We start from the raw sequence: 230,686 nt of genomic DNA on the forward strand, positions 1-230,686 counted from the left end.
GCTGAATGTACCCATTATAAGGTCAACATCACTGGTTAGGTTGAAGTGCGACGCAGTACCGGCACCATTATGGCCAATAACGCCAAGGCTGTGTGCGTCATCAATCATGATGTTGGCACCAAACTGGTCGGCAAGTTTAACTATCTGAGGTAGTTTAACAATATCGCCTTCCATGCTGAATATACCGTCAACAGCAATGATCTTTACCGCTTCTTCTGGCAATATGCTCAGTTTACGCTGCAGATCGTCCATGTCATTGTGGGCATATTTAATAACTTTCGAAAACGAAAGCCTGCTGCCATCAATGATACACGCATGATCATATTCATCTAATATAATATAATCATTACGACCGGTGATGCATGAAAGCACGCCCAGATTAACCTGGTATCCGGTGCTGAACAGAACGGTAGCTTCTTTGCCAACATAGCTGGCCAACCGGTTCTCTAACTCGATATGAATATCAAGCGTACCATTTAAAAAGCGTGAGCCGGCACAACCTGTGCCGTATTTGTCAATAGCTTTCTTCGAAGCTTCTTTAATTTTAGGATGATTTGTTAGTCCCAGATAAGAATTGGAACCAAACATCAAAACCCTTTTGTTATCAATTAGTACTTCAGTGTCCTGAGCAGACTCAATAGGCCTGAAATAAGGATACAATCCTCGGTCCCTAAGCGTATTTGCGACTTGGAATTGAGCGATCTTCCCATGTAGTTTTTTAACCATGTATTAACCCTGCTTAAATTTTGTGTAAAAATACCATGAATAAGCATATAACCTATATGGTAAATGTAATTTTTTTATAAAATGCTTATTGTGTGCTTAAATTAATAAGAACCCATTAATATTCTCACATGGCAAATTAATTAATTTTTTTATTTATTTCGCACCACATTTTTTCATTTTTTTGTAAAAAGCCCAAAAACATGGCTTTTTAGCCCTTTTCCATAAATTTTACGTAAAATTTTTGTTGTTGATTTTAATTTAGTAATATTAATCACATATTCGCACTTCCCTTGCGAATTTCAACAAAAACTATAAGGTTATTTTTTTGTAATTTTTGCTGAAAAAACATATATCTATAGCCAATCTATGAAAAAAATTAAGTATCTGGCATTTTTCACGACAATCTATTTAACATTAATTTTACATATACCTCTTTTTGCACAAACCGGCCTTGATACCGTAGGCGGGCCCGTATCGCTGAAACAATGTGTTGAGTTTGCGCTGCGTAATCAACCCATCGTTCGCCAGGCCTCCATTGATGAGCAGATCAATGAAAAGGACATCAGAATAGGACTTTCCGGCTGGCTACCACAACTCACATCATCGGGTTTGTATAATTATTATTTTAAAGGCAGCCCGCAGGCCGGCGCCTCCGGCGCTAACATTCCGGCTGGTACAGGAGTACGCAACCTTTCAACAGTGGGCTTGCAGGCCAGCCAGGCATTATATAATAATGATGTAATGCTTGCGTCTAAAACCGCCAAATACTCGCGCCAATATTATAAGCAAAATACATTAAGCAGCCAGATTAGTGTAGTGTCTGATGTGAGCAAAGCGTTTTTTGATGTATTGCTTTCGCAAAAGCAACTTGATATTACCAATGAGGATATTGCCAGGCTGCAAAGGAGCTTAAAAGATGCGCGCAGCAGGTATGATGCAGGTGTGTCTGACAAAACCGACTATAAACAGGCTACGATATCATTAAATAACTCCCTGGCAACGCGCAAACAAACCGAAGAAGCAATAAAGAGCAAAACCGCCTATTTAAAGCAGGTTATGGGTGTTGATGGTACCAAACAATTATCGCTGGCCTTTGATTCATCACGGTATGAGCAAGCGGCTTTTATTGATACCAATCAAAAACTTGATGTAAATAACCGGATTGAATACCGTTTGTTGCAAACCACCAAATCGCTGCAAAATATTAATGTTAATTATTACAAATATGGCTTTCTGCCTTCTATATCGGCAGTTGGGAGTTATAATCTGGCCTACTTTAGTCATGATTTTTCTGATCTGTACAACAGGTCATTTCCTACAGGATACGCGGGTATTACGCTTAATCTGCCTATTTTTCAGGGAACCAAACGCCTGCAGAACTTAAGCAAGGCCAAATTACAGGTTGAGCGGGCCGACCTTGATATTTTAAACGCCCAAAATGCCATCAACACCGAATATGTGCAGGCGCTTGCCGGGTATAAAAGCAATTATGCCAGTTACCAGCTCATCAGGCAAAATGTTGATTTGGCTAAGGATGTATATAAAATAGTGAGCTTACAATACCGCGAGGGTGTTAAAACCTACCTTGATGTAATTGTAGCCCAATCTGACCTGCGCACAGCCGAACTAAGTTATTATAATGCGCTGTTCCAGCTGTTATCAAGCAAAATTGACCTGCAGCGGTCGTTAGGAACGCTTGCTGTTGAATAATATAATTAAAATTGGTTTTGCACTCAAATTAGCACAAAAGAACAAATCACTGCAATGAAAAACATATATATATACTGGTTAACCCCTATGGCATTATTGGCCCTGGTTTCATGTAAAGGTAAAAATGCCAAACAAGATGCCGCGCCGCCGCCTACCCCTGTAAATGTTATTGAGGCCAAAAAGGCCGAAGCTGTTTACTATGATCAATACCAGGGTACAGTTGTTTCAATAAACACCACCGAGCTCAGGAGCCAGGTACCCGGTTTTGTAACGGGTATATTCTTTAAAGAAGGCGATGTTGTGGCTAAAGGCAAGGTGCTTTATGAAATTGATAAACGTAAATACGTTGCTGCTTTTCAACAGGCACAGGCAAATGTGATAAGCGCCCAGGCCAATTTGATCAAAGCCCAAAAAGATATTGACAGGTACAACATGCTGTTGAAGAATGACGCTATCGCCCGCCAAACGGTTGATCAGGCTACCGCCGCTTTTGAAACCAATAAAAGCCAGGTAGCAGTTGCCAAAGCCGCATTGGAATCGGCCCGTACAGATCTGTCCTTCGCTACCATAACTGCGCCGTTTACAGGGCGCATAGGCATATCACAGGTAAGGTTGGGTACGCAGGTTTCGGCAGGTACCACGCTGATGAACACGATATCGGCCGAGCACCCGATAGGTGTTGATGTGGTAATAAACGAACAGGATATTGATCGCTTCTATAAACTACAGAAATCAAGCACCGATTCAACCTTTAGGCTGCAATTATCAGACGGGCAAACCACTTATAATAAGCCGGGTAAGGTTTTGGCTATTGACAGGGGAGTAAATAACCAAACAGGTACCATTAAAGTAAGAGTGCAGTTCCCTAATGAGGAAGGGGTATTAAAGGATGGTATGAGCTGCGTTTTAAAAGTGTTGAACAACCAGTCGGGCAACCGTGTTCAAATTCCATATAAAGCCATAACCGAGCAAATGGGTGAGTTTTTCGTATTTGTTAGCAGGGATACAACGATCACCGATACCACAACAAAAGATAATACCAAAAGCCAGGCGCTTATCGCCAAACAACATAAAGTGATTTTAGGTCCGCGTGTAGGTTCGGATGTAGTAATCATGAGCGGTGTTGAAGCCGGTGATAAGGTGGTGACCGAAGGTTTTCAGCGTTTACGCGACGGAGGTAAAATTGTTTTAGGTGATCCGGCAGCACAGGGAGCGCCGGGACAGGAAAAACCAAAAGGGAAGTAACCGGGGCTTTTATAAAAATATTAGAGAATGATAGCAGATACCTTTATACGAAGACCAGTTACGGCCATAGTTATATCATTGGTAATAATTATTGTTGGTATCCTGGCCATAAGTACTTTGGCAATAGGGCAATATCCTGAAATTACGCCGCCAACAGTAAATATAACCGGTACCTATACTGGTGCCGATGCGTTAACTGTTGAGCAAACCGTGGCTACACCTGTTGAAGTACAGGTAAATGGCACGCCCGGCATGACCTATTTGCAAAGTAACAGCACCAGCAATGGCGCCATGAGCATGACGGTTAACTTTGAAATTGGCACCGATATTAATATAGCCGCTCTTGATGTTCAAAACCGCGTAGGCATTGCTACGCCTACTCTGCCGCAGGAAGTGCAACGGCTTGGTTTAACGGTGCGAAAACGTAATCCTAGCATTTTAATGCTGGTTGCCATGTATTCGCCCAAAGGCACACATAACGTAACCTTTGTTGACAATTACACCAACGTTTTTGTACGCGACGCGCTTTTACGTGCCAAAGGTGTGGGCGACGTATTTACCCGTGCCGATGATTTTAGTATGCGTATCTGGCTAAAGCCTGATAAGCTTGCCGCGCTGGGCATGACCGCGGGTGATGTAACCGCAGCCCTTACAGAACAAAACGCCCAGGTGGCGGCTGGTTCGGTGGGTGCAACCCCGCAGGAAAAGGGTCAGCCATTTGAGTACACCGTTTTAGTTAAGGGACGTTTAACAAGCAAGGCCGAGTTTGAAAATATTGTTGTGCGTACCCAGCCTGCAAACGGTGCCATTGTGCATTTAAAAGATGTGGCCCGCGTTGAACTTGGTAAATTTAATTACTCGGGCAATTCATTTGTTGATGGTAAGCGTGCGTCTTACCTGCTGGTTTACCAGGCGCCAAACAGTAACGCGCTTGAAACCGCCGACAATGTTTACGCCATAATGGAGCAACTTAAGAAATCCTTTCCGGCCGATATTGAGTATGTGGTTCCGTTTGAATCGGTAACTGTTGTAAAGGTGTCTGTTCATGAGGTTATTGAAACACTGGTTATAGCGCTTTTCCTGGTTATTGTGGTGGTGTTCCTGTTTTTACAAAGCTGGCGTACTACGCTTATACCGGTATTGGCCATTCCGGTGTCTATTATCGGTACGTTCATCTTTTTTATACCGCTGCATTTTACCATCAATACGCTTACGTTATTCGGTTTTGTACTGGCCATTGGTATAGTGGTTGATGATGCTATTGTGGTGGTTGAAGCCGTGCAGCATTATATGGATGAAGAGGGTATGTCGCCCAAGGAAGCAACGATCCATGCCATGCGTGATATATCGGCGCCGGTTATCGCGATAGCGCTCATATTGGCCGCGGTGTTTGTGCCGGTAGGTTTTATACCCGGCATTGTGGGCCGCCTTTACCAGCAGTTTGCTATTACGATAGCCATATCGGTATTAATTTCGGCGTTTGTGGCACTGTCTTTAACACCGGCATTATGTACATTGATACTGCGTCCGCACAAGCTCGATCAGAAGTCGAAGGGCCTCGATAAATTTTTCTTTAAGTTTAATACGTGGTTTGAGCGGCTTACCGGAAGATACAGGAACGGGGTTGATAAAAGTATCAAGAATTCCAAGTTCATCGTTATCATACTGGTTTGTATAATCATTGGAACTATCCTGTTATTTCAGCATAAGCCAAGCGGATTTATTCCAACAGAAGACGAAGGTCGTATTTACATAACCTATGATCTGCCTGAGGCGTCATCAACAGAAAGAACGGTGAGCACCTTGCGCCAGATGATGAAATCACTTGACAGCATCCCCGAAATAGGGCACTATGCCGCGCTGGGAGGATTAAACGTAATTACCTTTGCTACCAAGTCAAACAGTGCTACCATATTTGTGCAGCTTAAGCCCTGGGATGAACGGGAGAAAGATTCGGGCGAATTGGTTGGCGTGATACAGAAAAAACTGGCCAAATATAAAGGAGCGGGTACTCTTGTTATCCGGCCGCCTGCTATACCTGGTTTGGGTAACTCTGCAGGTTTCTCCTTTATATTAGAAGAAAAACAGGCTGGCGGGGACATCAAAAATTTTGAAAAGGTACTTCAAAACTTTACCGCGGAAGTTAACAAACGACCTGAAATAGCCAGCGCCTATTCGTTTTTTACTGCCCGTACACCGGCCTATCAATTGGTTATTGACAGGGAAAAAACAAAAAGACTGGGTGTGCAGCTATCTGACGTAAATGCGGCTTTGCAAACTTATATGGGAAGCTCATATATCAACGACCTGACACTTTACGGCCGTACGTTTCGGGTAGTTGCCCAGGCCGATACAAATTATCGTACCAATATTCAAAATATAGGGCAGTATTTTGTTCGTAACCAGGCTGGCACCATGGTGCCTTTAAGCACGCTTACAACTTATAAGATAATTGAGAACGCGCCATTAATATCGCACTATAACCTGTTCAGATCTGCCGAAATAGATGGTACTGCCAAACCAGGATATAGCAGTGGCGACGCCTTAAATGCCTTAGAAGAGGTGGCGGCGAAATCACTACCGCAGGGCTTCGGTTATGAATTTTCTGGCCTTAGCCGTGAGGAAAAAATATCCGGATCAAAAACTATTTACATATTTATGTTATCAATAGGGTTTGTGTTCCTGTTCCTTGCCGCGTTGTATGAAAGCTGGTCTGTTCCCTTCTCTGTACTGCTTGCAGTGCCACTGGGTGCATTCGGCGCTATCCTGTTCCTGTCATTTCATGATAAGCTTGATAACAACGTTTATGCGCAAATTGGTTTGATAACGCTCATAGGTTTGGCGGCCAAGAATGCCATTTTGATAGTGGAATTTGCCAAAGAGCGTGTTGACCGCGGGGTGGAGCTTGAAAAAGCTACGTTAGATGCCGTAAGACTCAGGTTAAGACCGATCATTATGACCTCGCTGGCATTTATATTGGGTGTATTGCCCTTATTATTTGCATCGGGAGCGGGTGCTATTGCACGTCAGACCATTGGCTGGACAGTATTTGGCGGTATGCTTGCAGCTACATCGCTGGCTATTTTCATAGTGCCGGTATTGTTCTTTTTAATTACCCGATTTGCTTACGGCAAGGAGAAACTTGCGGAGCTTCAGAAAAACTACAAACCGGATCCCACGCATGATCCGCATGCCTGATGATATGATGTTCATTAACAAAAAAAGAGAGGTTATCCTCTCTTTTTTTGTTACCGGCAATTGTAAACAGAACAAAAAATAGTTGTTAACCTACACAAACCGTACAACGCCTCACAGATTTTTTTGATTGTTATTTAATCTTTATTTTGAATTTATCATCGACAGTATGGGTGAAAATTTCTGTTAAAAATGTGTTGATAATCAACAGTTAAAAGCGGTAATTGTCACCGACGACCACGCATATATTATAAAAAGATATTTATCATATGAGTGTTATAAACTCATTTATTTATGATAATGGCAAAGTATTTGTTAACGTGTTGTTAATACAATACAAATTGTGGAATAAATCTAAAATTACAACAATGAAAAAATCAACAAACTTTATAGCCGCTGCTTTAACCGCGGCAGCTATATTTTTAGGAAGTACAGTTAAAGCTCAAATCGTGCCTAAAGACGCATTACGCTTTGGTATAGGTGTTGAAGGATTGTTACCTACCGGTAACCTTCACGATATCTCTAACGTTGGTATAGGCGGTACTGCACGCTTGCAGTATGGTATAGCCGATAACCTGGCGTTAACACTTACCTCAGGGTATTACAACTTTTTTGGTAAAAAGATTGGTAACACAGATATTAAATATCCATCTTTTGGAATGGTACCTGTTAAAGCTGGTATAAAAGCCTTCTTCACCAATAATTTATATTTTGGTGCAGAAGCAGGTGCCGGCTTTGAAACCAAAGATTTTTATGCAGACGCAGAGGGGAAAAAGAATACAAAGCTTATTCTTGCCCCAGGCATAGGGTATGCGTCTAAATCATGGGATGTAGGGGTACGTTATGAAAACTACTCTGGTCAGGATAATAATTATGGTACTGTAGGCTTACGTATAGCTTACGGATTTGGGTTGTAAGTTTAAAAAAGCCCTTAATAACAAAGCCCCCGTCAAAAAAGATGGGGGCTTTATAGTTTATAATAATTGTTTGAACCGTGACTAAAAACGATTTGTTTTACCGCTGGTTCATCTGAGCACCTATGCCAGTTTACCCAGTGCTTCTTTGATCCTTCTCATGGCCTCTATCAGCTTATCCTCGGCTGCGGCGTATGATATACGGATAGAAGTAGTGTCGCCAAATGAATCGCCGCCTACGGTGGCTACATGAGCTTCTTCTAATAAGTAAATGCTCAGTTCATCAGCATCTTTAATGGTTTTGCCATTATAACTTTTCCCAAAAAATGAAGTTACGTTAGGGAAAAAGTAAAAAGCGCCATCGGGCAGGTTAACTTTTATACCTTCAATATCACTTAATAATTTGTAAACAATATCACGGCGTTTTTTGAAAGCCGCGCGCATTTCAAGCACGCTCTCTAAACCGCCTTCATAAGCTGCAACACCAGCACGCTGGGTAATTGAGCAGGTACCTGATGTTACCTGTCCCTGCATTTTATCAAAGGCAGATGCAAGCTCTTTTGTACTGGCAGTGTAACCAATTCGCCAGCCGGTCATAGCAAAGGCTTTTGACCATCCGTTAATGATCACTACGCGGTCTTTTATATAATCAAATTGAGCTATCGACTCATGCTTGTCAATAAAATTAATGTGCTCATATATCTCATCACTCAGGATATATACATGGGGGTGTTTTTCAAATACTTTAGCCAGTCCCTCCAGTTCATCCTTGCTGTAAACGCTGCCGGTAGGGTTACAAGGCGACGAGAACATGAACAACTTGGTTTTTGGCGTAATAGCGGCTTCAAGCTGTTTGGGCGTTATTTTAAAATTTTGCTCAACCGTGGTATTTATAAAAACACTCACACCTTCGGCAAGTTTAACTACTTCTGAATATGAAACCCAATAAGGAGTTGGTATAATTACCTCTTCGCCCGGATTAACCAGGCATAATACGGCGTTAGCAATAGCTTGCTTGGCACCTGTAGATACCACGATCTCGCTAAAATCATAATCAAGGCCGTTCTCGTTCTTTAACTTGGCAACTACCGCTTTTCTAAGCTCGGGGTAACCCGCTACAGGTGTATAGTAGGTATAGTTTTGGTCCATCGCCTTCTTGGCAGCCTCCTTAATGTGTTCAGGGGTATGAAAATCAGGTTCGCCAAAGCTAAGGCTGATCACGTCGACCCCTTTTGCGGCAAGTTCACGGCCCATTTTGGCCATTTTAATTGTTTGAGATTCGGACAGATTGTTGATCCGGGTACTTAATGCGCTCATATAAATTATGTTATCGCGGCAAATATAGAAAATAAGTTTACTGCTACTTACGCTTGTTATTTATAAATTTGCCCACGCAATTCAGATTGGCTTGAAAGAACAAAAAAGGATCATATTAATTTCGCTGATTACAGGCATTATTTTAATGCTGGCCAAGTTTGGAGCGTATTTTTTAACAGCATCTAATTTTGTGCTGACCGATGCCGCCGAGAGCATCGTGAACGTAATTGCAAGCGCTTTTGCTTTTTTCAGTATCTACCTTTCGGCACAACCCCGGGATGAAAATCATCCTTATGGTCATGGTAAGGTTGAGTTTTTCTCTGTTTTTATTGAAGGCTCGCTCATTGGCATAGCTGGGGTTATCATTATTGTAAAATCAATTTATAGTTTATTTTATCCGGGCAATATTCATGACCTGCTTACAGGCGCGGCTATTATAGGCGCAACAGGTATTGTAAACGGCTCGTTGGGCTATTATATGATACGAAGGGGAAAGGCGCTGAATTCTATCACCCTTGACGCCGATGGCCGCCATTTGATTGCAGATATGATAACCAGCGTTGGTTTGGTTGCAGGCTTAATGCTTATCAGGTTCACCAACATTTTATGGCTCGATAGCGCATTATCCATACTGGTAGCTTTATATATCTTATACAGTAGTTACAAGCTGATCCGTAAATCTGTTGCCGGTTTAATGGATGAGGCTGACTTTCAGGTGGTAACGGATATTATTAATGTGCTGAGCGAAAAACGCCGCGATGCCTGGATAGATGTACATAACCTGCGCGCGCAAAAGTATGGGAACGAACTGCACATTGACTGCCATATGACGTTGCCCAATTATTTTGACCTTAATCATGTGCATGCAGAAATATCATTGGTTGATAAAATGATTAACCAGGAGGTGGGCATAAAAACAGAACTGTTTATCCACTCAGACCCTTGTGTGCCCGATTGCTGCCATTACTGTAGCATGCCGAACTGCCCCATACGGTTTGAAGCGCAAACAGAGACCATAGCCTGGACAATGGATAAGGTGGTACGAAATAAAAAACACTTTGAATAATGGAGTATTTTAACGTACGTGTTTATGGTTTGCTTATAAATGAGCGAAACGAAGTGCTGATAAGTGACGAAGAAGAATACGGCCAGCGATTTATAAAATTCCCTGGTGGCGGCCTGGAAATAGGCGAGGGCCTGATAGATGGCCTGAAACGTGAGTTTATAGAAGAATGCGAAGCCGAAATTGAGGTGATTAGTCATTTTTATACCACCGACTTTTTTGTACGGTCGGCATTTAATGATTCGCAGATCATCAGCGTATATTATAAAGTAAAAAATATTACTCCATTAAAATTCCCCATAAAAACCATTGCTTATGATTTTGACGGGAAAGGTGATGTGCTGCAGGCTTTCAGGTGGATCAACTTAGCCGACCTGACTACCGGCGATGTTACCTTCCCCACTGATAAACGTGTTGTTGAACTACTAAAAGCTGAACTATGAATTTGACCGAGCGCGATCTTAAAGTAATATGGCACCCGTATACGCAAATGAAAACTGCCGCCCCCGCAATTGGTATTGTACGTGGCGAGGGAGCCGGTTTGTTTGATGAGCGCGGCAAAAAATACATTGACGCGGTATCATCATGGTGGGTAAATATACACGGGCACGCCCATCCTTACATCGCTCAAAAAGTATCAGAACAACTGCATAAACTTGAGCATGTGATATTCGCTGGTTTTACCCACCAGGGCGCAATTGAACTGGCCGAAAGGCTTTTGGCGATCTTGCCGGATAATCAGCAAAAGGCCTTTTATTCTGATAATGGTTCAACGGCTATTGAAGTAGCCATAAAAATGTGCCTGCAATACTGGCTTAATAAGGGCCATCAGCGCACTAAAATAATCGCTTTTAACAATGCTTATCATGGCGATACTTTTGGGGCTATGGCCGTGAGCGGTCGCAGTGCTTTTACAAAAGCATTTGATAGCCTGCTGTTTGAGGTGGAGTTTATTGATACGCCAAATGCTGACAACATAAGTGACCTCAAATCTCAGATCTCTAATCTCAAATCAAGCACAGCCTGTTTTATTTTTGAGCCATTGGTGCAGGGATCAGGAGGAATGCTGATGTATGAGGCGCAGTATTTAGATCAATTGATGGCCCACTGCCGGCAGGAAAATGTGCTGATGATAGCTGATGAAGTATTTACCGGGTTTGGGCGTACGGGCAAGCTATTTGCGTGCGATCACCTACAGGTGCAGCCCGATATTATGTGCTTTTCAAAAGGATTGACCGGTGGCACCATGGCCTTGGGCCTCACAACCTGCACCCAGCATATTTACGATGCCTTTTTATCAGATGACCGGCTGAAAACCTTGTTTCACGGACATTCGTTTACTGCCAATCCCGTAGCCTGTGCAGCTGCTTTAGCCAGTCTTGATCTCTTTTTGGAACCGGCAACAGCAGTCAATATACAGCGTATTGAAGCACTGCACCGGCAATTTGCTGATAAGATAAAACATCACCCTAAAATAAAAGCGATAAGGCAAACGGGTACCATCGTAGCTATGGAATGGGAAACCGGTAACGATACCTCTTATTTTAATTCGCTGCGCGACAAATTATACCATTACTTTTTAGCCGAAGGCATTATATTGCGACCACTGGGCAATATCATATATATTTTACCTCCATATTGCATTACTAATGCCGAACTCAATTATGTTTACAACAAAATTGAGCAGGCGCTTGAAGAAATATAATTATGCTAAAAATATTATTACCTCAAATAATTGCTGATAACCAATTGCACTCACGCTGGTTAAATACACTGTCGCTGATGGAAAACACCGGTGCACGTAAAATATCTGCGAGTGAGGATCCGCATACGGTTACTTATATCATATTAAAGCATGCTGCCGAAGAGCATCGCCACGCTTTTTACCTAAAAAAACAACTGGAAAAAACCGGAATTGAGCTGCCTACCTACGCAGCTGAATATTTGCTGGCGCCGGGTTCAAGCAAATATTATTTGAACCAGTTGGATGTTGATGTTTGCCGCTATCTTAAAAAAGAGTTAGGGCTTAACGGGAGCGAACTGCGCTTTGCGGCTTACTTGCTGGTTACCTATGCCATTGAAGTACGTGCCGATGAGCTTTATCCTATTTACCAGGACGCGCTTGACGCTGCCGGCAGCAAAGTGAACGTAAAATCGATCATCTTAGAAGAGGAGGGCCACCTGGAAGAGATGTTGAACCAGCTGCACAAATTCTCGCCAGATTGGGAAAAACATGCAAACAAAGCAGTTGAATTTGAAACCAGGTTGTTTAATCAGTGGGTGGGACAGCTTGGTAAATCATTGAGGTAAGTCAAAACTATTTATCAGGCTATCTATTTAACCCTGGTTCCGGCAAATTAATACTCCATATATTCCGTATAAACCTGTTGCAAAAAGGCTTTGCCGTGTTGCAGCACTTTATCCGTTGTTGCCTGGTCGGCTTTTTTATTGCCGATGTAAACAATTCTGCGGCCCGAATTATCGTATGATACTGTTTGCTGAGGCAGCATAAAGCCAAATCCATTATCCCAGTCAAAAAAAGCAAAGTCGGCTGATTGCGGATTAAGCAGGTCTTTTGACCATTTAAACTGGTCATGTGGTAAACCAAGCTGCGACAGGAGCGTAGCGGCAATATCCGTTTGCCCCCCTAATTTATTGATCTTTTTGCCCCGGTATGCTGGTTTTATTACCTCACCAAAAAATAAAAGCGGAATATGATATTTAGCCGGGTCATAAGCCTCGGATATATTGCGCGGCAAGCGATGTCCATGATCGGCAACCAAAATAAACAGCGTGTTTTTATACCACGCTTGTTTTTTTGCCTGCTCAAAATAAGCGTTAAGGCATGAATCGGTAAAATATGCGGTGCTCCTGAACTTGTTGCCCGCATCCCCATCCTCATCGTCAGGAAAATGTGCTTTTACGGGCAGTATAAAAGGCTCGTGATTGGTTGATGTTTGCAAGTAGGAGAAGAAAGGTTGTTTTTGCCGCTCATTATATTGCAAATGTTTATTTAAAAGCACATCGTCATATACTCCCCATTCGGTTTTTACCTGGCTTTTGTTAAAGCTATACTCATCAATGATGTGATCAACGCCATGGCTTTTCATAAAGACGTTAAAATCCATGTAGCTGCTTTTTCCACCATAGAAATAAGTGGTTTGATAACCCCTGTTTTTAAATACGGCAGATAATGCCGGGAGCTTTTTTTGCTTGTTGGTGTCGGCCACAATGGTGCGTATAGCCTGCGATGGAAAGCCGCTCATGATAGATATGATACCTTTGTCGGTACGATCGGCAGAGGAGTAAATATTGGTAAACAGGATACCATTATTGATGAATTTTTCAAAGTTGGGGGCTACACCTTTATCACCGCCCAATGATTCAATTATACTTGCTGTATAACTTTCCAGCTGAATGATGACCACGTTTGGGTGATCAGTTGTAAGTGCCTTAATAGTGGAGTCGGTCTTAACACTATAGGCATCTTTAACCAGTTGTGCAGCAACATTGGGCTTCATAAACAGGTAAGGGTTATAAGGCCTGCGGAAGTTTTCAAAAATATTATTGAACAGGTTCCACTCCGTATTGAGTGCAGATTGGTTTAATATCTCCTTGTCAGAAAAATAGGCGGCATTCTGATTAACAGGCTCGGCTTGTAAACCACCCCGCATTAAAACAAAATTGGCGAAGAGCAGTAAACAAATTAAAACGGCTTTAACCCATGGTTTCGCAACCGGTTTTTTAAACCGGTAATTGATAATATAATGAGATAGTAATATGCCGGTACCAAGCAGCAAAAGGCCAATTACAATACATCGGCCAACGGGGGAAGAGCCCGTGGATGCCAATGCCTCTGACGGGGCATGGTACAATGAGCTGAATACCCTAAATGTAACTTTTGTACCCCATTCGCGAAAAATATTAAAATTTAATACTGTATTTAACGATATGCAAAAAAGGCAAAACCATACATAAGCTTTAGTCCACGCAGGTTTAACGGTAAAACGGGGGATACACCAAGAAATAATAAATACCAGTAAAGGTATCGCGCAGATATAGGCAGTGGCCGAAGCATCAAGGCGCAGGCCATAAAAATACGTTTGCAGTATTTCGCTAAAACGGGCGCCTTTAAGTTTATCAGAAAAATAGCATTCAAATGTGATCCTGGTAATTGCAAAAAACAATAACCAAAAAACAAAAAATCTGAATATACTGAAAAGGTTTCTTAACATACGGGGGTACAAAAATAGTACTTTAACCGCAATGTTAAGAAACCTTTAATGAATTGTTAGTGAAGTGGCTTATCTGCCGCCGCTCATCGCTTTTAGATCGTCCATTGAAATTTTTTCAAAATCAGCAGGGATACCGAAAGTTCCTGCAGGGGCTTTTTCATCACTTACGCTTTTTACAGTTACCTCTGTGCTTTGGCCCTGGCTAAATGAAGTGTATTGTACCGGGAAGCCGCCAATTTCTCTATAATATTTTGCAATGCCGGTAACTGGTACGCTTATGTCATTGGTTATCCAAATATCATAGGTCTTTTTTGTTTTTGTATCTGTAGCCACAACTTTTTTGCAGTTAAAGCCTGATATCTGCTTGGTTTCAGTACCTGGCGCAAAAGTAAAAGCTGGCAATTCAGCTAAGGCCTGGTCAACTTCATCAGGTGTAGCTATAGCTGCCTTTTTAAGGTTGGCAACAGGTACATCAACTAAAACGGCCATTGATTTGCCGCCCGCATCAGTTAAAATTTTTATGCTTGCCGGTCCGGCGCTAAAGGCAAAGGCGCTTGAATCAGTCCTGAAATAACCTTTTGCATCCACCTGCTGGCCCCGCATATTGGTAGTCAGGTTAACCACACCTTCAGTGTATTTTTTTTGCGCGCTGGCGCTCATTGCTGTTGCAGTAAGAGCAAGGCCCAGGGCAACATGGAGAAATTTAATATTCATAGTTTTTGTTTGATTGATACCAATTTAGTTCTTTTTACTTAAAGGACGAAATTATTAGTAAAGGGTTTAAATTTCTTAGTTAGATAGTGCGATTAATGAAATGTTACGCTTTAATATGCTATAATTTACCCGCATTTCCTTTGCTTCGGTTTCCAGTTGGTTAATGAGCTTTTGAGTATTGCTTCCATCAATTATAAGTGTTTGATAATCATAACTCCTGCTTATTTGCTGCAGCGTTGTATTGGGGTTTCCGGTAATATAAAGATAGTCAGTTTTTAATTTGGTGGACAGTTGCAAGTTAGACATGCCGGTATCAAATATCAGTAACCTTTTGTTGTAAAACTGGATGAGGTTGCCTTGTTTTTTTAAATAACGCAGACTGATATTATCTTCAAGACCACACACCTTTGAGCTGTTTATTTTACTGCTGTCAAGATAAGGCTGTACCGAATAGCGGTAAACTTTAGCGGTATCGGCCAGATTGCTTAGTATAACTGCGTTGTTTCCGCTTTTAAATACGATACCGGTTTTTTTTCGCAGACTTAAAAATGCTATGGATTTGGTATTGTTTGAGCGGTATACTTTAAAGCTGATGCTTATACACAGCAAAAGCAGGCAAGCCATACTGAGTTTGAGCAGCCAGGGCTTTTTATCATACAAAAAATAAAACAGACTGATGATGAAAGCGTAAATAAGCAGGTGCTCAATAGGGGTGATCCATATTTTGCCAATGCTTGCAAAGGGGGCATGTTCAATTACAGCCAGTGCTTTGTTCATGAACAGAATACTGTTTTCGAGCGTCCAGGCCAGTATGGTTGACAGCCAGGGCACCCGGAAGAAAAGCAGGTAACCCATGCCCGTACACATAATGATCATGGTGGGTATAATAATAAGCAGGTTACTCAGCAGAAAATAAACCGGGAACTGGTGGAAATAAAAAGCGCTTAACGGAAAAGTGACCACCTGGGCAGCTATTGATACCGAGCACAATGCCCATAGCTTATCTGCCCATTTGTTTTTAAAAGTAACCCATTTGTATACCACCGGCTGAAGGACTATAAGCCCGGCAACGGCGAGGTAGGAAAGCTGGAAACCTACATCGGCTATAAAAAACGGATCATATAACAACAGCAAAAAGGCAGATGTGGCCAAAATGTTGAGCATGTTGATGTATCTGGTAAAGGTATTGCCAATAATGACCATACTGATCATGACAGCTGCCCGGCAAACCGCCGGTGAAAGTCCGGTTAACATGGCATAGTACCATATCAGCAGGATAGTGAGCACCATTTTTACAACTTTACCATACTTATATCTGTTTAAAAAACCCAGCAGCCATTGCAGTAAAAAATAGATGATAGCGACGTGAGCACCCGATACCGATAATACATGTATGGTTCCTGTTTTTGAGTAAGCCTGTAAAACGTCATTGCTCAGGTCGGCTTTGTAGCCCAGTATCAGCGTTGATGCCACGGCTATCACATCAGGATGGTGCAATTGCAGCTTAAAGGAAGTCACCATTTGCTGCCTTAATTTAAGTGCATAAGCAATAACAGGATTTCCTCTGTTGTGCTGTAACAGGTGGTACTGCCCGGGATACAAAAATACCTGGTAATGTATGTTCTGGTAAAACAGGTATTTTTTGTAGTTAAACTCTGCCGGATTAAGAGGCGGGTCGATTGGAGTGCAGGTTGCCGGGATCAGCAATTCATCGCCGTATTGAAGGCCCATCGCTGCATTATCTTTTACTGCAAGGAGCAGCGTTCCGGAGGTTGCGGTTGTTTGTTTAAAGCTGATATTTTGATATACTGATGCGGTAAACCGGGTTAGCCCTGCCTTGAACTGTGGCTCACTATTAATGCGGACGGCAAGATATTGCGCCGCTGATCTCGAAAAATGATTACGATTATTTAGTTCATAATAATTAACCGTGCTTATCCACCCGGCGGTAAGCAATATCAGGTTTATGAGCAAACCGCCAAGCCAGCGAAATTTATAAACGGCAAACCGCTGATAATTTAAGTTGAGTAAAATAAATACAGTGCCTAACCCAATAAAAACGCCGGATAAAACCGGCAGATAAGCGGCCTGGATAAAACTAAGGCCCAGCGTTATACCAAATAACCAGGGTAAAAGAAGTATAATAACCGGGATTTCGCCTTTATGGTTCGCGAGCATTTATATCAATAAAAAATAAAGATATGTTTTAGACAGGTATCTACAATTGGTCGCGCACTTCCAGGAGGAATTTTTTTATATTTTCGAGCGAATCAACAACACGCTGATGCTCTTTGGTATCGGTCATGTTATGTTTTAAATGCTCTTTGGCACCATTAAGGGTGTAACCTTTATCACGTATCAGGTGAAAAATGATCTTGAAATTTTCTATATCCTCAGGAGTAAAATAACGGTTGCCTTTTTTGTTCTTTTTAGGCTGAAGTACCTCGAATTCTTTTTCGTAAAAGCGGATAAGTGATTGATTCACATCAAACATGGCCGATACCTCGCCCATGGTATAGTACATTTTGCTTATCTCGCGTTCTTTATAAGGCATGTGCAAATGTATTTATTTGATTCCGGAATCAGGAAATCCGATTTGGGGAATTTTTTGTTCACAATTAAAATGTATTTTTTTGATATGCTATTTGCCCTCGCTCCAGGGAAGTGATGTTGCCCGGCCGCTCAAAAAATCAGCCTTACGCTGATCGAATTCCTTTATCTGTTCGTTGGTCATAACGTCGCCCTTTTCAATTTTGTATTCATAATTCAAGCTGTCTAAAAAAGCTAAGATCACTTTTTTTTCCTGCTCATTTTGAATATCAATCCTTAAAGTTTCCATAAAACCAATTTAGTCCTTTATTTATTTTTAATTGAAGAAGTGCTCCGTACAATTGATAACGTTATAATTATCAAAAGGTTGCCGTTAAAGTGAATTTTAATGTTTTTTTTAATCTAAAAACGACGGTTGGGTCAAATGGCTTAAAAAGCAATTGATTTTTGTATGAAATTGAGTATTAGTACGTAAAAATTCACATTTTTGCACTCATAACCGGTTTTGATAAAAAAGTACTCATAAATGACAGCTACCGAAATACGACAGGCTTTTCTTGATTTTTTCGTTTCCAAGGGACATACTATTGTTCCTTCTGCTCCAATTGTTATAAAAAACGATCCGACCCTGATGTTCACCAACGCGGGAATGAATCAGTTTAAAGATATATTTTTAGGAGAGGCCCCCGCGAAAGCGCCGCGTGTGGCTGATACCCAGCGCTGTTTACGGGTAAGCGGTAAGCATAACGACCTGGAAGAAGTTGGTATTGATACTTACCACCATACCATGTTTGAGATGCTGGGTAACTGGAGCTTTGGCGACTATTTTAAAAAAGAAGCTATTGCCTGGGGCTGGGAACTGCTTACCGAAGTTTACAAACTTCCCAAAGACCGCCTGTACATAACCTATTTTGAAGGCGACGAAAAAGAGGGCCTGGAAAAAGATACGGAAACACATGATCTGTGGAAAGCCCTGGTTGCCGAGGATCATATTTTGCGCGGTAACAAAAAGGATAATTTTTGGGAAATGGGCGAAACCGGTCCCTGCGGTCCCTGTTCAGAGATCCATTATGACAGCCGCCCGGATAGCGAACGTGCGGAGGTAAACGGTGCAACTTTAGTAAATGCCGACCATGACCAGGTTATCGAGGTTTGGAATATTGTATTCATGCAGTTTAATCGTTTAAAGGGGGGGACGCTGCAGCCATTGCCTAATAAACATGTGGATACTGGTATGGGCTTTGAACGGCTGGTTAGGGTACTGCAAGGCAAAACATCCAACTATGATACGGATGTTTTTCAGCCGATGATCCAGTTTATAGCGGAGAAAAGCGGTAAACAATATAACAGTGCTGCCAAACCCGGTGATGCTGACTGGAACGAAGCGGTGGCCATGCGCGTTTTAGCCGATCATATCCGTGCGATAAGTTTCGCTATTGCTGACGGGCAATTGCCATCAAATAATAAAGCAGGCTATGTGATCCGCAGGATATTACGTCGGGCTGTTCGTTACTCATACCAATATTTAGGCTTTAAAGAGCCGTTTTTAAATCAACTGGTGCCGTTGTTAGCCAATCAGTTTAAAGGGGTTTTTGATAACCTGTATAGTCAAAAGGATTTTGTGCAGAAGGTTGTATTGGAAGAAGAAATTAGTTTTTTAAGGACACTGTCATCGGGAATTAGAAGATTTAATGAAATAATATCGGTTTATGATCAAGGGACATTTATAAAAGGGGGTAGTGAAATTGTAGATCATATCCCTGGTGTAAATACAATTTCTGGACAAGCAGCATTTGAATTATCTGATACGTATGGTTTCCCTATTGATCTTACAGAGTTAATGGCACGTGAAAAGGGGAGGACTGTTGATATACAAGGCTTTGAAAAGGCCCTTCAAGAGCAAAAATCCCGTTCCCGCGCTGCCACCGCTATTGATACCGGCGATTGGGTAGTTTTAAAAGACGATGAGGGTGTTGAATTTACCGGCTATGATGAAACCGAAACCATTGCCCACATTGTAAAATATCGCAAGGTTACGGCAAAAGGCAAAGAGCAGTTTCAGATTGTATTAGATAAAACCCCATTCTACGCCGAAAGTGGCGGCCAGGTGGGTGACAAAGGCGAACTGGTGTTTCCGGATGGTGAGATCGTTAAAGTAACTGATACTAAAAAAGAGAACGGCCTTATTGTACATTATGTAGACCAGTTGCCTGATGATATTGAGGATGCCCTTACCGCTATTGTCGACCCTGCTCTGCGCAGCCAAACCAACAGCAATCACTCGGCCACGCACCTGCTGCACGCTGCTATGAAACAGGTTTTGGGCAGCCACGTAAACCAAAAAGGTTCATTGGTAAATGCCGATTACCTGCGGTTTGATTTTTCGCACTTTGCCAAAGTAACCGACGAAGAGCTGGCGCAGATAGAAGCTATTGTAAATCAAAAGGTACGCCAGAACATCCCGTTAAAAGAAGAACGAAGCGTTTTGTATGCCGAAGCTGTAAGCAGTGGCGTAACCGCGCTGTTTGGCGAAAAGTATGGCGAGTATGTGCGCGTAATTACTTTTGATGACGAGTTTAGCAAGGAACTTTGCGGCGGTACGCATGTAAAGGCCACCGGGCAAATAGGTTTCTTTAAAATTATTGCGGAAAGTGCGGTAGCGGCCGGGGTACGCCGTATTGAAGCCATTACCGGCGTAGCCGCCGAGGTTTATATCACCAATCAGAGTAAATTGGTTGAGCAGCTGAAAGAACTGCTTAAAAATCCAAAGGACCTGAGCAAAAGTGTGGAGAGCCTGCTTGATGAGAATTCAAGGTTGAAAAAGGAAATTGAAAAAAGCATCCTCGAAAAATCATCGGGGTTAAAAAATGACTTGGCGCAAAAAGTCGAAACTATAGGCGATATTAATTTTATCGCCCAAAAGGTAGCCCTTCCCAACGCCGAAGCGGTTAAAAATCTGGCTTACCAGTTAAAAGATATTGTATCCAACTTGTTCCTGGTATTAGCCGCCGATTTCGACGGTAAGCCAAGCCTTACTGTAATGATAGCGGAAAACCTGGTGAAAGAAAAAGGGTTGAATGCAGGCAGTATTGTGCGCGAACTGGCCAAGGAAATTAAAGGCGGCGGCGGCGGTCAGCCGTTTTTTGCTACCGCGGGCGGCAGCGATGCGAGCGGACTGGATACTGCGCTGGCAAAAGCAAAAAGTTTTATTGGATAAATCCCTGCCCACCGACCACTATCTAAAAGCGAGGGTTTTAAAACAAGATTTCTCATAACAAAAAAAGACCGCCCAATCGGCGGTCCTTTTTATTGTTAATCTATTTTGGGTGTAATTAATTAGTGTTTGTGCTGTCCTTTGTGTTTACCATTGTCATGATGACCATGCTCTGGTTTGTCCACATATTTTGTGCGGTTAACCACCTTTGTACGGTTAACAACACGGGTGTGGTAGTGGTCGCGGATGATCACCTGCTTGTCATGTGTGCCTTTGTACCTGGCATAACGGCCGCGGTCTTCGGCAAAATAAGTATAAGCACGCGGGCGGTTTACAGCAACTTTATACCCTGTTTGTATATTGTAAGTACGATAACGTGGCGGTAAAGTTTTTCTGAACACCCATGTGCCGCCATCTAAATAAACGTATTGATGGGTTGGTACATAATAATAACTTTCTACGTCGGGCAGGTAATAATAGTTCACTCCTGAATATTCTGCCGGTGGGTTCCATAAACCCAGGTTAACGTTTACCTGTACTTGAGCCTTTGTTTCTGTAACCGAAGCTGCAAGCATAAAACATCCTGCAAGCATTCCTAAAATTATCTTTTTCATATTGTAGTTTTCAGTGATACGGCCCATGGTTAATTATCGGGCTGTTTAAATTGTAGACATAAAGATACTATAAAGGTTTAATGTATGGCGAAATTTAAAGGTCGCCTGTAGCAAAGAGGTTTTCGGTGCTGCCATTTTTTTTTAGTAATACAAAATGCGAACGGATAGCTTCATGAAGCGGGTAAGAGCGGTAGCTTAAGTTGTGCTTTTGAGCATGCCTGCGTATAATTGGAGTGATATACGGGTAATAGGTATGGGCAACAGCCGGGAACAAATGATGGGCCACATGATGATTAAACCCGCCAAATAAAAAGTTTGCAACCGGGCTTTCTGTGCTGAAATCTTTTGTTTTACTGATCTGGTAAGCAGCCCAGGTGGTATCTATTATACCATCTTCCGGCGGCATAGGGAAATCTGCATCCTCATCCGCATGGGTTGATAACAGGGCCGTTACCCCAAATGCGCTGGCAACAAAATGCATCACCAAAAAGGGCGATATAATATTGATAACAGGCTGCTCCAATGCCATAGCGGGCACAACTATCATCATTAATAAATAAAAGAGCTTTGCAGCAAACAGTTTCACGTACTCTGCTTTGGGAATGTTAACCACCCGCTTTACATAATTATCTTTGATGCCAAAAAAATCTTTAAAATCGCGGATCAGCAGCCAGTTCAATGTGTAAAAAAAATACAGGAACCACATGTAAATATGCTGATACCGATGAAATTGAAACCATTTGCTATCCGGAAATATCCTTACTATGTCGCTTTGTTTTACATCAATATCCCAAAATTGCATGTTTGGATAAGGATGGTGCAGCAGCAGGTGCCTTTTTTTCCAGATAAAACTGTTGCTGCCAAAAAGCTCCAGTATACAGGTGAGCTTTTCATTGTTTTTCCGTGCCTTAAAAACCGCGCCATGCACCGCGTCATGAAAGGTATTAAAGAACACCAGTATCATGGTTATTCCGGTTAAAATATAAAACAGATAAAGTAATTGCAATCTGTTCCCAAATAGCAATATGCAGATGTAAAAGATAAAGTACAGCACTATAAAAAATATAGATTTATAAATAATACGGAGCTGTATGTTTTTATTGATCAAAACGATTTCCTGAACTTCTTGATGCAGCTCTTTAAAAAAATCGTCGTTTCCGGATTTTTTAAATACTGGTTTTGTAAGATTCGCTTCTTGCATATCAATTGAACTTCATTATATCGGCATATAGCTACACACAAAACATTACCCCAATTTGGTTGGTTTAAACTTTTTTTATTTTAAACTTTTTAATGACAATTACGCCCGGTGATCAGCCGAAGTTAAAATTCGGAGGATGTCCTTCAATTATATAATACTGTAAGCTTAGCAGCTTAACGGCCTGGAAACAAAAATCATCAATTTATATGACGGCAATTAAATGTTCTGCGCTGTTTGGTGTTAGAAGCTTTTCGTCTATATGATGCTTGCAACGTAAAATTTTCTGCCTGTTTAATAGTGAAATGGTGTTTATACTGTATTAACTTTTATATATTTGACCTCGCAATCAGTATAATTATAGCTGAATTTTTATTTTTATGACAGTTCTGACAAACGGGATAAGTGAAAAGTACGAAGTGGTTGTAGGCCTCGAAGTACATGCCCAGTTATCCACTTTAAGTAAGGCGTTCTCGGCAGATTCAGCAGCCTTTGGCGCCGAACCGAACCACCACATAAGCGCTGTATCGCTGGGACATCCGGGCACTTTGCCTTTCCTTAACAAAAGGGCGGTTGAGTATGCGGTGAAAATGGGCCTTGCTTGTAATTGCACCATCAATCTTAACAATAGCTTTGCCCGTAAAAATTATTTTTACGCGGATTTGCCTAAAGGGTACCAGATCACGCAAGATCAGGCCCCGATTTGTTTGGGTGGATATGTTCCTGTAAGATTAGCAGACGGAACAGAAAAAAGTATTGCCATTCACCATATCCACATGGAGGAAGACGCGGGCAAAAGTATGCACGATCAGCACCATGCCGATTCGCTGATTGATTTGAACAGGGCAGGGGTGCCATTGGTTGAAATAGTGTCGCAACCAGATATGCGAAGTGCCGAAGAGGCTGGTCAGTTTTTGACCGAAACACGCAAAATACTACGCTATCTTGATATTTGTGATGGCAACATGGAAGAGGGGAGTATGCGCTGCGATGCCAATATTTCGGTAAGGCTTAAGGGCGAAACCGCATTTGGGAACCGCTGTGAGGTAAAAAACCTTAATTCTATACGTAACGTTCAGCGCGCTATTGAGCATGAATTTGCAAGGCAGGTTGATATTATTGAAAATGGCGGCCATATAGATCAAAACACGCTGAATTTCAATGCAGATACCGGCGAAACTTCGGTTTTGCGCTCCAAAGAAATGGCTAATGATTACCGCTATTTCCCTGAGCCCGACCTGCCGCCATTGAAGCTAAGCACGCAGTATGTTGATGAGATACGCAAAAAACTGCCGCAGCTGCCAAACCAGCTTTATCATAAGTATACCGAACAACTGGGCCTTTCGCCCTATGACGCCTCGGTATTAACGGCCGAGCGCGACCTCGCTTTTTATTTTGAAGAGCTAATTAAGCACACTAAGCTTTATAAACCCGCGGCCAACCTGCTCATGGGGGCGGTAAAATCATACCTGAATGATCATGATGTGGCTATAGGTAACTTTGCCGTTACACCACAGCATCTGGCGGGTTTAATAGAACTTGTTGACAGTGGCGTGATAAACAATTCTGTAGCTTCGCACAAGTTATTCCCGGCAATGGTTAAAGAACCGGGTAAAAATGCCGAACAGCTGGCTAAAGAACTAAATCTGCTGATCAGTTCAGATAATGACGATGTAAGCCGCTTTATACGCGATGCCATAGCTAAATATCCTGACAAGGTTATAGAGTACCGGAAAGGTAAAAAAGGTGTTTTAGGATTGTTTATGGGCGAGATCATGAAAAGCTCGAAAGGGAAGATCGATCCGCAGAAAACAAACCAACTGCTGATAAAAGAATTAGAATCAAAATAAGAATGAAGAACCGCATCATCCTATCAGGTATATTTTTATTGACTGCATTCCTTTTTTCATGTAAGGATAAGTCGGCGTTTACCATTTCGGGTACCATAAAAAACCCGGCCAGCTTAAAATTGGTTTACCTGCTTGAGGCTGACAGCACCCAGGTAAAAGTTGTTGACTCTACCAGCCTGAGCGAAAAAGGCAAATTTCAGTTTAAACAGGCAGCGCTTTATCCCAATTTATATAAGCTGCGTATTGGCGAAAGCATATATGACCTGATAGCTAAAAACGGCGACGATATTGAATTTAGCACCGATCTTAAAGATAATACCCACACCTATACCATAACTGGGTCTGATGATTCGGATAAGATAAAGGAGTTTAACAAGATCAGTAACTTTTACGGCGAAAAAAATAACAAGGTAGTTGCTGAGTACCAGGAAAAATCACAGGCGCTGGGCAAGCAGTCAGACTCGCTGCTGAAGATATATATGCCTGTATTTCAAAAGAACATGGCTGATTATAGTGCTGCTGTATTGAAATTTGTTAATGATAACAAGAAATCGCTGGCTGGTTTTTACGCCGCCACATCATTAGATGTTTATAAATACGAACCACAGCTGGTGGCCTATGCTGATGAAATAAAAGGCAGCTTTCAGGATAACCCCGGGGTACAACAGTTTATTAAACAGATGGAAAAGGCCAAACCGGTTTCTGTTGGTCATAAAGCTCCCGATTTTACAACGGGCGGTATTGATGATAAACCGGTAAAATTATCAGACTTTAAAGGCAAGTATGTAATGGTTGATTTTTGGGCTTCATGGTGCCAGCCCTGCCGCCAGGAAAACCCTAATGTGGTAAAACAATACAATGCCTTTAAATCAAAAGGGTTTAACATTTTGGGTATATCGCTTGATAAAGAGAAAAAAGACTGGCAAAAAGCCATCAATGACGATAAATTAACCTGGGCGCACGGATCAGACCTAAAGGGCTTTGAAGGGCCTACAGAACTGCTTTATCATATTGAGGCCATACCGTCAAATTTTATCATTGACCCTCAGGGAAATATAGTTGCAAAGAATATTACAGGTGCTGATCTTGAAGCTTTTTTAAACAAAACATTTAGTAAGCCTCAATAAATCGTTAATATAAGGTAACCTTTAACAATTTGTTAATATTGTCTTAACTTTTAGCTTTTGTAAAGCGTATACTTTTATACAAAAAAATTAACGTGCCATGAGCAACTCTTCCAAACAGAAAATACTTATTGTTGACGACGAACCTGATATTTTAGAATTAATTGAATACAATCTGAAAAAAGAAGGTTACCAGGTGTTTTTGGCCCGTAACGGACAGGAAGCCGTTGCTGAAGCCAAAAAATCACTACCTGACCTGATAGTGCTGGACATCATGATGCCTAAAATGGATGGCATAGAGGCATGCCGTATTATGCGTACCATGCCAGAGTTTAAAAACACCTTTATGGTATTTTTAACTGCCCGCAGCGAAGAGTACTCTGAAATTGCCGGTTTTAATGTAGGTGCCGATGATTATATTGCCAAACCTATTAAACCACGCGCCCTGGTAAGCCGTATAAACGCTATTTTACGGCGCAACGCCCCTGCCGAAGATACCCCTGATAATAAACTTGAAATTGGCGATCTGGTTATTGACCGCGAAGCCTACCTGGTTTATAAAAATGGTGTTAAGGTGGTACTGGCAAAAAAAGAATTTGAATTGTTATACCTGCTGGCCTCAAAACCAGGCAAGGTATATACCCGCGAAGTGATCCTTAAAAATATTTGGGAAGACTCGGTTGTGGTTACAAACCGTACTATTGACGTGCATATACGCAAGCTTCGTGAAAAACTGGGCGATGATTGCGTGGCCACTGTAAAAGGAGTAGGCTACAAATTTGAAGCATAACTAATAATTAAAATTTTATAAGGCCCTCGTTTTATTTATATAAACGAGGGCCTTTTTTTTAAAAAAAGTTTTGCTAAGTATTAAAAATATATGCGTTTTTAGTGATTGAGATTGGGCTTTTTACCTGTTTTGTGTCCAATTGATAAACATATATAATAGTTTATTGAATATAATAAAAGAAGAAAAATATCTTTGCAGATATCATAGATTTATTATTATATTTAATCAAACGTTAAACCATGAAAAAAAGCTTACTTTATTTTATCTTATTTACTTTATGCCTTACTGCATGTAAAAAGGATAAAAAGAATAATCCGCCACCATCAGGTAAAACCTATGAAGTTACCTTTAATGTATCAGGTTCGGGCCAGGCAATTAGCTCGGATGGTAAACAGAAAATCAATAGTTTAAAAACAAATGCAATTGGGCCGGCGGCCAGCCTTGCAAAATTATTGTTTTACCTGGTTTATGATTCAAACGGAGCCTTGTTTCATCAAATTAAGCAAGACTCAACCATGGATAATTTTGGAAGGATAACTGATAATTTACCTGCAGGTACCTATACTGTTTACATAGTTGCCGGTGAGAAAGGGCTTAGTACAAGCGGAGAACCCAGTCAATTTGGATATCCCAATACGGAAGGACCCGGAGCAATCTGGAAAGATCTATTTTATAAAAAACTTACAATAACGGTTACTAATACTGCAATAAATCAGGACGTTACCCTTGCAAGAGTAGTTGGGCAACTGCAAATTAATGTGGAAGATGCCATACCCGCAAACGCAGCCAAATTTGTAGTTAAAATAACCGACGAAAACATATATTTTGATTTTAAAAACGGAGTAATGGGCGGGGCTTATGGGGGCCAGATCAATAATACCATACCCGCCGCCGCAATAGGCACAACCAATTACAAGATCACCAGAATTATTGGAAATACGTCAACACCAATGACGGTGCAAATAATCTGTTATGATTCAGCCAACACTATTATAGCTGATAAGACAATAAACAATGTGAATTGTGACATTAATGTTAAAACCATTTTGTCAGGTAAATTATTTGCTGTAAGTAACGGCTTTGTAGTTGGCTTAAACAATACCTGGGATCCAACACCATACACAACTGTTGGGTATTAATTTAATTATTTCTTATACGTTATTTTAATTCGATGAAACATACTATAAAATTACCTGTAATGAAAAGAATTATACCCGTTATAATGTTGTTTTCATTAATTTACAGTTCATGTAAAAAGGACCATTCAAAAGAAACAAAGCCAGATGGCAAGCAGTATGCTTTAACTTTTCATGTTAAGGGTTTTTCTCAAACTGATACCATTTTTGAAACCAGTAAACAAACAACAAATAGTGTTAAAGCATCGGATGTAGCGGTATCACCATCTTTAATTGATGTGCTTTACTGTAAAGTTTATGATGCCACTGGTAAAGTTGTTGTTCTTACCCAGCAAGTTTCTACACAGCCTAATTTTGGAACAATAACCAATAATTTGGCCCCTGGTAACTATACTGTAGTTCTTGCCGGTGGAAAAAATGGTCTTTATATTTTAAAAGACGCGTCAGCCACCGTGAGTTCATTGTCAACAGATATACTTGCTTTTAACGCTGTAAACATCTCCGGAGGAGAAAGGGATAATACTATAAAAGATACTTTTTATAAAAAGATATCTGTAACAGTTGGTGCAGGCGACGTTTTTCAGGACGTAACTTTAGATAGGGTAGTAGCACAACTGGCAATAACCATACAAGATAAACTACCTGCTACTGTAAAGTATATAACCTTGGTTATAGAGCCATGGGTTAACGCATTGCCCGTAAATGGCAATAATGCCTATTATAACAAAGGTGTTAGCTACCTGCCGGGGCTTACAACAACAATACCTGCCGATAAATTGGGTACAAGTAATTTTACAGTTTACGCCTTAGTGTTCAAAAGGGCGGCTCCTTTTAAGGTAACCTTGCTTGCCCAGCAAACAGCCACCAGTGTTCATTTTGGGAATACGGGATTTACAGAACCGTGGAGTGATGTTTGGGCTAAGACAATTGCCGGTCGCGTAATACCCAATGTAACAGTAAGCGCAAATAAAACAACGGTGATTACCGGTAAGCTTTTTGGTGGTTCGGGTATTGCAGACACCACAGGCTTCCACATATCAATTGATCCCGACTGGAACCCAACTCCTGTTACTATTCCATTTTAAATACCTAAACCTTTATATTACTTTAAAAACGAAGTGGCAGAGGTAAAATCTCTGCCACTTTTTTGCTTTTTGTATTACAAGGCAACTTGGCCCTAATGACTGTTTAAATTATAAACCGTATTTTTGCCGGCTATATTTAAAGTATGAAGTTTCCAAAATTTGCCGACCTGATATTGTTTGAAAATGATGACGTGATTGTTGTGAACAAACCCCCGTTTTTAAGTTCGCTTGATGAACGCGAGGGAGGAGAGGTTAATTTGCTTCGGCTGGCCAAAAACTATTGGGACGATGCCCAGATCTGTCACCGGTTGGATAAGGAAACTTCAGGCGCGCTGATCATTGCCAAAAATCCGGAGGCTTACCGTATGGTATCTATGCAATTTGAAAAGCGCCAGGTAAAAAAGGTTTATCACGCGGTGATTGATGGTACCCACACATTTGAAAACCTGCTGATAGATCTGCCTATTTTAAACGTGGGCAAAGGAAACGTTACCATTAGCAGGCAGGAGGGTAAACGGGCCGAAACGTGGTTCCAGTCGTTGAGGTACTTCAAGCATTACACTTTGGTGGAGTGTCGCCCGGTAACGGGTCGTATGCACCAGATCCGTATACACCTGGCTACTCAGAGAGCGTCTATTGCCGGTGATGAGATGTATAAAGGCGAGCCGGTTTATCTTTCAAAAATAAAACGCAAGTACCACCTGGGTAAAGATCAGGAAGAACTGCCTGTTATGAAACGTTTTGCCCTGCATGCCTACGAGGTTACTTTCAAGATAAACCCCGACACAGAGATCACTGTACATGCCCCGTATCCAAAGGATTTTGAAACATTATTAAAATTACTTGAAAAGTTTGATAGTTAATTTAAATAATGATGGTGTATTAATTTGGTTTTGTCATAAGCAGGCGTAAATTTATAGCGTGTATTAAAGCGTGATTGCATGTTTAAACGGCTATCCTTAACCTTGTTATTTGTACTCAATTGTTGCTTTAATGCTGCCTTTTCTCAACAGGCTGTAAAAAGGGATAGTCTTTTGGATTATATGCAGCTGAAAAACCAGCGCCTGCGTGAGCAAAAAGTAGTAAATTACATTAAAGCAAATATTCAGGATACTCCGCTGGAAGGGCTTGATCAGGAAAAAGACCTTATAATCAGGTCAATTTCGGGGCACAGCTTAGAAAACAAAAAGGCCTTAATACTTTTTACCCAGGCCATTTACCAGAAACGGCTCCTGCAATTTGAAGCGGGCAAAAAAAGCCTATTAGCAGCAATTGAACAGGTACAAAAAAGTTCAGACCATTTTTTACTGTATAATTTTTTTTCCTTCATGGCATTTATACAAACCGATGAGGGTAATCCTATTGATGCGGTGTACAGTTATGGGATGGCAAAAAACGAGGTTAAAAAACTACAGAACCCTTTCCTGGAAACTATCCTTAATGTTAACATCTCCGACATATATTATAGGACCGGGTTATACAGCCAGTCGTTATTTTATTTAGACAAGGCGCAGAATTTATATGTTGGATATAATTTAAAGGAGGAAAATGTTTTAAGGTTAATAAATTACAACAAGGCCGAAAATTATTTCAGAACAGGTAATTATGATTCCCTAAATGTATATCATCAAAAGTTAAGCAAGCTTGCCAACTATACCAATAAATTATTCACCTCAGAAAAACGTGTCGGTTATTACTTGTTATTATTAAAGCGTAATTATAAAGCCGCCATACCCATTATTAAGGCACTGGTAAAAGACAGCATGTTTGTAAAAGTTGATATTGATGAGCAATATCTGGCCAGCGCCTATTTTAATAACGGTCAAATAGATTCTGCCAGGTATGTTATCAACGGCCTGCTGGCCCGTCCATCGTTGGTAAATCACCCCGAAATAAAATTTCATTTGTATGAGACGCTGGGCGAAATAGCCCAGCTTAAAAATGATAACAAAATGGCAGCAGATTACTTTAAACTGGCGCTGCAGCAATCAAAGCAAAATGTAAATAATCTTACCCAGGTAGGCAACATATCATCGCAAATGAAAATTAACGATGTGCAGAACCTGTACTACGAAAATATGCTCGCCTATAAAAAGGAGCAGCTGAGGCTCCGGTTTATTGTAGCGCTCGCATTTTTAATAGTAGTGGTAATTACCTTATTTTATCGCAACAACCGGCAAAAACGGCATTACGAAAAGCTGCTGTATGCAGCGCAAAAACATGAGCTGGCTACCATTAATTCACACGAGGTGCGCAACCATCTGTCGAATATATTGGGCTTGCTCGATTTAATGAATGATGATGACAAAGAGGACAGCGAACTTTTAAAAACAAAAGACTACCTCCAATATTCTGCCGAACAACTGGATAAAGCCCTGCGAAACGTATCCAAAAAGTTAAGTGATTAATATAAGTGTATTAATCAACCGTTTTTATTTATACTGCTATATCGTTTTTGTTTTTTTAATCTGTTGAGCTTTTTTTAAATCCAAAATATCGCTTTAAACTTGCTTTTTTTTGATATTTTGCGTTTTTAATAAAAAATGGATGTTTTTTATAAGTGAAAATGTAAAAATGTTAAACGAAGCTTTTGTTAACACTGTTTTTACGTATTTGAGCTCAAAAAGTAACGATTGTTGAAAAAAATTATAAAAATTTCACAATTTTATAATGATTTTTATAAAAATAGTTTAAATTCGCCCTAATAATTGAGCTGATTAACACTAAAACATTCAATAGAACTACAATTTTACAAATTAATTTAAAAAATGGCAACTAAACTCGAGTACATTTGGCTTGACGGGTATAAACCAACACAAAGCCTGCGCAGCAAAACTAAAATTGTTAAAAGCTTTAGCGGTAAAGTAGAAGATCTGGAAAACTGGAGCTTTGATGGTTCATCAACTGAACAGGCACCGGGTGGCTCTTCAGATTGTATCCTGAAACCAGTTTTTACTGTTCCTGATCCACAAAGAAAAGATGCTTACCTTGTAATGTGCGAAGTGTTGGATTCAACCGGAACACCTCATGAGTCAAACGGCCGTGCACTTATCCAGGATGATGACAATGATTTCTGGTTTGGTTTTGAACAAGAATACTTCCTTTGGGATCCTAAAACCGACAAACCTCTTGGTTTCCCGGCTGGTGGTTATCCAGGACCACAAGGCCCTTACTATTGCTCCGTAGGCGCAAACAACGCTTTCGGTCGCGAGATTGTTGAAGAACACTTAGACGCTTGTTTAGAAGCAGGTTTGAACGTTGAAGGTATCAACGCCGAGGTTGCTGCTGGTCAGTGGGAGTTTCAGATATTTGCTAAAGGTGCTAAAGAAGCAGGTGACCAGATCTGGGTTGCCCGTTATTTATTAGAAAGAATTGGCGAAAGCTATGGTGTTTCTATCAACTGGCATTGCAAACCATTAGGTACTTTAGACTGGAATGGTTCTGGTATGCACGCTAACTTCTCAAACACTACTTTACGTACTGCAAACAGCAAAGAAACTTTCACTGCTATTTGCGAGGCTTTCCGTCCTGCTGTTGCTGAGTGTGTTGCCGTATACGGTGCCGATAACGATAAACGTTTAACCGGTAAACACGAAACTGCTTCTATCAATGACTTTAGCTATGGTGTATCTGACCGTGGTGCTTCTATCCGTATCCCATTATATACAGTTGATCACAACTGGAGCGGTTACCTGGAAGATCGTCGCCCTAACTCAGCTGCCGATCCATATAAAGTAGCTGCAGTTATCATCAAAACTGTAAAATCAGCAAAAGTTTAAGCCCCTTTAAATACTTTTTAATTATTACCTCCCCCGGTTCAAAAAAGCCGGGGGATTTTTTTTGTCGTGTAATTTAGTTTTATTGATGTTTTTTATATTCCCGGTAGTTACCACCGGGTATCAGGTACAAACCGTGAACGGGTAAATTGTAAACATATATCCAGCATTTAACCGGGCCGTTGCTGGTTTCAACAATAGTTTGTGCTCTGATAAACAGGTTAGGTTGCGCCTGGTTATCGCCAAAGCCTTCATAATCGTCAATAATTTCCAGAATCTTTTTAGGCTCGTCCATTAAATAAATACTGCCGTGAACATACTGTTCGCTATGAGCATCGGCAATGGCGCCCGGGAAATCGCCAATATCATAAAGCCATCCTTTAAACTTGCCGGGCCGCAGTAGGGTACAATGTTGCTGTAAGTAAGCGCCATAGCTATTGCGGCTATCAAGCAGGGTGCCATAAACAAATAAATGCCGGTTGGTTTGTTTCATAATTAGCCGGTGTTGTAAACGGTAAGGGCAAATTCGTATTTATATCTTTAAACACCAAAGGCAATTTTTTATGTTTACATCATAATGGTTATCTTGCTAAAACATAACCTGCCTTATATATTATATCATGAACCAGGAACAGATTAAAGCACATATAGAAGAAAATAATATACAAAAAATAAAATTTGCCTTTGCCGATATTGATGGCATTTTGCGCGGCAAGGTAATCCACCGTAAAAAATTTATGGAAGGCCTGCAAAGTGGTTATGGCTTTTGCGATGTGGTATTTGGCTGGGACAGCAATGATGTTTGTTATGATAATGTACAGCTTACCGGTTGGCATACCGGCTACCCGGATAAACTTTGCCGCATTGACCTGTCAACTTTACGCAATATCCCCTGGCAGGATAATATCCCTTTCTTTCTGGCCGATTACAGTAACCCAAATGGAAATGATCTGCCGGCCTGCCCGCGCAGTTTGCTTAAACACATTACCAAACAATGTGTGGATATGGGTTATCATGCCGAGTTTGCCCAGGAGTTTGAATGGTTTAATTTCAGGGAAACACCGCAATCCATTAATGATAAAAACTTTACCAATATAAATACCCTTACTCCGGGCATGTTTGGTTACTCTATACTGCGCACATCAGAAAATAGCGATTTTTATTATGACCTGTTTAACCTGCTTACCCAGTTCAATGTCCCCATTGAGGGCCTGCATACCGAAACCGGACCGGGCGTATACGAGGCTGCTATTGCTCATAGCGAGGTTTTAAGTGCTGCCGACAAAGCCGTATTGTTTAAAACCGCCGTAAAGGAAATTGCCTATAAGCACGGCATCATGGCATCGTTTATGGCTAAATGGACCGAAACGCTGCCCGGCTGCAGCGGACATATACACCAAAGCCTGTGGAGTGCCGATAGGGCAAACAATCTTTTCTACGATGCGGCTGATGAACACAAAATGAGCGACCTGCACAAGCATTATCTTGCCGGGCAGCTGCATTGCTTACCGCACATATTGCCCATGTATGCCCCAACCATAAACAGCTTTAAACGCCTGGTTGAAGGTGCCTGGGCGCCTACTACTATTACCTGGGGAGTGGAGAACCGGACTACCGCCCTGCGGGTGATTAATACCACACCTGCCTATACCCGCCTTGAAACCCGCATACCAGGGGCTGATACTAATCCGTACCTGGCTATGGCTGCTGCATTGGCCTCGGGCTTGTACGGTATAAAAAATAAATTACCACTAAACATTCCGCAAAGCGTTGGCAATGGTTATCAGGATAAAAAGAACGGTGTATTGGCCACCAACCTGTATGATGCTGCTATAACCATGCAAACCTCGCCTATAGCAAAAGAGCTTTTTGGCGAAGGCTTTGTTGATCACTTTACCCAAACCCGCCTCTGGGAGCATCGCCAGTATGCCAAACATGTTACCGACTGGGAGTTGAAACGCTATTTTGAGATCATTTAGGTTGTCTGAACCGTGATTAAACAGATTTTTCGGATTAACGGATTTTGAATTGCATATTAAAAAACAATCACAGTAATCGCTTAATCCGATAAATCCCGATTCAGACAAATAATCCCAGTTCAGGTAAAAGAAAACCTAATAAATAACAGATGGATCAATTAAAGCACGAGGAAATTACACGCAAAGTAATTGGCTGCGCTATGCGTGTACATACTGCCTTGGGTAATGGTTTTCAGGAAGTAATTTATCAAAGAGCGCTTGAAATAGAAATGGCTCTGGATGGCTTAGTCTTTGAGAGTGAAAAAGAATTGCCAATTTACTATAGGGGAGTAGATATCGGAACCCGCCGGGTCGATTTTTTTGTTTCGGGACTGATCATGGTAGAGCTTAAGGCCATTATTGAGCTGGAAGATGTCCATCTGGCACAGTCTATCAATTATCTTGAAGCATTTAATATGCAGATAGGCTTGCTACTTAATTTTGGCAGCAAATCGCTGTTGTTTAAACGTTTGTTAAATAAAAAGTTCAAACCATAAATCCGCCTTAACAATATAAAAAAAGAAAAAAAAACATATAAACTCCAAAGGGAGAGTCTTGGTAATCCCTTAATCTGCTTAATCCAGGTTCAGACAAAATTGATCCCATTTCAAACAAAAGACGTTTATACAAAAATTCGTTATTCCATAATATTATTTAATCTTTGTAGCCTAAATTATGTAAATGGACTATTCGGTCATTGTTAAAAAAGCATGGGAAGGGTATGATGCTTCAAAAACTATCAGGAATATTGAAGACATCAGCGCCATGGTATCAACTAACCATGTTTATCGCATCACCTTTGATGACGACGATATTATAATTGCCAAGCTATCGTACTTTGGCAAGTTTGAACACTTTAAAGAGGATCACCGCATTATTCAAACATTGGCAAATAACCTGCTTTATCCGTTTGAGAACCTGCTGGCGCGTTCCTTGCTAAAAAACAACCGGGTTTATATTTATCATTACAAACATGGTAAAACAGATGCCTGGGTTGTTTTTTACAATCCTACACGAATACTGCAGCGTTTACCGCGCAGGCTTGATGAAAACCATATCAAAAAGCTTGGGCAACAGGTGGGTAAATTTCATAAGGCCTGCTCAAGGGTTAAAAATGTGCTGCCTAAATCGTCAAAAACCCTGCGCACAGATATTGCCTCCTTACTCACCCAGCTTAATGCTAACGAGAAACAGTTTGGAACCGCTATGCAGGCCGACTTTTTAAAATACCATTGTGAAACTTTTCTTAAGAACCGCTCAAAGTACAACATGAGTTCGTTTGAGATCATCCCGGTATTTATTGACTGGAATATCGGCAATTTTTCAGTCACCCCAAGTCTTGAGCTGTATTCCCGCTGGGATTATGACTGGTTTAGGATGAGTTACCGCGTACTTGATTTTTACTTTTTTAGCCGCGTGGTATCTGATATTGGCGACCGTACGGTGTTTAGCTATGTGATCAATACCATGATGGAAGATCGTTTTATCATTTTCCTGAAAGAATATCATAAAGTAAACCCGTTAACTGCCGATGAGATCAGATTTATGAAGGAAGCATACCGGTTTTTTATATTAAATTATGTGATAAAGGATGGTAAGCACTTTTTTAGTGAGCAATACGCCGAAAAATTGCAGGCAGAAGCATTTAACGTTTACCTTCCATCTGTTGACCGCGACTTTGATGCAGAAAAAATCATCGAAGCATTAAAATTAAAGTAGGCAATGGTATAATATTTAAGCATATTGCAGCAACATTATATCAAAACTAAAAGTATGACGCGAATTGATAACTTTAAATCCATTATTGACAGATACAAGGTTGTTTTTTTTGATGCTTTTGGTGTATTAAAAACCTATACCGGCCTGTTGCCCGGTATAGAGCGCACGTTTGCTTATCTGGAACAGCAAAACAAGGATTATTATATTGTTACCAATGATGCGTCGCGCAGTCCGGCGCAGTTAGCCGAATCATACCACAGGAACGGTTTAAGCGCGATTTCGGCTGATAAGATCGTATCATCCGGAATGCTGGCCAAAGAGTACCTCGACCTTAAAGTGAACGATGGCATTGTAGCTTATCTGGGTACGGCAGATTCGGCACATTATATTGAACGTTCGGGCCTGCATACGCTGCATATTAATCAGGTTGACAGCAGCAATATTGAAAAGGTGAACGCCCTGGTTTTTCTTGATGATGAAGGTTTCAACTGGTGCGATGATCTTAATAAAGCCGTAAACCTGCTGCGTAAACGCACCATACCCGCCATTGTAGCCAATACAGATCATGCTTACCCTAAATCCCTTCATGATGTGTCTATAGCCATTGGTGGCATAGCGCATATGGTTGAGAAAATTGTAGGGAAGGAGTTTATCCGTTTTGGAAAGCCTGATTCGCAGATGTTCATGTTTGCGTATGATCTGCTGCGCGAACGCGGTCCAATCAGTAAACAGGATATTGTAATGGTTGGCGATACCCTGCAAACCGATATTTGGGGTGGAAATAAATTTGGCCTGGATACTGTACTGGTATTGTCAGGGAATACACAGGCTAAAGATGCCGAAACCCGCATAACCACTACCGGTATTGTGCCCACCTACATCTGCGGATCTGCAGTGGTAGAATATGACGAGTTCGGGTTTTAGTAATCATTCTTCTCAAGAAACACTGCATTCGCGCGGTCTCGTTTACAACAATGCCATCTGTTTTTATTTTTTAAACAGCTTTTTTAAGCTCAGCGTTAAGTATTCCCATTATCGCCTAAAGGTATCTCGCAGAGGACATTAAGGTATGCACTCTGCAACTGTATTCCCAGATTTTTATTTCATTAAAAATAAAAAATGTCTTTCTGACAAATATTTTTTATTTTAACTGTTGGTTTTACATTTGTTTTTTTACATTTGAACCGATAAGGCATTGAACCCATGCCTGGCGCATACCCGCCAAACCTGAATTAATTAAACGAGATGAACAACGAAAATTTTGATCTGAAAGAGCATCCGCATAGCCGTTTGAATATTTTAACGGGCGATTGGATATTGGTATCCCCGCACCGTACCAAACGTCCATGGCAAGGCAAAGTAGAAGCTGCCCAGGCCGATGAAAGGCCTGAATATGACCCTAACTGTTATTTGTGCCCGGGCAACAAAAGAGCCGATGGGAGCGAAAATCCGGAATATAAAGCCAGTTATGTTTTTACCAATGATTATTCATCGTTGCTTTTAAATACACCTGATGGCGGATTGAATGATGATGAACTATTAGTTGCTAACAGCCAGCGCGGCATCTGCAGGGTGATCAGTTTTTCTCCCCGCCATGATCTTACGTTGCCACAAATGAAAACGGAAGATATCCGGAAAGTGGTTGACGTGTGGCAAACAGAATATCAGGACCTGGCCACCTATCCCTGGATAAAACACATCCAGATATTTGAAAATAAAGGGGACATTATGGGCTGCAGCAATCCGCACCCTCACGGGCAAATATGGGCGCAAAACAGTATCCCGGTTGAGGTTGCTAAAGAAACCCAGCAGCAAAAAGAATATTTTGAACAAAAAGGGCGCAGCCTGTTGGGCGATTATTTACAACTGGAATTAAAACGCGGCGAACGTATTATTTTTGAGAACGAGCATTTTGTTGTGTTAGTTCCTTTTTGGGCGGTTTGGCCATACGAAACCATGATTGTAAGTAAAAGGCATATCACCAGTCTGCTTTATTTTACTGATGACGAAAAAACTGCCCTTGCCGATGCTATTAAACGGCTTACGGTAAGGTATGACAATATGTTCGAAACTTCGTTCCCTTATTCGTCGGGCATGCACCAAGCACCGGTAAACATGGGCGACCATCCATACTGGCACTGGCATATGCACTTTTATCCGCCTTTACTGCGGTCGGCTACGGTTAAAAAATTTATGGTGGGTTATGAAATGCTTGCCAATCCTCAACGCGATATTACTGCTGAATTTGCCGCCGAAAAGCTAAGAAATTTAAGCGAAGTGCATTATAAGAGCGCGAGATAGGTAAAAAATACTAATTTAGACCAACATTATAAACCAGCCATTATGAACCTATGAAAAAGTTATTTAAAAACCTTACATTAATTATTTTGCCGGCATGTGTATCTTTAGCGGCCTGTAATCAATCATCTGACAAGAAAAAAACAACTATGACGGATAGTACTCAAACTTCAGCCTCTGCATTTGAAAAAACAATCGATGGAAAACAAACACATTTGTATACCCTTAAAAACAAAAACGGCATGGTTGCTACCTTCACCAATTATGGTGGCCGTATAGTGAGCCTGCTGGTTCCTGATAAAAACGGCAAGCTAACAGATGTGGTTTTAGGTTTTGAAAGTGTAGACGGCTTTATAAATTCAACAGAGCATTATTACGGCGCAACCATAGGCCGTTATGGAAACCGCATAGCCAAAGGCAAATTTAAGCTCGATGGTAAGGAATACCAGTCGTCAATAAATAATACTCCTAATATGCTGCATGGCGGTACAAATGGTTATCAGAGTGTGGTATGGGATGGTAAGCAAATTGATTCGACAACGCTGGAACTTACTTACTTATCAAAAGACATGGAAGAAGGTTTCCCTGGCAACCTGAATGTGAAAGTTACTTACAGCTTAACCGATGATAACGAGTTTAAAGCGGTTTATGAAGCCACCACCGATAAAAACACCGTGGTTAACTTAACCAACCATGCCTTTTTTAACCTGAATGGCGAAGGCAGCGGTAGTATTTTAGGTCACCTGGTACAAATTGATGCCGACAATTACATCCCGGTTGATTCAACCCTGATACCGTTAGGTAAAATTGAAAAGGTAGCAGGTACACCGTTTGATTTTACTAAACCAACTACCATTGGCCAAAGAATAAATGACGACAACATACAGTTAAAAAATGGCAAAGGTTATGACCATAATTTTGTACTTAACAAACATGACATTAAAACGCCGATAGCTACAGTAATTGGAGATAAGAGCGGTATAAAAATGGAAGTATTTACCGAGGAGCCTGGCCTCCAGTTTTACAGCGGTAACTTTATGCAGGCAAAAAACGCTATGAAGCGTGGTATTAAAGATGAGTTCCGTACTTCATTTGCCATGGAAACACAGCATTACCCTGATTCGCCAAACCAGCCGCAGTTCCCTTCAACAGAGCTTAAGCCAGGTCAAACTTATAAAACACAGTCATTATACAAATTTTCTGTAGTTAAATAAGTTCATTAAATATTTATTAAAAATCGCAACAAAAAAGGTGCTGCCGGCTGGCAGCACCTTTTTTGTTATCAGTCAAACCGAAACTCAGAAGTGGGGCGAGCCTAACTCCCGGTAGTCATCAATAGTGTCAATATCAATAGCGCCCAGCGGGAAGGCGACTGCCGCAACATCATTGGGAAAAGTTTTGATCAGTTTTTTGGCGCCTTCTTTACCCTGCAGCATTAATAGCTGCGGAAAATAGGAAGCATCAAATAAAACAGGTACACCCAGGGTATTCCGATAGGCAGAGGCAATGATGCCTTTGTTGCTATTAGCTTTTTTTTCGGTTAACTGGTGTATCAGTAAAGGGTCAACAAAGGGCTGGTCGCACAGCATAATAATGGCCGCAGTAATACCGGGCTCAATTCTTAATAATTCGGTAATGCCCAGCCGGATAGACGATGCGATGCCCTCCTGCCAAAAGGGGTTATAGGTAATGTATATTAACTCATCGGAGATACTCGGGCGGATCATGCCCTCATTGGCTCCCAGTACTACCACTGTTTTTTCGCAGCATGCCGAAGTTACAGCCGTATGTATGGCCCGCTGCAGCAGCGTTTGACCCTGGTAAATAAGGTTTTGCTTAGGCGTGCCCAACCGGCTCGATGAGCCCGCCGCAAGTATGATCATCCCGGTCATTACAGATTAATTCATGGTCTGGGTAATGATCTGCTCTGGCACACGGTTATGGATCACGCTTTTATAGCGTAATGAAGTGCCCGTTCTGTTCTTTAACACCGCCTGCATTTCGGCAAGGATAGACAGCGCAATTTCATCAGCGTTTTCTGATCCTATATCCAGCCCTGCCGGACCGTAAACACTTGCCAGTTGTTCCGCGGTAATTTCCATCTCTTCATCTTTAAGTTCGTCAAGCATACGTTGTAATCGCTTTTTAGGGCCCAGCGCGCCTACATAGGGAAGTTGGAGCGGCAGTAACTGTTTTAATACCGACAGATCATAATTATAATTGTGTGTCATAAGTATAATTACGGTACGCTCATCTATCACTATTTGAGCAAGCGCGCTCTCCGGTTTAGCCATAATGATCTTTTGAACCGTTGGAAACCGCTCTGGTATGGCATAGTTGGAACGGCCGTCAACAATATGAACATGCCAGCCCAACACCCCGGCCAGCTGGGCCAGCGGAATGGCATCGTTGCCTGCCCCAAATATCACCAGCGAAACTGTTGGTTGCAGCAGTTCAATAAAGCAGGTAAACTTATCGCCATATATGTAGGTTTTGGTTACTGAGTTCCCGTTAACTAAAACATCCTTAGCATCGGCCAGTAACATGTCCTTTATCGCATCATCCGGAAACATCCCTTTTATATCCTCGTTTTGCGTCAGCAGCAAACAAGTGCCGGGTTGTGGGGCCTGTTTGTTGTTTAAGGTGAACAGGGTGATGAGCACAACCCGCTCGCGCTTGCTTAAAAATAATTTAAAAAGCTGTATAGGGTTATCAGGTTTCAAGGCTGATATGGGCTCTATCAGGATATGTATAATGCCATTGCAGCCAAGGCCAACGCCAAGTTTGGCGTCGTCATCGTCGGTAGTGTCATAAGTAACCAGCATGGGCTTATTCTGGGCCATAACCAGGCGGGCTTTGCGCAGGGCGTCGCCTTCCAGGCAACCGCCGCTAATGGCCCCGGTGAGCTGTCCGTCGTCGGTGATCAGCATACGCGCGCCTGCGCGGCGGTATGATGAGCCTTCCACGTGCACAACCGTAGCCAGTGCTGTTTGCTTTCCGTTTTTGTCGGCGATGTCAAAGGCCTTAACAATATCCCGTAGTTCTTTCACAAATAGATTATTAAATTGCAGATACGTAAATATAAATGAAAACTATCAATAATAATAAATACTCCATACTATCAATTTTGTTATACAAAAAGTACATTTAAAAAACACAGTAGCCGTTTGTAATATTTACTTTTACAATACGCAACTTTTAACACGTAAAGGTTGTTTAAAGAATAATTAACTAAAGTATTTTGCCTTGTTAACAGATAACCACGGCCGGAAGATCAATTACCTGCGTTTGGCAGTAACAGACAGGTGTAACCTGCGCTGCTTTTATTGCATGCCCGAGGATGGCCTTAACTGGCTGTCGCGCGCTGAGCTGATGAGCTACGAGGAAATGCTGCGCAGCTGTAGCCTGCTGGTTAAAATGGGTATCGAAAAGATCAGGATAACCGGGGGCGAACCTTTTGTACGCAAGGATATTATGCAGCTGCTTACATCCATATCCCGGCTCAACGGCTTAAAAGATCTAAGCTTAACTACCAACGGGGTTTTAACCGCGCAATATGTACCCGAGCTAAAAAAAATAGGTGTACGATCTGTAAACCTGAGCCTGGATACGCTTGATGCCAATCGTTTTTTTACCATAACGCGCCGCGATGAATTTGGCCATGTAATGGCTGCTTTAGATGCCCTGCTTAAACACAACATTGAAGTTAAAATAAATGCTGTGGTAATGGAGGGAAAAAATACGCAGGATATTATTCCGCTGGTTGAAATGACCAAGGACCTGCCCGTAAGCGTCAGGTTTATTGAAGAAATGCCTTTTAACGGCGACGGGCACGTGTATACCGGTTTGCAATGGGATTATGTACGCATATTGGATGAAATAAAAAGCAAATATCCGCAGATACAAAAAATAAAAGATCCTGCATATTCAACAGCTTACAACTATCAAATACCCGGGCATAAAGGCAGCATAGGTATTATAGCGGCATATTCGCGTACCTTTTGCGGCACCTGCAACCGCATCAGGATAACCCCGCCGGGCGAGCTGAAAACCTGTTTGTATGATGATGGCGGGCTTAATATAAAAGATATGATGCGAAACGGGGCAACCGACGATGAATTGCAGATCGCCTTACTAAAAGCCTTTGGCAGCCGTGCCAAAGACGGCTGGGAGGCCGAACGCCTGCGGGTAGTGCACCCCGGCATTCATGAGTCAATGGCTACCATAGGCGGGTGAGTGTATGATTAGTAGGGAGTAGCGATTATCAGGATGTTACATTTATTAAACTTTAAAGATCCCGTTACTTGATACCCGCCGCCTGATGCTATATAACTTCAAAATATATATATGACTACTGTTGAAGAGGCCGGCAAGCTGATACTGGCACAGTTAAAAGATTATGGTACCGAAAGCCTTCCGTTTGAACAGGCGCTGGGAAGGGTGCTGGCCGAAGCTATAAAAGCCGACCGCGACCTGCCGCCCTTTAACCGGGTTACCATGGATGGCATAGCCATTAATTACCAGGCTGTTGAAAACGGTATACTTACCTTTAAAATTAAAGCTACCCAGGCCGCGGGCGACGAGCCTGTTGCCATTGATGAGCTTGATGAGTGTATTGAGATCATGACAGGGGCGGTAATACCTGCATCTGTTAATACCGTTATCCGTTATGAGGATGTAGCCATACGCGCCGGCCTGGCCAGTATTCACGTTCGTGATATAAAACACGGGCAAAACCTGCACCTGCAGGGAACCGATAAAAAACAGGGTGCCGTATTGGCCGAACCAGGCCTTTTGATTACTCCGGCTATTATCAGCCTGGCAGCATCAGTTGGTAAAACACACTTGCTGGTTAAAAAACTTCCCCGGGTGGTTATTATATCATCGGGTGATGAACTGGTTGATGTACACGAAACGCCATCGCCTTACCAGATCAGGAAATCAAACAGCTATACCGTAAAGGCGGTTTTGCAGCAACATTCCCTGCAGCCCGACATTATTCACATTCCCGACGACCCCGCGATCACCAAAACACAGATACAGCAGTGTTTGCAAAATTACGATGTACTGCTGCTAAGCGGCGGTATATCCATGGGTAAATTTGATTACATACCCCAGGCGCTGGAAGATTTGCAGGTTGAAAAGGTTTTTCACAAAGTGGCGCAGCGCCCCGGCAAGCCGTTTTGGTTTGGCAGGTATCAAAGCGGGGCTGTTGTCTTTGCTTTTCCGGGTAACCCGGTGGCCACATTCATGTGCCTGCACCGCTATTTTTTAACCTGGCTAAGGGCCACTTTGGGCTTGCCCGAACAATTGCCCGTATATGCAGTTTTAAACAGGGATTTTCAGTTTCAGCCCCCTATACAATATTTTTTACAGGTAAAACTGCAAAGTAACCCGCAGGGGCAGTTAATGGCATCGCCAATTGAAGGCAATGGTTCAGGTGATTTTGCTAACTTAGCAGATACAGACGCCTTTTTAGAGCTGCCGGCTGAAAAAAGTGATTTTAAAAAAGGAGAGGTGTTTAAAGTATTGAGGTTCGATTAGATTTGTTTTGTCTGAACCGGGATTTATGGGATTAAGGGATCGCCGCGATTTTTCTAATACTGCCGAGCAAAATCCTTTAATCCGATGAATCTGTTTAATCCTGGTTCAGACCAAAACACTTCAAACAAAAACTAAAGAAAACAAACCGATGTTAACCCACATAGATAAGCAAGGCAATCCATCAATGGTTGATGTAACTGAAAAACAGGTTACCCGGCGTACGGCTACTGCCCGCAGCGTGGTTGTTTTGCCCGATGAAGTATTGCAGCACCTGGTTAATGGCGATTTGATGAGCAAGAAAGGTCCGGTGTTTCAAACGGCTGTTATCGCGGGCATTATGGCCGCTAAAAAAACCGGCGAGCTGATACCGCTTTGTCACCCTTTGGGCATGGATAACTGCAGTATAACCATACAGGTTAACCAACAGCAGGAGATAGTGATTGATTGTACGGCAAGCATTACTGCTAAAACCGGAATTGAGATGGAAGCATTGGTAGGCGCATCAATAGCCGCGCTTACCATTTATGATATGTGCAAGGCCATGAGCCATGATATTTTGATCAAAGAAACCAAACTGATGGAAAAAACAGGAGGTAAGCATGACTTTAAACGAGCATAAAAAACACGCGAAACTGGCAAAGGCTGCATCGGGCAACTTTGGCCGTAATGAGTGGGCCATTGTGGGCGGCCCGTGTACGGTTATTAAATTGCTGGCCCATGATGTTATAGGCGCTTTATCGCCGGTTTACAAATGCGCCTATGCCGATACATCGCATAATGATGATATTACGCTGGTACCCGGCAGGCTCACCAACGGAGCCATACTTGATTATACCGACCAGATAAACTATCAGCAGTATAACTTTCAAAACCCGGTGAAGCCCTATCAGCTGAAGCAGGCTTTTGCCAATGCCGACCTGATTTTGGTAAACGGGAACCACCAGCAGGCTAAGGCTCAGGTGGTGATTATTGATCTCAATAAAAAGGCGTCGTTATTAAAAAGGGTTGAACAACTAACCAATGTGGAGTTGTTTTTACTGGCCGATAACAGCGACGAGCTTTTTGACTTTGTACAGGAAGCCATCCCTCACTGGCAGCAGATACCTGTTTTCAGGCTATCAGACAGGGAAAGGATCATTGCTTTTTTTGAAACCAAACTAAAACTGGCCCGGCCCGTACTGAACGGTTTGGTGCTGGCCGGTGGTAAAAGCCAGCGTATGGGTTTTGATAAAGGAAATGTTAACTGGCATGGTAAACCCCAACGGTTTTATATGGCCGATTTGCTGCGACCCTTTTGCAACGAGGTATTTATATCGCGCCGCCCCGGTCAGCATAGCGAAATTGACCCGGAATACCCTGTTTTGGAAGATACCTTTACAGGACTGGGGCCGTTCGGGGCTATCTTGTCGGCCTTTCGCGAAAAGCCTGATAATGCCTGGCTTGTTATAGCCTGCGACCTGCCTTTACTGGACGAGGCCGCGCTGCGCAACCTGGTAGCCTGGCGTAATAGCTCGGCAATAGCCACGGCTTATCATAGCGTTGTAACCGGTTTCCCTGAGCCATTAATAGCTATATGGGAACCTAAAAGTTATCCGGTAATGCTGTCGTTTTTGGCGCAGGGGTATTCGTGCCCGCGCAAGGTGCTCATCAATTCAGACATAAACCTGCTGAACGCGCCCGATCCTGAAGCGCTGACCAATGTGAACACGCCTGAGGAACTGGAAAAAGTAAAAAGAGTTATTCATCAAAAAACAGCCGCTAACTGATGACAACAGATATTTTAAGATATAGCTGCCAGATGGCCCTGCCCGGCTTTAGCGAAGAAACACAACAGCTTTTGCAGCAGGCCCGGGTATTAATAGTTGGTGCAGGTGGCTTGGGTTGCCCGGCCGGGCAGTATTTAACATCAAGCGGTGTTGGCACTTTAGGCATAGCCGATTATGATGTGGTATCGGTAAGTAATTTGCACCGTCAGATCCTGTATTCGCCGGCCGATGTGGGCCAAAGCAAGGTTGCTGTTGCCTGCCGCCGTTTGCAGGCGCAAAATCCCGATATAAAGCTTGTTCCGCATACAGAAAAGATCACCTCAGACAATGTATTGAACATCATACACCAGTATGATATTGTTATTGATGGTACCGATAATTTTGAAACCCGGTACTTATTGAACGATGCCTGTGTAATGACGGGAAAACCACTGGTTTATGGAGCCATATACCAGTTTGAGGGCCAGGTTGCCGTTTGGAATATAGTGTATAATGAGGATGCCAGATCGCCCAATTACCGTGACCTTTTTCCGAAGGTTGACCCCACACAGATACCCAACTGTACCGAGGGCGGGGTAATACCCTCGCTGGCTGGCATTATTGGCTGTATGCAGGCCAATGAGGTGATAAAATACATTACCCGGACCGGTGAGCTGCTGGCTGGCAAAATACTGATATTTGACGCGCAGAGTATGCAAAGCCGCATCATCAAAATCGGTGCTACATCAAAAACACCGGTCAGGGGTTTGTCGGCAACGGTAAATATTCCCGGCATATCCGTAACTGAGCTAAAAGAGCGTATTGTTGCCGACACCGTTGAACTGGTTGACGTGCGTACCGAGCAGGAGCGCGATGCTTTTGACATTGGCGGTATCCATATCCCTATAGATGAACTGGAAGGCTACCTGGCATATTTTACCGACCCTAAACCCAAAGTGCTTTACTGCTCCACAGGAAAAAGGAGCGAAGAAGCCGTAAAGCTTATCCTCAAAAAAATCCCAGATGCCAACGTGTTTTCATTAAATGGCGGCTTGAAAGCTTATTTAGAAGAGTAAGTTCTTCAGGGATATCCCCACTGTTGTCATTTCGAACGACAGTGAGAAATCTTATACGACGACCAGTATTGCTCAGGACGTACCTCAGGGTCCTCTACGAGAGACCCCGAGGGGACAAAGGTCTTAAATATTTGATACCCCAATTGTCATTTCGAAACGGCAGTGAGAAATCTTATACGACGACCAGTATTGCTCAGGACGTACCTCAGGGTCCTCTACGAGAGACCCCGAGGGGACAAAGGTCTTAAATATTTGATACCCCAATTGTCATTTCGAAACGGCAGTGAGAAATCTTATACGCCATGCAGCGCCGTCAAGCCCGCCCAAAAATCCGAAATCGAAAATCCAAAATCCGAAATCTCAGGGATGTGCCGCCACCCAAACTTCACCATCCTCAAAAGCTTCTTTTTTCCAGATGGGGACAGTCTGTTTCAGCGTATCAATAATATAACGGCAGGCATCAAAAGCAGCATCACGATGAGCTGCGGATACGGCTATAACAACCGGCACTTCGCCAACCTGCAGGGCGCCGGTACGGTGGTGGATCAATACTTTTTGCACCGGCCATTTGGCAAAAGCCTGCTGGGCTATTTTTTCCATTTCGCTGAGCGCCATGGGTTCATAAGCCTCAAAATCAAGTTTCAGAACAGCTTTGCCTTTAGTAGCATTGCGTACAGTGCCAATAAATACATCTATCCCCCCTGATTCGGGCGACATGATCCAATCTATGCAGGAGGATATGTTCAGGCTTTCGGCCGAAAGAAGTATTTGAATGTTATTCATGGTGATATGTTGATTTTGGATGTACGGATCAAGGACTTCTGTTTATTTTTAAAAATGCTCCAATAGTCCCTGCCTTTCCAATTATCCTCCGCTAACCGGCGGAATAATGGCAATTTCATCGCGTTCATGTATCGTATCGCCGGGTAGGGCATATTCGTTATTCACAGCTATCATATACGACGCCAGCTGTTTTAACCGCGGATATTGCTGTTCAAGCAAATATTTTAAATTGTAAATAGTGGCATCGTTTGTTAATTCAAGGCTAACCTGCGAACTCTCAAATATCTCCTTTGCCACACCAAATGCCAGCACATTAATCTTCATAACTCAAAATTAGGGCAAATAGCTTATAAAACAAATGTCGTTTATATTTAATAAAATGAAATTGGTTTTTTATTCATTGTGAGTTTAGTTGGTGATTTTTTTGTATATTTATGTACCAACAGCCCGGTCTTCTGATAAAAAAGAGGAGCGGGCTGTTTAGTTAAACGTACAAGCGTACTAAAAGTAAATGACCCTGTTTTAATGTATTATTTATCAAAACATTAAAACTTCTTAAATTTTCAAAAAACGACTAAAAAAGTGTTAAAATTGATTGCTTTTTGACGTTGCCGGATATTTTTTGATCTAGTTTTACTCAATCTGGGGTTGTTTTTAGGCTCTTTTATGTTAAAATGAAACGTTAAAAAGTTTTTATAGTTAGCACCATTAAACAAGCACACCTAAACAAACCCGCACCCTAAATTGTATATTTACACATGGCAATTAACTCCACACATAGTGTACAGATCATCAGAATAAATGCCGCTGAAAGCGCCGCAGCTACTGATACCCTTGCCATTGAGGAACCCCTGGAAATCAGGCTGGAACATGGACCTGAAGGGCAGCGGCAGGTACAAAATATCTCGGTTACTATGCGTACCCCCGGTCATGACACGGAGCTTGCAGCCGGTTTTTTATTTACTGAGGGGATCATCAAAAATCCCGAGGATATCGCATCGGCCCAGCATTGCTTGATAGCCTGTTCCGAAAACAAGGAAAATGTGGTACAGGTAAGTTTAAACCCCGATATTATCCCGCATTTACAAAACGCGGAACGTAATTTTTATACCACTTCCAGCTGTGGGGTTTGCGGTAAGGGCTCTATTAACGCTATTCGCACCGTAAGTGATTTTACCGAACGTGCAGACGATCAGGATAAGATACAAGCAGATATTTTGTATCAGTTGCCCATTATATTACGCCGGCACCAAAGGGTATTTGATGATACCGGTGGCCTGCACGCGTCAGCGCTGTTCACCGCAACGGGCGAACTATTACTCCTGCGCGAGGATGTTGGCAGGCATAACGCGCTTGACAAGTTAATAGGCGCAGCACTTAACTATAACTGGCTGCCCCTGCATCAAACGGTGTTGTTATTAAGCGGCAGGGCGAGCTTTGAACTGGTGCAAAAAGCAGCTATGGCGGGTATCAATATCATTACGGCAGTGGGTGCCCCCTCAAGTTTGGCTGTACAGCTGGCCGAAGAATTTAACATTACGCTCATAGGTTTTTTACGCGATGAACGTTTTAATATATATACCGCTGCACACCGCGTTATATCAACAAGTTATGAACCTGCTGTAAGTAACCATTAAATTTAAAAAAATCGTTTGTGATAGCTTCATCGTTGTTACAAAAAGATCATATCAATGAAAATTCGAATTAAAGGTAATTCACTAAGATACAGGCTTACCCGCAGCGATACATCGATGCTCGCACAAGAAGGGTATGTGCAAGAGGAGGTTGATTTTGGCAGCCAGCGGCTTTTTTATGCCTTGAGGGTGACAGACGAAGAGCAACTGTCGGCCACTTATAAAAATGACACCATCACCATGTATCTGCCCAAAAAACTGATGCTGGAGTTTGCCAATACCGATAAAGTAGGTTTCGAGGGTACACATGGCAGCCTTCATTTACTGGTTGAAAAAGATTTTACCTGTTTGGATAACGTGGCCGAAGATCAAAGTGATAATTACCCCAATCCGTTAGCGCCTAAAAAGAAATGAGCAAGGAAATAAAAGAACAGCCGGACGCCGAGAATCCCGAAGAATTGCTTGGTCTCAAATTAACAGCGCCTGAAAAATGGGCAGCTGGTATACCGGCGGTAACGGCGGCCATGGCTGATATAGTACAGGAAGCAGGTTTTGTACGCGGAATGAAGGGTTTGTTTAAAATGAACAAGAAAGATGGCTTTGATTGTTCAGGCTGCGCCTGGCCCGACCCTGATGATGATCGTTCGCCGATTGCGGAATATTGCGAGAACGGTGCCAAGGCGCTGGCTGAGGAAGCGACCACAAAAAAGCTGACCGCTGATTTCTTTGCCCAAAATTCTGTAGCAGACCTGGCTAAGTTAAATGATTATGAAATAGGAAAAAAGGGGCGTATTGCCCAGCCAGTTTACCTGCCTAAAGGTGGTACGCACTACGAGCCCATCAGTTGGGATGAAGCTTTTAAGAAGATAGCTGCAAAGCTGAACAGCCTGGCATCGCCAAACGAGGCTGCATTTTATACTTCGGGGCGCACCAGCAATGAAGCCTCTTTTACTTATCAGTTATTTATACGGGAATTTGGTACCAATAACATGCCCGATTGCTCCAATATGTGTCATGAATCAACCAGTTTTGGATTGGCTGAGGCTATTGGCATAGGCAAAGGAACGGTTATATTAAATGATTTTTATGATACCGATGCCATCGTGGTAATAGGGCAAAATCCCGGAACTAACCACCCGCGGATGCTTACCGCACTGCAAAAGGCAAAGGAAAACGGAGCACAGATCATTGCTGTAAACCCCTTGCATGAGGCAGGCCTCATGGGTTTTAAAAATCCCCAAACTGTTAGGGGTGTGTTAGGCATTAACACCCATTTGGCCGATCTGTACCTGCAGGTAAAAATTAACGGGGATATGGCCCTGTTGAAAGCTATTGAAAAACTGCTTTATAAAGCCGAACTGGAAAATCCGGGTAAAGTGTTTGATCAGGAGTTTATTGCGAGCAATACGGTAGGTTACGAGGCATTCCTCAACCATTTGAATCAGTTTAACCTCGACCATCTGGCACAGGAATGTGGAGTTCCATTAACGCAAATTGAACAGGCGGCAGATATGCTCAAAGATAAAAGCCGTATCATAATTTGCTGGGCCATGGGTGTTACGCAACACAAAAATGGCGTGGCTACGGTAAAGGAAATAGTTAACCTGGCCATCCTTAAAGGTGCTATTGGTAAACCAGGCTCCGGATTATGCCCGGTGCGCGGGCATAGTAACGTACAAGGTAACCGTACCATGATGATATTTGATAAACCTAAGCCTCAGCAGTTAGATAAGCTGAAGGAGGTTTTTGGGTTTGAGCCACCGCGCGAGCATGGGTATGACGTAGTAGAATCGATACAGGCCATGCATGAGGGTAAGTTGAAGGTGTTTTTTGCAATGGGTGGCAACTTCCTTTCGGCCACGCCGGATACCACTTACACTGCCGAAGCAATGCGAAAGCTCGAAATGTCGGTTCATGTATCTACAAAGCTTAACCGCGGTCACCTGGTGCACGGCGATGAGGCATTGATATTACCAACCTTATCACGCAGTGACAAAGATATAATTGACGGCAAAGCACAATTTATTAGCTGTGAAAATTCTATGGGGGTGGTCCAGATGTCAAAGGGAATGCTGGAGCCAATTTCTAAAGATCTGATGAATGAAAATCAGATCATTTGCAAGCTGGCCAAGGCCACTTTAGGTAGCCGCTCGGTTATCAGCTGGGACAAATATGAAAAGAGTTATGACGCGGTGCGGGATGATATAGCCAAAGTAATACCCGGCTTTGATGATTATAATAGCAAAGTTCGCATCCCTGGTGGCTTTTATTTGCCTAACGGACCGCGGCAAGGTAAGTTTAACAGTAAAGATTATGGCGACAGGATAGGATTTAACATAGCTGATTTGCCAGAACACCATATGGCCGCGGATGAATACCGGATGACCACCATACGGAGCCATGACCAGTTTAATACTACCATTTATGGCCTTGATGATCGCTACCGGGGCATCCACAATGAGCGCCGCGTTATATTCATGAATGAGGAGGACATACAAAAATCAGGTTTTAAATCAGGAGAGCAGGTTGATCTGTATAATTACCATGGAGGTATTGAACGTGTAGCCCGTTTGTTTGTGGTAGTACCCTATGGCATCCCAAAAGGAAATACTGCTACGTATTACCCCGAAGCTAATGTTTTAATACCGATAGACAGTGTAGCCGAAAATAGTAATACACCAACATCAAAACTGGTATTTATCAAGGTGAAAAAGCATCAGGAACCTCTGATTACCGCAGTTTGGTCAAGCTGAACGGTTAGGCAGCATTGGGCTTAAGCCAGTTTTAAACGCCATGAGGCCCGTATTCGCCCGTTACGGCCCAAACCCTCCAATTGCTCTTTGGATGCATTCGCTATAAGGTATTTTAGCGAACCTGACTTTTGATGTTCGGCTTCCGCTTCTTTGTCTATTAAAAAGCCTTCACTTTTAAAGAAAGCTTCGGCTTGTTCAAAACTGTCAAATTTATTTTCTTCTATCCGGTGTTCTTTTAAAAATTGTTGCAGTTTGTCATCAGGAAGGAAATTAGAAAATCTTCTTTCCGATTTAATGTAAATGTCCGCGGTGATCCAGCAACCTCCGGTTTTTTCCAATAAGCTACGGATATTATGACACAGCTTTTTCTTTTCATCTGTATTCAGGTAAACCAGCAGACCTTCGTTTACAATAACAATTTCGCCCTTTTTAAAATGGGCTGCGGTAGCTTCAAACGCCGCTTCATCAAGCGCGTTAAGGGGAAGTGTTTCAAGTTTGCCTTTCGGTATCATGTCACGTTGTAAAGAAGCCAAAAGGGGTAATTTAGTGCTAATAACATCGGGCAGGTCAGTATCTATGTAATGAGCATCCTCGCCGAGAACCTTATCGAGCCCGCGGAATGAAAAACCAGAAGATAGTTCTAAAATGTTTTTAACCTGCAACGGCGAAAGTAATTGATCAATACTTTTGTACCTTGATTCAAAATGTAAAAGCCTTGCCCAAAAAGCAAAATCGCTTATATTAAAATCCGGTTCATAATTTTCGGGCCTGGTGATCAGTTCTGCGGCTTTCCGGGCAAAAGGTATATCAGTAAAGCCTTTCAATAGTAATAAAGCCTGTGCCGAAGGGCTGATGGAACTGTAATCCCGGTTTGCCAGATGAGCTTGTTCTTGTTTCATAGGTTTGTAACTATATCCAAACAAAAATAAGATAACATGTTTATAAATAAGTATGAACAATATGGCCAATGATAAGATAGAGGTAATACAGGGAGATATCACCAGGATAAAAGTTGATGCCGTTGTAAATGCTGCCAATACTTCTTTATTAGGCGGCGGTGGTGTTGACGGAGCTATACACCGCGCCGGCGGTAAAGCCATACTGGACGAGTGCATACAGATACGTAACCGCGAGGGCGGCTGTAAAACCGGCGAAGCAGTGATAACCACTGGCGGCAACTTGCCGGCCCGGTACGTGATCCATGCGGTTGGTCCGGTTTATAGCGGTAGCAATAAAGGCGAGGATGAACTATTGGCTTCTGCCTACCTGAACAGTTTGAAACTGGCCGCTGAAAACCAGGTACAAAGCATTGCTTTCCCTAATATCAGTACCGGTATCTACCGTTTTCCCAAAGAAAAAGCAGCCGCTATAGCTATTAAAACTGTAAAAGGTTTTATAATGGCTAACAATACCATACAAAAGGTAATATTTGTTTGCTTTGACGATGAGAATTATCAGATATATAACAGGGCATTAAATGTTAATAAGCATATTTTGTAATATATAGGTAATTCAACAGCTATTTGACAGCTAATAAATAATGTTTATGTTTAGCATATGCACCCGGCGCTAAAAAAACAATTTGAAGGGAAGATCCACCTCTCTGCAGAACATGAGCAACTTATTGGCCAATGCTTTAAGCCAAGATCAAGCGGGCGGAATGAGATCCTGATTGAAAAAGGAAGCATTGTGAAGCATATTTTTTTTGTGATAAAAGGGTGCTTAAGAGTGTTTTTAATTGATGATAAGGGTAATGAATCTACCCGGTTCCTGATATTTGAAGATCATTTTGGGACGGCCTTTCCCAGTTTTATACGGCAGCAACCCTCACTGGCATCAATACAAAGCCTTGAACCATCCGAACTCCTGGTTTTAAGCTATGCTGACCGCCAAAAATTAATGAACGAAATACCCGGTTGGGAAACCATGTACCGTTTAGGCCTGGAACAGGATTACATAGCTGCTATTGAGCGTATTGAGAGTTTGATCACCATGGACTCAAAAGAGCGCTACCAGATATTAATGAAAACCCAGCCCGGTATAATTCAAAGGCTGCCTGGCAAGATCGTAGCCGATTACCTTGGTATTTCACAGGAAACACTGAGCCGTCTCAAATCAAAGAAATGATTTATTGACTATTGTCAATCTTTTTAAGTTAAGTATTGGCTTGCTTTGTATGATAAACCCTTCAACATTATGCATAAGTCAATATACATTACCATTATCATAGCGCTTTTACACCATACTATTTGCGCGCAAACCCAAATAGGCCAGCGTACCCTCCGTTTTAAAGACGAAAAACGTAACCGGCCTTTAACTACTGAAATTTGGTACCCTACAACCGATACATTAAAAAAAAGCGACAAAGCTTTTTCGCCATTTATTCGCGTAAATACGGTGCACGATGGTAGACTACCATTAGCAAGATTGCCATTGATCATTCTTTCGCACGGTACAGGGGGTAGCCGTCTTAGCCTGGAGTGGCTGGCCGATACCCTGGTAAAAAGCGGATTTATTGTTGCCGCCGTTGATCATTGGGGTAATACCTTTGATAATAAAATAGGAATTGAATTTGTAAAACCCTGGGAACGCCCGCAGGACATCAGCTTCGTGTTGACAAGCCTGTTAAACGACGCTGACTTTAAACCGGTCATCAATCCCGAAAAAATAGGTGCGGCTGGTTTTTCATTCGGCGGATTTACCGTTATAGCGCTGGCAGGTGGTAAATTTGACTTTATGACCCTCCGTAATTATTATAAAACAATAGGCCATAAAGAACTGGAGATACCGGAATACCCAAATCTGGCAAAATTTCTTGATGACAGCACACTCCTGGCAGGAGCAAAAAATTATCCCCCGTTACAGGATAAGCGTATTAAAGCATTTTTCTCCATATCGCCTGCTTTAGGTCCAGGCTTTGTGGCTGGTAAGCAGGTTAAGAACATAATCAAGCCGGTGTACATTGTTGGTTCGCAAAGTGATAGCATAGCCCCTGTAAAAACAAACGCGAAGCATTATCATGAACTTATTAAAAGCTCACAGTACTATGAAAATCCCGGCAAAACCGGGCACTACGTAATGCTGCCAGAAGCTATTGATGAAGTTAAAAAAGAAGCTCCCATATATTTTACAGATGATCCATCAGTGAACAGGCATCAGGTACATTTAAAGGTTAATGATTTGGCCGCAGATTTTTTTATAAGGAATTTGAAGTAGTATCTGAGCACTGTAATTTCACTGACTGATTTTAAAGCCTGTTAAAAAATAGTTAAGAAGCGTTTAAACTTTGCAGATTTCGCCGGTTGCAGAGTAATAACAACCAGTTGGCAGGAGAAGGAACTAAAGTAAATCAGCAAATGGAAACATCTGCCTATACAAGCTATAACACAATAGATGGGGTGGTTTTTCCGGCAACTGAGATACAAACAAACGGAGTGCAAAAATCAAACATTAGTTACACCAGCTATACCATAAATCCTGATTTTACAGATAATGACTGGGATATTCCTGCACTATAAAACGCGCTTGGTAACCAACAGCTTTACCTGTTGTGAAATAGAGAGCGAAAAGTGGCGGAGGTGATTCTCGCAATCGTTTTCGTAATTTCTCTAATACACTCTATTGCTAACGCCGCGAAACGTAGTACTTAAAACATATATTTGAAATTACTAACCGCAATTTCATCTGCATGAGAAAAAAGTATTACCAGCTACGTATCAGCTTGGCGTCCGGACTTATTGCCGGGCTCGCGCTAACAACTTCAGCGCAACAAAAAAATATTTACCATAAAGGCTGGATTGATTTTAATAAAAATGGCAAAATGGATGTGTTTGAAGATCCATCGCAGTCCGTTGAAAAACGAGTTGCCGATTTGCTGAGCCAAATGACCGTTGAAGAAAAAACTTGCCAGATGGCCACCCTGTATGGCTATAAAAGAGTTTTAAAAGATGAGATGCCCGTACCCAACTGGAAAAACGAAGTTTGGAAAGATGGCATTGCCAACATTGATGAAGAGCTTAATAACCTTACTTCAACAACTGATAAAGCATATACGGAATATTCATTTCCATACAGTAAACACGCGTCAGCTATCAACACTGTTCAAAAATGGTTTGTAGAGGAAACCCGCATGGGTATTCCGGTTGATTTTACCAATGAGGGCATACACGGCCTTAACCATGACCGCGCTACACCATTGCCGGCGCCTATATCTATAGGCAGCACTTTTGATAAGCAATTGGTACGGCAGGCTGGCCAAACCGTTGGCCGCGAGGCAAAGGCCCTGGGCTATACCAATGTTTACGCCCCCATACTTGATCCCGCGCGAGACCAGCGCTGGGGACGTGTGGTAGAATGTTATGGTGAAAATCCGTTTCATATTGCAGAACTTGGCAAGCAAATGGTTTTAGGCATACAGGAAGAAGGTGTTGCATCAACCCTGAAGCATTTTGCTGTATATAGCGTGCCTAAGGGTGGCCGCGACGGCAGTGCGCGTACCGATCCGCATGTGGCGCCGCGCGAAATGTACCAGATCTATTTATACCCATTTCGCAGGGTGATACAGGAAGCTCATCCTATGGGCGTAATGAGCAGCTATAACGATTGGGACGGCGTGCCTATAACCGGCAGCTATTATTTTTTAACCGAGCTGCTGCGTCAAAAATTTGGTTTTAATGGTTATGTGGTATCAGACAGTGAGGCGGTGGAATACCTTTATTCCAAACATCATGTAGCGGCCGATTACAAAGAAGCTGTAAGGCAAGTGGTTGAGGCGGGCTTAAATGTGCGTACAAATTTTACCATGCCGCAAACCTTTATTATGCCCTTGCGCGAGCTGATTAAGGAGAATAAACTATCCATGAAAATTATTGATTCAAGGGTAGGGGATGTGCTGCGCGTTAAATTCCGTTTGGGTTTATTTGATGATCCATATGTAAAAGATCCAAAATCATCTAACAAAAAGGTGCATACCGCTGCCGACGATGCCATGTCGCTTAAAATGAACCGCGAATCGATGGTATTACTCAAAAACGAGGGCGATCTGCTACCGCTGGACAAAAGCAAGCTGAAAAATATCCTGGTTACTGGTCCGTTGGCTGCTGAGGAGAATTATGCCACCAGCCGTTATGGCCCGTCGCACAACCCGGTTACCAGTGTGCTTAATGGTATTAAAAACTATGTAGGTAAAGGTATAAACGTTAATTATATGAAAGGTTGTGATGTAGTTGACCCTACCTGGCCGGAAAGCGAGATCATTGAGACCCCTTTAACCACCCAGGAGCAAGCCGGTATTGATTCGGCAGTAGCACAGGCCAGGAAAAGTGATGTAGTGATAGCCGTTGTGGGTGAGGATGTGAAGCGTGTAGGCGAAAGCCTTTCGCGTACAGGGCTTGATTTGCCGGGACGCCAGCTCAAGCTGATCCAGGCTTTGCAAGCAACCGGCAAACCCGTGGTGATGGTAATGATAAACGGCCAGCCGCTTACCATTAACTGGGAAAACAAGTATGTACCCGCCATTTTGGAAGCCTGGTTCCCTGGTCCGCAAAGCGGACAGGTGGTTGCCGAAACTTTATTTGGCGATAATAACCCTGGCGGCAGGCTGCCAATAACTTTTCCAAAAACCACCGGGCAAATTGAGTTTAACTTTCCGTTTAAACCAGCCTCGCAAGCTGGCCAGGGGGGAGACAATAGCTGGGGTAAAACCAGCGTAAACGGCGCGCTTTATCCTTATGGATTTGGCTTGAGCTATACTAAATTTGAATACAGCAATCTGCAGGTATCGCCCGAAAAAGAAAACTCACAGGGGGACGTACAGGTAAGTTTTGATATAACAAATGCCGGCAGCCGCAAAGGTGATGAAGTAGTGCAGTTATACCTCAAAGATGAGGTAAGCAGCGTAACTACCTATGAGTACGACCTGCGCGGTTTTGAACGTATTAACCTTGCTCCCGGCGAAAAGAAAACGGTACAATTTACACTGCATCCGGACGATCTTGCCCTGCTGGATAAGAATATGAACTGGACAGTTGAACCCGGTAAATTTATGGTAATGATAGGTAGTTCTTCAGTGGATATAAAGCTCAGGAAGGAGTTTGAAGTACAGTAGGGGTTAGCACAATGCTAAAAAACTAAAACGAGAGTAAAATAAAAAGGCTCCGGATTTTATATAATCCGGAGCCTTTTTGGGGCTTGATACAGTTATAACGAAATACAGCTGCAAAGCATTAAAAGCCCACATTAATATCAGGATTATAAACTGAATTATAAGTAACCGTAAAACCATTGGTATCACCCGTAAATACGTTTCCGGTTAAAATGGTGAGCGTGTTGCGTTGCAACGTGATATTGCTTATTGTTTTCCGTGTCGCTTCTACATTCTCGGCACCATAGGATATTACCTCCACTGTTACCGTAGAGTTTGTATTTAACAAATTAGGCAAAGTTTTGAGCGTATAGTTTGTAGTGCCGATCTTATCACTTGGAATAAGAGTAAGGATGGTTATAGAAGATTCGTCAGATGATGTATCTCCTAAGTAAGAATACGATAGATTTTGTCCCGTGATATTTAATCTGATGGAACGAATATAGGAAGGAATAGCATCCTTCATAATAATTTGTATCTGAGAATTTAAACGTTCCAGAACAACATTCTGCTGCAAATGCTGGCTGCCTACTGCAAAACTTATTTTTTTGTAAAAAGTTTCCGAAGGATCTGCTTTTCTGGGAGTACCTGTACTGTTATCAATATAGTAAAACTTGCTGCCGTCGTCCGCAAAACTGGTTACATTCACCACACCTACAAAAACGGCTGTATAATTACCTGTTGCAAGGCTGTCTTTAAATGTTCCAAATCCGGGACCTCCTTTGTTTACAACTATCGTTCTTTTTAATGTATTACTGGAGTCGTATACTTTGTAAATCAGCCTTTTAACCGTGCTTGAGTCAGGAGTTACAGTGGCATTTATCTTAGTTTTGCTTTTCTGGTTTATTGGTTCATTCTGTTGGGTAAAATTGCTTATGGTAAAAGTAACCGGGTACAATTTAGTTTGAGGCTCTGTTGTTTTGTTATGATTGTCTTTTTTGCACGATAACAGTACTATACTGATCAATATGAAGCAAATTAACGCGTTTTTCATGTGAGTAGTTTTAAAAGTTAACTGTTACCGGTGTATTCCAATCCTGATTTATGGCAATTGTAAACTCGCTGTTTGTAGGCGTAAATAAATCACCCGAAAGTATAGTTCTGGTATTTGTTTTGCATACCACGTTCCTGATAACTTTTGTGTCAAGCGGTCCGTTAGGGTTTATACCATAGTAGCTTATAGATACGTCAAAAGGTTTTATATTGTTTAAATTGTACATGGTGATAGTGTAATTGGTTTTGCCAATATCTGCAGCGTTTATGGTCTTGCTGGTAAAATTGGTACCTGGATAAAACTTTAAGCCGCTTTTAGCGTCTACCAGAGAGGTATCACTAAAGGTCACCGTTATTCTTGATGTGCCTGCAGGTATGGCATCTTTAATAATCAAATCTAATCTTGAAGTAAACCTATCAATCGCTACACCCTGGTTTATGCCGCTTGATGTAACTGTGATAGGCACTCTTTTATAAAAAGTATCATCCCATTGATTTGATGGATAGTGGAAATAAAACGGAGTGTATTCACCCTTGCCTTCGTCGTCTTCCACTATTAATCTATCAGATCCTCCTATAAATGTAGCTATATAGTTTCCGGGGGGCACATTATCTGTAATAGTGCCGAAACCGGCATCTCCTTTGGTAAATCTTTTTAAAGTAGTGGCATGTGCGTCGCCTGTCGAAAAAAGTATGTAAACTAACTTTTGCACCGGAATACTATCGGTGGCTTGTGTGGCAAGTGCCGCCGTCTTTGTTTTACCCACACCGCCTATAGGTACCTGTGTTTGTGAAAAACCTGTTACCTTAAAGCTTATGGGATATGTTTGTGCATTGGTTGGCTTTTTTTCTTTCTTACAGGAAAAAAAGAGGAATACACAAATACTGCAGAGTAGAATTTTATGTTTCATCGGCTTAGTTTAATATATAGTTAAAATATTATATAAATATACTGGTCTTCAATAAAATAACAAAGATGGGGCACAAAATAATTATATGATTTAAGTGATGAACTGATCTAACAACGTAATGAAGCCAGATGTTTTAAGTTTTATGTGTTTTTTATGAGGAGATTTTGCAATTGCCTTATTGTAAAAAGTGAGCGTTGTAAACACGGACAAGAAGTATTTAATATATTTATACCAGATATGAAATTACAAACCATCACCACATATACCGAAAGTTAATATATGAGGTTTGTGCAAAGGGTGGGGATTTAAATAAACTAATATGGCTGTACTTGGTCATTTCCTGTTCGAGATTTTGAAAATAGTCCTGTTAGGGCTTATTTATACTGCATTAATTTTTTTGGTGTGGGTAATTATCAGCAAGCTGAGGAAGAAAAATTTTGATTTTAAGTGGTATAAATTCCTGGTGGTTTACAAAGTTTTGGCAGCAGTATTATTTATATTTTCCTTTACCTATTATGGTAACCACGGGCTTGGCGATGATTCTTATGTCCCGCTGGGACATGGCGAAACCATGAGCCAGGGCGATAGTTTTGCCTATTTTGTGCCCGACGGCAAGTCAAACCAGATACATATAGACACTTATTTGGTTAAAGAAGATCACCTGTGCGCCTCGGTGGACTCTGGTTATATGGTATATAACTTGAAAAACAAACGATTAAATAATTTTAATACCGAATTACTTTACAACACTTATGCTTCGGCCCATAACTTGCCGGCGGCTAATCAGTTTCGTGAATTTGAGCCCCAGTATGCTGATTATTGGGGTGGCTGGCGGTTCTGGATGTTACCTTAAGACGAAACCTCAACAATATCTTTTTTTACTTCTTGTAGGCAATTGTTTCATTAATTTTGTCAATTAACCAAACACTAACTTAAGTGTAATATTTACAGTTGTAGTTAAATACTTTATTTATATTTTTATACAATTCAAAACACTAAGGTATTGCCTGTTATAAACCCAATTATTAATTATTGAATGGAACTTGAGAATAAAGGTGTAAAGGGCAGTCAGCTAAAAAATATGATCATCAAAAAGCTTTATTTTAATAAAGCGATGTCATGTGCAGGGCTGAGCGAGCTGTTTGATAAAAGCATCCCGTCAATAGCCAAGGCCGTAAATGAACTGATGCATGAAGGCTTTGTGGTTGAGGACGGATACGCTCCATCAAGCGGTGGGCGCAGACCGCTGATGTACTCGGTAAAATCAAATGCTATGTATATACTTGCTATAGCATTAGATCAGCTTACCGCGCGCATACAGCTTTTTGACCTGCTGAATAACGCGGTGGCAGATATGCTTACTTTTGAGCTTAAACTGCTCAATAATCCTGATGCTTTGGCTAAGCTGACCGAGCAGATCAATAGCTACATTAAAAATTCAAGTGTCCCCAAGGAGAAGATTGCTGGCATAGGCATAGGAATGCCCGGTTTTATAAACGTTACAGAAGGTATCAATTACACCTATCTTGATGCCAACGGACAAAGCTTAACCGCTTATCTCACAGCAAAAACGGGAATTACTACCTATATCGATAACGATTCAAGTTTGATAGCTCTTGCCGAACAAAAATTTGGTATAGCCAAATCGCAAAACGAAGTGATGGTTATTAACCTGGGCTGGGGTATAGGTTTGGGAATGATTGTGAATGGCAAGCTTTTCAGAGGGCATAATGGTTTCGCAGGTGAACTGAGCCATATCCCATTGTCTGAAGACGGCGCCCTTTGCGAATGCGGTAAACGCGGTTGCCTGGAAGCCGAAGCCTCCATGCTGGTGGTAGCTCAAAAAGCCATTGCGGGTATTAAGCAGGGGCGTGTAACCAGCTTAAAATATAATAGTAATGATCATTCCAAGCTAATGGGCGATGCATTGCTGGAAGCCGCTAATAACGGCGACCAGTTTGCTATTGAACTATTGTCAGATGCAGGCTATAAAATAGGTAAGGCGCTTGCTATCCTTATTCATATTATGAACCCGGCCATTATAGTATTAAGTGGCAGGGGGGCAAAAGTTGCCAAGATATTGATGGCACCCATACAGCAAGCCCTGCATAAATATTGCATACCAAGGCTTGCCGGCGGTACCGAGTTATTGGTGTCTGAACTCGGCTTTGATGCCGAGCTGGTAGGTGCAGCGGTGCTGGTTATGGAAAATTTTGATAAAACGGTTAAAGCTAAAGTAAGTAAAGCGGCGAAAGCTGTGGTTTAACCAAACACTTTTCCTGAATAATCCATGGCATCCTGAAATTTGCCTAAATTAAGCTCCTGGGGCTCGTTTTGGGTTTGAAGGTATCTTATCAGGTTTTCGGTGGCGATATTGCCTGTTAAGTTATCTGAAGCCATTGGGCAGCCGCCATAACCTTTTAATGCTACGTCAAATCGTTTGCATCCGCTTTTATAAGCGGCTTCTATCTTGGGTTCCCAGGTGCTGGGGGTACTGTGCAGGTGAATGCCAAATTCTGTTTTAGGGAATTTACGGCAAAGATTTGGATAAATGCTGCTGATTTGTTCGGCGCTTGCAATGCCAATGGTATCAGCAAGGGCAATATAATTTATATTTTCATTTACCAGTTTATCCGTCCATTGTTCAATAATGTCGGTGTTCCATTCATCACCATAAGGGTTACCAAAGCCCATGGAAAGGTAAACCAGCAATTGTTTATTACTGGTTACACATAACTCATTTATCCGTTTTACATTATCAAATGCCTGCAATATGGTGGTGTTAGTGTTACGAAGCTGAAAGGTTTCAGATACAGAGAACGGGTATCCCAGAAAGGCTATTTCTTCATGTTTTACCGCATCTTCGGCACCGCGGTAGTTGGCAATAATGGCCAATAGCTTTGAGCTTGTACTGCTTAGATCAAGTTTTTTCAAAACCTCGGCGGTATCCTGTAATTGAGGTATAGCCTTTGCAGATACAAAACTGCCAAAATCGATAGTATCAAATCCTACCTGTAACAACAGGTTAATATAAGCCGCTTTCACCTCTGTTGGCACAAAATCATGCAGGCCCTGCATCGCATCGCGCGGACATTCCGTTATTTTTATGTTCATTGATTATAAGTGGTATGTTTGGCGTGATGAGTTTTGGATTCAAACTTCAAATCTATCCGTTATATCAAAGTTCGCCATATTTCAATATAACTCAAACTTTCACTTTAAACAAATAAAACTTAATCAACTGATTTTGGCAGGTGTACATCTTCAGTAAGCCCCTCGCGTTCAAACTTACGGATGATAAGTCTTGTGCCCCCGTTATAAGTAATATAACTGGAAACCCAGTTAATAAATACGATCACTTTATTACGGCCTCCCAAAAGCGAGATCAGGTGTACAAACATCCATACCAGCCAGGCAAAAAATCCCTGAAATTTTATTTTACCCAAATCGGCAACCGCTTTATTACGGCCTATGGTGGCTAATGATCCTTTGTCAAAATATTTAAAGGGAGCGGTTGGCTCATGGTTAATGAGCTGGACTATTGATTGGGCTACATGCTGTCCCATTTGAATAGCCACCTGGGCAACACCTGGATGACCCTTTGGGGTTTCGTCTGTTATCATAGCCGCTACGTCACCAATTGCAAATATGTTATCAGAGCCTATTACCCGGCAAATACTATCGGTCCTGATCCTGTTGCCGCGTTCAATTATATCTTTATCAAAACCTTCGGGAATAACGCCCATCACCCCGGCACTCCAGATCACGTTTTTAGTACGGATGGTTTTGCCGCCCTCAAATTTTATTTCGTCACCATCATAACTATCTACCTTCATGCCCAAAAGCACCTCAACACCCATCCCGGTTAAAAAATCTTTTGCCGCTGCGGAAGCCTCATCAGAAAAAGGCCCCAGCACCTTTGGCAAAAAGTCGACCAGGTAAACTTTCATATCCTCTTTTTTGAGTTCCGGATAATCCTTGGCCAGTATGTGGTTGCGTAGCTCGGCCAATGAGCCTGACAGCTCAACGCCGGTTGGTCCGGCACCCACCAGCACAAAGGTGAGGTAAGGCTCCCGTTCTTCCTTGCTGGGCTTCAGCAAAGCCTCTTCTATATTTTGCAAAACAGAATACCGCAGGTTAAGGGCTTCAGGGATTGATTTCATAGGCATTGAAAAATGCTCAATATCCTTATTGCCAAAAAAGTTGGTGGTTGATCCCGTGGCTATCACCAGGTAATCATAGGCAATTTCGCCAATGGTGGTGTCAATTGTGTTTTTTTCGGCATTTACCCTGTTTACTTCTGCTATCCTGAACCGGAAATTCTTTTGACTTGCGAAATTTTTACGTAAAGAAAAAGCTATTGATTCCGACTCAAGACTGCCCATGGCAACCTGGTACAACAGTGGTTGAAAGGTGTGGTAGTTGTGCTTGTCAAGCATCAAAACATCAACAGGCTTATCTTTTAATTTTTTGGCTACCTGGAGCCCGCCAAAGCCTCCGCCTACAATAACTACCAACGGAAATTTTGAGTTGTCTGTTAAGTTCATATGCAGATTATTTTAACCCCGCTAAATCTCCCCAAGAAGAGGAGCTTTTGTGTTTTTAAAGCTCTCCCTTCCGTTGATGGTTGCGAGGGGAGCTGTTTGTATAACAAAAAAGGCTCCAAAAGTTCTTTGGAGCCTTATAAATAAATTGAATTTAATTATCTCAGATCTTTTTTTCCAAAATCGACGATCACTGGTGTTGCTACGCAAATAGACGAGTATGTTCCAAAGATTACACCAATTAACAGGGCAAATGAGAACCCTTTAATTACATCGCCACCAAACAGGAACAATACGATCAATACGAATATCACTGTTAAAGCGGTAATAATAGTACGGCTCAATGTGCTGTTGATAGCCTGGTTAATAACTTCTTCGGGGTTATCGGTTTTTGCGTGATGCAGTTCAAGGAATTCGCGGATCCTATCAAACACAACCACAGTATCGTTAATAGAGTAACCTATAACCGTTAATATAGCAGCAATGAAGGCCTGGTCAATATCCAGTGAGAACGGAAGATAGCCCCTGAACAATGAAAAGAATGATAATACCAGCAAAGCATCGTGCGCTGTAGCTATCATGGCACCCAAACTGAATTGCCATTTACGGAACCGGATGAGTATATAAGCCGAAATAACAAATATGGCAAACAGTACCGTATATATAGCTGATGTTTTTAGCTCATCGGCAACGGTTGCGCTCACTTTTGATAACCCTAATATGTCTTTATCGGATATGCGGGTAGCTTCTTTGGTGTTTAAGGCCTGGATCAGGGTGTTCCTTACTTTGGCATCAGCTGTTGAATTGTTATCCCTGATCAAATAGTTTGTAGTAATACTGATCTTATCAGCACCAAACGTTTTAACCTCTGTGCTACGACCCAATGTTGCATCAACGGCATCATGAATAGCTTCGGTAGTAACATTTTTGTTGGGGAAGTTGATGATATAGTTGCGACCGCCTTCAAAATCAACACCATAGCTAAACCCGCGGGTAAATATAGATATTAAACCAGCTGTGATAAATAAACCGGAGAATATGTAAAATTTAACACGGTTTTTTACAAACTTAAAGTTTGCGTTTTTGAATGTATGAGAGCTCCATGGATTTGAGAATTTAATATCCCAGCCTTTATCAAGCATCCACTCAAAAATAACCCTTGAAATTAATAACGAGCAGAATAATGAAGTAATGATACCGATCATTAATGTGGTAGCAAAGCCCTGTATTGGACCAGAACCGAAGATAAACAGGATCAAACCGGTTAAGAAAGTACTGATCTGCGAATCGAGGATGGAAGGTAAAGCATGTTTAAAACCATCGGCCACTGCTATCCTCAATGATTTGCCTAAACCAAGTTCTTCACGCACGCGCTCATAAACCAGTACGTTTGCATCAACCGCTATACCCAGGGTAAGCACTATACCCGCAATACCTGGCAGCGTTAATACCGCGCCCAGACTGGTTAATACCCCCATCAGGAAGAAAATGTTGATGATAACGGCAACCACAGCTACAGTACCTGCGCGGTTGTAATAGGCTATCATGAATACCAATACCACAACCAAACCTAATATACTTGAAGTAATACCGGCGCTGATGGCTTCCTGACCCAATGACGGACCTACTATGGCTTCTGATATGATATGAGCCGGAGCTGGTAAACGACCTGCTTTTAATACGTTGGCCAAATCACGGGTATCCTCAATGGTAAAGTTTCCTGATATAGATGATACACCGCCTGAAATTTCGTTTTGAACAGTAGGAGCAGAGTACACATTGTCGTCAAGTACAATAGCAATTGCTTTTTTGTTGGTACCTGATGACGCTTCAGCAGTAATGGTACGCCATTTTTCAGCTCCCTGCGAGTTCATTACCATTCTTACTTCAGGGCTGCCTTTAGGATCAACGTCCTGTCCGGCATCATTTATAACGTCTCCTGACAATACAGGACCGTTTTGAGCGCCACTTAGTTTAATAGCGTATAACGCAAATACTTTTTCTTTAGCATCCTTTATGGGTTTTACTTCCCAAAGGAATTTCAGGTTACGCGGTATTACTGCCTTTACATCGGCACTCTGCAAATATGAATTAACTTTTGCGGTATCTTTTAGCGGAGCATAACCAACAACCGGACCCTGGCCTAATTGCTGACCGTTTGGACCCTGATTGATATTTAGCTGCATAACTGAAAACAGCGGATGCAATGATGCTTGTTGTGCCCTGTTGGCTAAAGCCGATGTATCTTTAGCAGCGTTTTTTTGAACTTTGCTTAACAATGAACCTGCTTTTGCGGCAGTATCGGTTTTAGTAGAAGTAGCAGCCGTCTTTGATGAGTCAGTTTTAGCTGTTTTGTTTTTTGCTGCCAGCAGGTTATCAATGTTGATCAGATACTGGTAAGCTTCGGTATTGTCAAAGGTCTCATAAAATTCCAGCTTGGCCGAACCTTGTAAAAGCTTGCGTACACGCTCAGGTTCTTTTACACCAGGCAGCTCTATCAGTATACGGTTTGAGCTTTGCTCTAACTGAATGTTAGGCTGGGTAACGCCAAACTGATTGATACGGGTATTTAAAACGGTGTATGATTGTTTTACCGCGGTGTTGGCCTGATCTTTCAGATATGCTTCTACCTCGCTGTTTGAAGCGTTGAACTTAAGGTGATCCTGATTATCTTTTGTTGAAAAGATAGCAGCCAGTTTACCGGTTGGATTTAATTTTTCATACTCGCTAACAAATAACGAAATGAAATTTTTCTGAGTAGTTTTAGCATCTGCCTGTAACTTATCCGCATTTACCAAAGCCTGGTTAAAAGTTACATCAGGATTGTTGTTTGCAATTTTCCTAACCAGTTCGTCAAGTGAAATTTGCATGGTAACGTTCATACCACCTTTAAGGTCGAGGCCTAATGCAAGTTCTCTTTGCAATACGTATTGATAATTGTGTTTAAACAACGGATATACCGGTTGTGTAGACATAGAATCCAGATAGGCTGTTTCTTTCTCAGGGTCACCCTTCGAATATACTTTGGCATCACTTTGAACTTTATTTGCCACCCACGTGAATGAAAGCTGGTATAAACATACCACAGCTAACAGAATGGCGAAAAATTTAATAACCCCTTTACCTTGCATCGAATTTTAATATGTAATTAATTAGTTTATAAGCAATTTTTAAATAAGACGGCAAATCTAATAAAATTTCGCAAGCATGAAATTTTAAATTAAAACAATTTAATGACAGAAAATGTTACCTCCGCTCCAGCGTAATAAAGGAGTACCTGAACTTATTTTTTTCGTCTGGTTCAAAATTTTCGCGGTCTTTTACCTTCCATTCAATTGAATTTAATTCCGGAAAAAAAGTATCGCCGTCAAAATCCTGATCAATAACGGTTAAATAGATGCGGTCAGTAAGCGGAATAGCCTGCCTGTAAATTTCGGCCCCGCCTACAATAAACACCTCGGCCTCGTTTGCGCAAAGAGCCAGTGCTGCATCAAGGGAATTTACTACTTCGCACCCTTCAATACTGATGGCTTGCCGCGTAATAACAATATTACGGCGATTAGGCAAAGGCTTGCCAACAGAATCATAAGTTTTGCGACCCATGATAACGGTATGTCCAGTAGTAACTTCCTTAAAATGTTTCAGATCGTTGGGTAAATACCAGAGCAATTTATTGTCTTTACCTATAGCATTATTTTTGGCTATGGCAACTATAATGGATGTGATCATTTATTCATTGGTTATGGGTGTTAGTCTGGATTAAGCCCATACTCCACCTAATGACGGTACTGCTTTAATTTTTGTAAGGATAATGAAATTCTGTTAATTGTTAAAAAGACGATTAACTCTACACCGCCACAGCAGCTTTAATATGTGGCCAGGGATCATAATTTTCCAACGTAAAATCTTCAAACTTAAATTTAAAAATATCCTTTACCTCTGGATTTATTTTCATGGTTGGCAGCGGGCGGGGTTCGCGGCTCAATTGCAGGCGGGCCTGGTCCATATGGTTATTGTATAAGTGGGCATCGCCAAAAGTGTGGATAAAATCGCCATAATCAAGCTCGCATACCTGGGTCATCATCATAGTAAGCAATGCATATGAAGCTATATTGAATGGTACGCCCAAAAATATATCGGCACTGCGCTGATAAAGCTGACATGATAGCTTACCTCTTGATTCGCCCTTTTCTTTATTGGGCGGTTCAACGTAAAACTGAAAAAGACTGTGACAGGGGGGGAGCGCCATCTGGTTCACATCGGCAACGTTCCATGCAGACACGATCATGCGGCGAGAATCGGGATTATTCCTGATCTGGTTTACCACCTGAGTTATCTGGTCAATGTGCCCGCCATCGGGTTTTGGCCATGAGCGCCACTGGTAGCCATACACAGGACCCAGGTTGCCTTCTGCATCGGCCCATTCATCCCATATGCGTACACCATTTTCTTTCAGATAGCTGATGTTGGTATCGCCACTCAAAAACCATATCAGCTCATGGATAATGGATTTAAGGTGTAATTTTTTGGTGGTCACCATCGGGAAACCATCTTTCAGATTGAAACGCATCTGGTAGCCAAACACACTTACCGTGCCGGTGCCGGTTCTGTCATGTTTTTGAGCGCCGGTTTCCATCACGTGCTTCATCAGGTCGAGATACTGTTTCATTTTTTGTTGATTAACTGAATTTTGATAATATCCTTAAGTAAGTAATGACTCAACGACTAATATTTCGGAACAAAGAAAAATAATCTACTTTTGGTATCCTACGGTTGTTTAAAAATAGATGCCGTGTTAATTACGCTTATGATCCTGTTCCCGAACGCAAAAATAAACATTGGTCTTAACATTACCGAACGCCGGTCCGACGGCTATCATAATCTGGAAACCATTTTTTATCCGATAAATATCAAAGATGCTCTTGAGGTTGTAGTGAGCGATGAGTTAAGTTTTAATTCATCGGGTCTTGATATTCCCGGCGCGATGGAGGATAACTTGTGTATAAAGGGTTATCATCTGCTTAAAAAAAATCATGACCTGCCGCCGGTAAGCATCCACCTTCATAAAAATATCCCGATAGGTGCCGGGTTGGGCGGAGGCTCGGCCGATGCAGCTTTTTTTATAAGGTTGATGAACCAGCAGTTTAAGCTTGGTTTGTCCATTGATCAGATGACTGATCATGCCCGTAAGCTGGGTGCCGATTGTGCTTTCTTTATTGAAAACAAACCGGTATTCGCATTTGAGAGAGGGGATGAATTTGAACCCATCAAACTTGATCTGTCAAATTATAAAATTGTTTTGGTAATGCCTGATGTGCACATATCAACCGCAGAGGCTTTTCGCGGTATTAAGCCCGCTATGGTGAAGGATTCACTGCTGGAGTTGATTGCTGAACCGATAGCCGAATGGAAAAAATATATAAAAAATGATTTTGAGGTATCAATATTTAAAAATCATGCTGAAATACGTGGCGTTAAAGCTGCTTTATATGAATCTGGTGCGCTCTACGCCGGTATGAGCGGCAGTGGGGCGTCTGTGTTTGGTATATTTGAGCAAATGCCGGATCTGCAGCACCTGGAAGTAGAGAATCAAGTTTTTTATGATGTGTGACATTTGCTGCCCGTTATGGTAAGCATGGTAAATCCAGATAAGCAAGGCAGTAAAGGCTCATCCCAACATCGCAGCGTTCGTTGTCCCTCCGTTCAGCATTGCTCTCCAATGGCACTTAAAAGTCAAATCTGAAATCGAACATCCAAAATTCCAAATCAAATTACACTCCTGCATCCTCACTAACACCCCTGCTTATGCCTTCAATCCAATCCGTATCTCCGCGGCCTTTTGCAACGGCGGTTAATAAGCGGCTGTGTAACGCATTTACAAGCGGCATGGGTGTCTCACTTGCCTGCGATAGTTTAAATGCAAGACGTGCGTCCTTATAGCCTAATTTAGACTTGAAGCCAACCGGCTCATATTGTTTGCCTGCTATGAGCTTGCCATAGTTTTGAAAAATGGGCGCATTGAAAAGCGTCGATCCGAAGAAACCGGCTACCTGTGCGCGGTCTAATCCATTCTTTTCGGCAAGGGTAAAAGCTTCGGCCATCATCTCCATCGAAGCCATGATCATAAAATTACCGGCAATTTTTATCACGTTGGCCCCGCCTGTAGCTTCCCCAAAATCAATAATACCCTGGCCCAAGCAATCAAGAACAGGTTTGGCAGTATCCTTAGCATGCTGGTCACCTGACACGCATATCCACAGCTTGCGCGCCTCAGCCGCTTCGGGCCGGCCAAACACAGGGGCGGCCAAATAGTGGCTGCCTGCTTCATTATGAAGAGCCGCAAGCTGTTCAGCTGTTTCAGGCGAGACGGTGCTCATGGAGATATGCAGGGCGTGTTCAGGTAGGCCTTCCAATATACCCTGATCGCCCAATGTTATTTCTTTCAGCACTTCATCGTCAGTCAGCATGGTAATAACTATGTGTACACCGCTGGCGGCATCAGCCGGGGTTTTGCACGGAGTAGTGTACGCCGGGTCAAGCTCATTGGCTTTTGAAAGTGTGCGATTATAAACCTGTAGATGATAGCCTGCGTTTATCAGGTTTTTGGCTATGTTGATGCCCATATTGCCCAGGCCTATAAATCCGATTCTCTTTTCCATAGTGTTGTTTGGTATTAGCTGATATAATCTTTGTCTTCGTCGCTTAGTGTATTGGGATCATCCTTTTTGTGGATATTGTCATGATAGCCTTCAATGTCAAATTTTGCTTTTTTGGGGCGGCCAACCAGTAACCCTAAAATAAACGCCACCACTGCCACGGTCATCATCATCGTTAGTTTTGAAACATAAAAGTTAGCGAATAAAAATGCGAACGGAACCTTATCAGTGTTTTGCGCAAATGCCGCGGTAAGCAAAACGGTGATGACTACAATGATTATTGTTTTAATGCTCATGGTGATTTGATTTAACAGTTAATACAATATGCAGTTTTTAAATGTTTATTAAAAATGGTTTTTAGCCACCCTGTCTGAAATTACAAAACAAAAGAGGGCAGAGGTGAAAATTACTTTTTAGAAAGTTGGATTTTGATCGCCATCCTGCCATGGCGCGATTTTATGATTTTGTTAAAAACGATGGCGACCATAAAAGCCGCCGCTCCTGAAATAATGAAATTTTGAACTGGTACTATCAGTCAAAAAATGCCAGTAAAGATCTTGCTGAGAAAAGCGGATCTTTTTGGGCTCCCCTAATTGTGATACTATTGTTTTGTTGCTTGAAAACGGGTCGGGATGCTGCCCTGAGAATCCGATATTTTTGCACGGTTTAACTTTTTTGTATACAACACAGGCTGCTGAGTGGTTTTAATTTCATTCCTCGCTTTTACCTTTCACAACACTATGTTCTACTCACTTTGTTTACTATAGTATCTGTAGTGAAACCTTATATGAAACTTTGTATATATCTGATTAATAAATGAATAAATCTTATATTTAAGCATGATATTTATAATTGCTAATTATTTTAGTTTTTAGTAATTCGAGTTGTCTTCTTTAAGCTTAATTTTTACTTCTAATAATCATTATAAATATTTGATTATAAATCACATAAAAATTTAATTTAAAGTGTGTTTTGATTTTTAAAATGGAATTTTGAATTTAAAATATACTGTAAAACCGCAGAATACTAATTTTTATGTTTTAAAATTAAGTACACTAAGTGAAAATTGAATTTTGGCCCTGTTGAACGCTGAATTGTTTAAACGATGTTGAACGTGGGAAAATATCAGCGTGTCTTGTAGGGCTTAAAAATAGCCCGTACTGGAGCGAGCAATACTCCCTCCTACCGCGGGCAGCGGAGGAAAATAGCGCTGTATTTTACGTTGATTTTGCCAGCTTCAGGATAGCCTTTTCGTGTGTTAAAAGCGACGGAATGTAAGAGCAAAAAAAAGGACTGATCAGGATTGCGATCTGTTTTTCCGTTTTACAATTTGTTTCTGAGCAACCGGATACAGAAAGATTGTTGATAGAATAATGATGGCTCCCACCCAAAAACCTGTAGTCATTTTGTTCATGTCACCAAAGAAAATAAATGACATCAGGATGCCGTAAACAGGCTCAAGATTGGTAATTAGTGCAACCTTAAAAGCCGAAAGTTCGCGCATAACTGATACCCCGGCAACGTAAGCGAGCGAGGTGCAGATGGTGCCAAGCAACAGTAGATAACCAATATCACTGTTCTTTAAAATGAGCGAACTGGTAAAACCTCCGGTTAATAAAAGGTATAAAGAGATCCAGAAAACTGCTCCCGCCAGCTCATAAAATGCGATGGTAGGGGCCTCCATTTTCTTTACAAACCTGGAATTAATGATGGAGAAAAGGCTCGCGCAAAGCGCGCATGTAAGGCCTGCAATAATACCCTTAGTGTATTTAGTTTCAAATTTGAAAATTAAAACTATGCCGGTTATAATTAAAAGTCCGGCCAGTATTTCGAGTTTTGAAATCTTTGATTTATTGACCAATGGCTCCAGTACAGCAGTAAATAAAGTAATGCTGGAAGTGCAAACCAGGGCCACAGGAACGGTTGATAATTTGATGGAAGCGAAGAAAAGTACCCAGTGCGCACCCACTAAACCGCCTGTAAAAACCAGTTGAAAAAGCGTTTTTTTAACAATTTTTACGTCAGTTTTATTGAATTTAAAGTATAAAAACAGCGAAATGAATGCAATAATTACACGATACCATACCAATTGTACAGCCGATATAGAAATAAGCTGGCCCAGGATGCCGGTAAAGCCCCATATAAAAACAGTAAAATGAAGGATGATCAGGTTCTTATTAGGGCCGGTAAGGGTATTTTCTTTAGCCACTATTTTGGTGCTTTTAATAGTAAATAATAACCGAATATGCCAAACAGCGCGTTAGGGATCATGACAGTAAAAATAGGAGGTACGCCTCCTTTTATGGAGAATACGATGGCAAATTTTTCTAAAATGATGTAGGCAAAACAGAGTAAAATACCTATCCCCAGCGGTAGGCCAACACCACCGCGCACCTTACGCGAAGACAAGGCCACACCCAGTATCGTTAAAACATAAGCCGATAACGGGTATACAAAACGATGGAATTTTTCGAAATATAGGTTGTTTAAAACCTCGGGACGGCGTAGTTTTTCTTTCTCAATATTCTTGTTCAGTTCATTTAAGGACATAGCCGTGTATACGTTATCATACACAATAAAGTCTGTTGGGTGCATGTCTAATACCGTATCTTTCTGCATAACATTCTCCACCATTTTCTCTTTTAAGCCATTTATATACTTAACAGAATAGTTTTTTAACGACCAAACTCTTTTTACGGAGTCGTAAGATACCTGGTTGGCAATAAGTTTTTCGCGCAGCGTATCACCGTTAAATTTCTCCATAATAAACTGATAGCCTGTATGAACGGTTTGATCATAATTTTGCAGATATACAAACGTGTGCTTATCAATCTGCATGTGCACCTCGCTCTTGGTAGGGTCGTTATCAGTTATGCCGTTGGCATTTTCAAAGCTGTTTTTAAGGTGATTGGTGTATGGTATTAAATATACGTTTGCAAAAAACGACACTATGAATATGATGGTGGATGAAATGAAATAAGGCCTCAAAAAGCGGTTAAAACTGGCTTTTCCGCTCAATATGGGTACTATTTCAGTTTGATTGGCCATTTTGGCCGTAAATAATATCACCGCCAGAAAATTAATAAGCGGCGACAGCATATTGAGGTAAAACGGAACAAACCCCGCATAATATTGAAATACAATATCATGAAGTGAGGCATGCTTGCTGGTGAAGTTATCCAGCTTTTCCGATACGTCAAACACTACCGATACCACTATAAAAACACCCATGGTAAACACAAAAGTGCCCAGGTATTTTTTAATGATAAATCGGTCAATAACCTTCAGGTACCGGTGTATAAAAGCCCTCATCTGTCAGATCATTTGTTTTTTAACACCAGAACGGATATCCTATAAAATGCGTTTATTATCACTTCTTTTTGAGTTATACTCTTTATAATCGTTGGCCCAGGCGGTTAACCATCATGTTTTTCCAGTTATAAAACTCGCCTGCAATGATCTTTTTACGTGCCTCTTTAACCAGCCAAAGGTAAAAGTGCAGGTTATGCAACGTTGCAATCTGCGCCCCAAGCATCTCGCCCGAGTGTATCAGGTGGCGCAAATAGGCTTTGGTGTAATTTTTATCGGCAAACAGGTCGCTGTCTTCCTCAATGGCCGAAAAATCATTCTTCCACTTTTCGTTCTTGATGTTAATGATACCATTTTTGGTAAAAAGCATACCGTTGCGCGCATTACGGGTTGGCATAACGCAATCAAACATATCAATTCCTAATGCAATATTTTCCAATATATTAACAGGTGTGCCTACACCCATTAAATAACGTGGTTTTTGCTGTGGTAATATATTGCAAACAATTTCTGTCATTTCATACATTTCCTCGGCGGGTTCGCCTACCGAAAGACCACCTATGGCATTGCCCTCGCGCTCATATGAGGCTATAACCTCGGCTGATTTTACGCGCAGATCTTTATATACCGAACCCTGCACTATCGGGAACAGGGTTTGGCTGTAGCCATACTTTGGTTCAGTACTGTCAAAGCGGTCGCAGCATCGTTTTAACCAGCGGTGTGTCATATCAATTGATCGCCTCGCATACTGGTAATCGCAGGGGTAGGGTGTGCATTCGTCAAAGGCCATAATAATATCGGCACCTATTATACGCTGTATATCCATCACATTTTCTGGCGTAAACAGGTGTTTTGAGCCATCAATATGCGACCGAAAAGTAACGCCTTCTTCCTTGATCTTGCGTACTTCGGTAAGCGAATAAACCTGGTAGCCGCCGCTATCGGTTAAAATAGGGCCATCCCAGCCGTTAAATTTATGCAATCCACCCGCGTTTTCAAGCGTATTAAGACCAGGCCGTAAATACAAATGGTAGGTGTTCCCTAAAATGATCTGGGCCTGTATATCGGTTTTAAGCTCGCGCTGATGTACTGCTTTTACCGTGCCGGCAGTACCTACAGGCATAAAAATTGGAGTTTGTATGGTACCGTGGTCGGTGGTTATTTCACCCGCCCGGGCTTTTGAAAGCGGGTCTTGTGCTGTTAAGTTAAATTTCATTTTGAGGTTGCAAAATTAACAAATAAAGCGGGTTTGCTTAAATGGTTGACAATGAAATATTCAACGCGGCAAATGATAACCATTAGCCGGATATCCCGGTGCTTGCCCACTCGCCATAAGGTTTGCCATGAATAAAAGGCGTACACCTGTTACTTTGTAAAGGGGTGGGGTAAAAGTACGGCGGGTAAATTCATCGCCTAAAGCAGGGATTTGGGACCGGTTTGTGGAAAAAAAACTTTTTAGTGTGGGTAATAATCAACAAATAAACCAAAGCTAACCCTATTAATTCCAGTGTTTTTTAACAAATTTGCCTGATATTATCACTTGTTTGGAAACTTATATACACATTGTACTTTTTCTTCTTTTTCAGCTTTGTTTTATTGTACAGCTATATTATCTGATAAGCAGGCACAACCGGTTGGCCCGTTATAAGCCGGCAGAAGAATTGCCAGCGGTTATGATACCCGTTTCGGTAATTATAAGCGCACGTAACGAAGCCGAAAATTTGAAGGAGAACCTGCCTGTTATACTACAGCAAAACTACCACGACTATGAGGTTATAGTGATAAACGACTGCTCTTACGACTCGTCGGACATTGTTTTGGATGATATGCAACGCCAATACCCACAGTTAAAAGTGGTAACCATAACCGAGCATGACCGTTTTAAAACCGGGAAGAAATTTGCGCTTACCCTCGGCATAAAAGCCGCCAAGAACGAGTACCTGCTGTTTACCGATGCTGATTGCAAACCCGCCTCAGCAAACTGGATAGCCCGCATGGCCATCAATTTCAGCACCGGCGCGCAAATAGTTTTGGGTTACTCGCCATATTATAAGGCAAGTGGTTTTATTAACTGGTTTACCCGGTTTGAAACATTAAAAACAGCTATAAATTATTTATCAAGCGCAATTAATGGTGATCCGTATATGGGTATTGGCCGCAACCTTGCCTATACCAAAACCTTGTTTTTTAGTCAAAAGGGCTTTGCATCACACATGCATGTAATATCGGGCGATGATGACCTGTTTGTAAACCAGCACGCCACCGCCACTAACACTACAATAGAGATACACCCCGAAGCTTTTATTTACACCAGTGCAAAAACCACTTTAAAATCATGGTACAGGCAAAAAAAGCGGCACATGGGAGTTGGCAAACTGTATAAAAACAAGCACAGGAGAATGCTTAGCTTTGATGCTATGAGCGGATTTATTTTTTATATTTTACTCATATTATGCCTTGTTTTTAAATATGAGCCGTTACTGGCATTAGGTTTGTTCATTTTTAGGTTGATATTACAACTAATTATTTACAGTAAGATATTCACAAAACTTAATGGCAGGGACCTGATCTGGTATTTGCCGTTTTTTGATATAATTTATTACATGTATTTAAATGTTTTTGGGCTGATAGGTACATTTTTAAAGACGACCCAATGGAAATAAATGCCAACTTTACCGACAATGCCAAGAATGATTTTAATCTGGTTGTAAGGGCACGCGCGGGTGATCAGAAAGCGTATGCCGATTTGATGCACAGGTACAAGGATTCTATTTATTTTATGGTTTTAAAAATGGTTAACAATAAGGAAGATGCTATGGATCTTACTGTTGAAACCTTTGCCAAAGCGTTTGAAAAACTGGATAAATATCAGCCCGATTATGCTTTTAGTACCTGGTTGTTTAGGGTAGCCACCAACAATTGTATTGATTTTATCCGTAAAAAAAAGCTAAACACGCAATCAATTCACGGCATGACCGATGATGAAGGCGAAGAAAAGCCCCTGCAAATAAAGGCCGATATTTTAAACCCTGAAGAAACTTCCATTAAAAAGCAGCAAACACAGGAACTTAAATTACTGATTGAAAGTTTACCCCACCGTTATCGTAACCTGATCACGCTGCGTTACTTTGATGAATTATCATACGAGGAAATAGCCCAGCAGCTTGATTTGCCACTGGGCACGGTTAAAGCGCAATTATTTAGGGCAAGGTACCTGCTTGGCAACATCATTAACCGTTTTAACAGGGATGACATCTGATATCATATTTAAATATTTTTCTGACCTCACCGCGCATCAGCGCGCGCAAATAGAGCAACTGCCCGGGTTATACGAACTATGGAACGGCCAGATCAACGTAATATCACGTAAAGACATTGACCTTTTATATGAACGGCACGTGCTGCATTCTATAGGTATAGCCAAAGTAATGGGGTTTTTGCCGGGCGAAAGCGTACTTGATGTAGGTACAGGCGGAGGTTTTCCGGGTATTCCGCTCGCTGTTTTATTCCCTCAAACACAGTTTCACCTGGTTGATTCTATCGGAAAAAAAATAAAAGTGGTGCAGGAAGTGGCCGGTGCCCTGGGCCTTGCCAATGTGAGGGCATCGCATATGCGGGCCGAGCAATTGAACGAGAAGTTTGATTTTGTGGTATCGCGGGCGGTTACGCAGCTTAAGGATTTTTATCCCTGGGTGCGGGGCAAGTTCAATAAGGAGTCGAAAAATGTGTTGCCTAATGGTATTTTATATCTTAAAGGCGGCGATCTGGAACAGGAAATTAAAGAATCGGGACTGAAAGTACAGCAATACTATCTGAAAGATCATTTTACCGAAGAGTTTTTTGAAACCAAACAGGTAATATACGTAAAGGGGTAAGAAAAAGACGCGTCATTGCGAGGTACGAAGCAATCCCCAATTGCCGATCAGTCTTGCAAAATCGCTATTTGTCCTAAAGAGATTGCTTCGTACCTCGCAATGACGTGTTGGAGAATAGAAAACTTTTTAAAAAGAGGAGAGGGTATTACATGGAAAAATGCCGAAGCAGTTTTAGCCGTTCAGCAGTTTAACCTCAAAATAATTTGAGCTTATTATATTAGGTGATCAATTGAGATTTAGTTATTCATATAACCAACTATTACCACTTCATTTAGCATATAGGTTGGCTTAGCAGTTTTATCAGGGTTTGCAGCGACAGCTTTATACATATAATTATCTGGCGTATGTGCTACCTGTTTATCATTTTTATCTACAAGAGTAAAGGAAATAGGCATGGCATAATTTCCTGATTTTATACTAACAGAACCAGTGAAATTTTTAAGTACTCTCAATACTTCAGCATCTATTTGCTGATCTACCCCCCTGGTGATTTTTATATTATTCATTTTACCATCATTAAGGGTAAAAGCAATAATCAATCTACCGCCGATATGATTGTCATGTGCAGCTGTCGGATATCTGGTATATTTTGCAATATATTTATGGAGATCTTCAAAAGGATCTTTGGGCGGCGGCGGCGGTGGCACAGCTTCGCCTGATGTCTGGACAGGAGCTGGGGGAGCAGGCTCATCGGCAGGTGGTGGTGAAATCACAACATCAATTACTTTTGTGTTTTTTTTAACCTTCAGTGCTGATTTTGGCGCTTTGACTGGATTTACAGGCGGCGGCGGTGGCGGCCGTTTTGTAATGGCTTTTGGGTCGGGTGCGTTTACTGATGGTGCAACTGGTACTGGAGGAGGAGGTGGAAGTTTAGGATAAATCAACATTTTTGGGAATGAATAACCATATTTATTCTTTAACATAGCCAAATCAGCCGGTTTTGCCGAGTGTTTGAAATATTCTACCTGTTCCCCATTTTTTTCGGTAATAACTACCCTGAAATCGGTTTTGCCATTTATCAGATAACCCTCTTCTTTATACTTGTAGCCTTTGGAAGTTACCTGGTTTTTATTAATAATCCGTGTTGTATCAGTTGCAATATTAGCTGTTTTATAATCAGCCGCCAGTATAATATCATGTCGTGGCACCAGATCTATAAGTGCATAGGTTTTGCTGAACCCAAGGGTAGATGCGCAAAGCGCCGCCGCACAGATGGGCACAGTTACGAGGTATTTTAGCCTGGCTAAATTCCCCGAACGTTTTTGGTTTAACATAATGATCCTCTTTTTTAACAGGTTATAATTGAAAAATGAATGTGTAACTGATGAGCCGTTAAGGCCGTAGGCATTATTAACTAAAAACGAAGAATAGGTGAGGGCATCAGTTTCAAGAGCCGCGGTTTGCTCGTCGGCAATATATTCATGCACGGTTTTAAGGCTTACCTGCATCAGGTAAATGAAGGGGTTAAACCAGTTGATTATCTTGATCAGTTCCAGGAACAGCACATCGAAGGTGTGTTTTTGCCTGATGTGTACCAGCTCATGCCTTATTATAATATCATTACCCGTAGTTTTTGAGCCAATAAAAAGGTAATTAAAAAAGGAAAACGCGATGTTCGAATCATCAACAGGCACAATTTTATATCTTTCATCTATCATTTTATGAGCTGCCCTGGTCATGCTTGCCAGCTTAAACAACTTTAAAAGCAATATGATAGCCAGCACAATAACCCCCAGTAAGTAGGCATAAAAAAGCACATCCTGTATGCTCAAACTAAAAGCAGCTGCCTGGTTTGCCACGGGTTTTAAACCCGTTGACAGCACATAAGCGGTAACGCCCGCATCTTGTTCAGCAGGTTTTAGTACGCCTATTTGTACCAGTGGGAATACAAAGGATAATGTACAACTAAGCAGCAGGTACACCCTGTTAAGAGTGTAATAGGTTTCGTTCTTTAAAAACAGCTGATACCCGGCGTAAAATACCACGAGGTATAAATTTGCTTCGAGCAGATAATGCAGCCAGTTCATGATTTTTTGGTTTTAAGTTGATCAATGAGGGAGGTTAGCTCGTCAAGCTCTTTTACTCCAAGTTGTTTTTCGTCAACAATAAATGATACCAGGCTTTGGTACGAATTGCTGAAATAGTTCTTCATCATTTTATCAAAAGTGAACTTTTTGTATTGTTCATCACTGATAAGGGGATAGTAAACATGTGAGTTGCCATAGGCTTTATGGTCAATAAAACCTTTGCCCTCCAGCACCCTTACCACGGTTGATACGGTGTTATACGCCGGTTTTGGATCAGGCATTTGCTCAATAATATCCTTTACGATGGCTTCTTTCAACTGCCAGAGTATTTGCATGATCTGCTCTTCGGCTTTGGTTAGTTCTTTGATGTTCATAGCAAACTATTTTTATAGTTGCATAAAGGTAAAACTATTTTTATAGTTTGCAAACTATTTTTATAGTTTTTTGAAAGATATATTCAGATGCACAACTGAAGGTCGAGAGAGTATCGTGATATTTTAATACCGGTGTTTGAAAATTACCCTGAATATTGCTAATTTGCATAGCAAAATCTCCACATCCTGAACATGTCATTACACCATAAGGTAGCTTTAACTTTTATAAAAAATATCGGTCCAACATTGTCTAAATCCTTATTAGCTTACTTTGGCAGCGCCGAAGATATTTTTAAAGCTTCGCCGGCCAAACTGATCAAAGTGCCGGGTATTGGTGAAAAAACCATCAGTCAGCTCGATTTTGAAGATGCCTTGAAAAAGGCCGAAAAGGAGTTGACCTTTATTGAAAAACACGGGATAGAGGTGATTTTTTATACCGACAGCAGGTATCCCAAACGGTTAAAGAACTGTGGCGACTCGCCGGTATTACTGTATGCAAAAGGTAATATAGATTTAAACCCGCCGCATATTATAAGCATAGTGGGCACACGAAATGCTACCGACTATGGCCGCCACCTTTGCAAAGAGCTTATTGAAGAACTGCGGCAATACCCTGTTTTAATAGTAAGTGGCCTGGCTTTGGGTATTGATGTTGCTGCCCATAAGGAGTGCCTGCGGCTCAATATGCCAACGGTAGGGGTGCTGGGGCATGGGTTGGACAGGCTTTACCCCAGTCAGAACCGGGCTACGGCCGATAAAATGCTGGAAAATGGAGGGCTGTTAAGCGAGTATCCATCCGGTACTGTACCCGACAGGGAGAATTTTCCGCAGCGCAACCGTATTGTTGCCGGTATTGCCGATGCTACAGTTGTGATTGAGGCAGGGATAAAAGGCGGCGCGTTAATAACCGCCGAGATAGCCAACTCCTATAACCGGGATGTATTTGCTTTTCCGGGCAGGCTGGGTGATGATTACTCTGAGGGGTGTAACTTCCTGATCCGTAATAATAAAGCGGCGTTGCTTACCTGTGTGGCCGACCTTGCTTTTAGTTTGGGCTGGGAAAAAACCGACTACACCAAACCGGTTGAGCAATTTGTTTTGCCTCTTGACTTATCGGCAGATGAAAGGTTGATATTTGATATTTTACAGCAGCACAAAGCGCCGCTGGCAATTGACGACCTCACTATAAAAGCCAATATGCCAATGAGTATGCTGGCTATGAACCTGTTAAATATGGAAATGCAGGGGTATATACGCTCTATGCCCGGTAAAACTTATAAGGTGAGTTAGAACTTTTGGAAAATAAAAAAAGGAGCAAAGCTCCTTTTTTTATTTGTTTTTTGGAATCAGCTTAAAAAGCGTAACCTACAGAAATTCCAAACACACGGGTTTTTAGTTTGCCGCCATCTGCGTTTGGTGCTATGTTTGATAAGCCTAAATCATAGTTAACGTTAAAAAGTAAACCGGTTTTTAGTTTAATACCAGCTATGGCATTAGCGCCGTATTCCATTGATTTAATATTGCCGTCATCACCAAATTTAACGTCTTCGCTTATCGAATTTCCGTCGGTGTCTTTCCCTTTAACCTTGCCCGAAATACCTTTGGCAACATAAGGGCCGGCTCCAAAATAAATATCGCCAACTACAACAGGTACATGATATACCAGGTTCACTGGCAGTTGTAAATAAAGTAAATTGAGCTTTCCATCGCCTTGTTCTATGTTGGTATCTTCGGTATCAGAAAAAACACCATTAAATTTTCCGCCTTTGCCGGTCAGGTTCAGGGCTGGTTGTAAAGAAACGTTACCAAATTTAAAGTCGACAAAAACACCGGCGTTAAAAGTGGTTAGCGTACCTGAATTGACACTGAGATTGGTACCATCAATCGATACATGTAATGTTGAAAAGTTGGCGCCGCCTTTAATTCCGAAAGTTGGTAATTGAGCAAAAGCTGCCATTGAAGAGCCTGCCAAAAGCAGGGAAAGTAATAGTTTTTTCATATAAAGTGAATAAGGTTATTTTGTCGGCAAAAATAGTTAAATAAATTAATCAGCAAAGGGTTATGTGTGTTTAATGTGGGGTTGTATTGTAACTATTTGACATTGAGTTGTTTGTATATTATCAAAGAGCTAATACTTGCATTTTGGCGCATATTGTTCATACGGAGGTTGGTATCCTCCAACCGCAATTTGAAGAGGGATTAAGTATGCCGAAACAGGGTATTTAAAACTAAGGATTCCAGTTATTCCTTAGGAGAATCATAAAACTCCAGATGCCCGTCTTCGCTGCTGATAGAACGCCAGTCGTCATTGTCAAAGCTGATCAGAGCGACGGCACAGGTTGGCAAATCACGCGTTTGCCCGGTCAAATAGTGTAGTAGCTGGCTTATCCCGGGATTGTGCCCCACCAGGCCAATAAAATCATTTTCATTTGGCAGGTTGTTGATCACATTTACCAGAGTAAACTCGCTGGCATCATAAATTTTTTTATCGGTATTTGGGGTAGGTAGGTTCAGATGTTCTGTAAATATCTGGGCGGTGGTAAGCGTACGCAGCGCCGGACTGGTTACAATGATTTCCGGGATGATCCCATGCCCCTTTAAAACACCAGCCATAAATACTGCATCCTGCATGCCCGATTGTTTCAGGGGGCGATCAAAATCGATATAACCGCTTTCGTGAGTTGCTTTAGCGTGACGGATTAACAGTAGTTTTTTCATTATCTAAAGTAAATAAAGAGAGCATTACCAATCATTAAATATAAACAGCTTATTCAACTTTTTGTGTTATTAATTAAAATCAAATCAGTTAAAATGGATAGCCAACAGAAACTCCAAATGAGCGGTTCATTAATGATTTGGTATCATTGCTATTAGCCTTGTTAGTTAAAATGTTTGCAAATCCCTCATTATAATTTAAATCCAGAACACAGCCAGATTTTAATTTATACCCTATTATCCCTTCTGCGCCAATATCACCTGTTCTGAAAAGCGGCGCTTTTTTATACAAATTCAGATCATCTGTATATGCTTTTTTTGGGTCGCCAACATAAAGCTTGCCTCCAAAGCCAGCAGAAAAGTACGGGCCGGCGCCAAAAAAAATGCCGTCTTTTCCTTTATGCTCCTGGTAAATGAAATCAGCCGGGGCTTCAAAATAGTATATCCTCAAATTTTTAGGGATGCTATTTTCATTATAAGTTCCCCCTTTTCCGGTAAAAACAAGGCCGGTGCGTATTGCGAAATTGCCATAATTGAAATTATCTATTACACCGAAATTGATGCTCATTATGGGCGCGGTGCCTTTAATTAAAGGCGAACTACTGTGTGAAGAGTTAAGAAAAGCCGTATTAATGCCCACAATTTCAACCACCTCCTGGCGCTGCGCAAAAACGTTTGAGAACGTGACGATAAAAACAAATAAAAGGAACAGTTTTTTCATACTTATAAATTACCGGTTATTAAATTATATGTGTAATAACTCATACCCCGCAAAAGTACTGGTTCAACGTGTCAAAAAAATGCTGGTCATCGCAATAGTTAACTATGTTCATCAAAAGTTCATAATGAACATAGTTTGTGCGGTAAAAGGTATAAATAGCAACTTATTTGTTTATGAAATTGATAATATCGTCATTAGGTATATCATACATACATTTGAAATGTCCGAGCGGACATTTTTCAAGCCCGAATTTGGAGCATGGGCGGCAGGGCAGGTCAACACCGGTAACCAGCACATCTTTAACCATATAGGGTTGCACACCCAGCAGATCGGGTGTGGTGCCGCCCCAAACCGATGCAATAGGTTTATCAAAGGCTTCCGCAATATGCGTAAGGCCGGTATCAAAGCCAATTATGCTTTTGGCCTTTGATACCAGGAATACCGATTCGTCAAGCGATGTAATACCGCTGGCATTATAAACCGTTGCACCAATTGCGCCGGCAATAATATCGCCATTGGCTTTAACGTCGTTACCTCCCAGTAATACTACCGGACTGCTAAGTTGGCGGCATATACTGATGATCTTTTCATTAGGCATACGTTTGGTGAAATGGGTAGCGCCAATAACAAATGCCACATATTCATTTTGATGCGATACGGGTAACAGGTTATTTAACTGATGATCTGCCTTGATATAATAATCAATAGGCTGCCCGTCATTAACAACACCCAAAAACGTAACAGTTTTAAGATACCGGTCAACCAAATGAACGGGACGGATCAGTTTAAGTTTAAATTTTAAACTGAGCCATTTTTTTATGGGTTGTTTTTGATAGGTTGATGATCTTATACCGGTACGAAGTTTAATTATGGCGGTTCGCAGGTTGTTATGCAGGTCAATAATGTAATCGTAATCTTCTGCTTTTATTTCATTGATGGTTGCCGAAAGGGTAGCTCTCAGCAGCAGCAGCTTATCAACATAAGGGTTATTATCATAAATGTATTTAAAGGCCGGTTTGGTCAAAAAATGCACTTCGGCTCCCGGTATTTGCTTTTTAAGGCAGCGCACAACGGGGGTGGTATAAATTATATCGCCCATTGAGCTAAAGCGGATCACCAGTATTTTCATCTTTTGCCTTAGGTAATTTGCTTTTTGATCCTTTCAATTATTGAAGTTGAGGAGTAGCCTTCAACAAAATTAATGGTTTTTACCTCGCCGCCATTGGCTATTACCTCTTTGGCGCCAACAATATTTTCAACAGTGTAATCAGCGCCTTTTACCAAAATGTCGGGCAACAGGGTGCTGATCAGGTTTAGTGGGGTATCATCCTCAAAAACAACTATCGCGTCAACAAAAAACAGGGCGGCCAAAATAGCGGCCCTGCTGCTTTGATCATTAACCGGGCGGCTTTCACCCTTTATACGCTTAACCGAGCTATCAGCATTCAACCCAATAATGAGCTTATCGCCCAGTTCAGCAGCTTTGGCCAGGTAGGTGATGTGGCCAATATGCAGCAGATCAAACACCCCGTTTGTAAAAACTACTTTTTTACCTTCGTTTTGCCAGCTTTGCAACTGTTTTTGGAGCGATGGCAGATCGGTTATTTTATCAGTAAGTATTTTTTCGAGGTCGATTCTCATACATTCTTTTTTGTAGAGACGCGCGTCTCTTTTTATCAAACAGAGACGCATATGATGCGTCTTTACGTTAATTCCCCTGTTTAAAACAGGTCGTCAACAGCTTTGCAAAGTATGTGGCCAATCAATATGTGCATTTCCTGTATGCGGGCAGTAATGTCTGACGGCACAATAATATTCAGTTGGCATTTTCCATTCATTTTGCCACCATCACGGCCTGACAAACCTAATGTTTTGCATTTAAATTGTGTGGCCGTGTCAAAGGCATTCAATATACCCGGACTATTACCGCTGGTTGAAATACCAATAAACAAATCGCCGGGCTGTGCATATGCCTCTACCTGACGTGCAAATACATGCTCATAACCGTAATCATTAGCAATAGCCGTAAGTGCCGATGTATCAACAGTTAAGGCTATCCCCGGCAGGGCTTTGCGGTGTTTAATAAAACGACCGCTCAATTCTGCCGCAATGTGCTGGGCATCGGCCGCACTGCCACCATTGCCGGCCAATAACACCTTATTGCCGCTTTTGATGGTCGAAATGATCATTTCGCAGGCAGCTTCGATATCACCCGAGAGCGTATCAATTACCTTTTGTATGATATTTTGATGGTCTTTTAATTCGTTTAAAACCATGTATATTTTACGTTATATGTTTTGTTCTCTTTATCCTTCAATCCTTGTTTTATAGAGGCCCTCAGTTTTTCTCCATGTCATTAATGATCTCATCAATGGTAGTGGTGGCGCTACCAACGTGCCTTATCACAATAGCAGCGGCATGATTGGCCAATTCGCAGGCCTCTTCAATAGTTAAGCCTGCCGCTATAAAATAGGCTATTGTAGCCAATACGGTATCACCGGCACCGGTTACATCAAAAACCTCGGTAGCTTTAACCGGTAAAAGCTTGTGTGTTAGCTCGCTTAATATCACCATACCTTCTTCTGATAGTGTTACCACCAGGTATTCGGTTCCGGTTTGTTCAAAAATAACTTTAGCTGCCTGCTTTAAACTGTCCAGCGAGTTTATTCTTTCGGTTTTAGCGGCCTCGGCCAGTTCCTTGCGGTTAGGTTTTATAATATATGCACCTTTATATTTTTCATAGTTTAACCCTTTAGGGTCAATTATTACTTTTTTGCCCTGGTTGTTTGCTTCAGTTATAAGCCTTTGCGTTAACGCGGGAGAAAATAAGCCCTTGTTATAATCAGATAATACTACCATATCGGCGTTGCTCATATAACCGGCAAGTATATTCATCAACTTATCTGCAACGGTGCCCGATACTTCGTCTACCGTTTCCCTGTCAATCCTTACCAATTGATGGCTGCCTGCCAAAACACGGGTTTTAAGCGTGGTAGGGCGACTATCGTCTTTTATAATTGCATGGGTTTCAACGCCCTCGTTTGTCAATATTTCAATGATCTGGGTACCGGCGGCATCATTGCCTATTACACCGGCAACAGTTACCCGGGCCCCCAGGGCTACCAGGTTTTGCACCACGTTACCCGCCCCGCCAAGCGTAACAGATTCATTTTTTACATTTACGATAGGTACCGGTGCTTCGGGCGACAGGCGACTGGCGCTTCCCACAATATAATGATCAATCATCAGATCTCCAATAACCAGTATAGATGGCTTTTTATTTGACGATTGTATAGCGCGTATTTTGTTTATCATTTATTTTAGTGATTTGGTCACTGGTTTTCCAATAATCGTTTGCCTCAAACCCTTTTATCCCTGTAAGCTTTTATCCTTTTACCAATGACCTCTTTTTCTCGAAAACTTTTGTAATTTCTTGTAAGGACAACGCGTTAAGACACATTTCCTTATATAAACCTCCTTTACGGGCAGCTAAAACTCCGTAATGCATATCTAAAAAGCCTTCAACGCGGTGAGCATCAGGGTTTATGGATAACCAAACGCCTTTTTCTAAAGCGTATTGATGCCAGCGCCAGTCGAGATCAAGCCGTAAGGGGTTGGCATTGATTTCGATCACCACATTATTGGCTGCACAGGCATCAATTACTTTTTTATAATTGATAGGATAGCCTCCACGGCTTAACAGCAGCCGCCCGGTTGGGTGCCCCAGTATGGTGGTATATGGGTTTTCAATAGCGGTAATTAATCGCGATGTGGCTTTTGCCTCATCCATTTTAAGTATAGAATGTATGGATGCAACAATAAAATCAAACTTTTGCAGAATTTCGTCAGGGTAATCGAGCGAGCCATCATACAATATATCCGATTCAATACCTTTAAATATGTGAAAGCCGTCCAGCTTTTTATTCAGATGGTCAATTTCTTCATGCTGCTGCAATACCCGCTCAATAGTTAGCCCTTTAGCATAAAACGCACTTTTACTGTGGTCGCACATACCCAGGTATTCCAGTTTTAAATTATCCCGGCAGTACAAAGCCATTTCTTCCACGGTATTTACACCATCGCTCCAGGTGCTATGATTATGCAGGCTGCCTTTCAGATCGTGTGTAATAATCAGGGTAGGCAACTCATTTTTTTCGGCCTTTTCAATAAAACATGTGCCCTCACGCAATTCGGGCTGCATCCAGCTCAGGCCGGCTTTTTTATAAATAAGTTCTTCGTTTTCAGGTTGGTCAAGCGGCACGTTAATGCGTTCCAACACGGCCTGCACATGGTCATCGCTTCCTGTGTTCAGAAACAGTTCCTTAAAGTAATCGGCCTGGTCAACACAAATAATATCAACCAGCAGACCGTTCTGTAATTCGCCCGATATATGGTTTTCGTTCAATATAACGTTGTTCAGGATCTTTGACTGTAACAGGGTATTGTATGCCATTTCATGATTGATGCTGCCCACAATGATCACAATTTCAGTAATGATCTCGCTCAGCCTGCGAAACTCGCCTGCAAAATGTTTCAGCGCATCCGGAAAAATGGCCCTCACCTCGTCCATTAATTCATTGGCTTCTTTTTCAACCTGGGCAAACAGGAACTTGCCGTTGCTGGCCATCCTGAATTCAATAGCCTTCCGTATTTCTTCCTGGGTTTTAAGGCCAAAGCCTTTAGCCTCTATCAGGCGGTTCTCATTGCAGGCATAAAAAAGCTCGCCCGTAGTTTCAATGCCCAATTCGCGCCATATAATGGCCACTTTTTTGGGGCCTATACCCTTAATGCCCATCATTTCAACAACACCAGCCGGGGTAGTAGCCAATAGTTCTTCCATTTCGGCAATAGTGCCGGTTTCAAAAAGCTCAATGATCTTAGCTGCAATGCTTTTGCCAATACCATCAACTTTTTCCAGCTGCTCAAATGATTTGCCAGCGATAGGGAAGGGGAGTTTGTCAACCTTAAAGGCAGCGTTAGCTATCGACTTTATTTTAAAAGGGTTAACCTCATGCAATTCCATGAGTTGTGATAGTAAACGAAGTTTGCGGGCTATGGGTTTATTTTCCATAATGATGTTGAGGCGGTAAAAATACAAAAAGCCATTGTAAAGACAGCTTTTGTGCGGGGATTGTTTTTTAAGGTTAAGAATTTTAGAAGGTTGATTGAAAATTTACGAAATTTTAAAAACTTGGCGGGGACTGTATCCGCTGCAATCCTCAACGCATTGGTTTTTAACTTTTACTTTCAAAAAAAAAGCTGCCCATACAAGCAGCTTTAATCAAAATATTAACTGGAAAGATCTTATTTAATTACAATATCATAAGGAAGACGCGCTTGCGGGGTACGCATCATTTGGGTCATGCCTTTTAATTGTTCATACACCTTGTAATGGTCACCAAGTTCTGATTTTAGTACGCGGGTTCGTGCTTCTACACCTATATCACCGCTTAATTGGGTAAGGAAGCTTTTTTGCTCCGGATAAGCTACCAGGCTATATGTTTTTACATTGGCTTTTTTGGCAGCCGATGCTATGGCATCGTTGATATTACCCAAACGGTCAACCAAGCCAATTTTTACAGCTTGCTCGCCTGTCCAAACCCGGCCCTGGCCAATGCTGTTTATATAGTCCTGTGTTTTGTGCCTGCCCGTAGCTACAGCTTTGGTAAAATCATCATAACCGTGGTTCACGCTGTTTTGCAATATGAGCCGCTCGGCAGGGGTTAGGGGGCGGGTAACATCACCCAAATCGGCATATTTGCCTGTTTTAACCCCGTCAAAAGTAACACCCAATTTGTCGTTAAACAGTTTCTGCAGGTTAGGCAATATGGCGAAAATGCCTATGGAGCCGGTAATGGTATTGGGTTGAGCTATAATTGAATCGGCCGCGCAGGCTATATAATAACCGCCTGATGCCGCAACATCGCCCATGGATACAATAATGGGTTTTACTTTTTTTGTGAGCATCACCTCGCGCCAGATAACATCCGAAGCCAGTGAACTGCCGCCCGGCGAGTTAACACGAAGTACAACCGCTTTTACTTTATTATCTAACCTCACTTTACGTAAGGCTTTTGATATCCTTTCAGATCCTATGGTGTTATCATCGCCATCGCCGCCAGAAATTTCACCTGAGGCATAAACCACGGCTATCCGGTTTTTAGATGAGGCTTCCTCCTTGTCTTTGTCGTTCTCAGAGTGGCCTTTTGTATAGTCGCCCAGATCAATGCTTTTCAGATTGTCTTTTGAATCCGCGCCCGAGCGTTTTTTCAGATCGTCCAATATTTCGTCCTTATATTTTAAGCCGTCAACCAGCTTTAATTTCAGCGCGTCTTCAGGGAACTGTACACGCATCTGGTCGGCATAATTAAATAGCGTGTCTTTGTTTATACCGCGGCTTTTGCTTATGCCCGTTAAATAATAATCATATAATGAGCCTAAATAAGAGGTAACCTGCATGCGGTTGGCATCGCTCATTTTGGTTAATATCAGTGGTTCAACCGCACTTTTATAAGTACCTACTTTAATTATTTGTGCTTCAATACCTAACTTATCAAGTGCTCCTTTTAAAAAAGTGATCTCCGAATTAAAGCCGTGGAACTCAAAAATACCTTTTGGATTTATATAAACTTTATCAGCAACCGAGGCCAGGTAGTAAAAGCCCTGGGTGTAAATTTCGGCGTAGGCCACAACAAATTTTCCTGATTTCTTAAAATCGATTAGCGCATTGCGTATTTCTTCGGTAGTGGCCTGGCCCGACATCATGTAACTTTCGTCAAGGAAAATGCCTTTTATATTTTCGTCGGTTTTTGCTTTGTGAATGCTCGCAAGTATATCATTAAGACCGGTTGATTTATCCTTATCCAATCCTAAAAAACTTATTCCGGATAGTGGGTTGTTGGGGGTACGTTCAGTAATAGGATTTGTAAATGCCATGCGCAGCACGGAGTTTGGTTCAACATCTACTGTTTTTTCGCTGCCTGCCGATGCAATCAACCCGCCAATAATGCCTGCAATAATAACGATGATAATGACACCCGATATAACTATTCCAACAATGGTAGCCAGAACGAATTTGAAGAATTGTTTCATTAATGTTATAAATCTTTTTATCTATGCAAACTTAGTAATTCAATACTGATAATGTTAAGAGCGCTGTCTATAATATTTGTTACAACATGAATGATATTTTTTTGCTTTTGGGAAGTAACATGGGCGATAGAAAATTGTTCCTTAACCGGGCAATTGAGCATATAGAGGCTGATATTGCGCCGATTGTAAAAGCATCGTCAGTTTACGAAACGGCGTCATGGGGTAAAACGGACGAACCAGATTACCTTAATCAGGTGCTTTTATTGCAAACGTTACTACCCCCGAAAATTATTCTTGAAAAAATATTAGCTATTGAAACCCTGTTAGGGCGCAAGCGCGAGGAAAAATGGGGATCGCGCATTATTGATATTGATATTTTGTTTTATGGGGACGCTATTATAAACGAACCCAACTTAAAAGTGCCGCACCCTGAATTGCACAAGCGCAGGTTTACGTTGGAGCCACTTGCCGAAATTGCAGCGGATTTCATGCATCCGGTGTTTAAAAAAAATATTTTACAGCTTAAAAGTGAACTTCAGGATAACTTGATCGTAAAAAAAGTATAAATTTATAATTCATAATTGTTATATGTCAGATATTTCGCCTGATCAGGATCTTGATCTTTCTTTTTTATATGAGATTGCCGACGGCAGCGATGAATTCATTGTTGAGTCAATTGATATGTTCCTGCAACAAACGCCTCAGTTAATTACCAGTATTGATGATGCGCTGGCTAAAGGTGATTGGGATAATGCAGCCAAATCATCACATAAATTAAAGCCCAACCTTGGTTTTTTTGGTATGCCAGTAAGCCAGGCTACTATACAGGAGGTTGAACTGGCCTGTAAGGACGGAGGGCATAACCCTGCAGAAATATTGCAGAAGTTTGAACAGGTAAAAACAACAGTGAGCGCTAACCTTGTAAGGCTTCAAAAAATAAAAGAAGAAAAAGAGGCGGGGTTGTAAAAAGGTGAAGGGTAAAAGTACCGGGATATTCAATATTGATTTGAAAACTCAAATAAAGAAGAGCTAATCTTACAATCTCTGCAGCAATAAATAGCCATAGCCTTTTACCTTTCAGCTTTATGCTAACTATACCGCTTGTACAGTAAAAGTGTAGCTTTCCATGATCAGGTTTGCTAACAGGTTCTTGCAGGCTTGCTCAACTTTGGCGTGTGCGGTTTCGGCACTTTCAGCTTCAATTTCAAGGGTAATATGTTTACCTATGCGTACATTTTGTATTTCGGCTAAACCAAGGTTTTTCATGCTTCCGGTTACTGCTTTTCCCTGAGGGTCAAGTATTTCTTTTTTGGGCATTACGTCAATTTCAGCCTGGAACTTTGTCATTTGTGAATTTAAATTGAATTAAAGATAAAGTGATGTATATAAATATAACCACCGGAACTGCCACAAATTTAAAAAATAGAATCAGTATTGCCGAAAACAACAGCAGTAAATAACGGAAAATGTTTTTATTAAAATCGCGATTCTTGAATTTTAGTGACATGAGCGGTATCTCAGACACCAATAATGCGCACATTACCAGCACCAGAACGGTAAGCACATATGGATTTAATATATAATTTGCCAGATCCTCATATTGCTGCATAATTAAAGGGAGCGATGCAATGAGTATGGCATTGGCTGGCGTGGGCAGGCCAATAAAACTATCAGACTGGCGCGTATCGTTATTAAATTTGGCCAGCCTTAAGGCCGAGAACACCGGAATCAAAAACGCGGCGAAGTTTAAAAAATGACTCACATTATCAATTTGGTGAGCCTTCAAAAACAACTCATAAATGATAACCGATGGCAGTACGCCAAAACTTACCATATCGGCAAGCGAATCAAGGTCTTTTCCAATAAAAGAATAGGAGTTGAGTACCCTTGAAGCCAGGCCATCAAAAAAGTCAAATATGGAAGAAAGAAAAATGGCATACGCTGCCACTATCAAATTATCCTGAAATGCAAATACTATCCCTATACAGCCGCTAAACAAGTTAGCACAGGTAATGGCATTGGGGAGATGTTTCTTAACGCGCTTCTTCATCTGGCCATGAAGTTATCAGGATTTTATTAAGTATTTATGAAGTTACAGATAAAATTTATATATATATCTATAACTTCATAAACGCTAAAATATTACGAATTCATCGAAATCAGAAATTCTTCGTTGGTTTTTGTGCCTTTTATCTGGGCCTGTAAAAACTCCATTGATTCCTGCGAATTCATATCCGCCAAGTGGTTGCGTAAAATCCAGATGCGTTGTAACGCGTCGCGGTCAAGCAGCAAATCGTCACGGCGGGTGCTCGATGCCGTAATATCAATAGCCGGGAATATACGTTTGTTTGAAAGCTTACGGTCAAGCTGTAGCTCCATGTTACCTGTACCTTTAAATTCTTCAAAAATAACCTCATCCATTTTTGAGCCGGTTTCGGTCAAGGCTGTAGCAATTATGGTTAATGAGCCGCCATCCTCAATGTTACGGGCGGCGCCAAAAAAGCGTTTAGGCTTATGCAGTGCGTTGGCATCAACACCACCTGAAAGTATTTTTCCTGACGCTGGTGCCACGGTATTATAAGCACGGGCAAGGCGGGTGATAGAGTCAAGCAGGATCACCACATCATGACCGCACTCAACCATACGTTTAGCTTTTTCTAAAACAATGTTGGCAATTTTAACATGGCGCTCGGCTGGTTCGTCAAAGGTCGATGATACAACCTCGGCGCGTACGCTGCGGGCCATGTCGGTTACTTCCTCGGGGCGTTCATCAATCAATAATATGATCAAATAAACCTCGGGATGGTTTTTGGCTATGGCATTGGCCACATCCTTTAATAACATGGTTTTACCGGTTTTTGGCTGGGCTACAATTAAACCACGCTGACCTTTACCGATTGGCGAAAAAAGGTCCATAATACGGGTTGAATAGTTGCCCGGATCTGTAAACAGGCTCAGTTTTTCTGACGGGAAAAGTGGTGTCAGGTGATCAAAAGGAACGCGGTCGCGTACTTCGGCAGGTATACGGCCGTTAATAGCCTCTACACGTACCAGCGGAAAATATTTTTCGCCTTCTTTTGGCGGACGGATGCTTCCGCGAACCGTGTCACCTGTTTTAAGCCCAAATAGTTTTATCTGTGATTGTGACACGTAAATGTCGTCAGGCGAGGTTAAGTAATTATAATCTGAAGAGCGTAAAAAACCATAACCATCAGGCATAATTTCTAATACACCTTCGTTTACAATTACGTTGTCAAAATCAAGGTTAATTGCGGGTTCCTGGTTTTTTTGCTGATTTTGGTTCTGGTTGTTATTTGCGCGCCTGTCAAATTTCTGTGGGCGGCTTTCTGCTGGTGGCTCATCAGTCCTGGTAGTTGTTTCGCCCTGTTGAGCTGTTGGCGCTTCGCTTGTTTCAGCTGCGGCTACCGGTATCTCATTTTCAGCTTCTTCCACCGGGTTTTCCTCATCTTGCAGATCAAACAGGTTGGTATCATCTAAAGGTACTTCAACACGGGGCTGCGTTTTGGGTTTCAATACGCGGGTCCTTTTACGTGTTTTTTCTCCTGCATCAACTGTAACGGAGGGGGTGTAGTTTGATTCAACAATATTTTGCTGAGCCCGCGCGGCCTCAATTAGCTGTTGTTGTTCAATTATGCGGGATATTAGCTGTGGCTTCCTGAGTTCGTCAGCTTCTGCTATACCTAAATTTTTTGCAATTTCGCGCAACTCAGAAACGAGTTTGTCGTTCAATTCTATTTTATCAGACATGATATGAATTATAGTTCAATGGGATTTTTAATATCGTAAATTGTTTTCTCGACGGTAATAATGCCTCCATGCACACTTTAAGCTGTTACGTGGTATATGACAAGCACTGTTTTAAAGAAATTGATCTTGAAACTTTGATTAACTAAACATCCAAATCCAGGTAAATATTACTATAATAAATAACGTGGGGTTTTAAATTGTTTCTTTAGTGCAAGAAAAATTCAAAGGAAAACGCTGCAATTGTAATCAAATAATTTTTAAATTCAAATTATTTAAATAAATATCTTATGAAAGGCCGTGATTAAGCTAAATTTTTAGTTTTTTTGACATTCAAAATATTAAGCATTAATGATTTCACGCGCCCGGTTAATAGAACAGATCAAACAAAAAAAGTCCTTTTTATGCGTTGGTCTGGATACGGATATTGACAAGATCCCCGAATTTTTAAAAGACTATCCTGATCCTATACTTGAATTTAATAAAAGGATAATTGATGCTACCAAAGATCTTTGTGTAGCTTATAAACCCAATGCCGCGTTTTATGAAGCCTATGGCATAAAAGGTCTGCAAAGCCTTATTAACACCTGGAAATATTTACCCTCAGAGTGTTTAAATATTATAGACGCCAAAAGAGGGGATATCGGCAATACATCTGACAAATATGCCCGGGCTTTTTTTGATGAAAAGGCATCAGGTATGAGTTTTGACGCGATAACCATCACCCCTTATATGGGAAACGACAGCGTAACACCTTATCTGGCTTATGAGGGTAAGTGGGTGATCTTACTGGCCCTTACCTCATCAGTAGGAAGCAAAGATTTCCAGTACCTGCAAACAGGCGATGGATATTTATATGAAACCGTTATAAAAAAAGCTAATACCTGGGCCGGAGCTGATAGGATCATGTATGTGGTAGGTGCTACCAAAAGCACCGAATTTACCAACATTCGCAAGTTTGCTCCTGATAACTTTTTACTGGTACCCGGCGTTGGTGCCCAGGGCGGCAGCCTGGAAGATGTTTGCCGCTATGGCATTACAAAAGACTGCGGGCTTATTGTAAACGCGTCGCGCTCTATCATCTACGCCAGCAACGGTATGGATTTTGCCGAAGCTGCCCGCACCGAAGCGCAAAATATACAACAGCAAATGCAGGCTGAACTTGAAAAAGCCGGGGTGATATAGATACGTCAAACTTTAAGCCTCGTCTTTTGACGAGGCTTAAATATTAAGCATAGATTTTTATAAACAAGGCTATTATTCAAACAAAGCCGGCATTGTAGCGGCCTCATTAATAGCGGTCATACCCTGATCTTTTTTAAAGGTGATCTTTGATAGCACGGTTTCTAATGCAGGGAGGGTATTATTGAGGTTTTTGGTTTTGATAAGGAAATTCCACACGGATTCAAATTTTTTCCATCCCCCGGCATAAAAAAAGTGTTTTAATTTGTGAGCATGAGCGTGGTGCTGCATGCTCCCCTTAAATATATTACTCCACTTGTAAAACTCCTTGTACGCCCACCAATAGCCGTCTTCAAGCTCCTGGGCGCTTAAACCAACGGTTTGATAAACAACCTTGCGGGTATCATAAAGGTCCCAGTTTTTGGTAAGTATTCTTCCTTGTCTTTCCATATCGTTAAAAAGCCCTGTACCGGGATATGGCGTTAATACATGATAGGTAGATGTTGTGATAGCATGTTTTACTCCCCAGTCAACCGTTCTTTTAAATACATCCTTATCATCGTCGTCAAGGCCGAATACAAAACTTCCGTTTATCATAATGCCGAGGCTGTGCAGCCTGTTCACGGCCTCCACATAATCTTTTTCCAGGTTTTGCTTTTTATTACTTTGTTTAAGGTTTTGAGGCGAAAAAGTTTCAAAGCCCACAAATAAACTTCTTAAACCAGCTTCTGCAGCTTTTTCTATCAGGTTGCCCCTTAATATGGAATCGACAGTTGCGGCACCCTGAAAAACGCGGTTCATTCCTTTCATCCCGTCAAACAAACTGGTGGCAAACCTGGCATTTCCAAGCAGGTGATCATCCAAAAAATACAGGTGCCTGCCGGGTAACCTGTCAATTTCAGCCAGCGCATCATCTGTTTCCTGTGTATAAAAAGTGCGCCCGCCCTCAAAAAAAGCGTCTTTATAACAAAAGCTGCAATGGTGTGGACAACCCCTGGTAACTACAATGGAATTGGGCACCAGGTAAAGATGCCTTTTTATAAGATCGCGGCGTATAGGCGGAACTTTTTCAAGCGTGCGTATAGTTGAACGGTAAACCTTTTGCGGACAGCCTTTTTTAAAATCTGTTAAAAACATAGGAAAAATATCTTCCCCTGGCCCTATAAAAATACTATCGGCATGCGGCGCGGCTTCCAGCGGGAGGGATGTTACATGCAAACCGCCCAGTATTACATATGCTCCTTTTGCCCGGTAGTGATCTGCAATTTTATAGGCGCGGTAAGCATTGGTTATATATACCTGTATTATAACTAAATGCGGGGTATCGTTAAGGTTTAATTGTTCCACATGCTGGTCCTGCAGATCGATCTCATCATCGGGCGAAAGATAGGCCGCCAGCGTTGCCAGTCCCAAAGGTGGGAATAAGGAATATTTTATCGGCCTCCAGAACGGGCTTTCGGCTTCTGTTAAAGCGGGCAGTATCATTTTTACTTTCATGGCGTTGGAATCTAAGCTATTATATAATTTAAAAGTACTTTGTAAAACAAAGTAAATAATTAAATTCAACATTTGCAATTAAACTTTGATCGGTCTTTTCTCTCCCGTACGTAATTTTTAAACTACAAACCCTGCTTGCTTAAATAGTATGCCGCATAATTGTTAAATTACCAGCCAATATGCTTTATCACTATATGAAAAGAGCCATCTTATCAGTTATCGTCTTATCAATTTTCTTTTACGCAAGCGCCCAGGAAAAAACATTCCTAAAACCGGCAGATATTTATCGTATACCCTCGGTGAGCGATCCGCAGCTTTCGCCCGACGGTAAGTGGGTTGCCTACAGTGTTTCAATAGTAGATACTGCGAAAGACAAACGCGTATCTCATTTGTGGATGCAGAGCTGGGATGGTAAAGAGGTAATAGAACTTACCCATGGCGATGAGGCGGCTTCGACGCCCCGTTGGAGCCCGGATGGTAAATACCTTGCCTTTTTATCAGCCCGTGATTCAAAAAATGGTTCACAACTTTGGATGATCGATCGCCGCGGGGGAGAAGGATATAAGGTGACCGATATCAAGGGCGACCTGAGCGAATACGCATGGTCGCCGGATAGTAAAAAGCTGGTTTTGGTAATAGGTGACCCGGCAAACAAAGGAAAGGAAGAGCCTAAAACCCCCAAACCTATAGTAATTGACCGCTATCACTTTAAACAAGACATAGAAGGTTACCTGCAACACCTGCATGACCATTTATACCTGTTTGATGTGAACGCCAGAAAACTGGATACCCTGACTAAGGGCGATAAAGATGAAAACTCGCCGGTATGGTCGCCCGATAGCAAAACAATCGCGTTTGTAAGCAACCGTACCGCAGATCCAGACAAAAACCAGAATAAAGATATTTTTACTATTGACGCCAGGCCTAATGCTACTATGTTGCAGCTTACCACTTGGAAAGGTCGTGACGCTAATCCGCAATGGAGCCCCGATGGCAGGTATATTTCGTACCTGCGCACTACGAGCGATGCTAATTATATGATGTACGATCATAATGTATTGTGTATTATGGACGCGGTAGGCTCAAACAACAGGGTTTTAACCCAGCAGCTTGACCGCCCCGTTGCCGGTCAGGTTTGGAAGGATAATAAGAATATGTTGTTCATGGTGATTGATGACCGGCAACGCTATCTGGCCGGTATCAATGTCAACAACGGGAAAATATCGACCCTAATTAAAGGGATGTACAGCATAAGCGACATAAACACCAACGCCTCTGGTAATGTGGTTGTTGCAGAAAGCGACCCGTACACACCTGCAGAGATGTTTGCTGTAGAAGGCGATAAACTGCGCCGTTTAACATTTCATCATCAGGCCTGGTTAAATACAGTAAAACTGGCACATGTGTCTGGTTTTCAGTCGCGCAGTGTTGATGGTACCGACGTTTCTGGCATCCTGTTCAAGCCGGATAGTGTCGCCGGAAAAAAATGGCCGCTGATATTATTTATACACGGTGGCCCCGTAGGGCAGGACGAATATACTTTTGACATTACCAGGCAGGTGCTGGCATCGGCAGGCTATGCTGTAATAGGCGTAAACTACCGGGGCAGTAATGGCCGCGGATTGGATTATTGCAAAGCCATATATGCCGATTGGGGCAACAAGGAGGTGAAAGACCTGCTGGGTGCCGTTGACTATATGGAACGCATGGGCATTGCCGACCCTAATCGCCTGGGTATTGGCGGCTGGAGTTATGGCGGTATACTCACAGATTACACCATAGCGTCTGATACTCGTTTTAAAGCGGCGGCAAGCGGCGCGGGGAGCGCCCTGCAGTTATCGGTTTATGGCAGCGATCAATATGTGCTGCAATATGAAAATGAAATTGGTGCTCCATGGAAAAATGCCGACAAATGGATACAAATATCTTATCCGTTTTTCCATGCCGATAAAATAAAAACGCCTGTAATGTTTATGTCGGGCCTGCGTGATTTTAATGTACCAACTATAGGAAGCGAGCAGATGTATCAAGCGCTCAGGTCGCAAGGCATTCCTACCGAACTGATATTATATCCTAACCAGTTTCACGGCCTTACTAAACCAAGTTACCAGGTTGACAGGCTGCAACGCTATATAGAATGGTATAGTAAATATTTGAAATAATAAATCAATTAAAGCTCTATACCGCATAACTGATATGATGAGTAAAAATATGTTATTTATTGTGGCTGTGTTTATTATTAGCGCAGACACTATGGCTCAAACGGCAAAAAGGTCTTTTAAACCAGTTGATCTTTTACACATACCCACACTTGAAGACCCGCAGCTTTCGCCCGACGGGAAGTGGATAGCCTACAGTTTATCAGAGGTTGATTCTGCCAAAGACAACCGGGTATCCCATCTGTGGATGCAAAGTTATGATGGCAAGCAATCCATTGAACTTACCCAGGGGAGCGATCCGGCTTCGTCGCCAAAATGGACACCTGATGGCAAATATCTGTCCTATTTATCAGAGCGCGACTCCAAAAACGGTGGTCAGGTTTGGCTGATGGACCGCCGGGGTGGTGAGGGACGGAAACTGACCGATATTAAGGGTTCGCTGGAAGATTATGTATGGTCGCCAGACAGTAAAAAATTAGCGCTTATTATAAAAGATCCTGAAAATAAAGGTAAACCGGAACCGAAAACACCCCGGCCTATAAAAATTGACCGCTACCACTTTAAGCAGGACGTTGATGGGTACTTACAACATTTACACTCGCATTTATATATATATGATATAGCCACTAAAAAGCTGGACACATTGACAAAAGGGGATATGGATGACAGTTCGCCAGTGTGGAGCCCAGATGGTAAGACCATTGCCTTTGTAAGCAATCATACTGTTGATCCGGACAGGAATGAAAATTCGGATATCTTCACAATAGAGGCTAAAAGCGGAGCAGAGGCAAATCAGCTAACCACTTTTACCGGCCGGGATTCTTCGCCGCTGTGGAGCCCGGATGGCAAACATATTGCTTACCTGCGCTCAACAAGCGATGCTGATTATTTTATTTACCAGCATGAAGTGTTGTGCCTGATGGATGCTGACGGTAAAAACAATAAACTGCTTACTGAACAGCTTGACAGGCCTGTGAGCAATCATGTATGGAGCAAAGACAGTAAAAACATTGCTTACCTGGTAAGTGACGACCGTATCCGCTACATAGCCCAATACAACCTGCTGCTCCATAAATCAACTGTGATCAACAAAAGTGCTCAAAGCAGTTTTGAAAATATAGTTGCCCATTCACCCGGTAACTGGATAGTTAAAATGACCAACCCACACCTGCCCCATGAGCTGGTAGCTATTGAGAACGGCAAAATTCGCAGGCTTACCTTTCACCAGGACAAATGGTTAAATAAGGTGAAACTGGCATATGTAAAAGGCTTTCAATCGTTCAGCAGCGATGGTACGCTGGTATCAGGTATATTGTATACTCCTGATAGTGTGGTAAATAAAAAGTTGCCATTTATTTTATACATACATGGAGGCCCAACTGATCAGGACGAGTTTGAATTTGACGCCATAAGGCAGGTTTTAGCCAGCGCGGGCTACGCGGTGGCAGCGGTTAATTATCGTGGCAGCACCGGCAGGGGAATTGAGTTTACCAAAGCTATATATGCCGATTGGGGTAACAAAGAGGTGAAAGACCTGCTTGGTGCTGTTGATGAACTGGTTAAAATGGGAATAGCCGACCCGCAACGCCTGGGCATTGGTGGCTGGAGCTACGGTGGTATATTAACCGACTACACCATAGCGACAGATACCCGTTTTAAAGCCGCCGCAAGCGGGGCGGGCAGCGCATTGCAGCTATCAATTTATGGCAGCGACCAATGGGTGGTGCAGTATGATAATGAACTTGGGCCGCCCTGGAAGAACGCAGAGAAGTATATAAAACTTTCGTACCCGTTTTTTCATGCCGATAAGATCAAAACACCGACGCTTTTTATGTCGGGCTTAAAGGATTTTAACGTGCCTACAGGCGGGGGGGAGCAAATGTACCAGGCGCTTATATCGCTGGGAATACCTACAGAACTGGTGCTTTATCCGGGCCAGAACCATGGGATCAGTGTGCCAAGCTACCAGGTTGACAGAGTTCAGCGCTATATTGGCTGGTTTGATAAGTATTTGGGCCCGCCAACGCTATAATCAGGGTGTTCAATCTATCCGGCCTGTTTTTACAACACGCGGAGGAAGTTCAGCCTATGTTAATATGTTAAAAATATCCATGTTAAACAACTGGGGTTTAAATATAATTTTACAGCATGACTAAACATCACTGCCTGTTTTACCTGTTTGTACTATTTTTTGTACCCCTGGTATTAACCTCGTGCCATTCACGTAAGGCGGCAATGAAGGGGCAACCCGGCGAAATTGTGAAACCACAAACCGAAATGGCCGAGAAATACTCTCAAATTATGGGCGTGAATAGGAACAATATTGAAAATGGCCGGTTGTATGCCTTTATTGATCAATGGATGGGTACGCCATATAAATTCGGGGGACTGGATAAAGATGGGATAGATTGTTCGGGGCTTGCTTTTTTATTGGAACAGCAGGTTTATGGCATCACCATTCCACGGATGACCAGTAAGCAGATCACGATCATTAAACGTAAATATGAAGAAGACCTGAAAGAAGGCGACCTGGTGTTTTTTGATTTTGATGGCAGGCAATTCAGCCATGTGGGTATATATCTGCAAAATGGATACGTGGTTCACGCCAGTTCAAGAAAAGGGGTAATGATTGTGAATTTGCATGATCCATCCATATACAAGTATTTTTCAAGGGCGGGGTCAATTATGACAGATACCGCTACTGATGTTAGCGCCGGAAAATAAGTTAGCCATTATTTCACTCATCATTAAATGCTGCAGGGGTAATAAAAAAATTAAATTCAGTAATTTTGCGGTATCATGGCTGATCAAAAAGAAGAATACTCATTTTGGACTAAGTATAAACGTTTTGCCGGTAACGAAATCTTACTGTACCTGGTTATGATCGTTGGCATTATACTGGGCATTGTTATATTCAGTTACCTATAACCAGGGTAACATTGCTGCTGTCACTTTCTACAATGGCCTGATAAAAATCGACCATATCCTGGTACAGATCTTTATTGTAAGTTCCATCAAAAACCTGCATCCGGCGCTTATATGTCAATTCGTTGCCCTTTATCGCTATAGTTGCCGAAAATTTTCCGAATGGTTTACTGATCGATACATCTGTTGGTTGCATTTCAGGCTTGTAACCTGTTGGCAAAGTATAAGTGATCTCGTCCTCGTCGGTATATCCCCGGTTAATATATACATCATTGTGCCGGTTCCTTACCTCGCGCGGAACTGTTGTAAGCCGGTTGGTGGCATTTATCAGGAAGGATATTTTTCCATCATTTACTGATCCAAAATCACGCGCGTCAAGTTTTATGTTCTCCACAGTTGCCGGTTGCAGGCTTTTGTCCTGTTTAAATTCAGCTTTTTCAATGTCCATGTTATTGATGGCATACTCTTTCTGCAGGCTTTTTATTTGTTCTTTTGATGTTTCTTCAATCACTGTTTCTCGGTTGTCATATTGGGCGCCTTTAAAGGTTGTAAGCATACTACCTGACAATTGACCGCTTGCTCCTAAAATAAAAGCGGCCTTGCGTTGCTGCAAATTATTCTGGGCTGTATACTTAGGTGTATGGAGTAATTTACCGCCATCGGGTGTGCAAGCCAGCACAGTGCGGTCGTCGGTAAAATCACCTAAAAAGCCAAATGGCATTTTCTGGCTGGTACACTCTAAAAAAGTGGTGTCATTTTTAAAAGGCAGGCACAAAATAATATGGTTTCCCTGGTCCATACTTGCAAAATCATTAAGCATGCTTACCTTACGGCTGCCCGCCTGCACAACACAGTAGTATGATTCAATATTAACTGTTTTAAGCAGCGCTTGTGTATAATTTACCAGTGCCTTACAATCGCCATAGTTTTGCTGGTCAACATCGGCCGCTAAAAATGGTTGATAACCTCCAATGCCCACCTGTATGCTTATATAATGGGTTTTATTCTGCATGTATTCGTATATCTTTTTTGCCTTTAGCTTAGGGTCGGCAATGTCATGGGTGAGCTCTTTCATGTGATTTGCGGTAACGTCTGATACCTGCAAACGGCTGGCCAGCAGTTTATCATATTGCCACTTACCCAGTTCTTTCCAATTGGTGAACGAGCCTTTGATGCCTTCATAGCTAAATTTTTCAGGAGCTATTTTTACCTTGCTTAAATATTTATCATGGTTGGGGCTGTAGGGTTCATCTTTAACAGCTTTTAAATTATTAACCTGCCATGTATAAGTTTTAAGTCCCTGCTTGTTGGTACCAATAATTACCTTATTAGGAATATTAAATTCTTTATACCTGATATTAAAATCGGGTTTACAGCTAAATATGTAGGAGCTTTTTTCAACGGCCAGGCCGGTGGTAGAATTAGGTTCCCAATCATCAAAATTAAGGGATTGCTTTGATTTTACTTCGCACTCATAGGCAATGGTGTACGGATAATCAGTTACAGCAGGATTGTAATGTTTTACATGCGAATCCTCAAACAGCGAGAAATTATTGCCTGAATTTACATCCTCAAAATCGCTCTCTGAAAATTTAGCTGTAAGCTTGCCAAACTGGTTATAAACGGCTCCCTTAATGTTTTTTATAACATTGCTTTTATTGTGCCAAACTACAATGCGCGCAATGTCATCTCCGTTTTTATTTAATATAGTAATGGCTGTTTTGATGTGATAAGTAGTATTATCCAGGTCTTTTACCTCTACACTTACTTCTTTATTGCGTACAACAGCGCTGGCATACGGCAGCAGGTCCTTTGAAATAAGGGATACATCATAGTTGTCCTGCGCCAGGGCCGCCATATTAATGACCAGGATTGAAAACAGTGTTAAAAATACTCTCATTATTTTTTCTTGAAAACCATATCTGCCTTTTCGGTAAGGATGATCTTATTATATAACTCTTTAAGATAAGGATATTCCTCCGGATAATAGATGGCCTTTGTGAACCTGGTTATGTTTGAAAATGTAAAGGTATCGCCTTGGTTATCAAAGCTTGTTGCAAACATGCCGCCGTTATTGGGCATACCAAATGCCACTACCTGAGGAGGGGTTTCAATAACGTATTGAGCAGGCAGGTGCATGGTAAGTACCAGGCGAGTGTCTGAAGCCATACCCCAGTCGACAGGATAATCGCGTTCGGGCAGTTTAAAAGGGTTGCTGGTTCTTTTATCCCATAAAAATGGATTGAATACCAGGTGGTTGCTTTTCATATTGTCAAAAGCATCTATTTCTACTTCAAGAATCTCGCCCAGGGGCATATCAAGACTGTCAAGATTGGTGATATTTGATTTCAGGATCTTTAATTTGGGCATCTTGCCATCAAGGTCTTCCACATACTCATCAACCGAGTTGAATTTTTTAATAGCCTTGCGTTTTTGATACGCATCATAACCGCTATAAAAATTGGTTATTTTCCCTTTGATTTTTCCATTGTCAAGCAAAGTAAGATCAAGCGCACTCATATTGCTTGTTTTTTGCAGCGAATTTAATTCCATCCAATATGATGGCTTATCCAAACTTATTACCCGTCCTTTATCGTTAAGGCATTTAAGCGGTAGTAAGCCAAATGACAATAACGGATCAGTTGCATCAAGTAAATAAGGTTTGCCATCAATATTGGCTTTGGCTATTACGTAATTAAAATCGCTTAATACAGGATATAGCATATTTACATTGCCATGGTCACGGGTAGATAATAATACAGCTTCGGTATTTATCCCAGCGGCGTTTAATGCAGTAACAAGCGTAAGATTTATATCGGCAATACCGCCGGTGTGAGCATCCATAGCCTTCCTGATACCATCAGAGCTGTATATGCCAATATAATCATTCCATTTATACCACTTTTGAAGATAGGCATAAATAGCCTTCGCTTTGTCCATGTCATTGGTTTTACCTGCAATTACAGGGGCCATTCGCTCTTTCATTAAATCTTTCCGCTTAAGCTGGGAGCCAAATCCTTCCGCTATTTTAAGCTGGTGGTCAATATCTCTCCACTCTTTAGTCACCACAGTTTTAATCCCGTTATAAGGATTAGTAAACTCAACAAGCTCAAAATAAATAGCCGATAAAAAATTTTTTCGCGAGGTCATATAGTCCTCTTCAACAAAGGCGGGTATATCTTTCATGGCATAAACTATGTGCGAGCAGTCGCTTTTTGAGCCATGCGAAGTAAAGCACTCGCGTTCAATCTCAGAAGTTGATTTGAATAGTTTTAAACTACCTCTTAATGATGCGTTAAATGTCCAGAAACCAGGTATATGGACTTCGTATTGCGAATAAGCTTTAGGCACTTCGTCCTGAAAATCCCAGCGGCGAAAGCTATCCCAGTAAGGCGAGATGAGTCTGTATCTGAACTCAATAACACAACCATTGCGTAAGCCCGGCAGTGCAAATTTTATTGTACTGCCATATTTATAATCCTTAACCTTAAATATTTTTTTAGGATCAAGCTCAGTTTTGTGTACCATGCCGTCATCATCCTTATACCAGGTTGATCCGGTAATATCAGTAACTTCTTCGGCCGTTTCATCATTATTGTGCACCGGTATTTCAATGGTGCCGCTGGCAAAGCCTTTGTTGTCGAATATTTTTATTTTGGCGTGGTAATCAAAAATAAGCCTGATGTGGTCATCGCTTGTTATGTCGATCCTTGAATTGCCGAATTCATTCAGGAATACCGCGTGGGCAGCGGTATCTTTATCGTACTTTTTCATGTCGACCTCTTCCTGAACAAAACCTTCATTAAAATCCTGCGCAATCGTAAAGCTTTGAAAACCAATAGTTATGAATACAATGAGTAGTATTTTTTTCATGAATAATCGTGATAAATTAAGGTGGTATTAAATTAAATATAAAACTGGTATATTAAATAAATTAAATAATTTATTCTGCTGATTCTTTTTAGGACATTTGCGACCTTTGTACTATCTACTACTGATACTTTTAAAATGAAATTAAATTTAAAACGCCCTTTGGCTTTTTTTGACCTTGAAACCACCGGCACCAATATCGGTGCTGACCGTATAGTTGAAATATCTGTAATTAAGCTACATCCTGATGGGAGCGAGGAAGTTAAAACCTGGCGTGTTAATCCCGGTATGCCCATTCCATTAGAGTCATCAATGGTACATGGTATTTATGATGAACATATAAAAGACGAATTGCCATTTAAAGATATAGCCCAGCTTATAGCTGAATTTATCGGCGAAAGCGATCTTGCCGGCTACAATTCCAATAAGTTTGATATTCCCATGCTGATGGAAGAGTTTTTGCGAGCAGGCGTGTCATTTAACCTTGATGAGCGCCATTTTGTAGACGTACAAAATATATTCCATCAAATGGAGCAGCGTACCCTAAAGGCTGCCTACCAATTTTATTGTGATAAAAAGATAGAAAATGCACACTCGGCCGAGGCTGATACCCGTGCTACTATGGAAGTGTTGCTGGCACAAATTGAACGCTATGAAAATATGGAATGGGAAGACAAGAAAGGTAATATTCTTATTCCGATTGTAGGTGACGTTGAGGCGCTGCATAAATTTACAAACCTAAGCAAACCGGTTGATTTTGCAGGCCGGATGGTTTATAATGAACAAGGCGAAGAACTTATAAATTTTGGCAAACATAAGGGCAAGCGTGTTGAGGATGTATTTAATGTAGAGCCAAGCTATTACGCATGGATGATGCAGGGCGATTTTCCGCTGTACACTAAACGTAAACTGGAAGAAATATACACCCGGTGGAATAGCAAAAAAGCAGCCGAGCGCCAGGTCAGGGCCGCAGCGCAGCCAAAGCCAGCCGAACAAAGCCCGCGTACGGATGCCCCCAAAGTAGATTATCAGAAAAAAGAGTTTACAAAACCCGATCATACCCGAACTCAGTATCCGCCAAAACCCTTTAAAAAGAAGGAAGAGCCAGCAAAACCTGTTGATGACGATATGCTGCAGCAATTGGCTTTAAAGTTTAAAAAAGGATAATTTAGATTTGAGATGTTAGATATGAGATTTGAGATTGTTTTAAAAAGACGATCCGAATAGATATAAACTCTTATAATTAACTTGTGAGGATTATTATTGATGATGCTTGTAAAATCAGCAGGTATTTAAAACACCACTGATATAAAGGCGTTGATCTCATATCTCATATCTCATATCTCATATCTCATTTCGAAGAAATTCAATATTCCTTTTGAGCCCCGTGAATTTGGTGCGTTTTACGGCTGAGTTTTTAAATACTTTTTGAAAAATATCCTGGGTGATCTCCTGCCAGTCGCCTGCCTTTAAATTAAGTAAGTCAGGGTGGGGAGTAAAAGCCGGCTCGGTATTAAGTACCGAAAAGCGGTTCCACGGGCATACATCCTGGCAAATATCACAGCCAAACATCCAATTGTCCATTTTGCCTTTAAACTCTGCTGGAATCTCGCCTTTAAGCTCAATAGTAAGATATGATATGCAGCGGCTGCCATCAACCACATACGGACCAACAATGGCATCAGTAGGACAGGCATCAATACAATTGGTACAAGTGCCGCAATGATCAACGGTGGGGGCCACGTCATATTCAAGTTCCAGGTCGATGATCAATTCTGCAAGAAAAAAGAAGGAGCCTGCCTTTTTATTAAGCAGGTTGGAGTTTTTACCTATCCAGCCCATACCGGCCTTTTTTGCCCAGGCCTTATCCAGAACCGGCGCGGAATCAACAAACGCACGACCGCCAACTTCGCCAATTTTTTCATTGATAACCTGTAAAAGCTGCCTTAATTTTTCTTTAATTACTGTATGATAATCAATGCCATACGCATATTTTGATATTTTTGGCGCCGAAGGATCAGCCTGCCTGTTATCGGTATAATAGTTAATGCCCAAGGAAATAACTGACTTTGCTCCATCAACCAGCAAGCGCGGATCAAGACGTTTATCAAAGTGATTTTCCATGTATTGCATTTCGCCATGCATGTTTTTTTTCAGCCAGGCTTCCAGTCTCGGGGCTTCATCTTCTAAAAATTCCGCTTTTGAAATTCCGCAAAACAAAAAGCCAAGTTTTTGCGCTTCATCCCTGATCAACTTGCTATATGTTGTCCTGTTTTGCATTACTGATGCAAAGATACTACAAAATAAAACGCATAAAATACCGCAGTTTTTATTTAGGGTTTATAGGTTTACGTTCAATGGTGAATATATTTTTAATAAAAAAGGCCTTTTTTATATTAATGGTGTGGTTTTTGTAACTGTTAAGAAAACATTTTACTATGCTTGAACACATGGATTATCTGCCCCGGCATGTGTTGGGTATGCACGCAGTTGGTAGTGTTACAAACAAAGATTATGAGAACGCATTGCATCCCTTGCTTAGTGAACAGGTGAAGCAAAACGGAAGAATCAATTTTTTATTGGTTTTGGAAACCAACATTCAAAACTTTACAGCCGGGGCCTGGTGCGGGAATATTGAAATTGGATTAAAGTACTTTTTGAGGTGGAATAAGCTGGCAATTGTGACCGATCAAAAAAGCTTTAGGGAATTTAGTCACTTGTTTAAATACATCCTTCCTGGAAAGTATAAGGGGTACCCATTGGAAGAATTGGACCAAGCGGTAAAATGGATAACAGAGAAATAATTACACATTATGGAAACGATAGGAAATAAAAGTAAGACAGTGATCAATAATGACGATTCTGATCTTCATAATGATGAGATAGGCGAAAATACGGGAGAAGATACTTTGCTGGCCAAACAGGCCAAATTTAAACCAGGCGAAGACGAAAAGCAACAGGCATCATCAAATACAGATCAAGGGCCCGCCGGCGAAAACCTGTAGTCATAAAATAGAACCGTTGATTTTAAATTGATCAATAAAAAAAAGCCGTTCTTTTAACAAAAGAACGGCTTTTTTTGTAATTAAGGGAATTTCCCGTGAGCTTAAAAGCTGTTTCTTACACTGTTGCTAAATGTTTTGGTGCTCCAATAGCCACTGTCCAATATTCTTCTCACTGTCATCAATGGATAATCAGGATCGCGTTTATCAGCCAATTGAAAGGCCATTTTGAAACCTTTCTTTTGAAACTCGGGCAAAACAGGTTTTTTCCAGATCCCAAAAGGGTAGGCAAAATAATCTATTTTTTTACCGGTAATTTCTTCCAATTTTTTGGTAGGCTTATCTATCTGGGTAACCCAGTCATCAACCGGCCGGATGGTTACCTTACCATTCTTGCCTATTATTTTCAGCTCGGAATGATGTGAGTATTTGTCAACGCGGTGGTGGTCCCAGGTGTGGCTTCCAATTACATTACCTTCATCTGATAGTTTTTTAACCATGTCAGCCGTCATATAATGCGGGCGGCCCAATGATACGGTCATCACAAAATACACTGCTTTAAAACCATACTTCTTTAAAGTTGGGTTGGCTATAGTGAACTGGTCAAGATCTGTATCATCAAAAGTAAGCATGATAGGTTTTTTGGGCAGTGCCGCACCAGTTGTAAGGTATGCATATAGCTGATCAGGCAAAATGGTATGATACCCGCTGTCGGCCAGCATCTTAATATGCTCCTTAAATGCCGCTATCTGTACAATGTAGTCTTTAGCCCCTTTGGAGTCGGTTGGTTTCCAGTCGCGTATCTGGTGATAGCAGACAACAGGAACTTGCTTACGGGCCATAATAGCAGCATTATTCGCTGGTGTACCGCTTGTTGCGGCTGGCGTTCCTGAACTTGTTGCAACTGCAACTGCTGTTTTATCTGAAGGTTTAGACTGGCAGGATATTGTGCCTAATGCACAAACGGTTAACCACACAAAAGCTTGTTTAAACATATTATAACGATGATTCTATTTAATGAGGCGAAATTAATAAATGTGCAGGTTTTACAATTATATAAAATAAATATTTATGAATCTTCTATAAAACTATTCTTTTTCCTTCTTTAATTGATCTTTTCGCGGCATCCAGTATCTGCATCACAATCATATTGTATTTTAATGATGAGCGATCATCACGTATCCTGTAAGCGTTTTTAAGGGCTGCGGTAAAATATGGCACAGGTGCATTGGCCGTTGATGCCAGTGGGGGCGCTTTAAAGTCCCTTACAGTATTATTTACCCTTACCTGAAGGCTATCGCTGTCAAAAGTGTGTATATAACCTTTTGCTCCAAAAATCTCCATGTCCTTTATACTGAAAGGCCAGTTCCATGATGCCTCTATTAAGCCGGTGGCATTAGGATACTCCACAATTATGGTGGCATCATCCTCTACCTTTGGATATACCGATGGTTTATAATGTTTGGCAACTGCAGTTACCGCTATCGGCCTTTGTCCTTGCATCAGCCAGGTCATCATGTCAGCTCCATAGCAGCCAAAGTCATTTAATGCCCCGGCGCCGTTAAGTTCAGGGTCGGTAAGCCAGCTTAAAAAATCTTCACTGCAGCCAATTTCCCGCGGGCCCTGGTGGCCGTCATGAAATACCATTTTGCGTATCATGCCGATACTGTCTGTTTTTACGGTGTTATAGGCGCTTTGTACAGATGGGTACCAGGTGGTCTCGTAATTGGTTAACAGTTTTATATAATATTTAAGCGCCAGGAATTCCATTCTTTTGGCCTGTTCAAGCGTAGCTGCCAATGGCTTTTCCACCATTACCGATATGCCTAAAGGCGCGCATGTTTCAACAATGTCAATATGTTTTCCAACTGTATTATAACCGAGTACAATGGTAGGTTTGCGCTTAACACACATGGTCTTCAGATCTTCAAAGAACAATGAATCTGGCAGATTATATATTTTACCAAACTTTTGCCACAATTTTTTATCGGACTCAGCAATGCCTACAATGTTTACATTCCCATTGCGGTATTCGTTTAAAATTAAATGGATATGGTCATGATTTAAACCGGCAATACCAACTTTGGTTCCTGTTGCTATCCTGCGTGCAATTAATGAATCTGCTTTTATTTTTGCTAATGAATCAGCCGGTGTTGTCTGTGCATCAGCTTTTGTAATATAAAACCCGCATAATATGGCAAAAGCTAAAAGCATTTTGCAGTGCTGTATAAAGCTTTGTTTTAGTTTTGTTTTCATCAGTATGTTGATTGATCTTTTGTTAAAACAGCGACGGGTTGCCGCCTAATTTAATTTTACCCAAATGTTTATAAGCGCTTTCGGTTGCCTCTCGGCCACGTGCTGTACGCATTAAAAAACCTTCTTGTATTAAAAAAGGTTCATATACCTCTTCAATAGTGCCCTCATCTTCGCCCACGGCAGTGGCTATGGTTTTTAAGCCCACGGGCCCGCCTTTAAATTTTTCAATAATGGTAATCAATATTTTATTATCCATTTCGTCCAAACCGTGCTCGTCTACATTTAATGCGTTCAACGCGTATTGAGCTATGGCAGTATCAATATTACCGTCACCTTTGATCTGGGCGAAATCGCGCGTGCGGCGAAGCAGGGCATTGGCTATACGGGGCGTGCCGCGGCTGCGGCGGGCAATTTCATAAGCACCCTCATCAGTAATGGGGGTTTTAAGGATGGATGCCGAGCGCAGCACAATTGTAGTAAGCAATTTGGCATCATAATATTCAAGCCTTGAATTAATGCCAAACCTTGCCCTTAAGGGGGCGGTTAGCAAGCCCGAACGGGTAGTAGCACCCACCAGGGTAAACGGATTAAGCGATATTTGCACCGAACGGGCGTTGGGGCCGCTCTCCAGCATAATGTCTATTTTAAAGTCTTCCATGGCTGAGTACAGGTACTCTTCAACCAGGGGACTAAGACGGTGTATCTCGTCGATAAATAAAATATCGCCTGTTTCCAGGTTGGTAAGCAAGCCGGCAAGGTCGCCGGGCTTATCCAGTACCGGGCCCGAGGTGATCTTAATGCCTACGCTCATTTCATTCGCAATGATATGTGATAGCGTAGTTTTACCCAACCCCGGGGGGCCGTGCAGCAACACGTGATCAAGAGCCTCGCCACGCATGCGGGCTGCCTGTACAAAAACTTTTAGGTTGGCTAATATTTTATATTGGCCGGTAAAATCTTCAAATTGTTGCGGACGCAGCACCCTTTCAATATCGCGTTCGGTATTGCTAAGGCGTTCAGATCCGGGATCAAGATGTTCATTCATTGCCAACGAAATTAGTATTTTATTTCGGATTTTGGATTTTCGATTTCAGAATTAAGGAATTTTATCTTCATTGTTACACGCAGATATTTTATCGGAGAAACAGCTGAAAATCTGAAACCGGACAATTCGAATTCTCAATTAAATCACCCTTCGGGATATTTCCTGAAAATACTATTGATCTTCATTTGTATCACCCCAAAAAACGCTTCTTTAAATATCCCGGTCGACATTTTGGAAGTACCGGCCGTGCGGTCGGTAAATATAATGGGAACTTCAACCAGCTTAAAACCATGTTTAATGCTGGTATATTTCATTTCTATCTGGAAAGCATAGCCCACAAATTTTATTTTGTCGAGCCTGACGGTTTCAAGGACCTTACGCTTGTAGCACATAAAACCCGCCGTTGAATCCCTAACGTCAATACCCGTAATAAACCTTACGTATACCGACGCAAAATAACTCATTAATACCCTGCTCATGGGCCAGTTAACCACATTTACACCATTGCTGTAACGCGAGCCTATAGCCGCATCAGCGCCATCAATACAGGCTTGCCTTAGTTTGAGCAGATCTTCGGGGTTATGCGAAAAGTCGGCATCCATTTCAAAAATGTAATCGTAATGATGTGCAATAGCCCATTTAAAGCCATGTATGTAAGCTGTTCCAAGCCCTTGTTTACCCGCACGCTCCTGAATAAACAGGCGCTCGGGGTATACGTTCATTAAATTTTTTACAATAATGCTGGTACCATCGGGCGACCCATCATCAATAATGAGCAAATGAAAATCATGAGGTAAGGAAAACACCTTACGGATCATCCGTTCGATGTTTTCCTTTTCATTATAAGTTGGAATTATAACAATACTATCGGGCACTTAAAAAATATCAGGTAAACAATGGGCAAAAATAATTGATTTGAGCCCGGTTTTAAAATAAATAAAAGCAGTTAACATTAATTAACTTACCTACGCTGTAATAACGTAGAAATTTATAAATTATTAGTGTCTGCTAAAACCTGATTTTCTATGTAAGGGTCAGTTATGTAATTGCGTTCTTTTAAGCGTGGTGCAACAAAAAGAAATATCAGGATAAACACAGCGATGAAAATAACAAAGAACCATTCATAGTTTGCGCCTTTAAGGTTATGTGCCCACCAGCCGCCGTCTTCTATTAAGCCATTAACAAGCGCGGTAATAAGGTTACCGAACGATACAACCAGGAACCAAATACCGGTCATGGTACTTTTCATTGATTTTGGTGAGTGTGTATAAGCGTATTCAAGGCCGGTAATAGATACGAGTACCTCGGCTGCTGAAAGTATCATAAATGCAAGCACCTGCCACCAAATGGAGGGTTTACCACCATGATCCAGGCTGGTGTGTATTATGCCAATTACCACGAATGATAAAACTGTTAAAACCAGGCCGGTACCAAGTCTTCGAAGCGGGGTTGTTTTTAAACCAATTTTGTCAAGCCACGGATATACAACATAGTTGAAAAATGGAATGAATAGAAGAAGAAACACCGTATTAACAGTTGATAACTGACCAGGCAGTACGGTGAACGAGGTAAAACCCAGGTTAATTACCCGATCCATTCTTTCGGCATATAGGGTCCATTCAGACAAACACTGATCCCAAACAGCCCAAAATGCCAATGCGAAAAAGAATACCGACATAACACGGTATACTGCCTTCACACCTTCAACGCGTTCGGGATCATAAGGGCCTTTGGCAACATCAAGCATAGATTGGCCCAGTTTGCGTTGACCTAAATGAGTTAGTGCATACCACGTTATAAATACCAGGTTATTGCGATTAACCCCTTGCGGAGGAACCTTTACATACTTTTTACGGCCCGAAAAAAATATGATGGTAGCCAGCGCCATCAGGATACCGGGGATACCAAAAGCCCACCTGGGGCCAAAGTGATCATAAGTCCACGGGATAGCAACGGTTGAAATCATAGAGCCGGCATTGATACTGAAATAGAACCAGCCGTAAACTTTCGAAAGCAGATCCTGGTTGGTAGCATCAAATTGATCGCCCACATTAGCAGATACGCATGATTTAATGCCGCCGGCGCCAATTGCAACCACAAGTAAGCCCAATTCAAAACCGCCAAGGCCGCCATCAAACATGGCCAACATTAAATGTCCCAAACAGTAAATCATCGATACATATAAGATCAGTTTGTATTTGCCAGTAAACCAGTCGGCCACCATGCCACCTACAAATGGCAAAGCGTAGGCCACCATCACAAATAGATGATGTAGCTTATTGGCTTTCGCGTTCGCCACATCGTTTAAAGCGTCTACATGATTGGGGTTAAAAAACTGGTTTACCAAAAAAAGTGTCAATATTGAACGCATACCGTAAAAGCTGAAACGTTCTGCCGCTTCATTACCAATAATATAGGGAACGCTCTTTGGAAATCTGGATTTTGGGGTAGCCGCTGCGGCTGGACTTTTTTGCATTATTTATCTGAAATAAAAAGTTGTTAAAAGTAGTATAAATCTTTTGATTCGGAATTTTATACTGAAAGTGTTACAAATTATACGTTAAATATTTTGATTTTAAGAGTGTGATAAAGATTTAATTTTTATTTGAATGTATGAGGCTCCTGTCCTTTGCAGCTTGTTTTTTAGGATCTATGAATTCTGCATCATTACCAGCAGGGATGTTCCGCATGTCAAGATTATCTATATACACCCACCGCCCGTTTTTTAGTTTATAACCATCATAGGTAAGGTCGGGGCCAAAAGCTGCAGGCTGGTCTTTCATTTTTTTATCGGGAGGAGCAAGGTGATCAAACACAATTAAATTTTGGTCGGGTATGTATTTAAGCAGCATTGACACCTGGCGGGCATATTCAAATACAACCCTTTTGCGGTTTTTGCCATTGCCATCAAAAACCGGCAAGCCAAAAACCGGCGTGTCATTGGTAAATGATAATACATCAATTACCTTTTTTGTTGATTTTACGGTATTCCCCTTCCAGCCTATCAGAATATAATAAGGTTTTTGTGCATAAACTGGGACAATCTTATAATACTGAGCTCCATACCATTTATGATTGTCGGTTACAGAATCTTCGGGGTTGGTTAGTAATGGAGAATAATCCTCAAGCGGGAACATTTTTAACGGGCCGCCGGTGTTCATTTGTACGGTTCCATAAAAGCGATAGGAACCATCCTGGTTAATAATATGCCAGCTCAGGATACGGAAACGGTTATCGGGCGAGTTAACTATACTGATGCTTTTAACTGAATCAAATGGAAACAGAAAGGAGTTGGGTGTTTTTAAGGCACTTACCAGCGTTTTGATAAACAGGTAATTGGCATTTTTTCGTTCAAGGTCATTCTCGTTATTAATGAATTTCTTTCCCAATGACGCAAGACTATCCTGGTAAATACTTAGTTGTTTTGTACGCGAATCCTCACTCAAGTGCTGGCCAAAAGTGTGGCCAGAAATAAAAATAGAGATCACGAATACACACAAACGCCTCATTACCATACCCTGTATTTAGAAATTAACATTTTTATAAAGCTACAAAGTTAAATAATATATCGGTTAGCTGTTGCAACATATACAACACTTGTTTATTGCTTTAATTAACGCAAATTCTCAATAACCATTGCGCTGGCACCGCCACCGCCGTTGCAAATCCCGGCCGCGCCGTACTTGCCATTATTTTGTTGCAATACAGATAGCAAGGTAACAATAATACGCGCACCAGAAGCGCCCAGCGGATGCCCTAAAGATACCGCGCCGCCGTTAACATTAACTTTGGCAGCATCCAGTTTCAAAAGCTGATTGTTGGCTATGGATACTACCGAGAATGCCTCGTTGATCTCAAAAAAATCTATCTGCTCGGCCGCTAAATTTGCACGGTGCAAAGCCAGCGGTATAGCTTTTGACGGTGCTGTTGTAAACCATTCGGGGGCTTGCTGCGCATCAGCATAGGATATAATTTTGGCCAACGGTTTAATACCCAGCTCCTCGGCTTTTTCCCGACTCATTAATACCAGGGCGGCTGCGCCATCATTCAGGGTTGAAGCGTTGGCTGCTGTTACCGTGCCGCCTTGTTTAAATACAGGCTTTAAAGAAGGTATTTTTTCAAACTTTACCGCTTTGGGTTCTTCGTCCTCTGCAAATAAAGTAATATCGCCTTTTTTATCTTTTAACTCAACAGGGGTTATCTCATTCCGGAATTTACCTTCATTTTGCGCTTTTTGAGCGCGTTTATAAGATTCAATGGCATAGGCATCCTGCTCTTCGCGGGTGATATTGCAATCAGTAGCGCAAAGCTCGGCTGCCGAACCCATATGATAATCATTGTAAACATCCCAAAGGCCATCTTTTACCAGTCCATCGGTGATTTGGCCGTTGCCTAAGCGATAGCCGTTGCGGGCCTTATCAAGGTAATAGGGTACATTGCTCATGCTCTCCATGCCACCGGCAACCACAATATCATTTTGGCCAATGGCTATACTCTGAGCCGCCAGCATGATAGCTTTCATGCCTGATGCGCATACTTTATTAACCGTAGTGGCTGGTAAATAGGGTAGACCAGCAAATATAGCAGCCTGGGTAGCTGGCGCTTGCCCCAAATTGGCCGACATCACATTGCCCATATAAACTTCCTGTATCTGATCAGGCTTTAAACCGGCTTTTTCAATGGCGGCTTTGATAACCTGCGAGCCAAGCTGCGTGGCGCTTATGGCTGCTAAACTGCCTCCAAAACTGCCTATAGGTGTACGTGTGGCAGCTACTATTACTACTTCTTTCATGTGTCCCTCATTAAAATTGGTGGGGCAAAGTTAGTGATTTTGCTTAAAGTGAAAAGCTATGCATGCATAATAATTTATTTTTGGAATCGGATCCCGGACTGCCACTTCTTTTATTGGGCTTTGCCTTCATTCTTAGCTTCAGAAACTTTTTAAAGCTATATTTTAACATTTTAAGGCTTAAAACGAGATGAATAGAGATCAAAAACTGATTAAAAACATATCAAAAAAATCAATTTTAACACTTTTTGAGAAATATCTGCGGTGTTGAGATTATTTTAAGAAGTATTAAGGTATTGGCTTATAATATGCTAATTTAAAAACTGCTGCAAACAGTTGCAATTTATCCATTAACAAAACAACCCGGCTTTCTGATAAAAGAAAGACCGGGTTATTATTGGCATAAAGATAAGCAATTATTCCGTTCCTTTTTTCTTTTTCGCGCTTTTTTTACGGCCAAGCAGGGCCTGTTGCAGCAGGTATTCGATCTGGCCGTTGGTGCTCCGGAACTCCTCGGCGGCCCAGGTTTCTATCTCCTTTAGTACGTCAGGATTAATACGTAATATAAATGCTTTTTTTTCTGCCATATCAACCTCCTACTCCCGCCGAGGCGGCAGCCCGTTCCTGCTTTAATAAAATTAAGTTTATACCCAATAAAGCCAGCAGGGGCAGGTTAGGTACGTTTTTGAGTTGGTTAAGATCAACTGAAACTTTGAAAGGCGTTTTAAATCCCAATAGCTCTGTTTTAAAGTTCATCATATCGCCGTATTGGGTGTTGGTTAAGGTAAACGTGCGGGTGAAAACCTTCTTTTTCAAATAAACCGCTTCAAACCCATCGTTCATGCTCAGCATTATTTTAGGCGACCACAGTTCAGGTGTAATTGTTCCTATTTCCATATCATTAGTATCGTGGATGAGTAACGACCGGCTAAATACACCTTTGCGCTTGATGATCCAGGTGTTATGCGCTGCAGCTAAAATTGACGAGGTTTTCCATAAATTTGCGTAACTAAATTTGCCATAGCTAAACTGGCCGTCGGTAAGCTCAAACCAGGGCCTGAAAAATCCATGGCGTATTACCGATAGCTCACCGGTACGCAGCTGATCAAAGCTTCTGAACTGATCCATGCTATTAATGATATAACGTTCCTGTATTAACCACCGGGTTAACGGCCTTATCGCCGCAAAGCACTACAAGCAGGTTACTTACCATAGCCGCTTTACGCTCTTCGTCAAGTTCAACAATGTTTTTTTCTGATAATTTTTGCAGGGCCATATCAACCATACCCACGGCTCCCTCAACAATAAGTCTGCGGGCTGCTATAATGGCCGATGCTTGCTGAACCTGCAGCATGGAGTGTGCAATCTCGGGCGCGTAGGCCAGGTGCGATATGCGGGCTTCCAATACCTCAATTCCTGCCCGGGCCAGTCGCTCGTTCAGTTCTTTTTCTAACAACAAACTCACCTGTTCAGCACCTCCCCGTAAGGTAATATGAGCTGTTTCGTCTTCCAGGTTATCATAGGGAAAAGAGTTGGCCAGGTGCCTTACTGCGGCCTCACTTTGTATATTTACATACTGTATGTAGTTTTCAACCGCAAAAACAGCATTGGCCGTATCTTTTACCTGCCACACAATTACAGCGGCAATTTCAATAGGGTTACCAATGCTGTCGTTTACTTTGAGCTGCTGCCCGTTGAGGTTAAATGCTCTTAATGATACCTTCTTTTTTACGGTGCAGGGGTTAACCCAAAAAAAGCCGTCTTTTTTTACGGTACCGATATACTTGCCGAAAAGCGTGAGCACTTTTGATTCGTTAGGGTTTACAATTACCAAACCGGGGAGCACAAAAATAACATCGATAACCAGGATGATCGATGCCGGCAATGCCTGATGATAGCCGAAGCAAATAGCGGCGATGACTAATGATACCAGGAACAAAGCAAATGCGGTAAAACCGGACGGAGGGTTGATGATTTTTTCAGATTCCATGATAAAGGTGATTTTAAATTGATATCATAAAGATATCAACTTTAAATTGATAAAAGCAAGAAAAACTGCATTTAACAGAAACTTATATTATTTTTGAATGGTTAATTAAATAAATGGCAAAACTATCTTCTTCGCGCCAAAAGGCTTTGCTGCGCAAATATGCCCGCAATGTTAAGTTTTTGATGATGCTGCTAAGCATCAGTCTTATTGTGTTTTTTTTACCCAAGCAGGCAAAATTCAGTTACGAATATGAAAAAGGACGTATATGGAACCAAAAGGATCTGGTATCGCCCTATAATTTCGCTATCTTAAAAACAGCACAGGAAATTAAGAACGACCAGAAAGCCGCCCGTGAAAGTGTAACACCCATATACCAGTTAGATCCTGCGGTTCAAGTTCAGCAAACAGAAGGTTTTAAAAACGATATTGAAATAAAATGGCATAACGCCGGTATTAATGACAGGCTTAAACCTCAGTATATTTTAGCCGCCACCAATCTGTTAAAAGAAATATATGAAACCGGTATTTTAAAGCTTAACGCCCAATACCAGGTAAATTCCGAGAATTATCCAATCACCATTTTAAACAAAAATGTTGCTACCGAAAAAAATACCAATGAGCTGTTTACCAAAGAAAAGGCTTTGGCTTATTGTGATAAGATACTGAGCAAGCGTACCGATCTTGACAAAGCCTTTTTGCTTGATCTGCTGCAAAACAGGTTGCAGAATAATTTAAGCTATGATAATAACCTTACCTCGCGATTAGTAAATGAGGCGGTTGACGGATTGTCTATCACCCGTGGCATGGTTCAAAAAGGGGAGGTGATAGTTTATAAGGGATCGGTTATTAATGACGATGTTTATCAAAAGCTGGAATCATACAAACAGGCCTTTGAAGATAATGCCCGCACCAATGGCAACCGCAAGCTGGTATTGCTGGGCCAGTTTTTACTGGTATCCATAGCCATATCGCTGTTAATGATATTTCTTTACCTTTTCAGGAAAGATATTTATGCCGATAACCGTTTGGTGGGATTGATATTACTGGTGATCACGGCAATGCTTGCCACCTTATCGCTGGCCATAAAAATGCAGCTGCCCAATTTGTATTATATACCATATTGTATAGTACCAATCATTATCCGCATTTTGTTTGATACCAGGCTCGCGTTAAATATTCACCTGCTTGTGGTGTTAATTGCCGGGTTTTTTGTACCCAACAGTTTTGAATTTGCCTATTATGAGATCACGGCGGGTATGGTATCCATTTACTCCATTAAAAACCTGATCCGGCGCGAGCAGTTCCTCATTTCGGCCGTTATCATCACTTTTACCTATTTTGTGGCCTTTTTGGGTATCACCTTTACGCGGGAGGGTACTTTCCTGGATATTGACTGGATGGATTTTTTACCCTTTGTGGTAAGCGTATTATTAACATTGCTGGCTTATCCGCTCATTTATCTTTTTGAAAAAATATTTGCCATTACATCTGATATCACCCTTATTGAGCTTACCAACACCAACGCGCCATTGCTGCGCGAACTGGCCTTTACAGCCCCGGGTACGTTTCAGCATTCGTTACAGGTAGCCAACCTTGCCGAAAATGCTATATATACCATTGGCGGCAATGCTTTGCTGGTAAGGGCAGGGGCGCTGTACCATGATATTGGCAAAATGGAAAACCCGTTGTTTTTTATCGAGAACCAAAGCTCAGGATTCAACCCGCATGATAAGCTGCCTTATGAAGAAAGCGCGCAGATCATAATCAGGCACGTAAGCAAGGGGATTGAAATGGCGCGTAAGGCAAACCTGCCCGAGATCGTGATCGATTTTATACGCACGCACCATGGCAATACGAGGGTGGACTATTTTTACCAGTCGTCATTAAAGAATTTTCCCGAAAAATTCATCAACGAGAACATTTTCAGGTACCCCGGACCCATCCCTTTCTCCAAAGAAGCCGGTGTTTTGATGCTCGCCGACTCGGTTGAAGCAGCTTCACGTTCGTTGAAAGAACCCGATGAGGAGTCGATAAGTATTTTGGTTGACAGGATAGTGAAGTATAAGCTTGATCAGAACCAGTTGAAAGACAGCAATATAACCCTGAAAGATATTGAAACCATCAAAACTATTTTTAAACGGATGCTGATGAGTATTTATCACGTACGGATAGATTATTAAAAATAGAACTTTTTTTTTGACGCGTAACTTGAATTACTATATTTGCAATCCCGAAAAACGGGGAACATATTGAAAAGAATATGGTGAGGTGCCTGAGAGGCCGAAAGGATCAGTTTGCTAAACTGACGTACGGGAAACTGTACCGAGGGTTCGAATCCCTCCCTCACCGCAATTAAGCGTCACAAAATGAATTAAAAGCCTGCAAATCAGATGATTGCAGGCTTTTGCTTTTTGCTACTCACCCGCTACTCACCCGGATTATACACCTGTTTTAAGCAAACAAGTGAGTAATAGGTGAGTAAACGGCCAAACGGCTGCTACTCACCAGAAGTGATCTAATTATCTGATGTTCAGCAAGTTCAGAAATTGAACATCTTGATTTTACGGTATCTGCAATGCTAAATTTGTTCACGTAAAATTTAGTAAAGATGAGTGCCAATTTTATGATGCTTTTTTTCCTGAGAAAGCCGAAAAATTATCAGGACGGCCCCTGGCCGGTCTACCTGCGCATTACCGTCAATGGTAAGCGATCTGAAACCACTACCGGGCGTGAATGGATGCCCGACCGCTGGAACGCCCGTGCAGGGCGCGCAAAGGGAACCGCGGACGGCGTAAGAAGGTTAAATGTTTTCCTGGACGGCCTCCAGCAAAAGGTTTATGAAGCCCACCGGTTATTGGAAGATGCCGGGGAACTGATCAATGCCGAAAATATCCGGGATGCTTACCTGGGTAAATACAATACCAGTCACTTGCTGATCGAAACGTTCAGGGATCATAATGACAAAATGGAAGCTTTGCTGGGTACGGAATACAGCAAAGGTACGATGACTTGTTTCCTGACCTCATTTAAGCACACGCAGAACTTTGTCAAATCCAAATATAGACAGGACGATATTGAAGTAATGCGGGTGGATAACGCTTTTATCCGCGACTTCGATTTTTACCTGCGCTCCCAATGCAATTGTGCCAATAATTCGGCGGTCAAAAACATCCGCAACTTTGGTAAGATCGTCCGCATCTGTATGGCTAACGGTTGGATAAAGGCTGATCCCTTTTTACACTATAAAAAAAGAATGAGAGTCGTTGACCGGGTTTACCTGACCACGGACGAACTTGACGAGGTGGCTCATAAAAATATAGGAACAGGCCGTTTGTCACAAGTGCGGGATATTTTCCTGTTTTGCTGTTATACGGGGCTGGCCTACATTGACGTGCAAAAGCTGCGTAGCAGCGATATTGTCAAGGGCGTGGACGGTGAGAAATGGATCGATATTAAACGGCAAAAAACGTCCACCTCTGCGCGTGTTCCGTTATTGCCTGCGGCGCTCAACCTGATCGCGCGGTATGCCGACCACCCGCATTGTGAACGCACCGGTAAAGTATTCCCGGTTTCCAGCAATCAAAAGATGAATGCCTACCTCAAAGAAATTGCAGACTTGTGTAATATAGATAAGCCCGTTACTTTTCATACTGCACGTCACACCTTTGCCACTACCGTAACGCTATTGAACGGGGTACCAATCGAAAGCGTGTCAAAAATGTTAGGGCATACTAATCTCAGGATAACCCAGCATTACGCTAAAATACTCGATATAAAAGTTGGTGCAGATATGGCTGCACTGAAAACGAAGTTTGCCTCACGATGAACAAAGCATTAAGATGCTAATTATCCTGCATCTCAATGAGGTACTGAAAGAGTTATTCAAAATATGGAATAACCCCGTATGTAATTATATGCAAAAGCAACTGGATGCAGTTACATCCAGTTGCTTAATAGCTATGGTTGCTAAGCGTATCGGAAAGTGACTGATAAAGTCCATTTACGGATTATGCTACTGGAGGTACTTTTACGGAATTGACCAATTTATAACTGATCAGACTGGCCACGTCACCGCCGTTGTCATTCCATACGCAATCACCCGATCCCCAATATAAATGGTGCGTGGTAGTACCAGCCCTATTACTGTTCGAACTGTACGTGCCTTTTGCAGTATGGAGAAATATATAATCGCCATTTTTGATTTTGAGATTTGGGAAGACAAAAATATGCCTGAATTCATTCGATACTTTTCCATTCATGTCAAACGTTCTGTCCACAACAGCATAACCTGCGGTGTTTAAATCTTCCTCTGTTTTTAGGACAACATACTCCCCTTCAGGTTTGTTGGCATTGACTACATTAATAATTTTTAAGCTCATGATATTAATTGTTAAGTGATAGAATATTTTAAAGTTTAATAAATTTCGGGGGGCCTAATTGCTCTAATGTATAATGATCGCAATCAGGTTCAAGATACTCTAACCGGACGTGGTTACTAATTAAACCGCTGTTACCGTCGTATGCAAGATAGACGATGCGTTCCTGTTGGCCAGACCAGCCGGTTACCAGGTCGGTAAATATACCTACGGCAGATGAAGCCAGTAAACCGTTCGGCCAAACAACCTGTGGACGCCCTCCAACTTTACCATATTTCGCGGCTTCCATGGCCAATTTATCTTCATTGATAAAACCCAGGCAGCGCATACAGGATTGGCCGGGCATCGAGAGAATAACCTGACCTGAGATATGAAAACCTTGCTCGGTCTGGTGTACATCCATCCCGATATCAATTAAAGGTATTAGATACCTGCGGCATTCGGCTTCCAACTGTCCCCGATCTTCGTAGGTATCTACGCCGCCGAAAGCTACCTCACATTGCTGTAGTTTATCCGTGGCTTCCTGCCAACGAGCATTAACAATGGTGATTTCCGCCTTGGGGTTAATTGCGAGTATCAGCCTTCTCGCGATTTCGGTTTTAGAAAGTTTCCGCTTAATATCCGCGAAATGTGCGCCGATCAGCCGGTTGTGATTGCTGTCTTCTACTTTATCAAAATCAAAAAGTGTAAAATGTTTAATGCCAAGATGGGCAAGCTGCTGTACCAAATGGGAACCGCCGCCACCAAGTCCAACAACTCCAACTTTAATATGCTCGAAAATAGCCGTAGAACGTTCACCTAAAAATGACTGGCGCAGCAAAAGTTTATTTAAAGCGGCTTTCTTTTCGCTGGGGAACTGAATAACCATAGGGTAACGAACAGCGCTGATGATTTCGGGAATTACCAATTGTATCTCGCCTTTTACCTTAACCCAGGAAAAAAAAGAATCTTTACTCAAAATTAATACGCCATGTGGTTGGTCCGGGTCTATATTTGCAAGGCTATCTATTACCGGAGGCAAGCCAGCTATGTCGTCTCCGCTCGGCTTTGGTTGCCCCTTATGGTTATGCAAATGCACATGAAATGCGCTGCAACTTTGGTCCATTACCCGTTGCATTGCACTGCGGATAGCACGCGAGCCGATGCATGCGCCTACGCTATCATCTTTAATATAGTCATCGTCGTCAACTGGCTGATACCCGTTAAAAGTGATTAAACGGGTGTACTCATTAATTGTGGTGGTAACGCCAAAAATAAAACCAACTCGCTCGTATGCAAAATCATGCGGTCGTTTCAAATCTGTCATGATGCGCTGATAGAGACTACCAGGCAATCTTAGTTTAATTATATTTGTTTTCATGGGTGACGTAGGGCTTTTAAATGGATCATTAACATTTCTACCAGTTTTAATCCAGGTATGGTCTGCCACGATACTGCATACCAGTTACGCCCCAGCGCCCGGATATTTCCATTCCAGTTACGCTGCGGGCCACCTGTTATTTGGCTGGCGAAAAATAAGCGGGATGAATAGCCTTCTCTTGGACTAGGACATAGTAAAGCATCTGTAACAGCGGGCTGACAACCATCAGGCAGGATCAGGTTTTCAAGTAATAAATAATCATATCCCCCCTCGTTAGCCTGGCTAACGGAGGGGATAATCGCCTTTAGGGCATCAATTTGTTCTTCGGGGAATTTCATAGCGTTAATTAAGAAGAAGAACCATCCCTTACATGACTTACAAACTGCTCACCGCCCTTAATTTCCACACTCGCATCATCTTTTAAAGGCGTCAGTTTACCTGCGATAACCTGCTCCAACTCATAGGCCGAAGGTACGCCGCCGGTACTTTTCAAATTGGCTACGGTGTGTATGCCTGGTTTTACTTGGTACTCTACCTTATTGATGGTAATAACCACTTCCTTTGGTTCCTCCGGCTTCGAATAAAAATGTTCGATTCCCGGACGTGCCAGGTCGACTTTTTCTTCGTTTCCGATCTTCTCATCCTCCCATGGCTTTTTTATCGCCAGCCAAAGGTGGTCTTCTACAGAGATGCCCGCCAATTGTTTTACCTCAAGTCCCGTAATGAACTGTTCGTACCATTTGTAAATTTTCCCGTTGATGGTCAGTAAGAGTACGGGCCTAAAATAAAATTGCTCGATGCCTGGGCGGGCGAGGTCAACCTTATCATCATCTCCGATAAGTTCATCTTCCCAAGGCTTTTGAATAGCTAAGAAAGTTTCACTTTCAGCAGGCGCCTGGCCTAATTCGCGTACTTGTTTACCCAGGATGTACTGTTCTTTCCAATCGTGGGATTTACCCTCGATGATCAGTTTTAAAATGTTGGCATTTGAAAGGCCTGCCCCCTTGTTTGGTGTTTCCATTGTTAAATTAATTAAGTAACTGCCGCAAATATAAAGCTTTTGCTAAATATATCAAGCAATTGCTAAATAAATATTTGATATATTTAGCAATTGCTTGATAATTAGATTGATAAATTTAGCACTTGCTTATTAAATTTAGAGTTTATACATTTGTACTATGGCAACAGATAACAAAACATTAGGCGGATTATTGAAAGAGGCGCGGGAGTTACGTCGTCTTTCTTTAAGAGAAGTGGAAACACAGTCGGGTATATCTAACGCTTACTTAAGTCAGTTAGAAAATGACAAGATCAAAAAACCTTCTGCAAATACCCTTTATAAACTTTCAGGATTATTTAAAATTGATTTTGATGATCTGATGGTGACTGCCGGGATCGTCGAAAAGAAAGAAACGTCTACTGCAAAAAATGATTTTGCTTTTTCTTCAGAAAACCTGACAGATTACGAGCGCGAAGAACTGATCAAATATTTAAAATACTTAAGACACCAGCAAAAGGATGATAAGCCATGACAAAAAAGATGATATAGAACGCATTGTTTTAGATGCCTTATCAAAATCGAACTCGTTGGGTGTATTTCCGACCCCTGTCGACAGAATCATTAAATACGCCGATTTGCGCGTAAACTCGCACGTTGATCTAAGCATTATCCCAAACACATTTTTTGCAAAACAAGGCTTAATACTAAAGCGTGGGCTGGCAAAAATCCGAGGTGTTCTTGACCGTCGTGAGAAAACCATTTATCTTGACTTATCGGCACCTGCGACTAAAATCAAATTCGTAAAACTGCACGAAGCCGGGCATGAGCTTTTAGGGTGGCAGGGCAAACTTTTGAAATTTTTGGAGGATAATGACGAAACACTTGACCCGGACATCAATGAAGAATTCGAATCAGAGGCTAACTATTTTGCGTCGTCAGCTCTTTTTCAATTGCAGTTATTTACTGATAAAATGAAGGAATTTCCATTGGAACTGGCCACCTGCTTAGAATTGTCAAAGCTATTCGGCGGCTCATTTCATGCTGCTATTCGCCGTTACGTAGAAAATTCTCCAAAAAGATGCGCGTTGCTGATTTTGAATAAGGAGAAATCAGGGACATTTAGCCCCACTAAATTAACATTGAGAACATACATACAATCACCGGCATTTACCGATGAATGGGGTATGGTTGGTTGGGGAGAAGAATTTGATGATGATGCCCCCTTTGTACGGAACTTCTTAGAAAATAGACGTTTATTAAAAAGCCAGTTGGAAATCGATTGGCTGGGCGAAGTAATCAAATGTAATTACCATTATTTCCACAACGGACATAATGTTTTTGTATTTATGTTTCCACTGGGGGAATCCGTTAAGTCTCGCACCAACTTTGTGGTTAAATATTGATCGGCTTATCAATATCCAGTCGTTTGAACAGATTTTTCACGAGATCTTTCAAATAAACCACTTGAAGAGGTGCCAACTGCTTAACCAGCGCATCTAACTTTAACAAATGTTCTTCTTTTTTTTGCAGCTCCAGTTGGATTGATAGGTGATGAAAATCCGCAAACAATTGCAATTTTTTATCTTTTATTTTTCCGGCCAACTCACTTGCCTGACGATATAGCAATCCCCCTATTTCAGGCTGCCCAAGTTTATAATAAAGCAGGCCTCGCGTAGCCAGGTAGACAACCTTATACTGCTCACTCAAACCTTCCGCATTTATTTTATTCAAAACCTGTTGTGCATTAACTGTATCGTCTTTTTTTAGGTATGAAAAGGCCAGATTATTCAGTAAGGTAAAGTCGCCGGGAGTGGCTCGCAGCCCGTAATTACTAATCTTGATGGCTTCGTCATATTTTTCCAGCACGGAGGCTGCTATAAAAGATCCAAAAGCCGCCGGCTCTCTTGAAAACGGTTGGTCAATAAACCATTGTAATGTACTTGAATACGCCGGTCCCCAGGATTTGCTATAGAAAAATTGGTAAGCCTTTGCCTCAAAGATATTAGGTGTTCTGTCAAAAATGCCTTGGTTAACATCGAGATCAAGAATATGATTTTTTGCCCATACTGCCTGCGCAAGCGAATTATCATTAGGGCTGACCAGAGATTGGTTGAATAACCGCTTTGAGTTTTTTACACTTCCCGAATTTAATTCTACAGTCGCTATTGCGGAAAGCAATTCATTTAAATCGTAAGGAGAATGGTTTTTTGAAATAATTAACTCTGTGCCTCTTTTAATATTAAATGAGGCTTTATTATCTAAAGATGAAATGCCGATGTCGGCAGATAATAACCAGGGATCAAACTTAAAAGCAATATTACTTTTTAAGATATGCTTTGCTTTTTTATAGTCCCCAGTGTGAGTAAAAAAACGTGATGCAACCCGGCTAATGTATCGATTATCGGGCGATAACTGCGTAGCCACCAATATGCAACGTTCTGCCGCATGTTCTTTACCAATGATCAAAAACAAACGCCCAAGTTCAATCCAACTGATAGAATTAAAAGGGTTATGGTTAAGGCATTGGCGCAAGCTATTTATTTTATTGCCAATGATTTGGTCAAATTGATCCAGGTCAAGCAGTTGAATAAAAGAATCGTCATGTTCCGTAGGAAACAAAAGTCGTTCCGATACATCTTTCAAAGGCTTAGTTGCATTGATGTTAAACCGCAGAAAGGAGGCCGCTTCAGCCGAATAAACTTGGTCTTCCAGGATAATGGACGAGTTAAGCAATTCTACAGCATTCTTAACGGATTTGGTTGCCTCCCAGTCACGAATTTTACCGGTATGAAAGTTTGGGCTTAATGGTTCCTGAAGAGGTTTAGTATTGCCAATCGGGCTTAACTCTTTAGATTGTAAAGTCTGCTTGAAGTCCCGCCAACGCGGTATGACGTTCCTATTCTTTTCGTTATGCACCCAACCGGCCATCAGTTCATTCTTAGTTTAAGCGCGTTCATTTCCTGCTTTTTCAATAGACGGTCAAATATCGTGTTATAACGTTCTAAACTGATCGTTTTATTTTTACCGAATATCGTTTTAGGATGCCCTCGTTTATTCGGATCGGGGTCGCATAACTGATATAGTAAGTTACCTAATTCTTCGCCCAATTCTTTATCATCCACATTGCTTTTAAAAAAATCGATAGATTGCTCCAAAGCAACATAAAGATAAGGAAGAACCTCACGATATGTTTGCGTCCAGTTACTCCAATTGTGTTCAGGGGCAATATAAATTTTCATAATTGCAGTCATGTTCAATTGGGTATAGAGAAAAGTGATCATGCTACCCAATTGAAATGCGTCACTGGCAATTCTTCTAAAAACCCAGTCTTGTGAAACGGCTTTATAATGAACTTCTGGCGCTGCATAAGCGGGATCTCCTGCAAAGGGCATTAGGCCGTAAGGTGTAGCTTCGCCACGCAAATCTGCCCTGCCAAGATCACCAAGTTTATGCGGTCCGTCAGTAATTCTTAAAATATTAGACGGTTTTACATCCTGGTGCGCTATACCGTTATTGTGTAACTGATATAAAGCAACACATACACTATGCAATATTTTCAAATTTAATATGTGGTCGATCTTTTTACTGAAATCCAATTGATGATAGATATCACCAACAGCTAACTCCATGATAAAATAAGGAACAGGTATAATTGAACCGTCTTCAGCAGGAACCGTACCGGCTTCAATCAGGTTGATGATTCTGTTAAGACGTTTGTTTTTACACAGTTCAAGTATATTCTGCTCAAATTGAAAAAAACCTGTTAATTGCCCCATTCTTTGTAGAGGATTTGATGATTTCAGTGCCATCGAAAAATCCAGTGCCTTTAAAAATGCCTTTTCGCCAGTTTCGGTATTGATTACATTATACGAATAGGAAAAATTCCCACCCGTGCCTTCAGGATGCTTGGTAATAAGATCGATAACCTTCCAATTGTTATCTAATTGTTTGCCAGCCAAAAGCATAGCAGGGTTTAAGTATGCTACAGTACTCATTTTAATTAATTAGGAATTCGCATCAATAGTGACGAAACATAAATATCGGGAAATTAGTGAACATGACACAGGATAGTTTTACACAACAGTATTTATTTACTAACAATTTTAGTATGTAGTAATGTTTGAATACACAAAATCTTAAATTTATGTACCTCAACTATTGTAAATACGTATCGAGCGAGTTTAAATAACCATTTATATGAGGGGTATCCCCCAATATCCCTCATATAAAATCCAAACCTTATTTCATTTGCATCATAAAGACAGGCCAGCCCTGAAATACAAATGAATTATGACCACATTAGATTTAATTACCAAACAAGACCTGGAACAGTTCAAGACCGAACTGTTCGCCGAACTAAAAAAACTCGGCATCAGCCCTGCTTCTGAACAAAAGGAAAAAAAATGGCTGAAAAGCGTTGAAGTCCGCAAATTGCTGCAAATATCCGCAGGCACACTCCAAAATCTGCGCATCAACGGCAGTATCGCCTATACCAAAGTCGGCAGCCTGCTTTACTACAAGCAGGATGATATTATCAAACTGCTCGAAGAAAACACCATAAAGAACTAAGCGATGAAATTAGCACAGCAGGCAGACCGGTTTCTGCAAAAGGCGAGTGATGATAAGCGTTTGTTACCGTCCCATATCAGCCTGTTTATGGCCATGTTCTATTACAGCCCGGACAAACCCGGCGATCACTTCCAGGTCAGCCGTAAAAAGCTGATGCGGTTTTCGCGCATCAAATCGGTGGCGACCTATCATAAATGTATCCGTGAACTCGTAGCCTACGGCTACATTGACTACCAGCCGAGTTACGATCCCTACAGGGCGAGCAGCGTGGCGCTGCTCAATTAGCATACGGGCGAAGCCGATATGCGGTTAAGAGCGTCCGATTTTTCGGAGAAAAATTGGAGCAAGCGGGTGTTGGGCAGAGCCCTACACTGCTTGCCGTTTGCGCTGCAAACGGGATTTGATGTATACTCCGGGTATACATCGGGGCCGCAGGACTACCGTCAAGCCGGAAAATAGTATACAGTACGGTATACAATACGAAGGAGAAAGACATGAAAGAACCGAAAGACTTAAACGTAAAAACGATCCGGTTCCCGGTAACCATTGATGAAAAACTCTGCAAGCTCGTCAAGAAATTCAGCCGCGGCAAATTGCAATTGTTCGGGCAGATGGTGGAATATTTTCATAAAACCGGCAAAGACCCGGCGGATATTAATGACGAAGTGTTAAAGAACACGCTGGTAAAAAACCACGATACCTATATCCGTTTTATCAGGGCGCAGGAAGAAAAAATGCTCATCCCCGTTAAGACCGAGGTTGACCGTATGGTGGCCTCGCAAGTCAAAATCATTGACAGTTTTAACAGCCAGGTGCTCAAAGCCAACAGGGATCTATTAGCAGGGCAAAGAGAAACTGACCGCTTGTTAAAACTAATCGCCGAAAAACTGGACGACAAGGAAAGCCTCAAACTTAAATTTCTCTATATCCTGAATTATTACAGCAAGGCGAGCCAGAATGCAGCACCAAGAGACAAGGAAGCTTTTTTACAGGAAGCCCGGCAACATGTTTCCAAACTTTAATTAACGATCATGTATATCAATATCACCGACAGCGAAACCGCGGATAACAAGAGCAGCAGCAGCGGGCTGGTGCATTATCTTGATAAGGAAAACCGGACAGACAAAGAAAGAGCGCCGGAGTTATGGTTTAACGGGGAACGCAGCAATATACAATCCTATGAAACGATGCAGGCGATAGATAACAATATGGCCAAGCTGATGAAAACCGACGCCAAATTCTTTCTGATCAATATCAGCCCAAGCCAAAAAGAGATCGCATTCCTAAAAGAAAAGTATGGCGAGCAAGGGGCTAAAGAGCAGCTCAAAGCTTATGCTAAAAAGGTCATGGATGAATACGCCATGAATTTTAAGCGGCCAGGTATCAATAGCAATAAAGACCTGCTTTGGTTTGGCAAACTGGAAAACCACCGTTATTACAGCCACAAAGACCCGGAGGTTAAACAAGGACTTAAAAAACGCGGCGAACGTAAACCGGGCGAACAAATGCACATTCAGGTGATCGTCAGCCGAAAGGACATCACCAATAAGATCAAACTCAGCCCGATGAATAAATCGCGGGGAAAAAACGAAGCGCACTCCCAAAAGCTGGGCCAATTCGACCGCTCTGCTTTTAAACAGTCCGGCGAAACGGTGTTTGACCGGTATTTCAATTTTGACCGGGGATTTACCGAGACTTTCCGCTATGCGAATGAGCAAAAGAACGGCACGCTTGAACAAAGAATAGCGTTGCACGCCGAAAAGCGAAGCCGGGAAACCGCGCAGCAATTAAGGCCCGCGGCAAAGCAGCAACGCCAGCCTCAAAAAATTAACCGCCAGGTAAGCACCCCGGCTAATCAGCTGAAATTTGCATTAACCAAAGCCGGGCCTGATGTTGCGCCGGGCATTCAGCGAAAGAAAAAGAAACGCAGAAATAACCAACAGGAACAAGACCAGGGATTAAACTTATAACAGACTATTATGCAAACGGGAGAAGATATACAGGGCTTGCGGAAGATCATGGATTTTACCCGGCTTATCAGCATTTTTATATTAGCAGTACATTTTTACATCGCGTGCTACCAGGCGTTCGCCGCATGGCATTGGACGGCGGGAATTACCGACCGGCTGGTTGGCAATATTGCCAGGATAAAATTATTCGACAATTTCTGGAAGCCCAAGCTGGCCGCCTTGTTGTGTCTGGCCATTTCCTTAGTGGGTGTTAAAGGCCGGAAAGATGAAAAGATCAACTACCGAAGCATTGTAGCTTACCTGTTCACCGGCTTGCTGGTTTATTTTATCAGCGTATTAAGTTTTTATTTGCCCCTTAGCTTGCCGGTTATCGCCATTGTTTATATGATGTTGACCGGAACCGGGTACCTGCTTATCCTGACCGGCGGAGCCTGGTTAACACGTTTACTGAAAGATAAATTATCCAAAGATGTTTTCAATACGGAAAATGAAACCTTTCCGCAGCAGGAACAATTGCTGGAAAATGAGTACTCGGTCAACCTACCCGCGCGCTACCGGCTCAAAGGGCAGACCCGTAACTCCTGGATCAATTTTATCAACCCCTTCCGGGGCATATTGGTGGCCGGTACGCCAGGCGCGGGGAAGTCTTATTTTGTGATCCGGCATATTATTGACCAGCACCTGAAAAAAGGTTTTTCGATGTTTTTATATGACTTTAAATATGACGACCTATCTAAGATCGCCTATAATAAGTTATTGCAGTACCGGGGCAACTATGTCGTCAAACCAAATTTTTATGTCATCAACTTTGACGACCTGAACCATACACACCGTTGTAACCCCTTAGAACCCGAAGCCATGAACGATATAACGGATGCGACCGAGGCCAGCCGCACCATCATGTTAGGGCTGAACCGGGAGTGGATCAAAAAACAAGGCGAGTTTTTTGTCGAAAGCCCGATCAACTTTTTGACCGCCGTTTTGTGGTACTTGCGTAAATACGGCAACGGTAAGTACTGTACGCTGCCCCATGTGATCGAACTGATGCAGGCGGATTACGAGCAGCTTTTTTCGGTGTTACAGGAAGAAGAAGAAGTCCGGGTACTTATAAACCCCTTTATCTTAGCCTATAACAATAATGCTAAAGCCCAATTGGAGGGCCAGATAGCCTCGGCTAAGATCGGGCTGGCGCGTTTGGCCTCACCCCAATTATATTATGTATTGTCAGGTAATGATTTTACGCTTGATGTCAATAACCCGGATGCACCTAAAGTGATCTGTATGGGCAACAACCCGCAGAAGCTGCAAATTTATGGTGCGGTATTATCCTTGTATATATCCCGCATGATCAAGCTGGTCAATCAAAAAGGAAAATTGAAAAGCAGCTTGGTTTTCGATGAGTTCCCGACCATCTTCTTTAATAATATGGATAGCCTGATCGCCACGGCCCGCAGTAATAAGGTAGCGACGACGGTAGCGGTACAGGACTTCAGCCAGTTGCGTAAGGATTACGGTACGGAGCAGGCTGATGTGATTACCGGCATCGTGGGTAATATCATTAGCGGACAGGTCACAGGTGATACGGCAAAAACGTTGGCGGATAATTTCGGCAAGATCGTGCAGGATAAAAACAGCATGACGATCAACAGCAGTGATACATCAACCACCAAAGCCACCCAACTGGATTATGCGATACCGGCCAGCAAGATCGCGGCCTTATCATCCGGCGAGTTCGTAGGTATGGTGGCCGATAACCCGGAACAAAAGATACAGTTAAAAGTATTTCACAGCGAGATACAGAACGATCATGAGGCCATTGCTAAAGAGGAAGCAGCTTATAAAGCTATTCCCTTAATTGATTATGTTTCTCCGGAGGATGTCGAAGAAAACTATAAGAAGATCAAAGCGGAGATACGCCAGCTTGTTGCGGAAGAAATGGAAAAGATCGATGCCCGTAAGCCAAAAGAGGAAAAGCAGGAAAAATCAGCAAACGAACCGACCGGGCAAGGTGATATCCCGCAAAATAAACCCAATGAACCGAAAACCGAACAGCAGGCGATTAATCCGGGTGATGGTCAGGAAATTGCCTTTTAACCATATACCATGAATTTTCTACATTATTTAAGATGAATCAGCGGATAAACGTAACGCAATCGCAATGATGACTTGCTACAATTTGATCGGTTAAATAAATAATTGGGAATGGAATAGCACATTTAGACCCGTCTTAACATCAACTTCATACCTGTTTTTTTTCTTTGCTTTTATTTTGAGTATCTTCGTAGAACGCGGGTTTATAATGATGAAAGGCAAAGACTTTACAAAAGAATGGACTGACTTCACCCTACACGGGGATGAGCAGGCTTTCTTTGCCCTTTACACGCACTATTTTCATTATTTAAACTATGTCGGTCTAAAGAAGAATTTTGCTGCCGCCAAAGTAAAGGACACGATCAATGACGTGTTTTTATACTTTTGGGAAGGCCGGGACAATTTAGCCCACATTACCCATTTTCATAATTACATCGTCACTGCCTTTCTGCGTAAATTATACAAAAAGGAAAAGGTGAGTATGGAAGATGCGATGGACATAAAAGACTATCAGGAGTTTATCGTTTCACCATCCGTAGAAGACCTGCACATTAACCGTAATTCAGTATCGAATGCAAACACGGTACTGCAAGAATACGTAGACCAATTACCAGCTAAACAACGCCTGCTGATCTACCAGAAATTTTATCTCGGGCTTTCCTACCAGGAAATTGCCGACGTCAACAGCATTTCGATCAACACCGTTTATAACACGATCTATAAAGCGGTGGATAAGCTGAAAACAATGATCGGAAAAGAGCAATTAGCCGTGCTTTCCTTAGCTATTACCCTCGGAACTTTATTAGCTTTTATTTTTTTTCAAAACCGATAGTGAAAAAGTAAACCTTGCTGCTCTATTTGTCAAAATAACAAATAGCACATGCAAGACGACGACTTTGGCCGCCTGGTAAATGATGAAAGTTTTCTTAACTACTGCTTTCGCAGAAATGCGGAAGATACTGCTTATTGGGAAAATTGGCTGAGAGAAAATCCGGGATCTGTTGATCAAATCGCTGAAATAAAAAAAATTGTAGTCCTGTTGGCACAGCAAACTGCCGAAGGCGAACTTGAAGACCAAATGCGGCTATTGTCCGAGCGGATGAAGCAGCAAGAAGACCTGTCTCTGCCTACACGTAAATTATTTCCTTTCCGTTGGGTTGCAGCTGCATCTGTTTTGATTATGCTATCGGCTGGGCTTTATTTCTATATCAAAGGGCCAGTACCGCAGGACGATGTGGTGATATTAAAGGCCAGTGATATCAAAGCCGGTAGTAATAATGCGATCCTCACCTTAGCTAACGGTTCACAGATTAACTTGAATAATGCCGCCAATGGCATAATTGCAAAACAATCAGGTATAAATGTCACTAAGACCGCTAACGGACAGGTAATTTATCAGGTAATACCAACAGTTTCTACAGCTTCTGGCGACGCAGCAATTACCTATAACACGATCACCACCCCGATTGGCAACCAGTACCGGGTTGATCTGCCCGATGGTACTAAGGTTTGGCTAAACGCAGCTTCTTCATTAAGATATCCGGTCAGCTTCAAGGGCAGTGAACGTCTGGTTGAATTAACGGGCGAAGGTTATTTTGAAGTAGCCCATAATGCCGCCATGCCTTTCAGGGTTAAAACATCCAAACAAGAGATTGAAGTTTTGGGCACCCATTTTAATATTAACGCCTATACTGATGAGCCGGATACCAAAACGACTTTATTGGAGGGCAGTGTAAAAGTTTCATTGAACGCTGGAACGAATGCAGTGCGTTTGGTTCCAGGACAACAAGCTTTGTTAAAGGATGATCGGTTAAATGTCCGTAAGATCAACGCCGAACAAGCCGTAGCCTGGAAGGAAGGACTTTTCGAGTTTGACCATACGGATTTACATGCGTTGATGCGCCAGGTAAGCCGCTGGTATAACGTGCAGGTCGTTTACGAAGGCAATATAAAAGAATTGGAATCTTTTGGTGAAGTTGAACGAAAATATAGCCTGGATCAGGTATTAAAGGTTTTGGAATTGGGCGGCTTGCATTTCCGTGTGGAGGCTTCTAATAACGGAACCGGGCAAAAAAGACTAATTGTTACACCTAATTAATGTTTGGATTAAACCTATCAAAGAAAGGATTAGATGGATAAATCAGATACTTAAAACATAAAAAAGGTGCTCAAAAAAAGAGCCGGTAAGTGGTGGTACACTTATCCGGCTAAAGTTTGAGCCAACCTATTCCGGCGGTAACCGGAACTGAAGTAAATTTTTTAGCGATTTAACGACATTAACTCAAACCGTACAAAAGTATGAATTTAAACTTATGTGCTCAAACCGGACAGAAACGCTGGTTCGTGCCATTCAAATATTTAGTGGTGATGAAACTAATAGTGCTCCTGATAACCATCGCCTGCCTGCAAGTCTCCGCGCGGACACTTGCACAAAACATTTCTTTGTCCGAAAAGAATGTTCCCCTGACTGATGTATTTAACAGTATCAAAAAACAAAGCAACTACAAGTTTTTTTGGACAGGCAGCGATCTTTCAGGTTTTACGGTATCCGTGGCTGTAAAGAATGCGAACATTAAAGACGTTATGGATAAAGTGTTGACAGGCCTGCCTTTAACCTATTCCATTACGGAAAATACCATAGTTATTCAAAAAAAAGAAACCTCCTTCCTTGACAACCTCAAAACCAAAACCAATTTAGCGGGGCCAGGTGTTAATGGTATTGTTAAGGATGAAACCGGTAAGATCATGCCGGGCGTAACGGTTAAGGTAAAAGGTACGGAACAAGCTGCAACCGCAACTAATAACGATGGTATTTTTCAAATCACTGTCCCCAACGACGAAGCCGTCATTGTATTTTCCTACATCGGTTATGAAACCCAGGAACTCCGGTTCAAGGATATTATTCAAGGCGCTGTTATAACGATGAAAGCCAGCGAGACTAACCTCCATGAAGTCGTAGTGAGTAAAGGTTACTACAACGAACGCCAGGCTTTATTAACCGGTAACGTATCCAAGATAAGCGCCAAAGCCATCGAACAACAACCCGTCGCCAACCCCTTAGCCGCGCTGGAAGGCCAGGTTCCCGGTTTATTTATCACCCAATCTACGGGCAATCCAGGCGGCGGCTTTAAAATACAGATCCGGGGGCAAAGCAGTTTGATCAACGGAACTGATCCTTTTATTGTGATCGATGGTGTTCCTTACAATTCCAAAATAACTGGATATGATGGTCCGAATTCACAAGGAACACTTTCTGGCTCTAATTTAGCTGGCGGCAGTCCGCTAAATTTTATCAATCCTTACGATATTGAAAGTATCGAAATTTTAAAAGACGCGGACGCAACTTCCATTTACGGCAGCCGGGCGGCTAACGGCGCCATGCTGATCACTACTAAAAAAGGCAAGGCGGGAGCAACCCGTGTATCATTTAACGTCAATTCCGGCTTGACCACACCCAGTAGAGATATCACATTGATGAATACCCAGCAATACCTGCAGGTGCGTCATGAAGCGTTTAAAAATGACGGCATTACGACTATCCCAGCTAATGCCTATGATCTGAGGTTGTGGGATACAACCCGGTACACCAACTGGTCAAAAGTATTTTTACAGAACCGTGCGGTTTATACCGATGCCAATGCGTCTATATCAGGTGGTAATACCAATACGCAATACCTGGTTGGGGCCGGTTACAACCGGCAAACTACAGGTACCCCCGAACTCGTTCCTAATGCCGGTGCGGACCAGAAAGGATCAGTCCATTTTAATTTGAACACCCAAACGCCAGATCAAAAGTTTAAATTATCATTAACAGCCGGATATATATCCGATTTAAATACGGTTAATGGTCAGACAGACCTAAGCTTCTATAGATTTACAACAGCACCAGATGCACCGCCTTTATATAATCCCGACGGCAGTCTGAACTGGATGCCGCCCGTCCAGGGAGCAAGGGGTAGCTGGACTAATCCATTAGCCGGACAATACGGGAAATATAAAAGTAATACTTCGAACTTAACTAGTAGTGCGACGATATCATACACATTAATGCCAGGGCTGGATGTGAAAGCAAATTTGGGTTACACCAACATGCAATTGGATGAAGTTTCGACCCTCCCTACTACAATTAATGACCCCGGCCGAAATATTACGACAGGAACCTCCTATTTTGGCGAAACGAATACGCATACCTGGATTGTTGAGCCCCAGGCGAATTATACCCGGAAAATAGGTAAAGGTATTTTATCGGCGCTTGTTGGCGCAAGTTTTAATGAACAAAATGCGTCAAACCAAAAGCTTGCAGGAGCCGGATTCATCAACGATGGGCTATTGGAGAATATACAATCAGCTGGCAGCATCACCCCTCAATCCTATTCATCACAATATAAATACAATGCACTGCGTGCTCGTTTGAATTACACCTATGAAGACAAATATATATTGAATTTAACGGCGAATCGTGATGGCAGCAGCCGCTTCGGGCCCGGTAAACAATTTGGTAATTTTTGGTCAGCAGGTGGTGCCTGGATATTTTCAGAGGAGAAGTTTATTAAAAACAATTTATCATTCTTGAGTTTTGGAAAATTGAGAGGCTCTTATGGTACGACGGGTAATGACCAGATTACGGACTATAGGTTCCTTGACTTGTATAATTCTATTCCCTCTTATACTGCAACTAGCCCTAGCTCGGGATTGCGGCCTCAAAATTTATTCAATCCTGATCTTGCCTGGGAGATCGATAAAAAGTTGGAAGGTGGAATCGAACTCGGGTTTTTAAATGACCGGATTTCATTTTCTGCGAGTATCTTCCGCAATCGGTCCGGAAACCAATTAGTTACCAGCCCGGTTTCGGCTGTAACAGGCTTTAAGTCCATACCGGCAAATTTGCCTGCGGTAGTGCAAAATACCGGGCAGGAATTTGAATTGCGTACAATGAATATTAAAACCAGGGATTTTAGCTGGTCTACCTCTGCTAACCTGACAATTCCAAAAAATAAGCTTTTATCCTTTCCGGGGCTTGCCCAATCAGTTTATGCCAGTAAATATGTTGTTGGCCAACCGATAACTATCCTTAAGGTTTACCATGAATTGGGTGTCAATCCGCAGACGGGAATCTATGAATTTCAAGCGGCGAACGGTACTGTAACCTCAACGCCGAACTCAACTACCGACATGAATGCGATTGTGAATACCGCACCAAAATTTTATGGCGGTTTTTCCAATACTTTCAGCTACAAAGGATTCAGTTTGGATATTATGTTCCAATTTGTAAAGCAAACGGGCCCTAATTTTTTTAATGCATTCAATAATAATCTCGGAGCACAAAATGTTAACTTTCCAATTTCCTTTTATAATGATCATTGGGAACAGCCAGGTGATGTTGCAAAATATCAAATGTCTACCCAGAAATCAGGCGCTGTATCGACTGCCGCATCTAATGCGCGATCAAGTGATTTCGCATATTCTGATGCATCTTATATCCGTTTGAAGAATCTGGCGCTATCATGGCAAATACCTGGTACCTGGAAAGAAAGACTGCATCTGCAAAGCTGCCGAATCTTTTTAAACGCCCAGAATGTGCTAACAATCACAAACTATAATGGTATAGATCCCGAAACGCAGGGGTTGGGCTCTCCTCCTAAAAAGGTATGGGTAACAGGTATTCAAATGACTTTTTAAATAAGGGCAGGTTAAAACTAAATCATCAATAAAATTAACAGATCATGATCAAGCATATAAAACAAAACAGGTGCAGAATTATTCTAACAACCGGGATAATCTTACAGCTTATCACATTCGCAAGTTGCAAGAAATTTGTCGAAGTTGACCCGCCGGTAAATGCTATCACTTCAACGACGGCTTATGCAAGTAATACAAGCGCGGCAGCCGTTATGTCAGGAGTTTATTTTGCAATGATGAACAGTGGCAGCGGTATTTCTGATGGTAGTGGAAGCCTCTCAGAATTAGAGGGTTGCGCGGCTGATGAACTAACTAATTATTTAACGGGCTTTCCCGTTTGGGAGCCTTTTTATCAAAACGTATTAACGAGCAGTGCTTCCGATCCTTCAGGGGCTTTCTGGACTGAAATATACAACCAAATTCATGTTGTCAATACGGTAATTGAAGGTGTAGCAAAATCATCAGGAATAACGCCAGCAATGAAACGCCAGTTAGACGGCGAAGCTAAATTTATCCGGGCTTTTTATCATTTTTACGGAGCTAATATTTATGGGGACATTCCCATAGTAACAACAACGGACTATCAAACCAATAATGTTATTAAACGTTCCCCCAGGGCCCAGGTTTACCAGCAAATTATACAGGACCTGAAAGATGCCCAATCAGAATTAAGTAAAGATTTTGTCGATGCCGGTGGAAATCCGACAACAGAAAGAATTCGTCCAAACAGGGGTGCGGCACAAGCGTTATTGGCAAGGGTTTATTTGTACGATGCTGATCTAAATAACAATGTCATTGGTTTTGCGAATGCAAAGGCAGAAGCGGATTCTGTAATCAGCAATACGACCTATAGCCTGTTGACTGACCTTAACACTGTTTTTCTTAAAAATAGCGGGGAAGCTATATGGCAACTATCTCCCGACCCCTCGAGTGGTCTTAACACAGCGGATGCCACTTATTTTATACTCACAGGCCCACCATCGACTGTGGCATTATCCAATAATGTCGTAAATGCCTTTGAAATCAACGACAAGCGGTTTAGCAATTGGGTTGGCGTATACCAGCAAGGTGCGACCACAACTTATTACTACCCTTATAAATATAAAGTTTATAATTACGGTGATCCTATCAGTGAGTATACCATGGTATTCCGTTTGGCTGAGCAGTATTTGATCCGGGCTGAAGCAGAAGCCAATGGTGCAGGGCAGGGTCTAAACGCCGCGATCGCAGATATGAATGTGATCCGCACACGAGCAGGATTGCCAAATTATTCCGGTTCTATAGATAAAACAGCTGTCTTAGAGGCGATCCTACACGAAAGACAGGTTGAATTATTCACGGAATGGGGGCATCGCTGGTTCGACCTGATTAGGACTGGAAATATCAACTCCGTTATGGGAAGTCCGGGCAATGTTTGCCAAAGCAAGGGTGGTACCTGGGCAGCTTACAAAGCTTTTGCCCCTATACCATTGTCGGAAATTCAAGTTAACTCCAATCTTACTCAGAATCTGGGTTATAAATAACTAATAAAACTATTTCTTCTCTTGCAGCCTACGCAAAAATTGTGTCGGCTGCATATTCTGTACACTTTATTATCCAAATCCATGAAAAAGATCATTGTATTTCTAATATTATGCCTGTCTACTACTTTACTTAGGGCGCAAGATCAAGGCATCAGATTTCAAACCGGCCTTTCCTGGGCGCAGATCCGGGCAAAAGCTAAAGCCCAGAACAAGTATATTTTTGTCGATTGTTACGCCACTTGGTGCGGTCCATGCAAGTGGATGGCTGCCAACATCTATCCGCAAAAAGGAGTCGGTAATTATTTCAACAGCCATTTTATCAATGTGGCCGTCCAGATGGACAAAACCGCGAAAGACGCTAACGACATCAAAAGGTTTTATGCAGATGCCGAAATGCTTTCGAAAAACTATGAAGTAGGGGAATATCCGACTTACTTGTTTTTTTCCCCCGAGGGCAAAATCGTTCATCGATTTGCGGAAACCACGCCAAACGGTGAGGACTTTATCAATAAAGCTAAAGATGCTTTTGACCCGGAAAAGCAATTTTATACCCTGGTGAAACGCTGCGAGGAACATAAAACAGATTCGGCTTATTTAAAGGCAGCTTTGAAAACGGCTACAGATGCCGACAACCAGGAATCAACAGAAGTAATTGCCGGCTATTATTTCAAAACCCTGAAAAATTTGTTTGTGAAGAGTAATATCCAGGATATAAGCGGAACACTTGGCTTTTTAGGCCCGGATCATTTTCAATTCGGCTATACCTTTTTTCTCGATAACGCTGCAAAGGTCGATGCGATCATTACCAATCAACAAAAGTATTACGCAGAGAGCCAAATCGCGCGGATAATTTTTGACAAAGAGCAGGGACCATTGTTCAATGATCCCAAAGCAACTATTTACTGGTCCAAAGTTGAAAAAGATGTCCTATCAGCCCATCCGGACATTGCACTTGGTTTAACGCACTGGGAAAAGAATTGGTTTAACCAGTATCAGATTAGTTATATTAAGACAGATCTCTATAAGGTTGACCCCAATGCGAAAGGAATATTTGAAGAAAAGCTGGATGCATATTATAAAAAATTCCCGGATACCCATGAAAATGTAAAGAAAGTTGTATTTGAAGGCCGGTATAAATTATTTGCCAAAAATCAGCAATGGCAAGCAGCGAACCAGGCTGCTTACGCTTATTTGCATGAATGTGGTAAGGATTTATCTTCCGGGCAAATCAATTCTGTGTGCTGGGATATTATTTTCCCCCATTCCAGTGATCCCCAAATATTAGCGGAAGCCGCTATTTACATGAAGACTGCCGTTGGCCAGTCTCCCGAAGATGAATCTTTGTGGGACACCTATGCAAACGTGCTATATAAAGCAGGACATGTTTCCGCATCCATCGAGACCGAAAAAAAAGCGATCAGTCTTGCCGATGCAAATTCGCTTAATCAGGGGTCGATCAATGATTCTGGAATGAAAAGGCTCCATTTGAAAAATAAAAAGGAATTCGAGGAGACCTTGGCGAAAATGCAAAATAATACGCCTACCTGGCCCACGGCAGACGTAGCCACTAACCATTAATAAAATAGTTCTATGATAAGAAAGCTAATTTTCACAGCCCTCATTTGCTGGGCCGCTGGTGATAGCTATGCCCAAAAGAAGGCCCTTGATTTTTCGGTACAGGACGGCTGGCCGGCATTGGAATCGAAACGGATCAGCAATGATGGCAAATATATGATGTATACTATCACGACAATCAAATCAGGTACCGATATGGTTGTGCAGGCCACTGGAACAAAATGGAGCCGAAAGATAACCAACCTCAAAAATGCAGAATTCACGCAGGACAGCAAACGGCTGACCTTTGAACGGCCAGACAGCCTGGGTATTCTTGATCTGCAAAAAGACAGTCTTTATTATATCACTGGCGTAAACGATTCAAAAATGCCTAAGAACGGCAGCGGTCGTTGGCTGGCTTACCACGTCAAACAACGTTCAAAGGAGCTGGTGTTACATGATTTTTTTAACAGTAAAGATCAACATTATGCGGATGTTAGCAATTTCCTGTTTTCAGATGACGGAAAGATACTGGTCATACAGACAGATGCAGGGGCCGATAAGGGTCAAACTAAAGAACTTACCTGGCTTGAATTATCAACCGGCAGAAGGACGATTATTGCGCGGAACTGTGAGGTATCACAGATGACCTTTGACCATGCCGGCAAGCAGTTTATATTCTATGCTGAAGAGAAGCAGGGTGGCCGTTCTACAGTAACGTTGCGCTATTTTAAACCAGGGATGAATGCGGGGGAAGCGCTTGTTGACAAATCCAAAGAGGGCATGAACGGAATGGACTTGACGGGCGTTCTGAGATTTAGTAGCAGGGACAGCCGGATTTATTTTAATGTCCAAAATAGTGACCTTCCAATAGAGTCCAATGAAGTAAATACTGTGCGTATTCAAAGCTCTTTAGATAATGGCTTAGATCCTTTAAGCAATAATGGGCCATTTCTTTCAACAATTGCCGCTGCCGGCGGCAAAGTTGTCATTTTACAAAAAGCTGGATTTTCGGGTTATTTCGATCCGCTCGACCTGGGAGAAAACCATATCCTTCTGATGCAATTTTTAAGAGATACGCTCGGCGCTGATAGCGGAAGGCAATCTAATCCAATCGCCATGCGAAATATGGTTTTGATATCCTGCCTTGACGGCTCCTCTAAAACGATCACAAAAAAATCCTACGAGACCGCACATTTCTCTCCTGGCGAGAGATATATGTATTGGTTTGATGGCAAAACAAAAAATTGGCGAATCTATTCTGTAGCTGAGCGCATGATTAAAAGCAGCTCTGATAAAGCAGGCGTGCCCATGGAGCCGCTCAGGGATTACCCGCAGGATGATACCAGGTATGTAAAATATTCTTCCTTGGGGATCATCGGGTGGCTGGAGAAGGATCGCGGTATGCTGGTGCAAGATCAATATTCAGATCTTTGGCTAATAGACCCGCAAGGGGTTAAATCACCTTTAAATCTAACAAAAGGGTATTGCAAAACCAATCATATACAATTGCAGTACCTGAATTTCAAAGCTGATCTTTCAGTTCCTTTATTGACGAACGATACACTTTTATTTTCGGCGCTGGATCTAAGCACAAAACAAAATGGATTTTTTAAGGTGCCCTTGAGCAGAAGCGGAAACCCATTGAAGCTGATCATGGAGCCCCGAATGTTTTATCACTTAACTCCGGTTGCATTATCAAGCGGTGGTATAGCGGCAGGGGCTACCCGGATACTTAAGGCTGAAAATTCAAATGTTTACACAGTTTCGCGCATGAGCGCAACGGAATATCCAAATCTTTATATCACTACTAATTTTAAAGATTTTAATCAACTAACCAACCTCGCTCCACAAAAAAAATATAACTGGTTTACGACGGAACTGCATTACTGGACCTTGCCGGACGGAAAGGAAACACAAGGCATTTTGTATAAGCCGGAGAACTTTGACGCAAATAAAAAATACCCGGTAATCTTTTTTTACTATGAGAAAGATTCAGGGTGTTTGAATTGTTTTATGAATCCTTCACTGAGCTATGGGACGATCAATATACCCTGGTATGTCAGCAATGGTTACCTGGTTTTTATACCGGATATTTATTATCACCTGGGCCATCCCGGACAAAGTGCTTGTGATGCAGTAGTGTCCGCCGCAAAATACCTGTCTAAAATGACGTTTGTCGATGCTGCACACATGGGTTTGCAGGGGCATAGCTTTGCCGGCTTTGAAACTAATTATATCGTATCGCGAACAAACTTGTTTGCTGCTGCGGCGCCGTCAGAAGGTATGTCTAACCTGATCAGCGATTATAGCGCAGTTGGTTATGCACCGCTATATTATGAAGCGGGCCAGGGCCGGATCGGATACAGTCCATGGGAACGATTCGACCTGTACCTGGAAAACGCACCGGTAATTAGGGCAGATAAAATTAATACGCCCATGCTGATCCTCCAAAACGAGGATGATCAGCAGGTAACCAATCAAAGCGGGCAAGCTTTGTTCACCGGGCTGGTCAGAAACGGCAAACGGGCCTGGATGCTATCTTATAATAAAGAAGGGCATTCCATCAGGGACGAGAAAAACCAGTTGGATTATACCACCCGCCAAACCCAGTTCTTCGATCATTTCCTCAAAGGAAAACCCGCTCCGGACTGGATGACTGCCAAACCAGATTACTCCATTTTAGACGACAAGAACTAAGTAATGAGAGGGTTGATGATCTGTGCTTTATGGTTGATTGTCTTGGGTTCAGCAAGCGCCCAAGAGAGAATTCCGCTTTACAGGGGTACTGTTTTTCCCTTTATCCAAAAAGATACCGTTATGCCTACCCTGACGGTGTTTCGGCCTGACGGAAAGGGCAATGGTATCGGCATTATCGTTTGTCCCGGTGGCGGCTATTATAAAAAAACGAACGATAAAGAGGGTGAATTTCCTTGTAAAGCATTAGCAGAGGCCGGTTTTACTGCTTTCCTGCTTGATTACCGTTTGCCTAATGGACTTGACAGCATCCCTTTTGCAGACGCGCAATCGACGATACGCTATTTGCGGGAAAATGCAGCGGCTTACGATATCCGCAAGGATAAAATAGGCATCCTAGGTTTTTCCGCAGGCGGGCATCTGGCTTCCACAATCATTACTCATTTTAACGAGCATTTTGATAACAGTAATTCCGCTGTAAACCTGCGTCCCGACTTTGCAGTTTTGGTTTACCCCGTCATCAGCATGACCGATGAGCTGACGCATTATCTAACACGGGAAAAGCTGCTTGGCAGTTCACCGACTGAACAGGAAAAAAAATGGTTTTCCGCTGAATTGCAGGTGACTGTGCAAACCCCGCCGGTATTCCTTGTTGCAGCGATGGATGATCCCGTGGTCGATGTAAATAATACGCTCTGCTTTCTTGCCGCTTTAAGGCAGCACCGGGTGCCAACGGATTTGTTTCTGTATGCCCGGGGCGGTCATGCATTCGGGATCAACAACAGGACAGCACAGGTACAGTGGACAGAACCCTGTATCGAATGGATCAATCATCTTAAAACGCCAAATAAATGAAATTCTTTATAACTGTTTGTTTTACTTTCTTTTTCTATTCACTCGTTTACGCGCAAGTCCTGCCTTTTTCCAAGGCGTCATGGATTACGGCAGTAGAAAAGGATCACCCGGATGGCAACCGCCCTTGCCCGGTGTTCCGTAAACTGTTCCAATTGTCCAAACCCTTTAAAAGCGCAAGCTTGCAAATTACCGCGCACGGTCTTTACGAAGCTAAGATCAACGGCAAAAGGGTGGACGACGGCTATTTCACCCCCGGCTATACCGCTTACCGTAAACGTTTCCAATACCAGGTCTATGATGTTGGTGCCCTGCTTAACCAGCAGAACGAGATCCGGATCACCATAGGCGACGGCTGGTGGCGCGGCACATTCGGGAACGGCGGGAAAGCAAATAACTACGGCGACGACGCCTCGTTGCTATTAAACCTGTCAATTGTTTACACCGATGGAAGTAAAGAAACCATCAGCTCTGATAGCAACTGGCAGGCCGGAACAGGTCCCATACAATATTCCGACCTGTATAACGGGGAAACATACGATGCGCGCATCGCTGAGAGTAACTGGCAGCCGGTTAAAATAAACAGCTTTGATAAGGCGAACTTAGTACTGACGACTACGCCGCCTGTTCGCAAGCATGAAGAATTTAAACCGGTGGCCCTGATCGGGGATAGCATCATCGACTTCGGGCAAAACATTGCGGGCTGGGTTAAATTCAGCGTCAAAGGAAAAGTAGGCGACACCATTAAGATCCGGCACGCCGAAACCCTGGACAAGGATGGACACTTTTTTACCGGGAACCTGCGTACCGCCAAAGCGACCGACACCTATATCGTCGCTGGAAACGGTACAGAAACCTTTGAACCTCATTTTACCTATCATGGCTTCCGTTATATCCAGGTAACCGGCTGCAAGATCAATAAAACGGATTTTACTGCCATTGCTCTGTATACCGACCTGAAAAGCACTGGCAGCTTCAGTTGTTCCAACCCTAAACTGAACCAGCTGCAAAGCAATATCGAATGGAGTATGAAAAGCAATTTCTTCGATATTCCTACGGATTGCCCGCAACGGAGCGAACGGCTGGGCTGGGCGGAAGATGCCAGCGTGTTCTGCGGCACGGCCAGCTACCTAATGGACGTCAAGGCTTTCTATGCCAAATGGCTAATGGACCTGGCGGCGGAACAGAATGAAGACGGCTGCGTACCGGCAACTGCACCCATCGCCTGGGGCGATAATAAGGATGGCTTTGCCGGCTGGGGCGATGCCGCGACCTTTGTGCCCTGGGCACTCTACCAGCATTACGGCGACCGTACAATCCTCCAAAAGCAATACGCCAGCATGGTGGCCTGGGTGGACTATATCAGCGATGCGAGCAGCGATGGCTTATGGAAGGCGGATGGTTTCGGGGACTGGTATGCGGCAGGTCCGGCTACTGACCTGCCTTACCTGGACCAATGCTACTGGTACCAAAGTACGAAGATCTTACAGCAAACTGCGGTATTGCTGGGCAAAACGAAGGATGCGGCCTATTACGGCCAAATGCTTAAAAAGATCAAAGCTGCGTTCGATCAGCACTATCTAAACCATATCCCGAATACGCAAACCGCCTATGTGATCGGCCTGCAATTCGGCTTACTACCGGAGGAAAAGGCCAAAAACCTTGTAGCACTGATCAAAGCCAATCATAACCATTTGGCTACCGGCTTTATGGGAACGCCCTATATCATGCACGTGCTCAGTAAATATGGCTATAATGACTTGGCTTATACACTGCTTAACCAGCAGGATTGCCCGTCATGGCTGTATATGGTGAATAAGGGCGCTACCACGATGTGGGAGAAATGGGATGCCATTAAACCTAATGGTGAAATGCAGGAAATGTCGCTGAACCACTACGCTTTTGGGGCCATCGGTAACTGGATATATGAAAACATTGCCGGTATCCAGGCGGCAGCGCCCGGCTATCAAGTCATCCGCATCACGCCCCAACCAGGCGGCGGGCTGACCTGGGCAAAAGGCAGCTATCTTTCCAAATATGGCCTCATTAAATCCGAATGGCAAATAAAAAACAAAACGATCACGTATGCCATCAGCATACCCAAGGGAACAACTGCGATCATCCAGTTACCCGGTAAAGCCGTCAAAACGGTCAACCCCGGCCATTATTCCTATACGCTTACTTATAAACCCATTAACTAAAATATCAATGAAAAATTCAAAAAAGACCCTCAGTATTGTTGCTACCCTGTTGCTGTTTAGCCTCACGACGCTGGCGCAAACCACCAATTTCTCCGGCAAATGGACCCGGAACGATGAAAAGACCATTCCCGGCGCAAGCTCCTCTATGAACTCTGTTCCCGTTTCGGTGGAGATCACCCAGACTAACGGTATGATCAGCCTCAAGCGGACTTCTAAACATGCCGACGGGCAGGTATTCACCTATAGCGAAGACCTGAAATTTGACGGCAGCATGGCCGCCTCCCAACCCATTCCCAATATGCATAAACAGGGAAGAATAGCCTGGTCGGCAGACAAAACAGCTTTTGTAGAAACAGCCGATTATATCGATGACCAGGGCAAGCATATTCAAAAAGCGGTTGAAAACTGGGCCTTATCCGATGGTGGTAAAACACTCACCATTGATCTGACGTTGACCACCGGTGATGGCGAATACAAGCTGCATGAAGTATTTGACAAAAATTAAGCTGCCAAACATGAAAAAGATAGTCTTACTCTTCGTTTTATTTATTGTAGGCAGCCAGCTTTATGCCCAAACAGCTTTACCTGCTAACATCGAAATAGCGCTAAAAGCCGATGACGCCGTTACGATAGACAAACTGGTTACCAAAGACAATATCAATGCCTGCTACGGCAATTACAGTATATTATCAGACGCCATCCGTTTAAAAGCTGGGAAATGCTTCAGCCTGCTGCTAACCAAAGGCGCGGATGTCAACAAAAGCTGCAATGGTTATATCCCACCGCTGATGCACGCCATCAAATACGGCAACCTGGAAATGGTGAAGGCGCTGATCGCCAAAGGCGCGGATAAAAACTATACCTATAATGGTGAACTTAAGCTGACCAACGGCCCGGAAAAAGGCGATACACCGCTGATCTACGCCGATAAATACGGTCAGGACGAAATTGCCGATTATCTCAATTCTTTAAAATAAACATGCGTCAACGCTGCTACCTCTTAGGCTTGCTGTTATTGGTGAATTGCGCGAAAGCGCAGCAGACCACCCCCGTTCCTGTTGACGGCCCCTATGTCAGCTACCAGGAAGGACGCATCTACGTCACCACGATCAATAAAGATGACGACCTGCTGTTTCCGGTTAAAGATTTTTATCCGGCTACTCAAAAAAATATAGTGCTGAATGTAGTGCCGGAAGGACATGCAGATTGGGCGTTTAAGGTCAAACTGAAACCCCTTATTGAAAACGAAGCGTCAATTTATCCGGAAAGTAGTAAAACCTTGTTTCTCTCTGATATCGAAGGCGAGTTTGGAAATTTCCGCAAAATGCTGTTAGCCGCAAAAGTCATGGATGAACAATACAACTGGACTTATGGGACTAATGCGCTGGTTATTGCCGGGGATCTGTTTGACCGCGGAAAAGACGTGGTACCCGAACTCTGGCTGCTCTATAAATTAGAGGATGAAGCCAAAGCTATGGGTGGCAAAGTCCACGTTATCCTGGGAAATCATGATATTATGAACCTGTCCGGCGATCACCGTTATACGGATGCTAAGTATTTCAAGAATGCGTGGCTGATGAAAACAGAGTGCAAGGAACTATTCGGTAAAGATACCGAGTTGGGCCGCTGGCTGCGCTCGAAAAATGTGGTGGAAAAAATAGGCGATGTGCTGGTCATGCACGGCGGTCTGTCACCTGCCGTATTGGCTCAGCAACTAAACATCAGCCAGCTGAATGCCACCTGCCGGTCTTTTTACGATGCGCCGCGCAAGCTGGTGCCCGATAGTATGCAAATCTTTTTTGGCAAGGATGCATTATTCTGGTACCGGGGATACTTTATGGCGCCAAAAAGCAATGCGGTACAGATCGACAGCACCCTGGCTTTTTACAAATGCAAGAACATATTAGTAGGCCATACGATCGTCAGGTGGAACATCGCCAGTTATTACGGCGGCAAGGTGATCGGGATCGATGTGGATTACCACCGGGGCCAACCAGCGGCAGCGTTACAGCAAAACAACAGGTGGTACATCCTGAACAGCCGGGGCAGAGCCAAAGACCTGAAGTATAAAGCCGGGAACGATGCTATTAAAGAAAGTGATATTTTATAAATCTAATAATTGATGAATATGGCCTACTCAATGATCAAAAAAACACCCGAGCGGTTCATCAATGACAAAATTCAGGGACTGTGGCAAATGGTAGGCAATACCGCTATGATCGCAGTGTGGTACCGCTATAAGAATAATGCGGAGCAAAGGATACTGGTCAAAGTGGAGCATTCCAATCTGACGGGCAGTATTAAAGACCGGATGGCACTTTACATACTGCAAAAAGCGTATGGGCAAGGTAAAATTAAACCTGGCTATACCATCGTGGAGGCGACTTCCGGTAATACAGGGATTTCCTTTGCAGCGATTGGCAAAGCCCTGGGTCACAAAGTGAAGATCTTCATGCCGGATTGGATGAGCCGGGAAAGAATAGAGATGATCAGAAGTTATGGTGCGGAGATCAGGCTGGTAAGCAAGGAAGAAGGCGGGTTTAAAGGCAGCATCCAAATGGCAGAGATGCTGCAACATGATGAACGCGTGTTTTTGCCAAGACAATTTGCGAACCAATATAATGTGGAAGCACATAAAGAAACAACAGGCCGCGAGATCGGGCATCAATTGTTATTAATGAATACAAAACCAAACGCTTTTATAGCAGGCGTAGGTACAGGCGGCACCGTGATGGGCGTAGGTAAATTTCTGAGTGCCTTATATCCCGAAATTCAGATACACCCGTTGGAACCTGCCGAAAGCCCGACTTTGACAACCGGTCATAAGGTGGGTAACCACCGTATCCAGGGAATCAGCGATGAATTTATACCACCGATTGTTGACCTCAAATCCTTGAACAAAGTGGTGCAGGTGAACGATGGCGACGCGATCCTGATGGCGCAAAGATTGGGTAAAGAACTCGGCCTGGCTGTTGGTATTTCTTCCGGTGCTAATTTTTTAGGCGCCGTCAAGATTCAGCAGGAATTAGGCTTAAAGTCGGTCGTTGTTACGGTATTCCCTGACCGGAACGGGAAGTATTTAAGCACGGATCTATTTAAAGCGGAGCCGGTACGGGACGGATATATTACTCCACAGGTCAAACTACTGAACTACCAGGTATTAAATAAAGTATAGGTATGGTGAAGAAACTTGATGAAACAGATTTAGCTATACTGGATATCTTGCAAGCTAACGGGCGAATAAAATTGCAGGCCGTAGCAGATCAGGTAGGATTAACGACCTCGCCGGTTCACGACCGAATGGTACGGATGGAACGCGATGGTTATATCCGGCGTTATGGTGCGGTGATCAATAAAAAAATGCTGGGACTGGATTACCGGGTCATCCTCAGTGTAACGCTGCTTGGTGCCGAACACGCCGATTCATTTGAACTGCAAGTCACCAATTTTCATGAAGTGGAATTAGCCTATCAACTTAAAGATCACAGGTTTTTATTGTTTGTTACCGTTAAGGACGAGTGGGCCTATGCGCAGTTCATCATTCAAAAATTGCGAAATACCGGGCTTGTCTCGGATTTTCAAACCCATATATTAAAAAAGGAATTTAAATCCTTTGCTACACTTACTCCACGTTCTTTAGTTTTTTCATTTCAGTTATGAGAAAAAATAGTTAATAGATAATACAAAGAGCGCTCATCGATGGAGCGATGGCGCTTTTTTAAATATAATATAATGAGAGATACCACATAAATTACCAAATATGCCCTTGACAGGGCTATTATATATCGATCTACAGCGTGTACAACGCTTCCCGAACGAGAGCATAAAACCGGAAATTTTAAACGATCACCAAGACGGGAGACATGACCACGCCTGCGAAATCGCGGGCTGTACTTGTTTCTGGCATGGGTGATTTCCGGTTACCCAGCTCTCGTCCAGTTTCGGGGAAACCCGCGCATTTCCAGGTGTGATCCTGCCCGGTCGCCGTCGCCCTGAATGCGCAAACCATAAATTTCCTGATCTGCCCCAAATCACCAAATTCTTGCGCAAGGCTCCGCTGCGTAATGGGCGGAAGATGCTATTTATCTAAAACTTGCCTGACCTTATCTGATGATAAACCTTTTAAATCTATCTGTCTATGAGCACATTATTCGGTACCCAAATACACTGGCTGACGCTGGCGTTTATTTGTTTGGAAACGATCTTCTTTTTTATTCAGGTCAATGACCTGCTGCGTTACCCAATGCGGAAAAAACAATGGTGGGACTTGTTGTTGCTGGGCCTGCTGATCAAGTTTAACGTGGCGAATGGTTTGCTGCCCGATGCTTCCTTGCGTTTGAATATCAAGGTGCAGTATATGGTTGCCTATGGTACGGCTTATTTGATGGGTTCTTATTTCCCTTTTTATTTTTATAAAGTGTACAGGTTGCCTCAATTGAAGTGGTATGCGACTTGGGGGGTGTTGTTTTTCGTGTTCCTGCCTTATTTGGTGTTTGACGTGGTTTTGTATGCTTTGAACGGAGACTTGATACCCGACCGGGAATGGGGTGTGCTGGTTCCTGCTATTTATGGGTTGGTGGTGCTGGTGATGATGTTCCGTTCGATATGGGACAAGTATAAGTCAAGTGGCAATCGCTGCCGGTTTTGGTGCGAGGTATCGGTCTGGCTGGCGATACTTCCCTGGGAAGTCATGTCAGTATTTGCCTTTTTTCCAGTGGTGCAATGGATACGCATTGGCCTGGCGAATTTGGGGTGGGTGGTGATCTGTCTGGTCAAATTAATCAATGCGATCCGCCAGGTACGTATAGCGCATGGCCAATTGACGGAGTTTAAACAGAACGGGGTATTGCTTTCCGCATTTGAAGCCAATTGTATGAAATATAAATTGACGGTCAGCGAGGTGGAGATCGTCCAACTGTTGAAACAAGGGTTTACTTATAAACAGATCGCGGATAAACGTTTTGTTTCGGACAAAACGATCGATAAGCATATCCAAAATATCTATGTAAAATGCTCGGTCAGCAATAAAATGGAGCTGATAGCCAAGCTTTGGAGCGCTTGATTTTTTCGAAAATTACGCTTATTGATGCATAAAGGGGGATTTCCCCCAGATCTTTTTATGATAGTTCCTTATTCCCAGGAATTGTTCAGCCGGATAGTTTTGCCTTAATCGTTGGTTAATTTATTTAAATCAAACATTAGGCTTATGGACAAAATGTTACGCATCTCCTGCTGAGTGAAAGTAGTCGCCGGTTAACAGGCTGGGCAGGGTTTACTTTAACCAATTAACATCTATGATCCAGGAAATCAGTTCCCGGTTGTTGAAACAGTTGGAAGGAGATTTGGAGCAGACCTGTTTCCAGATCAAGGACCCGTTTCAACGATGGACAACCGCTTTGAAATTAATTCGTGATGCGATCAAAAAACTAAAGACACACGTTAATGAACATCCGTTTAAAGACAAAACGGAGGAAATACCCATCTTCAAGTATATTAAACCCTCGTTTTACCAATGGAACATCTACTACACCGAGTTGTACGAGATTGAAACTAACCTACCCAAAGATGATGCGGAGAAACAAATTGCCGCTTTAGAGTTGGAGCTGCATTATATCAATCGTTTTTTCCGGCAATATGCTTTTCTTCATCAGTATTACAAACTGAACGCTGACGACTTGGACAATATCTATTTCATTCGCGGCGCGGAACCGCAAAACATCTTGCTGCCAAACATCCCTGACCTCGACCCGGAGTTTTCTACCAGTTGCGATTACCTGTTTTCCAAATTCAAGGCTTTTGAGAACTTGCAGGAATGGATAGTTGAAAAACTATTGTCACTTCGCAAAAACCCGCAGGCTCCCTACCAGCCGGGAACGGAAGCCGGTAAGCTGCAATGGACGGATGATACCATCAATCTGGCTGAAATAGGCATCGGTATTTTCCATACAGTACAGGTCAATAACGGTTCGGCCAGTATCGCGGATATTTTTCGTGGGCTGGAGGAAACCTTTCATGTCAACCTTGGGGTTCCGTCGAAACGCATATCCGAATTGCGCCGCCGCAAACGCCTGGGCCGCACCCAATATCTGGATGAAATGAAGGACAGGATCAACCAAAAGTTTGATAAGGAGAACGAATACGACGCGGACAAGGGAAATAAACGAAAGATCAGGGAAGAATAATAAACCGTAAAGTGTTGCTTTTCAATGATTTTTGATTTATTTCCGGGGTATCCCTGGTTGCCTTCAGAAAGATTTTGGCAAGGTTGAAAATTTGCTTTTGAAATCCCGGTACAATGGAGTACCGGGACAAAAGCAAAAAAGATGATCTTACAACATTACACCTGGCACACATTTTTAGTGGCCGCCCTGATCTTAACCATTGTCTGGTACGCAGTGGCTATCCCAACCTTTTTCCGGAAAGAAATCAAAGATTTTTTGAGCGGCAACCGCAAACGGGTAACCCCCGAACCTTTGACCCATGAATGGGACGAAGAGTTTGAAGACGAGCCGTTTGCGGATGATGATGAAAAGATGATGGGCAAATCTGCTTTACCGGAGGGTATGTCAAGATTAAGTATGGCACAGTTTGGTTTTGCGCCGCGAATGATCAGAGATGAGGATAAAGACACCCAATTAGGTTTAGTGTCTGATGTACTGGAGGAACTGAAAAGCATCTTTCACATTCTGGAAACAGAGCAGGGCGGCAAGGCTGATTTTATTTCCCTGTTCGGTTTGGTTAGCGCAAAGTATCCGAAGATCAGGAATACGCCTAACCAACAGGCGCTTAGCGGCTACATCCGGGAAAACTTGCCTTTCGACATTTCGGATGAGGAACTCGACAAGTTGTGGAAATAATTAGTAATCATAAAAATCTTTCAATCATGTTAAAAGCCATTAAATCCTATATCAAAGACGTGAAAGCGGCTTTCACTAATCATATCCCTTCGCCTAAGCAGCAGGCGCTGCTCAAAACCTTAATGTTCACGGCTTTGTTGGTTGCGGTCAACTATTGTTTCGGACAAGACGGTAACGCGGGCATACAACAAGCCACATCCCAGGTCAAAGGTTATTTCGATGCGGGGTGCAGTTTGATGTATGCCATAGGCGCGGTTGTCGGCATCATTGGTGCGATCAAGGTATTCAACAAGTGGAATGCAGGCGAGCCTGATACCAACAAGGTAGCAGCCGCCTGGTTCGGTTCCTGTATCTTCTTAGTGGTTGTAGCGACCGTACTCAAATCATTTTTTGGATTGTAATATGCCGGTTTATCAAATTAATAAAGGAATAAACAAGCCCATAGAATTTAAGGGTTTACGGGCGCAATACATCGCTTACCTGGCAGTAGGGCTGGTTTTATTGCTCATCGGTTTTGCTGTCCTGTATATCTGCGGTGCAAGCCTTTGGGTGATCCTGCCGGTGATCATCAGCCTGGGAACTGCCTTGTTTTTTATCGTCTTCCATTTGAGCCATAAATACGGTGAACATGGCCTGATGAAATATTTCGCGAAAAGGCAACTGCCTGCCGCGCTCAAGTTCCGGTCGAGGAGAATATTTATACACCTATCGAAGAAATAATATGGCATCTGCAATAGACATCGAAAAAATACTGCCTTTAAGCAAAATTGAAAATGGTGCTATCCTTTCAGCCCATGGGGATATAACCATTGTTTACGAGGCCATGCTCCCGGAAATATTTACCCAGGCCGACCGGGACTACGAAGCCTACCACCAATCCCTGGTCAAGGCGATTAAGGTATTACAACCGTTTACCATCTTTCATAAAATGGATTGTTTTACCGAAGCAGCCTACTCAGCCGATTACGAAAAGGCAGGGAAGAGTTTCCTGTCCCGTTCCAGCGAACGCTTTTTTAATGAACGCCCTTACCTGGCCCACCGCTGCTATATTTTATTGACCAAGAAACCAAACGACCGCAAGCTGTCAAGTTCGGTTTACAGCAATATGTTACGCAAATCCATTGTGCCGCAACAGACGATTAACCCGCTGATGTACCAGGAGTTTTTGGATTGCGCAGGTCAGTTTGAACGGATCTTGACAGATAGCGGGTTTGTTACTTTAAGACGGCTGAATGATGACGAATTAGCCGGGACAGCCAATAAGCCGGGGTTGATCGAACAATACTGTTTCCTTCTTCATCCGGGGCAGCAGCCGGTTATCCGCGACATACATTTAAGGGACGGTATCCAGATTGGCGACCAGCATTGCGAATTGTATACTTTGTCGGATGCACAAGACCTGCCTGCCTTATGCGGCAGCCGGGATAATTACGATAAATACAGCACCGATAAAACCAAGTTTAGTATAGGTTTTGCCAGTCCGCTGGGCCAGTTATTGAACTGTAACCACATTTATAACCAGTATATTTTTATCGAGGATGCCACAAAAACGATCAAACGGCTGGAAGCAAAGAAACTGCGCTTACAATCGCTGTCATCCTACAGCCGTGAAAATGCCATTGGCCGGGATGCCTGCAACGATTTTTTAAACGAGGCTATCGGTGAGCAGCGTTCACCCGTTAAAGCGCACTTTAATGTACTGGCCTGGTCGGATGACCCCGCCAAGATCAAAGACCTGAAAAACCTGGTCGGCTCGGCAATGGCGCAAATGGATGCGACTGCTAAACAGGAAACAGACGGCGCGCCGCAGGTATGGTGGGCAGGTTTGCCCGGTAACGAAGCGGACTTCCCGATGAACGATACCTTTGATACGTTCGTGGAACAGGCCACCTGCTTTTTTAACCTTGAAACCAATTACAAGGACAGTATCAGCCCGTTTGGTATCCGCTTTGGCGACCGCTTATCGGGCAAGCCCGTTCATGTGGATATATCGGACGAACCCATCAGGCAGGGCTATACCACCAACAGGAACAAGTTCATTTTAGGGCCGAGCGGCAGCGGCAAGTCCTTTTTTACCAATCACATGGTAAGAAGTTATTACGAACAGGGTGCGCATATCGTATTGGTTGATGTAGGCCATAGCTATAAGGGCTTATGCCACCTGGTAGGCGGCTATTATTTTACCTATTCGGAAAGCGCCCCAATCAAATTTAATCCGTTCTACCTGTCGGACGGCGATATACTGGATACCGAGAAAAAAGAAAGCATCAAAACTTTACTGCTGGCTCTTTGGAAAAAGGATGATGAGACGTTTAAGCGTTCGGAATACGTGGCCCTCTCTAATGCACTCACGGGGTATTTTCAGCATCTGGATAAATACACCGACATTTTTCCCTGCTTTAATACATTCTATGAATATCTGATGGAAGAATACTTGCAGGTACTGGAAAATGGCAAGGTCAAGGAAAAAGATTTTGACGTGGCGAATTTCCTGTATGTGCTCAATCCTTATTACCGGGGCGGCGAGTTTGATTACTTGCTGAACGCCACCGAGAACCTGGATCTGCTGAATGAGAGGCTGGTGGTTTTTGAAATTGATGCGATCAAAGACCACCCGATCTTATTCCCCGCCGTTACGCTCATCATTATGGAAGTGTTTATCTCCAAAATGCGCAAGCTGAAAGGTGTCCGGAAGATGATCCTGATCGAAGAATGCTGGAAAGCCATTGCTAAAGAAGGTATGGCTGAATACATTAAATACCTTTTTAAAACGGTAAGAAAATTCTTTGGCGAGGCGGTGGTCGTAACACAGGAAGTCGAGGATATTATCAGTTCCCCAGTGGTGAAGCAGGCCATTATCAATAACAGCGATTGCAAGATACTACTTGACCAAAGCAAGTATCAAAACAAGTTTGACCAGATACAGGAACTCCTGGGCCTCACCGAAAAAGAAAAGGCGCAGATACTTTCCGTCAATAAGGCCAATGACCCTAAACGCAAGTACAAAGAGGTTTTTATCTCCCTGGGCGGCCAGTACAGCAAGGTTTACCGTACCGAAGTGAGCCTGGAAGAATATCTGGCCTACACGACAGAGGAAAGCGAAAAGGTTAAAGTACAGGAATATACCAGGCTCTATGGCAGCATCCAAAAAGGCATCGCGGTACTGGCGCAGGAACTAAGAAACAAACACTAAATAGGATGAAAGCAACAATTAAATCGATGATGGCCGCCATTTGTCTATTGGCTGCCTGTCAAAGCAAAACCACCAAAGTGCAAGCCTTTATTGATGGCATTTATGTGAACCATGCGCAAAGTGAATATGGCGTAGCGGATGACACTTTAACATTCACCCACACCGATGGCCAGCATTATATCATCACCCGAAACACCGGCTACCAGGCTATTCGTAACGGAAAGCTGCTGCCGAAAAAGTATAAGCTGGAAAAGGTCGAGGGGGATTATGACAGTCAAACCAACCTGCTGAAAGAAACAACGGCAGGGCGTGTTTTTCATTTCAACCCGGCTAAGCGGCTATTGCTATTGAACCAGGCTGTCTACCGGAAACTTAACTAACAGAATTATTCACCAATACAATTTGACACATCGCTTTTGCGGTGTGCAGGGAGGTTATTGTGTTAAATTTTAAAAATATCATGAAAAAGTATATGGTCATTTTACCGCTGTCGGCGATAAGCATATTTGTGTCCATACCCAAAGGTGCCGATGCGCAGTTTATCGTCGGGTCGGTCATTTCTTCGACGGTGGGCAGGGTCATCCGTGCCATCGATTTAGAAGTGCAGCGAATGCAGAACCAAACGATATGGCTGCAAAACGCACAGAAAGCGTTGGAAAACCAATTATCAAAACTGAAGCTGGACGAAATATCAAACTGGTCATCCAAGCAAAAGGATCTGTTCGGCCAATACTACCAGGAACTATGGGAAATCAAAACCACCATCGCCTATTATTCAAAAATAAGTGAACTGACGCAGAAACAAGTCGCTTTGGTCAATGCCTATAACCAGGCATGGAACCTCTTAAAATCGGACAAGCACTTTACCACCGATGAACTGGCCTATATGACCAAAGTTTATTCGGGAATATTGCAGGCCAGTGTAAACGACCTCGACCAGATCCTACTGGTGATTAACGCCAATAAGACCCGAATGCCGGATGCCAAGCGGATGGAAATCGTTAACAAGGCTGCGGATCACATGGATACCAATTATAACGATCTACAGCAATTCAATAACCAGAATAAGTTATTGAGCCTGCAACGGGCCAGTGACGAAAATGAAATATTAACGCTGAAGAAGTATTATGGAATCGATTAAGCTATTGAAGGCCTTATGCTGCTTTTTGCTTTGCGCTTTTAGCTTTCAGCTTGCAAGGGCGCAAACTTTTGCGGAATGGTTTAGCCAAAAGAAAACGCAGATCAAATACTTGACCGAGCAGATAGCTGCTTTGAATGCCTGCGAAACATCGCTCAGGCAAGGCTATAATATGCTGCACAGTGAATGGTCGGCTATTGGCAATTTCAAGAACGGCGAGTTTGGTTTGCACCAGGATTACTATAATTCGTTAAGCCAAGTCAATCCATCGGTCAAAAATGGTGTAGACCTCAGCACCATACAGGCAGAACAGCAAAGCATTATCAGCCAGTTTAATTCCATTCAGCATTTATCCGGCTTGTCGGCATCCGAGCAAAGTTACATCACGGTAGTTCAACAAAACATCATTCACCAATGTGCCAAGGACCTGAACGACCTGCAAGCGGTTTTATCATCCGGCGAATTGGTGATGACCGATGACGAACGGATCAAGCGTATTAACCAGCTAACCGTAGCTATCAAAGACAAATACCTATTTACCTGCTCTTTTTGTGTTCAGGTAAGGCTACTGGCTATTCAGCGTAACCAGGATAACCAAAGCATTCAAACCTTAAATCAGCTTTATGGAATCAATTAAGAAAATCGGTATTGCGCTAACCGGCTTGATGCTTTTTGCCTTTAGCTTTCAGCCTGCCAAAGCGCAGGTTTCTACGGGCCAGGATATGCAGCAATTGCTGTTAGATATTGAAAAGCTGACGCAGTTCAAGGCTATACTTTCAGATATGCAGGCGGGCTACACGATCTTAACGCAGGGCTATGGGGCGGTCAAGGATATTTCGCAAGGCAACTTTAACCTGCATTCCGCTTTCTTAAATAGCCTGATGGCGGTAAGTCCCGAAGTAAGAAAATATGGCCGGATAGCCGATATTATCGCGAACCAGGCCAGCATTGTATCGGAGTATAAATCGGCATGGAAACAGGCCAATGCCAGCGGCCATTTCAATGCACAGGAGTTGCTGTACATGAACGGGGTTTTTAATCAATTGTTGAATCAAAGCGTCAATAACCTGACCAATTTAGCCAATGTGATCACCGCAGGCAATTTACGGATGAGCGATGCCGAGCGTTTGCAGGCGATTGACGGCATTTATTCCGACACGCAAAACAAGCTGGTTTTTCTGCGCGATTTCAACAATAAGGTAGCAGTAATGGCCCTGCAACGCCAAAAAGAACAAACCGAGGTCAATAACTTAAAAACCCTATACCCATGAAAAAGAGAGTGTTATTTACAGGTATGGCTTTGCTGCTGCTTGGTAGTACAGCTACGCAGGCGCAGGATATAACCAGCAGCCTGCAAGGGATGCAGCCGGTCTTAAACAATGTGTATAACCAGATGATCCCTATGTGCAGCAACCTGATTGACGCCGCGCGGGGCATAGCGGGGTTTGCGGCGCTCTGGTATATCGCTTCGCGGGTTTGGCGGCAGATTGCACATGCGGAACCGCTGGATTTCTATCCGCTCTTGCGCCCCTTCGCATTGGGCATGGCGGTGATGCTGTTCCCTATGGTCATAGCGCTGATGAACGGCATCATGCAGCCCATCGTGGCGGCGACCGGCAATATGGTAACCGACAGCAATAATTCGATAGCCCTACTGCTCAAGCAAAAGGAAGATGCGATAAAGAACAGTTCAAGTTATCAGATGTATGTAGGCGATGATGGTAACGGGGACAGGGCGCAGTGGTACAAATATACCCATCCCGATGACCCTAACGACCAGAACGAGGGTACATTTTCCTCTTTAGGCAATGACGTGAAATTCTGGATGGACAAACAGGCGTACAATTTTAAGAATAACATCAAGCAGTGGATGAGTGAAATATTGCAGGTTTTATATGCCGCGGCTATCCTCTGTATCAATTGCATTCGCACCTTTTACCTGATCGTATTAGCGATTTTAGGGCCACTCGTATTCGGCTTCTCTATTTTCGACGGTCTACAGCACACGCTTACCCAATGGATAGCCCGGTATATCAATATCTTTCTATGGCTGCCCATCGCCAATATCTTCGGCAGCATCATCGGCAAGGTGCAACAGCAGATGATCCAGCTGGATATATCGCAGATACAAAGTGCGGGCGATACTTTTTTCAGCCCAACAGATACCGCGTACCTGATATTTCTCTGCATCGGAATTGTCGGTTACTTCTGTGTACCAAGCGTGGCTAATTATATCATTCATGCGCATGGTGGTAACGGCCTACTGAACCGGGTAACTAATGTGGCAACAACAGCCACGAATATGACGATAAGCGTGGCAACATCCGGTGCAGCCGCTTTGGGTGAACGCGGCGAACAGGCCCGCAGCAATATCCTCAATGCGCCTGCCGACTTTATGAAAGGCTACAATAGTGGCGGCAGCGGCAGCTACCAAAAGGACAAATTATCAGGCAAATAAATTATTCACTATTTAAAAAGTCCTCCCTACCGGAGAGGATTTAGGAGGGGCTTATGTTTCAGCAATTCAAAAATATCGACACGGCGTTCAAGCATATCAAGCTGTTTAGCTACATCTTGATCTTCGCTTGTATCGCCATATCCTGCTTTGCCGTATGGAAAAGCTACCAAAGTTCGGATAACTTTAAGAACCACATTTATATCCTGGCCAACGGCAAAGCACTGGAAGCCATCGCGGGCGACCGAAAACAAAATATCCCGGTAGAGGCCCGCGATCATATCAGGACCTTCCACGAGGACTTTTTTACCCTCGACCCGGATGATAAGCAAATACAGGCGACCATTACCAAAGCTCTATACCTGGCCGATGAAAGCGCCAAACGGGCTTACGATGATCTGAAAGAGGCCGGTTATTATTCCAATATCATTTCCGGTAACATCAGCCAGCAGGTACAGGTGGACAGCATCGCCTTGGATATGAATGTTTATCCCTATGGGTTTAAGTGCTATGCAACCGAAAGACTGATCCGCACCACCTCGACAACAACCAGGGGTTTAGTAACACAAGGCTTTTTGCGCAATGTCAGCCGGAGCGATAATAACCCGCATGGTTTTTTGATAGAGCGTTGGGAAACCTTAGAGAACAAGGACGAACAGGTTAAAAGCACTCAGCCATGAACCTGTTTCGCAACAAAAAGGAAAAAGAACGCCGGGTTTGGCCGGTGGCAATCAAGATCAATAACGGCATAACGGCATGGCAGGCCAGAACCGCCGAATGGCTGAATGTCCGTACCGTAAAGTTCAGCCGGAGGCAGCAATTAGGGTTTCTGATCGCGGTTTGCCTGCTGTTAGGCGGCGGCAGCCTGTACCTGCTTTGTAAAGCTATTTTATAACCATCATTAAAGAGATATGAAAACAAAAGAAGAAAGAAAACGAAAAATGCTGCTCGTCCTGCCCGCACTGTTACTGCCGTTCCTGGCGCTTGGGTTTTACGCATTAGGCGGCGGCAAGGGCGACGGTCAAACGGTGAACCAACAGGCCAGCAGGGGAATTAATACTTCACTGCCCGGCGCGCAGTTGAAGAACGAGCAACCACAAACGAAAATGTCCTTGTATGACAAGGCCAAACGTGATTCCGCTTCAGCCCGATCAACGAGCAATGGCAACGCCTTTGCCGCTTTGGGTTGGGACACCGCAAGCCAGCATAAAACGTTGGCTACAAATCCCGCACAGGTGAATGAGGCAAAGATCAACCAGAAACTGGCGGAAATTAACAGGCAGATCAATAAGCCGGAACCGGCAAGACCGAATACGAACAATTACATGGCTGCGAACACATCATCGCCTGACCTGGACAGGCTGGAGAAATTGTTAAAGCAAAAGCAAGCTGCCAATCAGCCCGACCCCGAAATGCAGCAGTTAAATACCATGCTGGACAAGATCATGCAAATTCAAAATCCGGCCTTATTCAAAGAAAAGCAACCGGCTCAAACAATTTCCAGAGACAGCGCCTTTAAAGCGATCCCCGCCATGATTGACGGTAACCAAAAAGTGATGAACGGCGGCGTAGTGAAATTACGCTTACAGGATAGCATCAAATTAAATGGCATGGTTATCCCTAAATGGCAAGCCCTATCCGGCTCCTGTACCGTTACGAACCAGCGGCTTTTATTGGATATTAAAAACATCCGCCTGGGCACATCCATTCTCCCGGTCAACCTAACGGTCTTTTCATTGGACGGGATGCAGGGTATCGATGCGCCGGAAGCGGAATTAGGCGAGGCTGCCGGGAACGGCGCAAACGGCGCACTGGAAAATATGCAGTTCCTCAGCATGGATCAATCGCTGTCCACGCAGGCTGCTACCGCAGGTATCAGTGCTGCTAAAGGTTTGTTGGGTAAAAAGGTAAAGAAGATCAGGGTAAAGCTAAAGAACGGGGTAACGGTGCTGTTAAGAATTAATAAATCTTAGCCATGCGTCTGGAAACTAAGTATGCACACGAAACGATCATGGCATTGGAAGATGCACAGGATGTGGGACTGAATCATATTGTGTTCCCCACAGAACCTGTCAGCCAAAACCTGATGCCGCAGGATCTCCGCTTTTTTGATACGATGGGGGAAGCTATCCAATATCTCGAATCTGCCGCGAAGTACTATCCGCCCAAAGGCCCCGGCCAAACTTATACTATTCAGTACATGAATGCCGATCAGCTGATAGCGCAAATAAAAAAAGATAATCCATTAACCATAAATAAGATAGCTATGAATTTAAACAATTTAGAAAATTTGAGAGAGGAACTCAAAACGCTGGGTTTCAGGGACAAGACCATCAGCGAAATGGAAAAGAATATGGAAAAGGGTATTCCTGAATTTACCCTGAACGAAAAGATCGCAGGGAGCCGCGGGCAAGTGGATATGACCTTGTACTTTAAGCAGTCGGGCCAGTCCGAGCATTATTTTTTTAACAAATATGAGGTGGCGCTGAACAGCGGCAAACCGTTGGAAGACGGACAAAAGTATATGGTCATTACGCCCAATGAACAGGGCAAGAACATGGTCAAATCCTTTGAAAATGTAACCGAAGCCATCAATTTTTTTAAGGAACAAAAAGGCAACAGCGAACTGGCTGCCGGTAAGGACGCGGCCAACAAAGAGAAACTGGCCACGATGGAAAACGGCAAGATTAACTATGTGGCCAAAGACTTTCAGCGCACTTTCCGTACTCCGGCGGTCACCCAAACGTTTTGGGTGGAGCGCGGCAGGGGCTTTACCGCAGAACAGGCGGCCAACCTGATACAGGGGCGCTCGGTTTACCGGGATGACCTGCTTAATTTGGGCGGGCAGCCCTATAAAGCCTGGATCAAGCTGGACATGGATATGCCCAAAGACCGCCATCAGAATTTTTTAACCAACCAGTATCATGACCCGTCGTATGGTTTTAATCTTGAAAAGGTGCTGGATAAATTCCAGATCAAGGAATTGAACGACCCGGCAAAGAAAGAAGCATTGGAAAACGCCTTGAAAAACGGTAACCGCCCAATGATCACGACCGTAAAAGACGGCCAGGAAGTTAAAATGTTTATCGAGGCCGTACCACGTTACAGCCAGGTCAACCTTTATGCTGAAAACGGCAAGCCGGAAAAAAGAGAGCAATTCCTGAAAGAAGAAAACAAAGAGCAGGCATTGCAGATCAGCAAAGGAAAAAGCAAGGAAAAGGAATTGGAAGAAGGATTAGCCAAATAAGCTATCTCCGGATTTTTTACCTGATAAAAGAACATTTAAATTTATTTATTCACCATTAAAATTATCATCATGGACAAATTCAAAGGATTAAAGGAATTATTGGCATCAGCCGAAGCGGATGCAGAAAAGTTTTACAACAAAGGCAACAGCGCGGCTGGTACGAGGCTGCGTAATGCGATGCAACAGTTAAAGGTAGCTGCCACAACTATACGTAAAGAAGTAACGGATATTAAAAACAAAGCAGTTAAATAGATATGGTTTCAATTCAATTAAGGCAGGGTTGCGAATAACCCTGCCTTAATTGAATTACATATATTTTTAAGGATTATATACTTAGGAATAACGTAAACGGAAGATTATTTATTCGATCAATCATTATTTAATAATTGTTGAAGGCTGCCCTCAAATTGCTCTTTTCGTAACACTTCGTTGTAAAAAGGCATCCCCCAAATAATATATTTTTTATCCCGCCATAATTGTTCTACGAGGTTTTCTTTTTGGAGAGATAGTAAAAATTTTTCTTTCCATTCATCCTGTTGCAATAAGTGGCTACCCTTAGGCTCCACGAAAACCTGATAATGATCATAATTCTCCTTTTTATTATTTACTAGGAATAATACAAAATCAGGTTCCAATGCACGGCCATCCTCGAAATTATAAATTTTAAAATGCCGCTCATTCCTGATTAAAAAAACCTCATCGTAATCCGTTTTTAATTTGGCGTAAACCTTATCAATATATTTAATGAATAGCTTTTCCTCAGAAGTTCCAAAACAATCATCAAAAGCATACCAGTCTTTTTGACTAAGATCCAGGTAATAGCTGGTGTCCTGGGGATTGATCATGGATCGCCCAAACTCCTGGTCAGGGCCACTGTCACCAAAGCTCAGCGTCTTATCTTTAATTTTATCTTTGAGCATATAAGGCTTGAATTCCCGGGTGCCCTGAAATTCAATTTTTCCTGTGGTTAGACTTTTGGCAATTTCTTCCAGTACCTTCAGGCAGGCTTCTAATTTAGCTTGTTGAGAAAGGTGTTCCAATTGCTCTGGTAAACCGGAAACCTCTATTTTGATGTTCCCTAAATAGGCTTCAGAATGGATAAATTCCGTAATGGAACTCAAATTAGGCAACAAGGTTTGAAGGTGGTTAAATTCATAAAATTCGAGTTTGCTGATCGCTTTCCGAATAACATGAGCACCAAAATCAATCAGTTTGTAATCTTGTGCACTTGTTGAATAGCCCGCAACCTGCCCCGAATTAAAAACGGTAATGGATTGCAAATATCCGGTCTTCAGCGCGATTTGATAATGCTGGCTTATCACTTTTGGCTGGAGCCCAAAAACGTCTTCCTGGTCATTTTTTTTAAGCTCATTTAAAAAGATAAAGCCGGTTTTATAAAAACTGGTCTGTTTAAATTGTTCTTTCAACCGAATGGTGCGTTCTTTGGTTTCTTTTGACTTGATGCCGATCTCTACCAACGCCGTATAAAGCTCCGATATATATTTAGGGTTGTAAGAACAGTGATAATACAATTCCTCACATATCCGCATTTCATTTTTAAGGTCTTCATCAAATTTCCGGATATACGGCGGCTGATCGGGATAAAGCTGGAACGGGCAATACCGGGCACCCCTGCCAATCAATTGCGCTTCTGCCATCGTTGTTTTACCGGGCTTTCCAGCCTTGGCATCCCTGGTATCATACAATCTGACAATATCAAAAAGGTTCAGCACGTCCCAGCCTTCATTTAATTTATCAACCGCGAAAACTGCCCGGTATTCATTGCGTTCGTCTTCCAGTGAGTTAATAGCCAATTGCTTTTCGCCGCTTTCATCCTTACTATTAACCGAAATAAGCTTGTCAGTGGAAAAATCTTCCTTCAATTCGATAATCAGGTTTTCAAAACTGATCCGCTCCTTATCCAGATAATGAAATATGGCCTGGATCACGGGGTCGTTTGTAGCATTTTTGATTTTTTCAAAACGCTCCGGCTGCAAACCCTGCATCCCATTTTTAAAATCTTCCCAAAAAGCCTGACTTTCCTTAATAGTTCGGGATTTAAAAAGGATGACCGGTTTGATCAGGATGTGATGCTTTTCAAATATTTTACGTCGGTACTGACTTAGCAGAACACCTTGCAAAGCACGCTCAAAAGGCGGCAGGTCTGCCTGCAACACTTTAACTTCTTTAGAATAACCATCCAGCCTGAATTGGCGTAGGGGATAGTCGTAGATCAATTTTTCGCTATACTTTTTCTGAATTTCCGGGATGTCGAGGTCTATAGTAGCGGTAAATTCCAATAAGATATTTTGAACGTTCGCATTAAATATCCGGTTTACCGTGCGTTCCCAACTGACTACATCCATCAACTCGTCTGCGCTTAGTTCACTGCCTTTTTTTGTTTCCGCATTGATATGGTGCGCTTCGTCCGAAATCAATACGATCTTTTTATCCTCGAAATCGTCGTAGGTCAGGCTGTTTTCCCTTGGCACGTTCAAGCTGGAGTGCAAGCCCTGAATGGTGGAAAATACGATATTTATATCTTTATGGTTTACGCCCTGAAAATTATCCACTTCCCGGATACGGATCTGTTTACCCGCTATTTCTATTTCTTCTGCGAACAGGTATTTACCGGATGCCGTATTGAAAAAATTGTCCCTGGTTTTATCAATAATAGTCGTGCTGTTAACGAAGAAAAGGAAATTGCGGTAGCCCTTTTCATATAAATAAAGAATAAGGCCAGCCATGATCAACGTTTTTCCGCTACCGGTGGCCATGTGAAACAGCAACTGGCTGGGTACTCCTTTCGGACGGTCATGGTAGTCATTCCAGTAAAATACAAACCTGCCAAATGCTTCCTGCTGGTAAGCCCGTTGACTGAAGCCGCTTCTTAAATTTTGATTAATCAAAGCAGGAACCCGATTTCTAAAAAAATCGGGGCCATTAAATTTCAGCGCGGCGCTTAATGTTTCATCTAATGTTTGCATCTATTCCTTATCTTTTGTCCCCGCTTTAATTTCTGCAATCATCTGATCCATCGTTAACATTTCGGCCTGCGCAAACTTTACAGGAAATAACATCCCTAAAGAGGTTGCAATTCGGACAAATCGAATGCCTCTCTCTGAACGTTTACCGCTTCTGTTTATAGCTATCTCTTCCCGATAGATCGTTACTAATCTTGCTTTTTTGAAAATATAAAATGCGTCCGTGTCCCCAATCAAAAAATAAATTGATTTATCATTTTTTAATATGCCGGATTCTATAAAATTCAAATTACCTCCATGCGATTTTTCACCATATTCCAGGTAAATATTGCCTGTTTTTTTTATCAGTGTATCGTTTTTAATTTCAATACCCAGTTCATTTTCTCCATCATCGTATTGACCTTCAGGTGTTAAATAAGGCCCCAGGTCCAATCCGTACTGCTCTTTAACCAGTTTTTCAATATAGTTTTCAAATCCCAGCGAAACCTGCAATTTCTCTTTAAAGTAATCCGTTTTTTGTCGGTCGCTCCACAGTACGACTTTTGGCAAAAAATCGGTGCCATAGGCTGCTTCGAACTTAGCCGCCTCAGTCGCATAGATTTCAAGCCATTGGTGTAAGCCATCAGCCGACACCGGGCCGGAAGCAACCCATTCATTGTAAGCCATTACGTGCTTATCCGTTAGTTCAAAAACTTGGTAATGATCCAGTTGAATAGCTGATGGGTCTTTACCATTCATTATAATTTCGGTGTACAAGTATATGTGCAACGATTCCGACCAATGGTCTCCTTTATGATAAGGTTCAAACATGGGCTGATTGGTAAAAAAGCTGATTTAATTTCTTTTCTTGCGTTGGTACTTTAAAGGATTGATCTGCTATCTCTGAATAATTAATATAAAGCTGGTTTTTATCCAGGACTTCGATCAGGAAACGTTTTTTATCTTCCAGGCTAAGTTGAGCCAGTTCGGCATGGTTACGGTTGATCTCCTTTGGATCAACTTTATAGCTCAAAAAGCCATCCTTTTGTATGGCTTCCCATAAGGCGTTGAATTCACTTTCCTCGCTGATCTGGTGTATTTGTTCAATAAATTTCATGTTGGCTTTGGCTAGTTCCGCATAAATGAAGCTGCCGCCGCCTTTCCAATTCACCTCTTTACTAATTCCGTTGTCTTCACCAGCGATAACCGCGTTCAACCTTTTTACCGAGTCGTTATCTCCGTAATCCATTTGCTCTACACCAATATATTGAAAGCCCATTTTATGGGCTACGGCACAGGTGGTACCGCTGCCGGCAAAGAAGTCCAATACAATATCTCCCGGTTTAACATTCCCCAGCTCAAACACTTGTTTGAGTAAAGCTTCCGGTTTTTTGCCGTTTCGGAATTCCACGTCCCCCTCGTAGCCAACATTGTTAAATTCTTTGACGAAATCCAGGAAATTTGGATAAGGTTTTTCTTTAAATTCTTTACTGTCAACCGGCACACCCTGAAAATAACCGCCGTTACTTTTTCCGCTTTCGGGCGTATAGAAATAACGGTAATCAAACATATCCTTGCCCATACCGCCAACCCGAAAAATAGTAAAAGGCGCATATTGATCTTTGATAGGTGCAAGGTATTTTTCATAAAAACGCCCACTGCTGTTCCCTTCTTTTAAGGAACCCCGGATGCTTATTTTTTGCAGCTTGTTTGCCGCGGCTTCTCCTTTGACAATTTTAAATGTTCCCGGCTTAAAGCAAACCACCGAGCTGCCATTGATCGTGATAGTTTCTCCCGCTTCCAACTCCTCTACCTGATAGATATAATCGTCTATATCATTGGTTTCCTTGCGCTTGGCAATTTTATTGGTTACTTTATTTTTGGTATAAACCAATAAATATTCCATTACATCATGAAAATCTTTATCCGCTTTTAAAATGCGATTGGGGTGTCTGACCAATAAATTGAAGGTGCAAATATCATTGCTATGAAAGATTTCATCCAATAGTACTTTTAAATAAGCATATTGGTGAAAGCTGATGTGGACAAACAAAAAACCGTCACTGCTTAATAATTCTTTAGCCACTTCGATACGGTTTTTGATAAAGGTCAACCAGGTAGACTGGCTAAAATTATCGTTATAGCGGAAACCATCACTTTCCGTATTGTAAGGCGGGTCAAGGTAGATCAGCTTAACACGGCCGGTGAAGCGCTTCTTTAAACTATGCAACACCAAGAGGTTATTGCCTTTGATTAACAGGTTATCGGTAGGCTGTATAGTCGTGACCGTTTCACTTCCGCCATTACTATATCTTTTAAAATTAGTCAGTACTTTGGGTGCAAATAATCGGTCGATATCATCAGGGGCAATCGTTTCGTTCCAGAAAATCTCTTCTCTTCCCGCATCTTCTTTGGTTTGGCCACCTTCTAATACGCAATCTCGGTAAGGCCATGACAATACTACTTCGCGGCCCTCATCGATAAAGGTATTACCGTCAGCCAAACCAATTTTATTGGCAAAAGCTGTATAGTTATCGGCCAAAAAAAGCTTATTGCTCACAAAACGCTGAAATTTAATTTTATCAAAGATCAATACACCGCCCGCTTCCTGGAAGAAATGTGCCCGTATAGCCGCATGAGTTAGCAATAATTCGATCAGGGGAACGTCTAACAGCAAACCGAGTTCAATCACTTTATTTTTCAATAACTTACCATCAGCCACCATACGCTGATCAGTAGCCAAAAGCTGTTTAAGGTCTTCTAAAAGATTCTGCATGTACCGGAATAATTCTTTGTTAAATGTTGCTTTATATCGTTGAGGCGACAATTTAAAGTAACTGTAAATGTATTTATTTAATCCAGTATATTGAAAATTCAGCTTAAATTCACCGGAAATTTGCTTTAATGCTTTGCTTTCTTAAAGCTAAAAAATATTAAACCTATAACGATACCTTTCCGATATGCAGGCACAATTTCAATACATTGCAGAGTTAGCACGGCAATACCATCAATTATCTAGTCATCCATCAGCGCTTTATCAGGCTATTAATGAGCTTTCTTCCGACGCGCTGGAGGCTATCATCAATGAATATGGGAACGATGATAATAAATTCCAGCCCGTGAATTTATTACGTGCTGAAATTGCGCGACAGCGAGCAAATGGAGTTGAAATTGATGAACATACGGTGGAGGATATTAAAAACAAGATCAGGGCTAAGGATGCTGTCTATTTTAATCATCTCCAAGAAACTTTTCTTGACGAACTGGTCAGATATCCCGCTGGGAGTCGTGATATGTTTGCCAATTGGCAAAAGCCCTGGGCTGTATTCCACACGTATTTTTACCGGGGGAATATAAAAGAGACGACCCGGCTGTATTTAGAACAACTTTGCGTTCAATTACTGCAAGATTTACAGCTTACGGAATACGATTATCATTGGGTCGATTTTTTTGGTTCATCCAACTTTGGAAGTGAACGATGCTGGCTGGCATTATACCCCATGCAGAAATATTCTCATCAGGATGCGTATCAGTTTTTCTTACAAATTGACCACCAACCTGTTGCGGGCCGTACCGCAGGACATACGATAAAAACACCCAAGTCAAATTCGCTTCAACCCATTAATTCTTATAAAGATATAGTAACTATTTTCAAAGATATTAAAGTAGAGACTGTTGAATTAAACAAAGAAATCCGCAATTACTTCAAGTTTGCGCCCGGTCCGCAGGCAACAGAATGGGCTTGGATAAGACAAAAGAAAATAGCCGCATTAGATTATAGTGGTATTAATCTTGGCGATATTTCTGCTTGTCAATCGCTTGGCGATCTTAATGAAGCAGTGGGATTTTCACGGGATAATCAATCTAATCTAACCTGGAATCTATGGCTTTTCAAAACTGCAAGCCAGGGCGACGTAGTCTTTGCATCAAATGGCGTAAATGAATGTATTGGCATAGGTATCATAGACGGAAATTATTATTATGACAGCGCCGACGGAAAATACAAGCACAGGCGAAAAGTTAACTGGATTACGGATAAGGTTTACCGCTATAAAGCAGGCTCACTAAGTAACTACAAAACGCTTTTCAGGCCGGATACTTTTAGTCCGACCCGGGCGTGGGCATTTATCATCGCAGAATATCTGACAAACTACCCTGAGTTACAGCCATTGTTTGAGCAATATAAATTGACTTTATCCGGACAACCATTCATGCCTCCAATCGCTATACACGCACAGGACGAGGAGACGCCCACTGAAATTACAGGCAGGATACAATTTTGGTGGTTAAACGCAAACCCTAAAATATGGGAGATCAGTAAACATGATATAGGCCAAAAGCAAACTTATACTACACATAACGAAAAAGGTAATAAAAGGCGGGTTTATAGAAATTTTGAAGCGATCAATCCCGGTGATCTGATCGTCGGCTATGAAAGCACCCCAACTAAGCAGATCAAGGCAATTTACGAGGTCACCAAAGGTATTCATTATAATGGCGCGGAAGAGGAGATTGAATTTGAATTGATTGAAAAATTAGAAATTCCGGTTCATTGGAATGAACTAAAAAATAATCCAGCTTTGAAAGACTGTGAGGTTTTTATTAATAATCAAGGCAGTTTGTTTAGTTTAAAAGAAGAGGAATACGACATTATACGTGAGGTGATCGATAACAAGAACATACTTACTGAAAAGTTGCTATACGGCAGCCAGATTAAAACCTATCAGTTTAAAGAAGATGCGGATAAGCCATTCATTAGTGAAATGGAATTTTTCCAAGCCATTAAGTTACTGGAGCGTAAAAAGAATATCATCTTACAAGGCCCTCCCGGTGTAGGAAAAACCTTTATAGCAAGAAAACTGGCTTATGAAATGATGAAAGAAGAAAGGGATACCAGTATTGAAATGGTACAATTTCATCAATCTTACAGCTATGAAGATTTTATACAAGGATTAAGACCTACTGTTAATAATGGATTTGAAATTAAGGATGGCACATTTTATTTGTTTTGTCAAAAAGCACTAGCCCATCCTAAAAATGCATTTTTCTTTATTATCGACGAGATCAATAGAGGAAATTTAAGCAAGATATTTGGTGAACTTATGATGCTGATTGAAGCTGATAAACGATCAGAAAAATTTGCACTTAAACTAACATATTGTGAAGACGAGGCGGATCGCTTTTACGTGCCACCTAACCTTTATATTATAGGCACGATGAATACGGCAGACCGTTCATTAGCTTTGGTCGATTATGCGCTTAGGCGTCGCTTTGCCTTTATTAATTTACAGCCTGACTTCGGGCCTGTGTTCCGCACTTTTCTAGTTGACCAGATGCTTTCCGCAAAGCTGGCCGACCATATCTGTGCTTCGGTTTTGCAGGTCAACCAAATCATTAAAAAAGATATCAATTTAGGCGATGGTTTCCAGATAGGGCATAGCTATTTTTGTTCCTTTCGTGCCGGAGAGAGCGAAACGGTTTGGTGGAACGATATATTGACCTTCGAAATCAAACCGTTATTAGAAGAAATATGGTTTGATGACTTAAATAAAGCACATGAAGCGCTTGATCTTCTTCAATTCGCTACGGCATGAGTATTCCTATCAAAAACATCTATTTTCTATTGTGCTACGCCTGGAATAAGCTGGATGAAAAAGACCGGGTAGATGTAACTATAGAGGACTATACGGAGTTAATAGACCTGTTTGCCAAAGTGCTCATTAATGCGACCAGGATTTTGCTGAAAAGGGGAATAGATAAGCACTATGTCGATCATACAGCTGAAGTAAATGGCATTAAGGGAAAACTAGAGATCAGCCAAACGCTAAAGAAAAATTTACTATTTCGCCAAAAAACCATTTGTACCTATAGTGACTTTTCTTCCAATATTTTACTAAATCAGATATTGTTCACGACGGTTTATCGATTGGTTAGAACGAGAGGACTGGATAAACAATTGAAAAATGAACTGATAGGCTTACAGCGGATGTTTCCACAGGTAGACCTGATTGCATTAAAGCCTTCCGTATTTCAGCAAGTTAGGATCACCAGAAATAACCGATTTTACGGATTTATCATGAATGTATGCCAACTGATTTATGATCAAACCTTTCCTTCGGAAGAAAAAGGCAGTTATAAGTTCGTTGATTTTACCCGAGACCCGGCTAGAATGAACCAGCTTTTTGAAGCGTTTATCAGAAATTTTTACAAGATCGAGCAACAAAAGTATACCACGGTTAAACGAGAAGCGATTAAATGGCAACTTTCTGCCGAAAATGAGGCAAACTGGAGATATCTGCCGATCATGGAAACTGATATCACGCTTGAAAATGAAACAGAAAAAGTGATTATTGATGCTAAATATTATAAAGAAACCATGAGCATTAATTATGGTAAAGAAAAAATTAATTCCGGCAATCTCTACCAATTATTTAGTTACCTGATAAATCAACGCACATCAGCTGCAAAAACGATCAAAGCTTGCGGCATATTAATTTATCCAACCATAGCAACTGATTATGATCTCCGATTTAACTACCAATCGCATCCCATATATATTAAAACATTAAATCTTAATAAAGATTGGAAAGAGATTTCGTTAAGGTTAAAAGAAATTATAGGCTTGACGGTGGTTGTAAATTAAAGTTTTATTTACTATGCTTTTTATTTGACAATCAGGTGATTATTTAAAAATTTCATAGGCTTTTATAATGGTAGCTTTGTTTCCAAGAAAATCCAATTAAATATGCCTTTAAGAGAGAGTCAACTTATTGTACCCGCTTTAATAGCGATGGTCAATTCACCTAATGGTGCCATTTTAACATCTGATCTTATTGATGAAATCAGCCGTCAATTTACATTAGATGCACAGGATAATCAAATCCTATTGAATCGTAATGATGAAAAATACACCCAAATTGTACGTAACCTCAAATCGCATAAAACGCTAAGGGATCGCGGATATGCAGAAGAGATCGACGGTGGTTTTCGTATTTTACCAGCAGGTGCGAAATTCCTTGATGACAACGGGTTTGTATAACAGGTTACCGGGTACAGGTACATTGAAATACAGCGAAACAAAATAATAAAAGCCACAATTTGTGGCTTTTATTATTTAATAACCAGAATAAATGCCGGACATAGCAATACGCTGCATTTAACCATCTCCAGGCGTATTCATTCTCGATCATTCTCTTAAGCGGGCTGTTCAGCCGCTTCGTTCCCACTCAGCCGCTTCCTGCATTTTAAATGCGTGGCTCTGCCACCCATTTTGTCTGCCACTGATAAATCCAATCTTATTAATAAGTATTTGCTAACGCCACTTTAAAAGTTCCCCAGCTTTTTGGTTAGCAAATTTCTGAAACAAGCCGTTTGACGACAAGGCCGTGCCCTGCGGGTTTGCTGAAAAAAAATCTTCCCTGCCCGCTCCGCGGGCGAGGTATTTTTTTTCGCAAAGCCTTGCCTTACAAACGGCTTGTGTTCAGGTGCGGTGCTTAACAAAAAGCCGGGAGGCCCCTGCCGACCGACTTTTCAAAAAAAAGCACCATGAAACACACTAACGGCAGAAGCCCACCCGCACAGCCCACAGCGTCCCGACCAGTCGGGACGGCTGACACGCACACGCCCATTCGGGCAATTCATCAATTCATTAATTATCAATATTTAAAATTCAGAGATCATGAAAACCACAGTAATAGGAAGCGATAAAGCTAAAAACAATCAATCCGTAAAAACCGACATCCGTCCAAGCCTGACAGGAAAGGAGGCACAAAATGAAGCTTCAAAAGATAAAGCACCTGAACAAGACCCGCAGGGCGAGAAAGCCAAAGCTGCCGAAGTTAAGGCAGGCGATACCGCTCATTTGGATAACCAACCCGCTAAGTCTGCGGATGCCCCCAAAGCCGAAGAAGTGAAACAGGGCGAAGAAGCAAAGCCACAAGCCGAGCCGACCAAAAAGGAGTTAAAAGAGCAGTTTCAGGCACAGCAGGAACGCAAGTTAGTCGAAACGGTAAAGATCGTGGAAGTATTGGGCAAGAAAATAGCGCAAAAAACCAAGCTGGAAAACACGATTGGCAACCTTGACAGCTTTACTATCGCCCAAAACGATGATAAGGACGATATGGCAAGCGATAGCCGTTTTGCCCGTTGCGAACTGGTTATTTCCGATGATGACGGCAACGAGTTTGTAACCAAGAACCCTTTTATTATCGCCTATGTCGCACAGGAAGTTAAACAGCTTTGTATCGACAAACTGGCAGAGGTGGAAGCAAGTATTGTAATTCCTGCATAATATTTAATGGCAACGCCCTGTGTATTCACGGTACACAGGGCGTTTTGCTAAGATGGTTAAATCTTAAATAGCTAAGACAATGTTAGAAATTTTCATCGAATTAACCGACCAACTTTTTTGGAAAGGTTATGCACAAGAGTTGGCAAGGTCAAACCCCGCAGTTTTCCAGTTCGAGTTTAACGAGTTTATAAACACTTACGGACTATAGCCATGAAAGACAGCATTTTTTTATTGGTCAAGGTGGTGATTAAAACGACCCATGCCAGCATCCATGATGCAATCGCAGAACTGCAAACCAAAACCAAGTTGAGCGTAAGCAGTACGCCGAAAGTAACGGTTTTGGAAACTAAAATTATTCCATTAAACACTAAAAAGTAAAGCCATGACAAATTATAGCAGTAATATCGTAAAACCCAAAGTATGGCAGGTCATTGGTACGACCATTGCCAAGAACGCCACGAGCGCAGAAGCTATACAACAGGCGGGGTTAGATTTCGAGGTATTGAAACGCCCTAATTTACACGCCCTGCCGAGCGGTAACAATATCATTTCCGATAACAGCTTTTATACGTTCCGTACCGATAATGAAGCCATCTTAGGCGATAAAGTTGGCAAAGACTATGAGGTCATGCAAAACGTAGACGCCTTTTCATTTTTTGACAGCATTGTAGGCGGTCAAAACCAGATCAGGTACGAAACAGCCGGGGCGTTGGGCTACGGCTCAACCATTTTTGTAACCGCCAAATTGCCCGAGTATATTAAAGTCGGGCGTAACGACCTGATAGACCAGTACCTCTTTTTGACTTCGACCCATGACGGCACGGGCAGTATAACCATTGCCTTTACACCCGTGCGTATCTGGTGTTCCAATACGTTAAACGCAGCCCTCAATAATTGCAGTAACTGCATTAAAATACGGCATACCGCAAGTGCCGCCGAGAAATTAAAAGGGGCGCATAAAATGTTGGGTATCAGCAACCAGCTATCGGTTGAACTGGAAGCCATCTTTAACCGTTGGGCGAGGGTGCGGATAACCGACCCGCAGGTTAAACGGCTGATACAATTAGCCATGATACCGAACAAAGAAACCTTTGAAAAATTGAAAGCGGGTAAGGACGAAGAATTGAGCAGCCATTACAACAACATGGTTTCGAGCGTTTTCGATTATGCCATGACCGCCGATAGCCAGCAGGAAAATACCGCCAAAGGTACTTTGTTCGGAGCATATAATGCCGTGACTGGTTATTATCAGAATGTCCGTAACTACCGTGATGAGGAAAGCAAATTCAAATCCATCATGTACGGAATGGGGCAAGACCGTTCACAGGTCGCCTTTAACCTTTGTACCAATTTTGCCAAGAACGGAAGTACTACCTTATTGCTTAACTAATCCAAACAGGGGGCGAAACGCCCCCTGTTATTTTATCATTTCATTTAATTGTAAAACCATGAAAACTATCGAACAGCTTACTAATGTAGAAAAAGCGAAAATCATATTTGACCTGTTTAAAAGCGAAATACCCGCCTTTTTGGAATATGCCCAAGCCATTGCCGATAAAGTAAGCAATACGCAGGAGGAATTAATACCAAACTGGAATAACCCTTTTTTGAGTTACCACCAGTGGTTATCTTTAGCCACGACCGTAAATGATACGGTTAGCAGGAAAAGGAACAGCCTTGTAAAAAGTGCCAATGTGTTTGCCGAACAGCTTTTTGCGGGCTATTTGGCCATATTCAGCAACCATTGTTTAGAGCAGTACGGTTTGCATAAAGCGCAGTCGGCCAAATTCGCGCGTGCGATAAGCCTGTTTTATTTGCCTGTACAACCAGCCGATAACAATAGCAATCAATACCTTGTATTGGAAATGCAGGGCGGTGCCGAATATGCGGGCATCGTTACGGACGTGGACGGCAATAACCGTGTGTTTGAAAATCGTGAAGATGCGGAAGCAGAAGCGGCAGACTGTCAGGATGGATTGGTAGTAGCGATATGAGCATCCTGTCGGACAAAACAGAACACCGGGCTATTCAGATCATAGCCCGGTCGCTTAAAATATTAGAGAAGTTGCCGCCTGATGTGCGTATGTCCAAATCAGATGATTTTGAATTGAGCCTGGCAAAAAACATGCTCAAAAGCATCATTGAAAACGACCCGCTTAGCATCGATATAAGCTCCCCAAACGCACGGCGATAGACTAAATTATCTTTGCTGAAATAACGCTTCATATCCCTTCATTTACGCTTAAAAAGGCGATATGAGGCGTTTTGATGCCGCCCGTTAAGTGCTTTTTAAGTCCTGAAAAGTGCGATCTCTTTGTTATTTTTACATATGATTGGGTGGAACAAAAATAGCATCAAAACCACACACGAACCGTTTATGGAAAAACTAACATTTGAGCAACTTCCTCAAGCCGTAAGCCTCTTATTGGAAAAAGTCCAGCGAATTGAAGCATTATTAGAAGGGCAGCAAAATCCGGCCATCCCTGAAATGATGGACGTGTCCGAAGCGGCGGATATCTTAAAACTTTCCGTTGCTGCGCTCTATTCCAAAGTTTGCAGGGGCGAAATACCGTATTATAAACCCGGTCGAAGGCTATACTTCAAGAAAGATGAATTAGTGGCATGGATGTCCAAAACCCGGAGAAAACCCAATTTTGAAATAAGGCAGGAAGCCGAAGAATATTTAATAAAAAAACGCCCCGCAAGGCGGTGGAACCGATGATAAGGGCCGAAATACCTGCAATAAATCCTTGCAATTATCGCTTTTTTTGTATCTTTATACCATAGCATTTGCAGCTATACCGAACCGCTATTTTAGGCCATAAACGGCAAGTGAGTAGCTGGTGAGTAGAGAGCAAAAATTCATTAAAAAACCGCGTTTAAAGCATATAGAGCAGGGGGTTACAAGTGCCTCCCTCACCGCTGGGAAGATAATCAAAAAGAAAAAGCCGCTAAATCATACGATTTAGCGGCTTTTTCTTTTTCTTAACTTTTCGCGAAAACTCAAAACGCGATTGGTTATTTTATTCTGACATAGAGGATATACCAATCGCAATGATAAAATGTTTATTACTGTCCCGCGTGATCGATACCAGCGCTGTGAAGTTTGATGCGCAGCGCAAAGGCTGATATCCGATGGGGACAAACACTGGTTACGCCCGGAACCTTGACTAAGCCTACTCAAGCCCGTCAGCTGATCAATGTTTTGGAAAATCCGGGCTGGCTTTAACTTCGTCGATCTGCTGCGTGTGCCGGTTGCTGTGCGCCGCGATCAGTAGGATGTACTGATAGCTGTCATAAGTGCCAATTGGCAACACGACGATATGGTTGCGCAGGTCCACTTTTGTGCTTTCAACTAAGGCAATCAGTTTTTCACGTCCCATTTTGAACGCAGCTAAAGCTTCCGGTACGGTCTTGTAAGGCGAATTGACAGGTTCGAGCGCGGCGAAGGTTTTGGATTTATGCGTACGATCCTCCACGGCTTTGATCAGGTCATCGTCGCCGAACTTGATCTCCGTTCTTTTTTCAGGATTTGCCGGTTGGGTTAACGCGGGGCTGGCCATGGCCCAAAGCTCTTTTTCTGCGGCTGCGATATGGTTAACGCATTCGGCTACGCTCCATTTATCGGCAGCCTGTTTAAAATTTAACTGAGCTTCGCTTAAGCCTTTTACGGCATCAAAAACACCGGCTTCGGTCTGTTTTAACAATTGGATTGCTTTTTCTTTTTCCGCGGGGGTAAGCTCGTTGGTTGTTTCTTGCGCGTAGCCCTCATAAACGGTAAGGCTTAATAAGGCCAGGATAATTATTTTTTTCATATTAAAATAAAGGGGTTAATGATTGGGTGTTGTTCACTGCTGTAAGTGTTTCCTCTAAATTTCGGTAAGTAGCACGGTAAACCAAAACCGCCATACTGATTCTTTTCACGCCGGCATTTCCCAATGATTCAACAGTGGCCAACTTTGGGTTACCTACAATATTGACCGGTAAGGAAACAGCTGCCGTGATCTCTTTGATCACAGCGGAATCGCCGATGCCGGTCACAAAAAGACTGTCCGCGCCGGCCTCCTGGTAAAGTTTCGCCCTGCGGATAACGGTGTCTAAAGGTTCGGGCAATTTTTGTAAAAATGCGTCGGTACGGGCATTAATAAAAAGCTGCTGGCCGGTTTTGATCAGGTAATTTTTGATGCCAGTCAATTTACGCAGATAAACTGCCTTGCCTTCGGCATCTTCTAAGTTGATGGCGGCAACGCCGAGATCGAGCAGTTGTTGGATATGATTGTTAATGACCGCCAGGTCGTCGCTATAGCCACGTTCAAAATCAACTGATAAGGGGATACTTATGGAGGCTTTTATTCTCCGGATGATATACAACAGTTCTTCGAAAGGAATTTTTTCACCATCCGGATAACCCAGGGAGTCTGCGATGGCGCCGCTGGAGGTCGCTACGGCCGGGTAACCGGCAGCTTCGATAAGTTTGGCGCTTTTTGCGTTCCAGGCGTTCGGTAATAAAAACGGAAAGGCCTGATAATGTAACTGGTAGAATGTTTCGTATAGACTCATAGTCAAAGCTATTGCAAAATTCCGGTTACGACAGGGTGTGATTTAGACATCTTGACGGGTTGATTTGGATGCAAGAGTGGTTTATCTGCTATATATCCAAAAGTCCAAATAAAGATAAATCAAAAAGCCGAAGATATATTCTTCGGCAACCGGTAGCTATCGGGTGTTTTGACTTGTGTTCCAATGCTGCTGTAAGGCGGACGGGCTCGTTTAGCAAAACTAATACGATACATAATTGTGCTAAAGTAAAGTTTACAAGTGTTACCTGCCTTTTAAAGGTGAGATTGGCATAATGTGTTTATTACCAAATATCTGTAGATTTGATAGAGCCAATTGAACCCAAACCAATGAAAAAAATAATTATAGTGAGCTTGCTGAACCTAATGATTATTATGATGTATTCATTTAGTCGGGCCGAAAAGAAACAGCCAGAAGGCATTTTAATTCCGGAAGGTTACCGGAATTGGACGCACGTGAAAACGGCTGTCAACAATCCCACTTTTGCATCACATTCCGGGTTTCACCATATATATGCCAATCCAAAAGCTATGGAGGGCTATAAAACCGGTCGGTTTGCCGATGGCTCTATCATCGTGTTTGACGTATTGGAATCCCTCCCTCAGAAAAATGGTGATATTTATGAAGGCAAAAGAAAGTTAATAGATGTAATGGTTAAAAATAGCTCCCAATTTAACGAAACGGGGGGCTGGGGATATGAAGAGTTCGTTTACAGCGATAGTGTAACTACAAAGGCGCTGCACCCAACAAAAGAACAATGTTTTAACTGTCATAATACCCGAAAAGCAAGTGATTTCATTTTTAGTAATTACAGGAGCTAAAAGAACAGGATTTTTAATATCCAGTAACACCCTGCCTGGCAAGATCACGCTTTTGAGATGCTGTTTAACTTGTGAACGTTACATGACTGAAAAACCTTATTTTAATACATTCTTTGAAGGATTTTTTCAAACGGCAAAATAGTGGGTTTCCGGCAGGATAGAACAAGGTATGTTAATTTAAACTTCGATACTCATTTGGGGTATGCCCAACCCGTTGTTTGAACAGACGGACAAAATGCTGCGGATATTTAAATCCGAGTTCATATGCAATCTCGCTGACAGTTTTGTCTTTGTCGAAGATCCTGTCTTTAGCAAAATCGATCAGTTTATAATGAATGAACTCAAGCGCGGTTTTGCCGGTTTCTTTTTTTACCAGGTCACCAAAATAGTTTGGCGATAAATGCAGCTGGTCGGCACAATAAGCAACTGATGGCAATCCAATCACTTTGGGTTTTTCAGATGCATAAAACTCATTCAGCAGAAGATCAAATTTTAGCATTATCCCCTGGTGAACCTGGTCACGCGTAACAAATTGGCGGTCATAAAACCGGACGCAGTAGTCCAGAAACAATTCGATGTTTGAAATGATCAGCCGTTTGCTGTGTTTATCGATATTACGGTCTAATTCATAGTCAATTTTGGAAAAACAATCTAACACAATGTTTCTTTCGCGTAGTGAAATATGCAGCGCCTCGTTTGACTGATAACCAAAAAAGCTGTACTCGTGAATACGTCTGCCCAGAGAAGAGCCATGTATCAGGTCGGGATGAAAAACCAGACCATATCCTTTGGGCTTGTAAGGCCGTCCGTTGCTGGCGACACCGGCTAACTGGCCGGGCCCGAAGAACACCAGGGTTCCTTCCTGGTAGTCATATGTATTTTTGCCATATATAAGATCGCCGCAGTCTACATCTTTTAAAAAGATCGTGTAAAAACCAAAATAAGCCATGAACGTTCCGCCTTTCCTTTCGGCCGCTTTCGAAAAGTCGACAACGCTAACCAACGGGTGCTTAGTTTCATTTCTATTAAATGCGTTGTACTCGCTGATCGTATTGAACCTTAGTATATCGTTCATTCCTAATATTTTACTTACTCAAAGATATTGTTTTATTTATCGCCAGTCGCCCGCCTGTTGTCTGATCGGTGAAAATGGTATACATATCTGTACTCTGTATACCATAAAGGCAGGCAAAAGACGGGACCTTGCATTCAATACTCATAAAAACGCACGAAAACCAAGTTTCAGGACCTTATTTTTGAAGCTTAGTTATTGAACTGCTATCTTATTATGCTAATCTCTTAAAGCAGCAAACACGTCAGGATTCCTCCGCTTCGCCGCAAACCGGTCAATCCCGGAGAGGCAGTTTCTTTACCGGGGGAACCTTATCGCAAAAGCTGCGCAGGCTGAAAACCTGGCATGCTGGCTGTAAATTTTTCAGCGTATTGATCCCCCGGGACCGCGACGACGATTGGGCAGGTCAGTTATAGCTTACAGATCGGGTTTGTTAGCGAGATTAACGCCCATTCAAGCAAAGCAGTTATTGTAAAAATGTTTCATTATTGCCGACTTTTGTATCATAATACCTACCAGGAATTGGCGGAGATTTGTCATCGTATTAAGATTAAAGACATACGATAATGACAAAGACAATTTTTATAACAGGCGCTTCCCGTGGTTTTGGCAAGATTTGGGCCGAAGCTTTTTTAAAACGCGGCGATAGGGTAATAGCAACGGTAAGGAATCCTGATTCTTTGCACGAACTGGCCAACGAATATCCTTCAAACTTACTGGTACTGCAACTTGATGTTACTGATAAAGTAGCTTGTGTAGATGCGGTGGCAAAAGCAAAGACACATTTCGGCGCTATTGATGTATTGATAAATAACGCCGGTTATGGACATATGGGCGCTATTGAAGAGTTGGAAGAACAGGAGATCAGGACACAGATAGAAACTAATGTGTTTGGCTTACTGTGGATTACCCAAGCTATCATACCAATTATGCGTGAGCAGAAATCCGGGCACATTATACAACTTTCAAGCGCGTTAGGTATAGTCGCATTTCCAACCTTTGGCATATACAGTGCTTCAAAGTTTGCTGTTGAAGCGATAAGTGAATCGTTAGCGGCTGAAGTAAGCGGATTCGGGATCAAAGTGACCATACTGGAACCGAATGGCTATTTAACCGATTTTAATGCTTCTATCGCACAAAGCAAACCAATAGCCTTGTATGATGATGTAAGAGCGGCACTTCAGGCTTCCAATAAAGCCGAAGACTGGGGTGTACCGGAAGCCACGGCTGATGCTGTGCTTAAGCTGGTTGATACGGAAAAACCTCCGTTAAGATTACTTTTAGGTAAAGCAGGTTTTGAGTGGATTAAATATGTTTATGCTGAACGCATGAAAACCTGGGAAGAATGGTACGACGTCTCTGTTGCCGCTCATGGAAAATAAAAAGCTAAATTTGCAGGGCCCGGTTAGCCGAGTCCTGCTTTCTTAAAAACCTGATTTATGATTCATTTTGATAAAATAAGTAGTTTTAACCAGGCTCTTAAAGTAAACCCTCCGGAGCATCCTTTGTTCTGCATTTCATATGGCGGTAAAGATAATTATGGGGGTAATGAAGTGGAATTCTCTGCCGACTTTTACATCATCGGGTTGAAAAAATTTGAATCCGGTAGTATATATTATGGTAAAACAAAATATGACCATGACAGGGGAAAGATGTTTTTTATCAAACCACGGCAAATTATTGCTTGCAGAAACATCAGGTTGGAAGAAGATAGTTTTTTTATTGTTGTGCATGAAGATTTTTTAGCTGGAACCGCTCTTTATCATGAAATAAAAAAGTACGGTTACTTTGATTATGAGGTTAGCGAAGCCTTGTATCTTTCGCCAAGCGAAGAAGAAACTATCTGGGACCTGGTGTATACCATGGAAAAGGAATATCACAACAACACCGATGATTACAGTAAGACCATCATATTGAGCCACCTGGATACCCTGCTTAAATATGCACAGCGTTTTTACAAAAGACAGTTTATTAACCGCGCTGAATTAACCGGAGCAATAGCTACGAGGTTCAATACAATACTTGCTGCTTACTTTAAAGAAAGACAGATAAAAGAATCCGGACTACCAACTGTAACCTATATGGCTGAGAAATTAAATATTTCTCCCCGCTATTTGAGTGATCTGCTTAAGCAGGAAACCGGTAAGACCGCTTTGGAACTTATCCATCTTTATTTAATGTCGGAGGCAAAGAACTTATTAACAGAAGGGAAAATGAATGTCTCTGAAATTTCCTTTTCGCTTGGTTTTGAAAACGCGACCTACTTTTCGCGTCTATTTAAAAAGGAAGTAGGTATTTCACCAAATAAGTTTCGTGATCAACTTTTAAATTAACATGTACGTTGCTCGGTTCTTGTTATTACCAGCATTTACTGTATGCAAAGCCAAAAGTGCCTGACCCGGCTCGAAGTAGTTTATTAGTTATTTACCGCTCAAGGTTTTGTTTACTCATCCGCATAGCTTGTTCAAGCATACCCCTGAAAATCCGGCAAAAGATGATCCTGAATTATTTTTGCTGCCCCATCAACTTGGAATTACCGAGGATGCATTCCATTTTTTTACAGTGTTAACGGCAAAATTTCCTACCTTCCGGTCAAGAGTATAAAACTGCCGGTTGTTTTATGAAATTTAAAAGAATCATCTTTTGTCGATATATATATACTCTCCTTTAGTGTGCGTACACGGGCTTCCAACATAACTTTGCTTACAACTACTATATGATAAACAAAAAAATGAAAAGAAAATCAATTCAAATAGCCATGTGTGCCATGGTCGTATTTTGCGGATGCAGCAAACCAATATCTGGTGAAAGCCCTGCTAAACCCAATGGCGATATTGTAGCAGGTAAAAACGTAAAGACACTTTCTTTGGGCGCCGTTACAACCATCGTTCACCCCGGAATGTTGCATTCGGCGGCTGATTTTGCCCGGATGACGGCCAAAGTAAATGCAGGAGCACAACCCTGGCTCGACGGCTGGAATAAGCTGGTTGCTAATGGCCATTCCTCTCCCAATTATGTCCCCCGCCCGGTAGATACCATTGTACGCGGGAGGGCAGCAAGCGGCAGGGGCGAGAATTACATACTGGCTTGCCAGGACGCGGCTGCGGCTTATCAGAATGCATTACGTTGGAAAATTAAGGGCGATACGGCCTGCGGTGCTAATGCGGTAACTATTATGAATGCCTGGGCAGCAAAATGCAAATTTATCGATGGCGACAGCAACAAACAGCTTGCGGCGGGGCTACAGGGCTATCAATGGGCCAACGCGGCTGAAATTATGCGCGGCTACAGCGGCTGGTCGGCATCTGGTTTTACCGCCTTTAAAAACTTTTTGCTTAATGTGTATTATCCCGTATCAAGCGATTTCCTGATAAGGCATAACAATACATGCGGAACACATTACTGGCTAAATTGGGATATGTCAAACCTATGTACCGTGTTGGCCATTGGCATTCTTTGTGATGACATCAGCAAAGTAAATTATGCTATAAATTATTATCAGCACAGTGGTGTTGGTACGGCGTACATAGGACGTGTAATAACGGCCACCTATCCAAACGGGATGGACCAGGCACAGGAAGCCGGAAGAGACCAGGGACATGCTACTATGGAAGTTCCGCTGTACGGCACTTTTTGCCAGATGTTGTATAACCAGGGGCAAAACTTTTTCGACTATAATCCGTGGAGGCATATTAACCCGCCGTTGTTAGGGGTGAGCGAATATATAGCTGCGTACAATATCAATACTACCAACATAGTTCCATATACAACCTATAATAACTGTGAAAACTCCAACCAAACCGTTATTTCAAGTGGAGGCCGGGGCAACATACGCCCAGGTTGGGAACTTGTTTATAACTATTATGTTAAAGTAAAAGGGAAAACGGCTACTTATACCTCCCAATTTGCAACTAAAGTGCGCCCCGAAGGTGGCGGCGGTGATTATGGGGGTAACAGTGGCGGCTATGATCAATTGGGCTTTGGCACTTTAACCTTTTCCCGTTAATAATTAAAATTAAGCAAAGCAGACACAAAAGCTTTATCATAACTGATAAAGCTTTTGTTTTTATTAAATTACAAGGATATGGAACAACTTATACCTAAGTGTTGTACCTCCATATGGCCAGTATACATTTTACGTTTTCAGACGGTTACCGTATGATAAAAGCTAATATTACTTAGCCGATAGAAGCAACCGTTTCAAAATAAACTATTCTGCGAAAAAGTGCCTTCCAGCTTTTGCTGATAATCCCGGATCAGTCGAATCAACACTGGTCCGTATTGCGAGGTTTTGGACGGGCCAACGCCTTTGATGGCACTTAACGCTTTAAGCGTACCCGGTAATTTTTCGGCGATAGTTGCGGCAGTCTTTTCTGACAAGACCATACTGGGCATGATCTTTTCGTCGACCGCCTGCTTTTCCCGCCAATCCATCAGGATATCAAAAAGTTCTTCGTTAGGTTTAGCGTTCAATAACTTTACATAAGAAACATCCGGCGCAATCTTCCCTTTGGCTTTGAGCTCCAGATAACCGGTTGTATAAAATTCTGTTGTCGCAAAGTGTGTCATCATAGCTACCCGTGTCATCAACCAACTGATCAGTTCATCGGCTTTGGCCGCCTTTTCTTTTGATGTACCCACTAATGTGGGTAATTGTAAATGCAAGGTTTCTATAATGTGCGTCAATTTCTCAAGGAAATAGGCAGCTGCGTTCTGGCTGCGTTCCGGTTTTAGCTGCCTGATAAATTTTGCGGATACTTCAAATACATTTTTACCAATATCAGGTAACAGACTTTCAAAGCCTTTGATCTTTTTTTCAAATGGCTTCATATCAAACAGTTCACTGAGCAAGAACAGCCGGTAATTTTCCACGGCAAGCACCAAACTCGTGGCATCCGGCTCAGCGGCTTTGGCCTTTTCGTTAAAACGGGCTACGGCAGGGTCGCCGATGATATTGTTTGCAGTGACCGGATTACGCAGCACCAAACCTGATAGCGTGCGGCACCGGCTTAATGCCACATAAGCCTGGCCGTGCGCAAAGGCTTCGCTCACATCAATGATCGCGCGGTCAAAGCTCAAGCCCTGGCTTTTATGGATCGTGATGGCCCATGCCAGCTTCAAGGGTATTTGCGCAAAGCTGCCGGCATTGGTTTCATTAATTTCATCGTCCTGCAAAGCATATTTCACATTCGTCCATTCCAGTGCCTGTACCGCTATTTCGGTTTCACCACAAAGCACATGAACCGTATCACTTTCAAGTTTAACAACGGTACCGATCTTACCATTATAATATTTCTTTTCGGCAGAGCTGTCGTTTTTGACAAACATGACCTGTGCGCCCACTTTTAACCTTAATTCCGTCTCCGTAGGATAAGCATCCTTTGGAAACTCACCGCGAATGATGGCCTTAAACTCCTGTTCCGTTCCGGGCAGTGCCGCTAAGAACTCCGCGTTCAATTGTTGTACAATGCTGTTATGCGTGGTGAGTGTAATATAAGGTTCCTCAGCTGTCGGCGTAAAATCCGGCCTGTACCGTTCATTTAACAAAGCAAGAGTTTTCGTGCTCATGCGTTGATCACGTATTTCGTTCAAAATATCCACAAATGCCTGTTCCTTTTGCCGGAAAACTACATTCAATTCGATACGAACATAAGGTGTTTTTTGCAGGGCCAGGCTGCTAAAAAAATAAGGCGTAGCATAATAGCGGCCCAGCATTATCCATTCTTCGTCCCGGATGATCGGGCTTAACTGCGAGAGGTCGCCGATCAACAATAGCTGTACGCCGCCGAATGGCTGGCTGTTCATTTTTACATTGCGCAGCACCAGATCTATCTGATCGAGCACATCGGGGCGTACCATGCTCACTTCATCGATTACCAATAATTCCAAACAGGCCAGCAATTCCAATTTTTCATCGCTGTAGCCTCGTTCCGGCTGCGCCTGTCCGCCGGGGATCAGCGGTCCGAATGGCAGTTGGAAAAAAGAATGGATCGTCATTCCACCCGCATTGATCGCCGCTACACCCGTTGGCGCAATAACCGCCAGTTTCTTGCGGGTATGCTGCCGGATGTGTTGCAGTAGGGTGGTTTTGCCGGTACCTGCCTTGCCAGTCAAAAATACCACCGTATTGGTGGTTTCCACATAATCCATTACCAATTGCATCTGCGGGGTCAACGTATTCATCCCTCGTAATATCTGTTTAATTAATGAAAGTTCCGGCCTTTGTGGAAAACATCCCAGCCATCTGAGGAAACGGATGCCGGCTATGATGGAACTTTATTCAGGAGACCAACAAACAAACTTAATGCCTAAACATAGCTGCGCTTTTTGATGTCACTTTTCCAATCCTTTGATCCCTGCGTGAAACAAGTTCGCAAAGCTGTATCGCCGCGCTTTCAAAATCGTCGTGATTGTCGCTGAGCAGCAGCCAGGCCGTATCAAATCCTTCGTCGAACACAAAATCGGTGATGACCGGTATCTCTGCTTTCAGGCTGGCATGATCTTCCCGTCTGGTCGAGATCCAGATGCCGTTATGTTGCGGGTTCTTGCTAACCTTTCGGAAGATCAGTACAATCTTTTGATCGAAATAAATATAAAACATTCCAATAGCCGGCTTGACAACTATACCAGCAGGCAGGTAATCCAGCAGGAAGTCAAAGGGCATTGTTTTTTTCATAATTTTTAAATGAGCACGCAATATAGTTTACCGGAAGGAAAAATAAAGGGCTTTTCATTTAGTTTTACAATCTGATCATGAGTTGAATATTGTCGCAATGTGCCCCCTAAAATGTCCCTGATACCCCTGACCTGGTGATAAAAAACTGTTTAATTTTGAGGTAGTTAAGTAAAAACAGATTATCGCCGGTGGCGTTATCTGTCAAAACAATTAACGCTTACGATTTTTAACTATATATCCACACCAAAATTATTACCTATGTTACCCATCAAGCCACACATCTGGTTCGACCAGGACAAAGCCAAAGAAGCTGCCGAATTCTATGCCACTTTAATACCTGATTCGGCTGTAAATTATGTTAGCCATTTTCCTATGCCCGGCGGAGAATGCGAAGTAGTTGAATTTACTCTGGCCGGCCAGCCATTCCTTGGCATTAGCGCCGGGCAAGGGTTAAAGATCACCCCGTCTATTTCCTTTATGATTAATTTTGATCCCACGCGTGACCCTGACGCAGCCAGGCGCATTGACGATGTTTGGAGCAAGCTTTCAGAAAACGGACAAGTGCTGATGCCGCTGGACCGCTATCCTTTCAGCGAACGTTATGGCTGGATAAGCGATAAGTACGGCGTCTCGTGGCAACTGATACTGACCAATCCAACTGGCGAAGAGAGGCCGATGATCGTTCCGTCGCTGATGTATACGGGCCAGGTGGCCGGCAAAGCTAATGAAGCTATTGACTTTTACTGCTCGGTATTTAAAGGCAGTAAACGCGGTACTACGGCCACACGGCCGGAGGATATGGGACCCGATAAAGCCGGTACACTGCTGTACGCTGATTTTTACGTCGACCAAACCTGGCTGGCCGCTATGGATAGCGCGCACCCGCACGGTTTTAGTTTTAATGACGCGGTGTCGCTACTGATCCCCTGCGAAACGCAGGAAGAGATCGACTACTATTGGTCGGCGCTTTCTGCTGATGGCGAGCCCGGACAATGTGGTTGGCTGAAAGACAAATACGGCGTATCCTGGCAGGTTGCATCAACAGTTATGTTCCAGGCGCTGAAAAACGGGAACCCCGAACAAATTGCGCGCGTTACGCAAACTTTTATGACAATGAAGAAAGCTGACATCGCCGCCCTGCAGCGGGCCTATGATGGCCAGTGACCGGAAGCGGGGTGATGCTGTTATTTAGTAGTTAATTTACCCAATTTGGCATATTCCACATCATTGGGCTCCCATAACTCAATCTTGTTACCTTCGGGGTCCATCAAATGTACAAAATTGCCATAACTGGCTTTCTCTACTGAATCGGTCGGCAGGATGCCGGCCGATTTGAGATTGGCCAATAAACGGTTCAAGCCTTCCACGCGGTAATTGATCATAAACTGCTTATCAGAAGGCTGAAAATATTTTGTTGTTTCTTTAAAGGGCGCCCATAAAGTAAAGCCTTTCTTAGTGCTGTCCATACCCTGGTGCCATTCAAAGTTTGACCCGTATTCACCCATTTGCAGGCCCAGGTTTTTGCTGTACCAGGCCTTCAGCGCCGCGGGGTCTTTGGCTTTAAAGAAGATACCGCCTATACCCGTTACCCGCGGGCCGGTATTTACCGGCTGGCTCAAACGGCTGACACCATAACCAAGCAGGAAAGAAATAAGCAACAATACAGCAAGGATGAGTTTTTTCATAACGTATCAATTTGAACCTAAAGATAATCAATCGATTTTGCTTATTTTAGTTCCATGAGCATTATGGAATTCATCAGCACAGCACCCGAAGAAAGACAGGTGTTTTTAACCACACTGCACGAGACGATCGTGGCGAATGACCCAACTGTTATACCGGTTGTGAAACCTATGATGGGTAAAGAAATGATCTTGTACGAGGAACGAAGCTATATGAAGTACGGGCTGGCCAGTACCAAGAGTCATATATCGTTGCATTGCCTGCCCATGTACATGAACCCGGCCTTGCACGAGAAGTTTCAAAAACTATTGCCAAACGCTAAATTTCAGAAAGGCTGTATCAATTTTAAGGATGAAGCCGCTATGCCGGTAGCAATCCTTGCCGGGGTGATTGCCGATTGTTCTGCCGTCAATATCGCAGAGGTGCTGGAAAAACGTAAAAAATAGATCGCCTGTGAGTTGGACCTGTCCAAAATGTGAGCGGGAATTGCCGAAACCCGAGCAGCGGCATTATTGCGCGAGGGTTAGCCTTGACAGTTTGTTCGCGGGGCGGCCGGCTGAACTGGTGGTTGTTTTTGATAAGATCCTGGCAGAAGTAGCGGATTGGGAAGGCGTACTTGTTGGCACCACCCCGAACTGTATCGTTTTTACCCGGCGGCTAACCTTCCTGGTGATCCGGCCTATGAAAAAGGAACTGGACATCAAGTTCTATTCAAAAGTGCCGCATCCTGAAAAGCCAGTACTTAAAAGTGTTGCCTCAGGTAATAAGTACGAGAACCATATTCGTATTGCGCTGCTTGATGACCTGCGTCCGGCTTTGTTTATTTACCTGCGCGAATCGTACCAGTTATTATAGCCAGCATGTTCGACCAGACTCGTACTAATCAGGTTTTTGTTGTTTTTAACTCCCCAGCAGTGCGGCTTAACCCCAGGCTAAACTGGCAGATATTTATTGAGTATTTTTCCATTTTTGTAAACGATTGAACTGTCTAATTTCAGCTGTTTTTTCTCCTTGAAAATTGAAAGTCCGTTCCCTATGGCAACCGGGTTCCTGATAATAAAATACTCATCAATAAGGTCCTGGCTTATCAGCGAACTTACAAAATTGGCGCCGCCATAAACCATAATATCTTTGCCCGGCTCTTTTTTCAGCGCCTGTATTACAGTAGCAAGGTTGCCGTTTTCAACCTCTAAGTTCCTGCCGGCAATGGTTGTTTGTGTGCGGCTGAAAGCAATCTTACGCATATTTACCATCCGCTGTGCTAAAGATTGTTCCACGCTGTCGGGCTGGTTGTCTACTACGTTTTCCCAGTGATCAATGAATTCCCGGGTCATTTTGCGCCCCAGCAAAATGGTATCGCAGCTGTCGGCCAATTCAATTGCTTTCCTGAAACCAGCTTCGTCCCTTTCGCCGGTTATCCACATCCAGTCCAACTGGCCTTCCGGCCCGGCTACAAAACCATCAAGGGTCATTTGTACCTGTAATTTTAATTTTCGCATAATAATTTGTTTTTAAAAATGTTTGCGTTTTTTCTATCACAAATATCTGTAAACGGTATATGATAGTGGGGGTGTAATCACGACAAAACAGGAGGCGACTTGCGTAAAAAGAATGACGTTTTTGATCGCTCAAAATCAAATATGTCAATTAATTCTTTGCAGATATCTCCTTTAATAGGTATAAAAATATTAATAAATAAAATTTACAGCCTTATATATAGTGTTTAATTAAAGGTAAAATAGGTATTGTATTATTAATGAATATTTAATAATAATATTTTTTGCGATATTAAATAATTAATAGTTAAATTGCGTTAACATAAACCTTTAAACAATGGATACTATAATTGTAAATGGGGCAACCTACTGGTTGCCCGAAAGTAATGCTGATGTCATTACCCTGATAAATGACGCGTCAAACAACAACGAGATCGTTTGCGTTCGCGGCTCGGGCCACTCATTCCCGTTAATTGGAGACCTCGAAACAGAGCAAAAATCATCAACCGGAAAGACTTACAAGTACATCATGCTGGCTAAAATGTATGGTGTGGAAATGCTTGATGCCGACACTGTGAAGGTACAGGCAGGTTGCCACCTCGGCCCGGATCCCTATGATCCTACAAAGATCTCTACCCTTCAAAATTCCTTATGTTATTATTTAGATAACTTAGGTACTGCCACAGGCAACCCTTCATTAAATCGCTCACTACCCGATCTGGGCGGCATAACCCATCAAACCGTCGGCGGCTTTTTGTCAACTGCTTCCTCCGGTGGTTCAACTCAATTTTCCTTTGAAGATGCAATAGTGAGCGTTGACGTAGTTACCTGCCAGGCCGGCCAGGGCGCTGCAGTAACTACTTTTACAAAGCCCGCTTCAGGCAATCTTGATGACCCTTTTTATGCGGTAGGTATAGCTTCAATGGGCTTGTTCGGTGTTATTGTATCTGCAACATTTAAGTGCATACCACAGTTTTATATCCAGGGATCAGAAACTATTGAATATGCAGACAAATGCTCGCTGATCAACTTGTTCGGAAATTCACCCGAGTTACCAAACATGCAGACTTTTTTGGAGCAAACCCAGTACACCCGTTTAATGTGGTGGCCGCAGCAAAATCATATCCAGGATCTGTCGCGAATGGTAGTTTGGCAGGCAAGCCGTACAGACCAGGCCGGCGCCGCTGCTTACGCAAAACACGCTTATGAATTAATGGGTGAACCTCCATCATCAGACGGGCTAAAACCTTATGAAGAAGTGCCTTATATTTTGGACAACCCCGTTCCTGCCAATGCAGCTGCCGGTCTTTTATACACGGCTATAGGTCAGTGGCCCACCTGGCTGCAAAAACTTTTACCCGATAAACCTTTAGAATATGAAATTATAAAAATTTTGGTAGAGACTAATTATGCAACAAAGATCTTCCCCTCTATTATGGACATTTTTGTTACTGTTGACACGCCTACAAATAAAAACAAGGGGCCGCAGTTGTTTTCAGATCGGTGGTATACAGGTTTACCTATGGATAACCAGATGAGCGATAAGCTGATGCCGGTTTGGTTTACAGAACTATGGATAGATATTAACCAGTCGGAGCAGGTAATGGATACACTGAAAGCTTATTATGATGCCCAGCCCATAACTATAGATCTTAGCTTTAGTTGTGAAATTTATGCGGCCAGGCGTAATGATTTTTGGCTCAGCCCTTCATACCAGCAGGATGTAATCAGGATTGATGTGTTTTGGTTTGGCTATAACCAGGGCGATCCGGCAACATTTTACCAAAGTTTTTGGGATTTGTTAGCGCCATTTAATTATCGCCCGCACTGGGGCAAATACATTCCCGACACTGTCGGTGGTACATCAGGTGTAACCTATTTAGCTGATAAGTACCCAAAATGGAACGATTGGATGAATTTAAGGAATACAATGGATCCTCAGCAAATTTTTGTAAACGATTACTGGCGCTCAAAACTGGGGATTCCTATAGGGTAGTTGTTTATTACTTTTCGATAAAGCAAACAAATAAAGCGGCGATAGGGCCGCTTTTTTGTTTGCCTATAACGATGCTTAGACATGTGGTGCCGATGCTTTTAAAACCGTAGCAAGATAGCCTTTCGAGGTTAGCGTTTTACGTTGGCGGTGGGTTAACTTTTCTTTAAATAATTTGTAAATTAGTCTCAAATAACCGATCATGAAAAAAGCACTGCTCTCGTTGGTCATTATTTGGGTATTTACCGGTGCCGTGAAAAACAATCCTTCGCAGTATTTACTGGCACCCGGTTACAACGTGGCGGTTTGCGGCGGTGTAGATTATCCCTTGATACGCCCCGGACCTAACGGCAAATTCATCTCTATTATGCCGGGCGTTGGTCATCATCATTACCGCATTCATACCTCATCTGACAGTGCCCAGCATTATTTTGACCAGGGGCTTTCTTTTTATTACGGCTATCATTTTTCTGAGGCACTTGCATCCTTTAAAGAAGCTGCCCGCTTTGACCGTAACTGCACCATGGCCTATTGGGGGCAGGCGCTGGCATTAGGCCCTTTTTATAATAATTACAATTACCAAATGAGTAAAGAAGTGCCGGGTGTACTGCTGGCCCTGCAAAAAGCCAACACGGGTACTGATGCCAGGGAAAATGACCTGTTCAATGCCATGCAGCAACGTTATTCGTCTGACTTCACCAACGCCGACCGCAAGGAGCTCGACCTGCGCTATGCTGCTGCTATGCGCAAGCTGTCAAGTAAATATCCGGCAGATCCGGATATCAAAGCGCTTTATATTGATGCCGGGATGTTGTGTCATAAATGGGACTTCTGGCATACAGACGGTAGCCCTCAGCCCTGGACACCTGAACTGGTAGCAAATGCAGAAGCCCTGCTGAAAACTGATCCGAAAAATCCGGCGGCTATTCATTACTATATCCATCTTACAGAAGCCTCCCGCACGCCGGAGCGCTCGCTCGCTTATGCAGATCGGTTAAAAGATTTAATGCCGGGTGTAGCTCACATGGTGCATATGGCTACCCATGCATATCAACGCGGTGGCCTTTTTGCCAAGGGCGTAACCGTTAATGAAGAGGCTTACCGGGTTTTTCGCAGCGAAGACTCCATTACGTTATTGCATTTGAGCAAAAGCATCCCGATCCATTTTTTTGCCGTACAATCCTATTGCGCTATGAACGCGGGTATGTATGCCAAGGGTATGCCACTTTATCTGCGCGCCAGGGATAGCATTATTGCGATGAAACCCATATTTGCTAAAGAACCCTATGCACAGTTTGTGTATATGACCCCTGTTATGGCTTGGGTGCGTTTGGGTAAATGGGAAGAGATCCTGCAGGCGCCCAAACCAGATTTAAGCTGGAAATACGCGCTTATAATTGATGATTTTGCTAAAGGAATAGCGCAAGTGCGTCAACACAATATTACCGCTGCCAGGGAATTCCTGACAGATCTGAAAACTCAACTGACCGACAGCTTACTGGCTGTTCGCCGGCCTCCGTATAATCAACCCAAACAATCCGGCCAGGTAGCCGCGGCTATTCTGACCGGCGAAATTTTTTATGCCGAGGGAAAAACGGAGGCAGCCATTAATGCCCTAAAGGAAGCCGTGAGTGAAGAAGACCGGCTGATATACCGCGAACCGCAGGAATGGCTGATCCCTGCAAGGCAATATCTGGGATATTACCTGCTCAAACTTAACAAAGTCCCCGAAGCCGAGAAAGTTTATCAAGCCGACCTGGTTGCCAATCCCGGTAACGGCTGGTCGCTGATCGGGTTATATCAAACAGCCAAAGCACAGCGGTTATCAGGTGCCGCAGCCCGATACCGGTCGCGCTATCGCCAGGCCTTCGCAACTGCAGATAAGCTGCCCGTGGCTTCCGTATTTTAATAGAGGAAATTTATAAAGTTCATAACCACACATGAAGCCCGAAGAGATACTAAAACAACATATCGCCAAAATCATTACGCTCACCGATGATGAATTTGCCTATCTCTTTTCGCATTTTAAATATCAATCCTTTAAAAAAGGCCAGGCTATTATTACTACAGGTGATGCAGTTAATTATGAATACTTTGTGTTATCAGGATGCTTAAAGTCATTTTACATTAATGATGACCTGAAGATGTTTATCCTGCAATTTGCCATGCCAACCTGGTGGACATCGGATTTTAACGCGTTGTATAGTGGGGCAAAAGCAACAATTAATGTTGATTGTATCACAGATTCGGAAGTGCTTTATATTTCCAATGAAAACCGCGAAAAGGTTTGTAAAGAACTGCATCAGATTGAACATTTCTTTCGCTGGCGTACCAACAAAGGTTATGTAGCCGCTCAAAAAAGATTATTATCCTTTATGAACAATGACGCGAAAGCAAGATACGAGGAACTGCTGCACCAGTATCCCGAACTATACAATATCGTCCCTAAACACATGATAGCCGCTTATTTAGGCGTATCAAGAGAAACATTGAGCAGGCTTTACCATGCTTGAAATGTGATGTACATCACATAAATAACACCTTAAACAGAATGTGATGTACATCACGCAATGACCCCGTATTTCCTGCCGTACTTTGTACTGTCGATCAATGGTGATTGATATAAAATACAAAGAAAATGGAAACTAAAAATTTTGAAATTGTAAGCGCACAAAGCAATATAAACTGGACCGGTCGTAAAGTTACCGGCGCGCACAATGGCACCATCGCCGTTAAAGAAGGTACACTGACCTTTACTGGTGATAAAATAACCGGTGGTAAATTTGTTATTGATACTACCTCCATAAAAATACTCGACGTTACCGATCCAGCCACTAACGCGCAGTTTGCGGGTCATTTGGCATCAGCCGATTTCTTTTCTTCTGAAAAATTCCCCGAAGCCATATTTGAGATCATTTCTGTTAACGGTAACCATATTGAAGGCAACCTGACTATCAAAGGGATCACTCATTCAATAGGCTTTGATGCGGTAGTTAACACAAACGGCGATACTGTAAATGCATCGGGCAGAATAGTAGTTGATCGTACCAAATATGAAATGAGGTTCCGTTCAGGTAATTTTTTTAAAGATCTGGGCGATACACTGATCTATAATGATTTTGAACTGGATGTAAATATCACCGCGATAGCTGAAGTATCAGCCATTGCCTAAAAATTAAAGCCATGCCATACGTAAAAATAGAAATAACACGCGAAGGTGTTACACGCGAACAAAAGCAAACGCTGATAAAAGGTGTTACCGATCTGATCACCGACACCTTAAATAAAGATCCTAATTTAACTCATGTAGTAATACAGGAAATTGATCTTGACGATTGGGGCTTTGCAGGTGAACAGGTATCAGTATTAAGAGAAAAGGGCATTACAGCCGATAAAAAATAAAACAATGAAAAAGCAAACAATAATAATAACCGGCGCCTCATCAGGAATTGGATTTGGAATAGCCAAATACTTCCTTGAACACGGCGATAATGTGGTCATCAATTCATCAGGTGATGATAAGCTATATAAAGCCTTTGAAGAACTGGGAGCAGGTGAAAACCTGGCTTTAGTTGCCGGTAGTGTAAGCGATAAAAATACAGGAATAAAATTGGTTGAAAAGGCCATTGAAAAATTTGGTTCAGCAGATGTGCTGATAAACAACGCCGGCATATTTGAAACCAAACCATTTTTAGAAGTAGATGAAGCCTACCTTGACAAGTTTTTGAATACTAATCTGAAGGGCACATATTTTACTACCCAGGCAGTTATTCCGCAAATGTTAAAACAGCAGGATGGTGTTGTCATCAATATTGGCACACCGCTGGTAAATCACGCTTTAGGTGGAGCACCCTCTACAGCGCCAATATCAAGCAAGGGAGCTATACATGCACTTACCATTCAACTGGCTGCTGAATTTGGCAAGCAAAATATCCGGGTTAATACCATTGCCCCGGGCGTTATCCGTACACCTATGCATGGTGATGATGCTGACGAAAGTGCAGGCCTTCATTTGGTAAACCGTGTGGGTGAAGTAGATGATATAGCGCAAATTGTTTATACCGTTGCCAAAAGTAACTTTATTAACGGGGCCATTATTAATGTGGACGGCGGCATGGCGGCCGGACACAACCTAAACTAATAAGAGATTTATTAAACGCTATTGTGCTTTGCATTACTGCAGGGCATAATAGCATAATATTAAACAAAATGGAAACTAATAAGCAAGATTCAGCAACTATCAGGCAGGCGCTTGAGGATTATTATTTTAAAGGTATTTATGAGGGCGACATCGATGTTCTGGGTAACATTTTTAACAAAGGCACACTGTTATTTGGAGATGTGAAAGGGCAGCCTTATGCCAAAACATTAGATCAATACCTGGATGGGGTCGCGCATCGCCAAAGCCCTAAAGACTCAGGGAAGCCATTTAAGGGAACAATTTTGGCAATAGATGTGGTTAACTCTATCGCTGTAGCCAAAGTACATGTTAAAATGTACGAATTTAATTATGACGAATTTTTATCTTTCCATAAGATAAGCGGCAAGTGGGTTATCGTTAATAAAATGATCAGCGATGTAGCTGAATAAAACTTTTTTATGTGGTATAATACGAAAGCGACAGAAATACTTGGTATTCAATATCCTATACTGCAGGGGCCATTTGGCGGCAATCTCTCTACCGTTCAACTGGTTTCTACAGTATCAAACATGGGCGGGCTCGGTGGCTATGGTGCGTATACATTAAGTCCAGATGAGATTTTTGAAGTAGATAAACAGATCAAAGCTGCAACTGATAAACCTTATAATATAAACTTATGGGTATCAGACCATGATAATGCCGACGAAATAATTTCGGAGGAAGGATATGGGCAAACCAGGCAACTATTCCAGCCATATTTTAATGAGTTAGGTATTCCTTTTCCTGATAAACCAGCGCCTTTTAAATCAAGGTTTGAAAACCAGGTACAGGTAATATTGGATGTAAAACCAAAAGTGTTCAGCTTTATGTTCGGTGTGCTGTCTGCAGATATTTTGGAACAATGCAAAAGGCTCGGTATCGTAACGGTTGGCGCTGCCACTACTCTGGATGAAGCCATAGTGCTGGAAAATTCAGGTGCAGATATGATCATCGCATCTGGTTTTGAAGCGGGCGGGCACCGGCCGTCCTTTCTGGCACCAGCAGAAACATCTACTACCGGCACATTTGCCCTGGTGCAATTGATCAGGGAAAAGGTAAAAACCCCAGTCATTGCAGCTGGTGGCATTGCCAATAGCAAAGGCGTTGCCGCCGCATTGGCCCTGGGCGCAAGCGCCGCTCAAATTGGTACCGCGTTTTTAGCTACAGATGAATCGAACGCTTTACCCATTCACCGGAAAATGTTATTTAGCAATGCGGCAAACCACACAACACTATCGCGTGCCTTTACCGGCAGATTAGGCCGTGGCATTACCAGCCGGATAGCTAAAGAAACCGTGGGTAAGGAAAAACAAATATTACCGTTTCCTTTGCAAACTACTTTGATGTCATCGCTCAGGAAGGCGGCTATTGAGCAGCAAAAATGGGATATGATCTTGTTTTGGAGCGGGCAAATAGCACCGATACTAAAACACACCAGGGCTAAAGAGCTAATGCAGTCAATTATCCAGGAAACTACTTCATATTTTAATGATCTGAAATCATGATCATGTGGGTGGTGTGTAACAGATAATGTGCGGGAGAAATTCTGCTAAAAACAACCTGTTAATTTTAAGGTTTATCTAAAGTTGAAAGTGTTGCTTCGCCTGTTGAAAGTATCTCGTTGCAAAATAGGTTGTACATTGTCTTGATCACGCAGTATTTGTTGTTAAAATTTTGAGGTAACGAGACTGTTACAGGCCGAACGGGAAGTCAATTGCTGGGAATAATTAAATTTGATTGAAACCTCTACTCATATGAGCCAAATTAGTAAAGAAGACGTTAAACAAGAAGTGTTTGACCTGTATGACGACTACGCACATAGCCGGATTGATCGTCGCGCATTTGTGCAAAAGTTATCTGTTTATGCGGTTGGCGGTTTAACCGTGTCAGCGCTAATGAGCTTTCTGATGCCCGATTACCAGGGAAATGTTCAAATTAAACCAGATGATCCCCGCTTAAAATCCACATATATCAATTATTCATCTCCAAAAGGCGGTGGAACGATCAAGGCGTTACTGTCAGAGCCTGCTGATGCGAAAAATAAGCTCGGCGGTATAGTGGTAGTTCATGAAAACCGGGGTTTGAATCCGTACATTGAAGATGTGGCAAGAAGAGCCGCGCTGGCTGGATTTATTACAATTGCACCCGATGCCCTGACTCCTTTGGGCGGTTATCCCGGTAATGATGACGAAGGGCGTACCATGCAAAGCAAACGGGACAAAGGAGAGATGGAGGAAGATTTTATAGCTGCCTATGAGTACCTAAAAAACCATAAAGACTGTAATGGTAAAGTTGGGGTGGTAGGTTTTTGCTTTGGCGGCGGTATAGCAAATATGATGGCTGTGCGCATCCCGGACCTGGCTGCAGCTGTCCCTTTTTACGGTAGTCAGCCGGCTATTGCTGATGTTCCTAAAATTAAAGCGCCCCTGCTGCTGCATTACGCGGCGCTGGATACTCGGATCAACGAAGGCTGGCCACCTTATGAGGCGGCTTTAAAAGAACACGGAAAAAAATACCAGGCTTTTATTTATGAGAACGTAAACCACGGTTTTCATAATAACACTACGCCACGTTACGATAAAGCCGCTGCAGAACTTGCCTGGAAACGGACCATTGATTTTTTCAATGACCATTTGAAGTAATTTTAAATCTGTTGTTTTGAAATGTGTTATTAATGAAATGTGCTCTTAAACAGGTATTTAATGCATCTTAAAACGGGTGGCTCGTCATGCCAAATATGTATAAGTTTTCCAAACCCGATGATTACTCTGTTGTTATACAGATAAGTTGGATTTAATTACCGGAGCATCTATCGTATAACCCGGTTTGTGTGCCTCAAACTAATACAGGAACTAAACTTATCTTTTACTAAAAAGTAATATCATGATCGATCCAAAAGATACAACACCTGCTGACAAAGACGGGAAATATGAATTTCAGATCAATTATTCAGAACGGGAACTGACCTGCCGGGTAGAAAAAGAACAAAACAAGCTGCACGTTTTTATTGATAATAATATGAATGCAGAGCTTGAAATACAACCAGACGGAAAGGTTATACAAACCGGGGGTACAGATCTGCCTGAGTCTACCATTGTTTTTATCAAAAAACGCATTTTAGAGAGCTAAGGGATATTAGATTCTTGCTTGTCCTCAAAAAGACTAACTGTCAGCCACCTGGACAAACGCCTTTAGCTTCTTATTTCCAATCTTCCTGCTTTATTACTGCTTATCTGCGTACGGGTACCTGCCTGTGCGGCCGATGCTTATCGGTGAGATCGGTACATCTATAACCAGCCAAAAATATCCATAATCATATTCAGCATAGTCAATGTCTAATTCAGGATGAGGTTTGTCCGCTTAACATAGTTAGTGATTGAGATAAGCCTGTTATGATGGTAATTTTGAGGAAACAAATAACAATAAAAAGTAAAAAAATGGAAAATAATGTAATTGGAGTATCTCCGGTGAATACCATCAAAGTTGTTGACGATATCACAAAAAATCAACTCGAAAAAGTATTATATACTGCCAAAGTACACACCACAGGCGGTCGTGAAGGCGTTTCGCGCAGTTCAGATGGCCATCTTGATGTTAAACACTCGGCTCCCGGCTCTAATGGCGCGGGCACAAATCCTGAGCAGCTTTTTGCTGCTGGTTGGTCAGCATGTTTTGAAGGAGCTATTGGGAATGCAGGCCGCAAAATGAAGGTTGCTGTTCCCGCTGACCTGGCCATTGATGCCGAAGTGGACCTCGGCATAACCAGTGGTGCTTATTTTCTTCAGGCTCGCCTTAACGTAAGTTTGCCAGGTCTGGATCGCGAAGTAGCGCAGGAATTGATAGAAGCCGCACACCAAACTTGTCCGTATTCTAAGCTGACACGTGGCAATATAAACGTTGTGATTAATTTGGTTTAAAACCCGATAAATGGTAAAAGGGCCTGCCAATATTAATTGGCAGGCCCTTTTATTAAAATAATAATAATTAAAATGCCATGAACAAATTAAGTAAATACAATCAATGCAAGTTCCTGATAGGATTTGTGTCATTGTTTTCAATGTCATTGCTTTCAAGGGCGCCTTTTGAAAATAACCCGCAAAACTGTGAAATGATCAGTGTTGTAAAAAGAAGGAAAAAGGCGAATTGGCAGGAGTAACTTGTGGTTACTAAAAATAAGCAAAAAGTAAAACACTCGTACTTTTGCCATAACTTAGCAAAATAACTTAATTGACAAGCAACCTTAAAATTTGAAATAAAAGGTATTTTAACCTGGCTCATCATTGGTTTATAAACCAATATCTCAAATGAAATGAAAAGTACTACCTTTAAAGTCTCTCCTGCAGTTATATGGATCAGTTCAATTTTCCTGGGTTTGCTGTCTTCCCTTCCGCAGATTGCGGAGCGCCATTTTAATGCCGCGGAGGCCAGTGTAAACGCGGCGATTACCTCACTGTTTGCTTTGGCAATGTGGTATTATAATATTTATACCCTGCCAAAAAGTTATAAAAAAAACGATAATGGCACCATCTCTTACTATCGTTTGGTAAGCAGCCTTTTGGTAGGTATGGCGGTTATGCTGGGTTTAGCCTCGTTGCAGCAATTAATATTGTCGCATATTAATTTTGGCCCAGTAATGTTAATGGTTGAGGTAAGGGGCATACTTATCAATCTTATTTTTTATATGTTCCTGCACCTGGTATATCAAAATTACAGGAACCAGCAGGTTAACATAGCGTTGGAACGTACCACTGCAGCTAACCTGGGCGCGCAATATGAACTGCTTAAACAGCAGATCAATCCTCACTTTTTGTTTAATAGCCTCAATACGCTAAAGTCAATGGTAGAAACGGAAGACAAACATTCAGTAGATTTTATTCTGAAGCTTGCCAACTTTTATCGTTTTACATTGGAAAGCCGTAAGTTAGATCTCGTCCATCTGTCAGAAGAACTGGAAATTGTAGATGCTTACATCTTTTTGCTGAAAGCAAGGTTTGAGGATGGCTTTACTTTTACCAATACCATTGACAACAAGTATCTGGGCACGCTTATTCCACCGTTTACTTTGCAGTTATTAATCGAAAACTGTATTAAACACAACATTGTGTCATTGGAGCACCCGTTACACATTATGCTTTATGTGGAAGATGATAATATAGTTGTAGAAAACCAGCTGCAACCAAAAAGAAATGAAGAATCTTCATTGGGTGTCGGCCTTAAAAATATCAGTATGAGGTATGGCCATCTGATTGATAAGCAAACGGAGATCATTACAACCGATAAAACCTTTAAAATTAAACTCCCGCTGATATATGAATATCATCATAATTGAAGACGAGCTGAAAGCGGCCAGATCGCTTGAAAACATTATAACCGAAGTAAGGCCACAGGCCAAAGTAATAGCAAAGCTTCAAAGTATTGAAAGCTCATTGAAGTATCTTTCTGAAAACCGGCAGCCAGATGTAATGTTTATGGATATTCAGCTTTCAGACGGCTTATGTTTTGAGATCTTTAAATCTGTTAAGATAGCCTGTCCCGTCATCTTCTGCACAGCATTTGACGAATACTCCCTGGAAGCGTTTAAAGCCAACGGTGTGGATTATGTGCTTAAGCCGTTTTCAAAAAGCGATATAGCTGACGCATTTAAAAAGGTTGATGAACTGCGGAATTTCTTTCAGCAAAGCATCATGCCCGACCTCACCGGCTTATTATCCCAAATTACTCCGCCATCCGGAAAAAAGAGCTTCCTTGTGTTTAAGAATAATAAATATATTACCATAGCTACCAATAATATAGCCTTTTTTTACATCAGGAACGAATTATCTACCATAATGAGTTTTGATCAGCAGGAATATATCGTTAACCAATCGCTTGATCAGATCAGCAGCCAGTTGTCACCAGATCAGTTTTTTAGATTAAACAGGCAGTACATCGTTAACTTTAGCGCTATAAAAGAGGTGGAACATTATTTTATGCGGAAGCTATTTGTAAAGCTGGTTATTCCCACGCCAGACAAATTGCTGATCAATAAGGAAAAGGCCCCGGTTTTTTTAAACTGGCTTGAAAACCGGTAAATTACGTTTACGCGTTAGTTTGTTCGGCATTTAAAGTGTCTAACTCGCAAACCAAAATGTCCGGTTAACCTCTATAGTACTGTTATCGAGTTGATGAAAGAGATAAGTTTGAGCATTATAAAACTTAAAACAATCATCAAATGAAAAATCAATTCAAATTTAACCATCACCGTTTTTTAGGCATTGCAGCTATAATCATTGCACTTATTCAGTTTGGGATATTTGGCAATGCTAATGCGCAATCAACAACAGAAAAACCATCAACTGCCAACGCGGTTAAAAGCGGTGCCAATACATCATTAGGCCCAATAAAACAGATCAATGCAGGCGTTCTTAATATTGGTTATGCAGAAGTAGGTCCGGCTAATGGCCGCGTTGTTATTTTACTGCATGGCTGGCCTTATGACATTTACAGCTTTGCTGATGTAGCACCTTTGCTGGCATCAAAAGGTTATCGCGTAATTATTCCTTACCTGCGCGGTTTTGGCACAACCCGTTTTCTATCTAACGAAACTCCGCGAAATGGTCAGCAATCGGCGCTTGCGGCTGATGTTATAGCCCTGATGGATGCCCTCAAAATTGAAAAAGCCACTTTGGCTGGTTTTGACTGGGGAGCACGTACCGCTGATATCGTAGCGGCACTTTGGCCAGAACGTTGCGAGGCCCTGGTTTCGGTGAGCGGTTATTTGATCGTTAACAGGGTGGCCAACCAACAGCCATTACCGCCACAGGCAGAACTTGGATGGTGGTACCAATATTATTTTTCTACAGAGCGCGGCAAGCTTGGTTACAGTGAAAATCGTCACGATTTTAATAAACTGATCTGGAAACTTGCTTCACCAAAATGGGATTTTGACGATGTTACATTTGACCGGACCGCTGCCTCATTCAACAATCCAGATCATGTGGCCATTGTTATCGATAATTATCGCTGGAGATTGGGCCTGTCTGCAGGCGAATCAAAATATGACGAGCTGGAAAAACGCCTTGCTGCAGGCCCGGTCATTACGGTACCCACCATTACCATTTCGAGCGATTTTGACGGCGCGGCTGCAGATGGTAAAATGTATGCTAAGAAATTCTCAGGTAAGTATTCACATATCATTCTGAAAGGTATCGGTCATGATGTACCTCAGGAAGCCCCGCAGGCCTTTGCCGATGCCATCGTTACAGTTGACAGTTATTGACCGGTAAAAATACCGACCGCTATAAACAACTATTTAAACTATGATTATGTCCGGTTCAGCCTTTTTTAACTCATCAGGCGGCAATAGCCGGCATATTTTTGAGATAATTAAAACAGAAAAATATGAAGTCCATTAAATTTTTAACAATCAGTACCGGTCTTATACTTTTGGCATTCGCAATTAAAGCGTTTGCAAATCATAAAGTAACGCAGGCAAAAAATAATAGTCAGATAGCAAATGGAAAGGGATTTGCGCTGGTTGAATTGTTTACTTCAGAAGGCTGCTCAAGCTGCCCGCCGGCTGATGCTCTTTTAGCCCGGATCCAAAAAGAGACAAAAGACAAACCCGTTTATATTTTGGCTTACCACGTTGATTATTGGAATCACCAGGGATGGAAGGATGTTTTCAGCAGCGCCGAATATACCAATCGTCAAAGAGCATATAGCCATTTTCTTAATGCCTCCATTTATACGCCCCAGGTTGTTGTTAATGGAAGATCGGAATATGTTGGATCAGACGAGCCCGCACTGCGTAGTGCTATAACCGGAGCATTAGTAACCGCACCTGTGGCCAGCGTAACCTTGCTGGCACAACAAAATGGTGATAAACTTACAGTGAATTACGAAGTAAGCGGAACAACCAACACAGGTCAGTTACTGATTGCTATTGTACAAAAGAACGCCGTCAGTAAAATACAAGGTGGTGAAAATGAGGGCCGGACATTAGCTCACGCGCAAATAGTACGCGGATTACAAATGTTAAATATAACGCCAGAGAAAAAAGGCGCCGGTATTATTAAATTGCCGAAAGGTTTTGATTCGGAAAGCTGGGAAGTGGTAGGTTTTATTCAAGATAAAGCAAGCGGCGAAATATTAACGGCAACCAAAGCCATATTTAATAAACCGCCCCGCGCTTAAGCGACTCGAAAATTGTCTGGTTGAAACAGTAAAGTCAAATTCCCCTTAAATCTTTGTGAGTTAAGGGGAATTTTCATTTCCGGATATTTATTGAGGAATATAATTTATAATTATATTTAGCATATCCTAAATCTTAAACAGATCGAATAATAAAGGTGTTATTGTGAGCTGTTTTTAACACTAAACCTATGTTTAATAAACTTATTCCGGCCATTTTTGTAACCTTTTTTCTTTTAATAATTCTTCCGGCGTTTATTACGGCTGATGATCCCATTGACAAAATAGCTGCATCATTAACTAACTGGACAAAAAACTCCCCACAGGAAAAAGTATACCTGCATATGGATAAACCTTATTATTCACTGGGCGATACCATTTGGTTCAAAGCATATGTAACCGTTGGAAGCAGGCACCAGTTATCGGCATTAAGCGGCGCTTTGTATGTGGACCTGATCACTGAAAAAGATTCTGTTGAAAAAACTATTAAGTTACCGGTTATAGCAGGCACAGCCAAAGGTGATTTTATATTGAGCGATACACTGGCAGACGGCAATTATCGCATTCGTGCCTACACACAATGGATGCGCAATGCAGGAAGCGATTATTTCTTTGACCGCACATTTACTGTAATTAAAGGATTTGATAATGACGTGAACGCTAAAGTTAATTATCAGTATAAAATAACTGGTAACAAGCCGGTGGTTACAGCAATGCTTAATTATAAAGACAAGGATGGTAATCCTTTTGCTGAACAGGAAGTGAATTATGAAATAGTTATCAATAAAAAAATCATTGAAAGTAAAAAGGTAAAGACCGATACCCGCGGAGATATAAGTATTGATATACCAAACGGCGAGCAACCGGGTGGATATATCCAAACCACCATCCAAACAGCAGATAAGAAGAGAATAAACAACATATTTGCTATAAAGGCCGCACTCTCGCATAGCGACATACAATTTTTTCCGGAAGGTGGGAGCCTGGTTAACGGGATCAGTTCGCGTGTTGCTTTTAAAGCTGTTGGAATTAACGGGACTGGTGTTGCTGTGAAAGGAGTGATCACGGATAATACGAATCGGGAGATAGCCAGTTTTAAAAGCGCTTTTGCAGGGATAGGGCGGTTCAATTTTATACCCGAAGCCGGGAAAAGTTATACAGCTAAAATTACCTATCCGGATGGCTCCGAAACCAGGGTTGATCTACCTAAAAGTCTGGATGCGGGTTATGTACTGGCCGTATACAATGATCCCGAGAGTGATACCCTGCTGGTGAGGATCAATGCGCCGGCCCAATTATATCAAGCCGCTCCAATGGTTAATCTGGTTGCACAATCAGGCGGCGAAATGCTTTATGCTTCGCAAGTAAAAATAAACAGGCCCGCTACCTCGGTTTATATTCCTAAAAAAGACTTTCCTACAGGTATAGCGCAGTATACCCTGTTCAATAATAATGGAGAACCGCTTAATGAAAGAATAGCCTTTATCAGAGCTAACGATCAAATGCGGATTAAAATAAACACGGCCAGGCAAAGTTACAAGGCAAGGGAAAAGGTTGAGATAGAAGCAGAAGCAGATGACAGCTCAGGCAAACCGGTTGTTGGCAGTTTTTCGGTGTCAGTTATAGATGAAAGTAAAGTTCCGGTAAACGAAACAGATGAAAGCACCATATTATCAAATATTTTACTGACAGCCGACCTGAAGGGTTACATCGAAAAGCCAAATTATTACTTCACAAAACAAAATGAGGAAGTAAACGAGGCATTGGATAACCTAATGCTTACACAGGGGTACCGGAGATTTGTATGGAAGGATATACTTACCGGCCAGACGGCAACACCCAGGTATAAAGCAGAAAAAGTTAATACCACGATATCAGGAAAGCTATTAAGCCTTGGTAATAAACCTGTACCAAATGGAAAAGTTACGTTGTTTTCCTTAAAGAACAACATATTGCTGGATACCATAACCGATGCTGATGGAAGGTTTAGTTTTAATAAGCTGATACTGCCTGACAGCGTAAAATTCACTGTGCAGGGCAGAACACCCAAAAACGGTACCCATGTTCAGGTAATAATGGATAAGGCATCGGTACAGGGGATGACACTTAATAAAAACATTGGCGATATAAATACCGATATAACGGAAAGTAAAAAGGAATTTATTGCCAACAGTACCAGGCAAGCCGGGCAACTGCAGAAGCTTGGAAAACTAAACCGCGTGCAACAATTAAAAGGGGTAAATATTAAGGGCAAAAAGCCGCAAAGCCAATTTGCCGCACAGGGAATGTTTACGGTACCGGCCGGGCATGCCGATCAAACTTATGTTCTTGAAAATCCGGAAAATTGCTCATCGCTTGCTATGTGCTTACAAGGCAGGCTGCAGGGCGTAACTTTTAGCGTGTATAAAAATGTTATGAACTGGCCTTTTACAAATGATGGCGGATCTTCGGTAGCTATGCGTGTTATACTTAATGGGCAAAATATTGATAACCCTGACGAAGCATCCGATATACTTAATGGCAATACCGTTGACCCTATGGACGTTGCCAGGATAGAGGTTGTAAGAACCAGCAGGGCAATGATATCATATTTGGGAGGCGCCTCTTTACTTATAGTTACTAAAAATGGGGTGCGCAGCTCTTACCGTCCCGAAATTGCAAACGTTTCGCCAAGGGGGTTTAATTATGTTAAAGAGTTCTATGCGCCCCGTTATGATTCGCCTAAAAACGATTCGCAGTTAGCAGATCTGCGTTCAACCATTTACTGGAACCCCAATATAAAAACTACGACCGAAGGTAAAGTGAAATTTGATTTTTTTAATGCTGATGATAAAGGGACCTATAAAGTGGTGATTGAAGGCATTAATGCGGCAGGCGAACTTGGAAGGCAGGTTTACCGATACAAAGTAGAGTAGGTGCATTGGGGGTATAAATAATTATAATTAAAGGGCAAATCCCGGTTATTCTGATTTGTCCTTTTTTTTGATTTTAATCAAATTATTGCGCTCCGGTTTACTTATTTATTGCCCAGGCAGATTCAAATGCTATATTTGCGACTTCTAAAAACACATTTATTTAATTTTTATCATGGAAAATTTTCAAAAAGTAAAAGAACTGATCGCGGCAGCAGAACAAGATGCACAAGCATTTTATGATAAGGGCAATAAAGCTGCCGGCACCCGTTTACGTAATGCTATGCAACAATTAAAAACAATTGCTACTGATATTCGTAAAGAAGTAACTGAAAAGAAAAACGCTGCTTAATAATTAACAGAACTATTTTTAAACAAAAAACAAAGAGCCCGGTCATTGACCGGGCTCTTTGTTTTTGTAGTTGATGATCTTCCGCCAATTGTATCTGTCGCTCATTATTGATGCCTGCCAAATATGTTTTAAAGCATCGGGCAAATAAATTATTTGACGTCCCCAAGCATTTAAAAATAATTTCAAAGAGGGTAAGGGTAAACCATTCTTAACGTGTTTCAAAGGAAAATTAATAAAAATAATAACCTCACAACACATTATGAAAACAGGAATTTTGTATTTGATCGTAATAGCTTTAATTTCTTTTGAATTATCAGCACAGGCACAACAAAACACACCGGTGCAACAAAGCGCGCCTTCACCGGCAACCCCGCAATTAGGTTCGTTCCAAACCGATTATAATTATTCGCCATTTACCTACAAAGGCAGGAAAATGAATATACAACAGGTAAATGGAACATTAACTTTTCCGTTAATTAATAAACTAAATGATGGTAAGCTTGATTTTTTGCTGGTAGGCGCGGGTTACAGCGGGCTATTTCTTTCGGGTATGGGTACGCAGTTCGGAGAAACAAAGTTTCACACGATCTCGGTACCGGTCACTTTCCAAAAGTCGTTTTCGCCTAAATACGCGCTGATCGCTTCATTTATACCAGCAATTTCATCTGATTTGAAAGATATATCCGGCGATGATATGCTTTATACAGGTGCCGTTATGCTAAAGATCAGAAAATCGGCAAATTTTAGCTATTCAATAGGGACCGCTTTTTCAAAGCAGTTTTTTGGAACCCTGTTGGTGCCTGTGATAGGTGTTGACTGGAATATTAATGACAAACTGAGCTTTACCGGCACACTACCTGTTTCTGAAAAATTAAACTACCAACTATCAGCCAAAAACGCTATTGGCATGAGCATCGATTTTGGTATAGGAGGGGGATCTTACAGGTTGTCAAAAAAAATGGATTCAGATTATTTACAAGTGCAGCAGTTTAAAAGCAGCTTATATTATGAGTACAAACTCGCGAAAAGCTTTTCTGTAACGGTAAGCGCCGGATATAACTTTACGCAGAAGCTGGACCTGTACTCAAAAGATCAAAAAGTGAACTGGGTTCCCTTTAATGATCTGAATAAAAGGGTTCCTTTAACCGAGTTAAAGAAAACAGGGGTGGCCTTGCAAACCGGCATTAACTATAGGTTTTAAATGAATTGCTGATATTCAGTGCAATAGAGCAAAATGATGATAAAGCAAAAATATTCAACAAAAATAATGATCAGTAAAATGGTTGAGGTTTTTAAAACGGATGTTAAGGATAAAAATCTGTCGGTGCAGCTTGTCCGCAAACTAAAAAAATACTTTCCCGAAAGTTATATAAACTTTGACCTTGATGATTGCGACCATATTTTGCGGGTTGAGGGCGAAAACATATCCGTACAAAGCGTTATCCTGCTGATGAAGAATTTTGGTTACAGGTGCGAGGTGCTTTTATAAATTACCTCATACTTAGCTAACAGGGGAGGTGTTTTACCTCCTCTGTTTGTGGTTTACACGCTATTACAAAAATATATGCGTTTACAACAATTCAATTTTCTTTTGTATTATCTGTTTATCGGCTGGTGACCGGGCTATATGTAATGCTTTTTTAAAATTCAGTTTGGCTTGTTCATTGTCAATGCCGGTATACAATTCGCCAAGCAGGGTAAAATAAAACTGGTTATCAGTTAGTTTAAGTTTTTCTGCCTCAATTATTGCTTCTTTTTTGCCATTGGCTTTTGACAGGGCATAGGTTCTGTTCAATGCAGCTATAGGCGAGTATGCAATTTGCAGTAAATGATTATATAACTGAAGTACGTTTTCCCACTTTTCTTTAGTGTCGGCTTTTTGGGTATTCCAGTAAGCGATGGTGGCTTCTATATGATATTTTGAAAGCCTGTTGCCGGTGGTTGCACATTTTAAAAAATAACCACCCTTACTAATCAGGTCAGCATCCCAAAGGGTTATGTCCTGATCGTCATATAAAATATGTTCACCATTTTTGCCCATACGCGCTTCAAATCTGGAGGCGTGAAAACACATGAGCGAAAGCAACGCGTTTACCTGTGGCTTGTTGGTTTCGTTGTTTTCAATAAGCATATGGCATAGCCTCATGGCTTCAAAGCATAATTCTTTACGCAGTATCTGGTTTTGGCTTACTGAATAGTATCCTTCGCTAAACAGCAGGTAAATGGTTGTTAATACATTGTCAAGCCTTTCTTCTATCTCTGCCGGGCCCGGAAACCCGATCTTGATTTTTTCATTCCTGATCTTTTCTTTTGCCCTGAACAGGCGTTTATTGATGTTCTCCTTATTGGTGACAAAAGCATCGGCAATTTCATCAATACCAAAACCACAAAGTATGCGCAGGGACAAACCTATCTGTGCTTCGGGCGAAATAGCGGGATGGCAAATGGCAAACATCATTTGCAACTGACTATCATTAATGTTTTGTGGCGAAAGGTCAATGTCCGGTTCGTCAAATTCGGGTGTGCCGTTTTTTATTTCAGGCGAAACCTTACTCTCAAAAACGGTATGGCGTTGCAGATGATTTTTTGCTTTGTTTTTAGCCACATTATAAAGCCACGCGGTGGGGTCTGGAGGAATCCCTTTAAAGCTCCAGCTTTGTGCCGCTGCAAGAAAAGTATCGCTGGTGATGTCTTCGGCCGTTTCCATCTGGTCAAATCCAAAACGGCGACAAAGTACAGCTACTATCTTCCTGTATTCGGTTCTGAATAAATGTGGTATCAATTCTTGTTTTTCCATAATAAAAAGCCCCCTGTAGCATAATGTAACACACAGGGGGCTTGTTTTTAATGGGTGTTATCGCGCTTTGCAATCCTCCTTACCTCTACACTATTGCCGTCTCCCTGTAAAACGGGGCAACCTTTTGCAAATTCCACGGCTTCTTCCACAGAATCTGCTTTAACAATAATATACCCGCCAATTGTCTCTTTGATCTCGCCAAAAGGGCCGTTGGTAACCACATTGTTATGCCGCACCACTTTGGCATCATCAAAATATAGTCCGTTGCCTACAGTAAACTTGTTCTGTGCGGCAATGCCACCTATCCAGTCCATAGTTTGTTTCATCCAAATCTCGATCTGCTCAGGCGAAGCTATCTTAGTACCGTCTTCATGCCTGAAAATTAAAATAAACTCGTCCATTGTTTTAAATTTTAATTGCTATTAAATATATGAATTACACCTCCATATCAAGTGATATAAAACGTATTGGACATCAACTTCAAAAAAAATGAATTTTATAAGTAATAAAATTAGCTACGCTGTTTGAGTAGCCGGCATCAGGGTCATTTTGCGCGATAGGGTGAAAAACAACTAAGAAAGTTTTATTTTATCCCATAACTTACTTTCAACTACCCGGGCTATAACCTGCTCGCGGTAATTTCGGCTAATGGGTATTTGGTGGCTTTGCATAAATATAGCGTTACCCTCAATGCCGTCAATTTTATTTATCGAAACTATGTAAGATTTATGCACCCGTATAAAAGATCTGCTGTTTAAATTTTGTTCCAGGCTTTTTAAGTTTAACAGGGTAATGTATTTACCCTTGCTGGTAAAAATGGTCACATAATTTTGCATTCCCTCAACATAAAGGATATCGTCAAAGTATATTTTTTCATATTTGTTGCCGCATTTGATAAAAAAATAATCAGCGTCTGATACATCTTTTTGCTGGTTGGTCAAAACGGAGTTGGTAAGGAGCCGGTGGTAATCTTTTGCCTTGTTGGCCGATTTAAAAAAACGGTCAAATGTGATGGGCTTCAAAAGATAATCCAATACATTTAATTGAAAGCTTTCGAGCGCGTAACTTGGGTAGGCTGACGTGATAACCACCATGGGCGGGTTTTTAACGATTTTTAAAAAATCGATACCATTCATTTTAGGCATTTGTATGTCCAGGAATATCAGATCTACCCGGTGTTGGTCAAGCAGTTTTATCAGCTCAAGCGGATTTTCACATGTTCCTGTCAAATGTAAAAAATCAACTTCCCGTACATAATTGGCCAGGCCTTCTCTTGCTAACGGTTCATCATCAATAATTACACAGTTGATCATTATATGTTATTTAGTATTCAGGCTATTTGCAGTTTTGACGGTAATCTCATCTCGGCCAATGTTAATTGCAGCCGTACTTCAAACCGGTTTGTACTATTTTGTATGTCCAGCACGTATTGTCCGGGGTATATCAGGTCGAGCCTTCTTTTTACATTTTTAAGGCCTATGCCACCATAATTTAATACTTCATTAACCTCCCCGGGCGATGTGCTGTTGGCAATAAAAAGGTGAAGTTGCTGCTGATCTGATGTCAGTTTGATATTGATCCAGTTTGAACCTCCCGTGTGTTTAGAAACATGCTTAAACGCGTTTTCAACAAAGGTCATTAGTATAAATGGCGCTATCTCTAAATGATCTGTAACCGGCTCATCCAGATCAAAAGTAACGTTCACATCATTGTTTTGCCTTAATTTTTCAAGCTCGATAAAATTTTCAAGATAAGCAAGCTCCTTGTTCAGCGAGATCTGCTGGTCGTTACATTCATATAACTGGTACCGCAGCAGTTCTGAAAATTTTGCGAGGGAAGCAGATGCCATATCGGGATTTTTGTGGATAAGGAAAAATATGGAGTTGATGCTGTTAAAAAGAAAATGCGGATTAAACTGATATTTCAGGAACTTAAGTTCGGTTTCCAGTTTCTCTTTTTCCAAAAGCTGCTGCCTTCTTTCTGTTTGTATCCAATTCTTGGTTAATTTGATGCTCATGGCAAGCGTCATACTGGCTACTGTTGACGGGAGTGAAGTGTTGTAGAAGTGAGAAAAATTGCCAGCCTCGGGCCCAAACATTTTTTTAACAGTACAACCCGCTAAAAAGGCGCTCAGGTAATAACCTGTGTTAATAAGCGAAGAAGCACAAACTATGGTTATAGCCAGGTAGATAATATATTCGGTTAACCTGTTTTTTTCAAGAAACCTCGGAATAAGGAAATAAAGATTAAAATACACCGCAAGCGCCTGGAAAATAACATAAGAAAGGATTTTTACGGAATAAGCAGAAAAAAACATGGAGCTGGCAGCTACCACAGGATTACCAACAGCCAGCAACCACCACATATAATGGTAAACACACCAAAAAGGAATATGGTATAGTTTATATTTAAACAACCAGCTTTTAGTTGATATGTTAGTAGATAAAGCGCTCATTACCTTTTATATATAATCTAAGATACATTATTGTATTTATTTGCGTGTGCTTTTTGTATAAGCTGCTTTAAATAATTGATTACCTGCGCCTGCCGGATGATAAGCGGTAATTACCTCCTTTAAAATAGCACGTTGTTGAGGTTTTGTTAAACTTTCCGCAGTTTATCAATTATATCAGGTCATTGGTCATACTTGTTTTTTTTAGTTTTTGGGTAGGTATTCCTTTGTAGTGTTAACACCGCAAATACTCAACCCATATGAAAACTCTTTGCATTAGCTTACTGCTGTTTTGCTCATTACAGCCAGGTTTTGCTCAAATATCGGGAAATATAACGACCAGCAATGGTCAGCCGCTTTCATTGGTCAGCGTGTTTTTGATGAAAAGTATCGATACATCCTTGATAAAAAGTATGCTGACTAACGAAAAGGGCGCGTACCGTTTTGAGGGTATTGCACCGGGAAGTTACATCATCAGGATAAGCAGTATGGGTTATCAAACATGGAATTCGCCGGCATTTAATATTGCAGCTAATCAACCGGTAAAAGATTTAGGAGTTACCGTGATGAATGAAACCACCCGGCAGTTAGGAGAGGTAGTAATAAGAGCCGATAAACCCTTGTATCAGCAAAGGAATGATGGCATGGTTGTAAATGTTGCTAATAGCGTACTAACCAAAGGGAGTTCGGCCCTGCAGGTTCTGGAAAGGTCGCCCGGGGTAGTTATTGACCATCGGAATAACGGGATCAATTTAAATGGAAAGAGCGGTGTTATGGTCATGATGGATGGCAAACTCATGCGTATACCAACAGACCAGGTGGTTAATATGTTAAGTGGAATGAGTGCCGACAATATTGACCGGATCGAATTACTGTCAACTCCTCCGGCGGGATATGATGCGGAGGGCAGCGCGGGACTGATCAATATAGTATCGAAAAAAAATAAAAAACAAGGAACGAGCGGCTCATTTACCCTAACGGGTGGGCAGGGATGGGGCGAAAAGGGCTCGGGCAGTGTAAATCTGGCAAGAAATGCAAAGAACATCAACCTGTTTGGCTCCTACACCTTTTCGCACGACCGTACTTATAGTAACATTTATATAACCAGCGCTCAATATATGCCTTTTTTAGGCGGCGATGGTTCCGTGGTTTTTACTACTGAGACTAAACGCGTGCAGGATGATCATAACGCGACATTTGGGGTCGACATAAAATTAACACCTAAAACAACTATCGGGGGCAACATAGCTTACAACAATAGTAATTCATCCGCGGCTAATTATAACCATGCCTTGTATAAAGTACTGCCCGACTCCTTACTAACCTATAACGGCTATATAACCGAGCAAAACCAATGGAATAGCCTGGTGGCTTCTGCTAATTTGGATAACACGTTAAGCGAGGGTGAGAAAATAAATGTTGACGCGGATTATATCCATTACAGCAATAACAACCCTACAGATGTGAAAAGCTCATTTGTTAATGAAAAAGGCGAGCAGGTGTACGCTAATAATAGCATTAATGAGCCGAGGCAAAGAGGGTTTGCCAATACTTCTATTAATGTAGGCGTAGCCAAAGTAGATTACAGTAAGCAATTTAATGACAAACTGAAGCTGGAAACCGGAATTAAAGGTACTTATACTACAAGCTCAAGCTCATCGGGGATTGAAAGTTTGGTAAACAGCAACTGGATTAAAAATACAGAAACGGCTAATAATATTTACATGAAAGAGGGGATAGGAGCCGCTTATGCGTCACTCAATGCCCGGCTTGACTCATCAACAAGTGTTACAATTGGATCGAGATATGAATATTCTTATACCAACATGGATGATCCGCATACCGGCAATAGCCTGATTAACCGCAAGCTCGGGGTATTATTTCCCAGTGTATTCTTTTCACGGAAACTTAATGCCGTGTCAGAATTGCAGTTGTCTTATTCAAAAAGGATCAGCCGGCCTACTTATAATGATCTGGCGTCTTACTTTGGCTACAGCGACCCTACAGCGGTTTATACGGGCAATCCTTTTTTAAAACCAACTATTACCAGCAATATCAAATTAGGATATAATTACCACGATTACTCGTTCTCCCTGCTTTTTAGCCGCGACAAAGATCTCATCGCCCGATACCAGTTAAGTACAGGCCCCTCAAAGAACCTGCTGTATATTTCCCCGCAAAACCTTAACTATCAAAACAATTTAACATTCCAGGCTAATTTACCCTTTAAAATAAACAACTGGTGGGATATGAACTACAGTTTTACCGGGGGGCTCAGCCAGTTTAAAGGGGATGGCTATACCATCTATCCGTTTAAAAAATCATATTTTATTTATTCACTTAATTTTAGCGAATCCTTCAAACTACCACAACAATGGTCTTTCGAACTTTCGGGATGGTATAATTCACAATCATATAACGCCACCATTAAGGTAGACGGCTTTGGTTCCTTAAACGCGGGTATTAAAAAAGAGCTGAAAAATAATAACGGCAGTTTTCAGCTTTCTGTTTCCGACATATTGAGGACGGTACGCATACACGTTTATTATGGCACCTTAACCCAGGAAGCGTTTTCCATAAAAAGTAATGTAGATGTGCAAACAGAATCCGCCAAATTTCCCATTATAAAACTTACCTACTCCAGGTCATTTGGTAATACCCGTGCCACGGGCCGCAATAAACAGGATGGCCAGGCCCGGGACGAGCGGGACAGGATCAGAACTAATTAAGTTCAATGATTTTAAACTCTTTGGGTAACCGGGCATAATTGAAATATTTTTTTTGTACTGACATACTGCTGTCAATACCGGGGTTCATTTTTGTATATGATCAATAAGATATAATGAATGAACAGGGTTGACAGGCTTTTGGAAATGCTGGTAGTTTTACAGGCTAAAAAGGTTGTAACGGTTGATTATTTGAAAGAAAAATTCCATATCAGCACCCGCACCGTATACCGCGATATACATTTACTTACAGAGCTAAGAATAACCGTAACCTACGAAGACCGAAAAGGATGTTTTGTACTTAAAGGGCATTGTCCTGTTTTACCCGGCTCTTCTTACCCCCAAAATGCACAGATGTCCCAAAGTATTATGCTCATTCCTGATACCTTAAAAAATGAAGTTATGTCATTGCTCTCGGCTGAAAGCAATGACAATGATAAGCGTCAATAGCGCCCGCTGGGATGTTTTATATTCTTATGGCCAATTTAACGTGTTCCAATTGATTTTGCCGCAAGTCGGGTAACGTATATCGCATAATCGCATATTGTTAACTCAAATTTAACGCTGGTATTTTGTTATTTAAATATACCAAAGCTTAATTTGCAATCCCATATGAAAACAGTACATACTACGTTATTGCATACATTAGAGGGGTTTGAATGTATATTTAAGGATAATTATACACCCCTTTTTCGTTACGTAAGCTCAATAGTAAATGACGAAGACCTGGCCAAGGATGTACTTTCCGATCTGTTTTTAAACCTGTGGCAGCAAAAAGATAAATTGCAGATCAATGAGCTAAGGCCATATCTATTCCGGGCGGCAAAAAACGGAGCGTTAAAAGCGCTGTCGTCCCGTTATCAAACCTCCCAATTACCCAACAATGCTTTTGACATCCCCGAGAATACTTATAATCCCTTTGAAAAATTCGTGGCCAAACAATCTATAAAAATTGTTGAAGAGCTGATTGGCAGGCTGCCATTACATCGTAAAGAAATGATAGAACTAAGGCTGTTAGGCTTAAAAAATGCCGAAATAGCCCATGTGCTTGATATTACCGAGAAAAAAGTAGAATACAACATGCGTGAGGCAATAGAACAACTGAGCCATGCCGTGCGTAACGGCAATCTTGACCAGGCTACTATTGCCGGCGGGCTGATGCTGGTTAACCTGATTTTTACTACGATCTGATTACTTATTATAATTTGAAACAGTTCGGACCGCCCCGGCTTTGCTGTTGCGTATAACCTGTCTCAAAACTTAATATTAATTTAATATACTAATAATAATTTCTTTAGGTGGAAAGTAGCCCTTTAATGCTCTTTAAGTAAAATTAAAAAGCGTGAACTGGGAAACAATACTAAATTATGTTAATGGCGAAAGCAGCACCGAAGAGGTACAACAGGTTGTTGACTGGGCTAACGAACAAACCGAACACCGCTATTTGCTTACCTACCTTGAACGGAGAAAAAAACAGCTCGAGCAGCCATTAAAGCAAAATGACATTGATGAACAATGGCTTCACCTGCTCGATCGCATCTTTGAACTGCCAAAGTCAAATAATAAAAAAGGTTTTCAAAGATCGCACCTCATCACCGGGATAGCCGCCAGCTTATTGCTGTTTTGTTTTTTAGGATGGTTTTATGTGCAAAAAACTAAAAACCAGGCCAACAGTAGCATACAAACATTACAAAGCGCTCAAAACGTTGGTGGCCGCCTTACATTGCCCGATGGTACTAAGGTATTTATGGCGCCCAACTCCAAAATAAGCTATGCCAATTCATTTGGATTTGCCAAACGCGAGATACAATTAACCGGCGAGGCGTTTTTTGATGTTAAGCATGACGCTCATAAGCCTTTTATTATACATACCGCCAGCCATTTGGCGGTAACTGTGTTAGGTACATCATTTAATGTTTACTCGCGGCCAAAAGCAAATACCGAAGTTAAGGTAGCTACCGGGCTGGTTGGTATAACCGAAAATAACCATACACATTATTTAAAGGCAGGGCAGCAGTTCATTTATCAGCTAAATAGGCGCAAAATAACCATTAAGCAAGTAAATGCACATGATGCTTCGTCCCTGCAAAATCAAACCCTGTTTTTTAAAGATGACAATGCCAACGAGATAGCCGAAAAGCTGCAACGCTGGTACAACATTAAGGTTGAAGTACAGCCATCGGCCAGCAGGCGCGCACGTTTTAGCGGCGAGATGAAGGATACCGGCATTGATAAACTTTTGAACGGCTTGAGCTACGCCACAGGATTGCATTACCGATACAAAAATCAACACACTGTTATACTATTTTGATTAAACATGAAACAACTTAAACTTTTATTTTTTATCCGGAAAAGATTATGTCCGGCTCTGCTGTTGCTGATTTTTTCAGTGACGGTAAAGGCACAGGTATCTCCATCAGATCAGTATGGTTTTGAAAAAAAACGTATCAGCATTCAAGCCATCGTAAATACGCTTAAAAATAAATATGGCTACAAGGTTTCTTTTGAGGCCGATTTGAATATGAGTGCCATGGTTACATTACCAGATGAGTCCCTGTCATTTGACAAACTTACCCAGGTACTGCAACAGCAGGCAGGTGTTGGCATTAAAAACATTGATGGTAACCTGGTTATTAAAAAGCTTAATATGGTTGTTGTTAGCGGTACGGTAATATCAGCCGACGATAAATCACCGCTTGGAGCGGTTACCGTGAGTGATAATGCAAAAAAGCTATTAACCTTTACCAATAATGAAGGTAAGTTTTCTGTTTTGGTAGCAAGCGGCAGCCAGGTGAATTTTTCTACCGTGGGGTATGCAACTCAAAGCCTTAGTTTTAACAGGGCTACAGTAGGTACAACCATTACATTAAGCAAATCAAACTCCACACTAAACGAGGTGGTGGTTACCGCGTTGGGTATTAAACGCGATGAAAAAGCCCTGGGCTATGCGGCTACCGTTATAAAAAATGAGCAGCTCACTGACGCCCTTTCCAGCAACTGGACCGACGCGCTTTCGGGCAAGGTTGCCGGTTTAAACCTTATACGTTCCAATAGCGGGCCTACCGGTTCAAACAAAATTATTTTACGGGGCGAGAATAATCTTACAGGTGATAATGAAGCGCTTATTGTACTGGATGGGGTAGTAATGAACCAAGGTAGTGGACGGCGCACCGGCATTGCCGGCGAACAGGTTTACGGTACCGGAAGCGATAATATGCCCGCAGATTATGGCAGCAGTATAAATGATATCAATCCTGAGGATATTGAGAGTATTTCGGTACTGAAGGGACCCGGTGCGGCCGCTTTATATGGTCAGCGTGGTGCAAATGGGGCCATCATCATTACTACAAAATCAGGTAATGCCAAAAAGAAGGGTGTTGGCATAACGGTTAACTCCAATGCTTCCATCGAAAAGATCAACCGCTGGCCCGATCTTCAGTTTGAATATGGGCAGGGTACCGCCGGTGCTACCTATTATTCTTACGGAGCAGGTCCCGATGGTTCCAGTACCAGTGGGACAAGTTCGGCCTACGGCCCGCGGTTTGATGGCCAGATGTTTTTTCAGTATGATCCGGTAACTCAAAAACAATCAACAGTAAGAACGCCGTGGGTGCCTTATAAAAATAAGATACGCGAGTTTTTTGATACCGGCCAAACGTTTACCAATTCAGTAAGCATTGACGGAGGGACTGATAAAACTACCGCCCGGTTTTCGGCAACAAACGTTAGTAATAAATGGATCACCCCAAATACAGGTTATGGCCGCAATTCAGTTGCCTTATCGGTAAACTCCAAGATCAACGATAAACTAACCATAAGTTCAAAGGTAAATTACCAGAACAAGTTTAGCGACAACCTGCCCGGAGCGGGTTACGGTAACCAATCGCTGATGTATTGGTTTATTTTTTGGCAACCCAGCGCCGATTTGGACTGGCTTAAAAATTATTGGAAGCTTGGGCAGGAAGGTCGTGCAATCCAATATCCTTATAGCTCATTCCCCGAGAACCCTTATGCTATCACTTATGAGTTTATCAACAGATCCAGCCGCAACGCGGTGACCGGGAACGTACAGGCAACCTATGACATTACAAAGGCCTTAAGCTTGCAGTTACGCACATCATTGGATATGGGCTATGAGCAGCGCGCGCAGGAGCGCCCGTATGATGCCGGAACCAGGTACCCTAAGGGCTCATATCGCACACAAAACATTTTTTCGGAAGAGGTGAGCGGCGATTTCCTGTTAAGGTATAACAAAGCCATAAACAAGGATGTTACCATAACCGCTACTGCAGGCGGCAGTATGCTGAAAAATACTTATAGGAGAGATGAGGTAAGGGCCGATTCATTGATCTATCCCGGTGCATATTCCATGGCTAATACCGCCGGCCCCCTTATCACGCTGCCTTATAGTAGTAAGTATTCCTTAAATAGTTTTTATGGGTTATTATCAGCGAGCTATAAAAACTACTTATACCTTGATCTCACCGGTCGCCAGGATTGGAACAGCGTTTTGGCAACGCCTAAAAGGACGGATAAAGTAGGGTTCTTCTATCCGTCGGCAAGTGCCAGCTTTATTTTATCTGACGCATTTAAACTGCCCGAAACTATCAGTTTTGCCAAGGTAAGGGCATCGGCATCAAGTGTGGGCAGCGGAACAACCGTGCCTTACCGCACCTCATTTTCCTACTCATCGGCAGGCAGCACCTATCCGGGCGGCTTAATAAATCCTACAACTTTGCCTGATGTAAACCTTGAGCCCCTGCGAACCACTACCTTTGAAGTTGGGGCCGATGTGCGTTTCTTTAAAAACCGGTTAGGGTTTGACCTGGCCTTATATTCCGGAATTACTAAAAACCAGATACTTAACCGGGTTATTGACGCATCTGCAGGTGCCGATCATTCCATCATCAATATAGGCAAGGTAAACAACAGGGGTATAGAGCTGGTAGTAAACGGCAGCCCGGTATCAAGCCCCAAGGGTTTAACCTGGACAACAAACGTTACTTTTTCTGCTAATCGTAATAAGATCAGGGAACTGGCTGATAGCGCCGTGGTGCTTCAAACTGGCCCGACAGGTGGTGGCCAGATTGTTGCAAAGGTTGGCGGGAGCATGGGCGACCTGTACGGCAGGGGCTATCAGCGCGCTCCGGACGGGCAGGTGGTTTTTGACCCTACAACCGGTGTTGCCCTAATTTCGCCCAATATTGTTTACCTGGGCAATACATCTCCAAAATGGAAATTAGGCTTCAATAATGATTTTAAATATAAGCAGTTTCATTTCAGCATATTATTTGACGCTCAATATGGCGCGGTGGCTTACTCACTTACATCCTATAAAATGGCAGAACAAGGCAAAACAAAAAATACGCTCCCGGGCAGGTATAATGGCATTATTGGAAACGGCGTAGTGCAAAACCCCGATGGGACTTATCGTAAAAACGATGTTGTTGCTGCAGATATTGATCAGTATTACCAATCTAACTTTGGGGCCAATAACGCCGAGGGCGCTACTTACAGCACCAATTTTATCAAGCTCAGAGAGGCGCGCTTTGATTATTCGCTGCCCGCGAGGCTTGTAAGCAGGATAGGCATACAACGCGCTACCATAGGGGTTTACGGCCGCGACCTTTTCATATGGACCAAATGGCCGGGTTTTGACCCTGAATTTGGTACGCTTAACGGCTCTGATATTACACAGGGTTTTGAAATTGGGCAGTTCCCATCTGCAAGAACCATGGGTGTTAACCTTGTTATTTCACTTTAATAAGCTGAACAATGAAAAGAAATATATATAAAGTTATTTGTACTGTAATACTGTTTGCTATAGTACAGCCATCGTGCAAAAAGGGATTTGAAGAAATAAACACCGACCCTAACACCACACCAATTGCGTTACCCCAGCAACTGCTGGCACCGGCACTGGTTAAAACAGTATCTGTAAATATGTTGCGCTCGCGCACTTTTAATAATGAGCTGATGCAGGTTACCGTTGACGAAAGTGACTCGGAGGGTAAAGTTTTCAGGTATGATATAAAAAATACCTGGGGCGATTATACCTGGAACAACTGGTACCTGCAGTTAACCAATTTTAAAGACATTTACACCATAGCCAGCCAGCCTATCACCCTTAACAAAGGGTACCAGGGCATATCATTGATTTGCCAGGCCTGGGTTTATTCGATGCTTACCGATACTTATGGCGATGTTCCTTACTCTCAGTCGAACCAGGGGAAGGACCAGGTTTTTCAGCCGGCGTTTGATAAGCAAAAAGACATATACCTGGGAATATTTAAACAATTGGAAGAGGCAAACACCCTGCTAAGCGAAGCAACCAATGTTGTAGGCTCAAGTGACCCCGTTTTTAACGGTAATGTTTCCCTGTGGCGAAAATTTGGTAATTCATTATACCTGAGGCTGCTGCTCCGTATTTCGGGCAAAGCGGAGGTATCTGCCGATTGTATTGCGAAAATTAAAGATATTGTAGACAACAATGCTGCTAACTATCCCATCATGGCCGGCAATACGGAGTCGGCGGTATTGCGGTGGACCGGCTCTGGGTATCTTACCTCGCCATTTATAGGCGGTGTACGTGAGCAGGATTGGCGGGCGCCATCAATCGCGTCCTTTTTTATTGATAATTTAACCAAATGGGCCGATCCTCGTTTATACCAGTTGAGCTGGTCGGTATCCACATACAACGGTGGTTATGTTGGTGTACCAAGCGGTTATGCTCCGGGTAACGCGCCAATAAAAAAGTCATACTTCCTTTCAAATGTACAGGGTACAAATACATCGGCAAAATCATTAATGACCGAGCCTTTGATGGGTAATATCATGAACTATGCCGAGCTGCAGTTTATCCTGGCCGAAGCCGCCGCCAAAGGATGGATATCCACGCCTGCCAAAACCTATTATGACAACGGGGTGCTCAATGCCATCACCTTCTGGTTGCCAACCTATGATAAATCGCTGGCTGAATATGAGGCCGCTGCCGACATTACCTGGGATGATAATAAAACACTCGACGAAAAAATGGAAATGATACACGTACAGAAATATTATACCATTTTTTGGACCGACTTTGAGCAATGGTTTGAATATCGCCGAACCGGGCACCCGCTGCTACCCAAGGGGGCCGGTTTGTTGAATGGGGGAGTAATGCCTGCCCGGATCCCTTACCCGGTTTACGTACAGTCGGCCAACCCAACAAGTTATAAAGCAGCCATAGCATCGCAGGGTCCCGACTTGATAAGCACCCGCGTTTGGTGGCAAAAACCATAATAGTTTTAACAGAATAATTTGATATAAATTGAAAATGAAAAAGATATTATTTTATACCTTCCTTTTGCTTGCATCAGCCGGTACCTGGTCTGGCTGTACCAAGGAAAATAACTATCCTGGCGGAACCCTGGCCCCAACCATAGCCATTTCAGACGTAAGGACCATATACAAAGGAGCCGATATAAAGCTGGATACTAAAAATATGTTTGGCGCCAATCAAATAGTTGGTGTTGTTGTTTCTGATCACTCGGGGGGTAATATGCCTGCCGGGTTATTGGTGGTGCAAAATAAACGCCGTGCAAAGCTAAGGGGTATATCTATATCAATAGGGGATGCCGCGGCTACTTATGCCCCTGGAGATTCGGTAGTGATAAATATAGACGGCGGCGTGCTAAAACGCGTTGATGGCACTTTGCAACTGACCGGTATACCAACCAGTGCTATCACAAAGGTTTCCTCAGGTAACACGGTGATAGGCCAAAAAGTAACCAGCAGCGCTATCCTGGCCAACCCCGATGCTTATGAAAGTACTTTGGTAGCTGTTGTTAAAGGCGGGTTTGACCCCTTGCCGGCACCTACTGATAAACTTGCGGGCGACAGAGTTGTGAACGACGGGTTTGGAAACATTGGCCTTCACACAGAGGCGGCGGCCAGGTTTGCAGATGAAACATTACCAGTTAGTGCAAATTTCACTGGGATCATATTTGGTACTACCGGTGCGGATGGCCGTGTTGTGCCACAATTGCGTATGCGCCAGGCTAAGGATGTAACCATCCTGAGTTCGGTTATTGAGATCACGCCAATCGTTATCACCGGTTTTATTACCGATCCGATAGGCACCGACGCTAATTATGAATATATACAGCTGCTGGCCACCAGGGATATTGATTTTTCAACAGAACACTTTACAGTGGTAACTACGAACAATGCGGGGGCTTCAACACCTTCGGGCTTCCCTGTAAAAGGCTGGGCAACCGGCGATCTGCGGACCTATAAGCTTGAAATTACATCGGGTAAGGTTACCAAAGGCACTTATTTTTATGTAGGCGGCGCGGGTAAAAAAATAGCTGGTTCGGCCTCAACTGATATAAGCTCATCTAACTGGGTAACAGCTTTTGATTATTCTACAGTTAACAGCCCCGATTTTAATACCACAAGCCTTCCCGCAACGCACGGCACTAAAACTGGTAATTTGCTCGCCAATAGTGGTAATGCCGCCGGTGTTGCTGTATTCACGGGAACCAACATTACGGAAACCAGTAAACCGGTTGATGTGATATTTTACGGCAGTGGCGGCAGTTTGTATGACCCCAATACCAATGTTGGCTACCGCATTACCAATACAGATTTTTATGATCTGAAGGACCTGATCACCCTGGTTGACCAGCCATTTAACAGGCAGGGCAGCAACACCCTTTTCTTTCCGTATCCAACTGCTGTTTCGGGTACGTTTGCCCAGCTTGGCGGTCAGTATAATGCTGCACTTGGCAAGTGGACCGCCGCAAGGGTATTGGTAAACCTGCCGCTAACAAACGCTTCGGTTATAACCGATATAGAAGGAGAGGGCGCTACCAAACTTAAATAAACGAACCAATCACTATATTAACCCCTCATGAATATATTCATGAGGGGTTTTTTTGTTACCACCATTTTAAAGGGAACTCAATTTTATCAACCGAGCCAACAATCAGGTCGGGTTTAAAGGCATAGTGACCAAGCTGATCTTTAGAGGATATTCCGGATAATACCAATATGGTTTTATAACCCATTTGCACACCACCTTGTATATCAGTTTCCATCGTATCGCCAACTACGGTTGTTTCGGCTGTTTCCAGTCCCAAAAATTTGCGGGCCGACCGCATCATTACCGGGCTGGGTTTACCTGTTACAAATGCTTTGCGGCCTGTGGCCTCTTCAATCATGGCGGTTGTGGCTGCAATCCCTAAATTGTTCCAGCCGGGTTTTTTAGGAGATGGGTCTCTGTTGGTGGTAATAAATTTGGCGCCAGCCAAAATCATATCAACAGCCCGCTGAACCATTTCGAGGGTAAAATTGCGGCCCTCGCCTAAAACCACAAATTCAGGGTCGGTATCAACCAGGGTAATGCCGTTTTCATGCAGGCTGGTCAATAAGCCGCCTTCGCCAAGTACATATGCAGTACCGTTGGGGCTTTGGTCGCCCAGGAACTTACCTGTAGCCATAGCGCTTGTATATATGTGTTTGGGCTCAACCGTAATGCCCAGTCTTTTTAGCTTGCGTACTACCTCTAAACTTGTTCTTTGGCTATTGTTGGTCATAAAGGCAAAGGGGATATCCTTTGCCAATAAATGATTAATGAATTTATCAGCGCCAAATATCAATTCCTCGCCGCTGTATATAACACCATCCATATCAATTAATAGTCCCTGTTTCATATTTTAAATTTTATAAGCTGTTGTTTTTTTGACAAAGTAAAGTATAATTTAATGATAAAATCCCCGCGCATGCCACTAACATGATAAAAAAGCCACGGGTATCAGCATTGGCTTAGCGGTACATGAAAACAGTAAAATCTTCATTGCTGTAGTCGTTTTTCAAAAATACATTCTTACTTAAAGAACGGCAGTGTTTCATGATCACCTCCGGATTATAGGCAACAATAAGCCCATTAGGTATCACGTGGCTCAGCAGGTTAAAAACAAACCCAAGTTTGCAGTGCTCATATAGTTTTGAAATAGCGTTGAATATATAATCATGATCGTCATTGTAATAGTTAAGAGAACCGCTCGCTATCACATAATCGGCAGTAGGAATTGGGTCAGTAACAAAATCGCCGCAAACAAAGGAGGTTTGCGGCCAGTTACCGTACCGTCGTACTGCCTCGTCCATAAGCTCGGGTATCTGCTCCACACCACAGTACGTAACAGCGGGGTAAAGCCGGTGCAGGAAAGCACGCAGATCGGCATGACCGCACCCTGCATCCAGCACAGTATGATCATTCAGGTCGGCAATTGCTGCAAGCGCATCAAAGCGCACCACCTGGCTTTCCCTATCCCGCCAGCCTAAAGCGGCAGTTCCCTGGTTGCCATGCAGTGCTATCATATACCGGTGATAAGCAAATATGGCAGCCGAACTGGTTGAAGTACCCATGTATTTTTATTATTTCGTGATTATAGGTATCTAAAAATCAGATTATTATTAAAAAAAATGTTTGATTTATCGAATAAATTATCGTTAAATTTACTTAAATGATTTGTTATGAAGACACCCCAGCTCTCTCTCAAACTTTTGCTGCCTCTTTTCCTACTTTTTAGCTGCAGTCCAACCATATCTACATTTGACCAAACGGCCTATATGCAGGTTACTTCTTTAAAAGTAGATGCACTCAACCTCATGGATAAAGCTACGGAAAGTTATACGGCGCATGAAAGCGAAGTAAAAACAATTCAGCTGGCAATTGACAAGGCAATTGAGTACGATAAACACCGGCCGCACAATGAGATCACTATCAATATGTGGACCATTTTGAATAATCCGGAAGGGCATTTATTTGGTGGCTTCCTGGTAAAATGGAAAAAAGAAGGCAAGTGCAATGAGGTTTACATTGTAGATAAAAAGAAACAGATAGGAAATTCT

Annotated in this window: 212 protein-coding genes and 1 tRNA gene (2 of these 213 only partly in view); 136 read left to right on the forward strand and 77 right to left on the reverse strand. The window is 42.3% G+C overall.

The window, feature by feature from the left end:
* Window positions 1-726: the 5' portion of a serine palmitoyltransferase gene (spt, locus tag J2W55_RS05225; RefSeq protein WP_310092756.1), read on the reverse strand. 480 nt of this gene lie to the left of the window's left edge; the window shows 726 of its 1,206 coding nt (coding positions 1-726); it begins with the start codon at window positions 724-726; the stop codon falls past the left edge of the window.
* A 366-nt stretch (window positions 727-1,092) separates the two neighbouring features.
* Between spt and J2W55_RS05230 the strand changes: the two genes are divergently transcribed.
* The 4 genes from J2W55_RS05230 to J2W55_RS05245 all read left to right on the forward strand — a co-directional run bounded on the left by J2W55_RS05230 (window position 1,093) and on the right by J2W55_RS05245 (window position 7,793).
* Window positions 1,093-2,436: a TolC family protein gene (locus tag J2W55_RS05230; protein ID WP_310092759.1), complete on the forward strand. Its 1,344-nt coding sequence runs from the start codon at window positions 1,093-1,095 to the stop codon at window positions 2,434-2,436.
* A gap of 54 nt (window positions 2,437-2,490) precedes the next feature.
* A complete protein-coding gene (locus J2W55_RS05235; RefSeq protein WP_310092761.1) occupies window positions 2,491-3,681 on the forward strand; it encodes an efflux RND transporter periplasmic adaptor subunit in 1,191 nt (396 codons plus the stop codon).
* A gap of 27 nt (window positions 3,682-3,708) precedes the next feature.
* Window positions 3,709-6,879, forward strand: a complete 3,171-nt coding sequence (locus J2W55_RS05240; RefSeq protein WP_310092763.1) for an efflux RND transporter permease subunit — start codon at window positions 3,709-3,711, stop codon at window positions 6,877-6,879.
* Window positions 6,880-7,244: 365 nt separating this feature from the next.
* On the forward strand, window positions 7,245-7,793 hold the full coding sequence (locus J2W55_RS05245) for a hypothetical protein (RefSeq protein WP_310092766.1): 549 nt from the start codon (window positions 7,245-7,247) through the stop codon (window positions 7,791-7,793).
* A gap of 120 nt (window positions 7,794-7,913) precedes the next feature.
* Here the strand turns inward: J2W55_RS05245 and J2W55_RS05250 are convergent, their stop codons facing one another.
* Window positions 7,914-9,107, reverse strand: a complete 1,194-nt coding sequence (locus J2W55_RS05250) for a pyridoxal phosphate-dependent aminotransferase (protein ID WP_310092768.1) — start codon at window positions 9,105-9,107, stop codon at window positions 7,914-7,916.
* A gap of 91 nt (window positions 9,108-9,198) precedes the next feature.
* Here J2W55_RS05250 and J2W55_RS05255 point away from each other — a divergent pair, with 91 nt between their 5' ends.
* Genes J2W55_RS05255 through J2W55_RS05270 form a run of 4 tightly spaced genes read left to right on the forward strand, consistent with a single transcriptional unit; the run spans window position 9,199 to window position 12,480 of the window.
* Window positions 9,199-10,173 (forward strand): cation diffusion facilitator family transporter, encoded by a 975-nt coding sequence (locus tag J2W55_RS05255; RefSeq protein ID WP_310092770.1) that lies wholly within the window; start codon window positions 9,199-9,201, stop codon window positions 10,171-10,173.
* On the forward strand, window positions 10,173-10,613 hold the full coding sequence (locus J2W55_RS05260) for an NUDIX domain-containing protein (RefSeq protein WP_310092772.1): 441 nt from the start codon (window positions 10,173-10,175) through the stop codon (window positions 10,611-10,613). Before J2W55_RS05255 ends, J2W55_RS05260 begins: the two co-directional genes overlap by 1 nt.
* On the forward strand, window positions 10,610-11,875 hold the full coding sequence (gene bioA, locus J2W55_RS05265; protein ID WP_310092774.1) for an adenosylmethionine--8-amino-7-oxononanoate transaminase: 1,266 nt from the start codon (window positions 10,610-10,612) through the stop codon (window positions 11,873-11,875). The genes J2W55_RS05260 and bioA overlap by 4 nt, the downstream gene beginning before the upstream one ends.
* A gap of 2 nt (window positions 11,876-11,877) precedes the next feature.
* Window positions 11,878-12,480 (forward strand): hypothetical protein, encoded by a 603-nt coding sequence (locus tag J2W55_RS05270; RefSeq protein WP_310092777.1) that lies wholly within the window; start codon window positions 11,878-11,880, stop codon window positions 12,478-12,480.
* Window positions 12,481-12,527: 47 nt separating this feature from the next.
* Here J2W55_RS05270 and J2W55_RS05275 read toward each other — a convergent pair whose 3' ends face one another.
* From J2W55_RS05275 to J2W55_RS05295, 5 genes are all read right to left on the reverse strand, one after another.
* Window positions 12,528-14,405, reverse strand: coding sequence for an LTA synthase family protein (locus J2W55_RS05275; RefSeq protein ID WP_310092779.1), 1,878 nt, complete (start codon window positions 14,403-14,405; stop codon window positions 12,528-12,530).
* Window positions 14,406-14,474: 69 nt separating this feature from the next.
* Window positions 14,475-15,119: a hypothetical protein gene (locus J2W55_RS05280; RefSeq protein WP_310092782.1), complete on the reverse strand. Its 645-nt coding sequence runs from the start codon at window positions 15,117-15,119 to the stop codon at window positions 14,475-14,477.
* A gap of 75 nt (window positions 15,120-15,194) precedes the next feature.
* Complete coding sequence (locus tag J2W55_RS05285) at window positions 15,195-17,297, reverse strand: ComEC/Rec2 family competence protein (protein WP_310092785.1); 2,103 nt, start codon at window positions 17,295-17,297, stop codon at window positions 15,195-15,197.
* 40 nt (window positions 17,298-17,337) lie between these two features.
* Entirely contained in the window at window positions 17,338-17,673 is a 336-nt protein-coding gene (locus J2W55_RS05290; RefSeq protein ID WP_310092788.1) for a MerR family transcriptional regulator, read from the reverse strand.
* 87 nt (window positions 17,674-17,760) lie between these two features.
* Window positions 17,761-17,958, reverse strand: coding sequence for a hypothetical protein (locus J2W55_RS05295; RefSeq protein WP_310092790.1), 198 nt, complete (start codon window positions 17,956-17,958; stop codon window positions 17,761-17,763).
* Between the two features lie 237 nt (window positions 17,959-18,195).
* Here J2W55_RS05295 and alaS point away from each other — a divergent pair, with 237 nt between their 5' ends.
* On the forward strand, window positions 18,196-20,886 hold the full coding sequence (gene alaS, locus J2W55_RS05300; protein WP_310092793.1) for an alanine--tRNA ligase: 2,691 nt from the start codon (window positions 18,196-18,198) through the stop codon (window positions 20,884-20,886).
* Window positions 20,887-21,005: 119 nt separating this feature from the next.
* Here alaS and J2W55_RS05305 read toward each other — a convergent pair whose 3' ends face one another.
* Complete coding sequence (locus J2W55_RS05305) at window positions 21,006-21,497, reverse strand: hypothetical protein (RefSeq protein WP_310092795.1); 492 nt, start codon at window positions 21,495-21,497, stop codon at window positions 21,006-21,008.
* 94 nt (window positions 21,498-21,591) lie between these two features.
* Window positions 21,592-22,698, reverse strand: coding sequence for a fatty acid desaturase family protein (locus tag J2W55_RS05310; RefSeq protein WP_310092797.1), 1,107 nt, complete (start codon window positions 22,696-22,698; stop codon window positions 21,592-21,594).
* Window positions 22,699-23,075: 377 nt separating this feature from the next.
* Here J2W55_RS05310 and gatB point away from each other — a divergent pair, with 377 nt between their 5' ends.
* The 8 genes from gatB to J2W55_RS05350 all read left to right on the forward strand — a co-directional run bounded on the left by gatB (window position 23,076) and on the right by J2W55_RS05350 (window position 32,459).
* The gene (gatB, locus tag J2W55_RS05315; RefSeq protein ID WP_310092799.1) at window positions 23,076-24,545 is read left to right on the forward strand and encodes an Asp-tRNA(Asn)/Glu-tRNA(Gln) amidotransferase subunit GatB; all 1,470 of its coding nucleotides are present in this window, start codon (window positions 23,076-23,078) and stop codon (window positions 24,543-24,545) included.
* A gap of 2 nt (window positions 24,546-24,547) precedes the next feature.
* Entirely contained in the window at window positions 24,548-25,672 is a 1,125-nt protein-coding gene (locus J2W55_RS05320) for a redoxin domain-containing protein (RefSeq protein ID WP_310092801.1), read from the forward strand.
* Window positions 25,673-25,769: 97 nt separating this feature from the next.
* A complete protein-coding gene (locus J2W55_RS05325) occupies window positions 25,770-26,459 on the forward strand; it encodes a response regulator transcription factor (protein ID WP_172335194.1) in 690 nt (229 codons plus the stop codon).
* Between the two features lie 239 nt (window positions 26,460-26,698).
* Entirely contained in the window at window positions 26,699-27,598 is a 900-nt protein-coding gene (locus J2W55_RS05330) for a FimB/Mfa2 family fimbrial subunit (protein ID WP_310092804.1), read from the forward strand.
* A 59-nt stretch (window positions 27,599-27,657) separates the two neighbouring features.
* Complete coding sequence (locus J2W55_RS05335; RefSeq protein ID WP_310092806.1) at window positions 27,658-28,680, forward strand: hypothetical protein; 1,023 nt, start codon at window positions 27,658-27,660, stop codon at window positions 28,678-28,680.
* A gap of 143 nt (window positions 28,681-28,823) precedes the next feature.
* On the forward strand, window positions 28,824-29,543 hold the full coding sequence (locus tag J2W55_RS05340; RefSeq protein ID WP_310092808.1) for an RluA family pseudouridine synthase: 720 nt from the start codon (window positions 28,824-28,826) through the stop codon (window positions 29,541-29,543).
* Window positions 29,544-29,621: 78 nt separating this feature from the next.
* Window positions 29,622-31,088 carry a tetratricopeptide repeat protein gene (locus tag J2W55_RS05345; protein ID WP_310092810.1) on the forward strand — a complete coding sequence of 489 codons (1,467 nt, stop codon included), beginning with the start codon at window positions 29,622-29,624 and terminating at the stop codon, window positions 31,086-31,088.
* Between the two features lie 360 nt (window positions 31,089-31,448).
* On the forward strand, window positions 31,449-32,459 hold the full coding sequence (locus tag J2W55_RS05350) for a glutamine synthetase beta-grasp domain-containing protein (RefSeq protein ID WP_310092812.1): 1,011 nt from the start codon (window positions 31,449-31,451) through the stop codon (window positions 32,457-32,459).
* Between the two features lie 79 nt (window positions 32,460-32,538).
* On the opposite strand, the gene J2W55_RS05355 is transcribed toward J2W55_RS05350, so the two are convergent.
* Complete coding sequence (locus tag J2W55_RS05355; protein ID WP_310092814.1) at window positions 32,539-32,949, reverse strand: gamma-glutamylcyclotransferase family protein; 411 nt, start codon at window positions 32,947-32,949, stop codon at window positions 32,539-32,541.
* Between the two features lie 127 nt (window positions 32,950-33,076).
* Here J2W55_RS05355 and J2W55_RS05360 point away from each other — a divergent pair, with 127 nt between their 5' ends.
* From J2W55_RS05360 to J2W55_RS05385, 6 genes are all read left to right on the forward strand, one after another.
* The gene (locus tag J2W55_RS05360; protein ID WP_310092816.1) at window positions 33,077-34,435 is read left to right on the forward strand and encodes a glutamine synthetase family protein; all 1,359 of its coding nucleotides are present in this window, start codon (window positions 33,077-33,079) and stop codon (window positions 34,433-34,435) included.
* Between the two features lie 149 nt (window positions 34,436-34,584).
* Entirely contained in the window at window positions 34,585-34,971 is a 387-nt protein-coding gene (locus tag J2W55_RS05365; protein ID WP_310092818.1) for a GxxExxY protein, read from the forward strand.
* A 184-nt stretch (window positions 34,972-35,155) separates the two neighbouring features.
* Window positions 35,156-36,193 carry a hypothetical protein gene (locus J2W55_RS05370; RefSeq protein WP_310092820.1) on the forward strand — a complete coding sequence of 346 codons (1,038 nt, stop codon included), beginning with the start codon at window positions 35,156-35,158 and terminating at the stop codon, window positions 36,191-36,193.
* 54 nt (window positions 36,194-36,247) lie between these two features.
* Window positions 36,248-37,117 (forward strand): HAD-IIA family hydrolase, encoded by an 870-nt coding sequence (locus tag J2W55_RS05375; RefSeq protein ID WP_310092822.1) that lies wholly within the window; start codon window positions 36,248-36,250, stop codon window positions 37,115-37,117.
* Between the two features lie 321 nt (window positions 37,118-37,438).
* A complete protein-coding gene (locus J2W55_RS05380; protein WP_310092824.1) occupies window positions 37,439-38,494 on the forward strand; it encodes a UDP-glucose--hexose-1-phosphate uridylyltransferase in 1,056 nt (351 codons plus the stop codon).
* A 50-nt stretch (window positions 38,495-38,544) separates the two neighbouring features.
* Window positions 38,545-39,705 (forward strand): aldose epimerase family protein, encoded by a 1,161-nt coding sequence (locus tag J2W55_RS05385; RefSeq protein WP_310092826.1) that lies wholly within the window; start codon window positions 38,545-38,547, stop codon window positions 39,703-39,705.
* 84 nt (window positions 39,706-39,789) lie between these two features.
* Here J2W55_RS05385 and J2W55_RS05390 read toward each other — a convergent pair whose 3' ends face one another.
* Both J2W55_RS05390 and J2W55_RS05395 read right to left on the reverse strand, forming a co-directional pair.
* Window positions 39,790-40,374: a nucleotidyltransferase family protein gene (locus J2W55_RS05390; RefSeq protein ID WP_310092827.1), complete on the reverse strand. Its 585-nt coding sequence runs from the start codon at window positions 40,372-40,374 to the stop codon at window positions 39,790-39,792.
* A 15-nt stretch (window positions 40,375-40,389) separates the two neighbouring features.
* Window positions 40,390-41,541: an XdhC family protein gene (locus J2W55_RS05395; RefSeq protein WP_310092829.1), complete on the reverse strand. Its 1,152-nt coding sequence runs from the start codon at window positions 41,539-41,541 to the stop codon at window positions 40,390-40,392.
* A 196-nt stretch (window positions 41,542-41,737) separates the two neighbouring features.
* On the opposite strand from J2W55_RS05395, the gene moaA reads away from it, so the two are divergent.
* From moaA to moeB, 5 genes are all read left to right on the forward strand, one after another.
* Entirely contained in the window at window positions 41,738-42,727 is a 990-nt protein-coding gene (moaA, locus tag J2W55_RS05400) for a GTP 3',8-cyclase MoaA (RefSeq protein WP_310092831.1), read from the forward strand.
* A gap of 111 nt (window positions 42,728-42,838) precedes the next feature.
* The gene (locus tag J2W55_RS05405; protein ID WP_310092834.1) at window positions 42,839-44,035 is read left to right on the forward strand and encodes a molybdopterin molybdotransferase MoeA; all 1,197 of its coding nucleotides are present in this window, start codon (window positions 42,839-42,841) and stop codon (window positions 44,033-44,035) included.
* 148 nt (window positions 44,036-44,183) lie between these two features.
* The gene (gene moaC, locus J2W55_RS05410) at window positions 44,184-44,654 is read left to right on the forward strand and encodes a cyclic pyranopterin monophosphate synthase MoaC (RefSeq protein WP_310092836.1); all 471 of its coding nucleotides are present in this window, start codon (window positions 44,184-44,186) and stop codon (window positions 44,652-44,654) included.
* Window positions 44,635-45,801 carry an NTP transferase domain-containing protein gene (locus tag J2W55_RS05415; protein ID WP_310092838.1) on the forward strand — a complete coding sequence of 389 codons (1,167 nt, stop codon included), beginning with the start codon at window positions 44,635-44,637 and terminating at the stop codon, window positions 45,799-45,801. The genes moaC and J2W55_RS05415 overlap by 20 nt, the downstream gene beginning before the upstream one ends.
* Window positions 45,801-46,856, forward strand: a complete 1,056-nt coding sequence (gene moeB / locus J2W55_RS05420; RefSeq protein WP_310092840.1) for a molybdopterin-synthase adenylyltransferase MoeB — start codon at window positions 45,801-45,803, stop codon at window positions 46,854-46,856. Before J2W55_RS05415 ends, moeB begins: the two co-directional genes overlap by 1 nt.
* 360 nt (window positions 46,857-47,216) lie before the next feature.
* On the opposite strand, the gene J2W55_RS05425 is transcribed toward moeB, so the two are convergent.
* Both J2W55_RS05425 and J2W55_RS05430 read right to left on the reverse strand, forming a co-directional pair.
* Window positions 47,217-47,639, reverse strand: coding sequence for a molybdenum cofactor biosynthesis protein MoaE (locus J2W55_RS05425; RefSeq protein WP_310092842.1), 423 nt, complete (start codon window positions 47,637-47,639; stop codon window positions 47,217-47,219).
* Window positions 47,640-47,720: 81 nt separating this feature from the next.
* Window positions 47,721-47,963: a MoaD/ThiS family protein gene (locus J2W55_RS05430; protein ID WP_310092844.1), complete on the reverse strand. Its 243-nt coding sequence runs from the start codon at window positions 47,961-47,963 to the stop codon at window positions 47,721-47,723.
* A gap of 434 nt (window positions 47,964-48,397) precedes the next feature.
* Here J2W55_RS05430 and fdhD point away from each other — a divergent pair, with 434 nt between their 5' ends.
* From fdhD to J2W55_RS05445, 3 genes are read left to right on the forward strand one after another with little or no spacing between them, the layout of a single operon-like run.
* Window positions 48,398-49,276, forward strand: coding sequence for a formate dehydrogenase accessory sulfurtransferase FdhD (gene fdhD, locus J2W55_RS05435; RefSeq protein ID WP_310092846.1), 879 nt, complete (start codon window positions 48,398-48,400; stop codon window positions 49,274-49,276).
* Window positions 49,277-49,330: 54 nt separating this feature from the next.
* Entirely contained in the window at window positions 49,331-49,687 is a 357-nt protein-coding gene (locus tag J2W55_RS05440; RefSeq protein WP_310092849.1) for a DUF7009 family protein, read from the forward strand.
* Entirely contained in the window at window positions 49,684-52,026 is a 2,343-nt protein-coding gene (locus J2W55_RS05445) for an FdhF/YdeP family oxidoreductase (protein ID WP_310092852.1), read from the forward strand. Before J2W55_RS05440 ends, J2W55_RS05445 begins: the two co-directional genes overlap by 4 nt.
* 20 nt (window positions 52,027-52,046) lie before the next feature.
* Here J2W55_RS05445 and J2W55_RS05450 read toward each other — a convergent pair whose 3' ends face one another.
* Complete coding sequence (locus J2W55_RS05450) at window positions 52,047-52,925, reverse strand: hypothetical protein (RefSeq protein ID WP_310092855.1); 879 nt, start codon at window positions 52,923-52,925, stop codon at window positions 52,047-52,049.
* A gap of 52 nt (window positions 52,926-52,977) precedes the next feature.
* Between J2W55_RS05450 and J2W55_RS05455 the strand changes: the two genes are divergently transcribed.
* The 5 genes from J2W55_RS05455 to J2W55_RS05475 all read left to right on the forward strand — a co-directional run bounded on the left by J2W55_RS05455 (window position 52,978) and on the right by J2W55_RS05475 (window position 58,132).
* Window positions 52,978-53,526 (forward strand): O-acetyl-ADP-ribose deacetylase, encoded by a 549-nt coding sequence (locus J2W55_RS05455; RefSeq protein ID WP_310092857.1) that lies wholly within the window; start codon window positions 52,978-52,980, stop codon window positions 53,524-53,526.
* 57 nt (window positions 53,527-53,583) lie between these two features.
* Window positions 53,584-54,153 (forward strand): Crp/Fnr family transcriptional regulator, encoded by a 570-nt coding sequence (locus J2W55_RS05460; RefSeq protein WP_310092859.1) that lies wholly within the window; start codon window positions 53,584-53,586, stop codon window positions 54,151-54,153.
* A gap of 69 nt (window positions 54,154-54,222) precedes the next feature.
* A complete protein-coding gene (locus tag J2W55_RS05465) occupies window positions 54,223-55,242 on the forward strand; it encodes an alpha/beta hydrolase family protein (RefSeq protein ID WP_310092861.1) in 1,020 nt (339 codons plus the stop codon).
* A gap of 140 nt (window positions 55,243-55,382) precedes the next feature.
* Window positions 55,383-55,544, forward strand: a complete 162-nt coding sequence (locus J2W55_RS05470; RefSeq protein WP_310092863.1) for a hypothetical protein — start codon at window positions 55,383-55,385, stop codon at window positions 55,542-55,544.
* Window positions 55,545-55,714: 170 nt separating this feature from the next.
* The gene (locus tag J2W55_RS05475) at window positions 55,715-58,132 is read left to right on the forward strand and encodes a glycoside hydrolase family 3 N-terminal domain-containing protein (protein WP_310092865.1); all 2,418 of its coding nucleotides are present in this window, start codon (window positions 55,715-55,717) and stop codon (window positions 58,130-58,132) included.
* Between the two features lie 118 nt (window positions 58,133-58,250).
* Here J2W55_RS05475 and J2W55_RS05480 read toward each other — a convergent pair whose 3' ends face one another.
* Together J2W55_RS05480 and J2W55_RS05485 are read right to left on the reverse strand one after the other, a co-directional pair.
* Window positions 58,251-59,162, reverse strand: coding sequence for a hypothetical protein (locus J2W55_RS05480; RefSeq protein WP_310092867.1), 912 nt, complete (start codon window positions 59,160-59,162; stop codon window positions 58,251-58,253).
* A gap of 10 nt (window positions 59,163-59,172) precedes the next feature.
* Window positions 59,173-60,072 (reverse strand): hypothetical protein, encoded by a 900-nt coding sequence (locus J2W55_RS05485; protein ID WP_310092869.1) that lies wholly within the window; start codon window positions 60,070-60,072, stop codon window positions 59,173-59,175.
* Window positions 60,073-60,391: 319 nt separating this feature from the next.
* Here J2W55_RS05485 and J2W55_RS05490 point away from each other — a divergent pair, with 319 nt between their 5' ends.
* Window positions 60,392-60,925, forward strand: a complete 534-nt coding sequence (locus J2W55_RS05490) for a hypothetical protein (RefSeq protein ID WP_310092871.1) — start codon at window positions 60,392-60,394, stop codon at window positions 60,923-60,925.
* 183 nt (window positions 60,926-61,108) lie between these two features.
* Window positions 61,109-62,338 (forward strand): ROK family protein, encoded by a 1,230-nt coding sequence (locus J2W55_RS05495; protein WP_310092875.1) that lies wholly within the window; start codon window positions 61,109-61,111, stop codon window positions 62,336-62,338.
* Here the strand turns inward: J2W55_RS05495 and J2W55_RS05500 are convergent.
* The 5 genes from J2W55_RS05500 to J2W55_RS05520 form a co-directional block, all read right to left on the reverse strand.
* Window positions 62,335-63,186: a hydroxymethylglutaryl-CoA lyase-like TIM-barrel protein gene (locus J2W55_RS05500; protein ID WP_310092879.1), complete on the reverse strand. Its 852-nt coding sequence runs from the start codon at window positions 63,184-63,186 to the stop codon at window positions 62,335-62,337. The genes J2W55_RS05495 and J2W55_RS05500 overlap by 4 nt on opposite strands.
* A 119-nt stretch (window positions 63,187-63,305) precedes the next feature.
* Complete coding sequence (locus tag J2W55_RS05505; RefSeq protein WP_310092881.1) at window positions 63,306-64,619, reverse strand: NAD(P)/FAD-dependent oxidoreductase; 1,314 nt, start codon at window positions 64,617-64,619, stop codon at window positions 63,306-63,308.
* Between the two features lie 155 nt (window positions 64,620-64,774).
* Window positions 64,775-67,747 (reverse strand): protein translocase subunit SecDF, encoded by a 2,973-nt coding sequence (gene secDF, locus J2W55_RS05510; RefSeq protein WP_310092883.1) that lies wholly within the window; start codon window positions 67,745-67,747, stop codon window positions 64,775-64,777.
* Between the two features lie 115 nt (window positions 67,748-67,862).
* The gene (locus J2W55_RS05515) at window positions 67,863-68,345 is read right to left on the reverse strand and encodes a dihydrofolate reductase (protein WP_310092885.1); all 483 of its coding nucleotides are present in this window, start codon (window positions 68,343-68,345) and stop codon (window positions 67,863-67,865) included.
* A 118-nt stretch (window positions 68,346-68,463) separates the two neighbouring features.
* Entirely contained in the window at window positions 68,464-69,285 is an 822-nt protein-coding gene (locus J2W55_RS05520) for a thymidylate synthase (protein ID WP_310092887.1), read from the reverse strand.
* A gap of 123 nt (window positions 69,286-69,408) precedes the next feature.
* Between J2W55_RS05520 and ispE the strand changes: the two genes are divergently transcribed.
* A complete protein-coding gene (gene ispE / locus J2W55_RS05525; protein WP_310092889.1) occupies window positions 69,409-70,227 on the forward strand; it encodes a 4-(cytidine 5'-diphospho)-2-C-methyl-D-erythritol kinase in 819 nt (272 codons plus the stop codon).
* Between the two features lie 160 nt (window positions 70,228-70,387).
* Here the strand turns inward: ispE and J2W55_RS05530 are convergent, their stop codons facing one another.
* The 5 genes from J2W55_RS05530 to tgt form a co-directional block, all read right to left on the reverse strand.
* The gene (locus tag J2W55_RS05530; protein WP_310092891.1) at window positions 70,388-71,275 is read right to left on the reverse strand and encodes an NAD(P)-dependent oxidoreductase; all 888 of its coding nucleotides are present in this window, start codon (window positions 71,273-71,275) and stop codon (window positions 70,388-70,390) included.
* A 14-nt stretch (window positions 71,276-71,289) separates the two neighbouring features.
* Window positions 71,290-71,568 (reverse strand): hypothetical protein, encoded by a 279-nt coding sequence (locus J2W55_RS05535; protein ID WP_310092893.1) that lies wholly within the window; start codon window positions 71,566-71,568, stop codon window positions 71,290-71,292.
* A 1,001-nt stretch (window positions 71,569-72,569) separates the two neighbouring features.
* The gene (locus J2W55_RS05540; protein ID WP_310092895.1) at window positions 72,570-73,481 is read right to left on the reverse strand and encodes a DMT family transporter; all 912 of its coding nucleotides are present in this window, start codon (window positions 73,479-73,481) and stop codon (window positions 72,570-72,572) included.
* A complete protein-coding gene (locus J2W55_RS05545; protein WP_310092897.1) occupies window positions 73,481-74,584 on the reverse strand; it encodes an LptF/LptG family permease in 1,104 nt (367 codons plus the stop codon). The genes J2W55_RS05540 and J2W55_RS05545 overlap by 1 nt, the downstream gene beginning before the upstream one ends.
* 82 nt (window positions 74,585-74,666) lie before the next feature.
* Window positions 74,667-75,797 carry a tRNA guanosine(34) transglycosylase Tgt gene (gene tgt / locus J2W55_RS05550; RefSeq protein WP_310092898.1) on the reverse strand — a complete coding sequence of 377 codons (1,131 nt, stop codon included), beginning with the start codon at window positions 75,795-75,797 and terminating at the stop codon, window positions 74,667-74,669.
* A gap of 328 nt (window positions 75,798-76,125) precedes the next feature.
* On the opposite strand from tgt, the gene J2W55_RS05555 reads away from it, so the two are divergent.
* The 3 genes from J2W55_RS05555 to rsmG are packed head-to-tail and all read left to right on the forward strand — an operon-like array spanning window position 76,126 to window position 78,456.
* Window positions 76,126-77,244, forward strand: a complete 1,119-nt coding sequence (locus J2W55_RS05555; protein ID WP_310092899.1) for a glycosyltransferase — start codon at window positions 76,126-76,128, stop codon at window positions 77,242-77,244.
* A complete protein-coding gene (locus tag J2W55_RS05560) occupies window positions 77,235-77,840 on the forward strand; it encodes an RNA polymerase sigma factor (protein ID WP_310092900.1) in 606 nt (201 codons plus the stop codon). The genes J2W55_RS05555 and J2W55_RS05560 overlap by 10 nt, the downstream gene beginning before the upstream one ends.
* Window positions 77,830-78,456, forward strand: coding sequence for a 16S rRNA (guanine(527)-N(7))-methyltransferase RsmG (gene rsmG / locus J2W55_RS05565; protein WP_310092901.1), 627 nt, complete (start codon window positions 77,830-77,832; stop codon window positions 78,454-78,456). The genes J2W55_RS05560 and rsmG overlap by 11 nt, the downstream gene beginning before the upstream one ends.
* A 236-nt stretch (window positions 78,457-78,692) precedes the next feature.
* Here the strand turns inward: rsmG and J2W55_RS05570 are convergent, their stop codons facing one another.
* Both J2W55_RS05570 and J2W55_RS05575 read right to left on the reverse strand, forming a co-directional pair.
* The gene (locus J2W55_RS05570) at window positions 78,693-80,483 is read right to left on the reverse strand and encodes a M56 family metallopeptidase (protein ID WP_310092903.1); all 1,791 of its coding nucleotides are present in this window, start codon (window positions 80,481-80,483) and stop codon (window positions 78,693-78,695) included.
* A complete protein-coding gene (locus J2W55_RS05575; RefSeq protein WP_310092905.1) occupies window positions 80,480-80,857 on the reverse strand; it encodes a BlaI/MecI/CopY family transcriptional regulator in 378 nt (125 codons plus the stop codon). The genes J2W55_RS05570 and J2W55_RS05575 overlap by 4 nt, the downstream gene beginning before the upstream one ends.
* A gap of 192 nt (window positions 80,858-81,049) precedes the next feature.
* On the opposite strand from J2W55_RS05575, the gene dprA reads away from it, so the two are divergent.
* Entirely contained in the window at window positions 81,050-82,147 is a 1,098-nt protein-coding gene (gene dprA / locus J2W55_RS05580; protein WP_310092908.1) for a DNA-processing protein DprA, read from the forward strand.
* Window positions 82,148-82,208: 61 nt separating this feature from the next.
* On the opposite strand, the gene J2W55_RS05585 is transcribed toward dprA, so the two are convergent.
* From J2W55_RS05585 to sppA, 9 genes are all read right to left on the reverse strand, one after another.
* Complete coding sequence (locus J2W55_RS05585; RefSeq protein WP_310092910.1) at window positions 82,209-82,856, reverse strand: porin family protein; 648 nt, start codon at window positions 82,854-82,856, stop codon at window positions 82,209-82,211.
* Window positions 82,857-83,098: 242 nt separating this feature from the next.
* Window positions 83,099-83,575 carry a SixA phosphatase family protein gene (locus J2W55_RS05590; RefSeq protein ID WP_310092913.1) on the reverse strand — a complete coding sequence of 159 codons (477 nt, stop codon included), beginning with the start codon at window positions 83,573-83,575 and terminating at the stop codon, window positions 83,099-83,101.
* Between the two features lie 88 nt (window positions 83,576-83,663).
* Window positions 83,664-84,293, reverse strand: a complete 630-nt coding sequence (locus J2W55_RS05595; protein WP_310092915.1) for a hypothetical protein — start codon at window positions 84,291-84,293, stop codon at window positions 83,664-83,666.
* A gap of 163 nt (window positions 84,294-84,456) precedes the next feature.
* A complete protein-coding gene (locus J2W55_RS05600; protein WP_310092917.1) occupies window positions 84,457-85,422 on the reverse strand; it encodes a glycosyltransferase family 9 protein in 966 nt (321 codons plus the stop codon).
* An 8-nt stretch (window positions 85,423-85,430) separates the two neighbouring features.
* Window positions 85,431-85,934, reverse strand: coding sequence for a D-glycero-beta-D-manno-heptose 1-phosphate adenylyltransferase (gene rfaE2, locus J2W55_RS05605; protein WP_310092918.1), 504 nt, complete (start codon window positions 85,932-85,934; stop codon window positions 85,431-85,433).
* Between the two features lie 80 nt (window positions 85,935-86,014).
* Window positions 86,015-86,569 carry a D-sedoheptulose 7-phosphate isomerase gene (locus J2W55_RS05610; protein WP_310092919.1) on the reverse strand — a complete coding sequence of 185 codons (555 nt, stop codon included), beginning with the start codon at window positions 86,567-86,569 and terminating at the stop codon, window positions 86,015-86,017.
* A gap of 61 nt (window positions 86,570-86,630) precedes the next feature.
* A complete protein-coding gene (gene rfaE1 / locus J2W55_RS05615; RefSeq protein WP_310092921.1) occupies window positions 86,631-87,608 on the reverse strand; it encodes a D-glycero-beta-D-manno-heptose-7-phosphate kinase in 978 nt (325 codons plus the stop codon).
* A 70-nt stretch (window positions 87,609-87,678) separates the two neighbouring features.
* On the reverse strand, window positions 87,679-89,364 hold the full coding sequence (locus tag J2W55_RS05620) for a helix-hairpin-helix domain-containing protein (RefSeq protein WP_310092923.1): 1,686 nt from the start codon (window positions 89,362-89,364) through the stop codon (window positions 87,679-87,681).
* Window positions 89,365-89,597: 233 nt separating this feature from the next.
* Window positions 89,598-91,385 carry a signal peptide peptidase SppA gene (gene sppA / locus J2W55_RS05625; RefSeq protein WP_310092925.1) on the reverse strand — a complete coding sequence of 596 codons (1,788 nt, stop codon included), beginning with the start codon at window positions 91,383-91,385 and terminating at the stop codon, window positions 89,598-89,600.
* Between the two features lie 86 nt (window positions 91,386-91,471).
* Here sppA and folK point away from each other — a divergent pair, with 86 nt between their 5' ends.
* Both folK and J2W55_RS05635 read left to right on the forward strand, forming a co-directional pair.
* On the forward strand, window positions 91,472-91,951 hold the full coding sequence (gene folK / locus J2W55_RS05630; RefSeq protein ID WP_310092927.1) for a 2-amino-4-hydroxy-6-hydroxymethyldihydropteridine diphosphokinase: 480 nt from the start codon (window positions 91,472-91,474) through the stop codon (window positions 91,949-91,951).
* 22 nt (window positions 91,952-91,973) lie between these two features.
* Entirely contained in the window at window positions 91,974-92,351 is a 378-nt protein-coding gene (locus J2W55_RS05635; protein ID WP_310092929.1) for an Hpt domain-containing protein, read from the forward strand.
* A gap of 126 nt (window positions 92,352-92,477) precedes the next feature.
* Here J2W55_RS05635 and purS read toward each other — a convergent pair whose 3' ends face one another.
* The 3 genes from purS to rho form a co-directional block, all read right to left on the reverse strand.
* Window positions 92,478-92,732 (reverse strand): phosphoribosylformylglycinamidine synthase subunit PurS, encoded by a 255-nt coding sequence (gene purS, locus J2W55_RS05640; protein WP_310092930.1) that lies wholly within the window; start codon window positions 92,730-92,732, stop codon window positions 92,478-92,480.
* On the reverse strand, window positions 92,713-93,435 hold the full coding sequence (pssA, locus tag J2W55_RS05645) for a CDP-diacylglycerol--serine O-phosphatidyltransferase (RefSeq protein WP_310092932.1): 723 nt from the start codon (window positions 93,433-93,435) through the stop codon (window positions 92,713-92,715). The genes purS and pssA overlap by 20 nt, the downstream gene beginning before the upstream one ends.
* Before the next feature lie 92 nt (window positions 93,436-93,527).
* Window positions 93,528-95,153, reverse strand: a complete 1,626-nt coding sequence (gene rho, locus J2W55_RS05650) for a transcription termination factor Rho (protein ID WP_310092933.1) — start codon at window positions 95,151-95,153, stop codon at window positions 93,528-93,530.
* A 351-nt stretch (window positions 95,154-95,504) separates the two neighbouring features.
* Between rho and pyrF the strand changes: the two genes are divergently transcribed.
* Window positions 95,505-96,335 (forward strand): orotidine-5'-phosphate decarboxylase, encoded by an 831-nt coding sequence (gene pyrF, locus J2W55_RS05655; protein ID WP_310093481.1) that lies wholly within the window; start codon window positions 95,505-95,507, stop codon window positions 96,333-96,335.
* A gap of 72 nt (window positions 96,336-96,407) precedes the next feature.
* Here pyrF and J2W55_RS05660 read toward each other — a convergent pair whose 3' ends face one another.
* Complete coding sequence (locus J2W55_RS05660; protein ID WP_310092935.1) at window positions 96,408-97,829, reverse strand: B12-binding domain-containing radical SAM protein; 1,422 nt, start codon at window positions 97,827-97,829, stop codon at window positions 96,408-96,410.
* A gap of 194 nt (window positions 97,830-98,023) precedes the next feature.
* On the opposite strand from J2W55_RS05660, the gene J2W55_RS05665 reads away from it, so the two are divergent.
* From J2W55_RS05665 to J2W55_RS05680, 4 genes are all read left to right on the forward strand, one after another.
* Window positions 98,024-99,991 (forward strand): S9 family peptidase, encoded by a 1,968-nt coding sequence (locus tag J2W55_RS05665; protein ID WP_310092937.1) that lies wholly within the window; start codon window positions 98,024-98,026, stop codon window positions 99,989-99,991.
* A gap of 34 nt (window positions 99,992-100,025) precedes the next feature.
* The gene (locus J2W55_RS05670) at window positions 100,026-102,020 is read left to right on the forward strand and encodes a prolyl oligopeptidase family serine peptidase (protein WP_310092939.1); all 1,995 of its coding nucleotides are present in this window, start codon (window positions 100,026-100,028) and stop codon (window positions 102,018-102,020) included.
* A gap of 116 nt (window positions 102,021-102,136) precedes the next feature.
* The gene (locus J2W55_RS05675; RefSeq protein ID WP_310092941.1) at window positions 102,137-102,712 is read left to right on the forward strand and encodes a C40 family peptidase; all 576 of its coding nucleotides are present in this window, start codon (window positions 102,137-102,139) and stop codon (window positions 102,710-102,712) included.
* Window positions 102,713-102,787: 75 nt separating this feature from the next.
* On the forward strand, window positions 102,788-102,916 hold the full coding sequence (locus tag J2W55_RS05680) for a hypothetical protein (RefSeq protein ID WP_310092943.1): 129 nt from the start codon (window positions 102,788-102,790) through the stop codon (window positions 102,914-102,916).
* On the opposite strand, the gene J2W55_RS05685 is transcribed toward J2W55_RS05680, so the two are convergent.
* The gene (locus J2W55_RS05685; RefSeq protein ID WP_310092945.1) at window positions 102,903-104,813 is read right to left on the reverse strand and encodes a DUF3857 domain-containing protein; all 1,911 of its coding nucleotides are present in this window, start codon (window positions 104,811-104,813) and stop codon (window positions 102,903-102,905) included. The two genes, J2W55_RS05680 and J2W55_RS05685, sit on opposite strands and share 14 nt — an antisense overlap.
* Window positions 104,813-106,786, reverse strand: coding sequence for a DUF3858 domain-containing protein (locus J2W55_RS05690; protein ID WP_310092947.1), 1,974 nt, complete (start codon window positions 106,784-106,786; stop codon window positions 104,813-104,815). Before J2W55_RS05690 ends, J2W55_RS05685 begins: the two co-directional genes overlap by 1 nt.
* A 135-nt stretch (window positions 106,787-106,921) precedes the next feature.
* Here J2W55_RS05690 and J2W55_RS05695 point away from each other — a divergent pair, with 135 nt between their 5' ends.
* Entirely contained in the window at window positions 106,922-107,950 is a 1,029-nt protein-coding gene (locus tag J2W55_RS05695) for an exonuclease domain-containing protein (protein WP_310092949.1), read from the forward strand.
* Between the two features lie 177 nt (window positions 107,951-108,127).
* Here the strand turns inward: J2W55_RS05695 and queG are convergent, their stop codons facing one another.
* Complete coding sequence (queG, locus tag J2W55_RS05700) at window positions 108,128-109,063, reverse strand: tRNA epoxyqueuosine(34) reductase QueG (RefSeq protein WP_310092951.1); 936 nt, start codon at window positions 109,061-109,063, stop codon at window positions 108,128-108,130.
* Between the two features lie 158 nt (window positions 109,064-109,221).
* Here queG and J2W55_RS05705 point away from each other — a divergent pair, with 158 nt between their 5' ends.
* Window positions 109,222-109,587 carry a SpoIIAA family protein gene (locus tag J2W55_RS05705; RefSeq protein ID WP_310092953.1) on the forward strand — a complete coding sequence of 122 codons (366 nt, stop codon included), beginning with the start codon at window positions 109,222-109,224 and terminating at the stop codon, window positions 109,585-109,587.
* Window positions 109,588-109,596: 9 nt separating this feature from the next.
* Window positions 109,597-109,788, forward strand: a complete 192-nt coding sequence (locus J2W55_RS05710; RefSeq protein ID WP_310092955.1) for a hypothetical protein — start codon at window positions 109,597-109,599, stop codon at window positions 109,786-109,788.
* Window positions 109,789-109,889: 101 nt separating this feature from the next.
* On the opposite strand, the gene J2W55_RS05715 is transcribed toward J2W55_RS05710, so the two are convergent.
* From J2W55_RS05715 to J2W55_RS05760, 10 genes are all read right to left on the reverse strand, one after another.
* Window positions 109,890-110,780: a polysaccharide deacetylase family protein gene (locus J2W55_RS05715; RefSeq protein WP_310092957.1), complete on the reverse strand. Its 891-nt coding sequence runs from the start codon at window positions 110,778-110,780 to the stop codon at window positions 109,890-109,892.
* Between the two features lie 85 nt (window positions 110,781-110,865).
* A complete protein-coding gene (locus J2W55_RS05720) occupies window positions 110,866-112,041 on the reverse strand; it encodes a Gfo/Idh/MocA family protein (RefSeq protein WP_310092959.1) in 1,176 nt (391 codons plus the stop codon).
* 22 nt (window positions 112,042-112,063) lie between these two features.
* Complete coding sequence (gene ruvB, locus J2W55_RS05725; RefSeq protein WP_310092961.1) at window positions 112,064-113,086, reverse strand: Holliday junction branch migration DNA helicase RuvB; 1,023 nt, start codon at window positions 113,084-113,086, stop codon at window positions 112,064-112,066.
* Window positions 113,087-113,229: 143 nt separating this feature from the next.
* Window positions 113,230-113,961: a polyprenol monophosphomannose synthase gene (locus J2W55_RS05730; protein ID WP_310092963.1), complete on the reverse strand. Its 732-nt coding sequence runs from the start codon at window positions 113,959-113,961 to the stop codon at window positions 113,230-113,232.
* Window positions 113,962-114,074: 113 nt separating this feature from the next.
* Window positions 114,075-115,562 carry a POT-type proton-dependent oligopeptide transporter gene (locus J2W55_RS05735; RefSeq protein ID WP_310092966.1) on the reverse strand — a complete coding sequence of 496 codons (1,488 nt, stop codon included), beginning with the start codon at window positions 115,560-115,562 and terminating at the stop codon, window positions 114,075-114,077.
* A 118-nt stretch (window positions 115,563-115,680) separates the two neighbouring features.
* Window positions 115,681-116,595 carry a hypothetical protein gene (locus J2W55_RS05740; protein ID WP_310092968.1) on the reverse strand — a complete coding sequence of 305 codons (915 nt, stop codon included), beginning with the start codon at window positions 116,593-116,595 and terminating at the stop codon, window positions 115,681-115,683.
* A 104-nt stretch (window positions 116,596-116,699) separates the two neighbouring features.
* On the reverse strand, window positions 116,700-117,878 hold the full coding sequence (locus J2W55_RS05745) for an acetyl-CoA C-acyltransferase (RefSeq protein ID WP_310092970.1): 1,179 nt from the start codon (window positions 117,876-117,878) through the stop codon (window positions 116,700-116,702).
* 413 nt (window positions 117,879-118,291) lie between these two features.
* Window positions 118,292-118,462, reverse strand: coding sequence for a type II toxin-antitoxin system antitoxin (locus J2W55_RS05750; protein ID WP_310092972.1), 171 nt, complete (start codon window positions 118,460-118,462; stop codon window positions 118,292-118,294).
* 1 nt (window position 118,463) lies between these two features.
* Window positions 118,464-119,003 (reverse strand): hypothetical protein, encoded by a 540-nt coding sequence (locus J2W55_RS05755; protein ID WP_310092974.1) that lies wholly within the window; start codon window positions 119,001-119,003, stop codon window positions 118,464-118,466.
* 4 nt (window positions 119,004-119,007) lie between these two features.
* On the reverse strand, window positions 119,008-119,865 hold the full coding sequence (locus J2W55_RS05760; RefSeq protein WP_310092975.1) for an SPFH domain-containing protein: 858 nt from the start codon (window positions 119,863-119,865) through the stop codon (window positions 119,008-119,010).
* Between the two features lie 113 nt (window positions 119,866-119,978).
* Here J2W55_RS05760 and J2W55_RS05765 point away from each other — a divergent pair, with 113 nt between their 5' ends.
* The 3 genes from J2W55_RS05765 to J2W55_RS05775 all read left to right on the forward strand — a co-directional run bounded on the left by J2W55_RS05765 (window position 119,979) and on the right by J2W55_RS05775 (window position 123,691).
* Window positions 119,979-122,045: an HD family phosphohydrolase gene (locus J2W55_RS05765; RefSeq protein WP_310092977.1), complete on the forward strand. Its 2,067-nt coding sequence runs from the start codon at window positions 119,979-119,981 to the stop codon at window positions 122,043-122,045.
* 82 nt (window positions 122,046-122,127) lie between these two features.
* Window positions 122,128-122,214: transfer RNA gene (locus J2W55_RS05770), tRNA-Ser, on the forward strand.
* 259 nt (window positions 122,215-122,473) lie between these two features.
* Window positions 122,474-123,691 (forward strand): site-specific integrase, encoded by a 1,218-nt coding sequence (locus tag J2W55_RS05775; RefSeq protein ID WP_310092979.1) that lies wholly within the window; start codon window positions 122,474-122,476, stop codon window positions 123,689-123,691.
* Between the two features lie 181 nt (window positions 123,692-123,872).
* Here the strand turns inward: J2W55_RS05775 and J2W55_RS05780 are convergent, their stop codons facing one another.
* Genes J2W55_RS05780 through J2W55_RS05795 form a run of 4 tightly spaced genes read right to left on the reverse strand, consistent with a single transcriptional unit; the run spans window position 123,873 to window position 126,622 of the window.
* Window positions 123,873-124,244: a lamin tail domain-containing protein gene (locus J2W55_RS05780; RefSeq protein ID WP_310092981.1), complete on the reverse strand. Its 372-nt coding sequence runs from the start codon at window positions 124,242-124,244 to the stop codon at window positions 123,873-123,875.
* Between the two features lie 28 nt (window positions 124,245-124,272).
* The gene (locus J2W55_RS05785; protein WP_310092983.1) at window positions 124,273-125,601 is read right to left on the reverse strand and encodes a ThiF family adenylyltransferase; all 1,329 of its coding nucleotides are present in this window, start codon (window positions 125,599-125,601) and stop codon (window positions 124,273-124,275) included.
* The gene (locus J2W55_RS05790) at window positions 125,598-125,939 is read right to left on the reverse strand and encodes a hypothetical protein (RefSeq protein WP_310092986.1); all 342 of its coding nucleotides are present in this window, start codon (window positions 125,937-125,939) and stop codon (window positions 125,598-125,600) included. Before J2W55_RS05790 ends, J2W55_RS05785 begins: the two co-directional genes overlap by 4 nt.
* Window positions 125,940-125,947: 8 nt before the next feature.
* Entirely contained in the window at window positions 125,948-126,622 is a 675-nt protein-coding gene (locus J2W55_RS05795; protein WP_310092988.1) for a multiubiquitin domain-containing protein, read from the reverse strand.
* A 157-nt stretch (window positions 126,623-126,779) separates the two neighbouring features.
* Between J2W55_RS05795 and J2W55_RS05800 the strand changes: the two genes are divergently transcribed.
* Together J2W55_RS05800 and J2W55_RS05805 are read left to right on the forward strand one after the other, a co-directional pair.
* Entirely contained in the window at window positions 126,780-127,133 is a 354-nt protein-coding gene (locus J2W55_RS05800) for a helix-turn-helix domain-containing protein (protein WP_310092990.1), read from the forward strand.
* Complete coding sequence (locus tag J2W55_RS05805; RefSeq protein WP_310092992.1) at window positions 127,120-128,004, forward strand: ImmA/IrrE family metallo-endopeptidase; 885 nt, start codon at window positions 127,120-127,122, stop codon at window positions 128,002-128,004. The genes J2W55_RS05800 and J2W55_RS05805 overlap by 14 nt, the downstream gene beginning before the upstream one ends.
* Here J2W55_RS05805 and J2W55_RS05810 read toward each other — a convergent pair.
* Window positions 127,994-129,529 carry a tetratricopeptide repeat protein gene (locus tag J2W55_RS05810; protein ID WP_310092993.1) on the reverse strand — a complete coding sequence of 512 codons (1,536 nt, stop codon included), beginning with the start codon at window positions 129,527-129,529 and terminating at the stop codon, window positions 127,994-127,996. The genes J2W55_RS05805 and J2W55_RS05810 overlap by 11 nt on opposite strands.
* Entirely contained in the window at window positions 129,529-130,596 is a 1,068-nt protein-coding gene (locus J2W55_RS05815; protein ID WP_310092995.1) for a protein kinase domain-containing protein, read from the reverse strand. The genes J2W55_RS05810 and J2W55_RS05815 overlap by 1 nt, the downstream gene beginning before the upstream one ends.
* Window positions 130,597-130,891: 295 nt before the next feature.
* On the opposite strand from J2W55_RS05815, the gene J2W55_RS05820 reads away from it, so the two are divergent.
* From J2W55_RS05820 to J2W55_RS05985, 34 genes are all read left to right on the forward strand, one after another.
* Window positions 130,892-131,170: a helix-turn-helix domain-containing protein gene (locus J2W55_RS05820; RefSeq protein WP_310092998.1), complete on the forward strand. Its 279-nt coding sequence runs from the start codon at window positions 130,892-130,894 to the stop codon at window positions 131,168-131,170.
* Window positions 131,171-131,173: 3 nt separating this feature from the next.
* Window positions 131,174-131,455 carry a hypothetical protein gene (locus tag J2W55_RS05825; protein ID WP_310093001.1) on the forward strand — a complete coding sequence of 94 codons (282 nt, stop codon included), beginning with the start codon at window positions 131,174-131,176 and terminating at the stop codon, window positions 131,453-131,455.
* Between the two features lie 209 nt (window positions 131,456-131,664).
* Window positions 131,665-132,192: a BfmA/BtgA family mobilization protein gene (locus J2W55_RS05830; protein ID WP_310093003.1), complete on the forward strand. Its 528-nt coding sequence runs from the start codon at window positions 131,665-131,667 to the stop codon at window positions 132,190-132,192.
* A gap of 9 nt (window positions 132,193-132,201) precedes the next feature.
* On the forward strand, window positions 132,202-133,140 hold the full coding sequence (locus J2W55_RS05835; RefSeq protein WP_310093008.1) for a DUF5712 family protein: 939 nt from the start codon (window positions 132,202-132,204) through the stop codon (window positions 133,138-133,140).
* Window positions 133,141-133,149: 9 nt separating this feature from the next.
* Window positions 133,150-135,234 (forward strand): conjugal transfer protein MobC, encoded by a 2,085-nt coding sequence (mobC, locus tag J2W55_RS05840; RefSeq protein ID WP_310093010.1) that lies wholly within the window; start codon window positions 133,150-133,152, stop codon window positions 135,232-135,234.
* A gap of 175 nt (window positions 135,235-135,409) precedes the next feature.
* Window positions 135,410-136,063, forward strand: coding sequence for an RNA polymerase sigma factor (locus tag J2W55_RS05845; protein WP_310093012.1), 654 nt, complete (start codon window positions 135,410-135,412; stop codon window positions 136,061-136,063).
* A 48-nt stretch (window positions 136,064-136,111) separates the two neighbouring features.
* Window positions 136,112-137,329: a FecR domain-containing protein gene (locus J2W55_RS05850; RefSeq protein ID WP_310093014.1), complete on the forward strand. Its 1,218-nt coding sequence runs from the start codon at window positions 136,112-136,114 to the stop codon at window positions 137,327-137,329.
* A gap of 200 nt (window positions 137,330-137,529) precedes the next feature.
* Window positions 137,530-140,910, forward strand: a complete 3,381-nt coding sequence (locus J2W55_RS05855) for a SusC/RagA family TonB-linked outer membrane protein (RefSeq protein ID WP_310093016.1) — start codon at window positions 137,530-137,532, stop codon at window positions 140,908-140,910.
* A 44-nt stretch (window positions 140,911-140,954) separates the two neighbouring features.
* Entirely contained in the window at window positions 140,955-142,433 is a 1,479-nt protein-coding gene (locus tag J2W55_RS05860; protein ID WP_310093019.1) for a RagB/SusD family nutrient uptake outer membrane protein, read from the forward strand.
* Between the two features lie 81 nt (window positions 142,434-142,514).
* Window positions 142,515-144,011, forward strand: coding sequence for a DUF255 domain-containing protein (locus J2W55_RS05865; protein ID WP_310093021.1), 1,497 nt, complete (start codon window positions 142,515-142,517; stop codon window positions 144,009-144,011).
* Between the two features lie 12 nt (window positions 144,012-144,023).
* Window positions 144,024-146,687: an alpha/beta hydrolase family protein gene (locus tag J2W55_RS05870; RefSeq protein WP_310093024.1), complete on the forward strand. Its 2,664-nt coding sequence runs from the start codon at window positions 144,024-144,026 to the stop codon at window positions 146,685-146,687.
* A gap of 3 nt (window positions 146,688-146,690) precedes the next feature.
* Window positions 146,691-147,539 carry an alpha/beta hydrolase gene (locus J2W55_RS05875; protein WP_310093026.1) on the forward strand — a complete coding sequence of 283 codons (849 nt, stop codon included), beginning with the start codon at window positions 146,691-146,693 and terminating at the stop codon, window positions 147,537-147,539.
* Window positions 147,536-149,737 (forward strand): family 78 glycoside hydrolase catalytic domain, encoded by a 2,202-nt coding sequence (locus J2W55_RS05880; RefSeq protein ID WP_310093028.1) that lies wholly within the window; start codon window positions 147,536-147,538, stop codon window positions 149,735-149,737. The genes J2W55_RS05875 and J2W55_RS05880 overlap by 4 nt, the downstream gene beginning before the upstream one ends.
* A 7-nt stretch (window positions 149,738-149,744) precedes the next feature.
* Complete coding sequence (locus J2W55_RS05885) at window positions 149,745-150,242, forward strand: hypothetical protein (RefSeq protein ID WP_310093030.1); 498 nt, start codon at window positions 149,745-149,747, stop codon at window positions 150,240-150,242.
* 10 nt (window positions 150,243-150,252) lie between these two features.
* Complete coding sequence (locus J2W55_RS05890) at window positions 150,253-150,714, forward strand: ankyrin repeat domain-containing protein (RefSeq protein WP_310093033.1); 462 nt, start codon at window positions 150,253-150,255, stop codon at window positions 150,712-150,714.
* A 2-nt stretch (window positions 150,715-150,716) separates the two neighbouring features.
* Window positions 150,717-151,847: a metallophosphoesterase gene (locus J2W55_RS05895; RefSeq protein WP_310093035.1), complete on the forward strand. Its 1,131-nt coding sequence runs from the start codon at window positions 150,717-150,719 to the stop codon at window positions 151,845-151,847.
* Window positions 151,848-151,877: 30 nt separating this feature from the next.
* Complete coding sequence (locus tag J2W55_RS05900; protein WP_310093038.1) at window positions 151,878-152,912, forward strand: PLP-dependent cysteine synthase family protein; 1,035 nt, start codon at window positions 151,878-151,880, stop codon at window positions 152,910-152,912.
* Window positions 152,913-152,914: 2 nt separating this feature from the next.
* Window positions 152,915-153,397: an Lrp/AsnC family transcriptional regulator gene (locus J2W55_RS05905; RefSeq protein ID WP_310093040.1), complete on the forward strand. Its 483-nt coding sequence runs from the start codon at window positions 152,915-152,917 to the stop codon at window positions 153,395-153,397.
* 478 nt (window positions 153,398-153,875) lie between these two features.
* A complete protein-coding gene (locus tag J2W55_RS05910; protein WP_310093043.1) occupies window positions 153,876-154,799 on the forward strand; it encodes a helix-turn-helix transcriptional regulator in 924 nt (307 codons plus the stop codon).
* A gap of 232 nt (window positions 154,800-155,031) precedes the next feature.
* Entirely contained in the window at window positions 155,032-155,919 is an 888-nt protein-coding gene (locus J2W55_RS05915; RefSeq protein WP_310093045.1) for an RteC domain-containing protein, read from the forward strand.
* 141 nt (window positions 155,920-156,060) lie between these two features.
* The gene (locus J2W55_RS05920) at window positions 156,061-156,594 is read left to right on the forward strand and encodes a hypothetical protein (protein WP_310093047.1); all 534 of its coding nucleotides are present in this window, start codon (window positions 156,061-156,063) and stop codon (window positions 156,592-156,594) included.
* A gap of 26 nt (window positions 156,595-156,620) precedes the next feature.
* Window positions 156,621-156,995 carry a DUF4134 domain-containing protein gene (locus tag J2W55_RS05925; RefSeq protein WP_374726354.1) on the forward strand — a complete coding sequence of 125 codons (375 nt, stop codon included), beginning with the start codon at window positions 156,621-156,623 and terminating at the stop codon, window positions 156,993-156,995.
* 1 nt (window position 156,996) lies between these two features.
* Entirely contained in the window at window positions 156,997-157,314 is a 318-nt protein-coding gene (locus tag J2W55_RS05930) for a DUF4133 domain-containing protein (protein WP_310093049.1), read from the forward strand.
* Between the two features lies 1 nt (window position 157,315).
* Window positions 157,316-159,787: a TraG family conjugative transposon ATPase gene (locus J2W55_RS05935; protein WP_310093051.1), complete on the forward strand. Its 2,472-nt coding sequence runs from the start codon at window positions 157,316-157,318 to the stop codon at window positions 159,785-159,787.
* Window positions 159,788-159,792: 5 nt separating this feature from the next.
* On the forward strand, window positions 159,793-160,167 hold the full coding sequence (locus tag J2W55_RS05940; protein WP_310093054.1) for a hypothetical protein: 375 nt from the start codon (window positions 159,793-159,795) through the stop codon (window positions 160,165-160,167).
* An 80-nt stretch (window positions 160,168-160,247) separates the two neighbouring features.
* Window positions 160,248-160,928 (forward strand): conjugal transfer protein TraI, encoded by a 681-nt coding sequence (locus J2W55_RS05945; protein WP_310093057.1) that lies wholly within the window; start codon window positions 160,248-160,250, stop codon window positions 160,926-160,928.
* On the forward strand, window positions 160,915-161,562 hold the full coding sequence (locus J2W55_RS05950) for a hypothetical protein (protein WP_310093059.1): 648 nt from the start codon (window positions 160,915-160,917) through the stop codon (window positions 161,560-161,562). The genes J2W55_RS05945 and J2W55_RS05950 overlap by 14 nt, the downstream gene beginning before the upstream one ends.
* Window positions 161,549-162,196 carry a TerB family tellurite resistance protein gene (locus J2W55_RS05955; RefSeq protein WP_310093062.1) on the forward strand — a complete coding sequence of 216 codons (648 nt, stop codon included), beginning with the start codon at window positions 161,549-161,551 and terminating at the stop codon, window positions 162,194-162,196. Before J2W55_RS05950 ends, J2W55_RS05955 begins: the two co-directional genes overlap by 14 nt.
* Entirely contained in the window at window positions 162,193-163,383 is a 1,191-nt protein-coding gene (traJ, locus tag J2W55_RS05960; RefSeq protein WP_310093064.1) for a conjugative transposon protein TraJ, read from the forward strand. The genes J2W55_RS05955 and traJ overlap by 4 nt, the downstream gene beginning before the upstream one ends.
* 53 nt (window positions 163,384-163,436) lie before the next feature.
* The gene (gene traK, locus J2W55_RS05965; RefSeq protein WP_310093065.1) at window positions 163,437-164,060 is read left to right on the forward strand and encodes a conjugative transposon protein TraK; all 624 of its coding nucleotides are present in this window, start codon (window positions 163,437-163,439) and stop codon (window positions 164,058-164,060) included.
* The gene (locus tag J2W55_RS05970; RefSeq protein WP_310093067.1) at window positions 164,057-164,275 is read left to right on the forward strand and encodes a hypothetical protein; all 219 of its coding nucleotides are present in this window, start codon (window positions 164,057-164,059) and stop codon (window positions 164,273-164,275) included. The genes traK and J2W55_RS05970 overlap by 4 nt, the downstream gene beginning before the upstream one ends.
* A 16-nt stretch (window positions 164,276-164,291) precedes the next feature.
* Window positions 164,292-165,353, forward strand: coding sequence for a conjugative transposon protein TraM (gene traM, locus J2W55_RS05975; RefSeq protein ID WP_310093069.1), 1,062 nt, complete (start codon window positions 164,292-164,294; stop codon window positions 165,351-165,353).
* 2 nt (window positions 165,354-165,355) lie between these two features.
* The gene (locus J2W55_RS05980; protein WP_310093071.1) at window positions 165,356-166,627 is read left to right on the forward strand and encodes a hypothetical protein; all 1,272 of its coding nucleotides are present in this window, start codon (window positions 165,356-165,358) and stop codon (window positions 166,625-166,627) included.
* A gap of 69 nt (window positions 166,628-166,696) precedes the next feature.
* Entirely contained in the window at window positions 166,697-166,879 is a 183-nt protein-coding gene (locus J2W55_RS05985) for a BF3379 family histone-like protein (RefSeq protein ID WP_310093073.1), read from the forward strand.
* Between the two features lie 116 nt (window positions 166,880-166,995).
* Here J2W55_RS05985 and J2W55_RS05990 read toward each other — a convergent pair whose 3' ends face one another.
* From J2W55_RS05990 to J2W55_RS06000, 3 genes are all read right to left on the reverse strand, one after another.
* Entirely contained in the window at window positions 166,996-169,614 is a 2,619-nt protein-coding gene (locus tag J2W55_RS05990; RefSeq protein WP_310093076.1) for a DEAD/DEAH box helicase family protein, read from the reverse strand.
* Window positions 169,615-170,349: a hypothetical protein gene (locus J2W55_RS05995; protein WP_310093078.1), complete on the reverse strand. Its 735-nt coding sequence runs from the start codon at window positions 170,347-170,349 to the stop codon at window positions 169,615-169,617.
* A gap of 64 nt (window positions 170,350-170,413) precedes the next feature.
* Entirely contained in the window at window positions 170,414-172,366 is a 1,953-nt protein-coding gene (locus J2W55_RS06000; RefSeq protein ID WP_310093080.1) for a DNA methyltransferase, read from the reverse strand.
* Window positions 172,367-172,550: 184 nt separating this feature from the next.
* Between J2W55_RS06000 and J2W55_RS06005 the strand changes: the two genes are divergently transcribed.
* The 9 genes from J2W55_RS06005 (at window position 172,551) to J2W55_RS06045 (ending at window position 180,602) form a co-directional block, all read left to right on the forward strand.
* Window positions 172,551-175,184 carry an AAA family ATPase gene (locus J2W55_RS06005; protein WP_310093082.1) on the forward strand — a complete coding sequence of 878 codons (2,634 nt, stop codon included), beginning with the start codon at window positions 172,551-172,553 and terminating at the stop codon, window positions 175,182-175,184.
* Window positions 175,181-176,233 carry a 5-methylcytosine-specific restriction endonuclease system specificity protein McrC gene (mcrC, locus tag J2W55_RS06010; RefSeq protein ID WP_310093084.1) on the forward strand — a complete coding sequence of 351 codons (1,053 nt, stop codon included), beginning with the start codon at window positions 175,181-175,183 and terminating at the stop codon, window positions 176,231-176,233. The genes J2W55_RS06005 and mcrC overlap by 4 nt, the downstream gene beginning before the upstream one ends.
* A gap of 102 nt (window positions 176,234-176,335) precedes the next feature.
* The gene (locus J2W55_RS06015; protein ID WP_310093086.1) at window positions 176,336-176,629 is read left to right on the forward strand and encodes a hypothetical protein; all 294 of its coding nucleotides are present in this window, start codon (window positions 176,336-176,338) and stop codon (window positions 176,627-176,629) included.
* A 639-nt stretch (window positions 176,630-177,268) separates the two neighbouring features.
* Window positions 177,269-177,880 (forward strand): hypothetical protein, encoded by a 612-nt coding sequence (locus J2W55_RS06020; protein ID WP_310093088.1) that lies wholly within the window; start codon window positions 177,269-177,271, stop codon window positions 177,878-177,880.
* Window positions 177,881-178,090: 210 nt separating this feature from the next.
* The gene (locus J2W55_RS06025) at window positions 178,091-178,258 is read left to right on the forward strand and encodes a hypothetical protein (protein ID WP_310093090.1); all 168 of its coding nucleotides are present in this window, start codon (window positions 178,091-178,093) and stop codon (window positions 178,256-178,258) included.
* Between the two features lie 4 nt (window positions 178,259-178,262).
* A complete protein-coding gene (locus J2W55_RS06030; protein ID WP_310093092.1) occupies window positions 178,263-179,270 on the forward strand; it encodes a DUF932 domain-containing protein in 1,008 nt (335 codons plus the stop codon).
* Window positions 179,271-179,328: 58 nt separating this feature from the next.
* Window positions 179,329-179,874: a hypothetical protein gene (locus J2W55_RS06035; RefSeq protein WP_310093094.1), complete on the forward strand. Its 546-nt coding sequence runs from the start codon at window positions 179,329-179,331 to the stop codon at window positions 179,872-179,874.
* Window positions 179,871-180,074 carry a hypothetical protein gene (locus tag J2W55_RS06040; protein WP_310093095.1) on the forward strand — a complete coding sequence of 68 codons (204 nt, stop codon included), beginning with the start codon at window positions 179,871-179,873 and terminating at the stop codon, window positions 180,072-180,074. The genes J2W55_RS06035 and J2W55_RS06040 overlap by 4 nt, the downstream gene beginning before the upstream one ends.
* Window positions 180,075-180,257: 183 nt before the next feature.
* Complete coding sequence (locus tag J2W55_RS06045) at window positions 180,258-180,602, forward strand: helix-turn-helix domain-containing protein (protein ID WP_310093096.1); 345 nt, start codon at window positions 180,258-180,260, stop codon at window positions 180,600-180,602.
* Window positions 180,603-181,077: 475 nt separating this feature from the next.
* Here the strand turns inward: J2W55_RS06045 and J2W55_RS06050 are convergent, their stop codons facing one another.
* Both J2W55_RS06050 and J2W55_RS06055 read right to left on the reverse strand, forming a co-directional pair.
* Entirely contained in the window at window positions 181,078-181,695 is a 618-nt protein-coding gene (locus J2W55_RS06050; RefSeq protein WP_310093098.1) for a DinB family protein, read from the reverse strand.
* Window position 181,696: 1 nt separating this feature from the next.
* Window positions 181,697-182,440 (reverse strand): isocitrate lyase/PEP mutase family protein, encoded by a 744-nt coding sequence (locus J2W55_RS06055; protein ID WP_310093100.1) that lies wholly within the window; start codon window positions 182,438-182,440, stop codon window positions 181,697-181,699.
* Between the two features lie 347 nt (window positions 182,441-182,787).
* Here J2W55_RS06055 and J2W55_RS06060 point away from each other — a divergent pair, with 347 nt between their 5' ends.
* The gene (locus J2W55_RS06060; RefSeq protein WP_310093102.1) at window positions 182,788-183,279 is read left to right on the forward strand and encodes a cytochrome P460 family protein; all 492 of its coding nucleotides are present in this window, start codon (window positions 182,788-182,790) and stop codon (window positions 183,277-183,279) included.
* A 172-nt stretch (window positions 183,280-183,451) separates the two neighbouring features.
* Here J2W55_RS06060 and J2W55_RS06065 read toward each other — a convergent pair whose 3' ends face one another.
* Complete coding sequence (locus J2W55_RS06065) at window positions 183,452-184,354, reverse strand: helix-turn-helix domain-containing protein (protein WP_310093104.1); 903 nt, start codon at window positions 184,352-184,354, stop codon at window positions 183,452-183,454.
* A gap of 563 nt (window positions 184,355-184,917) precedes the next feature.
* On the opposite strand from J2W55_RS06065, the gene J2W55_RS06070 reads away from it, so the two are divergent.
* From J2W55_RS06070 to J2W55_RS06080, 3 genes are all read left to right on the forward strand, one after another.
* The gene (locus tag J2W55_RS06070) at window positions 184,918-185,733 is read left to right on the forward strand and encodes an SDR family NAD(P)-dependent oxidoreductase (protein ID WP_310093106.1); all 816 of its coding nucleotides are present in this window, start codon (window positions 184,918-184,920) and stop codon (window positions 185,731-185,733) included.
* Between the two features lie 57 nt (window positions 185,734-185,790).
* A complete protein-coding gene (locus J2W55_RS06075; RefSeq protein WP_310093108.1) occupies window positions 185,791-186,684 on the forward strand; it encodes a helix-turn-helix domain-containing protein in 894 nt (297 codons plus the stop codon).
* Between the two features lie 398 nt (window positions 186,685-187,082).
* Window positions 187,083-188,357: an alginate lyase family protein gene (locus J2W55_RS06080; RefSeq protein WP_310093111.1), complete on the forward strand. Its 1,275-nt coding sequence runs from the start codon at window positions 187,083-187,085 to the stop codon at window positions 188,355-188,357.
* A 194-nt stretch (window positions 188,358-188,551) separates the two neighbouring features.
* On the opposite strand, the gene J2W55_RS06085 is transcribed toward J2W55_RS06080, so the two are convergent.
* Both J2W55_RS06085 and J2W55_RS06090 read right to left on the reverse strand, forming a co-directional pair.
* Window positions 188,552-190,534 carry an HRDC domain-containing protein gene (locus J2W55_RS06085; RefSeq protein WP_310093113.1) on the reverse strand — a complete coding sequence of 661 codons (1,983 nt, stop codon included), beginning with the start codon at window positions 190,532-190,534 and terminating at the stop codon, window positions 188,552-188,554.
* 118 nt (window positions 190,535-190,652) lie between these two features.
* The gene (locus J2W55_RS06090; RefSeq protein WP_310093115.1) at window positions 190,653-191,027 is read right to left on the reverse strand and encodes a hypothetical protein; all 375 of its coding nucleotides are present in this window, start codon (window positions 191,025-191,027) and stop codon (window positions 190,653-190,655) included.
* 258 nt (window positions 191,028-191,285) lie between these two features.
* Between J2W55_RS06090 and J2W55_RS06095 the strand changes: the two genes are divergently transcribed.
* Window positions 191,286-192,191 (forward strand): VOC family protein, encoded by a 906-nt coding sequence (locus J2W55_RS06095; protein WP_310093117.1) that lies wholly within the window; start codon window positions 191,286-191,288, stop codon window positions 192,189-192,191.
* A gap of 20 nt (window positions 192,192-192,211) precedes the next feature.
* On the opposite strand, the gene J2W55_RS06100 is transcribed toward J2W55_RS06095, so the two are convergent.
* Window positions 192,212-192,712 (reverse strand): VOC family protein, encoded by a 501-nt coding sequence (locus J2W55_RS06100; RefSeq protein ID WP_310093120.1) that lies wholly within the window; start codon window positions 192,710-192,712, stop codon window positions 192,212-192,214.
* Window positions 192,713-192,766: 54 nt separating this feature from the next.
* Between J2W55_RS06100 and J2W55_RS06105 the strand changes: the two genes are divergently transcribed.
* Together J2W55_RS06105 and J2W55_RS06110 are read left to right on the forward strand one after the other, a co-directional pair.
* Window positions 192,767-193,156: a DUF1801 domain-containing protein gene (locus J2W55_RS06105; RefSeq protein WP_310093122.1), complete on the forward strand. Its 390-nt coding sequence runs from the start codon at window positions 192,767-192,769 to the stop codon at window positions 193,154-193,156.
* A gap of 7 nt (window positions 193,157-193,163) precedes the next feature.
* Complete coding sequence (locus tag J2W55_RS06110; RefSeq protein WP_310093124.1) at window positions 193,164-193,565, forward strand: DUF5655 domain-containing protein; 402 nt, start codon at window positions 193,164-193,166, stop codon at window positions 193,563-193,565.
* Between the two features lie 77 nt (window positions 193,566-193,642).
* On the opposite strand, the gene J2W55_RS06115 is transcribed toward J2W55_RS06110, so the two are convergent.
* Complete coding sequence (locus tag J2W55_RS06115) at window positions 193,643-194,209, reverse strand: dihydrofolate reductase family protein (RefSeq protein WP_310093126.1); 567 nt, start codon at window positions 194,207-194,209, stop codon at window positions 193,643-193,645.
* A 334-nt stretch (window positions 194,210-194,543) separates the two neighbouring features.
* Between J2W55_RS06115 and J2W55_RS06120 the strand changes: the two genes are divergently transcribed.
* The 20 genes from J2W55_RS06120 (at window position 194,544) to J2W55_RS06215 (ending at window position 213,304) form a co-directional block, all read left to right on the forward strand.
* A complete protein-coding gene (locus J2W55_RS06120) occupies window positions 194,544-196,202 on the forward strand; it encodes a D-arabinono-1,4-lactone oxidase (protein ID WP_310093128.1) in 1,659 nt (552 codons plus the stop codon).
* Window positions 196,203-196,401: 199 nt separating this feature from the next.
* Window positions 196,402-198,108, forward strand: coding sequence for a tetratricopeptide repeat protein (locus tag J2W55_RS06125; protein ID WP_310093130.1), 1,707 nt, complete (start codon window positions 196,402-196,404; stop codon window positions 198,106-198,108).
* Between the two features lie 31 nt (window positions 198,109-198,139).
* Complete coding sequence (locus J2W55_RS06130; protein ID WP_310093132.1) at window positions 198,140-198,712, forward strand: Crp/Fnr family transcriptional regulator; 573 nt, start codon at window positions 198,140-198,142, stop codon at window positions 198,710-198,712.
* A 125-nt stretch (window positions 198,713-198,837) separates the two neighbouring features.
* A complete protein-coding gene (locus tag J2W55_RS06135) occupies window positions 198,838-199,371 on the forward strand; it encodes a YceI family protein (RefSeq protein ID WP_310093134.1) in 534 nt (177 codons plus the stop codon).
* Between the two features lie 11 nt (window positions 199,372-199,382).
* On the forward strand, window positions 199,383-199,601 hold the full coding sequence (locus tag J2W55_RS06140) for a tautomerase family protein (protein WP_310093135.1): 219 nt from the start codon (window positions 199,383-199,385) through the stop codon (window positions 199,599-199,601).
* Between the two features lie 4 nt (window positions 199,602-199,605).
* On the forward strand, window positions 199,606-200,340 hold the full coding sequence (locus J2W55_RS06145) for an SDR family NAD(P)-dependent oxidoreductase (protein WP_310093137.1): 735 nt from the start codon (window positions 199,606-199,608) through the stop codon (window positions 200,338-200,340).
* Window positions 200,341-200,408: 68 nt separating this feature from the next.
* Entirely contained in the window at window positions 200,409-200,789 is a 381-nt protein-coding gene (locus J2W55_RS06150; protein WP_310093139.1) for a nuclear transport factor 2 family protein, read from the forward strand.
* 9 nt (window positions 200,790-200,798) lie between these two features.
* Window positions 200,799-201,884, forward strand: coding sequence for an NAD(P)H-dependent flavin oxidoreductase (locus J2W55_RS06155; protein ID WP_310093141.1), 1,086 nt, complete (start codon window positions 200,799-200,801; stop codon window positions 201,882-201,884).
* A gap of 249 nt (window positions 201,885-202,133) precedes the next feature.
* Window positions 202,134-203,021 (forward strand): dienelactone hydrolase family protein, encoded by an 888-nt coding sequence (locus J2W55_RS06160; protein WP_310093143.1) that lies wholly within the window; start codon window positions 202,134-202,136, stop codon window positions 203,019-203,021.
* 241 nt (window positions 203,022-203,262) lie between these two features.
* The gene (locus tag J2W55_RS06165; protein WP_310093145.1) at window positions 203,263-203,508 is read left to right on the forward strand and encodes a hypothetical protein; all 246 of its coding nucleotides are present in this window, start codon (window positions 203,263-203,265) and stop codon (window positions 203,506-203,508) included.
* A gap of 308 nt (window positions 203,509-203,816) precedes the next feature.
* Window positions 203,817-204,296: an organic hydroperoxide resistance protein gene (locus tag J2W55_RS06170; RefSeq protein WP_310093148.1), complete on the forward strand. Its 480-nt coding sequence runs from the start codon at window positions 203,817-203,819 to the stop codon at window positions 204,294-204,296.
* Window positions 204,297-204,373: 77 nt separating this feature from the next.
* Window positions 204,374-204,535, forward strand: coding sequence for a hypothetical protein (locus J2W55_RS06175; RefSeq protein WP_310093150.1), 162 nt, complete (start codon window positions 204,374-204,376; stop codon window positions 204,533-204,535).
* A gap of 153 nt (window positions 204,536-204,688) precedes the next feature.
* Complete coding sequence (locus J2W55_RS06180; RefSeq protein WP_310093151.1) at window positions 204,689-205,708, forward strand: sensor histidine kinase; 1,020 nt, start codon at window positions 204,689-204,691, stop codon at window positions 205,706-205,708.
* On the forward strand, window positions 205,689-206,450 hold the full coding sequence (locus tag J2W55_RS06185; RefSeq protein ID WP_310093153.1) for a LytR/AlgR family response regulator transcription factor: 762 nt from the start codon (window positions 205,689-205,691) through the stop codon (window positions 206,448-206,450). Before J2W55_RS06180 ends, J2W55_RS06185 begins: the two co-directional genes overlap by 20 nt.
* A gap of 140 nt (window positions 206,451-206,590) precedes the next feature.
* Window positions 206,591-207,637 (forward strand): alpha/beta fold hydrolase, encoded by a 1,047-nt coding sequence (locus tag J2W55_RS06190; RefSeq protein WP_310093155.1) that lies wholly within the window; start codon window positions 206,591-206,593, stop codon window positions 207,635-207,637.
* Window positions 207,638-207,759: 122 nt separating this feature from the next.
* The gene (locus J2W55_RS06195; protein WP_310093159.1) at window positions 207,760-208,554 is read left to right on the forward strand and encodes a DUF1223 domain-containing protein; all 795 of its coding nucleotides are present in this window, start codon (window positions 207,760-207,762) and stop codon (window positions 208,552-208,554) included.
* A 188-nt stretch (window positions 208,555-208,742) separates the two neighbouring features.
* Window positions 208,743-211,466, forward strand: coding sequence for a carboxypeptidase-like regulatory domain-containing protein (locus J2W55_RS06200; RefSeq protein ID WP_310093160.1), 2,724 nt, complete (start codon window positions 208,743-208,745; stop codon window positions 211,464-211,466).
* A gap of 172 nt (window positions 211,467-211,638) precedes the next feature.
* Window positions 211,639-211,815 (forward strand): BF3379 family histone-like protein, encoded by a 177-nt coding sequence (locus J2W55_RS06205; RefSeq protein ID WP_310093161.1) that lies wholly within the window; start codon window positions 211,639-211,641, stop codon window positions 211,813-211,815.
* 259 nt (window positions 211,816-212,074) lie between these two features.
* Window positions 212,075-213,016 (forward strand): DUF6268 family outer membrane beta-barrel protein, encoded by a 942-nt coding sequence (locus tag J2W55_RS06210; RefSeq protein WP_310093162.1) that lies wholly within the window; start codon window positions 212,075-212,077, stop codon window positions 213,014-213,016.
* 66 nt (window positions 213,017-213,082) lie between these two features.
* A complete protein-coding gene (locus J2W55_RS06215) occupies window positions 213,083-213,304 on the forward strand; it encodes a hypothetical protein (protein ID WP_310093164.1) in 222 nt (73 codons plus the stop codon).
* A gap of 81 nt (window positions 213,305-213,385) precedes the next feature.
* Here J2W55_RS06215 and J2W55_RS06220 read toward each other — a convergent pair whose 3' ends face one another.
* The 4 genes from J2W55_RS06220 to J2W55_RS06235 all read right to left on the reverse strand — a co-directional run bounded on the left by J2W55_RS06220 (window position 213,386) and on the right by J2W55_RS06235 (window position 217,067).
* Complete coding sequence (locus J2W55_RS06220; protein WP_310093166.1) at window positions 213,386-214,612, reverse strand: RNA polymerase sigma factor; 1,227 nt, start codon at window positions 214,610-214,612, stop codon at window positions 213,386-213,388.
* 47 nt (window positions 214,613-214,659) lie between these two features.
* The gene (locus J2W55_RS06225) at window positions 214,660-215,013 is read right to left on the reverse strand and encodes a YciI family protein (protein ID WP_310093168.1); all 354 of its coding nucleotides are present in this window, start codon (window positions 215,011-215,013) and stop codon (window positions 214,660-214,662) included.
* 171 nt (window positions 215,014-215,184) lie between these two features.
* On the reverse strand, window positions 215,185-215,925 hold the full coding sequence (locus J2W55_RS06230; RefSeq protein ID WP_310093170.1) for a LytR/AlgR family response regulator transcription factor: 741 nt from the start codon (window positions 215,923-215,925) through the stop codon (window positions 215,185-215,187).
* A 17-nt stretch (window positions 215,926-215,942) separates the two neighbouring features.
* Window positions 215,943-217,067: a sensor histidine kinase gene (locus J2W55_RS06235; protein ID WP_310093171.1), complete on the reverse strand. Its 1,125-nt coding sequence runs from the start codon at window positions 217,065-217,067 to the stop codon at window positions 215,943-215,945.
* Window positions 217,068-217,324: 257 nt separating this feature from the next.
* On the opposite strand from J2W55_RS06235, the gene J2W55_RS06240 reads away from it, so the two are divergent.
* From J2W55_RS06240 to J2W55_RS06270, 7 genes are all read left to right on the forward strand, one after another.
* Window positions 217,325-219,793 carry a TonB-dependent receptor domain-containing protein gene (locus J2W55_RS06240; RefSeq protein WP_310093172.1) on the forward strand — a complete coding sequence of 823 codons (2,469 nt, stop codon included), beginning with the start codon at window positions 217,325-217,327 and terminating at the stop codon, window positions 219,791-219,793.
* 117 nt (window positions 219,794-219,910) lie between these two features.
* Complete coding sequence (locus tag J2W55_RS06245; RefSeq protein WP_310093173.1) at window positions 219,911-220,240, forward strand: HTH domain-containing protein; 330 nt, start codon at window positions 219,911-219,913, stop codon at window positions 220,238-220,240.
* Window positions 220,241-220,402: 162 nt separating this feature from the next.
* The gene (locus J2W55_RS06250; RefSeq protein WP_310093175.1) at window positions 220,403-220,981 is read left to right on the forward strand and encodes an RNA polymerase sigma factor; all 579 of its coding nucleotides are present in this window, start codon (window positions 220,403-220,405) and stop codon (window positions 220,979-220,981) included.
* 151 nt (window positions 220,982-221,132) lie between these two features.
* Complete coding sequence (locus J2W55_RS06255; RefSeq protein WP_310093176.1) at window positions 221,133-222,101, forward strand: FecR family protein; 969 nt, start codon at window positions 221,133-221,135, stop codon at window positions 222,099-222,101.
* Between the two features lie 6 nt (window positions 222,102-222,107).
* Window positions 222,108-225,554, forward strand: coding sequence for a SusC/RagA family TonB-linked outer membrane protein (locus J2W55_RS06260; protein WP_310093178.1), 3,447 nt, complete (start codon window positions 222,108-222,110; stop codon window positions 225,552-225,554).
* 11 nt (window positions 225,555-225,565) lie between these two features.
* Window positions 225,566-227,071: a SusD/RagB family nutrient-binding outer membrane lipoprotein gene (locus J2W55_RS06265; protein WP_310093180.1), complete on the forward strand. Its 1,506-nt coding sequence runs from the start codon at window positions 225,566-225,568 to the stop codon at window positions 227,069-227,071.
* 34 nt (window positions 227,072-227,105) lie between these two features.
* Window positions 227,106-228,656 (forward strand): DUF5689 domain-containing protein, encoded by a 1,551-nt coding sequence (locus tag J2W55_RS06270; protein WP_310093182.1) that lies wholly within the window; start codon window positions 227,106-227,108, stop codon window positions 228,654-228,656.
* A 55-nt stretch (window positions 228,657-228,711) separates the two neighbouring features.
* Here J2W55_RS06270 and J2W55_RS06275 read toward each other — a convergent pair whose 3' ends face one another.
* Together J2W55_RS06275 and J2W55_RS06280 are read right to left on the reverse strand one after the other, a co-directional pair.
* Window positions 228,712-229,485, reverse strand: coding sequence for an HAD-IIA family hydrolase (locus tag J2W55_RS06275; RefSeq protein WP_310093184.1), 774 nt, complete (start codon window positions 229,483-229,485; stop codon window positions 228,712-228,714).
* Window positions 229,486-229,597: 112 nt separating this feature from the next.
* Window positions 229,598-230,200, reverse strand: a complete 603-nt coding sequence (locus J2W55_RS06280; protein WP_310093186.1) for a class I SAM-dependent methyltransferase — start codon at window positions 230,198-230,200, stop codon at window positions 229,598-229,600.
* A gap of 108 nt (window positions 230,201-230,308) precedes the next feature.
* Here J2W55_RS06280 and J2W55_RS06285 point away from each other — a divergent pair, with 108 nt between their 5' ends.
* A protein-coding gene (locus J2W55_RS06285) for a hypothetical protein (protein ID WP_310093188.1) crosses the window boundary here: on the forward strand, window positions 230,309-230,686 show its 5' portion. 60 nt of this gene lie beyond the right edge of the window; only the first 378 of its 438 coding nucleotides appear in the window; the start codon lies at window positions 230,309-230,311; its stop codon lies off the right edge, out of view.

Origin of the sequence: Mucilaginibacter pocheonensis (genome assembly GCF_031456535.1) — a bacterium.
GTDB lineage: Bacteria > Bacteroidota > Bacteroidia > Sphingobacteriales > Sphingobacteriaceae > Mucilaginibacter > Mucilaginibacter pocheonensis.

Excerpts from the sequence above, each read along its gene's own strand:
- J2W55_RS05930 (WP_310093049.1), top strand. The coding sequence starts at position 156,997 with ATGCCGGTTTATCAAATTAATAAAGGAATAAACAAGCCCATAGAATTT.
- J2W55_RS05670 (WP_310092939.1), top strand. The coding sequence starts at position 100,026 with ATGATGAGTAAAAATATGTTATTTATTGTGGCTGTGTTTATTATTAGC.
- J2W55_RS05345 (WP_310092810.1), top strand. The coding sequence starts at position 29,622 with ATGTTTAAACGGCTATCCTTAACCTTGTTATTTGTACTCAATTGTTGC.
- J2W55_RS06050 (WP_310093098.1), bottom strand. The coding sequence starts at position 181,695 with ATGAAAAAAATAATTATCCTGGCCTTATTAAGCCTTACCGTTTATGAG.
- J2W55_RS05245 (WP_310092766.1), top strand. The coding sequence starts at position 7,245 with ATGAAAAAATCAACAAACTTTATAGCCGCTGCTTTAACCGCGGCAGCT.
- J2W55_RS05280 (WP_310092782.1), bottom strand. The coding sequence starts at position 15,119 with ATGAATATTAAATTTCTCCATGTTGCCCTGGGCCTTGCTCTTACTGCA.
- J2W55_RS05320 (WP_310092801.1), top strand. The coding sequence starts at position 24,548 with ATGAAGAACCGCATCATCCTATCAGGTATATTTTTATTGACTGCATTC.
- J2W55_RS05455 (WP_310092857.1), top strand. The coding sequence starts at position 52,978 with ATGAACAATATGGCCAATGATAAGATAGAGGTAATACAGGGAGATATC.
- J2W55_RS05880 (WP_310093028.1), top strand. The coding sequence starts at position 147,536 with ATGAAATTCTTTATAACTGTTTGTTTTACTTTCTTTTTCTATTCACTC.
- tgt (WP_310092898.1), bottom strand. The coding sequence starts at position 75,797 with ATGAAATTTAACTTAACAGCACAAGACCCGCTTTCAAAAGCCCGGGCG.
- J2W55_RS05375 (WP_310092822.1), top strand. The coding sequence starts at position 36,248 with ATGACGCGAATTGATAACTTTAAATCCATTATTGACAGATACAAGGTT.
- J2W55_RS05560 (WP_310092900.1), top strand. The coding sequence starts at position 77,235 with ATGGAAATAAATGCCAACTTTACCGACAATGCCAAGAATGATTTTAAT.
- J2W55_RS05925 (WP_374726354.1), top strand. The coding sequence starts at position 156,621 with ATGTTAAAAGCCATTAAATCCTATATCAAAGACGTGAAAGCGGCTTTC.
- J2W55_RS05480 (WP_310092867.1), bottom strand. The coding sequence starts at position 59,162 with ATGAAAAACGCGTTAATTTGCTTCATATTGATCAGTATAGTACTGTTA.
- J2W55_RS06015 (WP_310093086.1), top strand. The coding sequence starts at position 176,336 with ATGCCTTTAAGAGAGAGTCAACTTATTGTACCCGCTTTAATAGCGATG.
- J2W55_RS05895 (WP_310093035.1), top strand. The coding sequence starts at position 150,717 with ATGCGTCAACGCTGCTACCTCTTAGGCTTGCTGTTATTGGTGAATTGC.
- pssA (WP_310092932.1), bottom strand. The coding sequence starts at position 93,435 with ATGAAGAAGCGCGTTAAGAAACATCTCCCCAATGCCATTACCTGTGCT.
- J2W55_RS05675 (WP_310092941.1), top strand. The coding sequence starts at position 102,137 with ATGACTAAACATCACTGCCTGTTTTACCTGTTTGTACTATTTTTTGTA.
- gatB (WP_310092799.1), top strand. The coding sequence starts at position 23,076 with ATGACAGTTCTGACAAACGGGATAAGTGAAAAGTACGAAGTGGTTGTA.
- J2W55_RS05600 (WP_310092917.1), bottom strand. The coding sequence starts at position 85,422 with ATGAAAATACTGGTGATCCGCTTTAGCTCAATGGGCGATATAATTTAT.
- J2W55_RS06190 (WP_310093155.1), top strand. The coding sequence starts at position 206,591 with ATGAAAAATCAATTCAAATTTAACCATCACCGTTTTTTAGGCATTGCA.
- J2W55_RS06250 (WP_310093175.1), top strand. The coding sequence starts at position 220,403 with ATGAAAACAGTACATACTACGTTATTGCATACATTAGAGGGGTTTGAA.
- sppA (WP_310092925.1), bottom strand. The coding sequence starts at position 91,385 with ATGAAACAATTCTTCAAATTCGTTCTGGCTACCATTGTTGGAATAGTT.
- J2W55_RS05810 (WP_310092993.1), bottom strand. The coding sequence starts at position 129,529 with ATGGCCGGTTGGGTGCATAACGAAAAGAATAGGAACGTCATACCGCGT.
- J2W55_RS05445 (WP_310092852.1), top strand. The coding sequence starts at position 49,684 with ATGAGCAAGGAAATAAAAGAACAGCCGGACGCCGAGAATCCCGAAGAA.
- J2W55_RS05590 (WP_310092913.1), bottom strand. The coding sequence starts at position 83,575 with ATGAAAAAACTACTGTTAATCCGTCACGCTAAAGCAACTCACGAAAGC.
- folK (WP_310092927.1), top strand. The coding sequence starts at position 91,472 with ATGAATGATATTTTTTTGCTTTTGGGAAGTAACATGGGCGATAGAAAA.
- J2W55_RS05735 (WP_310092966.1), bottom strand. The coding sequence starts at position 115,562 with ATGCAAAAAAGTCCAGCCGCAGCGGCTACCCCAAAATCCAGATTTCCA.
- J2W55_RS06170 (WP_310093148.1), top strand. The coding sequence starts at position 203,817 with ATGGAAAATAATGTAATTGGAGTATCTCCGGTGAATACCATCAAAGTT.
- moeB (WP_310092840.1), top strand. The coding sequence starts at position 45,801 with ATGACAACAGATATTTTAAGATATAGCTGCCAGATGGCCCTGCCCGGC.
- J2W55_RS06005 (WP_310093082.1), top strand. The coding sequence starts at position 172,551 with ATGCAGGCACAATTTCAATACATTGCAGAGTTAGCACGGCAATACCAT.
- J2W55_RS06020 (WP_310093088.1), top strand. The coding sequence starts at position 177,269 with ATGAAAACCACAGTAATAGGAAGCGATAAAGCTAAAAACAATCAATCC.
- J2W55_RS05430 (WP_310092844.1), bottom strand. The coding sequence starts at position 47,963 with ATGAAGATTAATGTGCTGGCATTTGGTGTGGCAAAGGAGATATTTGAG.
- J2W55_RS05425 (WP_310092842.1), bottom strand. The coding sequence starts at position 47,639 with ATGAATAACATTCAAATACTTCTTTCGGCCGAAAGCCTGAACATATCC.
- J2W55_RS05800 (WP_310092990.1), top strand. The coding sequence starts at position 126,780 with ATGGCAACAGATAACAAAACATTAGGCGGATTATTGAAAGAGGCGCGG.
- J2W55_RS05360 (WP_310092816.1), top strand. The coding sequence starts at position 33,077 with ATGAACCAGGAACAGATTAAAGCACATATAGAAGAAAATAATATACAA.
- J2W55_RS05890 (WP_310093033.1), top strand. The coding sequence starts at position 150,253 with ATGAAAAAGATAGTCTTACTCTTCGTTTTATTTATTGTAGGCAGCCAG.
- J2W55_RS05460 (WP_310092859.1), top strand. The coding sequence starts at position 53,584 with ATGCACCCGGCGCTAAAAAAACAATTTGAAGGGAAGATCCACCTCTCT.
- J2W55_RS06175 (WP_310093150.1), top strand. The coding sequence starts at position 204,374 with ATGAACAAATTAAGTAAATACAATCAATGCAAGTTCCTGATAGGATTT.
- J2W55_RS05875 (WP_310093026.1), top strand. The coding sequence starts at position 146,691 with ATGAGAGGGTTGATGATCTGTGCTTTATGGTTGATTGTCTTGGGTTCA.
- J2W55_RS05340 (WP_310092808.1), top strand. The coding sequence starts at position 28,824 with ATGAAGTTTCCAAAATTTGCCGACCTGATATTGTTTGAAAATGATGAC.
- J2W55_RS06135 (WP_310093134.1), top strand. The coding sequence starts at position 198,838 with ATGGAAACTAAAAATTTTGAAATTGTAAGCGCACAAAGCAATATAAAC.
- J2W55_RS06210 (WP_310093162.1), top strand. The coding sequence starts at position 212,075 with ATGAAAACAGGAATTTTGTATTTGATCGTAATAGCTTTAATTTCTTTT.
- dprA (WP_310092908.1), top strand. The coding sequence starts at position 81,050 with ATGTCATTACACCATAAGGTAGCTTTAACTTTTATAAAAAATATCGGT.
- J2W55_RS06045 (WP_310093096.1), top strand. The coding sequence starts at position 180,258 with ATGGAAAAACTAACATTTGAGCAACTTCCTCAAGCCGTAAGCCTCTTA.
- J2W55_RS05835 (WP_310093008.1), top strand. The coding sequence starts at position 132,202 with ATGTATATCAATATCACCGACAGCGAAACCGCGGATAACAAGAGCAGC.
- J2W55_RS05295 (WP_310092790.1), bottom strand. The coding sequence starts at position 17,958 with ATGGAAACTTTAAGGATTGATATTCAAAATGAGCAGGAAAAAAAAGTG.
- J2W55_RS05365 (WP_310092818.1), top strand. The coding sequence starts at position 34,585 with ATGGATCAATTAAAGCACGAGGAAATTACACGCAAAGTAATTGGCTGC.
- J2W55_RS05520 (WP_310092887.1), bottom strand. The coding sequence starts at position 69,285 with ATGAAACAGTATCTCGACCTGATGAAGCACGTGATGGAAACCGGCGCT.
- J2W55_RS05690 (WP_310092947.1), bottom strand. The coding sequence starts at position 106,786 with ATGAAAAAAATACTACTCATTGTATTCATAACTATTGGTTTTCAAAGC.
- J2W55_RS05740 (WP_310092968.1), bottom strand. The coding sequence starts at position 116,595 with ATGAGGCGTTTGTGTGTATTCGTGATCTCTATTTTTATTTCTGGCCAC.
- J2W55_RS05750 (WP_310092972.1), bottom strand. The coding sequence starts at position 118,462 with ATGGCAGAAAAAAAAGCATTTATATTACGTATTAATCCTGACGTACTA.
- J2W55_RS06055 (WP_310093100.1), bottom strand. The coding sequence starts at position 182,440 with ATGAGTCTATACGAAACATTCTACCAGTTACATTATCAGGCCTTTCCG.
- J2W55_RS06100 (WP_310093120.1), bottom strand. The coding sequence starts at position 192,712 with ATGAAAAAACTCATCCTTGCTGTATTGTTGCTTATTTCTTTCCTGCTT.
- J2W55_RS06095 (WP_310093117.1), top strand. The coding sequence starts at position 191,286 with ATGTTACCCATCAAGCCACACATCTGGTTCGACCAGGACAAAGCCAAA.
- J2W55_RS05610 (WP_310092919.1), bottom strand. The coding sequence starts at position 86,569 with ATGGTTTTAAACGAATTAAAAGACCATCAAAATATCATACAAAAGGTA.
- J2W55_RS06200 (WP_310093160.1), top strand. The coding sequence starts at position 208,743 with ATGTTTAATAAACTTATTCCGGCCATTTTTGTAACCTTTTTTCTTTTA.
- J2W55_RS05940 (WP_310093054.1), top strand. The coding sequence starts at position 159,793 with ATGAAAGCAACAATTAAATCGATGATGGCCGCCATTTGTCTATTGGCT.
- J2W55_RS05985 (WP_310093073.1), top strand. The coding sequence starts at position 166,697 with ATGGACAAATTCAAAGGATTAAAGGAATTATTGGCATCAGCCGAAGCG.
- J2W55_RS05440 (WP_310092849.1), top strand. The coding sequence starts at position 49,331 with ATGAAAATTCGAATTAAAGGTAATTCACTAAGATACAGGCTTACCCGC.
- J2W55_RS05495 (WP_310092875.1), top strand. The coding sequence starts at position 61,109 with ATGGAACTTGAGAATAAAGGTGTAAAGGGCAGTCAGCTAAAAAATATG.
- J2W55_RS06035 (WP_310093094.1), top strand. The coding sequence starts at position 179,329 with ATGAAAACTATCGAACAGCTTACTAATGTAGAAAAAGCGAAAATCATA.
- J2W55_RS06025 (WP_310093090.1), top strand. The coding sequence starts at position 178,091 with ATGAAAGACAGCATTTTTTTATTGGTCAAGGTGGTGATTAAAACGACC.
- J2W55_RS05450 (WP_310092855.1), bottom strand. The coding sequence starts at position 52,925 with ATGAAACAAGAACAAGCTCATCTGGCAAACCGGGATTACAGTTCCATC.
- J2W55_RS06105 (WP_310093122.1), top strand. The coding sequence starts at position 192,767 with ATGAGCATTATGGAATTCATCAGCACAGCACCCGAAGAAAGACAGGTG.
- J2W55_RS05755 (WP_310092974.1), bottom strand. The coding sequence starts at position 119,003 with ATGGATCAGTTCAGAAGCTTTGATCAGCTGCGTACCGGTGAGCTATCG.
- rfaE2 (WP_310092918.1), bottom strand. The coding sequence starts at position 85,934 with ATGAGAATCGACCTCGAAAAAATACTTACTGATAAAATAACCGATCTG.
- J2W55_RS05905 (WP_310093040.1), top strand. The coding sequence starts at position 152,915 with ATGGTGAAGAAACTTGATGAAACAGATTTAGCTATACTGGATATCTTG.
- J2W55_RS05620 (WP_310092923.1), bottom strand. The coding sequence starts at position 89,364 with ATGGAAAATAAACCCATAGCCCGCAAACTTCGTTTACTATCACAACTC.
- J2W55_RS05685 (WP_310092945.1), bottom strand. The coding sequence starts at position 104,813 with ATGAGAGTATTTTTAACACTGTTTTCAATCCTGGTCATTAATATGGCG.
- J2W55_RS06220 (WP_310093166.1), bottom strand. The coding sequence starts at position 214,612 with ATGGAAAAACAAGAATTGATACCACATTTATTCAGAACCGAATACAGG.
- J2W55_RS05950 (WP_310093059.1), top strand. The coding sequence starts at position 160,915 with ATGGAATCGATTAAGCTATTGAAGGCCTTATGCTGCTTTTTGCTTTGC.
- J2W55_RS05825 (WP_310093001.1), top strand. The coding sequence starts at position 131,174 with ATGAAATTAGCACAGCAGGCAGACCGGTTTCTGCAAAAGGCGAGTGAT.
- J2W55_RS05715 (WP_310092957.1), bottom strand. The coding sequence starts at position 110,780 with ATGTTTAAACAAGCTTTTGTGTGGTTAACCGTTTGTGCATTAGGCACA.
- J2W55_RS05575 (WP_310092905.1), bottom strand. The coding sequence starts at position 80,857 with ATGAACATCAAAGAACTAACCAAAGCCGAAGAGCAGATCATGCAAATA.
- J2W55_RS05945 (WP_310093057.1), top strand. The coding sequence starts at position 160,248 with ATGAAAAAGTATATGGTCATTTTACCGCTGTCGGCGATAAGCATATTT.
- mcrC (WP_310093084.1), top strand. The coding sequence starts at position 175,181 with ATGAGTATTCCTATCAAAAACATCTATTTTCTATTGTGCTACGCCTGG.
- J2W55_RS05805 (WP_310092992.1), top strand. The coding sequence starts at position 127,120 with ATGATAAGCCATGACAAAAAAGATGATATAGAACGCATTGTTTTAGAT.
- J2W55_RS05665 (WP_310092937.1), top strand. The coding sequence starts at position 98,024 with ATGAAAAGAGCCATCTTATCAGTTATCGTCTTATCAATTTTCTTTTAC.
- J2W55_RS06090 (WP_310093115.1), bottom strand. The coding sequence starts at position 191,027 with ATGAAAAAAACAATGCCCTTTGACTTCCTGCTGGATTACCTGCCTGCT.
- J2W55_RS05515 (WP_310092885.1), bottom strand. The coding sequence starts at position 68,345 with ATGATCACATCCATTATAGTTGCCATAGCCAAAAATAATGCTATAGGT.
- J2W55_RS05240 (WP_310092763.1), top strand. The coding sequence starts at position 3,709 with ATGATAGCAGATACCTTTATACGAAGACCAGTTACGGCCATAGTTATA.
- J2W55_RS06065 (WP_310093104.1), bottom strand. The coding sequence starts at position 184,354 with ATGAACGATATACTAAGGTTCAATACGATCAGCGAGTACAACGCATTT.
- J2W55_RS06130 (WP_310093132.1), top strand. The coding sequence starts at position 198,140 with ATGAAGCCCGAAGAGATACTAAAACAACATATCGCCAAAATCATTACG.
- J2W55_RS05305 (WP_310092795.1), bottom strand. The coding sequence starts at position 21,497 with ATGAAAAAGATAATTTTAGGAATGCTTGCAGGATGTTTTATGCTTGCA.
- J2W55_RS05285 (WP_310092785.1), bottom strand. The coding sequence starts at position 17,297 with ATGCTCGCGAACCATAAAGGCGAAATCCCGGTTATTATACTTCTTTTA.
- J2W55_RS05310 (WP_310092797.1), bottom strand. The coding sequence starts at position 22,698 with ATGCAAGAAGCGAATCTTACAAAACCAGTATTTAAAAAATCCGGAAAC.
- J2W55_RS06030 (WP_310093092.1), top strand. The coding sequence starts at position 178,263 with ATGACAAATTATAGCAGTAATATCGTAAAACCCAAAGTATGGCAGGTC.
- J2W55_RS05830 (WP_310093003.1), top strand. The coding sequence starts at position 131,665 with ATGAAAGAACCGAAAGACTTAAACGTAAAAACGATCCGGTTCCCGGTA.
- J2W55_RS05530 (WP_310092891.1), bottom strand. The coding sequence starts at position 71,275 with ATGGAAAAGAGAATCGGATTTATAGGCCTGGGCAATATGGGCATCAAC.
- J2W55_RS05780 (WP_310092981.1), bottom strand. The coding sequence starts at position 124,244 with ATGAGCTTAAAAATTATTAATGTAGTCAATGCCAACAAACCTGAAGGG.
- J2W55_RS05405 (WP_310092834.1), top strand. The coding sequence starts at position 42,839 with ATGACTACTGTTGAAGAGGCCGGCAAGCTGATACTGGCACAGTTAAAA.
- J2W55_RS05330 (WP_310092804.1), top strand. The coding sequence starts at position 26,699 with ATGAAAAAAAGCTTACTTTATTTTATCTTATTTACTTTATGCCTTACT.
- J2W55_RS05290 (WP_310092788.1), bottom strand. The coding sequence starts at position 17,673 with ATGCCTTATAAAGAACGCGAGATAAGCAAAATGTACTATACCATGGGC.
- J2W55_RS06160 (WP_310093143.1), top strand. The coding sequence starts at position 202,134 with ATGAGCCAAATTAGTAAAGAAGACGTTAAACAAGAAGTGTTTGACCTG.
- J2W55_RS06150 (WP_310093139.1), top strand. The coding sequence starts at position 200,409 with ATGGAAACTAATAAGCAAGATTCAGCAACTATCAGGCAGGCGCTTGAG.
- J2W55_RS05505 (WP_310092881.1), bottom strand. The coding sequence starts at position 64,619 with ATGAACTTAACAGACAACTCAAAATTTCCGTTGGTAGTTATTGTAGGC.
- J2W55_RS06000 (WP_310093080.1), bottom strand. The coding sequence starts at position 172,366 with ATGCAGAATCTTTTAGAAGACCTTAAACAGCTTTTGGCTACTGATCAG.
- J2W55_RS05570 (WP_310092903.1), bottom strand. The coding sequence starts at position 80,483 with ATGAACTGGCTGCATTATCTGCTCGAAGCAAATTTATACCTCGTGGTA.
- alaS (WP_310092793.1), top strand. The coding sequence starts at position 18,196 with ATGACAGCTACCGAAATACGACAGGCTTTTCTTGATTTTTTCGTTTCC.
- secDF (WP_310092883.1), bottom strand. The coding sequence starts at position 67,747 with ATGCAAGGTAAAGGGGTTATTAAATTTTTCGCCATTCTGTTAGCTGTG.
- rsmG (WP_310092901.1), top strand. The coding sequence starts at position 77,830 with ATGACATCTGATATCATATTTAAATATTTTTCTGACCTCACCGCGCAT.
- J2W55_RS06145 (WP_310093137.1), top strand. The coding sequence starts at position 199,606 with ATGAAAAAGCAAACAATAATAATAACCGGCGCCTCATCAGGAATTGGA.
- J2W55_RS05270 (WP_310092777.1), top strand. The coding sequence starts at position 11,878 with ATGCTAAAAATATTATTACCTCAAATAATTGCTGATAACCAATTGCAC.
- J2W55_RS06225 (WP_310093168.1), bottom strand. The coding sequence starts at position 215,013 with ATGGACGAGTTTATTTTAATTTTCAGGCATGAAGACGGTACTAAGATA.
- J2W55_RS05720 (WP_310092959.1), bottom strand. The coding sequence starts at position 112,041 with ATGAAAACAAAACTAAAACAAAGCTTTATACAGCACTGCAAAATGCTT.
- J2W55_RS06125 (WP_310093130.1), top strand. The coding sequence starts at position 196,402 with ATGAAAAAAGCACTGCTCTCGTTGGTCATTATTTGGGTATTTACCGGT.
- J2W55_RS05260 (WP_310092772.1), top strand. The coding sequence starts at position 10,173 with ATGGAGTATTTTAACGTACGTGTTTATGGTTTGCTTATAAATGAGCGA.
- J2W55_RS05660 (WP_310092935.1), bottom strand. The coding sequence starts at position 97,829 with ATGAAAGTAAAAATGATACTGCCCGCTTTAACAGAAGCCGAAAGCCCG.
- J2W55_RS05860 (WP_310093019.1), top strand. The coding sequence starts at position 140,955 with ATGATCAAGCATATAAAACAAAACAGGTGCAGAATTATTCTAACAACC.
- mobC (WP_310093010.1), top strand. The coding sequence starts at position 133,150 with ATGCAAACGGGAGAAGATATACAGGGCTTGCGGAAGATCATGGATTTT.
- J2W55_RS05910 (WP_310093043.1), top strand. The coding sequence starts at position 153,876 with ATGAGCACATTATTCGGTACCCAAATACACTGGCTGACGCTGGCGTTT.
- traM (WP_310093069.1), top strand. The coding sequence starts at position 164,292 with ATGAAAACAAAAGAAGAAAGAAAACGAAAAATGCTGCTCGTCCTGCCC.
- purS (WP_310092930.1), bottom strand. The coding sequence starts at position 92,732 with ATGACAAAGTTCCAGGCTGAAATTGACGTAATGCCCAAAAAAGAAATA.
- J2W55_RS05920 (WP_310093047.1), top strand. The coding sequence starts at position 156,061 with ATGATCTTACAACATTACACCTGGCACACATTTTTAGTGGCCGCCCTG.
- J2W55_RS05380 (WP_310092824.1), top strand. The coding sequence starts at position 37,439 with ATGAACAACGAAAATTTTGATCTGAAAGAGCATCCGCATAGCCGTTTG.
- J2W55_RS06080 (WP_310093111.1), top strand. The coding sequence starts at position 187,083 with ATGAAAAGAAAATCAATTCAAATAGCCATGTGTGCCATGGTCGTATTT.
- J2W55_RS05870 (WP_310093024.1), top strand. The coding sequence starts at position 144,024 with ATGATAAGAAAGCTAATTTTCACAGCCCTCATTTGCTGGGCCGCTGGT.
- J2W55_RS06140 (WP_310093135.1), top strand. The coding sequence starts at position 199,383 with ATGCCATACGTAAAAATAGAAATAACACGCGAAGGTGTTACACGCGAA.
- J2W55_RS06075 (WP_310093108.1), top strand. The coding sequence starts at position 185,791 with ATGATTCATTTTGATAAAATAAGTAGTTTTAACCAGGCTCTTAAAGTA.
- J2W55_RS05385 (WP_310092826.1), top strand. The coding sequence starts at position 38,545 with ATGAAAAAGTTATTTAAAAACCTTACATTAATTATTTTGCCGGCATGT.
- J2W55_RS05785 (WP_310092983.1), bottom strand. The coding sequence starts at position 125,601 with ATGAAAACAAATATAATTAAACTAAGATTGCCTGGTAGTCTCTATCAG.
- J2W55_RS05585 (WP_310092910.1), bottom strand. The coding sequence starts at position 82,856 with ATGAAAAAACTATTACTTTCCCTGCTTTTGGCAGGCTCTTCAATGGCA.
- J2W55_RS06070 (WP_310093106.1), top strand. The coding sequence starts at position 184,918 with ATGACAAAGACAATTTTTATAACAGGCGCTTCCCGTGGTTTTGGCAAG.
- J2W55_RS05775 (WP_310092979.1), top strand. The coding sequence starts at position 122,474 with ATGAGTGCCAATTTTATGATGCTTTTTTTCCTGAGAAAGCCGAAAAAT.
- J2W55_RS06060 (WP_310093102.1), top strand. The coding sequence starts at position 182,788 with ATGAAAAAAATAATTATAGTGAGCTTGCTGAACCTAATGATTATTATG.
- J2W55_RS05230 (WP_310092759.1), top strand. The coding sequence starts at position 1,093 with ATGAAAAAAATTAAGTATCTGGCATTTTTCACGACAATCTATTTAACA.
- J2W55_RS05595 (WP_310092915.1), bottom strand. The coding sequence starts at position 84,293 with ATGAAAAAACTGTTCCTTTTATTTGTTTTTATCGTCACGTTCTCAAAC.
- J2W55_RS06185 (WP_310093153.1), top strand. The coding sequence starts at position 205,689 with ATGAATATCATCATAATTGAAGACGAGCTGAAAGCGGCCAGATCGCTT.
- J2W55_RS06275 (WP_310093184.1), bottom strand. The coding sequence starts at position 229,485 with ATGAAACAGGGACTATTAATTGATATGGATGGTGTTATATACAGCGGC.
- J2W55_RS06245 (WP_310093173.1), top strand. The coding sequence starts at position 219,911 with ATGAACAGGGTTGACAGGCTTTTGGAAATGCTGGTAGTTTTACAGGCT.
- traJ (WP_310093064.1), top strand. The coding sequence starts at position 162,193 with ATGAAAAAGAGAGTGTTATTTACAGGTATGGCTTTGCTGCTGCTTGGT.
- J2W55_RS05325 (WP_172335194.1), top strand. The coding sequence starts at position 25,770 with ATGAGCAACTCTTCCAAACAGAAAATACTTATTGTTGACGACGAACCT.
- J2W55_RS05235 (WP_310092761.1), top strand. The coding sequence starts at position 2,491 with ATGAAAAACATATATATATACTGGTTAACCCCTATGGCATTATTGGCC.
- J2W55_RS06180 (WP_310093151.1), top strand. The coding sequence starts at position 204,689 with ATGAAAAGTACTACCTTTAAAGTCTCTCCTGCAGTTATATGGATCAGT.
- J2W55_RS05275 (WP_310092779.1), bottom strand. The coding sequence starts at position 14,405 with ATGTTAAGAAACCTTTTCAGTATATTCAGATTTTTTGTTTTTTGGTTA.
- J2W55_RS05335 (WP_310092806.1), top strand. The coding sequence starts at position 27,658 with ATGAAAAGAATTATACCCGTTATAATGTTGTTTTCATTAATTTACAGT.
- J2W55_RS05475 (WP_310092865.1), top strand. The coding sequence starts at position 55,715 with ATGAGAAAAAAGTATTACCAGCTACGTATCAGCTTGGCGTCCGGACTT.
- J2W55_RS05370 (WP_310092820.1), top strand. The coding sequence starts at position 35,156 with ATGGACTATTCGGTCATTGTTAAAAAAGCATGGGAAGGGTATGATGCT.
- J2W55_RS05935 (WP_310093051.1), top strand. The coding sequence starts at position 157,316 with ATGGCATCTGCAATAGACATCGAAAAAATACTGCCTTTAAGCAAAATT.
- J2W55_RS05855 (WP_310093016.1), top strand. The coding sequence starts at position 137,530 with ATGAATTTAAACTTATGTGCTCAAACCGGACAGAAACGCTGGTTCGTG.
- J2W55_RS06260 (WP_310093178.1), top strand. The coding sequence starts at position 222,108 with ATGAAACAACTTAAACTTTTATTTTTTATCCGGAAAAGATTATGTCCG.
- J2W55_RS05350 (WP_310092812.1), top strand. The coding sequence starts at position 31,449 with ATGGCAACTAAACTCGAGTACATTTGGCTTGACGGGTATAAACCAACA.
- J2W55_RS05490 (WP_310092871.1), top strand. The coding sequence starts at position 60,392 with ATGGCTGTACTTGGTCATTTCCTGTTCGAGATTTTGAAAATAGTCCTG.
- J2W55_RS05795 (WP_310092988.1), bottom strand. The coding sequence starts at position 126,622 with ATGGAAACACCAAACAAGGGGGCAGGCCTTTCAAATGCCAACATTTTA.
- J2W55_RS05820 (WP_310092998.1), top strand. The coding sequence starts at position 130,892 with ATGACCACATTAGATTTAATTACCAAACAAGACCTGGAACAGTTCAAG.
- J2W55_RS05980 (WP_310093071.1), top strand. The coding sequence starts at position 165,356 with ATGCGTCTGGAAACTAAGTATGCACACGAAACGATCATGGCATTGGAA.
- J2W55_RS05465 (WP_310092861.1), top strand. The coding sequence starts at position 54,223 with ATGCATAAGTCAATATACATTACCATTATCATAGCGCTTTTACACCAT.
- J2W55_RS05415 (WP_310092838.1), top strand. The coding sequence starts at position 44,635 with ATGACTTTAAACGAGCATAAAAAACACGCGAAACTGGCAAAGGCTGCA.
- J2W55_RS05705 (WP_310092953.1), top strand. The coding sequence starts at position 109,222 with ATGCTTGAACACATGGATTATCTGCCCCGGCATGTGTTGGGTATGCAC.
- rho (WP_310092933.1), bottom strand. The coding sequence starts at position 95,153 with ATGTCTGATAAAATAGAATTGAACGACAAACTCGTTTCTGAGTTGCGC.
- J2W55_RS06215 (WP_310093164.1), top strand. The coding sequence starts at position 213,083 with ATGATCAGTAAAATGGTTGAGGTTTTTAAAACGGATGTTAAGGATAAA.
- J2W55_RS06240 (WP_310093172.1), top strand. The coding sequence starts at position 217,325 with ATGAAAACTCTTTGCATTAGCTTACTGCTGTTTTGCTCATTACAGCCA.
- queG (WP_310092951.1), bottom strand. The coding sequence starts at position 109,063 with ATGCAAAACAGGACAACATATAGCAAGTTGATCAGGGATGAAGCGCAA.
- J2W55_RS05790 (WP_310092986.1), bottom strand. The coding sequence starts at position 125,939 with ATGAAATTCCCCGAAGAACAAATTGATGCCCTAAAGGCGATTATCCCC.
- J2W55_RS06040 (WP_310093095.1), top strand. The coding sequence starts at position 179,871 with ATGAGCATCCTGTCGGACAAAACAGAACACCGGGCTATTCAGATCATA.
- J2W55_RS05745 (WP_310092970.1), bottom strand. The coding sequence starts at position 117,878 with ATGAAAGAAGTAGTAATAGTAGCTGCCACACGTACACCTATAGGCAGT.
- J2W55_RS05915 (WP_310093045.1), top strand. The coding sequence starts at position 155,032 with ATGATCCAGGAAATCAGTTCCCGGTTGTTGAAACAGTTGGAAGGAGAT.
- J2W55_RS06230 (WP_310093170.1), bottom strand. The coding sequence starts at position 215,925 with ATGATCAACTGTGTAATTATTGATGATGAACCGTTAGCAAGAGAAGGC.
- J2W55_RS05815 (WP_310092995.1), bottom strand. The coding sequence starts at position 130,596 with ATGAGTACTGTAGCATACTTAAACCCTGCTATGCTTTTGGCTGGCAAA.
- J2W55_RS06195 (WP_310093159.1), top strand. The coding sequence starts at position 207,760 with ATGAAGTCCATTAAATTTTTAACAATCAGTACCGGTCTTATACTTTTG.
- J2W55_RS06165 (WP_310093145.1), top strand. The coding sequence starts at position 203,263 with ATGATCGATCCAAAAGATACAACACCTGCTGACAAAGACGGGAAATAT.
- J2W55_RS05500 (WP_310092879.1), bottom strand. The coding sequence starts at position 63,186 with ATGAACATAAAAATAACGGAATGTCCGCGCGATGCGATGCAGGGCCTG.
- J2W55_RS05970 (WP_310093067.1), top strand. The coding sequence starts at position 164,057 with ATGAACCTGTTTCGCAACAAAAAGGAAAAAGAACGCCGGGTTTGGCCG.
- moaC (WP_310092836.1), top strand. The coding sequence starts at position 44,184 with ATGTTAACCCACATAGATAAGCAAGGCAATCCATCAATGGTTGATGTA.
- J2W55_RS06265 (WP_310093180.1), top strand. The coding sequence starts at position 225,566 with ATGAAAAGAAATATATATAAAGTTATTTGTACTGTAATACTGTTTGCT.
- J2W55_RS06270 (WP_310093182.1), top strand. The coding sequence starts at position 227,106 with ATGAAAAAGATATTATTTTATACCTTCCTTTTGCTTGCATCAGCCGGT.
- J2W55_RS05695 (WP_310092949.1), top strand. The coding sequence starts at position 106,922 with ATGAAATTAAATTTAAAACGCCCTTTGGCTTTTTTTGACCTTGAAACC.
- J2W55_RS05470 (WP_310092863.1), top strand. The coding sequence starts at position 55,383 with ATGGAAACATCTGCCTATACAAGCTATAACACAATAGATGGGGTGGTT.
- J2W55_RS05485 (WP_310092869.1), bottom strand. The coding sequence starts at position 60,072 with ATGAAACATAAAATTCTACTCTGCAGTATTTGTGTATTCCTCTTTTTT.
- J2W55_RS05990 (WP_310093076.1), bottom strand. The coding sequence starts at position 169,614 with ATGCAAACATTAGATGAAACATTAAGCGCCGCGCTGAAATTTAATGGC.
- traK (WP_310093065.1), top strand. The coding sequence starts at position 163,437 with ATGTTTCAGCAATTCAAAAATATCGACACGGCGTTCAAGCATATCAAG.
- J2W55_RS05995 (WP_310093078.1), bottom strand. The coding sequence starts at position 170,349 with ATGAATGGTAAAGACCCATCAGCTATTCAACTGGATCATTACCAAGTT.
- J2W55_RS05545 (WP_310092897.1), bottom strand. The coding sequence starts at position 74,584 with ATGAGGGCTTTTATACACCGGTACCTGAAGGTTATTGACCGATTTATC.
- J2W55_RS05680 (WP_310092943.1), top strand. The coding sequence starts at position 102,788 with ATGGCTGATCAAAAAGAAGAATACTCATTTTGGACTAAGTATAAACGT.
- J2W55_RS06120 (WP_310093128.1), top strand. The coding sequence starts at position 194,544 with ATGGATACTATAATTGTAAATGGGGCAACCTACTGGTTGCCCGAAAGT.
- J2W55_RS05250 (WP_310092768.1), bottom strand. The coding sequence starts at position 9,107 with ATGAGCGCATTAAGTACCCGGATCAACAATCTGTCCGAATCTCAAACA.
- J2W55_RS05850 (WP_310093014.1), top strand. The coding sequence starts at position 136,112 with ATGCAAGACGACGACTTTGGCCGCCTGGTAAATGATGAAAGTTTTCTT.
- J2W55_RS05390 (WP_310092827.1), bottom strand. The coding sequence starts at position 40,374 with ATGATCATACTTGCGGCGGGCTCATCGAGCCGGTTGGGCACGCCTAAG.
- J2W55_RS06085 (WP_310093113.1), bottom strand. The coding sequence starts at position 190,534 with ATGAATACGTTGACCCCGCAGATGCAATTGGTAATGGATTATGTGGAA.
- ruvB (WP_310092961.1), bottom strand. The coding sequence starts at position 113,086 with ATGAATGAACATCTTGATCCCGGATCTGAACGCCTTAGCAATACCGAA.
- J2W55_RS05535 (WP_310092893.1), bottom strand. The coding sequence starts at position 71,568 with ATGAGCATTAAAACAATAATCATTGTAGTCATCACCGTTTTGCTTACC.
- J2W55_RS05900 (WP_310093038.1), top strand. The coding sequence starts at position 151,878 with ATGATCAAAAAAACACCCGAGCGGTTCATCAATGACAAAATTCAGGGA.
- rfaE1 (WP_310092921.1), bottom strand. The coding sequence starts at position 87,608 with ATGATAAACAAAATACGCGCTATACAATCGTCAAATAAAAAGCCATCT.
- J2W55_RS06115 (WP_310093126.1), bottom strand. The coding sequence starts at position 194,209 with ATGCGAAAATTAAAATTACAGGTACAAATGACCCTTGATGGTTTTGTA.
- bioA (WP_310092774.1), top strand. The coding sequence starts at position 10,610 with ATGAATTTGACCGAGCGCGATCTTAAAGTAATATGGCACCCGTATACG.
- J2W55_RS05760 (WP_310092975.1), bottom strand. The coding sequence starts at position 119,865 with ATGGAATCTGAAAAAATCATCAACCCTCCGTCCGGTTTTACCGCATTT.
- J2W55_RS05355 (WP_310092814.1), bottom strand. The coding sequence starts at position 32,949 with ATGAAACAAACCAACCGGCATTTATTTGTTTATGGCACCCTGCTTGAT.
- J2W55_RS06155 (WP_310093141.1), top strand. The coding sequence starts at position 200,799 with ATGTGGTATAATACGAAAGCGACAGAAATACTTGGTATTCAATATCCT.
- J2W55_RS06205 (WP_310093161.1), top strand. The coding sequence starts at position 211,639 with ATGGAAAATTTTCAAAAAGTAAAAGAACTGATCGCGGCAGCAGAACAA.
- fdhD (WP_310092846.1), top strand. The coding sequence starts at position 48,398 with ATGGCAATTAACTCCACACATAGTGTACAGATCATCAGAATAAATGCC.
- J2W55_RS06235 (WP_310093171.1), bottom strand. The coding sequence starts at position 217,067 with ATGAGCGCTTTATCTACTAACATATCAACTAAAAGCTGGTTGTTTAAA.
- J2W55_RS05710 (WP_310092955.1), top strand. The coding sequence starts at position 109,597 with ATGGAAACGATAGGAAATAAAAGTAAGACAGTGATCAATAATGACGAT.
- J2W55_RS05765 (WP_310092977.1), top strand. The coding sequence starts at position 119,979 with ATGGCAAAACTATCTTCTTCGCGCCAAAAGGCTTTGCTGCGCAAATAT.
- J2W55_RS05635 (WP_310092929.1), top strand. The coding sequence starts at position 91,974 with ATGTCAGATATTTCGCCTGATCAGGATCTTGATCTTTCTTTTTTATAT.
- J2W55_RS05885 (WP_310093030.1), top strand. The coding sequence starts at position 149,745 with ATGAAAAATTCAAAAAAGACCCTCAGTATTGTTGCTACCCTGTTGCTG.
- J2W55_RS05865 (WP_310093021.1), top strand. The coding sequence starts at position 142,515 with ATGAAAAAGATCATTGTATTTCTAATATTATGCCTGTCTACTACTTTA.
- J2W55_RS05955 (WP_310093062.1), top strand. The coding sequence starts at position 161,549 with ATGGAATCAATTAAGAAAATCGGTATTGCGCTAACCGGCTTGATGCTT.
- J2W55_RS06280 (WP_310093186.1), bottom strand. The coding sequence starts at position 230,200 with ATGGGTACTTCAACCAGTTCGGCTGCCATATTTGCTTATCACCGGTAT.